The sequence below is a fragment of the Chryseobacterium sp. 7 genome (assembly GCF_003663845.1).
GTDB lineage: Bacteria > Bacteroidota > Bacteroidia > Flavobacteriales > Weeksellaceae > Chryseobacterium.
Map to the genome: position 1 here is coordinate 1,730,141 of NZ_RCCA01000001.1, position 230,686 is coordinate 1,960,826.

Genomic DNA, 230,686 nt, shown 5'->3' on the forward strand with positions numbered 1-230,686 from the left:
AGCGGTTTACCATACAGATTCTTCTTCTCATCCTTATCTTCTGGAGACGGCAAGAGGTTTTATGAAAATGCTGAATATTGCCTGGGGAACAGCTATTGGCGTACTGGCAGTCGGATGGATTTCTTTTGCAACCAGCATCCTTTTGAATAAAACGCTGCTGCCAAGATGGATGGCTCTGCTGACTCCATTTGTACTGACTTTGTTTATCATTCCTATAAAAAGCCTTTTGCCGCTTCCTTATTCCGGATGGGTTGGGGGAGCAATATTCAATATTGCGTATCTGACATTTTTCAGCTCACTGCTTTTTATGTTCAGAAAGAAACTGTTTAATAAAATTTGATTTTTAAAAATTTTACCATGATAATAACTTGAAATAAATGAAGAGGAAAGTCTTTAAATCTTAGGATTTAGAGGCTTTTTGTATTAGAGACCATCATTTTGGGAATATTAACCTTATATTGGCTCAGAATTAAGCGGAAGAATATGGAAAATCTGAAAGTCTGGCTAAGGAAAAATGCCTCCACTGCAATACTGACTGTATTGTTTATCATTGTACTGGTGAATAAAGATGCAAAAGCCTGGCTGATGAGACAGGTTGCCTCCACAGGAATTCTCAATTCCAGTATATCTGATTCAAATGAAACGAAAAATATTCTTGCGAAAGCTTCCTATGCTGGTTTTACCCTGAAAAATGAAGATGGAACGGTTATTAATTTATCAGATTTACAGAATAAAGTCGTTTTCATTAATTTTTGGGCATCATGGTGCCCTCCCTGCCGTGCAGAATTTCCGTCAGTTCAGGAATTGTATGCTCGGTACAAGAACAATCCGGACATCGTATTTCTTACCATCAATCTTGATGATAATCCAGAACTTGGAAAATCTTATTTAAAAGAAAAAGGCTTTACGGTTCCTTTTTGGGTTCCGGCAGGTAATATTCCGGATACAATTTATAATGGATCTTTACCCACAACAGTGGTATTGGATAAAAATGGGGAGATCCGTTTACACCATAAAGGATTGGCAGATTATAGCAAAGATTCATTTTATAAACAGATTGATGAACTGCTGAAACAAAAACTTTAGCGGTTTAAATTGTACTTTTATATCATAAAAACAAAGCATGCCGGATCAGCTGAGAGCCCACATCGAAAAAATAATTCCACTTAACGATGATGAATTTGAATTCATATCATCCTGTTTTGCCTATAAAAAATATAAAAAGCACCAGTTTTTAATACAGGAAAGAGAAGCGGTTCCTTACAATTATTTTGTACTGAAAGGTCTTCTGAAATTGGTATATACAGACGAAACGGGAAAAGAACATATTATCGGTTTTGCTATGGAAGACTGGTGGGAGACAGATTTTCCTGCTTACTATCAGCAAAATACAGCAACAATGTCGCTGGAATGCCTGGAAGATACAGAAGTGCTATGCCTTAAGCTGGATGATTATAAAAAACTCTGTTCTCAGATTCCTAAACTGGAACATTTCTTCCTTGAAAAAGCCTACATGGGATTTATTACTGCCCAGCAGCGTACCATTTCCATGATGACAACCGGAATAAAAGAACGCTATGATCAGCTTTTAAAAAAATATCCTTCTTTGGTTCAACGGGTTCCCAAATCTCTTTTGGCTGCTTATTTAGGCGTATCCAGGGAAACTTTAAGCCGCTTACCGTTATAAATTGTGATGGCGCTCACATCATAATCGTGATCCGCATCACATGAATCTGCAGTATCTGTTCTGCAATTTTGCATGGTAATAACAAATTCAATACAATGGAAAAAAGAACAGTTAATCCATGGAAATGGCAGAATGAGAGAAGCTATTCTCAGGCTGTAGAAGTTAAAAACGTTGAAAGTACCCTATACTGCTCAGGACAGGCTGCAATTGATCCTGACGGCACATCCAGTGATAAGGATATGAAATCTCAGTTGGAGCAGGCCATTGCCAATCTGGAAGAAGTGATCTACTCAGCAGGATATGAATGTGAAGGCATTGTAAGATTAAATATTTATACAACCTCTACTGAAGAACTTTGGCCTCATTTTCCTATTCTTCAGGAATGGATTGCCAAGCATAAGATTCAGCAGGCGGTAACAATGCTTGAAGTAAATGGCTTATTTGAAACCTTAAAGGTTGAACTTGAAGCTACCGTAGTGAAGTAAATCACAAACAAAATTTAAAACAGGCCTTCAAATGATCTTTGAAGGTTTTTTCATGCAGTTAACTTTCCGTTCTGATATCTCATTACTGATATTGAGTTTTTATTAAAAAATAAATGATTCTATTCTTAATTTTATAAAATATCATTTATGTATTGATGTGATTATATTTTTTAATATTCTTTAAAGTGCCATGCTTAATAGATTTTAACAAATAATGTATTCGTAATTGGGTATTTTTGTCTGTATATGAATGATTTTTATTGTTAAATATGTTTCACTTTTGTGTGATTTTTGTTATATTTGATTTAGCAGAAAGTGATTATTTTAATTGAATTTATAATTTTAATTAAATAACTCTACTTTCATCTTTCAGAAAAGTATTTAAATATTAACTAAAAAAAGAATCTATTATGAAACGTAAACTCGTCTACTTTTTTTTACTTCTTTTGACAAGCAATTTTATTTCTTTGAGTGCGCAGGTAGGTATTAACACAACTAATCCACAGGGAGTATTTAATATTGATGGTGCAAAAGACAATCCAGCTACTGGGATTCCATCAGTAGCACAACAAGCTAATGATGTAGCTGTTACTGTTGGAGGAAATATGGGAATAGGAACTACAGTTCCCACCAATAAGCTCCATATCAATGGGACAGACCCATTGCGTCTGCAGGGGGTAGGGTCTGGAAACAGTGCAACAGATCCTCTGCTGGTCATTGATGCTAACGGCGTTGTAAAAAATATTGGTACGTTAGGTGCATTATCCATTCCTAGCCCAGCGGTTTTCCGTTTGGAAACTGCACAGACCAATTTTTTGCAGGCACAGGGATCTGGAGGATCGCAGGTAGTACCTATGACTATTATAAAAAATTCTATTCCGGGGCTTACCTATAATGCGGGGACAAGTACCATAACTTTTCCGGCAGGTACTTATCAGATCACATTTGTTTATGAAGCAACACATAATGCTACAGGATGTACAGTCAGTTCTTATTTTGTAGATTTTCCCCTGAATGCCGGAACTTCAAGAATCCACAATACAGGAGCCCATTCGGAGGGAGCCCTTTCCAATCATGGAGGAACAATTACCTATGCGACTACAGTTCCAGCCAACAGAAACTGGACGATCGCATTGGGAAGAGGGCAGTCAGGTAACTGTTCAGGCGCAGGAATGAATCTTTCTGCAACCTCTACCCAGGTACTGGTCTTCCGAATTGGAGATTAATCTTTTTAATGTTCCCCAAAAAATAATTATCCAAGGAAGATTCTAATAACACAAATACTAAAGCACTGGCTTATGCTGGTGTTTTATTGTATTAAATAAGTTGTTTCCGGATTTTTTTTAAACTAAAGCTTTTCATACATTTATTAGATCAATTCATAATCATTATTAAGATGAATATTCAGCTTTTTTCAAAAAATGCTTTAATAGGGGGTGCTACACAGGGAATAGGTGCCGGAATTGCCATTGAACTGGCAAAATGTGGAGCCAATGTTACCGTTATGGCCCGTAATGAAACAAAACTTAAAGATTTCGTTTCTGCACTGCCAATTATCAATCCTGATCAGAAACACGATTATCTGGTAGCAGATTTTTCGGATTTTCAAAGCTATAGAAAAATTATAGCCGAATATTTGAGTAAGCATTCAATTGATATTCTGGTCAATAATACCAATGGTCCGGAACCAGGTTTAGCAGTAGACAAACAAACGGATGATTATCAAACAGCATTTGATCTTCTTTTTAAAACCGTTTGCGAAACAACGTTATTGGTTTTACCTCATATGATCCAGCAGAAAAGTGGACGTATCATTAATGTTTCTTCTTTGTCGGTAAAAGAACCTATTGGAAATCTGGCTTTGTCCAATTCTATCCGTTCTGCAGTAATTGCGTGGGCAAAGACACTTTCCAATGAAATTGCACAGCATAATATCACGGTAAATAATGTTTTAACAGGATATTTTGATACGGAACGAATTCAAAAACTGGTAGCTCATGAAGCTCAGCAAAGTGGTGCTTCGGAAGAAGAAATAAAAAAGACGAGGGAAAATAAAATTCCGATGAAAAGATTCGGACAGCCGGAAGAATATGGTCATTTGGTTGCTTTTCTGGCTTCAGAATATTCAAATTATCTTACAGGAACAAGCATTCCTCTGGACGGAGGGCTGAATAATACGTATTGAAATTACCATGTAAGAAACAAATACTTTTTTAACCACAAAAGTCACAAAAGTTTTTGAAGCTATTTCTAAACTCCCAACTTTGCATATTAAAATACACTTAAGCTTATATAAAGCTTCGATTTCTTACTTATATGAACTTTTTACGATATTATTTTAACTTAATTAAATTAGGTTAGAACTTTTGTGACTTTTGTGGTTTAAAAAATACTGAGTTAAATGTAATAAAACCTTTTCGTCAGTTGTCATATACATATTGGAAAATAGTATATGAAAAACTGGTCTTTTAAAAAATGGAACACCATAGTGGGATGGTTCCTTTTCGCTGTTGCACTTATTACCTATCTGTCAACAATAGAACACTCATTAAGTTTTTGGGATTGTGGAGAATACATTTCTTCCGCCGCAAAACTGGAGGTTACCCATGCTCCGGGAGCTGCTTTATTTCAGATAACGGGAGCGGTAGCGAGTATTTTTGCTTTAGGAAATGCTGAAAATTATTCTATTGTGATCAATGCTATGTCTGCATTATTCAGTGCTTTTACGATTTTGTTTCTATTCTGGACGATTACCCATTTTTTAAGAAGACTTTTACATAAAGATTTTGACGAAATTACAAAACATCAGGAAATCTCGATTCTTTTTGCGGGCGTAATCGGTGCTTTATGCTTTACATTTTCAGATACATTTTGGTTTTCAGCGGTAGAAGGAGAAGTGTATGCAATGGCTTCTATGTTTATTGCGTTGCTGGTATGGCTGATCACCAAATGGGAGAACGAATATAAAGCAGCTGACAGCGAAAGATGGATTATTCTTATTTTCTTCATTATAGGGCTTTCTGTTGGAGTACACATGATGTGTATGCTGGCTATTCCGGCGATATGTCTTGTTTATTATGCCCGGAATTATACTTTTTCCTGGAAAAGCTTTATGATTGCGAATTTGATTACACTGGGAATTCTTGCCTTCGTATTCAAACTTATTTTTCCATTGATTATGACACTGTTCGGGAAGCTTGAAATTTTCTTTGTGAACGGATTGGGGCTTCCTTTCCACTCAGGGACAATTGTCGCATTTATTCTGATGTCCATAATCAGTTATCTTTTAATTAAATATTCCCGAAAAACCAAAAGAAAGGTGTATGAGACCATAGTTTTATCCCTTGTTTATATGATCATTGGATTTTCATGCTGGCTGGTGATTCCGATCAGAGCGAATGCCAATCCCCCGATGAATCTGAATGATCCGGATACAGCTATCGGAATGAGAGATTATTATAACAGAGTACAGTATGGCGACTGGCCTACCATTTACGGACAGAACTACACCGCATTCCTCGACAGTAACGGTTTGGAAAAGGATGAAAATGGGAATTACAAAAAAGACATCACCGGAGATATTTACGAAAAAGATGAAAAAACAGGTACTTACAGAAAAGCCGGAGAAAGATTCAATTATGTATTTAATAAATCTCATATCAGCTTCATGCCGAGGATGTTCAATGAAGATAAAGAAGTAATGGCGAATTATATTGCTTTATACGGAGCTCCTGATTTTACCTTTAATGATGATAATCAAGAAGCAGCAAACAATCCGGAAGCTAAAAGGATTTTCGAAGAGCTGAGAGCAAAATATGAAGGCGATTCCATCACTGCAGAAGATTATCTGAAGGTAAAGCCATATGATATTATCAAGGTAAAACGCCCTTCCTTAGCTCAGAATATGGATTATTTTTTCTCCTTTCAAACCGGATATTATTTTGTAAGATATCTGATGTGGAACTTTGTAGGGAGACAAAATGATCTTCAGGGACATATGGAAAATACAAACGGTAACTGGATCTCAGGATTTTCTTTTATTGATAACGCGTTATTGGGAGATCAGGATCATATGCCCGCCAAGTTTAAAAATGAAAGTACCGTAAAGTTTTTCTTTTTGCCATTGATTTTAGGTCTGATTGGTTTCTTTTTCCAGCTCAACAGAGATTTTGGAAGGTTTTATGCCATGCTTTCGCTGTTTATTCTGACCAGTATGGGAATTGTTTTTTATACCGGAGTAAAACCGTTTGAAGTAAGAGAAAGAGATTATGCCATGGTAGGTTCATTTTATGCCTTTGCCATTTGGATTGGTTTGGGAGCAGGTGCACTTCTCTGGCTGATTCAGTCTAAGGTTAAATCCAATGCAGCTAATAGTATTCTTGGGATCATATTATTAGGAATTCCTTTTATGATGGGGTTTCAGAATTATACCTCGCACGACAGAAGCAAAAAGACGGCAGCCCGTGATTACGCCTATTCGTTCTTACGTTCGCTGCCTAAAAATGATATCATGTTTATTTATGGTGATAATGATACTTTTCCGGTGTGGGCTATTCAGGAGACGGAAAGATTCAGGGATGATGTGAAAACGGTCAACTTTACACTTTTAGGCACGCCCTGGAATATTGATCAGGTGAAAAGAAGAACCTACAATGCCATGGGAATTCCAAGTGAACTGACTCATGAAGAATACAGAGACGGAGCGAATGACGCCGTATATCTGATGACAAAACAGGATTGGGAAAAGATTTTCCAAATGTTGAAAGAGCAGGGAGCACCGGACACTGCTTTTCAGGAATTCAGAAAATACCTGACTCAGGATTCACTTACTTTAAAAGAGGCTATGAAATTCCTGAAATTAAAATCATCCGAGAAAGACGAGTTGCTGAAAATGTACGTTGGGGAAAATTATGAAAAATACAATATTCTTCCGGTGAGCAAATTTATTCTTCCTGTAAATAAAGAAAATGCCGTGAAATCTGGAATTATTACTAAAGCTGATCTTCCTAACGCTGTAGATCAGATCATGATTAATTATGAAGCGAGCTTACTTTATAAAAACAATCTGATTATGTTGGATATGCTGGCGAATTTTGATTGGAAACGTTCCATCAACTTCTCTTCAGGCGGAATGTACGACAGCGAAAATATTTTTTATCTGGATGAATATCTTCAGTTTGACGGTTTCAGCTACAGGCTGGTTCCCATTCACACTCCTCAGAAGCCTGATGGAGACAAAGGAAGGGTAGATGCCAATTCTCTTTATCAGGTGGTGAAAAACTTCAGATGGGGGAATTTTAAAGACCTGAGTATTTATTATGATGAAACGGCTACATCTAACATTCTTGGTTACAGAATGTCTGTTAGCAGAGCCGTGTCTGCGCTTGTAGTAAGCGGGCAGAAAGCTAAAGCATTAGAATTACTGGATCTTGCAGCTAAAGAAATTCCTGTGGAAAAATATAATGATCCGCGTTCATTAAGTGCCATGGTAACCGGATATATTGCTGCCGGACAGGAACAAAAAGGTCTTCAGCTGGCAGGGACACTCAAGCAAGGGGTATTTGAGGAATATGATTATTACCAAAACCTTGCTCCTTCATTTAAAGCAATGGCTAAAAGACAGATGAGGTCAAAACCAATGGAATATGCACTTGTTGTTTCAGCGGTTACGGATGGTTACAAAACCTTGGGAGAGAACGAAAAGGCAAGAGCTTATCTCTTAAAATCAATGGAGCCTATTGATAAGAAATTCAATGTATTTATAAATGGACTTCAGCAAATGGGCAAAGAAAAAGCAGCCAAAGAAGCTGAAAATGTCCGTCAGATCGCTCCTTTTTATCAGTATTTATTCAATGTGATGGAGCCTTTTGATTCCACGTATTCCAGAAAAAAAGAAGTTGAAATTACCAATGTGCTAATGAAAGTGACGCAGTAAATCTTAAATAAAAGCCTTTAAATTCAATATTTAAAGGCTTTTTTAATGTAAGTGGAATATTATTTTATAGACGCAAAGAATTAAATGCTTGATTCTATATATTGAGGGAGCAAAGAGGTTTGATCAATTTCATTGATCATTTTTAAGCGAATGTATTACCATAAAGTTTAATCTGCGACAAAGCCGCTCATCTTTACTCTCTTAAAATTATAAGAATCACAGATGAAACTTTGCCTTTAATAAAATAAGTTTGATCAGATTTGAATCATTTATCATTCATAAATAATTTTGAATAATACTGTGCAAGCTGTTTCTGCACTTCAGTCCTTTCAAGAGAGAATACAATTTCATTTTTACTCTCGTTAAAAGTATTGGTACGGAGCTCTTTTTTCAGCAATACCTTATATTTTGCCTGTTCTTCATCCTGAAGATCTTTATAAATCTTCCCGTCCTTTTTGGCCAGTTCATTAAGCAGGAGAACAGATTCGCGGTGAAGGTAATCTGTTGTCCAGTCCGGAGCAATACAGGCACCGTGTCCCCAGATACTTCCCACCGTTTGTCCACCAATAGTCTGCCAGACGTTCTGTCCGTCTTTAATATCCTGTGCGGTTGCAATCAAGGTTCTGTCTGTGCTTACTACTTTGTCCGGAATTGGTGGTATTTTTCTGTAAATTTCAGTTCCATAGAAGATCAATACAGCAAATGAAGCAATCATTACTACAGCAAGCCATATCCAAAGTTTTTTAGGTGTCATTCTGTATTAAATTTTAAGATTCAACGGCAAATTCTCTCTCCAGTCGGATGGCTTTTGGGAAAAGGATGTTATTCTCAAGGTGAATGTGTTTATGCAGATCATTTTCGAAATCCTTAAGCATGGCAAAAGCTACTTTATAGGTGTTGCAGGCATCTGCCGGCGGAAGATATTCATTGGTGATTTCTTCAATCCTTCTGAAACGGTCGCCTTCTATGGTATGATCATGTTCCATCATATGAACCGGATTTTCTACAGTTCCGAAATGAGGTTTTTGAAGGGCACTGCCGGATAGTTTAGCTTTTACCATATTCTTTACAAATGGGAACAGTATCAGTTCTTCTTTTTTCATATGAGCAGCCAGATCGCGTGCTGATTCATTAAATAAAGAATTGATTTCAAACAGCTCGGGATGTCTTCCTCCGTGTACTTTGCACAATTTATCAAGAAATGCCTGCAAAACGGGCGTTTTTTCTTCTACGTAACGGTGATGGGTTTTCTCAATATAGTCTGTGAGAAGATCCAGCGGCCAGCTGTTGAAATCTATTTCAGAACCTTCATTTTTGGGAAGGGCTTCCAGTTCTTCATAAATTTTTTCGGGAGCAAGTTTCTTATTGCTGCATGCTTCCTCAATGGTTCTTCCGCCTTTACAGCAGAAATCAATACCATGTCTTTTAAAAATTGCGGCTGTTCTGAAATCTTCAGCAACCATATTGCCTATAAAGTCTGTTTTTGTATTCATAATATAATACTTTTTTGTCTTTTATTATTTTTTGAGGGATAAAATATATTTTACCATCTGTTTGGCATTTTCTTTACTTAATCCTTCATGAGGAGCCATGGGAATTTCTCCCCAATTGCCTTTACCACCGTCAATGATTTTCTGTGCCAGCATATCAAGATCCGCATCCGTATACTTTGCGGCAACTTCCTGATAAGAAGGACCTATTAATTTGGAATCTATTGTATGGCAGGTAAGGCAGTCGGTTCCTTCTATTAATTTCAATCCTTCGTGTTTCGATGCATCTGTGGAAGCAGGAACTTCCGGCGCTGTTTCTACTGGTTGTGGCTCAATATTTTTTTGTGCAGAATAAGATTCCAGTTGTGGAATAGGAGTGGTTTCTGTTTTGGAATATGAAAATAATATTGCGATTATAATTAATGTGTTTATAGTTTTGATAATTAATGTTTTCATAATGAATCGTGCTTGTTATTGAACTGTACTTTTTTTGAATTGTAAAGTGATGGCTATGATAAGCAACAATGCTTTTACGGTTTCAGCATAAATAAAATAGTTGTGCAATGGAGTAGGAGATACTATTTTTCCTGATGAAAGCAAGTCGACACGAGAATCCAATACAGGAAGCATCCAGAAATGCTCTAAAGCAAGCAGGAAAAATAAAACAGCCAGAATTATAAAATCAATTTTCGTATAATTTCTTCGGCTGATGAGTATCAGAGCGAGTATTGCAATAAGAAATCCCCATTGTATTTTTGAAGAGAGTCCAAACATAAGTTTTCCCAGTCCTAGCGCTGTTGGAAGAGTAATCCCGGGAACCTGAAACTTCAATGGAGTTTCCAGAAAGCTGATGGTCATAAACATTCCGGTCATTAGACAGAATAACATTAGTACAAGTGGATTTTTAAGATATAATTTCATGATAATTTATTTAATATTAAAAGATCTTTTTATCTTTTATTAAGTTAAATTTTTTTTAAGCCTTCAAATGGGTAAGCTGCAAGTCCAGATTATCAACAAACATTTGAATTTTTGAAGTTTCAAGCATGATTCGCAGATCCTGTCTGATGCTTTTGAACTGATCATGAAGCGGGCACGGATGTGTTTCAGAACATTGGTCAAGCCCAAGACCACACCCGATGAAAAGCTTATCTCCATCAATTTCTCTTACAATATCAGCAATGGAAGTATTCAGGTTTTTCTGATCCATATAAAAACCTCCATTAGGGCCTTTGGCTGATTGTACAAATCCTTTTCTGCTCAGATCCTGTAAAATTTTAGCAATAAAATGTTCCGGTGAATGGATACTTTTTGAGATGTCTTTAATCCCGACCCTGCTGTCATTTTTAGACTGCTGGGCAATATAGATCAAAGCTCTTAAAGCATATTCACAGGTTTTTGAAAACATTTTACTGGGTTTTATGAGACAAATATAGAAAGATATTTTTAATAAAAGATAAATTAGTCTTTTATTTTTTTCTTAAATCTGATGAAGATCATTTCTAAGCTGTCTATCCCAACATGTTTTGGGTCGCTTTATTACTCTTTCTCAAATCCGATGGCCTCGATTGCGTAAATTCATGAAAAGTATCACTAAAGGCGCTGATAGAGCTGTAGCCCACATCATCAGCAATTTCATTGATAGGCTTGTCTGTATTTAAAAGCAATTCAATGGCTTTGATGATTCTTAATGTTTTCAGATATTGGAGAAAAGAAATGTCCATATCTGCTTTGAAAAGTCGGGAAAGAGAGCGCTCACTCAGTCCAAATCTGTTGCTTACACTGGCTAAGGTTAGTTTTTCTCCTATATTCCATTCCAGATAAGATACAATTTTCATCATCTGTTTATTATGGGTGGCAGGAAGAATAATAGGCAATGGCTGTTTATGAGTTTTAGGAAGTATCTTTTTTAAAGCCACTAAAAATTCAAAATTTTCATCTCTTGCAGTCACATGCTTTTCATCCCAGATTTCAGTATACTTAATCATCTGAATCAGAAGTTCTGATGCCGGATAAATTCCCAGCCGGTTATAGAAAGGATCTGCGGAATCATCATGGGCATAAAAATAAAGCGATCTCAGGACAGTGGCGGTATATCCGATCTCTAAAATATGTTCCATCCCCTGTGGAATCCAGAAGAAATGTCTTGCAGGAACCACATAGGTTCTGTTATTGATCGTAATATACGCAATTCCTCCTTCTACATAGCTCAGCTGTCCCTTTGTATGTTTATGAAAAGGGATCAGTTTTTCCGATTTTTCGTGCATTACAAATACACTTTTATCGTCTTTATCAATGTCTGGAAGTGCGGCAATTAATCCCATAAAAGTTTAAAGTTTCAAATAAAATACAAATATAATCATTTGGCCGGAATCATGTAAAAGTTGACTATTTTAGATAAATAAAATTTACGGATTACCAATAAATTTGCAGTGCAATAATTCAAAAATTCAAATGAAAACTTATGTCGCCGGATTGCTGATGGTTGGAATTTCCTACACCCTATCAGCTCAAACCGGCAGTCCAGCAAAGGATACCATACGTCTCTCCCTAAAAGACGCGTGGCAAAAAGCGGAAGAAAACAGCCGTCATATCAGAATCAATACCATCAGTGCAGACATTGCCGAAGCCGAAGTAAAAGATGCTAAAAGAGAGCGTCTGCCGGAAATTGATGTAAAAGGTTCGGTAGAAAAAGCATCCAACATTCCTATCTATGAAAACGGAATTTTTTCCAAACCCACACAGCATGAAGTGATCCATACGCTTTACAGGGCTGGCGCAGATTTTTACCTGAACATTTATAACGGAAATAAGCTGAATCTTAAGATCAAAGAAAACCAGACGCTTCAAAAGATTAAGGATATTCAGAAGGAACAGTCAGTTTCTGATATTCATTACAAAACGGCAGGGCTTTATCTTGAACTCCAGAAAACTTTAATTTTCAGAGATCTGATAAAACAGGATATAGAAGATCAAAAGACACAACTCAAAGAAATACAGTCTCTTTATAAAAACGGTGTGGTTTTAAAAAGTGATGTTTTAAGAATTGATCTGGAACTTTCAAAAAGAAAAATGACTCTCATTACTATAGAAAATGATATTCTGATCGCTACCCAAAAACTGAATATAATTCTCGGAATCCCTGATGACCAGGTGATAATTCCCGAAGCACCCATTAATCAGTGGAATGAAAACACTACCTACAATGAATATCTGAAACTGGCACTGGATCACTCTTTCAACTATCATGTCTCTGAACAGCAGACAGAATTGAGTAAACTGAAAGTAAAGCAGGTAAAAGCCAATGTACGCCCTAAAATTGGGATGTATGGCGAATTTTATTATGCCAATCCACAGATTTTCCTTTATCCCTATAATCCCTATTGGTACTCATTGGGAATTGTAGGAATTAAGGCTTCATTTTCCATTTCTTCCCTTTATCATAATACAAATAAACTAAAAGCGGCACAGCTGGAATTTGAAAAAGAAGAAGAGGCACACAAGAATACGGAAGATCAGGTAAGACAGCAGGTGAAAGAAGCTTATTTAAGATACCAGGAAGCCCTTGAACAGATAAAAGTAGCAGAAGCGAATGTCATTCAGGCCAAAGAGAATGCGCGTATCATTAAAAATACCTATTTCAGCCAGACTTCTCTTATTACAGAACTGCTGGATGCTGATATACAGCTGATTCAGACGAAATTTGAACTGGAAGCGGCCAAAATTATGGCTCAAAACAATTACTATTTATTACAAAACATCACAGGCATTTTATAATACCATGAAAAAAAAATATACACCCACCGATAGATTAATCACCAAGATAACAGGATGGATTTCAGTTCTGATTGTAGCTGCACTTGCCGTTTGGGGTGGTTTTACCCTCAAAAATTACTATGCTTATGAGCAGACTAATGATGCGCAGGTTCAGGAATATGTCAATCCGGTTATTTCGAGAGCCGGAGGGTTTATTGTAGCGGTAAAGTTTGAAGAAAATCAGGAGGTCAAAAAAGGAGATACTCTTTTGATTATTGATAACCGTGAATATATTCTTCAGGAAAAGCAGACTCAGGCAGCCATTCAGAAAGCCCGTGCCCAATTGAGAGTGTTGGAAAGCACTACAGGAACTACAGAAAAAGAAGCCGCCGCAGCAATGGCTCAGGTAGATGCCAGCAAAGCGAAAGTCTGGAAACAGCAGCTTGATTATAACAGGTATAAAAAGCTTTACGATGAAGAATCTGCCACCAAACAACGCCTTGAAGACGTAAAAGCAACACTGGATGTAAATGAAAGCGATTATAAATCTTCACAGGATAATTATGCAGCTTCTGTGTCTAAAATCAAAGATATTCAGGCTGAAAAAACGGTTGTTTTAGCCGAAATTGCAAGACTGGAAGCCTTACTGGACCGCCATAAGCTTGATGTAAGCTATACCGCTGTAACGGCAGCTTATAACGGAAGAATGGGACGCAGAACCGTTGAGGTTGGGCAAATGATTGATGCCGGAGAAACACTGGCATTTATTGTCAATAATGAAACTGATAAATGGGTAGTGGCCAATTATAAAGAGACCCAAATCAAAGATATGCACATTGGTGATCATGTGAAAATTGTTGCAGATTCGTATCCGGACAGAGAATTTAAAGGGACGATAATCTCACTTTCTCCCGCAACAGGATCAAGTTTTTCATTGCTTCCGCCTGATAATTCTACCGGAAATTATGTGAAAATTGTACAGCGTATCCCTGTAAGAATTAAAGTAGACGGAATAAGAAAAGATATTGATATTCTGAAAGTAGGAATGAACGTGAATGTATATGCTGATAAAAAGCATTCCAATGGTTAAAAGACAAATGCCATATTTTAAAAAATGGGCTCCGGAATGGCTGGTGAAGATTATTCTTTTTTCAATGACACTTCCGGGAATCATCATCTTTTTTCTTCCCTTGGCGAATGTAAATGCGGCAGCGGGATATTATGGATGTGAACCGGCTGATATTCAGTTTTCTGTAGCATTGTTTTATGCAGGATATGTAGGGTTTTACAGTCTGGAAAGAAGGTTTTTCAGCTTTCTGGCCGCCAAAGAATACTTTCTTCTTTTCACCACATTGCAGATTCTGGCTTGTTTGATCTGTTATTTCACCCGTGAAGTGTATATCCTGTTTCCGGTTCGTTTTGTACAGGGAATGCTGTTTGCAGGAAATGTGAACCTTTCACTTACCCTTATTTTTACAAGGTTGAGCAGTGAAAGAGGAAGGGAGATCAGTTTTTCTGTGTTCTTCGGAATCTTGCTCTGTGCTTTGCCATTCAATAACCTGATTACCGCAGATCTCATAGATTCCTATAATTTTAATATTGTTTATAAAACCGCCATATTCTCTTACCTTCCGGGACTTATTTTCCTGACTCTTGCGATGAGCAATTACAGAACACATGCAAGGTTTCATCTCTATAAACTTGATTGGCAGAGTTTCGGACTGTTCAGTACCATATTGGTTCTGATAGGGTATATTACCATTTTTGGTCAGGAATATTATTGGCTGGAAGATCAGCGGATTCTGGGAAGTGTAATCGGTATTGTGGTTTTGACAGGAATATCCATATTCCGCCAGCAGGCTATTAAAAGACCCTATATTGACCTGCGGGTTTTCAGATACCGAAACTTTAAAGTGGGTTTACTGATTCTTTTTGTAATGTATATCTGCAGGTTTGCATCAGGGATTGTCAATACTTACTTTACTGCGGAACTGCATTTAGATCCGTTTCATATTTCTCATATCAATATTTTTAATCTGGCAGGGTTGGTTACTGGAGTCATTATTGCGTGCTGTATGGTTTTGCAAAAGAAAAATATACGGTTTATTTGGGTTCCTGGCTTTCTGATGCTTTTGATCTTTCATGGATTAATGTATTATTCTTTTGATGTTCAGGCAAATGAGTTTAATTATTACATTCCATTATTCCTTCAGGGATTGGGAGTGGGATTGATTATGGTTCCTACCATTATTTTTATTATTTCGTCCGTTCCTGCTACAATTGGTCCTTCTGCTGCGGCAACGGCTTTAGCAATCCGGTATCTTGGATTTTGTGTAAGCATCGCTCTGATCAACTTTTTTGAACTGTTTGAAAAAAGCCGTCATTATAATGCTTTTCAGGATCATTTAAGTGCTCTGGATCCTGCTGTCAAAATTTTTCTTCACCAGCAGACGGCTAAACTTGTTGCGGGAGGAATGCCCGAAGGTAAGGCTGCAAAAGCGGCTAATAAGCTATTGGTCGGAAGAATGAATGTTCAGGATCATGTCCGTTTTGCCATGGATTATTACGAAATGATGGTTTGGCTTCTTGCTGCTTCATTGCTGTTGATCTTAATTTTTCCTTATCTGAACCGTACCGCCCTTTATTTGAAATCCCGCAGATTATCACCTGCATAAAGGGATATTTAAATTTTTAATCAACCAAAAAATATAGCTTGTTAGCTAGTTTTATAGTAGAGTGCTGAGGCTGTCTTATTTACAAGGCAGCCTCTTTTTGGGTTTGAATCTCTTATTTTGGCCGAAATCGTATGTTTTTTGTCATTGCAGACAAAATGCTTTCTCTTTACATTTGTATTCATACAGAACGAGATATGAAGAAAGAAGGACAATCTGCTGGAGTGAAAAACATAGTGCTTCTGGCATTGCCACAAGTACAGCTGCTTGATATTGCAGGCCCCTTGGATGTTTTTACAGCTGCCAACCGATTTTTGAGCAGTCATAGTCATGATGGTGGTTACCGTGTTTATCTGGTCTCCGGAACTTCGGAGAAGGTCATCTGTTCCAGTTCAGGAATGTCATTGTCTTGCAGCCATAACATTTATGATATTGATTTTCCTGTAGATACTTTGCTGGTGGCAGGGACAACCTTGTGTGTATTAGATAAGATCAGCCCCGATCTTTATCATTACCTCCGGAATGTAAAGCCGGAAGTAAGACGTTTAGGGTCCGTTTGTGTAGGTGCATTTGTTCTGGCCAAAGCAGGTCTGCTGGATGGCAAACAGGTAACAACGCATTGGAAATTTGCAGATACACTGCAGAAATCTTATCCAAAGCTGGAGGTGAATGTCAATCCTTTTTTTATTTGTGACAAACCTGTCTATACTTCAGGAGGCGTTTCTTCGGGGATGGATCTTGCACTGGCTCTTTTGGAAGAGGACTTTGGAAAACCGTTGGCCACAGAAGTTGCCCGCCATCTTGTACTGCATTTAAAAAGATCCGGAATACAGTCACAGTTTGGAAATGTTCTGCCGGAATATGAAGTAATGTCACCTTTTACAAAAGATGTCCGGGATCTGTTGAAAGATAAGCTGGGTGAAATAATAACAGTAGAGTATATGGCTGATTCACTGAATATGAGTACCCGCAATTTTTCCAGAGTATTTGTAAAAGAATCAGGAATGACTCCAGGAAAGTTTCTTGAAAAAATGAGACTTGATCAAGCTAAAAACATGTTGGAATACACCGATATGAGCGTGGATATGATTGCTGATAAATGTGGTTTCAGCAGTTCAGTTTCGCTTCGAAGAATATTTCTTAAAAATATTTCACTTTCTCCGGCACAATACCGGAAAGCATTCAAAACTACAGAATAACTGTTTTTTTCTTATTGATTTAAAATAAAACTGATCATCCTCAATGAGCAGTAGGGAAGTCCCATGCCTTTGTTCAAAAATAATAATCTTAAAAATAACAGCATTATGAAACAATTTCAAAACACTAAAACAATGAATATCGCATTTTTAATCTATGATCAGGTAGAAGCCCTTGATTTAAATGGTCCTTTGGATGTTTTTGTAAAAGCAAATGTCATCCATCCAAACTCCTGTCATTGCTTTACAGTCGGAAAGATAAAAGAGCCTATCTACATGGAAGCCGATACAATGGCCATCATTCCTACTTATGATATCCATACGTGCCCTAAACCGGATATGATTGTTGTTCCAGGAGCCAGTCCGGAGCACATTATGAAGTATATTCAGGATAAAGACTTTCAGGAAACAGTCCTGGAATGGATTAAAACTCATTATGATACCGGAACTGCTGTATTTACAATATGTACAGGAAGTATGCTTTTATCCGGAACCTGTATATTGGCCAATAGAGATATTACAACACATAGTATGTTGTTAGATGCTTTGGAACAGCATAATCCTGAGGCTAACGTAATCAGAAATGTCCGTTATGTGGATCAGGAACAGCTGATAACGACAGCAGGAATTACTGCCGGAATTGATGCTGCATTATATCTGGTGGGAAAACATCTTGGCAAGGAAACAATGGATACCATTATCAATATTTTTGAATATCAGAACAGAGAATCTGAAAGCTTAGCTTAAAACAGAAAAACAGATTGATTTAAAAATTTACGTCAACCGTAAGAATTGACGTAAATTTTATTTTTAATTGTGTAGCCATTGATTCTGTATTTTTTATTGAAAAAAATAACAAACGTAATTAATTTATAAACAGGTGTTTGACTTTTTAAGCTCAAATTTTATCATAAAAAAGCCCGGAAAAATTTGGATTTGATGAGGGTTTTCCTATCTTTGCAGTCCCTTAAACAAAGGGATTTACTTAAAAAAGTAAGTGGCCGACTCGGTAGCTCAGCTGGTAGAGCAATACACTTTTAATGTATGGGTCCTGGGTTCGAATCCCAGCCGGGTCACTATTTGAAAGATGTGAAAATAAAACTTTTCAAAGCATCAAAAAAGTATTAAAAAAACCTGCAAAATTATAATTTGCAGGTTTTTTGTTTATAGTTTTTACTATAATGCTTCAAAAATGGCCGATTAATATAGTTGAATTGACGGACCATCTTGATTTTACTCGTTCTCAATTGAAATTCAAGAATATCTTTTATTCTTCGTTTTTCGGTTTAAAATTTTTCCCAACTCCCTGACGGAGAAATGTAATTTTTCCCTGTACTTTTTTTGCTTTTTCAAGGACTTCCAGTGCTTTTACTCGTTCGTTAACTTTGCCAGCATGGGTTATATTGTCCTGACGTTCATTTTTTTTCATGTCTTAATATAGTGAATTTATTTGAAAAAAACAAATTATTGCTCTGAAAATTAATATAAAAAAATTTAAGGAAAGAAAATTTTTGTCTGGTAGAGATGATTTTAAGTAATAAGAGTAGGGGTTTGTATTCATTTTTACAATATTCAAAATCCAAATCACTGAGCTTGCTCCAATGTGAAAAATTTTTCTCTCTGATTTTGTAAAAGTTAGGGTTTTCCAGATTGTAAAATCTCAGTAAACTATTGTAAATAAAGAAAAAGTTTCTATCTTTGCAGTCCCTTAAACAAAGGGATTTACTTGAAAAAGTAAGCGGCCGACTCGGTAGCTCAGCTGGTAGAGCAATACACTTTTAATGTATGGGTCCTGGGTTCGAATCCCAGCCGGGTCACAAAAAGCTTCAACATCTGTTGAAGCTTTTTTTATTGTATTTTATCCGCTTTTATTCAGTCATGTATTTCATCATGATGAATTTATTCAGCTCTTCGTGAGAAGGATTTTTTATTTCTTCAAATCCTGCCTTTTTGTACAATTTGTAAGCCTTTTCATTTCCAGGAGTAACTTCCAGATGAATTTCAATGCCAGGAAATTGTTGATGGGCTTCGTCAATAACAGCTTCAATGAGCTTCAAGCCAATATTTTGCCCCTGATATTCTTTTTTTACATACATCTGATAAATAGCTCCTATAGTATTTTTCTCTTTCACAAAGGCACAAATTCCAATAAGCTTTTTATTATCAAAGGCTCCTAATACAAATCTTTCGGCGGTTTGCTGCTCAATATCATTTTCCATTCGGAATTTGTCAATTTTTAAAGCTTCCTGATAATGGGTTCCAAATGATTCAGGAAATTTTTCCAGACTTTCCAGCCGGATAGTTCTATATATTTTACTTTCTTCAGGAAAAATTTTCCTATAATTAATATTCATGATGTATTACTAATTTATTCTTTTTATTAATTTTTAGATTAAAATGTTAGAATTATTTTCACTATAAATTTAGTATATAGGATTTGTTTAGTTGAAATAATTGGTAAGAATTTTTAGTACTTAAAATATTTGTAACAAATTTCATTTCAGATAGTCTTATTATAAACAAAACATTCATTTTTTTGATCGGAAAATCCTGCATAAAACATTCCGGAATAATAAAAAGTGCCTGTTTAAGGGGGAATCGTATTACTTTATTTAAATGTTATATTTTTGCAAAATAAACTGCTTATTTCATAATAAGCATGATATATTATGTATATTTATAACACATATTGGGGAAAAATAATAGAATAACAGTAGAAAATTCTAAGCATATTTCAATGAAGTATGCTTAGAATATATAGGGAAAAGCTGTGGTGATGAGAGAAAAAAATTGGATCGATTTTAAGGATAAAAAGAAACGCATCAGGAAAATAATAGTCTGTACAATCTGTATGGGATTATTTTTCGGTATGCTTTCCTGCAGCCAGAATTCTCATGATAAAGAAAAAGAAAAAGAGAATTTCGATGTTTCTTTGTTAACCCAAAGTTCTGATCTTCAGTTATCCGGTGAATATGAAGCTTTCGTCCGCCTCAATATTGCATTCCTGAAAAAGGCTGCTAAAATGAAGTATAGAGAAGGAAAAGGGCTGTGTTACCTGAATATGGCCGGAGTGAATGTTTCGGCAGGAAACTACGAAAAAGCCCGTTGTTTTTTCAATAAAGCAGAAAAAGATCTGGAACATTCGGACAATGCCTATCATAAAGCTACCTTCTATGATGATTACAGCCTGTATTATTCGCATCTTAAACTCAATGACAAGGCTTTAGAATGCAATAATAAAGCATTTCAGTTTTTAAAACAGGCAAAAAAATCAAAACTTGCTCAGAGGCTTCTTCCAAGACTTTATGTAAACCGAGGAATTTATTATGCCTGGAAAGGATGGATGGGAACTTCTTTAAAATGTTTTAAGAAGGGAAATACGCTGGAAAACTCAGCCTATACGAACTGTATGGTGGCACAATACTATTTATTTAACCATAAGCCCGATTCTGCCGGAATATACATCGCGAAAGCAGATGAAAAAATGGTAAACCAAAAAACAACAGATGTAGAATCTCTCTGGGTGTACTATACCATGGGATATTATTATAACGAGGTTGATAATCGTGATGAAGCAGAAAAAGCCCTTAAAAAAGCGCTTGAAATTAATATTAAAACAAGACATACCTATTCTTCACATATAAAAGACGTCTACAAAGCATTGGCAGAGCTGTATAAGAAGAAAAATGACGGTGGGAAGGCTTACTTTTATCTGAAGAAATATATGGAAGAAGAAGGAAAGTCTGATGCTGAACGATTTGCCACCATGAATAAAGCTACCGAAGATTTTATTTTGGAAGTCAAGCAGGAATCTGACTGGCATAAGAATGATCTTCCATTATTTATTGCCCTATCCATAACGGTTCTTACTGTTTCAGGTATATATGTCCGAAAGATGATCAATAGATTGAAACAGAAGAAAAATACGCTGAAAGAGCAGACTGATGCATTGAAAAACCGTGTTCAGACGAAGCAGCTGGAAGAAATTACAGACCTTGCCAAACGAAATGATTCTTCTTTTCTATTAAAATTTAAAGAGCTGTATCCCGAATTTATAAAAGCACTTCTGGAGATCAATCCCGATCTTGAAAATTCTGAACTTACATTCTGCGCTATGCTGAAACTGCGTTTTTCATCCAAAGAAATTGCAGACTATACTTTTGTACAGCACAGATCTGTTCAGCAGAAGAAATACAGGATCAGAAAAAGACTGAATATTCCCGGAGAAACAGATATTTATGACTTTTTTGAAAATTTAACCGAATAAAGAATCCCATCACAATAAAAGCACTCAGATTCTGTTTTATGAAAAGATTTTATGATTGATCTCAACAGAAATAACCATTGAAAATTAAAAAAACCTTAGCATTCATTCTAAGAGATTGCTTTTTAATTATAGTTTATACAGAAATTTAGCTTAAATAAAGAAACGTATGACACGTATTTTTCTTGCTTTTTTATTGATCATTTTAGTTTCCTGCCATTCTCATTCAAAAAAGGAGGCTGAACAGAAATTTGATGTTTCTTTGCTGAGACAGAATGAGAAATTCAGAATTGCCGGGGAATATGATTCTTTGATTAATCTTAATAAAAGATATTACAAACAGGCCGATAAAATGAATTATGCCGATGGTAAAGCATTATGCTATATCAATCTGGCTGAACTTAATATTTCACTAGAAAACTTTCAGAAATCACAAATTCTTTTTGATAACGCAAAAGAAATACTTGATAACTCGGAAGATAATATCCATAAGGCAAGATTTTATAATGTGTATGGCCGTTTCAATGTAGAGCTCAAAAGAGTAGATAAAGCTTTTCAATATAATAATGAAGCAATGGGCTTTATACAGAAAAGTGGTGTTTCAGAACTTAAAAATGATTTACTTTTTAGTATTTATTTCAGACAGGCTATTTATTTTATCCAAAAAAAGAACTACGAGAAAGCACTAGAATATTTCCATAAAGCAAAAAAATTAGATAATTCAGGTTTAACGGATTGCGCCATAGGAGATTATGTCTATATGCATAAAGATAAAGATTCGGCTTATAAATATGTAACGGTTGCTTATAATAAAGCCAATGCAAGAGGGAAAGAAGATGGGATTGCTTTGTATGCCAATACCATTATGGGCGAGTATTATCTTACCTATAAAGAATATGGCAAAGCTGAAGAGGCTCTTAAAAAGGCCCTGAAAATCAATGAGAAAACAAAACGCGTCTATGCTTATTATGGTAAGTATATCTATAACGATCTCAGGGTATTATATGAACGTACAGGTGATAAAGAAAAAGCATACCTTTATCTGAAAGCATATACCGATGCTTATTATAAAACCAATAGTTCTTTACTGGCCACTATTAATCAGGATATGGAAGCCTTTATTACAGGTGCTCAAAAAGATGCAGATGAGCATAAAAGTAAAATATACTGGATTGTCCTTTTATCACTGGCAGGTCTTTCTTTATTAGGGTTATATGCGTGGAGAATTATCCGTGCTTTGGGGAAAAGAAAAAAGGTGCTTACCTTGGAAGCCGAAGATCTGAAAATAAGGATGAATGACAACAAGCAGGAAGAGATCATAGAGCTGGGTAAAAAGAATGATCCCGAATTTCTGGATCGTTTTAAAGAAGCTTATCCTGAATTTATAGATCAGCTTCTGACCATTAATCCTGGCCTTGAAAATTCCGAATTGGTTTTTTGTGCCATGCTGAAACTGCATTTTACGTCCAAAGAAATTGCAAATTATACTTTGGTTCAGCACAGGAGTGTTCAGCAGAAAAAATACAGAATCAGAAAAAAACTGAATATTCCCAGCGAAACAGACATCTATCTTTTTTTCGATACGCTGAAATAGTTCCAAAAAAAAACTGTCTGATTCATCAGGTCAGACAGCACTCGAAATATTCTCTTTTCACCACTTGTATTTTTTTCGTGGTCTATGGCTCAAATATGAAAATTTTTAACGGAAACAAGAAAAAATGTTGTACTACATGTGTACTACACGGTGTGTTTTATCTTTTAAATAACTGATATGTAGTGTTTTGTGTTTTTGCGTTATTTTGTGGGTTTATTGATGAAAAAAAGAGCTGGCAACTATAAACGGTCTCATTTTTTCAATTTTATTTCTTATAAAGCATCTCATTTGAGACTATTTAAGGATCAATTTTAATTTTGATTTTCAAATTACTTTCAATTATGATTTTTATTGAAAAATTGTATTGACCTTTTATCTCTAGAAATAAGTGTGATAAAAGGTAAAAGTAATTTGAAAATGTAACATGTTGACATCTAAATAATTATGAGCTTGTTGTACGTGTGTAGTATCATCTTTTTTTGTTTTTTATTCAAAATATATAAGTTTTGCAATGAGTTCTGTTGAGAATATTGTACGATAAGTTTTGTTTTGTTGAATTTATGATAATGCTTGTCTGAATCTTATTAAGATGGCTTAAAATCAGAAAGTGAAACGGACTTTGGATAGTATTTCAACAGGCTTCCCACAATAACTTTAAATTAATTTATGAAAAAAAGAATTTTATTAGTTTGCGCGTTAGCATCTTGTTTTACCGTTTTCAATGCTCAGAGATGGGAATCTGTTTCCCAGAAATCTTCGCAGATAAGAGAAGGTGTGGTAGTACAGCAGTCTTACAGAGTAGACCTGAAATCTCTGAGAGACCTGCTTAAAAATGCTGAAGAAACAGGTAAAAATGCCAGACCTGTTGTTATTTCTTTACCAACAGCAGAAGGAAAGATAGAGAAATTTTCCGTGTACAGTAATCCTGTGATGGATAGATCGCTGGTAGAAAAATATCAGTTGGGATCGTATGTAGGAGTAGGGATAGATGATCCTTCTAAATACTTAAGATTCAGCATATCCCCGAATGATATGCAGTCTATGATCATTAAAAATGGTATATTTCAGTTTATAGAGCCCATCAGTAAAGATAAACAGACATATGGTGTCTTTTATAAATCTAATGAAACCGGAGAACATGGTTTCAAATGCGACACAGGAGAACATCATCTAAATGATATTAATAAATTGGTGGCAAATGGTAAAAATATGCTTTCGGGAGTAGGAATTACTAACAGACCTACTAATACAAAATACAGAAACTTCAGAATGGCATTGTCCGTTACCGGAGAATACAGCCAATATCAGCTGACAGCGGCAGGAACACCGGCTAATGCAACAGATGATGCAAAAAAAGGAGTGATTTTAGCAGCAATGAATAATACAATGACCCGTATAAATGGCGTCTTTGAACGTGATTTCGGTGCTCACTTAACTGTTCAGAACTTTCCGGATCTTATCTATCTTGATGCAGCTGCTGATCCCTATTCAAACGATTTAAATACGCAATTACAGCAAACCCTTACTACCGTCGTAGGAAATGCCAATTATGACATAGGGCATGTTCTTAATCAAAATGCAGAAAGAAGCGGAAACGCAGGCGGAATTGGAATTGTATGTACAGATCCTGCTAATAACACAGATAAACAAAAAGGATCAGCATTTACACAAGGTCCTGTACCTGTAGGCGAAGTGTTTGACTTTACTGCTGCTCATGAAATGGGGCATCAATTGGGTGCTAATCACACATTTTCAAATACTTCCGTTACAGATGCCAACAAAGGAGCCAATGTAGAACCTGGAGGAGGAACTACCATTATGGGGTATGCGGGGATTACCTATGATAATGTACAGGCTAATGCAGATGGCTATTTTCATTACAAATCAATTGATCAGGTATTAACCAACCTGGAAAATAAGACTAACTGCGGAACGTCTTTGGACATCAATAATAACACAGCGCCGGTTATTAATGCTTTGGTGGCTTACAATATTCCTAAAGGGACAGCATATTATCTTGATGCTTCGGCTGCCGATGCAGAAAGTGATCCTGTAAACTATACCTGGGAACAGAATGACAGTACAGATGAATTTTCTACAATTTCAGGAGACAGCGGATGGGGCTATAATCCAAAAGGAGCTTTAACAAGATCATTACCCGGATCACCAAACGGAAGAAGATATTTTCCTAAACTGGAAACGGTGGTTAATGGTGCTTTAACCAATAAACAGGATTGGGAAACCGTATCTTACATTCCTCGTGTATTGAACTATGCTGTAACGGTAAGAGATCAAAATCCGCAGCGTCCAATGGTTTCCACTTCTACAACCACTGTTACTGTAGGAAATGACGGACCTTTCAAATTCAATGGGCTTACTGCATCATCAGTATTGTACAATAATGCAGCAAACACTATTTATTGGGATATGGCTAATACCAATGCAGCTCCTTACAATGTGGCAAGTGTAAAAATTGACTACACCACCAATAACGGAACTACATGGACGGATCTTGTAGCGGCAGCTCCTAATACAGGAAGTTATAGCGCACAAATGCCTGCGAATCTAAGCGGAGCGATAAAACTGAGAGTATCTGCGGTTGGAAATGTATTTTATGCAGTATCACCAGCTATTAATGTAGGTGCTGCTCCTACATCGTCTACTTCAGCGCCTACAGGTATTGCTACAATAGATACCGAAGTTTTCAAAACAACAGCAAGAGTATCATGGAACAGTGTTCCTGGAGCTACTTATTCCATTAATTACAGGAAAGCAGGAACAGTAAACTGGTCTAATGCGGTAAGCCCGGCAAATTCAGTTGTACTGAATAATCTGGAAGATGAAACCGACTATGAAGTACAGGTGGCTGCCGTAGTTAATTCAGCTGCAGGAGCTTTTTCTAATAATTATACTTTCAAAACAAAGGGATTAAAAACAGGAGCTGATTATTGTATATTAAATTCAGGATCACCTTATTATGCAGGAATTGTATCTGCTAAAGTAGCGAATCTGGATTATTTCAATGGCGTTGCAAGGTCATATATAGATTTAAGTGAGGATACTTCTAAAATAATTAATCTTGTTCAGGGCAATTCTTATACACTAAAGCCTGCTGTTGTTAATTTACTTGCTGCAGCAAATGAAAATGTTTCTGTTTGGATTGATTATAACAGAAATGGAGTTTTTGAAAGTACAGAGAGAGTGAGCAGTATATCAGGGGCAGCACCGAAAGGACTTGTGAATTTTGGAGATCATACCTTTACTGTTCCAGCTACATCATATGCCGGAGATAAATTATTAAGGATGAGGATTATTGGTAAGTTTTCAACGGCTGCTCTGGCTAATACATGTGGCGAACTGGCAAGCCAGGCGGGTGGTATTTTGGATCTCCCGGTAAAAATTACAGCAGGTACGCTTGCTGTGAGAGAAGCGGTAGACACAAAAACATCAGAAGTATCTATTTACCCTAACCCTGCAGATACATTTGTAGAAGTGAAAAACCTTAAAGGTAAAGCAGATTACAAAATCTACAGTGCAGACGGAAGACTTGTTCAGGAAGGTAATATTGAAGGAAGAATCAACGTAGCTTCTCTGGTAAAAGGAATGTATGTGGTTACCATAAAAGATGAGAAAAATACTTACAACACCAAATTAATCAAAAAATAAATGACACTAATGAATCTCCGTATCAGGATCTAAAAGCGGAGAGAAAAAGAATTATTTCAAGAGGGAAAAAAGGCTGTCTTCACCAGAAGGCAGCCTTTTGATTATCTAGGACTTGACAGACGAATTACGTCAGGTGACCATTAAAAAAGTCAAGCATCGTGTTTAATGAGGTTTCAGAATGCATCCGTTCTCCATTTTCAAGAGATTCTTCCGTGGCAAGAGCGGCTCTTTTTCGCATCACCTGTTCGTAACTGGAAATAGCTTCCTGTAAAGTATTGTAACGGTTATCTGTTAAATATTCACTTAGCTCAAGAGCGTCCAGCATGGCCATATTCGCACCTTCTCCCGCAAATGGAGGCATTACATGGGCTGCATCACCTATCAGTGTTAAATTAGATTGAGACTCCCAGGTCTGATCCAAAGGCATATAGTAAATCAAACGAGGAATAAAAGGTGTTTTTGCATTTTTAAAAAGTTCCTCCCAGACAGAGCTCCATTCAGAATATTCTGTATTAAACCATTGCAGCATCTGTGCATTATCAGAAAAATCAAGACCACTGGTAGCTGCCCAGTTTTCATCAGCTTTAAAGCTTGCATAAAATCCCAAATCTCCATTCCCTTTCTGACCGAGCAGAATATTTTGGTTATTTCCAAATGCCATTATTTTGCCACCTTTTATTATAGAATCAATCTGAGGAGCATTCTCTTTGGACACATTGCCTTCCAGCATAATAACTCCAGAATAAACAGGTTTAATATCAGTGAGATAAGGTCGGATTTTAGAATTGGCTCCATCCCCGGCAATGACAAGATCTGCATACGCTGAGCTTCCGTTTTTAAAATGCATCAGCCAGCCTTCACCCTTAGGTTCCATCGATAGAAAATGACTGTCCCAGACTACTGTTTCAGGATATAAAGAATCCAGCAGCATATTTCTTAAAGGACCACGATCTATTTCCGGACGGAAATGCTCATGACCAAAATCCTCTTCAGGCTTAGTTTCATGATCGTTAAAAAAAATTTCAGCCTTTTCATTCATGATCAGAGTTCTGTCTGCACCAGGACGGAAAGTCTTTTTGAATTCCTCCAGTAATTCTGCCTTACGAATGGCTGCCAACCCGGAATCTTCATGCATATCAAGAGGAGAGCCCTGTACCCTTGCATCTTTATTAAAGTCTCTTTCATATACTTTTACTTCAGCACCTTTCAGTTGTAAAAGTCTTGCCAGTGTAAGTCCTGCAGGACCGCCACCAACGATTGCTATTGATTTATTGTCTATCAGCATTGTTTATTTAAATTTTACAATGCAAAGTTATTTTCCTTTCAATACAGATAATAGTACAAATCGGTCGTTTTTATTTTTGGATAATTCTTTGGGAGCAACCCCTGAAAATTTCTTCACTTCTTTGATGAAGTGATTCTGATCAGTATAATTAAGTTCCGGGAAAAGCCTTCCCTGTGCAATATGTTCCAATGATGCTCTGAAGCGTAAAATAGTAGAATAGGCTTTTAATGATAAGCCGAGCTGTTTGGTAAAATAACGGTTGATCTGTCTGCTGCTCCAACCCGTTTTTTCAGAAAGTTCCTGCACACTCATTTCGCCCTTTGAAGAATAAACCAACTCGAAAAGCCGGAGTTTTCTCTCATCTGTTTTTTGAGGAAGAAGCTCTTTTATTTTGTGAATGGCTTTGGTACAGCAATGATTAAAATCCTTTAAGTCTTCAGCTTTAAAATTCCAAAAATCGGAGGGAAGCTCTTTTCCGATATTCAATAAATCGGCAATGGAAGTATTCAAAATATATTCTACCGCAAGAGGTTTGAAGCTGACGATAAAAGCAGTCGTATGAGGAGCAATATACCTTTGCTCCGGATAAGTTTCCAGCCCTAGAAGGGTAATATGAAAAGGTTCTGAAGGAGATTTTGAGAAAAACAAATCAATTCTTCCGTCAGGAATAATCACCACTTCTTTAGCCTCATCCGAATGGTTCTGAAAAGTGCCCAGATTTTCAACAAAATCTGCCATCTCTTCGTCTGGTTCTATGAATGTATAAGTGAAATCGTTATCCATACTTACGGCCTTTTCAGGCTGGTTTTAACAGAGAAAATTACGAAAAATCAATAAATCATGAAGTGTGCAGACAAAATAATGTCTGAAACCGCGATGATAAGACCTTAAATATTATAACTCTATTCGGTTTTTAGGTTTAATAATTATATTAAAATATCTAAATATCTGTAAAAATTGGATTCTAATTAAATTTTGTACAATTTTTTGAAAAAAGTATTTGTTAAAGTACTACTTTTATGTTGATAAAATAAAACTATTCAACCCTTCTTATTTTTATTTTATACAAATGCATTACTATGAAAAAAAATAAATATATCCTTCTTATTCCGGTTATATTATTTTCCTGTGCTAAAAAGAAAACAGAAAAAAAACAGGAAATTCAAAGCTATCAGGTTCTTACTCTGAGCCCTCAAGAAGTTACCGTATACAATGATTTTCCGGCATCTGTTCAGGGACAGAATGTTGTGGAAATAAAACCCATGGTGTCTGGTTACCTTCAGGATATCTATGTTCCGGAAGGGGCATCAGTAACTAAAGGACAGTTATTATTCAGAATAAAAAATCCTCAGTATGAGCAGGATATCATTACCGCCAAAGCAGCCATAAAAAGTGCAGAAGCCAATGTAAATGCCGCCAGGATGAACGTTGAAAAAGCACGTCCACTGGTACAGCAGGAAATTGTAAGTAAATATGAATTGAGCGCAGCTCAGTATACGCTACAATCCCAACAGGCAGCTCTGGCACAGGCAAAGGCAAACCTTGCGAATGCTCAAACCAATCAGGGATATACCTATATAAGAAGTCCTCAGAGCGGTACAATTGGCCTTATCCCTTATAAAATTGGAGCTTTGGTAAGCAGTACCACTACAGATCCTCTTACAATACTTTCCAATACTACCAATGTATTTGCTTATTTCTCTCTCAATGAGAAAGAATTACTGAATTTTATGAACAGTATGAAAGGAAATACCACTGCAGAAAAACTGCATAATATGCCTCCGGTTACTCTGGTATTGGCTGATGGAACGGTATATCCTGAAAAAGGAAGATTAGAAACCGCAGGCGGAGGAATTAACAGCAGTACAGGAACAGCTACTTTCAAAGCGATATTTAATAATGGACTGGGGATCATACAAAATGGAGCAAGTGCAACAATCCGTATCCCTTCAAACTTGGATAATGCGCTGCTGATACCGCAGACCGCAGTATATCAGATGCAGGATAAGTCATTTGTTTATAAAGTCACCCACGGAAATATGGTAATGAGCGAAGCTGTAACCACTTCACCTACAGATGACGGAAATTTTGTGGTGATAAATAGCGGAGTGAAAGCAGGCGATCAGCTTGTTCTGAACGGTTTAAATATCAGCGATAGTACAGTAATAAAGCCGAAGAAGACTAATGCCGCAGACCTCTATCGTAATATGAAATCTAAAGCCAACTAACAGCCATGCTTAAACTATTTATTCGAAGACCGGTATTGAGTACGGTAATTTCCGTAATCATTGTGGTGTTGGGTATTCTCGGGATTAGCAGTTTACCCGTGGCACAGTATCCTAATATTGCCCCGCCTACCATTCAGGTTTCGGCCTCGTATCCGGGAGCCAATACTACAACATTGATCAACAGTGTTGTTTTTCCACTAGAGCAACAGATTAACGGGGTGGAAGGAATGACTTATATGACTTCTTCTGCCAGTAATACGGGGTCTGCCAGTATCAGTGTTTATTTTGATGTAGGAGTAGATCCTAATCAGGCTGCTGTAGATGTACAAAACAGAATCAGTACCATATTATCTAAATTGCCACAGGCTGTAACACAGGCAGGGGTTACCGTAAGAAAACAGCAAAGTAGTAACGTGCTTATTTTAGGCTTGTTTAGTGAGCGGGCACAATATGATCAGAAGTTTTTACAGAATTATGCTGCCATAAACCTTGTTCCCCAGCTGCAAAGAGCAAAAGGAGTAGGAGGTGCCACCATATTTGGAGGAGCAATGACTTACGCCATGCGTATTTGGCTTCAGCCTGATAAAATGGCAGCTTACGGATTGGTTCCTTCTGATGTAACAGCAGTTTTGAATGCCCAGAATTTTAATGCAGCTCCCGGTAAAATAGGAGATAATCTGGCACAGGCATTTCAATATGATATTACGTATTCCGGTACGTTGGTTTCAATAGAACAGTTCAAAAAGGTTGTTGTTAAATCTATGGGGAACGGACAGTATCTTTACCTGAAAGATATTGCCCGGATAGATCTGGGGACTCAAACTTATACCAGTGCCACGGCTATCAATGGAAAACCCGCAGTAGCAATTGCAATCAGCCAGACTCCAGGTTCTAATGCCCAGCAGGTAATTGTAGGAGCCCAAAAAGTAATGGCAGACGCTTCAAAAAATTTCCCATCCGGAATTAAAATGATAGAACTGGTTAATATCAATAACTTCCTGAGTGAGAGTATTTCCAAAGTACTGCATACCCTCGTGGAATGTTTTATATTGGTATTTCTCGTTATTCTTATCTTTTTGCAGGATGTACGTTCTACTATTATTCACGGGGTTTCCGTTCCTGTATCTATTATTGGAACATTCTTTTTCCTGTATTTGTTTGGCTATAGTCTTAACTTGCTTACCTTATTTGCTTTGGTATTGGCCATCGGAATCGTGGTGGATGATGCTGTAGTGGTGGTAGAAGCAGTACACAGTAAATTGGAACATGGCTATACCTCACCCCGAAAAGCAGCCATTGATGCAATGGGAGAAATTGCCCCGGCAATTGTTTCTATTACATTGGTGATGGCGTCTGTATTTCTTCCCGTAACATTTTTGGGAGGATCTGCCGGAGTATTTTATAAGCAGTTCGGAATTACACTTGCCGTAGCTATTATGATTTCGGCAGTCAATGCACTTACCTTAAGCCCAGCTCTGGCTGCAATGTTCCTTCGTCCTCCAAAGCATGAGCAGGATGAGGAGAAGAAAGGATTCTTGCAAAAAATAAAGAAAGGATTCAATGCAAATTATGAAAAGCTGATTAATAAATATATCTCCAGTGTTGGGTTTCTGATCAGAAGAAAATGGCTGACGTTAACCTTAGTAATCTGTTTTGGCGGTTTGTTTTATTTCACTATTAAAAGTGTGGCATCCAGTTTTGTCCCTTCTGAGGATATGGGAACCATTTTTGTGAATGTTACTCTTCCTGCTGCGGCAACCAAAGAAAGAGTACAGGCTATTAATAAACAGATTGATAATATTGCCCATACTATTCCGGAGATACAGGCATCCATGACGACATTAGGCCAAAATCAGCTTGGAGGAAGCGGAAGTTCCTATGGAATGCTTATCCTAAGACTTACTCCATGGAGCCAAAGACCGGGAGTCACAGATAAAGATGTAATCCAGCAGCTCACAGAAAAAACAAAAAATATTGAAGGTGCTTCCATCAACTTTATGCAGCAGCCTACTATCAGTGGTTTTGGAACCAGTGGTGGGTTTACATTCCAACTGGAAGACAGAGGTGGACATAGCATAAGCGATTTTTATGGTGTTTCTCAAAACTTTCTGGCAGCATTGAACAAGAGAAGCGAAATTCAGTATGCAGCCACAGCGTTTAATCCCAACTTTCCGCAATATGAAGTAGATGTAAATGTGGCGAAATGTGAAGACAACGGCATACAACCATCAGAAATACTTAATTTGATGAATGTATACTACGGAAGTTCTTATGTAAGTAATTTCACAGAGTTTGGGCAGCAGTATCAGATTATTCTTCAGGCAGACAATCCTTATCGAGGTACTGTTGAGCAAATGAATAATATTAAAATAAGAACGGCAAGCGGAACAATGAGCCCTATCTCGGAATATATTACCATGAAAAAGGTATATGGTCCTTCCTCCGTTTCAAGATTTAATATGTACAATGCTATTTCTGTGAGTGGTTCTCCCAATACCGGTTACAGTACAGGACAAGCGATGCAAGCTATTAATGAAATTGCCGCGCAGACGTTGCCGCCTGGTTATAGCTTTGAATATAGTGGAATCAGTAAAGAAGAGCAAAGCTCCGGTTCTCAGGCCGGAATTATATTCCTGTTAAGCCTTTGTTTTGTATATCTGCTTTTGAGCGCTTTATATGAAAGCTATATTCTTCCTCTTGCTGTAATTCTTTCTTTACCTGTGGGATTAAGCGGAATTTTTGTCTTTGTGAAACTATTCGGGATAGATAATAATATTTACATACAGATCTGTATGATTATGCTGATAGGACTTCTCGCAAAAAATGCCATTCTGATGGTAGAACTTTCCCTTGAAAAAAGACGTGAAGGAATGGGGTTACTGGACAGTGCTCTGGCAGGGGCGAAGATAAGAATCAGACCTATTCTGATGACCTCGCTGGCTTTTATTTTCGGATTAATGCCTCTGATGTTTTCAAGTGGTGTAGGAGCCAATGGAAACAAATCTATTGGAATAGGCTCTATTGGAGGGATGTTGTTTGGAACCATCCTGGGAATCTTTGTTATTCCGGGGCTATATGTCATTTTTCAAGGCTTGCAGGAAAAAGCAGGAACCAATAAGTACGATGAAAATGATGAACTTATTGTTGAACACAAAAAATAATCCTACGATAAAAGTATGATACACTGGAAAAAACAATATCAATTCTATATACAAATCACTGCTGTTTCTGTGATGCTTTTCAGCTGCAATGTTTCACAGCCTTATACCAACAATCAATCTGTTCCAGATCAATTGTATGGCGATGCAGCTGCAAATAAGGCCGACAATATAGCAGTCCTTTCGTGGAAAGAAATTTTTAAAGATCCTTCATTACAGGAGCTAATCTCCGAAGGAATTACAAATAACCTGGATTTAAAAACAGCGGCCGCCAATCTTAAAGCCGCTGAAGCCAATTTTATACAAAGCAAACAGGCATTTTTCCCTTCAGTTTCAGGGAATGCTTCTGCCGGAGCTTATCACCCTTCCAATTCTCAGGCTTCTGCTTCACAGGTATATCAGCTGTATGCATTATCATCATGGCAGGTAGATATCTGGGGAAAATTAAGCAGTTCCAAAAGGTCTGTGTATGCTTCCTATCTGGCCAGTGAAGCTTATAAACAAGCTGTGCAGACACAGGTTGTCGCCAATATTGCCAGTACTTATTATCAATTGCTTGCTTATGATGAGCAGCTAAATATCGTTCAGCAATCTCTGGAAGTTTATTCTAAAGATACGGAGACCATGAAGATTTTGAAAAACAGTAACGTAGTAACAGGTGCAGCAGTTGTACAGAGTGCCGCGAATTATTATGCCATAAAATCAACCGTTCCGGATATCAAAAATAATATCCGCCAGGCAGAAAATACCTTGTCTTTATTGCTGGGAAGAACTCCGGGCCCAATTAAAAGAGATTCTCTTTTTAATGAGCAGGTCTATAGCGAATTATCAGTAGGAGTGCCTGCTCAGCTATTAGCAAACCGACCAGATGTAAAACAGGCAGAACTTCAGCTTAGAAGTAATTTTGAACAGATCAATGTAGCCAGAACCGCTTTTTATCCTGCTTTAACGATTACAGGACAGGCTGGTTTATATGCTACACAGCTCAGCTCATTTTTTAATGCCGGAGCATTCTTCGCCAATATTATCGGAGGCCTTACACAACCGATTTTTAATAACGGAATTAATAAACAGAAACTAAAAGTAGCCCAAGCCACTTATGAAGCCTCTGAGTATAATTACAGTAAAGTATTGCTGACAGCAGGACAGGAGGTTTCCAATGCATTATATCAGTATCAGATGGTGGATGAAAAAGTTTCTTCCCGTAAAGAACAGATTGCAAATCTTGAAAAAGCCGTTCATTTCACCAAAGAATTGCTTAAATATACCAGCGCAACCAATTATACGGATGTTCTTACCTCGGAACAAAGCCTTTTGAGCGCCAGACAAAGTGCGGTTACTGATAAACTGCAGCAACTTCAGGCCGTTGTGAATCTTTATGCCGCTTTGGGAGGAGGATGGAAGTAACCGTTTCCTAAATCTCTGATATGATGAAGTTCTCACAGAAGAATAGCTTTTCTACCAAAATAAAAAACCTTTAAGCCTAAAGTTTAGAGGGTTCTTTATTTGTAGAAATATCATTTCATATGCTGTGAAAAATTCCCTTCCTCTGGAGGGATGACGAAAATTCAAAGAATTTTTGACGGTGTGGCTATCTGGTTTATAATTAACCAAACTTCCACAAATTATTGTTACTTTTAGTGGCTCAAATAGATCTATGACAATAATGTAATGGACAAATCATCACTTAATACCTACTTTCATTCCTTATTCAGTATCAACGCTGAAGTGGTGGAGAAAATCACTGAAAAATTCAGTCATTTTGAGTTAAAAGCAAATACTGTTTTGCTGGATAAAAATGCCATTAGTACCAAAACATATTTTTTGGAAAAAGGATATGTGCGTTCGTATATATTCAATGAAGATAATGAGGAGATCACCACTAATATTTATAAAGCTCCCTGCTTCGTTAATGATTTCCTGTCGTTTTTCAGACAGCAGCCAACCAAAGAAATATATCAAACGGTAACCGAATGTGTTTTCTGGGAAACAGGGTTGGAAAATGTACAGCATAATTTCCATAATATTCCTGAATTCAGGGAGTTTAGCAGACTTCTTTTTGTTCTTAATTATTATAATATTCATAACAGACTGATAGAGATGGCAAGTCAGAAAGCCTCCACAAGATATTTTAATCTGATGAAGAAAGATCCTGATGTTTTCCAACACGTCCCTTTGAAGGTGATTGCTTCCTATCTGGGAATAAAAGACAGCTCTCTGAGCAGGATAAGAAGGGATATTTATAAATTGTAATTTCTTTTCATTTGTCAAGTGATAGTTCAAAGATCATCCCTGATATTTGCTTAAAAATAATTTCATGAACAAAAAGCATATTGTTATAATAGGATTGGGTGGTGTAGGCGGTTATTTTGGTTTTAAAATAAATCAAACCAATGAAACTTCAGGAAAATATACTGTTTCTTTTGTGGCACGCGGAGAAACTTATGAGAAAGTGAAACAAAACGGATTGACTCTTTTATCTCCAGAGCATTCTAATTCACAGACTCATCCTAATGCTATAGTGCAGAACATTAGTGAAATCAAAAATCCTGACTTGGTTTTGATTTGTGTAAAAGAATATGATCTTGAAAATGTCTGCAAACAATTATTGCCAGTCATTAACAAAGACACGATACTGCTTCCGATGATGAACGGAGCAGATATCTACGACAGAATACGTACCATAATTCCGGATCATACTGTACTTCCGACTTGTGTTTACGTTGCCTCTCATATTAAGGAAAGAGGAATAGTAGAGCATAAAGGAAACCCGGGAAAAATTATCGTAGGAAGAGATCCTGAACATTTTTCTGCTCCGGTGGAATGGGTTACAGACCTATTAAATGAAAGTAAAATTGAGTTTGATTTTAAAGATAATTCATTAAATGCAATCTGGACGAAATTTATATTCATTGCGAGTTTCGGATTGGTAACTGCCAAGCATAATTCGTCTATGGGAGCTGTATGTAATGAGAAAGAACAAAACGATGAAGCTGCTGGTATTATGAATGAAATAAAACTCATCGCGGCTAAAAAAGTAATTGATCTTCAGGAAGATATCGTTAGTGCGACTTTCGAAAAAGCTTCTACTTTTCCTTACGAAACTCCTACTTCTTTACAGCTTGATATCAATTCAGGAAAGAAAGATAATGAACTGGAACTGTTTGCGGGCGCAGTGTTAAAATATGGTTCTGAAATAGGTGTAGAAACACCTTTTACTCAAAAAATCTACACTGAGATTAAAAATAAAATAAGTTTAGGCTAAAGCCAAATGAAAAGAAATATAAAAAGGCGGGTTAAAAACCTAGTCATGGTCGGAAGAAATTTCCGACCATTTTTTATGTTTTAAGTTTTGAAGACTTTTGCAGGATCCCCCCCCGCAAATATTATTAAAATTGCGGTAATCATATCCCGAAGTTCCATAGCGATGCGTCTTTTAGCTGTTTTATATCCTAAATTGTTTACTTTTTTGTAAATCAAGAGCAGCATAGAAGCAATCATTGTCATGTAGAGCATTACTTCAATTCCGTTTTTATTGAGCGAAACAAGATGGCTTAAATTCAACTCTTGTTTCATAAATCTGAAGAATACCTCAATATCCCACCTTTTACGGTAATAATCCGATATTTCTTTGGCAGAAAGTTCAAATTCGTTGGTTATGAACCAAAGTTCTTTAGCTGTTTTTTCATTTTTGATAACGATCAACCGAAAATATGTTTCTACTTTTTCTTCACGATGATGAATATTTCCCCGTTTGTTTTGGATGGGTTTTCCGGTGTAAAGCTTCACTTTGCTGTCTTTAATAACTCCCCAATCATCCCATTTTATTGGGGTTTCTGTTTTAATAAAAGATTCAATCTCTTCATATTTCCTGTTTTCTTTGGAACGGATAATAAATTTCAGAAGCTTTTCTTCAAAATCTTTCATCGTCCTTGTAGACTGGATCCCTCTGTCTATGATATAAATATTATCATGATGATCTTCTTTTTTCACCTGGTTCAGAACAGCCTGGGCAAGAGCATTATCTTCTGTTGAGTATTTTTGCCCCGTAAAAACATCTACCGCTGATGGCAAAATTCCGTCAAATGAAAAACTGAATTTCACTAATTTTTTTCCACTTTTCTGATCAATTCCTTCTTTAAGCTTGTTACATGTATCAGCTACAATGGTACTGTCAACTCTGATTAAGTTGTATTTTTCGATTTCTGTCTTGGAATAAAGTTCCGAAAATCTTTCGTACATCTGTTCGTAGATTTCTAGGAAATAATTGGAATCAATTTTTGAAAGCCTCTCAGAAATTGAACTCCTTCGAATCTTTTCCTCTTCCCCTAAGCCAAATAACGCTTTGAATCCACTGCTATTAAAAGTATCTTCGAGTGTTCTTTGACTTAATTTTTCATTATCAAATATGCAATACAAAAGCAGGTAGAATATTTTTCTTCCATGCAAAACTTTACTATAATAATCCACTTTTGTACTTGCGGAAAGGTGACTTAAAAGTGCTTCGGGAATAAATTCTAAAACATCTTTAAGTGATATTTTGTGATCTTTAAAAACTGACATAAACAATTGATTATCAGCAATAAAGATACAAAAAATGAAAAAATGAAACAATAAAACAAATTAAATAGTTGATAATCAATTAATTACAATAATAATATTGAATATCTAAAAACAAAAAGTCGGAAGAAAAAATCTTCCGACCATGACTAGTTAAAAACCCGCCTCTATTGAAATTAAATATAAAATATTGAAATTTTTAATTCTTTGGTTTCTTCTGCACAAATCGGCCGTTTAAGCACTGTGCATAAATTTTTGCCGATCCAATAGTACTTCTTCTGTTTCCCGGTGGTCAGGGTCATCCACACAGCAGTCCACAGGGCATACGGCTTTACATTGAGGTTCATCATGAAAACCTTTACATTCCGTACATTTTCCGGCAACGATATAATATACTTCATCCGCGACTGCTTCATGGTAAGCATCGGCATCACCTTCAGTACCGTCAGGGAATATGATGTGTCCTGAAAGTTTGGTTTTGTCTTTCCAGCGCCAGTCGATGGCACCTTCGTAAATGGCTGAGTTGGGGCATTCAGGTTCGCAGGCTCCACAGTTGATACAGGCATCTGTTATTTTTATCGCCATATTGTTTGAATTTAAAGGGTTTAAAAAAGGGATTTCTTCAACGTCGGACGGCTAGGAAATCCCCGCTAAACTTAATTACAGCAGTTCAACACTGTTCTTTGAAAATAAGCAGCATAAAGTGTGCTAATTTCTATTTTTAACTCATTAATCTGCAGCAATTTCCACTGACAGCCCATTCATCTGGGCAGTAAGATAAATCTGGCAGGCTAATCTGCTGGTTGTTGTTGAGGTAAACAATTCTGATAACAAAGCTTCTTCAATGTCATTTTTTTCAGGTAAAGGAACTGTTTCACTCAGAATATAGCAGTGACAGGTAGCACACATGGCCATACCACCGCACATTGCTTCCATAGGTAATTCGTAGGCTTTGCAAATATCTTTAAGGGTAAGTCCCATTTCTAAAGGACATAATAAAGTATGTACAATACCGCTTTGGTCAATAACAGTAATCGTAATTTCGTTCTCCATAATTCTTAGTCAATAAGAGCTACTTTTTTAGACGTTGCAATACTGATAAGTTGATCAAACTTACCGGAATAAAGCTCCGAAATTTCAGTTGAATTGTCACCTGCGAATAATGCCGATCTGAGAACAGGTACACTGAATGGCAATGGCCACGCACGTAATGATTTGGCAATAGAATCCATGGCATTGATTCCCTGCATAGCCTGCAGACCGTCAGCCCAGCAAACCAATCCGACTGTTTTATCGGTAAGATAAGGCTCTTTCCTGTTGGCAGTTACTTCAAGCCAGTCCAGACAGTTTTTCATCACTCCAGGAATACTTCCGTGATAAAGAGGAGCAAGCCATATGTGCAGATCTGCATCCGTGAACATTTGAGTCATACGTTCTACTGCCAAAGGAGTTTTATTCAGGGTAACATCGAATAAAGGGATACCGGAATCTGCAAGCGTAAAAATATCAGTATGAATTCCCAGCCTTTTCAGACGTTCTGAAAAATAGTCCGAAATCAGGCCGGAAGTAGATAAAGTTCTTCTTTCCAGAGATCCGTTAAATATGATAGCTTTCATTTTTATTGTTTAAATATTACTTTGGGTAATCCTATCTCACCGTACATCAATGTTTTCACCAGAGGTTTCAATAATCCTGCTGCTAATAAGTACAATGCAGGATCATGATTCGTACTTGCGCGAACAACTACTTTCTGGTTTCTGTAGTGTTTCAGGTCAGCATAGATGAGACGGCGTTTCCAGAGATCGAGCAGAATAGTTTCTGCATTGTTTAAATCGGCATAGGAAGCATAAGGAGACAATTTTTCCATAATCAGCATGTAAGCCCAGGGAGGGATAATGGCATCTGTAGAACAAATGATTCCTACTGCTTTTTCATTGTATACAGAAAAATCCACCGAAGCAATTGATTCTTTAAACTCTTTCTCCTTCACAATCATTCCCATGAAAAGATGATCTTTGATATCCAGTTCTACAATTTCCGTAGTCGGTTTGTAGTCTGAAAGGTCAAAGGCAATAATGCCTGAAGCCTTTGCTTTATTGATAAAATTTTCCTCAGTCATAGTTTATTACATTCAGAGTTCATTATCTCACTTTTAATAAAGCTTCTTCATATTTTCCTTCTACAGCAGACCAATCCAGTACAGACCAGAAAGCATCCAGATAATCTGCACGTTTATTCTGATAATTCAGATAATAAGCATGCTCCCACACATCTATTCCAAGAATTGGAAAACCTCTGTTCGTGGAAAGAATATCCATCATCGGATTATCCTGATTAGCAGTTGAACTGATGGCCAGTGATCCGTTGAATTTTACAAAAAGCCATACCCAACCGGAACCGAACTGAGCCAAACCTGATTTTTTCATTTCCGCTTTCAGATTATCAAGACTTCCAAAAGTAGCAGTGATATCATCATGAAGCATTCCTTCAGGAGTAAGTTTAGGTTCAGGAGAAAGAATTTCCCAGAATAAGGAATGATTATAGTGACCACCGCCATTATTTCTTACGGCAGGACTGTATTCACTGATTCTTTGCAATAAGGAATCCAGATCCGGGTTGATCTCATCGGTTTGTGCCAAAGCTGCATTCAGATTGTCTACATAAGTCTGATGATGCTTCTGATGGTGAATGGTCATTGTTTCTTTATCTATAAAAGGTGCCAAAGCATCGTAAGCATAAGGCAGTTGTGGTAATGTAAATGGGTTCATCGTCTTTATTTTTTTGATTAATGTAGGACAAAGGTAGAAATATATTTTAATAAAACAACTTTTTAGTTGTTTTATATGTTTTATGATTTGAATCGATAAGGTATTGTAAATGTTTTATTTAAGTATATTTTTTTGAAATTATAGAAAATGGCTATATTTGTTGTTGAAAAATAAAACAACCTAAATATTGCCAAATGAAGAAACCGGCTGCAGATCGTATTCTGATGTTCTTAAAGATGAGAGGGGAAGCCACATCTCTTCTTATTGCTGAAGAACTGTCGATTACCAAAGAAGGAGCGAGAAAGCATTTACTGAATCTTGCCCAGGAGGGATTAATCCGGTCTTCAGTGAAGAGCGAAGGAGTTGGCAGGCCATCTACTTACTATACGCTTACAGAAAAAGGGTTGGCTCAGTTTCCGGATACGCATGCAGATGTGACGGTTCAGATTTTGAAATCTGTGAAAAGTCTTTTAGGTGAAAATGCTTTAAATTTATTGATCAGTGATCGTGAAAAAAATACCCATGACCGCTATGAAAAGATACTTTCCAGGACAAAATCTCTTGAGCAGCGCCTTGAATCCCTTGCAAAAGTGCGTAGTGATGAAGGCTATATGGCAGAATGGAAAAAAGAAGGTACAGATTATTTTCTGATTGAAAACCATTGCCCGATATGTGCCGCTGCAACCGAATGTCAGGGTTTCTGCCGTGCCGAATTATCCAATTTCCAGTCGTTGATAGGGAAGGATTACAAAGTAGAAAGGATAGACCATATCATTTCCGGAGGACAGCGCTGTGTGTATAAAATCAGCCAATAATTCATCATTTATAACTCATAACTCATAATTCATCATTCAGAAAATGGCTTTACAAGCAGTAATATTTGACATGGACGGTGTTCTGATAGACTCAGAAAAATTCTGGACTCAGGCGGAGCTTGATGTTTTTTCATCATATGGCGTACAAGTTACAGATGAATTGGCGGCACAAACCAAATATATGACGACTCAGGAAGTCACAGAATTCTGGTATGAAAGATTTCCATGGGAAAATTTTGATAGTTCTGATTTGGAAGATAAAGTGGTTACAAGAGTAATTGAAATGATACAAAGCCAGGACTGCACGATGTCTGGTGTACAGGAATTTATTCAAACTCTTAAAAGTAAAGCATACAAAATAGGATTAGCTACCAATGCTCCTTTGCGTGTGGCACATGTGGTTCTTGAGAAGCTTCAGGTTCGTGAACTCTTTGATACCGTTCACTCATCGGAGTTCGAAACTCAGGGAAAACCTCATCCTGCAGTGTATCTTACTTCTGCAAAAAATCTGGGTGTTTCTCCTGAGCACTGCATTGCAATTGAAGACAGTCATTCTGGACTAAAAGCAGCAAAAGAAGCAGGAATGCGAACCATAATTTTCACCAATAATGATGAAAGCATACATTCAGATCTTGCAGATTTTAAAATCTTAGACTTTAATACAGACTTTCCAGCCGTATTTGGTGAATAATAAATAGTGAATAGTGAATCCGCTTCGCTGTGAATTTTTGATAAATGTTGCAAAATTGACTATTGGTGCAACCTGGTAACCGAACCCACACCCGCATCTCAATACCTCGTCAAAACCTCCATCAGTAATAGAATAGACACCAGTTTTTTAGAAGACTGATACTCAGGATTCAATTGTTCACGGATTTCTCCCAGAGCCTTGCTTAATTTATTGCTTACCGTTTTGTTACTGATTCCTAAAGCTTCTGCGGTTTCGTTCACCGACATATTTTTCCGGATTCTCATATCATATACCTGCTGTTCTGTTGAAGGAAGTTGGGAAACCACTTCATCAATCATGGATAATAAAGTACTGATCTCATTTTCTTCAAGGATTTCAAAATATTCTGAATCTGCAATTTCAATTTCATTCGGAATATCGAACTCATCAATACTAAGCGTAGGAGGTGCTTTTTTGTAGCTGTTATAAAAATCAATAATCCGGTAATGAAGATGGCGGAGAAGGTAGCCTTTGGCACTTTCTGTATCATCGGTTTGTATAAGGTCTGTATTTTCAAGAATCCTCATCCATAGGTTCTGAAGAATTTCCTCAGAGACTTCTTTATCCCTTGTCCGCACAAAAACAAAGCGATATAGACTATCCCAGTATCGGTCATACAGCAGCATAAATGCAGGGCGGTCGCCTGATTTTATTTTCTTTAATAATGTATAGTCTGTTGCGCTCATATTGTTGTCACAAAATTACCTAAAGGAAAATTAACTTTTTGTGAACTTTGGGTATGGTAAGATTAAATATTTCTGAAAAAGTCGGGTAAAATAGGATGTTAATGTTTAGTAAATGTGAAAAACAACGAAAATTATTAACAATTTGGTCTTAATGTGAATATAATATTAAGAATACCTTGGGGAAGTTTTTCATTTTCAAAGTCTTATAGATAGAAGTATCTGTGAATACGATGAAAGACTCTATGAAAAAACGCTTAACCTATAAAAATATTGAAGCCTTTGTTTTCAGACTTTGGGAACGGGAAGTTTCGGAAGATAACATTTCTGAAAAGGAAAATGAATTGTTAAAACAATGGAAGACCCTTGCAGAAAAAGATCTGGATATTACTCATCTTAAAGAATCCAAAGAAAGGATATTATCCGGTCTGGAACATTTTTTTCCTCAAAAGGATATTGTTTCTATACAACGGGCGAAAAGCTTTAAAACCTATTTCTATAAAATTGCAGCGGTCATTATTCTGCTCTTATCATTAGGAGGTATTTTTACTTACACGATGCTTATTAAGCCGGATGTATACCTTGCAAAATCTGAAAAAAGAACTGTTCATCTTGAAGACGGATCTGTAATTACCCTTTTACCGGGTGCTGAACTGACTGTTGCAAAATCTTTTCCTGCTTCTACAAGAGTTGTGGATTTAAAAGGAGATGCCATCTTTTCTGTAGCCAAGTCGAAGATACATCCTTTTATTGTTCGTGCGGATGGTTTCAGTACTAAAGTATTGGGAACGGTATTTAAGATTTCACAGTCGGGGAAGAGAAAAGCAGTTGATCTTTATGAAGGGAAGGTAGCAGTATCATCTCCGGGCGTTCCGGTTTCTTTTCTTACCCCTAATCAGAAGTGGACCAATTTCGGGATTGCTCATACTACAGCGGTTGTTTCATTAAAACCAGTAAAGAATTCATCCGGCAAAGTTCCTGCAATATTGTCTTTAAGCTTTAATGATGTTCCTTTAAAAGAAGTAGTTGCTGTGTTAGAAAGCAGTTATAACACGAAGGTTTTATATCCTAAAGAAGCCGAAGACAAAAAGATCACCGCAGACTTTACCGGAGGAACTGTGGGCGAAAATATTGAATCACTGGCTTTCATCCTAGGATTGGAAGTACAGAAAAAAGAAAACACCTATATCCTTAAGAAATAAATCATTATTCAAAAAATTAAATAATCATAATCAAGAGAACACTATTAAGTATGAAAAGTTTGAAATGTGGGATAACCATAGCAGCCTTATTTTTTACTGTAGCCGCAGAAGCTCAGGAGTTGGTTCAGAAAATAACATTTTCTGTACCTGCCAACAGACCGTTGATTGAAGTTTTAGAAGAATTTGCCGGAAAAACAGGGATGAGGCTGGCTTATTCAAAGGTAGATATTAAAGAGCTGAAGGTAAGAGGAGTGAAATGTGAAAATACTTCCGTGAACAACTGCCTGAAAGACATTACTAATGGACTTCCTGTGATATACCGACTGCATGGTGATCTTATTTCGATAAAATATGAAAGTTCTAACATCTCTGTACCGGGAAACGGAAGAATTTCCGGTAAAATAGTGGATGAAGTAGGAAATCCCATTACCGGAGCCGAAGTGAATATTGCTCAGAAAACCATCATAACAGATAATAATGGGGATTTTACGGTAGATCTCCCTTCAGGAACTTATAATCTGAGCATAAAAGCTCCCAAATACAATACGCTTAGGGTTGAAAAACTCTCTGTTACCAATAAAGAAACCAATTCCGTTTCATTTGCATTAAACAAAGCTTCTGACAAAATTACAGACATCAAAGAAGTGGTGATTACCGCAACCCGTAAAGCAGATACACAAGCCGGACTTCTTGCCCAGCAGAAAAAGGCGGCGCAGATGAGTGATGGTATTTCAGCAGAACAGATTTCCAAAACTCCGGACAGCGATGTGGGAGGAACACTGAAAAGAGTAACAGGAATCACTACCATTGATAACAAATATGTGGTCGTAAGATCCATGGGAGAACGTTGGAACACTGCAGCTATGGACGGCATCAACCTGCCCAGTACGGAAGCCTACAGCCAAAATTTTTCGTTTGATATCATTCCGACAGCAATGGTAGAAAGCGTGGTAGTAAGCAAATCAGCAACACCTGATATGAATGCCAGCTTTGCGGGAGGTTATGTGGAAGTGAGGACGAAAGATATTCCCAATGAAAATTTTACAACAGTAACCATGGGAACTTCTTATAATGATCAGTCGGCATTCAAAGAATTTCTGACCCGTAAGCGCGGAAAGTATGATTATTTCGGATATGATGATGGAACAAGAGATTTTCCGAAAGGACTGGAAGCCATGAACTGGACAGATCCAAGGTTTTTTGAGCAGTCTAAACAGTTCACCAATGACAATTTCAGCACCTACAAGACAAGAGGTGACATGGGTTCTAATATACAGCTGGCACTAGGAAGAACATATGCCCTTAAAAACAATAATAAATGGGGATTTGCAGGAGCATTTGTCATCAGAAATGAGCAAAATAAACTGGATATTGACCATACAGGAAGAGGGAACTGGCTGGATACAACAGGAATGCCGGATGCTAACGGACAGATTCCATTCTATAATTTCAAAAATAGCGGAGCTTCTTACAATTACAATTCTACGTTGGCAGGAATGTTGAATTTCGGATTTCAATTGGGAAAAAACAGAATCTCATTCCGTAATTCTTACACCCATATTTTCGACAATACACTGACAAGAGTAACAGGATGGAATGAATACTCAACCGGAAGTGGAATGGCAGCCAATGCAGAATTAGCCTATAATTATTTCTACAATGGAGTTGTTCCTAATAATGATCCCGCTCAGATCAAAAATTTAGACAGACCTTATACTGATAATACCAATTACCCGATTTTTCAAACCCTTTTACAAAATAAATTAGAAGGAAACCATAAAATAGGAAATGCAGAAGTAAGCTGGTTTGCAGCCCGTACAGGAGTAGCTTCCGATACCAAAGATTACACACAGTATATTACCCGGTATGATTTTATTGGAAGTGAAATTCTGACTTTTCATAAGATCTACAACTCCGGAGCAGACTTCTACAGAGGATATATTGAAAACAGAGAAACGGATTACAACTATGGTGCTTCTGTGAAGTGGGATATGGACGCAGGAAGTTTTAAAAATACCATCAAAACCGGATATGCCGGAGCTATAAAAAACAATACCAACCAACAGCAGAAGTTTTTTCTTCGTGTTGACGAAAACCGGAACGTTCCGAATAGCGAGAAGAACTATTTGACGATGTATGGTTCTCTTGCTGACTGGTTTAATGGTTCCCATTATGTTCCGGGCGGTATTGGCTGGGAAACCAGAGGATTGTATAAAAATGACAAGTATGAAGGGGAAGTTAATCAGCATGCCATTTTTCTGATGTTTGATAACCGTTGGAAGAAATTAAGATTAGTCTGGGGACTTCGTGCAGAATATTTTAAGTACGATATGATTTCCCAGCAGTTGGATCCTACTGATTCCAAATACATCATGAGAACAGCTATAGATGATAAACCTTGGCAGTGGATGCCTTCCGTGAATTTTACGTACAGTCCTACCAATAAAATTAACTTGAGGCTTGCCTACAACAAATCTGTTATCCGTCCTCAATTTAATGAAAGAACAGGATTGCCCTATTTCGATCCTATTGCTAATGGGTTGATTTATAATACAGAATTAAGCTCTTCAGTCATTAATAATTATGATTTCAAATTTGAATGGTTTCCGGGGCTTGGCGAGATATTTTCTGCAGGATTGTATTACAAAGATATTGACAGGCCTATTGAACGTGAAGGTCATATTTCAAGTGAAGGAAATCTTTTCCTATACAACGGAAATTCAAAAAATGCAAAGCTGATGGGAGTGGAGGCAGAAGTAAGAAAAAGCTTAGGCTTTATCGCAGACGGAACTTTTCTTGAAAAGCTTTTCATAAGCGGAAATTTTACCTATAACCATACGAAAGTAGTGGCTTTTAAAGACTTGTATAAAACAGGAGATAATGACGATACCTACGAAGTAAAACGACCGCTTTACGGACAGACACCTTATGCTTACAATCTTGGACTGGTCTATGACGGAACCCGTTTTGGGATGAGTTTTTTGTATAATGCAAAAGGAGACCAGTACATCACGGTAGGATATGCATACAAAGGAGAAGAAATCCAACGTCCTTATGCAGTGGCAGATGCTCAAATCTCATATAAATTTCTTCGAAACAGAAATTTTGAAGTGAAATTTAATGTAAGAAATCTCTTCAACAGGGTAAAGGAATATTACAACAACTTCAATTCTTATCTCGCTGCAAAAAACGGAGGCGGAAGTAATGTAGGAACAGAAAGAGAAGCTTGGGATCTTCTTCCGGGAGCAACAGATAAGTACGATAAAAATATTGATAAAATCATGTTCAGAGCGTACAGCGGAAGAATGTTCAGTCTGAGTGTGAACTATACTTTTTAAAAATAAGACACCAAACAAGATAATATAAAGAGCTCTTAGATAGAGGCGTACAGGTTTCGGGAACCTGATTAAAGACTGAAAAAATACTGATGATGCGCACAGCAGTACAGTTAAGAAAAAAACCGGACGTTAACAGCTTTTCCCAGGCGTTAATGGATCTCATGGGAACTCCCGCAAAGCAGCTCCTCCTGCGGCGATGGGATGAACACCAAAAAACAAATCGAAGGAATAAAGAGGAAGATATTCCTGAATATTAAAAAACTGATCTGGTATAAAAATAATATGACCGGATTGTACTAAAAATTATAACAATGAAAAGACTAACTCTAATTGCAGTGGCAGCATCTCGCTGCAAAAAACGGAGGCGGAAGTAATGTAGGAACAGAAAGAGAAGCTTGGGATCTTCTTCCGGGAGCAACAGATAAGTACGATAAAAATATTGATAAAATCATGTTCAGAGCGTACAGCGGAAGAATGTTCAGTCTGAGTGTGAACTATACTTTTTAAAAATAAGACACCAAACAAGATAATATAAAGAGCTCTTAGATAGAGGCGTACAGGTTTCGGGAACCTGATTAAAGACTGAAAAAATACTGATGATGCGCACAGCAGTACAGTTAAGAAAAAAACCGGACGTTAACAGCTTTTCCCAGTCGTTAATGGATCTCATGGGAACTCCCGCAATGCAGCTCCTCATGCAGCGATGGGATGAACACCAAAAAACAAATCGAAGGAATAAAGAGGAAGATATTCCTGAATATTAAAAAACTGATCTGGTATAAAAATAATACGACCGGATTGTACTAAAAATTATAACAATGAAAAGACTAACTCTAATTGCAGTGGCAGCATTATCTCTTACAGCTTGTCAACACGATCAACTGGCGGATTCATCATCTCCATTCGAAATGAAATCTACTTCTGCTGAATACCTTACCGCTTCGGCGCTTCCGGTAACCAGCGTAAGTGGTGCTATTACTTCCAATACTACATGGAGTGGTGTAGTAGAATTAGATGGAGTTGTAACCGTAAAAGATGGTGCTACATTAACAATCCAGCCGGGTACATTCATTAAAGCAAAACCAAACACAAGCAATACAGCTACAGGAGTTTTGGTAATTGCTAAAACAGGAAAAATCAACGCAGCAGGTACAGAAGCTCAGCCAATCATTTTCACAAGCTACAAATTGTTAGATGGAAATGAAGATACTACTGCAGCTCCTGGTGATTTCGGAGGGGTTATTATCTTAGGAGATGCTCCTACCAACACTCCTTTCACTAAAACAATTGAAGGATTATCTGGTCCTGATTTCTATTACGGAGGTACAAATGCTTCTCACAACGGTGGAACATTGAAATATGTACGTATTGAGTTCGCAGGATATGATCTTTTAGCTCCAAACTCAGGAAACGAAATCAACGGTCTTACTTTAGGAGGAGTAGGAAACGGAACTACTTTGGATCATATTCAGGTATCTTTCGGAAAAGATGACTCTTTTGAATTCTTCGGTGGTACTGTAAACGCTTCAAACCTTGTTTCTTTCGCTGCGGATGATGATAACTTCGATTTTGATAACGGATATACAGGAACGATCACTTGTGCATTAGCTTTGGCAGATTACCACTCTACACACAGTCTTAGCGGATCAAGCCCGGATTCTAACGGTATCGAGCTTGATAACAATGCAGACGGTTCTTCTACATCATTGTTGACTCACCCGGTAATCAACAACCTTACGATCATTGGTACTAAAAATTCTACTCAGGGAGCTTTGTATGAAAATGGTATCCACATCAGAAGACACGGAAGATTAACATTAAATAACGCTGTGGTTACAGGATATCCTGTGGGAATCAAAGTAGAAGGTACAGGTTCTGAACTTTCTTCAGCTTCAGCATACAACACGATCCAGATCCACGGATTTGGTACTTCTGTGACAGGTACAGGAACTGCGGGAATCCCAGCTGCTAACCTATTAACGGGTACTCCTGCATCTCTATGGGGGATGAGCCAGCCATTCTTCAACGAAGGAAGCTGGAATGTATCTCCAAGAAACTGTGGAAACTTCCAGGGACTTTGGACAAAATACAATTTCACGATTGTAGAATAATAAAAACTTTAAAAAGCAGGGAACAGCGAAAGCTGATTCCTTGCTTTTACTTCAAAAACATTAATAATCAGCATTATGAAAAAAATAATTTTATCATCTGTTCTGTTTTTATCCCACCTGGCTGCAGCGCAGACTCTGGTTTGGGGAAATTCTTTTGATACGCCTGCTGACCTTCAGGGATGGACTTTCCATGATCTGAACGGTAACAGCAACGGATGGACGCAGGGACAGAATATCTACCATAACGGAACGGCTTTAACCTATGGAACTTCAGGTGTTCTTCGTCATTCCATCAGTTTGGTACCCACTGGTAATGCTACAGGATTTGCTACGGAAAATGACTGGATCATTTCTCCTCAGATTGATCTTACCAACACTGCAGGTACAGTTACTTTAGCTGCGAATATCGGAAGACAGAGAACTACCCATACCATTGTTGCCAGAGATCTTTTTATCTATGTAAGTACTCCGCAGAAAGAGGTTCCTACATTAGCTGATTTCCAGGCCATGACGGTAGATGCAGGAGGTAATGATGTTCAGAGTCTTTATAAAATACAGGTAGGAGACTCAGCCAATCCGTTTCCGGCAGATCTTACCGAGTTTGTACAATCTCTTGTAGATCTTTCTGCTTTCGCAGGAAAGAAAATCTATATCGGAATGTGGGCGAACAGAAAAGCAAGCGGAAATAATATTCAGAATATCAATATTGATGAAATAGGAATTTATGCTACGGCATTTTTAGGAACTAAGGATGTAAAAGGAAACAAAACACTTACACAAATAGCAGAAAACCCCGTAAAAGAATCGTTAGTACTACAGCTTAATCCTGCATTGAAGGAAAATACAATAGTAGTGAATATTTACAATGCTGCCGGGCAAAAAGTGCTTACCGCTCAGTATTTAAAAGCTATTCATGTAGCTAATCTTACATCAGGAGCATATATCGCTGAAATTACAGACGGAAAGACTACAGAAAGGCTGAAATTTATTAAAAAATAAAACTTTTACCCCTTACAAACTGATTTTAGAAACACCAGAAATTTTAAATACAATAATGGATAGCACCTGAAAAACGTTATCCAGAACATATCCAACTAGTTTTTTTATAATTATATATTGCCCGGCTGATGGGTTGGGCAATATTTTTAAGTGTTACCATCAAATAATTAAATAAAGATGAATAAAATCTTTGCATTACTCCTATTTTTCACCGTACTTTTTTCATGTACAGACAGCAACACGATGGAGTTGTATGATAAAGTACAGAAACCCGGAGAGATTACTATCAAAGGATTTTCTAAGCCTGATGCTGTTCAGCTTAGGTTCAACGGACAGCCTGTATCCATTGACGGAAAGACGTCCTATACCAATAAAATAGAAACCCAGCTTCAGTTTGTACTGGATCAGGGAGAAACCAGTAAACTGTCTGTTTACAATAGTGAAACAGGCATTGAAATCGCAAAATACAATATTACCTATGACAACATAAATGATTTTAAAACCCTGAACTTTTTTAATCTTCCCGGAATTTATTTACAGACTTACGCCGTAAAACCTCAGGTTAATCTTGGGAAAGTCGGTTTTGAATTTATTTTTCCTAATCTGGGCGAATTGTCCGGAACCTCACTGAAAAATGTGAAAGGGATTTTGAAAAGAGACAACGGAGTAGTGCTGGCTGAATTTGACAACATCGGGAAAGATAATTTTACAGCAGTGAAAATCTATAACTTTTACAGCTCTACTTCTCCGGTATATCTTGAACTGTACAAACCGGGAACTACAGAGCCTTATGCCGGATCTAAAATGATTCAGGTGAAAATAAAACAGCACACAGGTGCCAATATGATTGTTCTTCAGGAAAAAATGGAAAATGGAGAATGGGTAGTCAAAGGAGATATAGATGTAGCAGAATATCTGTAATTGCGTATGAAAAATTTTTTAAAACTTCAGTGCATTGCCATCGTGGCCTTTCTCATTTCGTGTACAAATAATAATGACGAAAGCGCTCCCGTTTTTCCGGAAGGGAGCACAGAATCTGTGAATCTCTGGGTTCAGGACAGCATGAAACGGTATTATTATTGGGCAGATGAAATGCCTTCAAAGCCAGATTATCAGCTTCCCATTAAAGATTTTTTCAAAAGTCTGCTCTCTTCCAAGGATCGGTTTTCTTTTATGGTCAATACTGAAGATTCTTCTACCTATCCACGTTCTATAAGAAATATGTACGGGTTTGATTACTCTGTTGTTCAGCTTGCCAATAATGAAGTGGTTACCGTAGTAAAGCTGGTGCTTCAAAATTCTCCGGCCTTCAATGCAGGGCTGGAAAGAGGAATGATCATCACAAAAGTTAATGGAAAAGTAATGACGGCCACTAATGCCGAAACAATGGCTTCGTCTATTAAAGATCAGACTGTTGTAGAACTTACGGTCGGGAAGTGGCAGAACGGAGCTATTACCAATGAGAAAAATATCACGGTTTACTATGGTTTTTCTTTTGAACAGCCCATTTTATCCAATATTTTTGAGAAAAACGGTAAAAAAATAGGATATCTGTATATCTATGATTTTCCGGACGGAATGACTCAGACTTTAAATCAGAAGTTTGGGGAATTAAAAGCTGCCGGAGTTCAGGAACTGATTCTCGATCTCCGCTACAACTATGGAGGTTCGGTATCATCTGCGGCTGCACTTTGTTCACTGATTCCTTCAGGTTTATCATCCGGATCGCCATTCATTATTTTTAGAGGAAATAAAAATGGAGGTGAAGTAAAAAGAACATTTGCCCAGCAAATCGCTTATGATCCAAAAGCTTTGGACTTTACAACTTTGCGTGGGAATGCATTGGGATTACAGAAAATATTTATTCTCACATCGAACAGTACAGCATCAGCGGCAGAAATTGTGGTGAACAACCTAAAATCTTACATGCAGGTAGTTCAGATAGGAGATGTTACACTCGGAAAAGATATGGCTGGATTTGTAGTGGAAGATAAACGTAAACCGAGAAAAATTTCATGGCAGATTCATCCGGTAATTTATAAAGTATTCAATGCCAATGGAGCCGGAGAATACAGCAGCGGAATTTCTCCGCAGATCAGTGTCAATGAATTTGCAGGACTTCCATTATTACCTTTGGGCAATCCTGATGAAACCCTTATTTCTGCTGCCCTTAACGGAGGTTATTTCAAATCTGCAGGCCAGCAAAATAATGGGAATGTTAAGATTTTATTCCAGAGTGATGTACCTCCGGTTATGATGGAGAAATAGAATTTGGATAGAAAAGATAAAAACTCGTTACATTTCAGCTATGTGAAAATGGATATCTTTTTTTACCATTAAGAATTTTAAAGAAGTAAAGTAAAGTTAAGGTCAATCATTCTGATTTTAAATTAAGGCGAAGCTAATCTTAACACCTTAGTACAATCTTAATGGTTTAAAAAAAGAAATTTAAAAAGGTTATTTAATAATAAAAAAGTAATATATCGAATAGTAAAAGATAAGACTTCTTGCCGTTTTACTTATTCAGAAAATTAATAAAATAATAAGATCATGCAGGGAATAGAGCCAAAACTTCATATGAACCTGACCAGCCGTGTTGAATATTACCGCCTGCTGATAGAAGCTGCGGAAGATCCTGAAAACCAGCCTTCGGATGTGATTAATCAGATTTCAGAACTCAGACATTTGTATGATGAGTATCTGCTGAATAAAAAGAATCTTGAGAACAGTATCAAAAACTATCGCGAATACCATAATGATTTAAGAAAAAAACTGACATCAAGACTTCGTGAGCTCAGAAGAAAAGCAAGACAGAAATAGTATGTGGAATGCACTTTATCGGTGGATTTTACAATGAAATTCATACCTTTATGACATCAAGCTGAAGGATGAAGGACTTATGAATTTTAATCAGACAGAACTTTCCGGTTATTTACACATATTTTGGCAGTTTTTCTGGCCAGAATGGATTATATTCAGTCTGATCATTAATATTGTTCTGTATCTGTTTTCTATAGGCTTATATGTTTTTATTGATAAAACTTGCCGTAAAAGCCAGTTACAGGAGAACAATCATCCTGTCACCAGACCTGATTTTTATCTCAGTCTCCTTACTGTATTATGTAACAGTCTGGTACTTTTGATAGGGGCTTTCCTATGGAAAAACGGATGGATTGTGCTGGGAGAAACTCGGTCTGCATTTGGAATCGTAGTGGAAGTTGCTGCTTTGCTTCTCCTAATGGATCTTCTGATGTATTTCTTTCATTTTACAGCCCATTTACCTTTCATTTATAAAATTCTGCACGGAAAACATCATGAGCATGTCAGCACCAATTTTTTGAGTCTTTTTGTGCTGCATCCTTTCGAAACCATAGGATTTGGACTGATGCTGCTGGTTTTACTTATCGGCTATGATTTTTCTGTGATTTCCATTTCTATTTATCTTTTGCTGAACCTTGTCTGGGGAACGATAGGACACCTGAACAGAGAGTTTTTTCCTGCTTCTTTTGACCGTTTCTTTGTAGGAACAACAAGGTTTCATAACCAGCATCATTTGGATGAAAGTAAAAACTTTGGATTTTATACTTCGGTCTGGGATAGATTATTCGGAACCTATAAGTAACCGCTGAGTTTTACAGTTTTATGTGATTCAGCATTTTGCCCAGCAGATAATTAAAATTTTCCAATTCTTTAGACGTAAATATAGAAGCAGCCTTACGGGTAATATTCTTACGGAATGTTTCCGAATTTTCTACAATAAACCTTCCTTTTTCCGTTACCGAAAGATTGAATTTCCTGTTATCTGTTTCCACCTGTTTTCGGATAATGAAATCATTACTGATCAGAAATTTCAATTGTTTTGAGATGGCAGCCTGGCTGATGTTAAATGCTGTCGATATCTCTTTTCCCGTTGTGATCTCTTTCCTCATGATAAATTCAATGATATTATAATGAGTTGCGGTAACGCCGTTAATATCCCCGCGGTTCATATGAGCCAGAATAAGACATTGAAAATCAGTAAAAGTGTTAAAAAGCTCTTTTTCAATTGGTTTCATAAAAAATATACTTAACTTAGTTAATTATTAACAAAGTTAAGCATTTAAAAATGGAAAATATAGAAATTACCAATGCCCGGCAAAATAATCTCAAAAATATTTCCATAAAAGTTCCAAAATATAAGATTGTAGTTTTTACGGGTGTTTCAGGATCCGGTAAATCTTCACTGGTTTTTGAAACCATTGGAGCCGAAGCGCAAAGACAAATCAATGATACCCAAAATAGTTTTATCAGAAACCGTTTGCAGCATTATGGATTGCCGGATGTAGATAAAATTGAAAATCTGAATGTTCCTATTATTATCAATCAGAAACGTCTGGGAGGAAATGCCAGGTCTACAGTGGGAACAGCTGCCGATGTATCTGCTTCTTTAAGGCTTCTGTTCTCGAGAATGGGGGAACCGTTTGTAGGATATTCCAATGTTTTTTCTTTTAATCACCCACAGGGAATGTGCCCTGAATGTGAGGGGCTTGGCTTTATTCAGACTCTGGACGTGAATGCATTAATTGATCCTGAAAAATCTTTACATGAAGGAGCTGTCCGGTTCCCGACCTTCCAGCCAGGAGGGTGGCGGTTAACAAGATATACACTGTCCGGTTATTTTGATAATGATAAAAAGCTGAAAGATTTTAGTACCAGAGAATGGGAAACTTTGCTGTATGCGCCGGAACATAAACCCAGGCACCCACACAAAGACTGGGGGAAAACTGTACAATACGAAGGAATTGTTCCAAGGATTGAAAAAGCATTTCTGAAAAAAGATTCCAAGGAAAATATTACCAGAAAAGATGCCCTGAAGCATATTGTGATCACGAAAACCTGTCCGTCATGCCAGGGAAAACGACTGAATGAAAAGATATTATCCTGCAAGATTAAAGGAAAAAATATAGCAGACTGTATGGCGCTTTCTGTAGATGAGCTGCTGGAATTTATCACTTCTTTGGATTCAAAGGCATATGAAGTAGTTCTAAAGGAAGTTTCTGCAAAACTACAGAATATTATTACCATTGGGCTTCAGTATCTGACCTTGGACAGAAGCACCAATACACTTTCCGGAGGAGAATCTCAGCGTATAAAAATGGTACGGAGCCTGGGAAACAGCCTGATCGATTTATTATACATTTTTGATGAGCCCAGTATTGGCCTTCATCCGAAGGATCTGCAAAATATTGTAACCATTATAGGGCAAATCAGGGATAAGGGAAATTCTGTCTTAATTGTAGAGCATGATCCTGATCTGATAAAAATGGGAGACTGGGTTATTGATATAGGTCCCGGTTCAGGAAGAAATGGTGGAGAGGTAGTATATGAAGGTACATTTAAAAACTTAAAGACCTCATCTGGAAAAACAGGTTCTTATTTTGCTGAGAAAGCATCTGTAAAACAAAAATTCAGAAAGCCTGATGGTTATCTTGAGATTAAAAATGCCAATAAATATAATCTTAAAAATGTAACGGTAAATATTCCAACCGGAGTTATGACGGTAGTAACCGGAGTGGCGGGGTCAGGGAAAAGTACGCTGATAAATCGTGTTTTACCGGATCTCTATCCTGACGTAACCATTATAGATCAATCTTTGTTTGCTGCAAGTGCCCGCTCCAATCTCCTTACTTACCTGGGAATATCAGATAAGGTACGTAATCTTTTTGCCCAGTTTAATCATGTTTCAGATAAACTGTTTAGCAGAAATAGCGAAGGAGCCTGCAAAAACTGTAAAGGATTGGGAATAGAAAAGATTGATCTTGCTTTTATGGATGATATAGAGCAGCCTTGTGAAGTTTGCGGAGGTTCGGGGTTTGATCCTGATGTACTGCTGTATACATACAACGGAAAAACAATTGCGCAGGTCATGAATATGACGGTTTCTGAAGCCGTTTCTTTTTTTGAAGAAGAATCTGTTCTCAAAAACTTTGATCTGCTGATACAGCTAGGCCTCGATTATCTGACGTTGGGACAAAGACTGGATAGCTTTTCAGGAGGTGAAAGGCAACGTCTGAAGTTGACAAGAGAACTGAAAAACACCCATCAAATCATTATTCTGGATGAACCAAGTACAGGGCTGCATCCAAGTGATACCCAAAAACTGCTGAATTTTTTTAATGGTCTGGTGGATAAGAATAATACACTGATTGTCATAGAGCACAACCTTGATATTATTGCACAGGCAGACTGGATTATTGATATAGGCCCTGGTGCAGGGAAATTTGGTGGTAAAGTTTTGTTTGAGGGAACTCCGCTGGAGCTGTTAAAAAATAAAATATCGTTTACAGCAGAGTTCTTAAAGAAACATGTTCAGTAAGAAGAGTATTGTGCCAAGATTGCTTCACCTTTGGTTAGCAATGATAGTTTAGCTTAAATTATTATCTAAAACGCAAAGTTTAAAATGTAAATAATTTATATTGAGGAGGCAAAGTATAGCAGTAAAACTGCTTAGAAAGCTTATGGATAAACACCAGCTTCATCAGTCGACTGCAAATCGATTATTTCTTAGCACCCTTAAAATATACGTAACATAAAATAACCTTTGCGTTGAAGAATTGTAAAATTATATAAAACCTAATCGGCCTTAATGGTTTAAAGATTAATTTATTTAACGGCTTTCACAGCAGATTTAATGGCTTTCTCAATCATTCTCCAGTCATAAAAGTGAAATATTCTGCCGTTGCTCATCGCAACAAAAACTCCTTTCGGGAATTTCGGACCTAAGTTAACATTCGTTACCTCAGAACCATCACTTTCCAGTGTAGAAACCGGAATTTCTGCGATTCTTCCTTTCGACTGATCTTCTCTTAAATAAACATTGAAGGTATCATTCTGCTGATTTGAAACCAGAACATATCCTTTTCCTTTAGAGGTTGGATAAATTGAAATTCCTTCCACATCAGATTTAAAATCGCCTTTGCCGAAAACGGATAATTCTTCATTGCCTTTCTCTGGATCTGCATAGTACTTATGAACTCCAAACTGTTCATCAGAATAGTAGATATAACCCATTTCGTCATCTACAGCAATGCTTTCAATCTCTTTTAAGCCACTGTATTTCCCGAATTTACGGACAACTTTTCCTGTAATGGAACCATTTTTTTCAGAAAGTTGATACTGCCATAAATAACCGTCAGAGGGACCGGATTTTCTTCCAACAATCACAAATATATCTCCCGTTTCCGGATTTTTGTACATTGAGATTCCCATTGGACCACGTTCTGATTCTCCTTCAAATACTGAGATTTCTCCCACTTCTTTTAGTTCAGGAAGCGAGTATAATTTTACTTTGTTGGTTTCCCTTTCAGTTACCGCCGCGATATCTCTTTTTTGTCCATTTAAAATAAAACCATATTCAAGATCAACATTGTTTGGACGCTTCAATCCTAACACTTTATTGATAATTTTCCCGTTAAGATCAAAGGCATACAATCCGCCATCAGTATCTTTATCTGTCCCGATGATGATACTTTTGGAAGCATCCTTAGGATTGATCCATATAGCAGGATCATCTGTATCATGAACCACCGTTTCTGTAATAACGGCAGGTTTTAATTTTTCAATTACTTCTTTCTGCCCTGTACAGTTGATCACCAAAGGAAGAACTGAAAGAGCTAATATATAGTGTATGTTTTTCATGTTTATTTTAAAAATCAAATTTCACCCCCATTGTAAACCTTGGTCTGTAATATTCAGCCTGAGCGGTTCTGCTTTGGATTCCCTGATAATATCTTAACGGCTGATTGGTCAGATTATTGGCTTCTGCAAAAACTCTCAGCTGGCTTGTAATTTTGTAGGAAGCATTAGCATCAAGGAAGAATTGTTTATCATAATAACGGTCATCAAATGCTTTACCGCCAAGCTCATCAATATAATGAGAAGCATAGTTCATGGAAACTCTGGCTGAAAAACGTTTGTTCTCCCAAGAAAGCGATCCGTTGAACATATGAGGAGCTGCTCCCGGAAGTCCTACATCTGTTCTTTCCACACCATCTTCATTGGTAATTCCTTTTGCTTTGGATTTGGTATAAGTATAGTTTACATAGACACCAAGACCTTTCCAGAAGGCTCCGGGGATAAAATCAAGCTGTCTTTGTAAAGCGACTTCAAAACCATAGATATCTACATTGTCACCATTACGCTGCTGGGTGAATTTCCAGTTACTTTCTCCGGCAGGAATCGGGTTGGTTTGCCCTGCAAAATCATTGGCGAAGTCATTGGCTGTATAATTTCTTTTGGAATAGGTGTAAATAAAATTGTTCAGGTTTTTATAAAAAATACCTCCGGAAAGAATCCCGACAGACTTGAAATATTTTTCTGCCATGAAGTCAAAATTATAAGCATAGGTCGCTTTCAAGTTTGGATTTCCGGCTGCAACAATCTCATCTTCTGAGATAACATTCAGATACGGAACCAGTGAATAGTAATTCGGACGGGCAAGGGCTGTAGTAAATGCTGCACGAAGTACAAGGTCCTGCATTGGAACATATTTGAAGGAGATATTCGGAAGTACATTGGTGTACGTATTGGTGTTATTGATTTGTCCTACCAGATCTTTCTCATTCATCACATAATTTCCGGTATAATCAATCTGGGTGATTTCAATACGAGCTCCAACAATCATTGATAATTTGTCATTAAAATCCTGATCCCAACGGATGTAACCTGCATAGATCTGCTCCTTTGCGTTGTAGTTGCTGGAAAGATATTCTTCTGGTTTCAGGGTACCTTTAAACAAATTGGGATTGAATAAATCCAGACTTCCAAGAAAAGCAGGATCAACAAAAGTTCCCGGAACATAATTTCCAGCCTGGAAGTTTTGGCCGTCAAGATTGATCGTTGGTACAGATAAAAGGCTTCCCAAACTGTTGATTGGTGTAAAAGCATAGAAATCATTCTCTCTTTCCTTTTTCTTCAAACGCATACGGAAACCTGTACGAAGACGTCCTTTCTGGCCATCAATCACCGAAAACGGAAACCTTACATTCACTTTTGCTCCCAATTCTTTTTCCTGTGTAAAGTTGTTGGCATCTGAAAGATCGCTCAATTTATAACTGCCCAGATTGTCTGCTGCCAGAAGGTTGAACATTGGTTTTTCAGGATTGCTAAGGTCTGGAGAAAAGTTCATCTTGCTGTTTTCAAACTCTATATAACGCTGATGAGGCTTGTCTTCACTAGCAATAGCATAGTTTACGGACCAGTCCAGATCTACTTTGGAACCTAATAAATGTTCTCCTCTTAAAGCATAGTTCTGAACTCTTTGTTTTTCCAGACGGGTATTGTCGTTATCAGCATCACCACCTTTATTTTGTCTTGTAATACTGCCTTTCCAGTCTGTAATCTCCGTTTCATCGGCATTATAAACAGGTTTTATTTTATATCCTAAAGCCAGTCTGGTTTCTTTATCATTTCTGAAATTGTACATGGCAGAAGCATAGATCTTGTTTTTGGAATTGAATTCATAATCCATATTGAGATCAAAACTGTGTCTGATACGATGTTCATTATAATAACGTACACCCATTTTGCTTACATAAACAGTTTGTGCAAGATCATTTGCCTGGCTCCATACAGGTTCTATATTATCCGAACCAAAATTGTTGTTGTTATAGGAGAAACTGAAAACAGCTCCTAATTTTTTGTCTAAAAATCGGTTTCCGTACACAAATCCGGCGGTGTAATTTCCTTTTTCACGGATAGGATTATAACCACCTGCAACAGTTGCAGAAATTCTCTGCCCATTCGGGAAGCCCTTGTAATAAGGTTGACAGAACCACCGATAGCATCAGCATCCATATCCGGAGTCAGGGTTTTATTAACTTCTATGGTGGAAATCATATCAGAAGGAATCAAATCCATCTGTACATTACGGTTATCTCCCTCCGCAGACGGAATTCTGTCACCATTCAGCGTAACTGAATTAAGATTTGGGGCAAGACCTCTGATAATAAGGTTTCTGGCTTCACCCTGATCGTTTTGTATTGTTATTCCCGGAACCCTCTTCAAAGCATCTCCTATATTCGCATCAGGAAAACGGCCGATCTGATCCGAGGAAATCACATTGGTAATATTGGCACTGTTTTTTTGCTTGTTTAAAGCTCTTGCCTGATTTTTCAACGTAGCTCCGGAGACTACAACTTCTGCAATAGACGTTTCTTTTTTATCGAAAACGATATTCTGGCGGGTATTTTTCTCAGGCTCTACCGTAACGTTATATTCATGCACACCATACCCCAGATAATCAATTTTCATGGTGTAGCTTCCAGGGGGAACATTGAGAAATACGAAATTTCCGTGTTCATCTGATGTGGTATAAATATTTCCCGGACTTAAGGATATTTTGGCTCCTGGCAGAGCAATTTTAGAATCGTCATTGATGTTTCCGGAAAGAGATCCGGTTTGTGCATAGAAAAACAGGGAAGCACAAAATAAAACAGATGTAAAAATTTTCTTCACTTTCTTTGGATTAGATTAAAAAACGTAACAAAATTAAACGTCTGTTTGGACAAGAAGTTGAAGAGAAAATTAAGGTTTTCTTAAGAATTGTTAATATAGAAACTGTTTGTTAAAAGGAAATACGTAGTGATTCATTACCTTTCGGATCCTAAATTTTTTGCAGTTTTATCTCCTTCCACGAGTAAAGTCAATTCATCACACCGTATAATCTGATGATTGTGGATGGTAAATTCTGCCAGTACCTTGTGCACAACTTCACTTCCATCTTTTAGTGCGGATTTTGCTATGTGGTTGGTAAATATAATATTGCCGTTTTCAGCATAACTGATGATTTCAAGCTTTTGTTCTGTCACTTTTTCTTTGAGTTTCTTGATATGTAGGACAAACTGATCATAATTCAGTTGAGAATGATCTACAAGCTGAATATATTCTTTTGAAAAATATTTCTCAATTAATAATTCATCAAATACCGGATTTTCTAATACCTCTTTAAATACCTGTTGGATAAAATGTTTCATAACTTTATTATTTTGAAACAAAATTACCTTACAGATTGATGACTGAACGATAACAATTGTAAAGAAATTACCTACGGTTGCGTATTCTGCTCAATGAAACACTTGTTATTCCAAGATAAGAGGCAATATAATGCTGTGGGAAGCGGAGCAGAAGCTCTGGCCTGTTTTTGAGAAGTTGTTCATATCTCTGTTGAGGAGAATCTTTAATGAAGGAGATGAGCCTTTTATTGATTTCGCTGAAACGTTTGTAAAAAAGTGGATGAAAAGCATGCTGAAATTCCGGATTTTCCATGAGTGTGTGAAAAGTATCAGTATGAAGCTCATACACTGTAGTAGATTCCAGTGTTTCAATGACAAAATCGCTGGGAATACCATTCAGGAAACTATCAAAGGATGAAACAGCCTGGTTTTCTGTTATAAAATCCAATGTAAGTTCTTTTCCATCCTGATAGAAAAATACTCTTAAAGCTCCATTTTTTACAAGGAACATCTTATCTGAAACTTTTCCTTCTTCCAGCAGGATGGTTTTAGCAGGATAAATAACTTCAGTTAATAAATGAAGATCAGTTTTTAAAAAAGAATGAAGATCAGGAATATGCATAGCTGAAGGATTAATAGGAGACGTTCAATATATCCTGTACAATAACTTTAGATTTTTCGATGAGTTCATTCGATCTGTAAAGCTGGCTGGTAAGTATGGCGCTTTCAAAAAGAAGATAAATATGAGCTGAAACCATATCATTTTGAAGCACTTCATTAAAGCTTTCTCTCAGCTTATTTTTATGAGTACGGATCACATGGTGAACTTCTTCCTTCTCTGCAGGAATTTCTGACAAAATATTCAGAAAACTGCATCCTCTGAAATCTTCTCTTTCATTCATGTAAATCAGGAAATCAAAAGATTTTTGAAATTTCTCCTGTACGGTTTTTGTTTCTGCTGTGAATTGTTCCAGCCCGGAAACCCAATAGTCATATCTTTTGTTGAGGAATTCAATACAAAGATCATCTTTAGATTTAAAATGCTGGTAAAAACTTGCTTTGGAAACACTGGCTTCATCAATAATCTGGTTGATGCCTGTATTGTTGTAACCTTGCTTATGGAAGAGAACCATTGCTGTATTTAGTATTCTTTCGCGAGGTTTGAGCATTGTATAAAATTTTTACAAATGTAAAAAATAAACAGACTGGTATGTTTGAAAATAGAATTAATTTTAAATAAACCCCCGGGTATAATAAAGCTGTATCACAAAGAAAAGTACCGTAAAAAACCATACTACATAAGGATGGTAACTGAAATTGTTCTTCAGAATATAATGTAATGCTTTGAAAAGTTTAAAAATCCCGATGATTCCAATGATGAGAAAGACCATGAAGACCAGAAGAAACACATAATCTCTTGTTCCATATTCAGTTGCCTTGCCAAGGTGATCCAGATAAGATTCTACATTTAAGGTTTGACCTAAAAACATAGCAGAACTGATTAATATAAAAAATGGAGTAGAAGTATACACGGTTGTATAAATGAAAGAAAACAGGAGGGTTCGGAAAGCTGCAGTATTGATTTTCTCTTTTTTGTACCATAATAGAGCAACACTGAAGAGGACTGCAGTAATATTATTCATCAGGAATATAAACAGAGCTTTTTCCACCATGCTTAGCCCCTTGATCTTCGAAATAATATTGTGTTCACCACCATAATCCATTAAAAGTACGGAGACAATCACAGAGGTATAAACGGAAAGCTTGATAGGAGAGAGGTAGTCTTGAAAACGTTCTGTTTCCTCTTTTTCCATCTCGTGTACAGAAAGATCATAGCAGCGGCGGGGATCCTGAAACAATTTGAAAATAGTTACCGGAACCAATAATATTTCAATAATAATCTGCAGACACAGCTTCTCAAAGCTATCGATCAACTTTTCAAACATATACACGGGTATTGGGGAACGTATGATGCAATTTAATTAAATTTTGAATGATATTTACAAAATAAATCCACGAATAAAAAAGAGCGAATGATTATCATTAACCATCCGCTCCTTGTTTATATAAGAATTGCTTCCTGTTATTTAGGAAGTCCTCTTTTTAATGCATTATTCGCTATTTCTACCGCTTTTCTTTCTTTCCAGTCCATATACCTTTTTTTGTATCGTCCTTTCATGAAGTTATCAAAGTTGCGCTGTACAGCAAGGTTCCAAAGAGAATGTGCTTTTACGGCCCAGCTTTTGTCCCATGCACGCAGAGAAATAGAGAAAGAACCGTCCAGATATTTCATCCAGTGCCACCAGCCGGTAGGCATGAATAATGTGTCTCCGTGTTCCAGAAAGCATTCGATGCCTTCGATACCATCCAATGCCGGGAATTTCTCAAAATCAGGATTGGCAATATCATAATCTTCCAGTGCATAAGTAGCATAAGGAAGTTTATAAAGTCTTGATTTCCATTTGTATTCAAATAATAAAACATGCTTTCTTCCATTGAAATGGGTATGGAAAATATGTGGCATATCAATATCATAATGAAGGAAAGTCACAGAGCCTTTACCTCCAAAAAACATACTCGGGTATTTATCTAAAAATCCTCCCATCAGATTCTTTGGCGGAACATAATCGTCCAGAAGTTTGGGTGCAAATTTTATAGGATCGAAGAAAAAGATTCTCAGATCAGTAGGCTCTCTTTGAATCAGGTCTACATACTCGCTAAAAGGCATTTTCGTCGTTGGAGTATTAATAGGAGCGGCAGGATCTGCTTTGGAACTGTCGTAAAGGGGAACTTCAACGTCTCCTACTACTTCTTTCATATATTCCATCGTCCATTTTTGGTAGGCAGGCCATTTTCTTGCCATATTCTTGATTACCACTGGCTTACATGGCTTTAGATATTTTTCACGGAAATCTTCTTGTGAAATGTCATCTACAATATCAATTGGTTTAAGGATTATTCCCATTCGTTCAAATTATTAAGCTAAAGTATTAAATATTTGTGACAATAAAATGGAAAGAATTAAAATTATTTGGAATTGATATAAATAAATGATAAAATACATATTTTAATTCCTTTTTGTTGGAGTTATTAAGCTGGTTTTGCCGTCTCTAAGCTTTTAAAATGAGCCGTGTTTACGCTATAAAATGAGGGTTGCAAAATATAATAATTGTATGTATCATTGTGGTATTAAAAACAATCATGAAACACCTCTCATCACTATTCCTTTTACTTACTTTTTCAAGTGCTTTTTCTCAGAAACCGGCCAAAATTTTTACTTCGGATATTGATCATTTTTGGGTGGCTTATGACAGTATTCAAAAGACAGACAATCACTCCCAGAAACTCGATCTGATAAAAAGACTTTATACCGATAAAGCTACAAAAGGATTAAAAGCTTTTATGAAAGCCAGAGACTATAATGATAGTGTATACGTAAAAATCATTGATAAATATCCAAAATTCTGGAATTCCGTAAGACCCAATACTTTGACGGTAAAAACCAAAACGAAAGAACTGGAAGCCAGTGTTGTCAAGCTAAAAGAAATATATCCTGAACTTAAAGATGCTGAAATGTATTTTACCATTGGCGGTCTGAATTCCGGGGGAACAGTGAGTGGAAATATGGTATTGGTAGGAGCTGAACTTGCTACAGGACTTCCGTCTACAGATGTTTCAGAATTCAAAGATGAATGGTTGAAAGGAGTATTTGCTGAGCAGTCACTGGATGATATCGTTTCTCTCAATATCCATGAATATATCCATACCCAGCAGGTGGGGGACCGCAGAAGGGTTTTAAATCAATCTATAAAAGAAGGATCATGCGACCTGATTGCTGAGCTTGTGATGAATAAACCTATGGAAAGGAAATATTTATCTTATGGAACCGCTCATGCAGATAAAGTGAAAGATCTGTTTAAAAAAGAAATGTTCACCGGAAATTTTGCCAGCTGGCTTTACAATGGAAGAGATAAAGGAGAAAGTGCAGATTTAGGATATTACGTAGGATATGAGATCAGTAAATTGTATTACCAAAATGCTAAAGATAAAAAGCAGGCCATCAAAGAAATCATTGAGCTGAACTATAACAATGATAAAGCGGTAGAAAATTTCCTTACGAAATCTAAGTTTTTTAAAGAAAAAACAAAAGATCTGATGAAGGAATACCGTAAAAATTCGCCAGCTGTTGTTAAAATGGATCCAGCCAATGGTTCTGCAACGGTAAACCCTGATACAAAAGAAATACGGATTACTTTCTCAAAAGAAATGGTACCGGAATATTATTCTTTCGATCTTTCAGAAAAAGGAAAAGAATATATGCCGATCACCAAAGTTATTGGAATGGAAAACAATGATAAAACATTGGTCCTGGCTGTAAATCTTAAGCCTAATAAAGAATATGAATTTTTTCTTACCAATAAAAGTTTCAGATCCAAAGAGGGCTATTCTCTGAAAGACGAGAAGCTTCTTATCAAGTTTAAAACTGGGAACAGATAGTTTGATTGTAAATGAGTGATAACCAGCTTTTATATACCGCTTCCATAGTTTGTCTTTTGCTTATTATTGTATCTTTTAAGCATAATAAAAAATTCGGCATCGTCAATATGATATTGTTTTGCATGTACAATTCTGTATTATATTATCATTTTATATTCGACAGTAGTGGAGGTGCCGGGCTTGTATGGTGGTTTTTTCTACTGGTCTTATCGGCCTTTCAGATGTTGATAGTATTGATTTATTTGGGTGTCAGAGCTTTTCAGAAGAGACGTAAAATATGATTTTTAGAAAACTTTAAAAATAGAGTTATGAAGAAAAATATACTCAAAGTGTTCATCATAAACATCATGATACTGTCTTTGTTAGCCTATATTCTGGGGCTTACAGATTCTGCCTTCAGACAGGTTTATCCTTCGGAGAATATGTTTTTCTATCTGGTTAATTCCATACAATATTTTGTACTCTGGGTTTTGCCTTACTGGTGGCTGATCATTATGGGTGGAGCTTTATCACTGACTCTTTTATATTATATATTAAGAAAAATAAAACTTTAACAATTGGAATCAAACCTGTTCAATGATTTTTTTATTAAATTACTTTTTCAAACTAATAACTTATTTATTATGAAAAATCTAAAGAAAATCGCGAGACAAAGTTTAAAAACAATCACAGGAGGTCGTCCACCAGCAGAAAGTGATTGTATAGCATGTGGATGCCCTACATCAGCATGTTATTACAAAAACGGAAACGGAGGTGGTGGCGGTTGTGCTGATATCAGATGTGCATAATCATCTTTATAAAGTAAGAAACCTTCCGGAATAAGGAAGGTTTTCTTTTTTATATTAAAGTTTAGTTTCTGTATACTTCCTTTTGATAAGTACCAGTATAAGAGCGAGAGTCAATCCTATAATGCTTGACCAAATTATGTGTTCTATCCCATAACGGCCAATCCAGAATCCTCCAAATAAAGTACCCGCTGTTACAGCAAAATTCCCGCAGGAAGTAAAAATACTATTGATAAACTCCGAAGAACCGAAAATGGAAGAAGTGACATTCATATTACTGATCAGAAAGCCTCCGGAATGAACCAGCCCCCAACATCCGATAATCCATATCATAGGTAGAAATTGATTTCCATAATGTCCTATTAACAAATGAATTCCTGATAATAGAATTAAAAACAAAAGAGTTGTCTGGAAAGGAAATCTGCTCATATATTTTCCCGCAATTTTGTTTCCCGCAATTCCAACCGTTCCAAACAGGAAAAACATAAGACTGGTTTGTTTGCCGTCCATTTGGGTTATATTCTTTAGATAGTCAGCCATATATCCATAAGTAGAATACATAGCAGCAATAGTGAAAAACGCTAGGAAGAGCCTAATCCATAATTGTTTGTTGTGAAATATTTTAGTTGGGAAACCCTTTGAATCTCCACTTATATTTTGAATCTCCGGCAAATAGATCCAAACCCCTGCCAGCGCTACTACATTAATTAATGCAGTAAGCAGGAAAGAGGACTGCCAGGAAAAGAAATCAGACATAAAAGTAGCCAGCGGAACTCCCATTACCGTTGCCAGCGTAAGACCGGAAAAGATAATGCTTACAGCCCTGGATTTGTCTTTAATATTTGAAGCTTGTCCTGCGACCGACAGTGCAATAGACCAATAAACCGGATGAAAAAATGCAGGAATCATTCTTACGATAAGAAGCAGATAAAAATTGGTAATACAGGCAGAAAGAATATTGGCGGCAACAAAAATAAATAGAGACAAAAGTAGCAGATTCTTTCTTTTGAATGAAGATAATATCATCAGCATAAAAGGCCCAAAAACAGCAACAATTAATGCAAAAGTACTGAGCAGCCATCCTGCTTTTTCGATTGGGATATGGAAAACTGAAGCAATTTCTGGTAATACTCCAATAACTCCGAATTCCGTAGTGGTAATTCCGAAAACACCCAGTGCCAGCACATAAAGATTTTTGTTCATTATCATTATTTTTTTGCAAATTTGCAGAATAGACTATCAGAAAACTATATACTTACCTTTTAGTTCTATACTTACCTTTTTGAAAGGTTATCTATAAAAAAAGATTTCTATGCCTCAATTTTTCCATGATAAAAGACTGTATTATACGCCTATTGAATTTGCTTTAAGTCATATCGGAGGAACCTGGAAGATGCCTATTCTGTGGAGATTGCAGGAGAAACCTCTCCGTTTCAGTGAGCTTAAAAAAGATATTCCGCATATTACAGATAAAATGCTGACCAGCCAGCTGCGCGAACTGGAAGCTAAAGACATGATCCATCGTGAAGTGTTTCCTGTAGTCCCGCCGAAAGTGGAGTACAGTCTTACAGAGAAAGGGAAAAAAGCAATTCCTGTGATTGAAACCATTATGAATTTTGGTTATGATTTGATCAAAGAGGGGGGAATTGTGTTTCCGCCTAAAGAATGATAAACGGATATTTCACCATTCAATAAAGCTTTATTTCATACCTTCACCTAAAATTGATTCAACAGTATGAAGCTGAAATTAGGGATATTAGACCAGTCACCCACCACCATGGGAGGAAGTGCAGCAGCTGCATTGGAAAACAGTATCAATCTTGCTTTATTAGCTGAAGAAATGGGCTTTCACAGTATCATGTATTCTGAACATCATGGAGTAGAAGCCTATGGAAGTTCCAGCCCTGAATTATTAGCTGCTATTGTACTCAGCAAGACCAACCGGATTAAAATAGGAACAGCCGGCATTATGATGCGAAACTATTCTGCCTATAAGATCTCGGAATGGACCAAAATGCTGTCAACCTTATATCCCGAACGCTTTATCCTTGGATTGGGTAAAGCCCCCGGAGGATTGAAAGATGCGGTGATGGCCCTGAATAATCATAAACCTGTCATTTTATCCAATATGGAAACGAAACTTGAAGAGATTATTCAATTTATAAAAGATGAAAAAGGTGTTTATGACGGATTGATTGCACAGCCCACCCATGTAAAACACATCCCTGAAATCATGTGGCTTGGTTCAGGAATGACCTCTGCTACAGAAGCTGCAAAACATGGGATTGGATATTCTTTCGCCGCTTTTATGAACAGCGGGAACGGAATAGAAAACACGGAAGCTTATCTCAGAGAGTTTAATGATACTCAATATTTTTCTCAGCCTTCTTTACAGATTGCAGTGGCGGTATCGGTGGCAGAAACTTTGGATCAGGCCAAACGGAATGCTTATGGCATGGCATATCAGTTTTTACAGTCACGGCAGCTAGCCAGCCCCAATGCCGTTCTTCCTGCTGAAGAAATAGAGCAAAGGATTTTGGGAACTCATGATGAAGAAGAGTTTTTCACCATTTTGGAAAGGATTATCATAGAAACTCCAGAGTCAGTCAATCAAAAATTGCAGAAGGTTTCAGAAAAATATAATACGGATAATCTCCTGATATTATGTAATATGCATCGGGAAGAAGACCGTATCAATACTTATAAAAATGTCATTAACAATAATAAATAAGGCTGCAGAATATTCAATTATTTTAGAAAATAAATCAAGTCCATCATCCTCATCTATCAATTATCATTCCTCATTCATCAATTATCATTTATAATATGAAACATCTTCCTTTTGAAAAAGAACTCATTGAATTGGCTGACAAAGATCTGTCAGTCAGAGAAAAGCTGTTAAAAGCAGGAGAATTATCCGGAGGTTATCATCCTGAAATGGAAAGTATTCATAGGGCTAATGCACAACGCCTTCGGGAAATTATATCGGAAATAGGGTATCCTACCATCTCAAAAGTGGGTGAAAAAGCAAGCAATGCCGCGTGGCTGATTATCCAGCATGCCATTGGTGAGCCTGAATTTATGAAAAAGTGCTGCATTATGATGGAAGAGAGTGTTGGTGATATTAATCCTGCTAATAAAGCCTATTTATATGACAGGATTCAGGTTTTTCAAAGCAAGCCACAGAAATACGGAACACAGCTGACTGCTGAAAGAACCATCTATCCTGTAGAAAATAAAGACAACCTAAACGAAGAACGCAGCAAGGTAGATCTGCCTCTGCTTTCAAAAGAGGAAATCAACAACATTCCGGAGCCTGAAGAGATTCCGGAAATAGACCAAAAAGATCCTGAGTATACGGTTTGGAGGAAAAAAACAGGTTGGATTTGAAGTGTGTATTCCAATCTCTGATCACAAAATATTTCAAATTATAGATTATTTTAAACCAGGAATTCTGCCTTTAGCATAAGCAATCTGCTCTTTTTCCTTTTCCTGATCAGGATTGTTTTTAAGATAAAGCTGATAATAGGTTGAAGCATTTTTCGGCTGTTTCAGATTGAGATCATAAAGAAGTCCCAAACGATAATAAATAATATTGCTTGTCCCAAAAGTTAACCCTCTCTTATAAGCCGTCACCGCATCATTATACTGATTTTTAGCTTCATAAATCCCCGCCAGTGCAGCGTAATAGAGAGTGGTATGATCAGAAATAGCTTCATCAATTGTCTTTTGCGCATAGATCGCAGCATTATTGTAATCTTTCAGTTCGCGATAGCTTAATGCCATGAAGTATAATGTACCTTCGTTTTGTACATCCATTTCTTCCAGCATTTTATAAAGGCTGATACATTTCTGATAATCTTTTACATAAAAATAAGCCTGTCCCATATCATTCATTACATTCACATCAGCATGGTTTTTCAGAAGTTTTTCCCCAATTTCAATGACCTCTGTATAATTGCCCAGCTGATTGGCAGCCGGTAATAAAGCCTGCTGTAAAATGAAGTTTTCAGGATCAGAAGCAATGGCGGTTTTCAGCACATCATAAGCAGGTTTAAACTGTTTCATACCGCTGTAGGTCAGAGAAAGATCATAGGCTACATCAGAATCTGTGTTGTTCAGGGAATTGGCTTTTTTCAGATAATTGAGTTTAGATTCAGGAGTGTCTGCATAGGCAGCAAGCTGCTTATAAGCACTGAAATTGAGACTGTCCAGCTCAATAATCTGTTGAAGATATCCTTTGGCATTAGACGCATTGCCACGCCTGGAGTTAATACTGGCAAGGCTGAATAGAGTAGACACGTTATTTGGTTGTATGGTATTGATTTTCTGATAATTATTTTCTGCTTCCGGCAGTTTACCAGCCATCATATTACAGTAAGCTATTTGTGAAAGGGCTTTTATATCCTGTGTGCCTCCCGGATAAATACTCTGAAGATATTTTGCAGCATCAGCATAACGTTGTGTTTCATAATATTCAAGAAGCTTTTCAGAATCAATTTTTGCCGACTGAGCATTGATCTTGTTAAAGCACAATAGAATAATGCACAAACAAAGTCCTGGTTTCATCATGGTTATTTTTTAACTAAAATATTGGATATTTACTAAGTTTCCAAATTTTATACTCACTTATTCGGGATTTTTTTCGGTTTTATGAATCATTTATAATGAAAACCAAAAAGTTCTGTCTTTAGAATTCTTATATTCACTCTACAAAAAAATCAGAAAGCCTAATAGATATGGAAATAAAAACTGTACAATCATTCCTGGATTATTATGAAAAAATAAGAGAAAGAACCAACCGGATTATAGAAGTGGTCCCTCCTGAACACATTGATTTCACCTATAAACCGGGAAAATTTACCATTGGAGATCAGATCAGACATATTGCCACTATAGAACGGTATATGTACGGAGAAACCATTTCCGGAAAGCAAAGTGCTTATCCGGGATGTGGAAAGGAGCTGGCTGGCGGTTATGAAGATACCGTTAAATTTTTCAATGAAATGCATTGCCAGACCTTGGAAATCATTGGCGGACTTTCTGATGAAGATCTTACCCGCAAATGTTTAACCCCTGCCAATCATGAAATTTCTATCTGGAAATGGCTTCGTGCGATGATAGAACATGAAATTCATCACAGAGCGGAAATCTATATTTACCTGAATCTTCTAAATGTGAAAACACCCCAGATTTACGGATTTTCCGCAGAAGAAGTCCAGAAAATGAGTATAAAATTATAGTAATTTGATGAATTGTCGTATAATTTTCAGTCGGCTGAGGTTAATTTGTATATTAGCCCATTCAAAAAATAATAATGGCCAGACCTTTCATCATTCCTCTTTTACTGCTGTTAAACAGTACATATGCACAAACAAATTCGGAGCTGAAACCGGGAGATACTTTAAAATATATTCCTCAGTCTCATAAGCCTTCATGGATTTCTATACAATCCGGAGATGCCAATTTAGGAGTTGCGTTGTTCATAGATGGAAAAAAGCTGAAAGAACAGGATGATTCCAGAGGGATAAAAAGTGTTGAACGATTCTATTTTACGCCAGAAAAAGGAAAAAAATATGAACTGAAAGTCTGGGCTAAATCCTATGTTGAGAAAAGCAAAACAGCTAAAGTTTCTATTACAGAATCTAAAAATGCAGCTGTTTTGGACGGTAAGTTCAGTCCTGATCAGTTTGTGGAAGACCTTAGAACATTCCGGTCTATCAGAGAAAAAGCAAATTCAGGATTATATGTCTACAGAACTCAAAAACAGATTGACAGTATTTACCAGCAGGCAGAAACAGACGCCAGAAACAGCAAAAATATTTTCGATTTTTATAAAGTAATAGCCAATGTTACAGGATTTGAAGGAAGCTGTCACAATTACACAGATTTACCCAACCACGCTTCTTATTACCTCACGCAGAAACCTGAATATTTACCTATTACCTTAAAGAATATTGACGGCCGTCTGCTTCAGGACTCAAAAGATGTAGCACTACCTTTAGGTGCTGAAATTCTTTCTATCAACGGAATTCCTGCGAAAGAAATGATCAGCCGTTTTTCAGAATACTATTTTTCTGACGGATTTTCCATGCCTTACAGAGAAACAGCAGGCTTTGAAAGAGGTATGCTGGATAAATTTTATATAGAATTCGGAACCCACAAAAACTATGTCATCAGCTATCAATGGAACGGAACTGTAAAAGAAGTTTCATTGCCAGGAATCTCATTGGAAAATTTTAAAAAGCTTCAGGATTCCAGACATTCACTTGCCTTTGATAAAAAACTGCTCTCCGAAAAATATAGTTTTACTAAAGAAGGAGCCGGAATATACCGGTTATCTGTGAGAGGTTTTGATTTTGCAACCGGAAAAGAAGATCCGGCTTACAAAAAATTCAGTGCTTTTCTTGATCAGATGATGGATGTGCTGGAACGTGAGAAAATAGAAAACCTGATTATAGACCTCAGAGGAAATACCGGAGGAACAGGAGCTCTTTATGAAAAAGTATTTTCTTACCTTACTCAAAGACCTTTCCGCGACAGTCATTATGCTTATACCCAATTTAATGAAGTTCCTATGGAAGAAAAATTGGTAATAACTCCACTTTTTCTTTCTAACGGAGTTAAGGATAAATACGGATTGAATGCTTATCTGAAACAGCTTTATCCAAAAGACGTTCAGGGAAAATATTACTGGGCAGATGATAAAAACCCATCCATTATGCCCAATGACAGAACATTTAAAGGACAGCTTTATCTTCTTGTAGACCAGCGTGTAGCTTCAGCAGCTTCACACTTGGCTTCACTGATTAAATCTTATACCAATGCAATCGTAATCGGAAAAGAAACAGTAGGAGGGTATTATGAACACAACGGACACTTGCCGTTGGTTTATGAGCTTCCCAACACGGGAATTCAGACAGGATTTTCTATTGTTCATGTGATTCAGGATGCACAAAATCTTCCGGACCAGAAAAGGGGGCAAGGCATTATACCTCATATTAAAATTCAGCAGACCGATCAGGAATTTCTGGATCACACCGATGTTTATCTTAAAAAAGTTTCAGAACTCAGAAAGCAATAAAAAACATTTCGTCTATTGAATTATTAGATATAAACCAGCTGTAAATTATGAATTTATAGCTGGTTTTTTTATTGTTAAAATTTAGCATTGTTTTAAATTATTTCTATTAAAGGTGATAAATTTATTGTTTTAATCTATTAAAAGTTGTTGAATATTGGTCTGGTAAAGAGGTATTTATTTCTTTTATTTAATCATTTGTTTTAGAATTATAAATAAAAAGTCGTAGAACTACTACAAATTTTCAGATTGGCTTCTGAAAATTTTTTGAATAGAGATTACCGTTTTATATTTGTAATACCACCAATCTAATGACAAAAAAATTAATAATGATTAAAAATTTCATCTTATAACGATAAATACAGGAGAAATCCCGGAATTCAACAGGGGTATAGCGGATGCATTTTCTGCTTTACATTTTTACAATTACTATTCATGCCCTGTTTTGAGCTCATTATCTGCATTATATTCTTTGGAATAGAATCGGATAACGAAAATGTATCTGATGTATTTCAGATAGATTTTAGCCTTTAAAAAACTTGACACCCAATCAATCAAAATACTACAATTATGTTTCAGGACGATCATTCACCCAAAATGCCTGTTTCTAAAGATAAAATCCCAGCTGCAAACAATATAAAAGAAACGCTGAAAGATCAGGCGGTAAGCAAAGCAGCCAAGGAAGTACAGGAAAAATCGAGCGGAACCGTTAAAAAAGCAACCGAAAAAATGGTTCAGGCCCAAGCCTATACAGGAATGGTTCAGAACGGTTCCCAAATGTTTATGAATCAGGTTAAGCAGCCTAACCCACCCACATTGGTAGAAGACAAAGTATGGTCCAAACAGCCCACTTCCGGAATTTACAATGCCAATACCATCCCCGGCAATCAGGTAGCGGGAATCAACCGTGTAGTAAAACTTGAAATTGTAATTGACGGAAAAGTGATCAAACATTTCAAACATTTTCAATTAAAACAAAGTGCGGTAAAACATCATGAGTTTGATCTTATGCTGGCTCATGATACTTTAGGAAGCTCAGAAAATCATAATCTGGAAGAAGCTCAGAATTTTCTGGGAAAAAGAATTACCGTGATTTTCAGATATAAAGACGTTGAAGACGGTCCGGAAAGAAACTTTGTAGGGGTAATTACAGAAGTAGGTTTCAGCCAGGAAAAAGGAAGCCTGGGAAATATTGTTCTTACAGGATCAAGCCCAACGGTACTTTTAGATGCGGCTCCTCATATTCAGAGTTTTGGCGGAGCACAGGAAATTAGTCTTAACAGTATTGCAGATCAGGTAATTAAAGAAGGTTTAGGACAAAGCTCCTTTGATTTCAGGGTAGATGCAGCACATGGAAACGTTTCTTACAGTTCACAATACGAAGAAACCCATTACAACTATCTCGCAAGAATGGCAGAAGCCTATGGAGAACAATTTTATTATGATGGGGAAGTCCTTCATTTCGGGAAACTGCCTCCTCAGGAAAAGCCAGTGAAACTGACTTACGGAAGCAGTGTAAGTGATGTTAAGATAAAAATGAAAGCCCAGCATGTAAATCCGTCATTTTATGGATATAACAGCAGTAAAAATGAGAAATTAACCACAGGAAATTCAAAAATCAATCATACTTCAGATATTGCTAAACGCGCATATGAAATTTCAGAGAAAACCTTTACAACGCCTTCATTAAGAGTAGCTCCGATAAAAGCATCATCTTTCATGGATGTGGAAAATTCCCAGAAAGGAACCGCAGGAAGTAAAGCTTCGGAAGTGTTTGTTATTTCAGGGGTTACAACAGTGCCATTCCTTTATCCGGGCTGTATTGCTGATATCGAAATGAGAAAAGCAGAAAGCAGTGAAACTACGTATTTCACGAAGCTGATGATTGTAGATATGTGCCATGAAGTAGATGCAAGAGGATATTATACCGGAACCTTTGAAGCCATTGCTTCTGACACAGGATTTATTCCCCGCCCGGAATTTCATTTTCCAAAAGCAGATGCACAGTTTGCCAAAGTAATTTCCAATACAGATCCTTTGAATCAGGGAAGAGTGAAAGTTCAGTTCGACTGGCAGAATGGTTCTACCACCACAGAATACATCAGGGTAATGACCCCGGATGGTGGCGGAAGTGAGAAAGTAAGCAAAAACCGTGGATTCATGGCCATTCCGGAAGTGGGTGACCAGGTTGTAGTCAATTTTGCCCATCAGCATCCTGACCGTCCGTTTGTGATGGGTGGAATGTTCCATGGCGGAGTTGGCGGTGGCGGAGGTGCCGGAAATAATATTAAAAGTTTAAGCAGTAAGAGCGGTCATACCATGAGTCTTGATGACGGCGGAGGAATTACCGTAAAAGATAAAGATCAAAACTCTGTTTTTCTGGATGGAGCTGGAAATATCACGATAGACAGTAAGATTTCCATCACCCTCAACTGTGGAAGCAGTTCTCTTTATATGGATAAAGACGGAAATATTCAGATCAAAGGAAAAGAAATATTTGTACAGGGAATCAATATTGGAGTGGGAGGAACATCCAGTATTGGAGTTGGTGTAGGCCCTGAAGACGGCGATCCTACTTCAGGAATCGGAATTAAATCAGATACCCTGGATGTCGGAACCAAAACCCTTTCCATGAGAGGTGACACCGAAGCCAATCTCAGCAGTGGAGGAAAAATAAATATAGGGGGCGGAAGTGAAACAAATATTGTAAGCGGAACTGTAAAACTGAATTAAAAGCAGATGAATCCAGTAGATTTGGAGTTGGTAAAATTGAAAAGACAATGGCAGAAAGTCGTTTCAAAGAACGAAGAAAAACCTATGCTGATCTGTACAGGAGAAAAGCACGAAACAGATCTTTTTGACGGATTTATCAAATCCAGACTTTCGGAAGATGAAGAAAGCGATGATGTCTTTTTACTTCACTATCAGGAATTTAACGGCATGAATTCTTATGGGCAGATCTTATTGGATGAATGGACCGAGTTCTACGAAATGCTGAAAAAAAGCGAAGAAAATATTCCGGAATGGAATTTAAAGAATCCGGAAGAGACCTTTAAAACAGATGCCTACAAAGCATTTTATCCTTTACTGGAATTAAAGAAAAACTTCCCTAATATTCAGCACTCCAAGATCTATCTCTATATTGCCCCGCTCAGAATCAGTGATAAAGAAGAGCTGGCTCTATGGGTGAAAGAATGGTGCAGAATCTGTGAAGCATTGGAAAATAAGGATATTAAGCTGGTCTGGGCAGAGCATCATACCCATAGAACATTGCCACAGATCTCTTCAGCACACAGTTTCAGGGTAGAAGTGGATATTCATCAGCTCATGCAGAATACCGCAGCACATACCAACCGGAAGAAAAACAGTCCGGATACGGATTTTCAGCAGCAGATTCTTGTAGCGAGTAATCATTTAAGCAAAGAAAGATTCAAAGAAGCAGAACATGCCCTTAAAACAGCGGTGAAACTTGCCAAAGAGCAAAAGAATAAACAGGGGGAAATCTCTGCCTATTTTATGCTTACCCAAGCTTACACAGCAGATAAGAAAAAAGATCGTGCAGAAGATACTTACAGAACGATATTAGAAGAACTAGAACAGGATTCACCTTTGGAAGTTCAGATGTTGATGAATTATGGAAGCCACCTGTTAGGAAATTCCAAAAAATCCAAAGCAGAAAAAATATTTGAAAAAGCTGCAGAAACAGCACAGAAAATAGGAGAGTATGCAATGGCTATTGAATGTTACAGGATCATTGGAACCCTGAATGATACTGTTCTGACAAAAGATAAAATGATAAGGTATTTCGAAAAATGCCTTGATATAGCAAAAGTAATGGAGCCTTCAGCCAGAGAACAAAGCAGCCTGCGGTTCGTAGCCTCAATGCTGATTCTCAAATATGAAGGTGATCAGGATAAAAAAACAAAACTGGACAATGAAATGAAGACGTATTTTGGTGATGACTGGAAGGTAAGTGTAGAAAGACCAAAAGCTGGGTAATCTCAAATTAAAAGAATCATGGCAGATCTGAATAAAAAAACAGTAAAACCCATCAAGGTTGAAAAACCGGATATGAATCCGGAACGCTCCCTGAAGGTGAATGCGGACGTTACCTCGGTAAGTTGGGACAAAACCACGCAAGGCTGGAAAAACGGGATGAAAAATAATTTCGATTCCCTGAATCCGGTTTCTATGGCTGAATCCATTGTAGGAGGAGACAGCGCTCAGCCGGCAAAAAGTAGTGGCGGAGGTAGCGGAGACAGTGCTGTAACCGCAGAAAAAGCCACTCCAGAAAGCAAAGTGAAGCTGATTAAAGTCAATACTCCCGCAATGCCTTCTACTGCCATTCAGCATACAAGTAAGCATTTTGATATTGTGCTGGCGATTGATATTCACTGGACACTCATCCCGCCGCCACCTTCGTTCATGCTGATTCCACTGCCGTTGCCGCATCCGTTCATCGGGATTGTTTTTGATATCATGGATTATATTACCATCAACATCCCGATTCCTCAATTTGCAAGAAACCTTATGCCATCCCTTCCGAAAAGTATTCCGATGGGAGGCTCAATATATGTTCATGGAAGGCATAAAGCAACTACCACAACCAGTGTAATGGGAGTGGTGATTCCGTTCAGGCATATCACCTCACTCATTCCAGTGTATCTCATCCCTTTTCCTCAGGAAGCTCCACACGAAGGAGAAGTATATTATGGTGCACAAACCGTTTTGGCGCAAGGAAGTAAAATGAGTGGAAACCAGCCGCAGCAGGTGCTTACCTGTATGGGATTTCCTTTTGGAATGACCATGCTGCCTGCAATGCCGGATAAACCGAAAAAGAATCCACTGGCCTACTTCGCTTTCTATAATAATTTTTCAAGTATGTATATTCAGATCAATACGGGTGGTCCTGTATTGGTGGGAGGAGCTTTTGTTCCGCATGTTTATACCCCCGGAGAAATGCTGATGCGTCTTGCCGGGATGTTTTTAATGAGAAGTCTGACCAAGAAAATAGGGAAAATGGGAGCGAATGGCTTAAAGAAACTGAATAACAACGTTCTTAAAAAAGCTCCATTCAATAAATTCAAATTTGCCAATGCTTTGTCTAAAAAATTATGCAAATGGGGATTGGAGCCTGTAAATTTCGCTACAGGTGCCATGGTTTTTGAATGGGATGATTTTGAAGTTCAGGGAAGCACTCCTTTAAAATGGAGAAACATGTGGCACAGTGACAGACCTTATGATTTTGGTCCTTTAGGAAACGGAGTCTTTAATAATCATGATCTGTTTATTCTTCCTGAAGAAAATAATAAGTTTGCCGGATGGATGCATCCTTATGAGAATATTGCCATGCTGATTCCTGCACCGGAAATTGGTGAAGAAATGACCTATTTCAGAGATCAGAAAATATGGCAGTACAGACCAAGCAGCAGCATTTGGGTCATTCGCAAAGGAACCGATATCTATACCTATAAACGCTTCCATCATGTTACAGAAGGCCCCATCTATAAGGTAGTTCGTATTGAATATGGTGACGGAACAATCCGGGAATACGAGTATGAAGACCGTAATATTGTCCTGAAAAGTATCAGAGACCTTAAAACAGGTAATAGCATAGAAACTGTTATTCATCCGGAGCATAAAAAAGTTACAGAAGTTTATTATTGTTATAAAAAGCAGAGAGATCTGCAGGTTCGTTATGAGTATGATGACCGCGGAAATCTTATCCATGTCTGGGATATTCACAAAAAAGCAATTGTATTTGAATATGATGGAAAAAACCAGGTGGTAAAAAGAACCAACCGAAATGGGATGAGCTACATCTGGAACTATGATAAAGAGGGAAGAGTAGTTCATACCAAAGGAGTGGATGGGTTTATGGAAGGGTATCTCAATTATAATGAAGAAGAAGGTTTTACAGAAGTAATATATCCTAAACAGAACAATAAAACCGAACGCTATTATTACGATGAAAATTTTCTTGTCTACAAAAAAATAGATGGGGAAGGTGGGGAAACCTGGTATGATTTTACGGCACACAATGAGTTGAAAATGATAGGAACTCCGGAAGGAAGAGTTCAGGGATATACTTATGACGAAATGGGAAATATCAAAATTTTCCACAGTCCGGATGGAGAAGAATATCATTATCAATACAATGAATTCGGACAGGTGACTGCACGCCTTTCACCATCCGGAACTTCTGAAATGTGGAGTTATGATGAGGATGGAAGGCTGATAAGTCATACAGATGCTGCAGAAGATACCGTCTATTATGAATATGCCGAAGGGGAAAGACTTCCCGAAAAAAATATAAGAGAACACATTACAATATTTTACGAATATAATCAGAGAGGGCAGCTTATTCAACTGACAAATACTCTCGGAGCTGACCAATATTGGAAGTATGATGAGTATGGAAGATTGTTGGCTTTCAGTCCGAAACCCCTAAAAAGGACTCTTTGGAACCGGGATAAAATGGGTAGGGTAGTAGAAATAAATGAACAGGGACAATTGCCATTGAAGTTTCGTTATGATGCTTATGATCTTCCGGTGTATGTCACAGATGGCCGTGCAGAATGGCTCGTGAGTTACACCCCTATGGGAAGCCTTAAAAGACAGGTTCGCAGGAATGCACTTACGGGTAAAAAAGAGCAAACGCTGGCTTTTGGATATGATGCTTATGAAAACTTAATGAGCATTACCAATGAAAAAGGAGAAGTCTATTCTTTTGAAAGAAATAATAATAACGAAATCATAGGTGAAACCGGCTTTGAAGGCCAGAAAAAATTCTTTGTTCGTGATAAAGACGGATTGGTTACCCAAAGAAGAACCCCTCACGGGAAGAATATTTTTTATGAATATGATTTAGCAGGAAGAATAACGCAGACCCATTATCCGGACGGAACCTGGGAAGCTTACCAATATGACACTTCAGGATTATTGATCAAAGCAGATAATGAAGATAATAGTGTTAGTTTTCAGAGAAACAGGCTGGGGCAGGTAACCAATGAAAAGCAGGGCGAACATGCTATTCAGTATGAGTATAATGATCAGGGAAAACTTATTGGTCTGCAGAGTAGTTTAGGAGCAAAAATTGATTACTCTTATACTGATCTGGGGCAGCTTAGACGTATTTCTGCAATAGCTGAAGATGTTGCCTTACCTTGGCAGATGAACCTTGAAGTCAGCCGAAACGGACAAATGCTTTCCCGTGAAATGACAGGTGGTTTGGAAAGTACTTTTGAATTCGATCATCTCGGAATACCTGTAAGCCAGAAAGTAACGGTTAATAAGACAACTCTCAACCTTCATAAAGAGTATAAGTGGGGAGAAGGAAATCGTTTATTGAATATTCTGGACAGAGTGACAGGCGGCAGAACAAGATTTGATTATGATGAATTCGGAAGTCTTGTTGCAGCAGAATATTCCAACGGAAAAGTTCAGTATAAAAATCCTGACGCAACGGGTTGTCCATACGAAAGTACCAGACGTACTGACCGTATTTATGACAAAGGTGGAAAACTGATGCGGGACAAAAATTGGTTTTATCATTATGATGAAGAAGGAAATTTATTACTAAAAAGTAAGAGACCAATTAATAATGTTAAATCTGAACATGCAGAAGAACAAAATGATAAGCATTCTTATTATAAAAACATTGCTTCGGATTGGTTAAACAGTCCGAAAATGCCGGACGAACCCCATTTACCTAATGTAAACGAAGATCCTTCAATAGAATTACAAAATCCTGAATGGGAGTCAGGAGATTGGGCTTATTTCTGGAATGCCAACGGAATGCTTGCCAGAGTAAAACGTCCCAATGGTAAAGAAGTGAGCTTTGAATACGACGCGCTGGGAAGAAGAACATTCAAAATTGGTTCAAATAAAATAACTCGTTATATTTGGGATGGTAATGTTCTTTTACATGAATGGAGCTATAATGCTGAAGATCATCCTGTAACAGTTGTGGATGATGACGGGAATGTCATTGCAGGCAAAGAACCTGTAGAGAATATAGTGACATGGGTGTATGATTTGGCTAACTTTAATCCCTCAGCTAAAATTGAAAATGGTAACACTTATAGTATCATTTCAGATTATTTGGGAACTCCCATATTAGCTTATGACGAAAAAGGCGAAAAGGTTTGGGAAAGAGAATTGGATATTTATGGTAAGATCATTCATGAAACCAATCATTTTATACCATTTACATACCAGGGGCAGTACTATGATGAAGAAATTGAACTTGCCTATAATCGGTTTAGGTATTATAGTCCTGAAAGTGGAAGATATATCCAGAAAGATAAAATAGGGATAGTTGGAGGACTGCAGCTTTATTCTTATGTATGGGATGTTAATAAATTATTAGATAAGTTTGGCTTATTTCCCGAATACTATGATCTTGATGAACTGGGAAGACCTACCGGAGGTTTTGCAGAAGTGACACAATCTTCAATAGGTACCGGTTCCTCTGCATCCAATTCAATAAGTCCACCAGGTTGGTTGGGTGGAGAACATCCATATCACCAGCAGAGAGGGCATTTAATTGCCAATAATCATGGGGGAAGTGGTACAGATCCTAAAAATTTAGTGACCATTACGGATGGAACTAACCATCCTGGGATGACTAAATATGAAAATATAATTACAAACCATGTAAATGCAGATCCTAATAACAAGGTATTGGTAGAAGTAACACCAATATATAACGGAGATGAATTGATTCCTGAGAAAATTAAAATGTTTGCTATAGATCAGGATGGAAATGTAATTGTGGATCAGGAAATAAATAATGGACTAAGACAGAATACAAAATGTTGTGTATAATTTAACTATGGAAAATAAAGAATTTAATTTAGAAATAATAGGGACACCTACAGAATTTGGGAATATTACAGAACTGGAAAGTTTCAGATTTTCAAACGGAAAAGGATTTGCAGAATCTTATAAAAGATTTGTGAAGCAGTATGGGTATGGGGTAGCACTTGAAGAATTCCATATTTATCTGCCAATGGAAAACTATGGGGATTCCATATTTGTAAGAACAGAAGGGATCAAAAACACATACATAGATGACGTTAATAATGATGATATTTGGTTTAGTATTGCTCCGGATGGTTCTCCTGAGTTATTAAAAAGGCTATTTCCTTTTGCTTCAAGTGATAATGGCTTGTACCTTTTTTGGGATCCGGAATCAGGAACGGATAATGAGTTTGATATCTATTTAACTGATTTTAGAGGAATTGGTTTTAGAAAAATTGGACAATCTTTGTATGAGGCTGTAGATAACTTAACCGGGAGCAATTTCAAAGAATTTTTACGATTTTCTAGTGAACCCCTGGCAAGAAATTTTAAATGCTTAAAAAGAATTTAATGCCGGAATAATATTTTTCACCAATAATAAACCACCAGATGGTCAGGTAAAAGGGGAAAAATGTTTAATAATAACCTCAAAATTTCAAAAAACAATGATACTATTACCATTTATGTAGCCTTCCTTTATAAACTATTTAATCCAAATCCAATCCAAAAAATATGAAGAAAATATTCTCTGAACTTAAAGGGTTCGTGGTATTCAGTCCACAGCTTTTAGCAAAATATCTGGAAGAAAATCATCTTCAGGGCAATAATATTTTAAAATATTTTGTAGAAAATGAACATGGGGATGAAATTACAAAATCAGGAATTGCTATTCCAATAATTGGTGTAGAAGAAGACTATTATGCATTCCGGATTTCCGTAAATGAGGAAAGAATCCTGAATGATGATGAGGTAGAAGTGGAGTCAGGAGGCTGGATATTTCAGACTGCCAATAATGAAGTTAAAATTGTGGGGATCGGTTATCTAAAAGATATTGCCTCTATTCATGATGAAAATAGTATCACTTTTTCCTTGGAAAACGGATGGTATACTTTAAAAATACGGGGCGGAAATAAGAATGGCGAAAGATTATTTGAGCTGAATATGCAGAAACAGGATATGCATCCGGCCTTTAGTGGAGATGTTACCACTGAATATTACTATGGCTGAAAATATTTGTAAAAAATAATATTCAAGACAGAATATTCCCTGTTTAAGGATAAGTTACTGAGGTTGAGTTTTTAATATTCTTATTTTGAAAAGCTGGGAAAACCGAGATTTCTTTAAAACAACAGAAATATAAATTTTATTGAAAAATATTTTGTCAGTAATAAAAAACTTTCTATATTTGCACCACTGAAAACAACGGTATTACCGGAGTTTAAGGAGAGTTGGCAGAGTGGTCGATTGCGGCAGTCTTGAAAACTGTTGACTGTAACAGGTCCGGGGGTTCGAATCCCTCACTCTCCGCTAAGAGGGTCTTTTATTAAGATCCTCTTTTTTTATGTCTAATATTAAGGTAATTAAACAGGTATAGGACATTTAAAAGATACCTTATTAGTCTTACCAAAATTTTAAGATTATTGCTAAAATTTAATCCCAAACCTAGGCTCGGGATTAAAAAATAAAGTTCTAAAAAAACTCTAATATATTTTTTAAATATTAACAAAAAATAGTCTTTTCCATTTGGTTATCGTATTTCGGCTTAAATTAAAATGCTTGGCCAGCTGAATGTTATTCAATCCTTTTTTCTTCTGATATGCCAATATTTCTAATATTGAATTTTTATCATAGGAGCGCAGCCGCTGATTGATAATTTTGGAATCTGATAGTGTAGAATCGAATAAAAGCTCATTCAGATGGATAACATCTAAAATACTTAGATTTTCTTTCTCTAAAATATTTTTACATAATGTTAATTTATCAGGATATTTCATTATAATCATATCCTTATAGATCTTTTTGTAATCGGGGGGCATGCTCATAGTTTTTATCATGAAAATATTTATGTTTTATGAACCAAGCTTATTAGAACTGTTTTTGCTGATCCATTTGTATAAAGTAGTCTTTGGTATTTTATAATCATTGATAATTTCTAGTTTTGTCTTTTTACCACTTGATACTAATTCTAATATAAAGTGTATGACTTCCCGGGTGTAAATATGCTTTCTGAAATCTGGAAGTCTTGACTTTCTACTCTTAGAATTTTTTTTATTTATATTGGTGGGAGGAGAATACAATATCAAATGCTGGCTGTAAAGTCTGAAATAATCATATTCCAGCAATTTACTCCACCGAAGCAAAAAGTAAGTATTGATTTCTTTACTTTCATACATTTCTGAAACTTCCAGCTCGTTTATATCGAGAAAATTACAAATCCGCTCTATACTGATATCCAGATCATTAACACGCAATTGAATCAGCTTTCCTATATGTATATCTTTAAAATCCATTTATTATAATTTTTTTGAGGTAAACAAACTCTCTCGGATCACCTTTATTATAAATTAAAAAAGAGAAAAGAGAGAGAGTTTGTAAAAGGAAATATTTAAAAACAATATTTATATACGCAGAATTAAAAGTTCCTTTTGATAGAATCAATGTGTTTATAAGAATCGTTTTTTCAAAATAATTTCTAATTGGTATTTCTGGAACACATAGCATTCAATTGATACAAAGGATGCTAATTTTTCACATGATATTTGGATTTTAGAAAAATTAAAGACTGTATAATTAAAGCTATTATTATATAAATTGATTGAGTTAAATATTCTGATTAATTTTATAATCCTGATGGAGCAGGAGCACTGCCTGCTGTTGTTCCTCCAAGATTTGCTGTCACATCTGAAAGTGACTTAACCTGTGAATTATTAAGCACAAGACAATATATAGTCCATGTTCCATTATTAGCAGATCCACCACCACTATAATCTGCTGTAAGTCTCCAGGTTCCACCAGAGATAAATGCATTAACATTAACAGGATTGTATGTGTTGGCATCAGTACTGGCTAAAAATTGCTCACTAAAGCTGCTTCCAACAACCACTACTGTGTAATTGGTTGTAGAAATATTAGTATTAAAGTTGCTTATCCAATCTTTATCAACATTGCTTATTACATACTTTACATAGTTAAAAGGTTTAGTGTTGGTGGATGTACCTGCCACCATTACCTCTCCGGTACTGTCGTCCCTTACCAATGTAGATACAGCAGAAGAGGATGTTGAGCTAACGGTTCCAATCCTCAGTTTACCATTTACATCCAGTTTTTGTGTTGGGGAATTGGTTCCCACACCAATCCTGTCGTTTGTGGCGTCAACACTAAAAGTATTATTGTCAAAATTAATGGCATCAGTTCCTGTAGCCGTTACAGTAAATTTATTAGTCGCTGTAACTCCTGAAATAGTAGTAGCTTCGATAAGAGTACCACCCAATTTTATGTTGTTGCCTGACATTGTAAGCCCGTTATTCGCGCTGTAAACAGGTGCCGTGTTGGAGTTTATAACTTTCTGCCAAATAGTTCCGTCAAAATAATAATAACCTGCAGCAGTGATGTTGACGGTTTTAGCGGTTGATGAAGACACCGCAGCAGTTGCATAAACTAAAGTTCCTGTCTGGTTTGATCCGTACTGCGCATCAGCAGCCTTAATCTGGTCTCCTGTAAGTCTTGGAGCAATTACACCTTCCGGTGTACTGCCGTTTGTAGTTTTGGCAGTGACATCTAAAGTAGCCTTTGGGCTGGTATTGTTAATTCCTACTTGTGCAAATACAAGTCCTGTAAAAAGCAGACTTGTTATTAAAATAATTTTCTTTTTCATTTTTTTCATTATTTAAGTTTGATGCCATAGGCATTCTATAACAGTATTGTTTAATTTGATATTCGATTGTCGGCAAGGCAGGATGTCATTGGTGGAGGTCGTGAGGAATAAGTAAAATTAAAATTGACCAATAACAGACTTCTATTTTTTGTTTTTGTGTTAAGTGGTTTCTCAAAGAAAGCCCATTGGTAAATATTCCAAAGTTGTATTTTTATACCATTTTTATATTGTGTTTGAGGGAAATAAAGCTGCTGTATCGAATTATTCCAGAAAGAGAAGAAATTGATTTTTTTAAGCGGTTTAAAAAGAAATGTATTATAATAGACTGAATCTTTAGTTAAGGTCTTGATTTTTAGATGTTTTTTAGATATTTTATTAAGCCTTTTTAATTTTCTGCCTATGGTCTTTTCTAAGTCCCTTTTATTTTTAACATGAACAATAATAGAATTAGAATTTTCTTCTAATCCCCAAACTTTCACATCGTCTGAGACAAAAATCAATTCTTTTTTATCATCAGGTACTATTTTAAAAAAAGAACCATTTTCTTTTAACAAGCTGTCTTGTTGTGAGAATATTAAATTGGGATTAATCAGTAAGAAAAATAACAGAATCATTATACCTTTAGATTCTCTCCATAATGAAGAGATTTTATAGTTGGGATATAGGTATAATGTTTCCAAAAATTGCGTTTTTTTTCATATTAGTCAATATCAGACTAATGTGAAAAATTTAAATATCTGTAATAAAATAGGTTACTTGGAAAAGGTTTGGAAAAAGTAAAAAACATCAGTCTGAACTTGTGCATATTATGGGTAATTTCAATAAGATGAACTCTTATTCAAATGTTGTTTAAATGTTTATTTTACAATAAATTACATAAATTGTTTTTACAGTTAAATTTAATTACTACATTTGCAATGTTAGTCTGATATTGACTAATTATTTGTACTATTTTTGGCAAAAAAATAAATATCAATGTCTAATTTTGCCAGCCTAAAATTCTCTTTAAAAGAAAGTTCAGATCATATTTTCAGTAAAATCATTCTCATTATTCAAAAAAAATCTGAAAGTCATCATAAAGAAATGGTTTTTGAAACTCCATTTTTTATCAGTGAAGGAGACTGGGATTACGAAAGACAACGTCCAAAGAATATTTACTGCAAGAAATATAAAGAATTGAATTTTCTGCTTAATGAAATTAAAATTGAAATACAAAAACTCATTCAGTATTATACGAGACATCATAAAAATTTTCCCCCAAAAAAATTCTCCTCTCATATTGAAAATATCAGTAAATCGAAAATTTATTCTTATGAAAAAGAGTCATTACTTTATCTGGCATCCAACTATATTGAACAGAAAAAGAGTTCAATACAACTGTCAACTTATAGGAGATACATTGTCTTTATAAGACTTTTGCAGAATTTTGAAGGGCATCTGATGAAACGTCTCACTCTGCAAGATGTTAATGCTGAATTAGTAAAAAAATTTCAACATTTCGGTGTTTTGGAAAAATATACCCAAAGTACTGTTATAAGAACCCTCCATTTTGTGAAAACCATATTAAATTTTTCTGAAAGAAATGGATATCAGATTCCTGTTAGAAATCTTGATATTCCTAAGATAACCGCAAGAAAAAGATTATCTATACTTTCTGAACAGGAAATTGTAAAGATTAAAAGGGTTAAGCTTCCCCAGGAATTTGAAAATGCCCGAGACTGGCTGGTAATCAGTTGCTATACCGGGCAAAGAATATCAGATTTTATGAAATTCAACCTTGATCAGGTTTTAATGATAGATGGAAAAGCATGCATCTCTTTTATTCAACAGAAAACAGGAAAAGAGATGCTTATACCGCTGCATCCCATTGTTCTTAAAATTATTAAAAAGAATGGCGGTGTTTTTCCCAAGCCTATTGATGTAACTCATTATAATTCATTTATTAAAAATATTGCTCGGGCAGCAGGTATTAACAATACTATTAATATCCGTAAACGTAGTGGATACAGAAGTTATGAAACTATAACAGAGAAATGGGAAACGATGTCTAGCCACATTGGGCGAAGAAGTTTTGCCTCTAATTTCTATGGTAAAATTCCGACCCCTTTATTGATGCAGGCAACAGGACATAGTTCGGAGAAAATGTTTTTACACTACATTAATCCGCTCAATCATGAAAGAGTTCTTTCGTTAGGAAATTATTTTGAAAAAATCTATGAAGAAAGATTATTATGATTCAGTATCCCAGAATGTTCTATTTATAGTAATTGAGAAAAGGAAATTTCTCATTAACATTACAGCCTGAAAAACGATATTTTGCCAGCCCGTTGCGCAGAGCCTCATGACATTGAGCTTTGTGAAATTTTTTCAATCTGAATTTTGGCTTGTATTCATAAATAAATGAAAGCCATTGCAGATGCAATGGCTTTATGTTAATAAGAAATTTCCTTTTCTTAACTTAAAATCTCACATGGTGCTACACAGTATATCCATGGACATCTTTTGATTCCCGGAGGAGGACAGCATGCTTCAGAGCAGGTTGCAGCTCCGCCATTGATGCTTTTCAATTGGTCTCTTGAAATTTTTTTATAATTTTTCATAGTCAAATTATTGGGTTACACATAAAATTATGGCTGATTTCCGCCACCACATCCATCATAGGGCATACATTGCCATTTCCCTCCGATTAAACATAACTGGCCACCTCTGCAGTCAATTCCACCCTTAATTGTTTTCAATTCCTGTCTTTCGATTTTCTTTAAATTTTTCATAATATTTTTAGATTTAGTTGTATTCGAAATTAATCAAATTTTATCAACTATTATAGAATTATTGTAAAAATATTTATTATAAATAATTAATTTAATCTTTTTTTACATTTATTTTATCGAAATAATTAAAATTTATCATATGTAAATAGGCTTTGAAGATAGCTCAGAATATAATTTTTTAAGAACTGATTTTGTTTTTATAATATCTTGTCCTGTGACAAGTTAGATTTTATTGTAACTTGGTAATTTTGGCTAAAAGTTTAATTCACAAATCTGATAATATTATGAAAACTTTATTTAAATTCTCTTCCTTACTGGTTTTGATTCTGATTCTTACCACAACCCAGCTTTATGGCCAGAAAGTAAAGCCTTCTGAAAGCGGTTATGCATCTGTAAATGGTATAAAAGTGTATTATGAAGTCTATGGCAAGGGCAAACCTATTGTATTGCTTCATGGAGCTTTCATGACAATTGATATGAACTGGGGTGAATTGATCCCCGAACTGTCTAAAAATAGAAAAGTAATAGCTCTTGAATTACAGGGACACGGACATTCCCCATTTTCAGAAAGAAAATTATCTCATGCTACTTTGGCAAGTGATGTTACAAAAGTAATGGACTATCTGAAAATTGATAAAGCAGATGTGGTGGGTTACAGTTTTGGTGGGGAAGTAGCTTATCAATTGGCTATACAAAGTCCGGAAAGACTTAATAATCTGGTCATTATTTCATCAACCTATAAAACAAATGGCTGGCTGCCCGAAGTAAATAAGGCATTTGAAGGAATGAAACCAGATCTTTTTACAAACAGTCCTCTGCATACTGCCTATAATGCCGTAGCACCGGATAAAACAAAATGGACGAAATTTCTGGAGCAGATGATGGCTTCTGCCGGACAGCCTTTCTACCTTGGTGATGATCATATTTCTAAAATCTCGGCTCCCGTTTTAATTATAGCCGGCGATAATGATGGATTGGACAAAATAGAACTGGCAAAGACCTATAAACTGTTGGGAGGAAATGTTTCTGCAGATATGGCTCCTATGCCTAAATCTCAATTGGCTATTGTTCCCGGGCAAACTCATGTGAGTCTAATGATGCAGACGGCAACAATTTTGAATTACCTGGACAGTTTTTTAAAATAGTATGTTCTACGGGATTCAACCTGATAAGAAGATCAATAGATTTTATTTACAGAAGAGGTACAGATCAAAAAATCTGTACCTCTTAATAATCAGAATTTCATGGGATTTTAGATCAGGATTTCAAAATCCTTAAATCCTTCCGAAGTATTTTTAGAAAGTTCTACTTTTATAGTACATACTGAATTGATAATATCCAGCTGATTTGGGTTATTCATATGAACGAAAACACTTACAATGTTGTTATTGGTTATAACTTCAACATCTGCAGTAAATAAAGTGTGGAATATCTCCCTAATATTTTTATGAAACATAATAGGATAACCACTTTGATAAGGCAACAGGATATCTATTTCATAATCATCGCTGAACGTGAAACCACCATTGGTGAATGTGTAGGAATCAATTTTTATTTTTCCGCTGATTTGTTTAAAATTTTGTGCTGCAACACCATCATTAGGGATCTTAATTTTGAAAATTTCAACTTTATTAGTGTTGGAAGTCAGTTTTTTATTCCCGATAATAAACTCAGAAACCTGAGAACTGTTTTGCAGGACCTGCGTGGAGCTTTGTCCTAATGTTTTTTTTGTATCTCCGGTTTGTACACCGCCTGTTAAGGTAAATTTAGAAACAATGCCGTCTACTTCTCCAAAATAAGGATTAACAAAATTAACCACTCCCTCAGATAAAAAATGAAAATCGGCCCATGGATTGCCTTTTGCACCTGTAAAATGACAGTCATCAAAAGTAACTCCATTTCGGGATTGTATCTCTTTTAGAAGGTTTTCTCCGGTAGATTCAAAATAACATCCGATGAATTTCAAATTCGTAGCATTTTCAACTTCAATAGTAGGCGTTGCATCTCCTGTTATTCCTCCTCCTTCTGATCTGCAGGAATAAAAAGTATTAGCCTCACTCTGGTTCTTAATTATTATTGTTCGTCTGCCTCCAAAATTGCAATTATGGAAAGCATTGAAATTGCTGGTCCATCCTGTTAATTCAATAGCCGTATCTACATTGTAAAAACCTACATTTTTGAAAATATTGATCTGAAAAGGGATATGGCAGACAAATCCTTTCCCATTTTCTATATTATGAACATCAATGTTTTCAAATTCAAAAAAAGCCTGTGCGCCTTGAGAATTATCACCGCCTACATCAAACCACTGATCTACTTTTGCCCCATTAAAAGACATATTTCTTAATCTGATATATTCAGGGCTCGGATTTGAGGTTTTAAGCATGATTCCTCCCTCTACAGGGCTCCAGCCATTATTAATTACTGTTTTACCAGTTCCGTCTCCTATAATTTCAACATTATTGGGAAGTAGTAAAGCTTTAGAAAGTGCATAATTTCCTGCGGGGATGTATAGAGGAACATGTAATTTTGCTGCCATATCTACCCCTTTTGTAAGGGCATCCCATCCATCTGTTTGATCCTGAAGCCCAAACCATCTTGCGTCCAGAGGACCGGAAAATTGAAGTTTATAATATTTATCGCCAAATTTTCTGTAAATAACTCCATCTAAAATGGTTGTGGGAAGAATGGGATTATCATCATACCATACAGTGGTTTCTCTGTAATTTAAATCAATTCCTGACTTTAAATCTGTTCTTTTAAGGATGTCTTGTACCAGAATATCATTGGTGTATAGATATTCAACGTCGCTAATTGGAATACTCATATTATTTTGTTTTAAAAATTATTGTGATTGTTGGTGAATGGATAAATGGATAATCTACTTTTTGGAGGTGGGTCTTTCATAAATTAAAATTTGAATATTGGTGTTTCTGTTCTTATTTCTGAAAACAAATTTATCCCGTCACAACGCCAAAACTCGTCGTATTAAAATGGAATTGTAAAAAACTTTTCCAAAAAGAAAGACTGAGAAAGATATATGAAGATGAAAAGAAATCTATTTTTAAGATGATTTAGGAATTGGAGGGATGGGATCGTGTATTTTTTAATACCTTTAGCCATCAAATCATTTAAAATTTTAAAATATTCCCATGCAGACGAAACGATTTACTTTTATTGTAACTATTTTTTTTCTGGTAGTAAGCTCAAACATATTTTCACAGAAGACAGCCACTTTGAATTCCTTATTAGACAAAAATTCAGAATTTGTTTTCCCTCAGACTGCCGATAAAATCTCAAAAGCATTGAACGTAAAAACTGTTTTTTATGAAGATGCCAATGAAGAAAAATATGCAAAATGGCCAATGAAGACAGGGCTGGAACTTTATTCCGGTCTGGGAAAAGATAATATGATTAATGAAATGTTCTTTACGACTTCAGATCATAAACCTTTAGTGGTAGAAGGACTTCCTTTTGGTCTTATTCTAAATAAAACTACATTGCAGGATAGCAAAACCAGATTCAGTAAATACCATGCGAAAACACAGAAATTAGGTGCCAATAGTGAGTTTCCAGGAGGTTCAAAACTCGTTTTTAAGAAAGGAAAACATTATGCAACACTGTTATTTGATAACAAAAACCTGTTGAAATCATTGGGTTTAACAACAGAACTTATAGACCCGGCAGCCAATTAATTATTGGAAAAGCCTCAAAATACTACAAAATCCGTCAAGCTAATGACGGATTTTTTTATTTCATAGGATGAATTCATTTTATTTTAAAGGAGCTCTATATCGTTAATCCATGATTGTTTTTCACTTCAGCCATCACAAAAGTACTGTGAGTACTCCCGATGGAATCTACAGATCCAAGCTTATTGAACACAAAATCCTGGTAATGTTTCATATCCCTTACCTGCACTTTCAGAAGAAAATCAAAATCACCGGAAATATTGTAGCACTCGGCAACTTCTTCAATTTCTAAAATCTCTTTTACAAAATCATAGCCCACAGATCTGTCGTGAATTTTCAGCTTAATCTGGCAGAAAACCGTAAAACCGCGGTTCAGCTTTTCGGCATCAAGAACCGCAGCATATCTTTTAACAAAACCATCCTGTTCTAGCCTTTTCACTCTTTCAAAAACAGGAGAGGTGGAGAGATTGACTTCTTTTGCCAGTTCTTTAACGGTCAGTTTAGCATTTTTCTGGAGCAGTCTGAGCAGCTGTAAATCCTTATCATCGAGTTGTTCCACAGAATATTATTCTTTTAAATGATTAAAACAATCAAATGTAAAGAATTTTATGCTTTTACTTATAATTTTTAAAGTTTAATTTGCTTAATTATTTTATTTTTATTGTGTTTTTATTCTGTATTGCTAATTTTACACAAAATTAAAAACTTTTACTGATGACAATGGTTAAAGGTAAAAGTACAGTTCTTTATAGATACTTCATCAAACAGGAAAGGTTTTACTTAAGGTAGATTAATAGGGAATCGTGTGAGAATCACGAGCTGTCGCGCAACTGTAAGTAACACACCAAAAGTTTCTGTCTTTGCATATCCACTGCCAAAAGCGGGAAGGATGACGGAAACTGTTACAAGCCAGGAGACCTGCCTTTACTGAATTGACAATGCTTTCGCGGTCTGAAGCTTTTAGGTCAAATAGATGATAGATCAGATATGTATTTTCTCTTGAAGGGAAATGCACTGCCTGCTATGTCACTATATTCCTGAAACTTCTTCTGCTTAAACATAACGAAGCATTTTAAAGCACTTTCCCAATAAGTTTAACTAAAAAGTTTAAAAAAATGCAAACTCACATCCTTGGCTATCCGCGTATTGGTAGCAAAAGAGAACTTAAAAAAGCCTGCGAACAGTATTGGTCAGGTAAAATCCTTTTGGAAGAACTTCTGAATACAGGAAGAACTATCTGTAATCAAAACTGGAATATCCAGAAAGAAGCCGGAATAGACCTTATTCCGTGTAATGATTTTTCCTATTATGATCAGGTATTGGATATGAGCCTTGTGGTAGGAGCAATCCCTACGCGCTATCATGAAGTTGTGCTTAAGAAGAACAATTCTGAACTGGATCTTTATTTTGCCATGGCAAGAGGATATCAGAAAGATGGACTGGATATCACAGCCATGGAAATGACCAAATGGTTCGATACCAATTATCACTATATTGTTCCGGAATTTTATAAAAATCAACAGTTTAAGCTAAGTTCAGATAAAATTTTCAATGAATTTGCAGGAGCAAAGCAGGCTGGAATCAATGCTAAACCGGTTATTATCGGATTGGTTTCTTATCTGTTATTAGGAAAAGAAAAAGAAGAAGGGTTTGATAAGTTGGATCTTGCCGGAAACCTTCTTCCTGTTTATACAGAAATTTTAACCAAACTTCAGGATCAGGGTGCAGAATGGATTCAGTTTGATGAACCTTTTCTGGCATTGGATTTAACCGAAAAAGCAAAAGAAACTTATATTTCCGTATATGCTGAAATAAGAAAACGTTTCCCGAAACTGAAATTTATTATTGCTACTTATTTTGACGGATTAAAAGATAATACATCCCTTGTTGTTTCACTTCCGGTGAATACATTGCATATTGATCTGGTTAGAAACCCTGAACAGCTGGATGGTATTCTGAATAGTATTCCTGAAAGTTTAAGCCTTTCATTAGGAGTAATTGATGGTAGAAATATCTGGAAAAATGATTATGAAAAATCACTGTCTTTCATCAGAAAAGCTGTTGAAAAATTAGGATCTGAAAGAATTTTCATCGCTCCATCATGTTCATTACTTCATTCACCGTGTGATCTGGATTTTGAAACCAGTCTTAATCCTGAAATTAAAAACTGGCTGGCTTTTGCCAAACAAAAAGTAACAGAAGTGGTGACCCTTAAAGAACTGGCAGCAGGAACGGAAAATGAACAGGTTCTTGAAGCATTCGAAGAAAATAAAAATGCTATTGAAAGCAGAAGAACTTCTTCTCTTATCCATAATGATCAAGTGAAACAAAGAGCAAATGCTGTTACTGAAAAGGATGCTCAGCGAATAAACACGTTCAAAATCCGAAAAGAAGAACAGCAGGAAGTATTGCAGCTTCCTTTATTCCCAACCACAACCATTGGATCATTCCCGCAGACAACAGAAGTGAGAAGCTGGAGAGCCCAATTCAAAAAAGGAGAGCTTACCGCAGAACAATATGATACTTTACTGAAAGAAGAAACTCAGAGAACAATCCGCTGGCAGGAAGACATCGGAATTGATGTATTGGTTCACGGGGAATTTGAGCGTAATGACATGGTAGAATACTTCGGAGAACAGCTGGAAGGATTTGTATTCACCAAAAACGGATGGGTACAAAGCTACGGAAGCCGTTGTGTGAAACCTCCTGTAATCTTTGGTGATGTTTCCCGCCCAACTCCTATGACAGTTTACTGGTCTCAATATGCACAATCCCAGACTGAAAAATGGGTAAAAGGAATGCTTACAGGTCCGGTTACGATTTTGCAATGGTCTTTTGTACGTGATGATCAGCCTCGTTCCGAAACGTGTAAGCAAATTGCTTTGGCGATCCGTGATGAAGTTGTGGATCTGGAAAAAGCTGGGATCAGGATTATTCAGATTGACGAACCTGCTATCAGAGAAGGACTTCCCTTAAGAAAAACAGACTGGCAGAATTATCTGAAATGGGCTGTGGAAGCCTTTAGAATTTCAGCAAGTGGAGTAGAAGATGCTACCCAAATCCATACCCACATGTGCTATTCGGAATTCAATGATATTATTGAAAATATCGCCGATATGGATGCAGACGTGATTACCATAGAATGCTCACGTTCTCAGATGGAATTGCTGAATGCTTTTGCAGATTTCAAATATCCAAATGAAATTGGTCCCGGAGTATATGACATTCACTCACCAAGAGTTCCGTCAAAAGAAGAAATGATCGAATTGTTGAGAAAGGCTCAGAATGTAATTCCTGCGAACCAGCTTTGGGTAAACCCAGACTGCGGACTGAAAACAAGACACTGGGATGAAACCGAAAAAGCTTTAATAGCAATGGTAGCCGCTGCTAAAGAAGCTTCGGTAGAATATGCACTTTAGAAAACTTTAGAAATAATTAGATACAATCACAGAATCGTGCCATGACTTTCATGGCACGATTTATTGTAATATTCCTTGAAAACATTGATAGAATACTGAACTATTTAGCCTGCAATGTGCTTGGAGGATAACCAAACTGTTTCTTAAAAGCAAATGAAAAATGAGATAAATTTTCAAACCCCAGATCCAGATAAATATCAGAAACAGATTTTCCTTTTTGGGTAAGCAGAAAATGAGCTTCTTTTAATCTTCGAAGCTGCAGCCATTGTCTTGGTGGGGCACCAAATATCTTTTGAAAATCTCTTTTGAATGCAGATAAACTTCTTCCCGTTAAGTAAGCAAAACGCTCTACATTCACATTGAAATGAAAATTTTTATTCATAAAAGCTTCAATATCTATCTTATATGGCTCAGAAAAATCAAATAAAATATCTTTAAGCCCCGGATCATACTTCAGCAGCAAAAGCAGCGCTTCTTTCTGTTTTAGCCGAAGAATTTCCTCTGAAGCAGAAAGATCTTCATAGGCTAATAATGAATACATAAAAGATTGTAATGCCTTTTGGTCAGGTTTTATATAAGCGGGAACATGTTCTTTCTTTTCTGCCTGATATCCATATTCACGGCTGAAATCATGAAGAATAGCGTCATCAAAATAGATGGATATGGTTCTGATCTCTCCATTTTTAGGAGGATATTTTGCAAATTTTAATAAGCTGTTTTTCCTGGCGGAATAAAGCTCGCCTTCTTTGAATATTGTTTTTGTAATACCGTCATTCAGTTCCATTTCTCCGGAAAGAACCAATCCGAGACTGTTAATTTGCGCAAACTGTTCTCCTTCCCGGAATTCTGAAAAGTAACAGGAATAATTAATTGGAAAAGGAATTTTATTTTCACTCATATCTCAGACGGGTATTTCTTGATAGATTCTTATTCAAACTTACAAAACTTTTTTATGATCAAATATTTAAATTCCGCAAAGCCCAATATTCACGGACTTTGCGGAATATAATTTTAAGCAAGGATCGCTTTGGGTTCCAGGTAAGCTTCCAGGCCAAATACTCCAAACTCACGTCCGATACCGCTTTGTTTAAAGCCTCCAAAAGGAGCGTAAGGATCATGCGAAAACCCATTAATACAGATCCTTCCGGCATCAATCTGTGCAGCTACACGTTCTGCATGCGCTTGATCAGCAGAGCTGATATAAGCAGCAAGTCCATACGTAGTATCATTAGCAATAGAAATGGCTTCTTCTTCATTGTTATATGGAATGATGGATAGTACGGGTCCAAAAATTTCCTCCTGAGCGATTCGCATATCATTTCGAACATTGGTAAAAATGGTTGCTTTTACGAAATTACCGTTTTCTAGACCTTCCGGCTTCCCTTCACCACCTGCAAGCAGAACGGCTCCCTCTTCCTGACCAAGGCGGATGTAGCTTTGTACTCTTTCAAACTGTTTGGCACTTACCATTGGGCCCACAAGAGTGTCTTCATCGTTAGGATTTCCTACTTTTACCTGTTCGGCAGCTTTTTTAGCCAGTTCATTCACTTCATCCAGTCTGTTTTGGGGAACAAGAAGTCGGGTAGGAGCGATACATGCCTGCCCGTTATTCATATAAGCTCCAAAAACGGCCATTGGGATCGCTTTATCAAGATCAGCATCTTCCAGAATAATATTTGGTGATTTTCCACCAAGTTCTAAGGTTACCCTTTTCATGGTATCTACAGCTCCTTTGGCAATCGCTTTTCCAGTTATTGTAGATCCGGTGAAAGATATTTTTGCAATGTCCGGATGTTGTGTAATTTCATTTCCGACCACATTTCCTAATCCATTGACAATATTAAACACTCCTTCAGGCAAGCCAGCTTCATGAAAACATTCTGTAAGCAATTGAGTTTGTACAGCACTCATTTCGCTGGGTTTGATTACCGCTGTACAACCGGCAGCAATAGCAGTCGCAAGTTTATTACAGATAAAACTGTTGCTGGCATTCCATGGAGTAATAATTCCTACTACGCCTAAAGACTCAAAACGTACTTTAGAATGTCCTACAGTTCTTTCAAAGTCATAAGATTCTAAGGTGTTGATGGTAGCTGTGAAAGAGGAAATGGCATTTTGAACACTCATTCTGCAGAATTGTAATGTTCCTCCATATTCATTTACCATGGCAGAAACCAGCTCATCCTCTCTTTTGCTTACCGCTTCATGCAGTTTTTTAAGAAAGTTGATTCTTTCTTCTTTTGTTGTTTTTGAAAATGTTTTAAAAGCTTTCTTTGCGGCTACAATAGCCATTCGGGTATCTTCTTCATTTCCCAGCACTACTTCTCCGGTTTTCTGATTGGAGGTTGGGTTTATAAGATCAAAAGTCTCTGTCCCTTTTGGGGTAACGAATTTTCCGTTTACGTAAATTTTATTAATCTGTATCATTTTGATGATTTTAATACCGCAAAGTTCGGCAGAAACTGAAAAAATAGGTTTGTTGTACAGTTCAATTTTTATTTGTTGTATGGTTCATTTTACAGACCGTAAATTTTATTTTTTTTGATTTTAAATGTGGAAAGACTTTACCATTCAATAAAATTGACTACTTTTATCATAACCAAGTAAATAACTCGTTTTGAGAACAACTCTTAAACTTATTTTGGCTTAGTATCAGTCTCCGTAACCACAGGCTGATCGTTCTTTCGTTTGGGTAACTCTGCCCAAACAGGTTTCATTTTATCATATTATTTATCGTATTACCCTAAAATGGGGTTTTGTCTGCTGTTTTGTTTTTGACCATGGTTATTGATCAAAACTGAACTTTCCAGCAAATTCTGGCTTAAGAAATAATCTTGAAGCTCAAAACGGATGTTAATAATCTCCTTGTAATGCGTGATAGTATGGAAAAAAATCCAACAAAGAATAATAAACACGATTATAAGCTATGAGTACCCAACATATCTGGGAGGTAAAAGCGAAAAATACTCCCTTACTCAAAAAGAAATGCAGCCATTGTAACAGCGAAAGATTTCAATGCAGCGATAAATTCAGACTGAATGCTCAGAAAAAGAATATCGACATATGGTTGATTTACCGATGTGTAAAATGCAATAACACCTATAACATGGCGGTGTTTTCAAGGATCAGAACAGAATCCATCAGTAAAGAAATATTCAATCAATTTTCAGAAAACGACACAGAAATTGCTTGGAAATATGCCTTTTCACAGGAAGTCATAAGAAAAAATAATGTGGAAGCAGATTGGGAAAGTGTGGCGTATGAAATTCTATACCCAAACTTTTCGGTAGAAGATCTTATCAATATGAATGAAGAGATGATTTCATTTCAAATACGCAGTTCCTTTGATTTTAATATGAGACTTTCAACGGTAACCCGGACATGTTTAGAACTTTCATCATCTAAATTGAATCTCTTGTTTGAGTCTGATGCGGTTTATTGTAATGAAAAACCTTTTCAGAAGATGTATAAGTTTAAAAATGGTGATGTGATTAAAGTCAACAGACAGATATTGATCAATACTTATCTTATCGGAAAAGAAAATTTATTTCTCAGTACTGTAGATGGTCAATAACCATAAAAAACCTCCTGATCAATGATCGGGAGGTTTTTGTTGACTGAATTTTTTAATCAAACTGTTTCAACTTATTAAAAATTGCTCCATATATAACCATTAAGGAATGATATAAGACATAAAGAGTATTAAGTTTAATCATACTGATTTTTAGACTTACAGCGAATTTTATCTTAATATTCTCAAAACCTTAATACCATCTTAATGATTCCAAAAAAGTTTAAATAAGTTTAATATCTGCTGTTAATCCCACTTATTTTGAATAGAAACTGCATATTTCCCGGCTCCGGAAAAGAAAAAACTCAGGCTTACAAGCATGTAGATCACAAGCAGTTCCAAAGCCCAGCCCCCAAATTCATTAAGTTTGAAAATATTGGCTGTTTGGGCAAGAATAGTTGCAGTAAAGCAATTGGCAGCAAAGATCAATCCTGCCAGACGTACCCGAAATCCTATGATCAGCATCACAGGAGCTATAATTTCTCCTGCAAACACCCCATAAGCGAAGAAGGATGGCAAACCATGCATGGTCATCATATTTTCAATAAACCCAACTCCATGAACTAGTTTACTGATTCCGTAAACCGACATCGGAAATCCGATAGCTATTCTGGTGATAAGTAATCCTAAATCAATGTTCTTTTTCATTTCTTATAATTATTTAAAAGTTATATTTTACAAATGCCCCGATATTTTCCAGTGTCTTTTTTCCATTATTAAACTGATCGAAATTGGAAGCCAGTCCGTAGATCATTTTATCTTGTTTTATACCCAGTCTTACGAATTGAAGTCCTCTTGGATATCCGCTGTCATCAATATTTCCAATGGCCAGGACACTGAAATACCCTTTAAAATTTTCTGTCAGATACGGAGTATATTCAAACGATATAGACTGTTCAAGAGAAAATCCTTTCTGGTAAGTAGTTCCTATAGAGTAGGAGAGCGAATAGGAAGGCTTGATGATCTTATATTGCAGATAAGCGCTGAAAAATGCTCCCGGGTTTTTCATTCCAAATGCAGCATTGGCACTCAATCTTTTGGTAAAGCTATAGGCAAGGGTATTTCTGATAAAGAATATATTCTCTTTGTCTTTGGTATATTCTGTATCAAACAGGGTAAGATTATTCAATTTCAGCCTGTCATTCAGCTGATAATTGATATTGTGAATATAAGTATAGGAACGGTGTCCTACAACAAGATCCGGGGTATAGGAAAGTTTCTGTGCACTCAGATCCAAAGAAACTGATGCAAGAGCTGTTATTGCGATAATTTTTGCCTTCATATTTCACTCATTAAATTTCTTTGAGCAAAATTATTCGGGCTGGAGGGGAATAAACTTAAGAAATCTTAAGAAACATCAGACAGGTGCTTTTTTCTCAGATAACTCAGATATTCTACCGTGATGCCAAGGTAAGAAGCAATCATATACTGAGGAAAACGCTGTTCGATATTACGGTAAGTAGTGACAAATGTGCGGTATTTGGTGTAAGCATCTACGCGTGAATGTTCAAAGGTTCTTTCCTGCAAAGTAACATAGGCAGACTGCATTTTCAGGCGCCAGAATTCGGAAATCGCCGGAACTTCTTTGTATAATAATTCCAGGTTGCTTTTACTGATTTGTATGATTGTGGTATCTTCATTCGCCTGAATAAACATTCTTGAAGGCAGCTCGCTCAGGTAGCTGTAAAGATCATTCACCCACCAGTTTTCAATACCTAGCTGAGTGGTGTTTTCTTTTCCTTTTTCATCAATATGATAAGCATACAGGCTTCCTTTTGCAATGAAGCGCATATGTCTAGAAACCTGTCCTTCACGAAGCAGATATTCCCTCTTTTTAAGAAATGTAATTTCGAATTTTGATGTGATACAGTCAATGTCTTTATCTTCCAAAGAGACGATTTCTTTAAAGTGTTCTATGAGTTGCGAAAGTATAGTATGTGTTTCCGTCATGAGAATTTGTGCTTATAGCATACAGATACAAATTTACGCAAATATTAAAAAAATGCTTTAATAAAGCAGGATGAACAACAATCAAAGAATGATAAACAGAGTATTTATCTGTTTTGTCCAATGTCTAGTCTGTCAAATTTGCCTTCCGCATTTTTATGGAATTTGAAATAAGTCTGAAATGTTCCCCATTTTCCAGCTTTAAAATTACCATAAATATTTTTTCCATCATTTTCTACGCGGTCTATGCTGAGAAACATCTCATTACCCAGAGCATTGGAGAAGAAAGATTTGAAATCTATAGAGCGGCCGTCATCGGTCATTGCCGGATTTTCCGTAAAGAAATTGTACCAGCTTTTATCACCATTTTGTAAAGCTTCGATGGCTTTTTTTACTTCCGGATCTTTTATTTTTGCTAAGTCCATTATTTGTTGTTTTTTTGAAGATTGTGGTTGAAGATTTTGTTTCCTTGTGTTTGCATTTTGTCCGCATGCTATACAGGAGAAACCTATCAGAAATACGATGATTAACTTATAGGTTTTCATTGATTTCAGCTTTTAAGAGGATGTTGCAGATAAATAATGAGCAGATTTAAACAAAGAAACGGAAGTTCTATCATAGCACCTTTCATGTCTTTATTTAAAAGCTGAAAACAGATAATCAATAAGATGCCGGCTGCCATCAGAAAATTACCCCAGACAAATGTTTTTGGGAATAAAATCATTACAGAGGCCAGTATCGTAACCACTCCGTTGATCATAAGGCCAGTTTTATCAAAACCCCATTTTCCGAACATTTCTGTCATTTCAGGTTTACCGGAAATCATGGCAATTCCCTGTTTGAAGCCCATAAAGACAGCAAATAGAATTAATACGGAATTAATAACCTTTAGAATCATTGATGTGTTTTATATTATTAATACAAATATCAATGAAATTAATGATATATCAATGGTGAAGTTTTCGGAATTTATTGTAAATGAAAAGGATGATGGCTTTTACCAGCTTTATTCTAAAAAAAGAAGACCACAATTTACGGGATAAATTGTGGTCTTCCTCAACTAAGAACTATTTAACTACGATTCTGTTTTCAAATAACCATAATGTAGTGCAGTTTCTTTTCCGAATAAGCTTGAGAAAATATTCTGAAACTCATGAATATACCTGCATTTTATGGCGTTCCCGTATATTTTAAGACCCTCCAGGATCTTTCTGGAGCTTAAGTCTATATCGTATTTTATAAAAGATTCCGGCCTTTCATACCGGATGCTCTGTTCCGAACTGTATGTTCTTGAAAACCCTAGCTTTTCAAGCCATTCTTCCGTTATTTTAATAGGTTTGATGGATGCTGCCGGAACGGAAATACTTTGAACATCGTTTTCAATTTTAACAAAATAATCCTGTTCGACATTGTGAAAGATCTCTGTAATGGTATAAATCTGATTTTTGTACTCGACTAAGTTCTTGATTTTTAGATCTGCTACGTTCATAATATTTTGAGTTTTAGTTGATGATATGATTTTAGATAAATATCAAATAGTATGCCCGGCATTGGATTATTGAGTCCTATTTTGATCAAGGTTAGGTTAAATTTTTACTATAAAAAATTAACAATGTGTTAAAATACTACATGTAAAGGCGAATTATCATATTTACCGGAAAAATAAATGTGGTATGCGTGTGGTATTAGTTTTTTATTCTTGCTTTGGGAATGGGATTAAACGTTGTGAGAAGAAGGGCTGTAATAATGGCTATGATAAGGACTGCTATGAAAACATTCCAGGAATAGGCATGTAATAAATATCCTGTGCCACTTCCCAGAATACTTGAACCAAAATAGTAAAACAGCCAGTAAATAGAAGTGGCTGAAGATTTTCCTCTTTTAGCATATAATGCAGTCATTTGGCTTGCCATAGTATGAGCAGCAAAAAATGATAGCGTAAAAAGTCCAAGCCCGAAAATAAGGATATAAATGTTTCCAGATATCAGTAAAGCTGCCCCGATAATCATGGACAGAATGGAGGCTTTAAGAATATTGTTCATGGGAAATATTCGGGAAAGCCGGCCTACGATCATTGTTCCAAATACTCCAAAAATATACATCAGGAAGATAAAAGCGATAACAAAATGACTTAAAGAAAAAGGTTCTGCTTCTAATCTGAAGGTCAGATAATTATAAACACTCACAAAAACACCCATCAGTAAGGCGGCGGTGAAATATAAACGAAGCATATAAGGGTTGGTAAGAAAAAACTTCATCTGCTTTACCTTAAGATGGTAATCCGTTTTCTGTGGATTGAAAAACCTGGACTCCGGAAAGAGTTTCCAGAATACAGCACCCAGAATGAAACTTTCCACCCCAATCAGAAGAACAGCATTACGCCACCCAAATTCTCCGGCAAACAATGTTGCCATTATCCTTCCGCTCATGCCGCCAATTGTATTTCCGCTGAGATACATACTGATGGCTGCCGGAACTGCCAAAGCATCCACTTCCTCAGTAAGATAGGCAAGAGCAACCGCAGACACCCCGGAAACCAAAAAACCTTTCAATATTCCTATTGTAATCATAAGACTTAAGTTAGGAATCCAGGTTGAAATAATGGTAAGAAGCGCAGAAGAGATCAATGAAAAGACCATCAGGCTTTTTCTTGAATAACTATCTGCCTTAAATGCAAAAAATAATAATCCCAGTGCCATACCTATTGTGGAAGACGATACCAGAAGGGAAGTATCCCCTACAGATACTCCAAACTGTTCTGCAGCCATGGGAAGCATGGGCTGGAAAAGATAAAGCTGTGCAAAAACAGAAAGTCCGGAAAAGAAAATACAAAGTTTTATATATCGGAAACGTGAGCTTCCCTGAATAGCTTTTTCAGATGAATTCATGATTTTTTTGCAATTAAATGCAGTGGTTTGACAGAAAATTAAGTCTTACAAATTTCCTGATTATTTTCCGAACGTAAAAATCATTATCTCAATGATATTTATTGGTGAAACAAATCAATGAAGCTGCAGGCCGCTGATGTATTCGGAAGGTGTAATATTTTCCAACTGTTTAAAAACTCTGTTGAAGGTAGACTGATTAGAGAATCCTGCTTCTGTATAGATATACATAAGAGTTATCTTTTCAATATCATTTTCATTAAGAAGTCTTTTTACGCATTCAATTCTATGTCTATTCAGATAATTATTGAAATTGGGATATCCTTTTGTGCGGATTGATTTCGAAATATAGCTGCTGTTGATCTCCATTTCTGCAGAAAGCTTTGAAATATTAAAATTAATATCTTTATACAGCTGCTTTTCCGTCATTATAAGTTCTATTTTATCAAACAGCTCATCTGCAAATGGTGCTTTCTCTGATACAGGGACTGATTGTACTACTGTATTCTGTTTTTTTTCTTCAATTTCATGATAGATTTCCACCCTTTTTATTTTATCCTTAAAATAAACCAGAAGTGATATTACGGCCACATTGGAAATCATAAGAATCGTGTCAGTAATTCTCACATCTTCAGGTCTGTGCTTAGGAAAATTAAAGCTGAAAGTTTTGGAGATGAGATATCCCAAAATAATATTCAGTAATATAAATGCACTGTAAATAAAAACATATTTTCTTTGAAAAAAGACATAGGCCGCCAGTGGAATTGGAATAAGCCATACAAAGCTTGCTATAGAATTATCCCAAAAAGCAAGCATAATATAAAAATTATAAAGTACGGCAATAATAATGTAGGAGTGTACCAATACATTCACGGAGTAGGTTTTCCGAACAATCATGTAGGTATAATCCAGTAAAAAAAGTCCACCGAAAAGATACCAGGCCATAATTTTATCAGGAATGATAAAAACAAATATCAAACCAAATATGGCAAGAATAACAGACATCAGAAGATTATAATAATAAATCAGCTGTCTTTTGTACTGTTCAATTTTTATGTCTTTTTCAGCAGTCATTTGTGGTAATAGATAATTTTAAATCATTCCAATACTTTTTACAACAGTCAAATATTCAAAAATGAGTTATTTAATGTATTGATTATTAATTGTTTGTGTTTTGTTGAGCCGTTTCCGGTTTTTCATTGATTGTTCGCGAATTTGATTGATCAATGCGGATAACTTTGCACCAGCTAGCTCAACAAAGGCTGATTGATGAAACGTCAATTGACCCACATGATTTATTCAATTTTTGAATAAGTCAAATAAATTTTAAACAAATATACTAAAATGAAGAAAATAAAATTGACTCTTGCCAGCATAATGATGTGTTTTTCAATAACGGCATATTCCCAAGTGGGGATTAATACAGATTCTCCTAAAGTAACATTGCATGTAGAAGGTAAACCAGACGTGGCTACGGTGCCAGATGGGGTGATGGCTCCAAGAGTAACCGGAGATCAGCTGAAAGCAAAAGATGATGTCTATTTAGCAGCACAGACCGGAGCTTTGGTGTATGTAACACAGGCTGTAACCGCACCATCTGTAAAAACGGCAAAAGTAGATAAAGCTGGTTATTATATGTTCAACGGAACCACTTGGAAATTTGCATTTGGTGGTAAAGATGATGATATAACTATTGGTGATTTAATTTATTATCATGGAAGCATTCCTGCAGGGACTTCAGGGGCAAATACGCTGGCGAGTACTTATCTTACAGATCTTCCCGTGTTGGGAGGTTTCTTAAGGCTTGATGCTCAATTTAACAGCAGCTCAGCAGGTACAGGAGCGGCAACTACTTTTAATCCAAGACTTTATAATGTAGGAACTTCAGATGTAAAAATATGGGTTTCAGAAATGTCTACCCATACCGGAGATTCTGATAACGGAAATATAAAATTGTCACCAGGTGCCTACAGACAGTTTGATGACGGTGTTTACCTTACCCAAACGAATAATGAAACGGTAACCTTCGATATTACCATACAGGAACCGGAACCTAGATGGTACAGAGTGTATTACGCATTCCGTGTAGACAACAAATCTGCTACAGGAAGCAGTGATGCTACAACCACAGACTCCAATACGTCAGATAACACGAGAGAATTGTTTCTTTCTGTACAAAGGCTTTATTAATAAGCTGCCTGACGATTCTAAAAATACGATGAAATAAAAAAAATATCTACGGGCTCAATAGGTTAGCTGTTTAAAACCTAATGAGATTTGTGTTTTTTCAGGGGCTGGAATTTTTATGATTCCGGCCCAATTTTTTTAATGCATCATTTCATAAACCTTAATTAGCTCTGCAATATTTCCCACATTCAGTTTTTGAAAAATCCTTTTTTTGTAAGTGCTTACCGTAGACATCTGGATATTAAGCCTGTTGGCAATTTCCAGATTCCCGTTTCCATCAGCAAGAAGCTTGAAGATTTCATATTCACGGGAAGAAAGCTTTTCTACAGGATTGTCTCTTTTGTTTTGAATAATAAGTCCAATAAGATCTGCAGGATAAAAATAACCCTTTTCAATGACCGTTTTTATAGCATTTTTAATTTCTTCCTCGCTGCTTTGTTTATTCAGATAGCCTTCTGCACCTTCTCTGATGTATTGAATGGCAACATCTTTGTCATATCCTGAAAATATGAGGATTTTAAGGTCGTTTTGTATATCTTTCAGTTCCGGAATCATTTTTTTATACTGAGTTCCGGGCATATCAATATCTAAAATAAGAAGATCATAACGGGAAAAGCTAATCTTTTTCTTCACCTCATCATAATTTTCTGCAAAATCTATTTTCAGCTCCGGATATGCCGTTTCAAGAACCAAAGAGGTACCGGCCCTTACTACATAGTGATCATCAGCAATTAAAATTCTTTCATTCATACAAATTAGTTTTTATTGAGTGTTATTTCTACCACAGTCCCCTGAGGTTTGTTTTGCCTGAAACCGATTTCAGCATTGATCTTTTTCACCAGATGAATCACCATATGCAGGCCAAGCCCTTTTCCCTTGAAGCTGGGAGTTTCAAGCTTAGGATTTTTAAACAGGCTCATATAACTTGCAATCTGTTCTGTAGACATTCCAGTTCCTGTATCGGCAATTATTATGGTAGATTTTTGTGGAGTTTCTGTAATATTTAAAGTTATATTTTCCTCAAAAGTGTTTTTCACTGCATTATCCAGGATGTTGTGAATAATAGCGGTTAAGATACTTTCATTAACTCTGGAGTATACTTTATGTTCAGTGAGATTGGTAATAACAGTTCCTTTTTCCTTAGCAATTTCACAGAATAATCTGTTCTTGATTTCAAGGATTCTATTGATAGGATATTCTTTTTCTTCAAAGATATTTTCAGCTTTGTAAAGCTCTGTGTATTCCTTTAAGTTCAGGGTAAACTGATACAGCTGCTCCGACGATTTATAAATGCTGTCAAAATATTTCTTCTGAAGCTCTACATCATCAGACTCATGAATTTTTTGAGAAAGCATCGCAATAAACCTGATGGGTGTTGTAATATCATGGCTGATAGTTTCTACCAGCTTTTTCTGATATTCTGTTTCCTTTTGCAAATTACTCTTTACCAGTTCCAGGTGGAGATAAGTTTCTTTTAGCTCAGAATTTTTATTGTGAACAATTTGTTTTAATGTTTTATTTTTTATTCTTAAAAAATTAGTCGTTAGCTGGAAAATAACGGTAATAATAATCAGAATAAGGATGGCTGCAGACACTCTGAACAGGATTGTCTGATAAAAAGGAGGCTCCATTGGTGAAACTCCGTTGTCTATATTGTGCCACGGGGAAATGTGGCGCTGTCCGGAAACAGTTAAAGATATAAAAGCAAAAATAAATGCCCAAACTCTCATAGATGTGCAAAACTGATCTATGCCTCCTGCTAACGCAATAGGCGGTTAATATTAGTATTTGTACAAGTCGAAGTTTTTTTAATGATCGGGAACGATTGAAAATAAATTTTTATCATTGAGGTTTTATGGTCTATTGTGTTTTATTTTTTTTGATCGTGTAAAAATAGTGAAATTATGGAGATAAATGACATTATATAATCTGTTTTCTATAAGTTTTATCATGGTTTGCGGATAGTAAAGAAGAATGTTTTTTTTAAAATTATTTAGTATTTCAATAATAAGTGATAAATTTATTTTAAAATATCTCGTTTCAATCTCAATACTATATTGAATTTTTGATTTGATTTAGAATTTTATAAATGTAAAATATCTTTATTTAGGTATGTTTTTATGAAATTATATTTTAATGGTTTAATATTTACTGAGTAGATGTTGTAGTAAAAGTTTGACAAAAAGCTGAGGTTAATTCTACAGAATGTCTTTGTCACCACTGATGAATATTCATATTTTTGCAAAAATATTCTCAGAACAATTAAGACATTTGCCCGTCTCAATAATGATTCTAAGAACACAAACGGTTTTATCTCAAAAAGCAAAGGGTCTCTTTAAGGAGATCTTTTGATGTTTCTATTCCTTTTTATTCCATTAAAAAATATAAATTTATCATAGAAATATTACTAAAACATGCTGATTTCTAGCTAAATGGCATTGGTTTTGTTAAGAACTGGCAAACACAATGAAATGAATAAAGATGATTTTAACCATCTTATTGGAAAAACACGCCATGAAGTGAAAGCTGAAATGGGTGATGGCTTCAATATTTTTAAACACAATATTTGGACTTACCATGTGGGTGAAACTTGGTTTGGAAAGAAAGTTATCCTGTCGGTTCTGTTTAATGAAAATAAAGCTGTCAGTATTACTTTGCATAAGACTTTTAAAAACTGCTGATTCCTGCTCTGTTGTTGACATTACAAAAAACCTCCCGGAAATGATGGGAGGCGAATAAAATTGACTGTATATTGAAGTGTAATTCAATCGTTATTTATGGGTTTCAAGCCACTTTAGCCTGCGCTCGTCCGGAAGATGGTTTACTTTAAAGTTTTCAAAAACAGCATTGAATCCCTGTCCGTCTGGGCAGGCTGCCATTAAACCAACCATTACAGGAGTGTTGTCCTGTAGGGGAGCATTTCTCATCATGATATAATTTTTATCATCAAAAGAGTAAAATATTTCTACAGCGTCCAGCCTTCTTACTGCTTTTATCCATATGGCAGGAGGTGTTTTGTCTAAAGTGATAACACTCCAGTCGCTTTTGCTGTGAGTTACCACAGTGCTGAGATTATATTTTCCATCCACAAATTCCACTCCGGCTTTGATGTAATGTTCTTTGTCTGTTCTCAGCATAAGTCCCATCTGATCGAATCTTGCCTTGTAATTTCCTGTGATTTTTACTTTGGCTTCAAATTCACCTCCGTAAGTAGTGTAATAAAAAGGTGCATCATCTACCGTAAATCCATAATGCGAAATCCTCCAGTAATCACTTTGAGGTGTTACAAACATAGTCAGGCTATTATTCTTGATCTCCCATTTTTCAGGTTCGTTAAACCATGTCATTTTCTCAAGAGTCTGGGCAGAAAACTTTTGAATCAGGAATAAGGTGCAAAAACCTAAAAGCAATTTCTTCATTCTATTTTGAATAAGTTCTAACTATTTTGAATAAGTTCTAATGGTAATTATTATTTTAGCAAAAGTATAATTAAACCCTAATCGCGTCAATACTGATAAATAACCATTATGGAAATCCGTGAACAGCTCAGCGATAAATTACTGGATACAGTCTCCCGAAAATGCTTGCTTGATATTGAAATCTATAAGCAAAGAGCACTTGTATATTCTGAAATGGAAGGTGCGATATCTGTATTAAGTGATATGCAGGCCAATAAAAGTTATATTTATAAATCCGGAGCAGCTGTTGAGCTCGGGCTCAGTAAAGGAGAAAACCCAATAGAAATAAACACCATCTGGGAGGAAGAAATGCTGAAAAAGATACATCCGGATGACCGCCTGAAGAAATATATTCATGAGCTGCGTTTTTTCAAATTACTGGAAGGTATAGAAAAGGAACAGCGTACAGCATACAGTGTTGTTTCAAAAATAAGGATGAAAGATAAAAATGAAGAGTATCGGTGGGTAAAACATCGTATGTTCTATATTTATTCTCCATATAACAGGAGATTGAGGTTTGCTCTGTGTCTTTATAATATTGCTCTTTCTTCATCTTCTGCACCGGATTTTATGATTATTGATACTGTAAAAGGAGAGATTATAGTAAAAGATAAGCTTGATTATAAAAATATTCTAAGCCCAAGGGAACTGGAAGTCCTAAAGTTTGTAGGAGAGGGTTATGCAAGTAAAGAGATTGCAGATTTACTCTCTATAAGCATCAATACTGTAAGCCGGCACCGTCAGAATATTCTGGAAAAGCTGAAGGTTAAAAACTCTACACAGGCATTCAAAGACAGCTTTTATTAAAGATCCAGTTTTCAAAATCCGAAAAATTCACCTTGCTGTTTTGTATCTTAATGATTAAATTTATATCTTGAATATAGATTAGCAAGAAGCATACATGATGAAAAGAAGCGAAGAAATTACCCACCAGTATTTTACTTTTTTAGATAAGCATATCCAGGATGTAATCTCAGGAGATGTTCCGGAATTCCTGGAACTGAATGAAATTGCCGGAGAACTTGCCATTTCCCATAAACACCTTACGGATACCATTAAAAAGGAAACCGGACAACATCCTTGTTCTTTTTATGATGAAAAAATTATTGATCAGATCAAACAAATGCTTATGGAATCTGACCAATCTGTGGCAGAAATTGCCCGTATTTTTACTTATGATCCTTCTAATTTCTCGAAATTTTTCAAAAAAATGACCGGCTTTACTCCCGGAAATTTCAGAAATTCCAAAAAAATTTAAATTGACTGCTTTTTTTGTTTAATATTGTTGTAGCAAGAGATTGGCGGCGGTTTTTGCTTCAGAGTAGGGATTTGGCCTTTAAGATTGCTGTGTTTAAGAAGTTGTTTAGTGAATTAAAATGTTAAAATAGCAAAAAAATAATCTTTTATAAATGAGTTGTTTGTGAAAAATAATTGCATTTTTTTATTATTTGTGTATTAATATTTCTTTATTGTTTGTTTTTTTTATTAAATTTAGGTAATAAAAAACTAATTAATTCAAAAGTAGAAAACGTTAAAAAAATAGATGTATATTTAAATACTTTGGTTTCCAGATGATAAGAGTAAAATATTGTGTCTTTAATAATATTTAATCTTAATTGAGGCATTTAAGCCTTGTAAATAGTTATATATTTGTTTCTTTTAAACCACAACAAACAAGATTAAGGATGAGCATCAATTTCACAACAGCAACTATTAAAGACTTTGAGAATATACCAGACAACAATATGGCTCAAAGAGCTGAAATTTTTTATGAATATTTAGACTTTGTAAAGTCTAACGGACACATGAACTACAGGCTGAAGAACACTTCAGGAACCAATGCAATACTGAATGTAAATATTGCAGACCAAAACAGAGAATTTGTTAGTTTTGTATCAAGTGATTATTTAGGATTTACACAGCACCCGAAAGTAAAACAGGCAGCTATCGAAGGAATAGAGAAGTATGGAACAGGAACAGGAGCTACACCTCTTATCGGTGGTTACTTTGATTATCACAATGCTTTAGAAAAAAGAATTTCAAGTTTTTTTAAAAGAACAGAAGATGAAGCCGTAGTGTTTACTACCGGCTATACCGCTAATAGTGCTAGTTTACAGTGCTTAATGCAGAAAGAAGATCTTGCTATTTTAGACATGGCAGTGCATGCCAGCGTACATGAAGGATGTGCTTTTACCAATAAAAAAACATTTCCGCACAATAATTTGGAATCTTTGGAACACATTTTGAAGGTATCTGAAAATCTGTACCGTACGAAACTCGTTATTGTGGACGGAGTGTATTCCCAGGATGGTGATACCTCCCGTATTAATGAGATCTACAATCTTGTGAAAAAGTATAATGCCTTTCTAATGGTAGACGACGTGCATGGCGTTGGTATCCTTGGAGAAACAGGTAGAGGTACTTTGGAAGAAGCCGGATTATTGGATAAAGTAGACATCATCACAGGAACATTCAGTAAAACGTTTGGAAACCTGGGTGGATACGTCATAGCTGATAAAAAAATAGCAGCCTTTATCAGATTCCATTCCCGTCAGCAGATTTTCTCAGCAACAGCTCCACCATCATCCGCAGGAATTGTTAAAGCCATTGATTTAATAGACGAAGAACCTATCTGGAGAGAAAAACTCTGGAATAATATCAATTATTTCAAAAAAGGTCTTGATAATTTAGGATTAGATACAGGAGTGACCTGTTCCGCAATCATTCCCGTGAAAATTGGAGATCCCTATGTAACAGGCGAAGCCGGAAAACTACTAATAGAAAAAGGAATCTATACCAACCCGATTCTTTATCCGGCGGTACCAAGAAAAGATGCGCGTATCAGGATGAGTGTAACGGCAAGACACGAAAAAGAACATCTCGACAAAACGCTTAACGCGTTTGATGATATTAATAAAAAATTGCATATTGCGAAAAAATAATAATTATGCCTAGAAAAGTAGTGCAGGGTCCCATTAGGGACAAAGAAAAAACAAAGCAAAAACTGCTTGCTGCAGTTGGTAAAATTTTAAGAGTAAAAGGATACTCCGGACTAAAAGTAAGTAAAATTGCCGCCGTAGCTGGATTTGATAAAAAATTGATCTATGAGTACTTTGGAAGTACTGATAAACTAATCGATGAATATATCAAATCTCAGGATTATTGGAGCCAGGTCAACCAGGATGTTGATATGGATTTCTCCGACGGTGGACATGAACTTACCAAAATGGTTGTACTGAACCAGTTCGAAAACCTGAAGAAAAATAAAGAACTTCAGAAGATTATCCTTTGGGAGCTTTCAGAAAGCAAGCCTATTCTTAAGAAATTAGTTGAGCAGCGCGAGGAAGTAGGAGAAGTTTTATTTGGAAATATCTCAGATCCTTATTTTGGTGAAGGAGTAGCTACAAGACACAGAGCAATTATGGCTTTGATTGTTTCAGGAGCTTATTACCTGAACCTTTATACAGGATATAACGCCAACAAGTTCTGCGGTATCGACCTGAAAACGGAAGAAGGTAGAAAAGAGATTGAAGGCGCTATAGTTGAGTTAATTGACTTTGCATACAGCAAAAAAAAGTAGAGGTTAAAAGTTTTCCTATTTAAACAGAAATATTTTTTTGTTGATATTTGAAAACTTTTAATTTTCAAATTAAAACTATATTTCTTATTTTTGACCAATGGAAAATTTTATAGTATCTGCAAGAAAATATCGTCCTCAAGAGTTTGATACAGTTGTAGGGCAATCCCATATTACAGATACTTTAGAACATGCAATTGAAGAAAGTCAGTTAGCTCAGGCATTACTTTTTTGTGGTCCTCGTGGTGTAGGTAAAACTACTTGCGCAAGGATCCTGGCAAGAAAAATAAATGAGAAAGATGGCTCGGTTTCAGAAGACGGCTTTGCCTATAATATCTATGAATTGGATGCTGCATCCAATAACTCTGTAGATGATATCAGAGAACTGATAGATCAGGTAAGATTTGCCCCTCAGGTGGGTAAATACAAAGTATATATCATAGATGAGGTTCATATGCTGTCTTCTGCCGCTTTCAATGCCTTCCTGAAAACGCTGGAAGAGCCGCCGGCTCATGCTATTTTCATTCTGGCTACTACGGAGAAACATAAAATTATTCCAACAATTTTATCCCGTTGTCAGATTTACGACTTCAAGAGAATTACGATTGAAGACATCCAGAGCCATCTCAAAAATATTGCCCAGAAAGAAAATATCCAGTATGAAGACGATGCATTGTATCTGATCGCACAAAAAGCTGATGGTGCATTAAGAGATGCGCTTTCCATTTTCGACAGGCTTTCTACTTTCTCCCAGAAAAATATTACGCTGGCAAAAGCAGCTGAAGTATTAAATATCCTGGATTATGATCAGTATTTGAATATTGTGGATCTCGCCAAGGAAAACAAAATTCCTGAAGTGCTTTTCGCATTCAATGAGATTGTAAAAAAAGGTTTTGATCCTCATATTTTCATTGCCGGATTAGGGAATCATTTCAGAGATCTGATGATGGCACAAAATACTTCCACCATGGAACTCATTGAAGTGGGAGAGAAGACAAAGACTAAGTTTGTAGAACAGGGACAGAAATGGGCCGCCCAGCAGTTAATTGATGGTATTGAAATCTGCAACCATGCGGATATTAATTATAAGAATTCCAAAAACCCAAGACTTACGGTTGAAATTGCATTAATGCAGCTGGCTTCACTGACAGCTAATTTAGGCGATACTAAAAAAAAAAGTTCCTGATCCTGGCTCCGTTTCTCAGTGAGAGACAGGAGGTGAAAATGCCGGCAAAAGCTCCGGAGAAAAAGGAAGTTAAAACGGAACATACTACTGCGGTTTCGGATAAAGTACAGGAAAATCCAGTAACAAAAACATCCAAACCATTATCAAGACCGGGAATCTCTTCCGGTTTCAGCATCAACTCTTTCCTGAATAAAGAAGATAAAGTAGAAGAAACAGAAAATGTATCTGTAAGAACCGAAAATCTTCCCCAAAACCATTTTACAGATACAGATCTGCAGATGGAATGGAAAATTATGCTTAAACAGCTTCAGGTGAAAAACAACTTTGTATTTAATGCAGTAAAAACCTTTAAACTGGTAAAAGCTGAAGAACATAAAATCAAAGTTTTGTTCCCTTCAGATTCTGCCAAAGTAGAATTTGATAAAATAAGCGGAGAATTTTTTAATCATTTTAAAAGAAAAATTCAGAACCATATTATCGAGATAGAATACGTGAGAGACGTTGAAAATCTGAAGATTGAAGTGGTGACTAAAAGAAAAATGTTTGAAAAATTTATAGAAAAAAATCCACTTTTAAAAGATCTTGATGATTTAATGAAGTTTGATTTGACATAATTTTTATATATTTGTCAAATATTTCTGTCGAAAATAAGTTTTTGACAAAAACAAATTACAACCAGAAACGCTAAAACAAAGACATTTCCAGAATAAAATGGAAAATTTGACTAACACATATCAGTCTTTTTTTGCACCCGCTAATTACTTTTTTAGCGGTTATTTTAGTTTTTCTGCTTCTTATTATAGAAATTTCAGAACGTATTACCGATTTTATTGGTACTGTTAACTGAATTTCTTTCCAAAAAATACAGGAGAAGTAGAGCCCTATTATTTTCCTGATTCCTTTAAACAATTTTGAACGGCATTTTTTGAAAAGAATTATAAATTAAATTTTATAATCCAAAGGGCTATTGCTGTTAACGAAAAAATGATATAAAAAAACAATAAAATTTAGAATAATGAATTTAAATGATTTGAAAAATGAGTGGATCAATGAGCTTACACAACCTCTAATGATCGCAGGACCATGCAGCGCAGAAAGTGAAGCTCAGATGCTTGAAACAGCTAAAAGGATTAAAGAATCCAACGCAAATGTATCCGTTTTCCGTGCAGGAATCTGGAAACCACGTACAAAACCAAACGGTTTCGAAGGAGTAGGAGTGATCGGTTTGAACTGGCTGAAAAAAGTAAAAGAAGAGTACGGTTTTAAAACAGCTACAGAAGTTGCCAATGCTCACCACGTATTTGCAGCATTAGAAGCAGATGTGGACGTTCTTTGGATCGGAGCTCGTTCTACAGTAAACCCATTTACAGTACAGGAAATAGCTATGGCTTTAAGAGGAACAGACAAGCCGGTATTCGTGAAAAATCCTGTTAATCCGGATCTTGCTTTATGGATTGGAGCTTTGGAAAGACTTTTAGGCCAGGATATTAAAAACCTGGGGGCAATTCACAGAGGATTTTCAACGTACCAGAAAACAAAATACAGAAATAATCCGAACTGGCAGATTGCCCTTGATTTCAAAAGCCAGTTCCCGAATATTCCAATGCTGATTGACCCTTCTCACATCTGCGGAAACAGAACAGGTCTTGCTGATATTACACAGGAAGCGCTTAACGTAGGATACCAGGGAGCTATCATTGAATCTCACTGCAATCCTGATGAGGCGTGGAGTGATGCTTCTCAGCAGATTACACCGGAAGTTCTTGCGGATCTTATCGGTAATTTGAAAGTAAGAAGCTCTAATCTTGCAGGTTTTGAAGGTGAAATGGGAAGACACAGAACTTTAATTTCAGATCTTGACTTCCAGTTAATTGAACTGCTTTCTCAAAGAATGAAAATTTCTGAAAAGATAGGTAAGCTTAAAAAAGAGAATGATATTGCAATCTTCCAGCCTGAACGTTGGAAAGTCATCACGGAATACGCTAATCAAAAAGCGAAAGAAACAGGAATGTCTCAGGAATTCATTGAAAAAGTATTCAAAGCGATTCACGAAGAATCTATTGAAGTTCAGAATAATATTATGATCGAAAGATAAATTGAAAAGGAAGCTAGGGTAAAACCTACACTCATTTTCAGTTAAAAAATAAATTAGGGCTTAGGCATCAGTATTTAGTGTGACAGAAACATGTGTTTTTAAACCTATTTCCTGAATGCTAAGCCCTAATTACGTATATTTGCACCAGCATTATCTATGAAAGGAAAAATCATTAAATCTACAGGCAGTTGGTACCAGGTTTTGGAATTGGAAACAAATAAAATTTTCGAGGCCAGAATCAGGGGGAAATTCAAATTAATAAAAACCAGACTTACCAATCCACTTGCTGTAGGAGATTTTGTTGAGTTTCAACTGGAACAGGATGATATTGCCTGGATTACGAAAATCGAGCCACGCACCAATTACCTGATCAGAAAATCGGTAAACCTTTCAAAAGAAGCTCACATTATTGCTTCCAATATTGATTTAGCATGTTTTATCTTCACACTGAAGCATCCCGAAACATCTTTAGGATTTCTTGACAGATTTTTGGCGTGTTGTGAAGCCTACAATATTACACCCGTTATCCTTTTTAATAAAATGGATGTTCTTCATGAGGAAGAAGCTGAAATTGTAAAAGACATAGAATTCCTTTATCAGGAAATAGGGTATGAGACTTTGGAAATTTCTTCTTATTTAAAATTGAATCTTGACCAGCTACAGGAAATACTTAAAGACAGAACGTCCGTATTCTTTGGCCATTCCGGTTGTGGAAAATCTACTTTGGTGAATGCTTTACAGCCCGGATTAAACTTAAAAACGTCCGAAATTTCAGATACCCATCTTAAAGGGAAACATACAACAACCTTTGCACAAATGCATTTCTGGCATTTTGGCGGAAATGTTATTGATACCCCTGGTGTTCGTGAATTTGCTATGATTGATATTGAGAAAGAAGAAGTACAGCATTACTTCCCTGAGATTTTCAAGAAAAGAGAAGAATGTAAATTCCACAACTGTCTTCACATCAATGAACCAAAGTGTGCCGTTATTGATGCCCTTGAAACGGGTGAAATTCAGCATTCGCGCTATGCTACCTATATTAAACTGATGGATGAAGCGGAAGAAGCTTCCCAGAAATAAAATTTACAAAGAGACTATCACTGGATAGTCTCTTTTTTTTTGTTTTAAATTTTTTTTGCTGGTCGCAAAGGGTGCGCTTTAATAGAACCTTATGCTTTGCTATTCTATTATCGTAATTTCAGTAAGATATTTTGTGGGTTTATTGATTTTAAGAGTAAATTCAATGTGATGGTTATTTTCAGGTTTTTTAATGTTTTATTTTTTTGAATTTTGATAAAAAAATACGTTTTTAAATAACTCTACTTTTTGGCATCGCTATTTTGGCAGATAACTCCACTTTTGTCACATTTTGATTGATCTTAAAAATCAATTTTGAAAAAGTCGAATTGTTTTATCAATTGAATTGAAACAGATAATATCATTAAATATGATTCGATATTGTTTTAAAAATTATATAATTAATAAAAAATACCCTTATTTTTTGAAAATAAAAAACCCAGCCGAAGCTGGGTAAAAACTAATAACCATGAAAACTCAAATTAAACATGAGAATCGCAATAGAATAAACAATTACTATGCCAAAGTTTGGTTCATAATTTCTTAATAAAAGTTATTTTTATGTTAAAAAAAATTAAAATAAAAATCAAAGATATTTTTTGTAATTTTGCGCCATTAAAAAAATATACATTTATGTCTAACATTACATTCACTATGATTAAGCCTGATGCTGTTGCAGACGGACATATCGGTGCTATATTGGGAAAGATTGCTGAAGGAGGTTTCAAAATCAAAGCTTTAAAATTAACTCAGCTTACAGTTGCTGATGCAAAAAAATTCTACGAAGTACATGCTGAAAGACCATTTTATGGAGAATTAGTAGAATTCATGAGCTCTGGCCCTATCGTAGCTGCAGTTTTAGAAAAAGACAATGCAGTTGAAGACTTCAGAACATTAATCGGTTCTACTAACCCTGCAGAAGCAGCAGAAGGTACAATCAGAAAAATGTTTGCAAGAAGCATTGGAGAAAATGCAGTTCACGGTTCAGATTCTAACGAGAATGCATTAATCGAAGCTCAGTTCCATTTTTCAGGAAGAGAGATTTTCTAAGAAGATTATCTTACAAAATAAAATATCCGGAGAGAAATCTCCGGATATTTGTTTTTTATGGGGTCGCTTTAAAGGTTATTCTCAATGGCTCCTACGTTTTCTCTGTACAGTTCCAGAGGTTTATTCAGTAAAACAGCAATTACAGTCATTTGCTTGTCAAGTTTTTCCTTTGGAATATCAATATAAATAATACCGGGTCTGTCACTCCAGTAAAGTTTATTGTAAATGGTATGAGACAGCATAGTGCCTTCACCCACAACTCTTATTCTGGCAATCCCGTTTTTTATACCTTTTAAAGCAATAGGGCCGGTAGGTGTTCCTTCAACAAAAAGATAAAGCGTCTGTTTGTCTTTTGATAATGCACTCATTCCGGAATAATGCCCATTCGGGAGTCCTTTTTCGGTTTCAAAAAGAGCTTCTGCATGCTTACTGATCCATTGTAAGGTTTCAGGATTTGTTTTAGGTGTTTTTCTGATCGTCATGTCAAGTCCATCACTGGTTAATCCTGAAGAAGTCAGGAGATTATTTCCATTATGAAGCATATTGGAAATATTGTAAACAGCTTCCAGGGTCTTCTTATTGTCTAAAATTTCGGACAGAGAACGTTCTTCTGTTTTAAAATCCTTCAAAAATATCGGTGGAGCATCAAAAGTGAGCTCAACAACAGTGACATCTTTGTCAAATTTCATATTGGAAAAATGAACAGTCAGTGTTTTTTCACTATTGTAATCCATTGTAATAGCAGCAGTAGGATCTCCTATAATTTTTGCAGAAATAGGCTTAGTTGCCAGTCCATAGATCTTTGTAAAGTTTTTAGCTTCTTCCAGATAAAGAAATAATGATTTCTTAGAGGTAGAAAATGAAGATTTTCCTTTATAATTTTCAAACGGAATGCCACGGATCGTTTCATAAATGGCGCGCTGATTTTTAGAGGTCCATCTTCCAAGGTTTTTCAGAATCTCCATTTGTTCTTCCGGAATAGTGCCGTCTGATTTCGGTCCAATATCAAGCAGAAGATTTCCTCCCATGCTGATGACATCTGCCAGGGTTCTGACAATCATATTGGGTGTTTTGTATGCTTTGTCATAAGGTTGAAATCCCCAGGAATCATTCATCGTATAGCAAAGTTCCCAGTAAGGATTTTGAGGCGGAATAACCGGAACTCCTTGTTCAGGAGTATCATAATCTCCATGGTTGTTGAGCCTTGAATTGATAATAATATTGGAATTATATTTTTTGAGTAAATCAAGGGTTTGCGGGGCTTTCCACTCTTCGGAAGTATGCTCCCAATCTCCATCAAACCAAAGAAGATCCGGCGAATATTGAGAAGACAGTTCATTAAGCTGAGTTTGATAATAATTGATGAAATTCTGCCAGCGTTTCGGATCATTCTTAATGTCGTAGCGCTTTTTTGTGCGGGTATTGATGTCGTAATACGGATGGCTCCAATCCGGTAAAGAAAAATAGAGACCGGTTTTTAATCCTGATTTTTTCAATGCAGAAACAAAAGGGCTTAAAACATCTTTTTTGGCTAAAGACTGTTGAGGAATAGTAGTCGCATTTTCTGCTTTTGAGTTCCACAAAGCCACACCATCATGATGTTTGGTGGTAATAACAGCATATTTCGCTCCGGATTCTTTAATCAGAGCTGCCCATTGTTCGGGCTGGTATTTTGAAGCTGAAAAACCATTCAGCTGTTTCATGTAATTTTCGTGATTGATATAATTGTTGAAAAATGACCAGGATTCTGAAATTCCATTCACGGAATAAATTCCCCAGTGAATAAAAATACCCAGTTTGGCATTTTTAAACCATTCCATTTTTTTGCTGTTGTCAACAGTCTCCACTTGGGCATCAATACTACGTGCAGATAATATTAATCCAAGGAAAACAGCTTTAATCAGACTGTTTTTCATATAAAGATTTATTTTAACATTAAATATAAATAAAGAATGCATTATAGCATAAAATAGTTTCTGATATTTATTGATAAATGGCAGTAAAACGTTACTTATTATTGTATTTTTATAAATGGAACGCTTATTGCAAATTTTATCTGAAAAATATTGATTATGAAAATTCCCATAGTATTAATGACGAGTTTGTTGGCAGTAGGGGTTTCTGCACAAACTAGCAAGCCAGTCAATAAAACGAAGAAACCCATAAAGAAAGTTAAAAAAGAGTCAGTGGTTAAAACACCGGAAAAACCAAAACCAGACAAGCCTGCAGTTATTGTGAAAAGAGACAGCGTTATTCCTCGTGGACATGGCTGTCCGGCTTGTGGAATGGGATAAAATATGAACAAACCGCTGTTAGGAATATCAATGATGGCAGAAACAGATTTTGTTTCTGCTGTTTTGCCATTGTTACAAAGCAATTCGGTGGATGTGCTGGAATGGTCTTTTGATACGCTTTATCACTCCCATGAACCAGACTGGCTTCGTGATCTTCTGAATTTTTATGCAGAAAATAACCGATTAATAGGGCATGGTGTTTATTATTCCCTGTTTGATGCAAGATGGACAGGAAGGCAGGAAGAATGGCTGAAAAAGCTTAAAGAAGAAGTCAGCCTGCGGAAATACAATCATATCACGGAACATTTTGGTTTCATGAATATCGAAAATTTTCACCAGGGAGTGCCGTTGCCTGTATCTTTGAATCCCAAAACCTTAGAGATAGGAAAAGATAGGCTGTACAGACTTCAGGAGGCTGTAAATATTCCTGTAGGTATAGAAAATCTGGCCTTTTCGTTTTCTGTTGACGATGTTAAAGAACAAAGTGTTTTTCTGGATAAACTGACAGAAGATACCAATGGTTTTCTGATTCTAGATCTTCATAATATCTATTGCCAATCGTATAATTTTGAAGTAGAAATGCAGGAAATAATTGATTTATATCCTTTGGAAAAAGTCAAAGAAATTCATCTTTCGGGAGGAAGCTGGCAGGAAAGTGCTTATGGAAAAAAGCAGGTGAGAAGAGATACGCATGATGATGTTATACCAAAGGAGATTTTTTCTGTTTTACCCAGTGTACTGACACAATGTCAAAATCTTGAATATGTCATTATTGAAAGGCTTGGGCATACTTTGAAAACAGAAGAAGAAAAAGACGATTTTCTGAATGATTTTAATCAAGTTAAAGGCATTATTGAAGCTTCAGACTGGAAAGAAAATGAAAAAAAGAGCTGGAATAAAAAAGAGATAAAACTTTCAGAGAAACCTTTGGAAGATCTTGTTTTGTTTGAAGAGCAGTCAAGACTTACACGACTTCTTTTTGACAATGTAGATGCGGAAACTATTAAAGATCAGGATTTTCATTATTTTAAAACCGAAAAATGGGATCCGGAAATGATTCTTACGGCTCAGAATATCATTAAAAAATGGAATCCTTATTAATTCATTTTTACCTGATAACCAAAATCAAATTATATGAAAATGACAACACTCGTATTGATCATTACCGCTGTTCTCACTGCTTTGATTGGAGGACTTTTCTATGCTTATTCATGCTCGGTTGTTCTTGGATTAGGAAAACTTTCCGATGCTGAATACCTAAAAGCAATGCAGAACATTAACCGGGAAATTCTCAATCCGGTCTTTTTTATGAGTTTTATGGGAACAGCAATTCTTCTTCCGGTATCTGCCTTTTTATTCCGTGGACATCAGCCTGTTTTTATTTTTCTTTTATTGGCAACGCTGGCTTATCTTATTGGAGTTTTTGGAGTAACAGTTGTCGGAAATGTTCCAATGAATGATACTCTGGATAAGTTTGATATCTCGGGCTCTACAACAGAAGCAATCAAACAGATGCGTGATAATTTTGAAAACAGATGGAACTTCCTGAATAATATAAGAACGGTCTTCTCCGTCATTTCAATCATTTTTGTAGTCTGTGCCTGTATGTGGAACAAGGATATTTAAAAAAGAAAATTAGGTAGAAATACGCAATAATTATATTCGGTATTTCTACGGATGTGTAAGAATGGTTTTATTCAGATATTTGTGTTGTTAGCAAGACAAAACAGATTTTAACATTTTCAATGTTGAAAAAAGATTTATAACCAAGAAGACTTCAATTTCAAACAAGAGAAAAGGCAGCCAATGGCTGCCTTTTGTTTATTATTAAGATAAGCTGACCTGTTAAATCTTTAGAAGTTCAATGGTTCTTTCAGGGCTTTCTGTTGAGAAAACAGCATTTCCAGCTACAAGAACATCAGCTCCGGCTTCAAAAAGTTTAGAAGCATTGTCAAGATTTACACCGCCATCTATTTCGATAAGCGCTGTAGAGTTATTGCTTAGGATCAGATCTTTGGTTTCAGCAATCTTTTTGTAGGTGTTTTCAATGAATTTCTGGCCTCCAAATCCTGGGTTTACGCTCATCAACAATACAAGATCTACATCTGCAATAATATCTTCAAGCATTAATACCGGAGTGGAAGGGTTTAAAACAACACCTGCTTTTGCTCCCTTGCTCTGAATATGATGAATAGTTCTGTGAAGGTGAGTACATGCCTCATAATGTACAGAAATAAGATCTGCACCATGATTGATGAATTCATCAACATATTTTTCAGGTTCCACAATCATCAGGTGAACATCTACGAATTTTTTGGCATGCTGCTGAACAGTTTTCATCACCGGAAAACCAAATGAAATGTTAGGAACAAATCTGCCGTCCATTACATCAATGTGGAACCAGTCGGCCTGAGAGTTGTTCAGCATTTCAATGTCTCTTTGCAGGTTCCCAAAGTCTGCAGATAAAAGGGATGGAGCAATAAGCTTCGTTTTCATTTTTACTTTATATTAGATATTTAGAGTCAGGAACCAAGAATCAAAATAGGTTGAAAACAAATGTTTTATGGTCATACTTTAATTGTCTTGAATCTTGTGTCTTGCATCTTGATTCTACTAATGATACTTCAGTTTCATTTCCGGCTTGATCTTAAGAATGGTTTCGTAGATGAGCTTAATTACATTACCTACATCTTCTTTAGCAACCATCTCTACTGTAGTATGCATATAACGCAAAGGTAAGGAAATTAACGCACTTGGTACTCCGCCGTTAGAATGAGCAAAGGCATCTGTATCTGTTCCTGTAGCTCTGCTTGCGGCCGCTCTTTGGAAAGGTATTTTTTTAGCTTTTGCAGTGTCAATAATCAGTTCTCTGATGGTGTGATGAACACTTGGGGCGAAGAAGACTACCGGTCCTGCACCACATTTCTGATCTCCCTCTTTTTTCTTTTCGATCATTGGGGTAGTGGTATCGTGGGTAACATCCGTTACAATCGCGATATTAGGTTTGATGGTATCAGCAATCATGTCTGCTCCGTATAAACCAACTTCTTCCTGTACAGAATTGGTAATATAAAGCCCGAAAGGAATAGATTTTTTATTTTCTTTTAAAAGTCTTGCTACTTCAGCAATCATAAAACCTCCGATTCTATTGTCTAATGCTCTGCAAACGAAATATCTGTCGTTCATTTCAAAGAATTCATCAGGGTAAGTAATCATGCAGCCCACAAAAATTCCCATTTCTTCAACTTCTTTTTTAGAAGTTGCACCACAGTCGATAAAGATATTTTCGATTTTTGGAGTAGGCTCATTTTGATTGGTTCTTGTATGGATAGCCGGCCATCCGAATACTCCTTTTACAATTCCTTTTTCTCCGTGAATATGAACCACTTTTGAAGGAGCAATTGTCTGGTCTGAACCTCCGTTTCTGATAACATAAATTAATCCGTCATCTGTAATATAATTAACGTACCACGAAATTTCATCAGCATGGGCTTCAATCACTACTTTAAATTCGGCTTCCGGATTAATGATCCCATAACAGGTTCCGTAATGGTCTACTTCTATTTTGTCTACATAAGGTCTGATATAGTTCATCCAGACTTCCTGTCCTTTGTGTTCGTAACCTGTTGGCGACGAAGTATTTAAATAATTTTCTAAAAATTTCAAAGATTTCTTTTCAAATTTCATAAAAAGGAATGATTTTTGCGTTTAATTTTTGTTCTTATAAGTGTAAAAATAATGAATTTTAGTAAGATTATCTGCCTTTTTATATTCTTTTTTGGAGTCAGTGTTTTTGGTCAAAAAGATGGGATAGTGGCAAAACCGCTCAATCAATATCCACCTGAATTGCTGAAAGTGGATGAATTTGGCAATAAGTATTATTACGACGAACAGCAGAAGATCAAAGTTTACGAGATCAATGGTGAACCTGTAGTAGTACTGGATGAACTGGTTTTGGTGAATAAACCGAGATTTAATAATCAGCTGGATAAGAATTACTATTATTTTCTCAATAAAAAGCTGTACAGGGTATATCCGCTATTTGTGACTGCATTACAGCAATATAGGGACATACAGGTAGATATGAATGATATGGACAGCAAAGCCAAAAGAAAATTTGTAAGAGAAAGACAGAATATGCTTGCTGATCAGTATGAAAAACAGCTGAGAGATCTTACCACAACCGAAGGACAGGTTTTTGCCAAGCTGATGAACAGGGCTACCGGAAAAAATGTATATGAAATTATTAAAGAACTGAGAGGAGGATGGAGCGCTTTTTGGTGGAATGTAAAAGGAAAAATGGCTGATATTGATTTGAAAGACCGCTATGATCCCCACAATAACAGAACCGATGAATTTATAGAATCACTGCTTCAGTCCAACTGGAATTCAGGCTATCTGCAGCCTTACCCGGGAGCTAATGATTTTAAAGTTAAGAAATAATATAAATTCCTGTAAGGTCACTTACAGGAATTTTTCTTTTAATTTATCGAATACAATCTTATCTACTGGAAGAGGAAAAGGATTGTCTGGTCTGTCTATGTCAATCCATTCTGTTTTTTCAATGCAGGGATCCAGAATAATAAAATCTTCCTCATTTGCTATATCTACTATATAGTAAATAGTAAGAAGCTGCTCATTTTCTTTGAAACGCGATACCAGAAAGCTTTCCTGAGTATAGAAATGTTCCAGAATATTGATCTTCACATTCAGTTCTTCATCAAATTCACGATGCAGACACTCCAGAACTCCTTCACCATATTCCAACCCGCCACCCGGGAATTTCATTAAAGGTTCGCCGGCATATTCTTCAAATAATGTAAGAACCTGTTTGTCTTTTACCGCACATGCATACACTCTAATGTTGATCTTATCTATCATATATATAATGTATAATATTTGTATAGCTAATGTAAGGAAATTTGTTGAGAAAAAGCTGGAAGTTGGAAGTGCGAAGCTGGAAGTTTAATACGATCTATTTTTAATAATCTTGAATCAACATATCTTATATATTGATTATTATTTTGAAATAAAAAATCAAAATTAATTAAACAGTCGGTTGTAAATATCCAACTTCCATTCTATAATTTAATGGCATTAATCATCTCTCTTTTTCCCGGAGGTCCCTGTTTTTTCTCAACCTGGAAATTCAGTTCCTGAAGGATTCTTCTTACACTGCCTTTAGAAGAGTAGGTGGTTAATAATCCGTTAATAGCCATTTTGTCAGATACCAGTTCAAATAAGGGCTTTTCCCAAAGGTCAGGCTGCACTCTGGCTCCAAAACAATCAAAGTAAACAAGATTGATTTTGGGCAGATCTATGTCTTTCAGGTCAAAAAATCACATTCTATCTTTTTTAAGTTGAATCCACTAATGATTTCTACTGACTTTTCCCAATCTGCCAGATGAATTTTCTGATAAATATTTTTAAACTCAGGATTGTCAAAAAGCTCAAAGTAAGCTAAATCCTTAACTTCGGATTCATTTATGGGGTATTTTTCCAGAGAAAAATAATTAATGACATGATTTTTGTCAGTTTTTAAATATTCATTAATTGTCACCAAAACATTCAAACCTGTTCCAAAACCGAGTTCTAAAATATTAATTTCGTAATCATTTATCAAATTTAATCCATTTTTAATAAACACATGTTCGGCTTCCTGAAGTGCTCCATGGTGAGAATGATAATTTTCATTTAATTCATTGATAAACAATGTTTTACTTCCGTCGTTTGTGGTCTTAATCTCTCTTTTCAAGCTATTTTTTTGTCAAATTTACTCTAAAATTTTTATATTTAGAAAATTATGTTAAATTTGTAGAACATCGTAAAAATTTTAAAAAATGATAATTCAAAAAACTGAAAACTCCAGAATTTCTACATTTGACCCTAACAATTTTTCATTTGGTGGTACTTTCATTGATCATATGATTATATGTGAGTACGAAGACGGAAAATGGGGAGATGTAAAATTAGTTCCTTACGGTCCAATACCATTTACACCTGCCATGATGGGAGTAAACTATGGACAAGCTTGTTTTGAAGGTATGAAAGCCTATAAAGACAAAGACGGGCAGGTTTTCCTTTTCAGGCCTGAAAAGAATTTTGAACGTATCAATAAATCGGCAAAGCGTCTTGCGATGCCTGAGGTAACTGAAGAAATGTTTTTAGACGGATTAAAAGCATTGGTAGATATCGATAGAGAGTGGATTCCACAGGGGGAAGGAATGTCTCTTTATATCAGACCATTGATTTTTGCTACGGAAGAAGCTTTGAAAGCAAGAGTATCTAATAAATATATGTTTGCCATCGTTGCAACACCAGCAAAGAGCTACTATTCTGAGCCGGTATCTGTAAAAATCTCTGATCACTATTCAAGAGCGGCAAACGGAGGCGTAGGTTCTGCAAAAGCTGCAGGAAACTATGCTGCTTCTTTTTATCCGACTCAATTGGCAATCGAAGAAGGTTACGAACAAATCATCTGGACGGATGATGCTACCCACGAATATTTTGAAGAGAGTGGTACAATGAACGTATTTGTAAGAATCAATGATACGATCTATACCCCTCCAACGTCTGAGAAAATTCTGGACGGGGTAACAAGAGACAGTTTCATCCAATTAGCTAAGAAAAGAGGAATCGAAGTAAAAGTAGAACCAATTCCTGTGAAAACAGTTATTGAAGCTTTGAAAGGAGGATCTCTTAAAGAAGTATGGGGAGTAGGTACAGCGGTTGTTACTACTCAGTTCCAGGCTTTAGGATACCAAGGAGAGAAATTAGAGCTTCCGAGATTATCTGATGAAGAAAGCTTTGCTGCACTTCTTAAGAAAGATTTGGTAGACCTTCAAAACAACCTGTCTGAAGATCCTTTCGGATGGAGAGTGATTGTAGACCACGCTCTTGAAACAGTTTAACAGTATTTAAATAATGATATGAAAGCCGGGATTTTTCCTAGTCATGGTCGGAAGATTTTTTCTTCCGACTTTTTGTTTTTAGATATTCAATATTATTATTGTAATTAATTGATTATCAACTATTTAATTTGTTTTATTGTTTCATTTTTTCATTTTTTGTATCTTTATTGCTGATAATCAATTGTTTATGTCAGTTTTTAAAGATCACAAAATATCACTTAAAGATGTTTTAGAATTTATTCCCGAAGCACTTTTAAGTCACCTTTCCGCAAGTACAAAAGTGGATTATTATAGTAAAGTTTTGCATGGAAGAAAAATATTCTACCTGCTTTTGTATTGCATATTTGATAATGAAAAATTAAGTCAAAGAACACTCGAAGATACTTTTAATAGCAGTGGATTCAAAGCGTTATTTGGCTTAGGGGAAGAGGAAAAGATTCGAAGGAGTTCAATTTCTGAGAGGCTTTCAAAAATTGATTCCAATTATTTCCTAGAAATCTACGAACAGATGTACGAAAGATTTTCGGAACTTTATTCCAAGACAGAAATCGAAAAATACAACTTAATCAGAGTTGACAGTACCATTGTAGCTGATACATGTAACAAGCTTAAAGAAGGAATTGATCAGAAAAGTGGAAAAAAATTAGTGAAATTCAGTTTTTCATTTGACGGAATTTTGCCATCAGCGGTAGATGTTTTTACGGGGCAAAAATACTCAACAGAAGATAATGCTCTTGCCCAGGCTGTTCTGAACCAGGTGAAAAAAGAAGATCATCATGATAATATTTATATCATAGACAGAGGGATCCAGTCTACAAGGACGATGAAAGATTTTGAAGAAAAGCTTCTGAAATTTATTATCCGTTCCAAAGAAAACAGGAAATATGAAGAGATTGAATCTTTTATTAAAACAGAAACCCCAATAAAATGGGATGATTGGGGAGTTATTAAAGACAGCAAAGTGAAGCTTTACACCGGAAAACCCATCCAAAACAAACGGGGAAATATTCATCATCGTGAAGAAAAAGTAGAAACATATTTTCGGTTGATCGTTATCAAAAATGAAAAAACAGCTAAAGAACTTTGGTTCATAACCAACGAATTTGAACTTTCTGCCAAAGAAATATCGGATTATTACCGTAAAAGGTGGGATATTGAGGTATTCTTCAGATTTATGAAACAAGAGTTGAATTTAAGCCATCTTGTTTCGCTCAATAAAAACGGAATTGAAGTAATGCTCTACATGACAATGATTGCTTCTATGCTGCTCTTGATTTACAAAAAAGTAAACAATTTAGGATATAAAACAGCTAAAAGACGCATCGCTATGGAACTTCGGGATATGATTACCGCAATTTTAATAATATTTGCGGGGGGGGATCCTGCAAAAGTCTTCAAAACTTAAAACATAAAAAATGGTCGGAAATTTCTTCCGACCATGACTAGGTTTTTTCCTGGCTTTTTAATTTTCCTGTAAACTAAAATTTAGCTTAAATATTTAAATCATTTTCCAGAAGTTAAGCAGGTATTTTTATTCTCACTAAATTGTTCCTGTAAATCCTAGATAAGTTTTGTAATTAATTCGCGAAATGTGTATTTTCGCAGAAGTTTATGAAAAAAATACTCTTCATATCAGCCATAAGCCTGTTAAGCTGCAACAGAAATGCACAGACGGCACATCCACCTGTAGGTGGTGTTTTAAGCCAAAAAGATCTGGATGTTTCTAAAAACAGGATGAAAAACCTCAATGTCATAGAAAGAGGCCAGATTCAGGATTGGATCAGTGGCCAGTCTGTGAAATATTATCCTACGCAGCTTAATTACTGGGTAACGGTAGAAGGCTATGATCAGAGAGAAAGAAGAAAAGATGAATCTTTAATTTCTTATTCTTATGATCTGTATGATTTTGACCAGACTAAAATCTATGACCAGCCTTTTGAGAGAAGAGATGCTAAATTCGGGCACTTTGATGAATTGAGAGCAGTGGAAAACGCTTTGCGTTTTATCCATGATGGAGAGGAAGTAACGCTTTTGGTGCCGTCTTCTTTGGCCTACGGAACTTACGGAGACGAAAAGAAAATAGACAACGACATTCCATTAATCATAAAATTAAAAGCCTTATAATACATGAAATTGTTTAACAAGAATATAATTCTGGCAGCGGCAAGTATTTCGCTGATGAGTTGTACCCCAATTTATAAAAAAATGAACGTAGACAAAGAAACTTACGAAGGTCTTAATGACGGACTTTATGCCAATCTTCAAACTACAAAAGGTAACTTAATTGTAAAATTTGAAGACAAGAAAGCACCAGTAACTGTAGCCAACTTTATCGGTCTTGCAGAAGGGAAAATCGACAACAAAGCTAAGGCTAAGGGAGTTCCTTACTATGACGGAACTATTTTCCACAGAGTAATCAAAGATTTCATGATCCAGGGAGGTGATCCTAAAGGAACTGGAGCAGGTGATCCTGGATATAAATTCGAGGACGAAAGAAATGACCTTAAACACACAGGAAAAGGTATTCTTTCTATGGCAAACTCAGGACCTAATACAAATGGTTCTCAGTTCTTCATTACTGAAGTGGCTACACCTTGGTTAGACGGAAGACACACTATTTTCGGAAAAGTGGTAAAAGGTGATGATGTAATTGATGCTATTGCTAATGTAGAAAAAGGAGCTCAGGATAAGCCTAAAACAGATATCGTTTTAGAAAAAGTTTCTGTTTTCAGCAAAGGTGACGAGTACAAGCACTACGATGCAGCGAAGACTTTCAATGAAGGAAAAGCTAAAATCGCAGAAAACAATAAAGCTTTCATCGCTAAAGAAGAAGCTGAAAAGAAGAAAAAAGAAGAAGAATTCAAAGCTAACCAGGAGAAATTAGTTGAAAATCTAAAAGCTGGTATGCAAAAAACTGAATCAGGTCTTTACTATAAAATCACAAAAACAGCTGACGGTAAAGCTCCAAAGGTTGGTGACAATGTATCTGTACATTATGCAGGTAAATTGGTAGACGGAACTGAATTTGATTCTTCATTCAAGAGAAACGAGCCTATCGAAATTCCAATCGGAATGGGAAGAGTAATCAAAGGATGGGATGAAGGTATCCTATTGTTGAAAGAAGGTGAAACTGCTACATTATTGATCCCGCCGGCAATGGCTTACGGAGAAAGAGGAGCAGGAGGAGTGATCCCGCCAAACTCTTGGTTAGTTTTCGATGTTGAGCTTGTAAAAGTAAAATAATTGAATATTTTTAAGATATGAAGCCGTCCGATAAGGACGGCTTTTTTATTTGGCTCAGATATATTCTGTAACGATCTGCATAAATGTTGCGACCCATTTTGAGAGCTGGAGAGTTTAATAATTTTCTGGTAAAAAATAATCTTAATTTATAACACCATTTCATAATGAAAACCAAATCACTTCTGTTTCTGTTCTTTCTGTTGTCATTTATGGCTTTTTCGCAGACCAAGGCCAATGCTGACGATGCAGCAATAAAAAAATCACTTACTTACTTTATAAACAGTATTAAATCTAAAAATATCGATCAAGCGGTAAGTTGTATATATCCAAAATTTTTCACCATAGTTTCAAAAGAGCAGATGACACAGATTTTGAATATGACCTACAATAATCCATTCATGAAAATTGAAGTGCAGGATTTAAAGTTTGGAAATATTGAAAAGTCCGAACTCATTACAGGTGAATATTTTTCTATTGCCCATTATTTTTTGAAACTGAAATGCAATGTCAGTTCATTAAATGATGAGATGAAACAAAAGATGAATAGCGGTTTAACAGCTAAATATGGCGCGAATAATGTAAAATATTTAGCCAGCGAAGGTTCTTACCTAATCAATGCCAGTATGAAAGCCTGTGCTGTTTCAAAAGATAAAAAGACATGGAAGTTTGTTATCCTGGAAAAAGAATATAAAAAAGAACTTGTGAAAGTCTTACCGAAGAAAATTCTGGATAAATTTTAAAAGGTTAAGCAGTAAGCATCAATTTTTTGTTTCCCGTAAATACCGTAGAAATACGGATTTCGGTACGGGTTTATTACTTCTATCTTTATCCAGCACTTATAAGAAACAAAATAGAAAATATGTTTGATCTGAATTACGACCTGATAAAGAAAGAAATAGAATCGGAAGTTTGTAAAGAACACGGTCTGCATCCGGAATTGATAAAAACAGATGAAGGGTTCGGAATCAAAGCCTGCTGTGAGCTGTTCAGAGAAGAACTCGTTGAAAAGTCCGGAAAAATGATTGAGGAAGAAACCAAAAAGATTCTCGATGAAATGATGAAGGATTTATTATAAAGAATAAATTTTACGATGTGACGATAGCACTTGTTGCCGTCGCGAGGGCTGCTCCGGATGGGGTGGCTTTTTTGTTGGAAATATCATAGAAATACGGTTTCCCGTAAAGTGATCTGAACTTATATTTATAAATTTAAAAGTTAACATGAAAACTATTGAAAATGAAAAAAAGAACAAAAGGAGCGTGGATTATTAATCATACAAAAAAATTACAGGATTATAGCACATCTAATTTTGATGATTTGCAACTTGCTGGGAAAAGCGGTATTTTATTGGCTAATTTAGCTGCGTCTAATGAAGAAAGTTCTTTAAGCAAAGACAAAGTGGATGCAATTGCAATTAATTCAAAAATTAATAAAAAATTAGAACTTCCCTCAATTACGAGCTTTCTAAAAAATGCGCAGTTGATTGATTTTGATACGAATGGGAACTTGGTTATTCTTGGATTAACATCATCAAATATTTTAGAACATACAGCTGATTTGTTTGAGGAAAATGAAGAAACTAAATTTCAAAGTGCTTCAGTGGAATTAGCAGATAAAATATCTGATAATCCTTTAGAAGAAAAATTTTTAAAGGAATATATTTCGGATTCTTTTAAAATTAGTGATAAATCAACCAATGAATTATTTATTCAGGCAGAAGAAATAGGTATATTAGATTTTGAAAATATTGATAAGAAAAAGACATATTTTAATGGAAACCTTTTCAAGAGAAATGATTTAAATAAAGCTAGAAAAATTTTTGATAGTTTGAGTGATGTTGATCAGACCAATTTAAAAGAAGTTGATAAATTGATCTTAGATGAAGGTTGTATTATATATGAGAGGGCAGAAATGATATTAGGGAAAATACTAATGGAGAAGCTAAAAGTAATAGGATATTTTGATTTTAACGAGGTGAGTAACAATACTCATAGTAAAGTATATCTTACAAAACCATCAGCTTTTGCAAAATATGGCAATCCATTTGAAGAAGATATTTTAGATTTAGCGAAAGCATTTATATCTTCGTTAATATATGGGTTGCAATTAAGTTCTTTATCTAGAGGAAAAATTCAAGATTACGTTATGTTAAAAAATACGTTAAGAAAGCTTTTGAGAGGTGAGAAGGTTGGGCCGTGTACAGCAATTGGAGAAGATTATAAAGTATTAGAGGTTAATAGGGTAATAGAATTAGAAAGAGCATTTAAAAATACATATTATATGAAACTTTTAAAATATGATGTAGCTTTAGTTGCCCTTGAGGTTATCGAAAATGGGGAGTTAGCAGAACAACCAACACTGGAAGGATTTAGTTCCTCATCAAATATTTCAACGTATAAAGGACCAGAAGAAATAAGAAGTGATATTAGATTAAAGAAGAGGAGTAGAGTAAATGCGGATATAAGTGATTTGTTAAGAACATTAAGGTATTAGTTATGGAAAAAAAAATACAACCAGAATTATTTAAAGGTGAATTGATGGAAGAAAAATTAAGAATATATTTTTTAAATAATGGTTATTATGTTAGCAGAGGAATTAAATATAACTTTAAGGGTAATGACATCACAGATATAGATTTGTTTTTGTATGGGCGTATATCAACATTGTCTAGAGAGCTAACAAATGTTGATATAAAAAATAAAAAGTCACCAAAAGCATTTGAAAGAATATTATGGACAAAAGGTGTACAACAACTATTAGGTTTTGATAGTTGTGTTGTTGCAACAATGGATAGAAAAGAAGTAATAAGAGAGTTTGCAAATAAACATAATATTACAATATTAGATGGTAATTTTTTGCATAAATTAACTTATGAGCTATCAGATAGAATTAGTGAAGAAGAAATTTTAAAAATATTCTCAGAACATTATAGTTATAAAACGTTCGGTAAACAATCATGGAAAGATTTATATGAGCAATCAAAATCTCGACTATTGGATGAACTAGATTTTAGTGGTTACAATACAAATTTAATTTTCCTGAAATACTTAATATATAAAATTTTAGATCCCCAAAAACAAATTGCTGGATTAAGAATGCTATACATTTTTTTATCTCATAATTTATTGACTTTAGATTACATTATGAAAGATATTTCATTTTTACAACCAGATGAAAGAAAATTAGTTTTAGAAAATGGGTTAAAGTATGGAAACTTTGGCAAAGAAGGTGTTCAAAGAACAATTGAAATGGCAGTTAAAATAGCTGGATCTAATAAGACTGTATCACAAATAAAGAGTATTATTGATAATTCAGATGTAGATATTTTAAAAGAATTTTTTCAAGGCAAGATGTTATTAAAAATTTATTTAGACTTTCATTAAAGTTTGAGAGCTTAGCTTTTAGTCAAATAATAATGAAACCTAATGATTTGGAGCCTGAATTAAAGAGCATAATTGCCATATTTATAGATTATTTTGATTTGAATCGAAAGAAATTTTTTGAAGCTTAATATAAAAATAACAAAAAAACCGCCCCAAATAGGGCGGTTTTTCAGTAAAAGTAAATTGAAAGTTATGTTTTCTGTTATCTTTTCTTCATCTCTTTTCCGGCAAGGGAACTGATGAATACAAGGCCAAAGCCTAAATAGGCGGCAAATGCCGTTAGGTATATAATTAAGCTATTGAAGCTTGGTTTTGAAGCGTATACCAATACAGAAAACGCAGCAAAGCTCAGAACCAATAACAGGCTCCAGATATTCAATTTTGCAGCATCTTCATTTCTCTTAAAAATCATTTCAAAAAAGGATCTCATCATTACTTACATTTTAAGGGTTATACAATTAATTAAAAAATAAAGGCGTACTCATCACGGTAAAAAGAATAAACATTCCTTTACTGGGCTAAGGTTCACGATGACTTTGCCGTTTATCTATATCGTTATTCCGGGCTAAAAGTCCGGGAAATTTTTGTTTTTTTTGAATCTATAAAGATTCTTGGTTATTGATGATACCAGTTAGATACGGGGTGCAAAATTGCTGTGAAAAACCAACGGGGGAGTTAGTTAATCACGAACCCGTATCTTGTACGGCATCGTAGAAAAAAAAGGATTCATATACTAGATATGAACTTGAATCGGTGGAAAAACTGAAAATCCACAGAAAACCTTTTTTCTCATCCTTAGTGTCTTTTTATAATTTTTTTCTCATTATCTTACATGCTAATTTCATGCCAAAGTTTTGATTTGCCGATTAACACTTTGTTTTTGGAAATTATGAAAGTGCGTATTGGAGGGTGTTTTGGGTGATTATTTCCTTAAACGTAGAAAAAAATCGAGATCGGTATTCGATAATTTGAAATAGGATAATAATAGCGAAATGGTTAATTTTTTTCATATCTTAAAATTCTTTACCAATCATTTGAAGAGATGAATCAGGAGGATTTAAAAAATAATATCGAGTTTTGTGTTGCCAGTGTTTTAAAACTGGCAAAAGTTCATTGCTGGAATATTGTTTCTGATAATCTCTTTTTTATCGTATCTGATTTTAATGAGTTTGAATCAGGATTCCGCGAGTATAGAGCCTCCCGCAGCAGGATTAATAATTCAAAAATGGTATTGGATTTAGATTCTGCCATAGAAATTTTGCACAGGGAAATGGAAGACCTTTACGATGTTATTCTGTATATTTTTCGAACCAATAAGAACGAAACGATTCTCGAAATTCAATATTACAGGAAATCAAATCTTAATCCTGATTACTTGGCTTTAGTAAAAGATAATATGCCCATGTTTCATTCAAAGATTCCTATGCCTGTATATGCATGGGAAGGTGGAAAGTTTGATGCAAATTGGGAATCAGGAGGCGGGATAGATCACAGATGGAAAATTTTTTGGTGGCGGAATTTTTTGTATAAACGTAAAATCAGAGGTAAAAAAATCAGATAAGTTAACGTCGGAAAGAGCTATAAATTATTTTATTGAGTTTGTGTTATTGGTGAAATTATTAGTGTAATTTGTGTTTAATTTTAAGAACCATTAATACCACAAATATTTTTCACAAATGGAATACGTGAAATTTATTGATTAAGAAATATGCAACTATAGGTCAGAGACTATTCCTATTGAAAAGTAGTATCCGTGTTTTAAAAACAAAAACCGCCTCTAGAGACGGTTTTCTATTTTACCAGTTTTTATCAATCATATAAATGATTTGAGTCAGGGCTGTAGCGCCCAATAAAAGCTCTCTTCGGTTCACCTTTTCAAAAGTGTCTTCTTCGGTATGGTGAATGTCAAAATAACGCTGAGAATCCGGCATCAATTCAGCGGCAGGAATGCCCATATCGTGGAGTGGGTAAAGATCTGTTCCTGAAAACCGCTCTTCAAAATTATAAACTCCATAAGGAAGGAATAAGTTTGACCAGCCTTTAATCTGACTTCTTTTTACATCATCCATATCCAGCGCAATACCTCTCGGCGCAAAACCTCCGGCATCTGTCTCTATGGCAAAAAGATGTTTTTCATTTTTCTCTTTTACTGTTTTACCATATTGAATTCCGCCTTTTACTCCGTTTTCTTCATTCGCGAAGCAGACCACTCTGATGGTGTGATTATTCTGGATGCCTAGCTTTTTAAAGGTTCTTAATACCTCAATACTCTGTACAATTCCGGCTCCGTCATCATGAGCGCCTTCGCCTACGTCCCAGGAATCCAGATGTCCGCCGACAACAATAACACTTTGGTCTTTTTTACCTGTGATTTCTCCGATCACAGAGTGGGAGAGCTTTTCGCCTTTCATTCCACAATTTGAATTAAGTTTGGCAGTAATTTTCTGGTTCTTTAACAAAGCTTCCAGCTCATCTGCTGTGGTGCTTCCGATGGCTACAGCGGGTATTTTGGAAACTTTGTCTTCATAACGCATCGCTCCGGTATGAGGAACATCGTCAAAAGCAGAAGATAATGACCTAACAATGGCAAATTTACCTCCTTTTTTTGCTGTTAAAGAAGCTGCTGTAGTTCTGTATTTGGCGGCATCGCCATATGCTTTGAAAGTTTCTATGAATGACTGGCTGAAAGGGTAGTTGAAGAATACAATTTTATCCTTCACCTTTTCAGCAGGAAGTTTATCATACTCTTCCATGGATTTTACCATAATAATTTCTCCGGAAACATCTTTTCCTCCTGTTCCTTCAGAATTTCCAAGGGAAAGCATTTTTAGGCTTTTCCACTTTCCGTTACCGATTTGGATTTGTAAAGACTCTTTTCCTCTTTCCCATACCGGAATCATGACCTCCTGAAGCCATACTTTATCAGCTCCGGCATCACGAAGTTTCTGTTCTGCCCATTTTACGGACTTTTCATAGGCTTCAGAACCGCTTAAACGATGACCTATGTTTTTTGTAAGCTCTCTAAGCTCTGTATATCCTTTTCCGTTGTTCAGAATTTCTGTTGAGATTTTTCTGAACTGGATAGAATCTTCTTTAGACTGGCCAAAAGCGACCATTCCAAAAAGGAATAATGAAGTTCCTAATATCTTTTTCATTGTTTACCAATTTTTATCAATCATATAAATAAGTTGTGCCATCACCGCAGAACCGAGTAACAGTTCTCTTCGGTTGACTTTTTCAAAAGTGTCTTCTTCTGTGTGATGAATATCGAAATAACGTTGCGGATCGGGTACCAGCTCTGCCGTTTGGACTCCCATTTCATGGAGGGGAGCAATATCAGATCCTGAATATTTACCTTCAAAGTTGTAAACACCATAAGGCAAAAATAAATTCACCCAGCTTTTGATCTGGTTTCTTTGAGGTTCATTCATTTCAAGGGAAATTCCTCGTGGTGAAAAGCCTCCTGCATCCGATTCTATGGCAAAAAGATGTTTCTCGTTGTTTTCTTTGGCAACTTTACCGTATTCTTTTCCGCCTTTTGTTCCGTTTTCTTCATTGGCGAAGCAAACAGCACGGATGGTATGGTTGTTTTGGATACCCAATTTTTTAAAGGTTCTTAAAACCTCAATACTTTGAACAATTCCGGCTCCGTCATCATGAGCACCTTCGCCTACATCCCAGGAATCAAGGTGTCCGCCGACAACAATAACGCTTTTATCTTTTTTACCCGTGATTTCTCCGATCACAGAGTGGGAGAGCTTTTCTCCTTTCATTCCACAGTTGGAATTGAGCTTAGCAGTAACTTTCTGATTCTTCAATAATATTTCCAGTTCATCAGCAGAAGTGTTTCCTATTGTGATGGCCGGTACTTTTGAAATATTCTCGTCATAGCGCATGTTTCCAGTATGTGGAACATCATCGAAAGCAGAAGAGAGGGATCTGATAATGGCAAATTTACCCCCTTTTTTAGCGGTTAGTGAAGCTGCGGTTCGTCTGTAAGCTCCTGCATCACGGTAAGAGATGAATGTCTGTACATTTCCTTGGTTAAAAGGGTAATTAAAAAATACAATTTTATCTTTTATCTTTTCAGCGGGAAGTTGGTCATATTCTTCCAGTGATTTCACCATGATAATTTCTCCGGAAACATCTTTTCCTCCGGTTCCTTCGGAATTTCCAAGGGAAAGCATTTTGATACTTTTCCATTTTCCATTAGAAGTTTGAATGTGGAGCGATTCTTTTCCTCTTACCCATACCGGAATCATTACCTCCTGAAGCCATACTTTATCAGCTCCGGCATCACGAAGTTTCTGAGCTGCCCATTGGACGGATTTTTCATAAGCTTCTGAACCGCTTAAACGATTGCCTATTGTTTTGGTAAGCTCTCTCAGTTCATTATATCCTTTGCCATTGTTCAGAATTTCTGTAGAAATCTTTCTGAACTGAATAGAATCTTCTTTAGACTGACCAAATGCAGCCATTCCAAAAAGCAATAATAAAGTCCCTGTTATCTTTTTCATCGTTACCAGTTTTTATCAACCATAAAAATCATCTGTGTTATTGCAATGGCTCCCAGAAGAAGCTCTCTTTTGTTCACTTTATCAAAAGTATCCTGCTCAGAATGATGATAATCAAAATATCTCTGTGTGTCTACCACAAGCTCTGCTAAAGGGATATCCAGTTTTTTTAAAGGAGAAATATCCTGAATGGCTTCTGTCTGATCAAAATCATAAACTCCATAAGGCAGAAAATACTCCTTCCATGGATAAACCAATCTTCTTCTCTGCGGGGACATATCTAAAGAGAATCCTCGTGGAGAATATCCTCCTGCATCAGTTCCTAGGGCAAAGACATGTTTTTCGTCTTTCTTTTTTACATAAGCGGCATACATCTCACGCCCTTGTCCGCCATTTTCACTGTTGGCATATAGAACAACGCGGATAGTGTGGTTATTTTCATAGCCAAGTGCTTTCAGCGTTCTTAAAACTTCGATACATTGCACGACACCTGTTCCGTCATCTACCGCGCCTTCACCCACATCCCAGGAGTCTAGCTGAGCACCTAGAACGATCACTTTAGAATCTTTTTTGCCCCCAATTTCAGCAATGATATTGGGATTAGTCGTGTCGCCTTTTGATTCGGCGGTCATGTTGATTTTAGCTGTAACTTTTTGCTTCTTTAAGATTTTCTCCAATTCATCTGCAGATCTTACTCCAATTGATAAAGCCGGAATTTTAACTTTATCGTCCGGTTCGTAGTAAATCATTTTAGCATGAGGAGTGTCATCATTAGCAGTTGTCAGTGATCTTATAATTAAAGCTTTTGCTCCTGTTTTAGCAATGACAGAAGCAGAAATTAATTTTGATTTTGCCGTCTGTAGATAAGAATCACTCGTATTGATAATTTTCGGATCCATTGGGACGTTTACGAAAACTATTTTGTCTCTTAATTGCCCTACTGACATAGCATTAAGCTCTGAAGTGGAATTAATTAAAACAATTTCTCCTGTCAGGTCTTTTCCGCCTGTTCCTTCAGAGTTTCCGAAAGAAAGCATTCTGATATTTTTCCAGTCTCCATTTCCGGCCTTGATCTGTAAGGATTCTTTTCCTCTGATCCAGACAGGTGCTTTAGCTTCCTGTCTCCAGATCATATTGATGCCGATTTCCTTGAATTTCTTTTCAGCCCATTCTACAGCTTTTGTATACCCTGGAGTTGCACTGAAACGCGGGCCTATGCCTTTGGTAAGTTCTCCAAGATTATCATAGGCAGTACCGTTGGTCATAATTTCGTCTGAAATTTTTTTGAACTCATCGTGATAATTGAATTTGGCAACAGTCCCTTTTTTTGCCGGGTTTTTTTGTGGCTTTTTCTGAGAAAATAAAAATCCACTCAAAAAGAGTGGAAGTATAATGAATATTTTTTTCATTTTTTATTTACCTTTCTTTTTCCATTGATAAAAGTAGGGAAAAATTAGTAATTTATTAAGGTTTCATATCGTACATTAACAGGGCGGTAATCAATTTTGGCTCAATGAATGTACATTTCGGAGGCATGCTTAATTTTAAGTCTGAAATTTTAATCATATCATTAAAACTTACAGGATAAATTCCGAAACCTACTTTTCCTTCACCGCTGTCTACTTTTTCTTTTAAAAGATTGATTCCGTTAATATTGGAAGTTCCTTTTACATAAGAAATAAGCTCGGAGCTGTCCGGATCTTCAATTTTCAGGATTTTTTTAAAAATATATTTGTCCAGAAGGTGGTGATCCAGATTGTCCAGAGACATTTCTTTGGAACGAAGATCGTGCTTCACGTGAAGAGAGTAGAATTTACCATCCATATACATTGAAATATGGAATTTCTGAGAAGGGTAGTATGATGTTTCTCCTTTTTCGTGAATAAGGAAATATTTATCAAGTTCCTTCAGGAAATCTTCAGGAGAGATACCGTTCAGGTCATGTAAAATTCTGTTATAATCATGAATCTTAATCGACTGGTTGGAGACAATAAAGCTGTATACAAAGTTATAAAGCTCTGTACCATTATGCTTTTTGTTTTTCTCTTTATGATATTTGGCATTTATTGCTGTGGAACCAATTCTGTGGTGTCCGTCTGCAATATAGAATGAATCAATCTGATCTATTACTTCTTTAAACTGCTGTAATTTCAGACGGTTGTCTATTCTCCAGATTTTGTGTCTGATACCAATAGAATCCACATGATTGAAGATAGGGACATTTTTTTCCTCATGATTCATCAGCAGCTCAATTTTTGAATTGGCAGGATAGGTAAGAAGTACAGGTTCTGCCTGCAGATTTACTTTTTCAAGGTAATGAGCAAGTTTTTCCTTTTTCTGAGGAATGGTACTTTCATGTCTTTTGATTTTTCCATTCCAGAAATCTTCAATACTTGCCAATCCCAGAAGTCCCCTGAACACCTGTTTATTGGGATAGATCTGCTCATAAAGATAGTAGGCAGAATTGTCCTGGACCAATTTCTTCTCGTCCAGAAGTTCTTCAAATGTAGAACGGATCTTTCGAAGATTCCGGTCAATATCTTTAGATTTACTTACAACATAGGGTTTAATCATATTGATGTAAGTATTTTCAACTTGAGCTTTCTCTGCGATCTCTTCCTGGGTGAAATTATCCAGTGGATGGGTAGGGAAAGTACTCTCAAAGTCTCTATGAGGTCTAATTCCACGGAAAGGTTTAAAAACAGGCATATTTATCTTATAGTTTCTTTTTGTAGCTTAATAATTTGTTCTGCAAGTTCGATACCGATTTTTTCTTGCGCATCCACTGTATTGCCACCTACGTGAGGTGAAAGTGATAATGCCGGGTTCATTAGTAAAGGCAGTTCCGGGCTCGGTTCGTTTTCAAAAACGTCCAGTGCCGCTCCGGCTACTTTTCCTGACTCGATATAGTCAATAAGGGTCACTTCATTAATGACACCTCCTCTTGCAGTATTTACAATATAGACCCCATCTTTCATTTTTTCAAACTGAGGCGTGTCTATGATATATTCATTCGTTTTCGGCGTATTGATACTGATGAAATCTGCATCTTTAAGAAATGCATCCATATCATTGGTGGAAGTGATTTCAAAGTCCACAGACTGCCCGTTGAAGAAATTCAGGGTAAGAACTTCTGTTTTAGGGCTTCTTGTAAGAACGGTTACTTTCATTCCTAAAGCAATTCCAATCTTAATGACTTCCTGACCAATGCTTCCAAAACCGATTACTCCTAATGTTTTTCCGGAAAGTTCATACGCATTGCTGAATGACTTTTTCATAGCGTTGAAATGAGTTTCCCCTTCCAAAGGCATCAGTCTGTTCGATTCGTGAAGGAACCTTGCCAGTGAAAGAAAATGTCCGAAAACCAATTCTGCCACTGATTTTGAAGATGCTGTAGGAGTATTGATTACTTTAATCCCTTTGCTTCTGGCATATTCCACATCAATGTTATCCATCCCGATACCACCTCTTCCGATGATTTTAAGACCCGGGCATGCATCAATCAGATTCTGTCTCACTTTCGTTGCACTTCTTACCAGAAGAACGTCCACATTATTATCGTTGATAAAATTAATAACGTGATCCTGAGCCACTCTATTGTCCAGAATTTCAATTCCGGCTTCTTTTAAAGTGCGTTCTCCTGCTTTTGAGATTCCGTCGTTTGCTAAAACTTTCATGAGTTATTTTATTACAGATGTTAGATAGAGATGTCAGAAGCAAGATTTTGAGGTCCGTTATCCGACATCTGTTGTCTGATATCTTTTTATTTTTTGGTCGCCTAATATAAGCTATTTTATTGACTTCATTACATCCACCAAAACCTGCACACTTTCAATAGGTAAGGCATTGTATAAACTTGCTCTGTATCCGCCTAAGCTTCTGTGTCCGTTTAGTCCACTGATTCCTGCAGCTTTCCATGCGTTGTCAAATTCTTCTTTTTTGCTTTCATCTGTGATTTTGAAAGAAACATTCATTAATGAACGGTCTTCTTTTACGCAGAAAGTTTCGAATAACGGGTTGCTGTCTATTTCATCATACAAAAGCTTTGCTTTAGCTTCATTTCTTTGTTCTGCAGCTGCAATTCCTCCGTTTCTTTCAAGATATTGAAGGGTAAGCAAAGAGGCATATACAGGAAATACCGGTGGAGTATTGTACATAGACTCTTTAGAAATGTGCTGAGAATAATCCAGGATAGAGAACATGTTTTCTCTTCCTGTTTTTCCAAGAATTTCTTTTTTAATCACCACTAAAGTAACTCCGGCAGGACCCATGTTTTTCTGAGCTCCGGCATAGATCACATCAAATTTAGAGAAATCCAGCTGTCTTGAGAAAATATCAGAACTCATATCGCAGACCATTAGCGTATCCACTTCGGGGAAAGATTTCATCTGAGTTCCGTAGATCGTGTTGTTGGAAGTACAGTGGAAATAATCGTATTCTGCACCTACCGTATAATCTTTAGGAATAAAAGAATAGTTTTCTTCTTTTGAAGAACCTACTACATCTACTGTTCCTACTTTTTTTGCTTCTTTAATGGCTCCGGCTGCCCATGTTCCTGTATCCAGGTAAGCTGCTTTTCCACCTACTTTCATCAGGTTATAAGGAACCATTGCAAACTGCAGGCTGGCACCTCCTCCTAAATAAAGTACTTCATAATCATCACCAAGATTCATTAATCTTTTTACAATCGCACGCGCTTCGTCCATTACCGCAACGAAATCCTTACTCCTGTGAGAAATTTCAAGAAGAGACAATCCGATACCGTTAAAATCAAGGATCGCCTGTGCTGATTTTTCAAATACCTCTTGTGGTAAAATACATGGTCCTGCGCTGAAGTTGTGCTTTTTGTTCATATTTTTATTTTTTTGGTGCTTCAGGATTAGAAACTCCTTCTGCTTTATTTTTGATTAAATGTGCTTTTTGATCAAAAAATTCCGCCTCACAGATCATGAGACGGAATTTTTTTATTCTCCGTGTAAGAATGCTTTTTTGTCAAGAAGAGCTTCTTCAGATTCTACGTGATCCTCGTCAGGAACACAGCAGTCTACAGGGCATACCGCTGCACACTGAGGTTCTTCGTGGAATCCTTTACATTCTGTACATTTATCTGTTACAATGAAATATACATCATCACTTACAGGTTCCTGTGGTGAATTAGCATCTACAGTAAGTCCCGACGGCATTGTAATAGTACCTTGAAGCGCCGTACCGTCAGAAGCTTTCCAATCTACAGCTCCTTCATATATTGCATTGTTTGGGCATTCCGGTTCGCAGGCTCCACAGTTAATGCATTCATCAGTTATTTTAATAGCCATCGCTAATTTTTTTTAAATTTGCACAAAATTACAAAATATTCCCCAATTTTAAAGTAATTATGAATACCGAAAATCAAGTTTTAGGACTTATTAAATTAAGTGATTATATAAAAGCGTTTTTAGCGAAGAAACCGGAAGATTACAATGAAGATGATGTAGATATTGAATTATTGTTAAAAAGATCTGAAATAGAGAATCCGTGGTTTACCATTGATAATCAGAAATTTGCTTTACAGCAATGGGCAGATCTTCTGACTGAAGAAAATATCAAAAACTGGCTTGGAAATTATTCAATCTCTAAAATTTCAAAGAGAGTTGGACTTATTTTAGCCGGAAATATTCCTCTAGTGGGCTTTCATGATGTAATATCCGTTGTTTTAGGCAATCATATTCCTGTCATTAAACTGTCTTCAAAAGATAAATATATGATTCCGTTTTTATTAAAGAAGTGGAATGAATTTTCTAATGGAAATGTAGCTTTTGAATTTGTAGAAAAATTAGAAAATTTTGATGCCGTTATTGCTACAGGAAGTAATAATACTGCCAGATATCTGGAATATTATTTTAAAAATCATTTAAGCATTATCCGCAAGAACAGAACCTCTGTTGCGGTGTTGAAAGGTGATGAAACGCAAGAAGAACTGGAGCTGCTGGCCAAAGATATTTTCCAGTATTTTGGATTAGGATGCAGAAATGTGACAAGAATTTTTATTCCGCAGGATTTTGTGATTGATAGATTATTTGAGAGTTTCTTAGGTTTCCAGGATATTATCAATCATAATAAATATGCCAATAATTATGATTATAACAGAGCAGTTTATCTTTTGAATCAGGATAAATTCTGGGATAATAATTTTGTGATGCTGAAGGAAGATGATAAACTGTTCAGTCCACTTTCTGTAATCAATTTCAGCAGATATAAATCTTTGGATGATGTGAAAGCATTTATTGCTGAAAACGAAGAAAATATCCAGTGCGTTGTGGCAAAGGAGGAGACTGGACTGGATGCAATTCCGTTTGGAGAAGCACAAAATCCGGGACTTGAAACATATGCAGATAATGTAGATATAATGAAATTTTTAGAACTGGTCTGATTTTCGTATCTTCCATCACTTATTTCACCAGATAAAAATGAATACTATGAAAAAATTATTGCTGGGACTTGCTCTTGTGGGTGCGCAGTTAGTGTTTGCGCAGAAGGTAGCAGGTGTAAAGGTAGAAAATGGACAGAAGAAAGAGCAGCCGGCGACTATCAGCAAGGAGAAAGTCAGTTTGTATAATGATAACTTCCTTAAGTTTGTAGATGCTTTACAGGCTTCTGACCGTGCAACTATTGATGGGTTACTTTCTGAGAAAGTGAAGGAAATTGTAACGGATAATGTCCTTAAAAAGGTCAAGGACGGTATTGACCCCAATAAAAAGCTTGAAATCTTAAAAGCAGGATACTATAAGACAATGGATGGCACCAATCATCCAAGTATTAAGTATAAATATGCAGGAGAATCGTCTTCCAAAGAAGCTATTACTGCGGTATTTGAGGATGATGGAAAAATCCTAGGTGTATTGCCTGCGAAATAGAATAAAATTTATTTTCGATTAATTAAAAAAATATTAACTATGATGACAGATGTTTTAGTCGCTCATTCTTCGGACGTGGAGAAAGCGAATTTTTACAAGAAGACGTATTTGCATGTTGCTTTATCTATTCTTGCGTTTATTGGGGTGGAAACGATATTATTGAAAACAGTTCCAGCAGAGCTTATTGCAATGATGTTCGCTCAAAGATATATCTGGCTGCTGATTATCGGAGTTTTCTGGCTGGCTTCTGTTTTAGCCTCCAAATGGTCTCTTTCACAAAGTAAATCCACTCAATATTTAGGGTTAGGATTTTATATCTTGCTGGAAGCAATTATTTTCATGCCGCTACTTTTTATTGCAACTAATATTGAAGGAGGAGCTAATGTAATTTTCCAGGCTGCTACTTTAACGATTGCTATGTTTGCGGGTATTTCCGCGGTTGCATTTACTTCTAAAAGAGATTTTTCTTTCTTAAGAAATATCATTGTAATCGGTGGATTTATTTCTATCGGACTGATTGTAGGAGGGATGATCTTTGGTTTTAATCTTGGACTGTGGTTCTCGGTTGGAATGGTAATTTTAGCTTCAGTTACAATTCTATATCAGACAAGTAAATTGAAAGATTCGTATGGAACGAACCAATATGTAGGAGCTGCATTACAGCTTTTTGCTTCCATTATGCTTTTGTTCTGGTATATTCTAAGTATTTTAATGAACAGAAGAAGTTAACTGATAAGTTATTTTAGCTTTAAAATAGAGTCCCGGTGATTTTTCATTGGGATTTTTATTATTTAAACACGAAATTTAAACACAAAGTTCACAAATGTTTTCACGGATAACACGAATCCAATAAGAACGTGCCTGATCGGGGAGGGAACCTGTTTTTATCTTTAAAGATTTATTCCAATAGGTTTAGCCTAAAGTTATAATGATTTTAAAGCAATATTTTTTAACCACAGATTTCACGGACTGACACAGATGATTGCATATATTTATTTGTGTTATTTGTTAAAAATATTTGTGCTATTCGTGATTTAAACCGTAAACCCAAAAAATCCTGATGAAAATATCACCGGGATTTTAATTGGTTATTCCTTAAAATTTTTCATGCAACTTCCCGCCTCATGTGACTGGTTGAAGTCCTTTGAAGTACATTTTACAGTTGAAATAAAAGATTCTTAAAGAATAGAAAAAAGTATAGTAATGAGGAAAACCTCGAGTATTGTATTTTGTGCTTTTACAGTCTTTTGGTTAAAAATAACCGAAAGATGTTATTTGTCGATTGATCCTAAAACCTTCTGAGCAAAAGAGTTTAAAGCATCTTTTTCGCTCATTCCGTTTTGTACATTGCTATGAACTTCTAAAGCTCCGCAAATATTGGTGATCAATTCTCCTGCAACATTCAGATCTTCTTCACTTGTTCCTCTGAATTCGCAGAAACTTTCCAGTACTTCTAATGTTTTTTCAAGGTTTTCAGGAGTCTGATTCTGATAAAACTGTCTGATTACGGGTAATTTCATTATGCTAATTCGTTAAAAAGGTTAATTAAACTTTCTGCCTGGTTAGATTGAACCTGGTTCACTAATTCTCCGTTTTTAAAGATGGCGAAAGTAGGTAAGTTGTCTACTTTTGCTAATTTTCTGCTTTCAGGAAGCTTTTCAGCATCTACATATAAAAATGGAATAGAGTCATTTTCAGAGGCTAATTTTTTGAATTTCGGCTTCATGATTCTGCAGTTTCCACACCATGTTGCGCCATACTGCACAACTACCTTTTCGTTGTCGTTAACTATATTTTGTAATGTATCTTCGGTTAATTCTGTGTACATGATTGTAATTTGAAAATTTGTTAATTTGAAAATGTGTCAATGCTTTATAAAGAAGAAAATGAGATAATTTTTGATAATTCTCAAATTATCTCATTTTCAAATTAACACATTATATTAGTTCTTCGCTAAGTATTCTGCTGTAGAAGTTCTGTCAGCTTTCATAGCGTCTTTTCCTTCTTCCCAGTTTGCAGGGCATACTTCACCGTGTTTTTGTACGTGTGTGTAAGCGTCAATTAATCTTAAGAATTCTTTTACATTTCTTCCCAGAGGCATATCGTTTACTGCTTCGTGGAAGATTTTTCCAGTTTCGTCGATAAGGTAAGTTGCTCTGTAAGTTACGTTAGAACCTGTGAAAACTTCATTTCCATCTTCATCATATTCGAAATCCTGATCAACAATTCCCAATGTGTTAGCCAATTGTCTGTGTGTATCCGCTAAAAGTGGGTAAGTTACTCCTTCAATTCCTCCGTTATCTTTTGGTGTGTTCAGCCAAGCGAAGTGTACTTCGTTAGTATCACAAGATGCACCGATTACTTTAGTGTTTCTTTTTTCGAATTCACCTAAAGCCTCCTGGAAAGCGTGAAGCTCAGTAGGACATACGAAAGTGAAATCTTTAGGGTACCAGAATAAAAGAACTTTTTGCTGGTTGTTTACTGCTTCATCAAGGATGTTGATTCTTAAATCGTCACCCATTTCAGACATTGCGTCGATTGTTAAATTTGGGAATTTTTTTCCTACTAAAGACATAATTTTTTCTGTTTTTATATTTAAATTTCTAATGCAAATATATGAATGATTCATCTATCAAACAAACTAAAATCGATAAATAAAATCTATAATTGTTTTTGGCGGGTCGTTAAATAAAAAAGCCCTGATATCAGGGCTTTTTGTTTATTTTAATAACCAAATATTTCAGTTAAATTAAGTTTTTTTACTTCGCCTAACTTTTTCATATCGGCCTCATTCACTTTATCTTGAGAAGCCACCAAACAGTAGGTGTAATTTTTATCTTTCATTTCCTTATCGTGGAAGGAGTTGATATCTGTGAAAGACAGTTTTGGTGCCTGTTCGTAGACATTCTTTCTCATATCAAAGTTGTTTCCAAGTCTTTGGGATTTCAGATAAGAAAAGATGATTCCGTCCTGAGTGATTCTTTCAGAAGCAATTGATTTTTTCAATCCGCTTTTGGCTGTCTCGAATAACTGCTCAGATTTTGGAAGGGTAGTCAGAAGCTCGTTCATTGCCGTTGTAGACTCATTGAATTTGTCTGCCTGTGTTCCTACATAAGCCATAACCATATCCTTGTCTGTTTTCTTGCTTGGAAGGGCAAAATAAGAATAGGTAGAATAAGCCAGTGCTTTTGATTCTCTGATAGTCTGGAATACAATAGATCCCATTCCGCCCCCGAAATAATTGTTGAATAAACTTACCGTAGGAGTCATAGAAGGATTGTATGGGTCAGAATTTCTTACCCAGAAAACTTCTGCCTGTACCATGTCATAGTGAGCAAATAGTACTTTGTTCTTATCCGTTGGGATCTGAGCAAAAGTTTTAGACTTAGGAAGATCTTTCAGAGTTGCAGGAAGCTTGTGAACAGGTTTTAAAGATGCTACTACTTCGTTTCCTGATTTTGGACCGTAATACAGTACTTTATGCTTGAAATTAAACAAATCGTGAAGCACATTAATCAGATCTTCTGCTTTTAATGCGTCTAGTTCAGCATCGCTTAGTACATTGTTGAAAGGATTCTGTGCACCATATTGAGCATAGCTTCTCAATCCTGCCATGATGGTTCCTTTGTTTTGCTTAGCGTTCGCTCTGGCTTTCTTCAGTCTTGTTTTATAAGCATCAAGAGCTGCCTGATCTGCCTGGCAGTTTTTAATCAGATCTTCAAATAAAGCAATTGTTTTATCGAAGTTTTCATTTAAACCTTCAAGAGATACATACGTTTCTTCGTTTCCGGCTCCTACATTGAAGCTTGATGCTAACTTGTAAAACTCTTTACTGATTACCTCAGAAGATTTGTCTTTTGTTCCTAGATACTGAAGATATTCTGCAGCCAATGGAAGAATTTTGTTGTTCCATTTTCCTGAATCAAAGTGGTAGTACATTCTGAATAATGCATTGTCTGTATTTTTTACAGATAGTACATCTACATCAGCTAATTTATTTTTAGCAATGTCTTTATCATAGTTCAACCATACCGGAGCGATAGGGTTTTCTGGCATTGCATCAATTTTCTTAAGGAAAGGCGACTGATCTTCTCTGTTAACGGAAACAGGAGTGATAGTCGGTTTGTCAACTTTTACAATGCTTTTATCTTCTCCTTTTCTTTTGTAAACTGCAACGTAATTGTTGTTCTGAAGATATTTGGATACGAAATCCATGATATCTTTTTTCGTCAGTTTTGAAATTTCATCCACATATTCCAACGATGCTTTGTGGTCAACATCTGAAGTGAATTCATCCATCAAAATACTTGCTCTTGACGAATATTTCTCATCTTTCTGAATAATTCCTTTCTTTTCGTTGTTCACGATAGACTGGATAAGGTCATCAGAAAAATCTCCTTTTCTTAATTTATCAATTTCCTGTAGAAGAAGATTCTTTACTTCATCCAGAGACTGTCCTTCAGTAGGTTTTCCCTGTAAAAGTAAAACGGAATAATCCTTTAAAGCATAAGAACCTGCGTAAGCGCCCAGTAACTTTTGTTTTTTTACCAAATCAAGGTCAATTAATCCGGCTTGTCCGTTGGTAAGCATATTTCCGACAAGGTTCAGCATTCTGGCATCTTTGGTAGAAGCTCCCGGAAATCTGAAACCTAGCATTACGTTTTCAGGATTGGGTCCTACAACCTCTTTTACAATCGGAGCAGTGATCGCTTTTTCCTGTCCTACTTTATATTCAGGAATCGCTTTAGGCTTCATATAAGAGAAAGCCTTGTCAATCTTTGCAATTACTTCATCCGGATTAAAGTCTCCGGACATAATGATTCCCATGTTGTTAGGAACATAATAATTATTGTAGTATTCTCTAATCGCGTGCAGAGAAGGATTTTTCAGGTGTTCAATGGTTCCGATAGTGGTTTGCTTTCCGTAATTGTTGTTAGGGAAAAGATTGGCAAACATCGTGTCGAAAACTTTATCTCCGTCATCATCAAGAGATCTGTTTTTTTCTTCATATACAGCCTCAAGTTCTGTGTGGAATAATCTTAAAACAGGCTCTCTGAATCTTTCAGCCTGTACAGCAAGGAATTTGTCAAGAACATTGGCAGGTACATCTTCCGTGTACACCGTCTGTTCAAAAGAAGTGAAGGCATTGGTACCGTCAGCTCCCATACCAGCCATCATTTTATCGTATTCGTTTGCAATGGCATATTTGGCTGCTTCTCCGGAAACCCTGTCAATTTCTTTGTAGATTTCTTTTCTTTTGGCCTCGTCCTTCGTCTGATTATACTTTTCGTAAAGAGCATCAATCTGGTCTAAAAGAGGTTTTTCTTTCGCCCAGTCTTTAGATCCGAACTGATTCGTTCCTTTGAAAAGCATGTGCTCCAGATAATGGGCAAGACCTGTATGATCTGCAGGGTCGGTTTTGCTTCCGGCTTTTGTGGCAATATACGTTTGTATTCTCGGATCCTTATTTGTAGGACTCAAAATAACCGTTAATCCGTTTTTCAGCGTGTAATACCTTGCGGAAGTAGGGTCATTGGTTACGTATTTGTACTTGTAGCCATTAGAATTAGCTTCTTTCCACTGGAAATCCTGGCCAAAAGCATGTCCTGCGAAACTTGCGGCGGCAATACTGGTAGCGATGGTTAGTTTTTTTAACAGATTCATTGCTGTTGCGTTTTATTTTTGATTAATATAGGTTGATATTAATTGAATGAGTCTAATAAATCTTTAATTCGTTTCATAGCTTCTCTTAAATCTTTCTCAGAAGCTGCATAAGAGAACCTGATACATTCCGGGCTTCCGAAAGAGAATCCGCCTACGCATCCTACATGAGCATTTTCCAGAAGGAACATGGCAAAGTCATCGGAGTTTTTAATTTCTGTACCGTTCAGCGTTTTTCCGATATAGTGTGAAATATCCGGAAAGAAATAGAAGGCAGCCTTTGGAAGCACTACTTTGAATCCTGGGATTTCTTTCATCAGCTCAAATACAAGATCTCTTCTTTTTTTGAAAGCATCAATCATGTATCTGTACTCAGAAGGATCTGTTTCCAGTGCGGTGATAGACGCTCTCTGTGCTACTGTATTAGCCCCGCTGGTCATTTGTCCCTGTACTTTTTCACAAGCTTTTGCCAGCCATTCCGGACATGCAGAATACCCGATTCTCCATCCCGTCATTGCAAATGCTTTTGACATTCCGTTGATTACAGCTGTCTGTTCATATACTTCCGGAAACTGAGCAATGGAAGCCGTTTTTGTTTCGTAATTGATATATTCATAAATCTCATCGGAAATGATGGTTACCTGAGGGTATTTAGCAATCACTTTTGCGATAGATTTTAATTCGTCATACGTATAATATCCTCCTGAAGGATTACATGGTGAACTGAAAAGTACCGCTTTAGTCTTCTCCGTTATCGCTTCTTCAAGCTGTTCTGCAGTCACTTTGAAATCGGTAACGTAAGAGGTAGGAAGGATTACGGAAGTTCCACCCATCATTTTTACCATTTCATCATAGCTTACCCAATAAGGGGCAGGAAGAAGAACTTCATCCCCATCATTAATAATAGCTGCTAAAACATTGATAATAGACTGTTTTGCACCATTGGAAACACAGATCTGAGTAGGTTTGTATTCCAGGTTATTATCTCTTTTTAATTTATTTGCAATAGCCTCACGCAGTTCCAGAAATCCCGGAACAGGAGAGTAGTGGCTGTAATTTTGATTGATAGCATCGAAAGCTGCCTGTTTGATATTATCCGGAACATCGAAATCCGGCTCGCCAAGAGTTAAGCTGATTACATCTATTCCGTTCGCTTTCATTTCTCTGGCTTTGTTTGACATAACAAATGTCTGTGAGTATCCTAATCTGTTTACTCTATCTGAAAGTTTATCCATTGTATTTTTTGAATTTTAACAAATATATAATAAAAACGCCTTGTGAGGATAATAAAAATGGGTTTGCTTTAGAGATTTTTATCAGGTTTTGGACAAAAATTGATAGTGAAAAGGGATACAGTTTCATTAAGAAATAGAATCAATTGAGCAAATAACAATCGGAACACAGGAGCCCAGGGAATAAAAATGATTGATGAAACGAAGGGTTTTGTATCTTTAAACCATCTAAGACTGATTCTATGAAATATTCCGTTTTTTTATTGCTGGTTTCCTGTACTGTTTTCGCACAGAAACAATCAAAAGATGAGGAAGTGAAAAAGTATGTTTCACAAGTAAACGAAGATTCGCTAAAATCTTATATCGGAAAAATGGTAAGCTTTGGAACAAGACACACTTTAAGTACAACAGATGATCCCAAGCAGGGAATAGGTGCAGCAAGAAACTGGGTGATTAAAAAATTCAACGGTTATGCTAAAAATTCCGGAGGCAGAATGGAAGTCTATCTTCAGCAGGAAGACATTCAGCCTGATGGAAAAAGAATTGATAAAGCAGTAAATCTTGGAAATGCCGTTGCTTTTCTGAAGGGAACAGACCCTAGCGACAAAAGGATTTTCCTGATCGGAGGACATCTTGATTCAAGAGTGACGGATGTGATGAACAGAACTTCCATAGCACCCGGAGCTAATGATGACGGAAGTGGTGTAAGTGCGGTTATAGAATCCGCAAGAATATTGAGTAAATCTTCATTTCCTGCATCCATCATCTTTGTGGCTTTTTCCGGGGAAGAGCAGTCGTTATTGGGTTCTAAACAATTGGCGGAAAAGATTAAAAGAGAAAATCTACAACTGGAAGCCGTTTTGAATAATGATATGATTGGTAATCCTAAAGCTGGAGAAACAGGAGAAATCAATACCCGTATCCTTCGTGTATTCAGTGAGGGGATGCCTTATAAAGATCTGGACAAAAGAGCAATGACGATCAGGAATCTGGGTTTCGAAAATGACAGCGAATCCAGACAGCTAGCTCGTTATATCAAAGAGATCACAGAACAATATGTTAAAGGGCTTGAAATAAAATTGATCTACAGAAATGACCGATTTTTGCGTGGAGGAGACCATACCAGCTTTGTCAATAACGGATTTCCTTCCGTAAGACTCACTGAATATTATGAAAACTATGATCACCAGCATCAGGATATCAGAATAGAAAACAATAAGCAGTACGGTGATCTTCCGGAATTTATAGATTTTAAATATCTGAAAAAGAATGTTGCAGCCAATGTTGCGGTACTGGCAAGTCTTGCAAAATCCACTTCAAAGCCGGAAAAAGTAGAAATGGAGGTGAAAGAACTGACGAATTCAACAACTTTGCATTGGGAAAAGCCAAAATCCGGAACACCAATTGGTTATTACGTGCTGACAAGGGAAACAGATAGTCCGGTATGGCAGAAAAAAATATTCACAACAGGACTTTCCATAAAAGTTCCGCTTTCGAAAGACAATTATATTTTTGCGGTACAGTCCGTCAATCAGTCAGGAAACCTTAGTGTACCTGTAATTCCGGGAATTGCAAAGTAACGGATTGTACTGAAAAGCTGAGTTTACACCCGGATCAGGAAAGTAGATTTGAATACAAGAGAAATAAAACTTATTTTTGCGCTTTATAATAATTCACATGTCTGCATCGTTACTATTAAAATATTTCCCGGATCTTACTGAAAAACAGAAAGAACAGTTCTCCAAACTGGAAAATCTGTACAACGAATGGAACGAAAAGATCAACGTAATTTCCAGAAAAGATATGGAATCGCTGTATGAAAAGCACATTCTGCACTCTTTGGGAATTGCAAAAGTGATGGAATTTGCACCAGGAACCAAAGTGTTGGATATCGGGACAGGAGGCGGTTTTCCGGGTATTCCTTTGGCGATCCTTTTTCCTGACACAGAGTTTACTCTAATTGATTCTATCGGAAAGAAAATCAGTGTAGTACAGGCTGTAGCGGACGGAGTAGGATTAACCAATGTAACAGCTATCCATGGAAGAGCAGAAAAGCTGAAAGAGAAATTCCACTTTGTAGTCAGCAGAGCAGTAACCCAAATGCCGGAATTTTTAAGATGGCTGAAAGGGAAATTTGAAAAAGAACAGTTTAACGCTAAGCATAACGGGATTTTATATTTGAAAGGCGGAGATCTTGCAGAAGAGCTTGCCGGACTTAAATGTGAAATTTTTAATCTTAAACACTATTTTGATGAAGAATTTTTTGATACTAAAAAAGTAGTTTATGTATCAAAAGGTAATTTTAATTCCTAATTTTATGTAAATAAGGAATAATTTTTGCTAATATTTGTTAATAATCAGAAAAGTAAAGGTTATGAAAAAACTTTTAAATATTGGATTTTCAGTATTCGTGTTGGGCGTGCTTCTGGTTTCATGTAATGATGATGATTACCAAACCATCGAATCTATTGATAAAATCAAGATAGACAGCGTCAGGATCGTCAATGATACCATGGACGTTTTTGGCATACAGAGCATAAAGACTTATTCCACCTATCCGTCTCACTGCGAAGGTTTCTACGGATATGATTATATTTACAATAATAACCTGGAAAGAACGGTTACTTCCTATAAATATATCACAAACGGACCCTGTACACAGGGAAATTATGTAGGAGCAAGCCAAATCAACTTCAGTCCTCAGAAAAAAGGAACCTATACTTTTAAATTCTGGAATGGTGGAAATAATTGGATTACCAAAACAATTGTAGTGGAATAATGAGATTGACTTTTGTATTGTGTGTATTGGCAGCTCAGGCTGTGGCCGGACAGAAAATTTTCTGGGAAGAGGGCAGGAAACTTACGTGGGATAATTTTAAAAGTCCGGTTAATAAAAAAAATAACCCTGATATAGCAGCGTACACGCATTGTGGCTGGGAATTTTATTCCGTAAAATCCTCCAATCCAAAAGAACCGGTTAAGATCACCATTACGTCGCTGTTTCACGAAGAAAAATCCTGGAAAGATGTCAAAAGAATGGATGATTATATCCTGCTGCATGAGCAGAAGCATTTTGACATTGCAGAATTATTTGTGAGGAAATTCAGGAAGGTCGTTGCTGAAAAAATCAGAACATCAGGAGATTATAATAAATATTTCCAGACTATTTATGATGGGATTTCCGCAGAATATAAAAACTTCCAGATGGCTTATGACAGAGATACCCGCCACGGAATTGACAAAGAAAAACAAACAGAATATAATAACACGATTTCAGAAGAACTAGACAACTTAAAAAGCTACCAAGCCAATTGAAATTCCTCAATAAGATCATCCACGAACTGCTAGCCCAAAACACGGATCTTTCTGCGTTTAATATCATTCTGCCCGGAAAACGTCCCATTGTGTTTATCAGGCAGATCTTAGAGGAAAATAATTATTCCGGGTTTCTTCCCAACTTTTTTACTGTAGAAGAACTTATTAATAAAATTGCCGATCAGCAGCCCATTCAGGGAATTCCGCTGTGGCTCTTTTCATTTGATGTATACCGAAGTCTGAATCTTATTCCAAGAGATGATTTTTCAGACTTTCTGAAGTGGTTTCCTACACTCCAAAAGGATTGGGATGATATTCTCAAGTTCTCAGACAGTGATCAGGCCGTTCTTCAGTATATGTTTGATGAAGAAAGGATCAAAGAATGGGCTCAGGACCTTGGTGAGGACGATGATGTCCCAAGAAAGAAGTTTCTTAATTTCTGGCAGAATATGAACGTTTTTCTTCCCGTTTTAAAAGAAAGGCTGCAGGAAAAAAACTGGGCTACTTCGGGAATGATTCATGAAGCCGCCAAAGCTAAGATTGTTGATTTTGCTAAAAATACCAAGGAACAGTTCGTTTTTTGCGGATTCAACGCCTTTACTCCGGTAGAAGAAAAGCTGGTAAGAAGTCTTTTGCAGTGGAATAAAGCGCAGTGTTTTTTTCAGGCAGACCGTTATTATTTCGATGATGAAAGACAGGAAGCCGGAAAATTCCTGAGGAATCATAAAACATGGAAAGAATTTGATGATAACAGAGCTTTTCAATGGATAGAAGACGATTTTAATCAACCTAAAAAAATTAAGGTATATGAAGTCTCCGGGAATGTAACCCAGACCAAAGTACTGCCTGAGATCTTTAAAGAGATCAATAATAAAACCTATTCCAATACTGCAGTGGTACTGCTGGATGAAAACCTTCTTCCTGCCAGCCTTGACGTAATGCATGGTGTTGATAATTTGAATATTACAATGGGATTCCCATTGAAAAATTTATCTTTCTCTAATGCGGTTAAACGTCTTTTCTATCTGCAGAAACAACTGGAAAAAAACAAATCTTCCTATTATTACAGAGATGTTTTCCCGATTCTGGAAGAACTGCCGAAATCTGTGGAAGATGAACAGATCATCAATGATTTTAAAGCCAAAGTAGAAGAGAGAAATATCGTTTATATTTCTAAGAAACTTTTGCATGAATTACTTGGCGGGCTGTCCTATATCGGGCTTCTTCAGAAAGCTGCCAGCACCAATATCTATCTGGATATGCTGATTGAATTCTGCCAGCAGGTAAAATGGCTGGAAATAGACGATATTCAGTATGAGAATGTCTCTCACTTTGAAAATGCGTTTAGAATCATTAAAAACCAGCTGACTCCTTACAATATTGAGATCAAAATGGAAACGCTGGAAATTCTGATCAACCAGTATATCAACTCTGAGAGTATTGACTTCCAGGGAGAGCCGTTGAGAGGGTTACAGATCATGGGATTATTGGAAACGCGTCTCCTGAATTTTGAAAACGTTATTCTCCTTTCCGTAAACGAGGGGAAACTTCCTCTTGGAAACTCGCAGAACACCTATATTCCTTTTGATATCCGAAGGTTCTTTGACCTGCATACTTTCCTTGAGAATGACAGCATTTATGCCTATCACTTTTACAGATTGATTCAGGATGCCCAAAACGTCCATTTGTTGTACAATGCATTAAGTTCCGGAGTAAATACCGGAGAAAAAAGCAGGTTCATTACACAGATCGAAATGGAAAGCTCCCATGAAATAGAGCATTTGATTATTGAAAACTCTTCCGAGCCCATTACAACCAAACCGATAGAAATTACAAAGACACAGATTGTACAGGATCGCCTTCAGAAATGGAAGGGGAAAGTATCAGCTTCCCACCTTACAAGCTACCTCTACAATCCGATTGATTTTTACCTTTCCAAGATTTTGAATACTTCGGAAACAGATGAAATTGAAGAAGAATTGTCTGTAAAAAACTACGGAAATCTGGTGCATTATTCACTTCAAGAAGTGTATGAGGTTTTAAAGGGTAAGGTTTTAAAAGAAAGTGATTTAAAGAATTCAGTTAAAGCGATAGATCAATATATAAATATTGCCATTGAAAAGCTGAAACATCAGCCGGAATTCTATGAAAAAGGGATGAATTATATCCATAAAGCCATTGCAAAAAAAGTAATTGAAAATGTTCTGAATCATGATCTTGAACTCATAAAGCAAGGTAACAAACTGGAGATTGTAGACATCGAAAGAAAGTTTGAAAACATAGATTTTCCTCTTGATGGAAATGATAAAATTTCCTTCATGGGATATATTGACAGGATTGATAAACTGAACGGAACGCTTAGAATTATTGATTATAAAACAGCCAAAATCAAAAACCTTACGGTAAAAATTGATCAGGATAATGTAGATGAATATTTTCATAACAGCGACAGAAAACAGGCTCTTCAGCTTTGTATTTATCATTACGTAGTACAGCATCTTCCTGAGTTTTGGGGCTTCCCGATAGAAACAGGAATCTGGAGTTTCGCTGATGCCAAAAAAGGAATGGTTTCTCTGCAGTTTGACAAAGGAAATATTGATGATGCCATGAAATCTGTCAGAAGTCTTATTCTTGAAATCCTGAATCCGGATATTAATTTTGTTGAAACTATAAAAACGTATTAAAGAGATTTAACGTTGATGAGGTGAGTTTTTTTGTCTGAAAATCAGATGGTTATTTATTTTTAATAACAGGTGCAGATTCAATTTCTTATTTCATAAAAAGAGCCATTTATGCAGGTTACTTTTTGTGTATCTTTACTCCTTCATAAACTTTTAAAGTTGTAATAGCACACACAAAGAATCACCAATGAAAAAAATCCTGATATTTTTAGCGATCGCTATTTCTCTTATTGTTCAATCTCAGCAAAAAAATGATTCCCTGAATATTGCTCTTAAAAACGTGACCAAAGACACTAAATTTGGGCTTGCTCTCAGTGGAGGCGGTGCAAAAGGGTTTGCACACATTGGGATTTTAAAGATGATCGACTCCCTGGGAATAAAAGTGGATTATATCACAGGAACCAGTATGGGAGGAATTTTGGGTGGGTTATATGCGATGGGGTATAACGCTGACGAGCTGAAGCATACGGTCTATAAAATGGACTGGAACAGAATTCTGAGCAATAAAATCCCTTACAATAAAGTCAATATCAGCGAAAAAGATGAGTACGACAAATATATTCTGGAATTTCCTGTAGTAAAAGGAATTCCTACGCTTCCAAGCTCTTATATTGAAGGGCAATATATGGGAGAAGTGCTTAATACTCTTACTTTTAACGCCAAACATATTAATGATTTCAGCCAACTAAGAATTCCTGTTCAGCTTACTTCATCCGATATTGAGAACGGAGGACTTGTAATGCAAAAAAAGGTTCATTACCATTGGCTATCCGTTCTACACTGGCCATTCCTGCGGCTTTTGCACCTGTTTATATTGACGGAAAGCTTTTGGTAGATGGTGGATTAGACCGTAATTATCCGGCTAATGAGGTTCGTGAGATGGGTGCCGATTTTGTGATTGGAGGATACACCGGTTTCAGACTTTTTACCAAAAAAGAAATTGAGAATCCGATGAAGATGATCTATCAGACCCATGCTATCCGTTCCGTAGAAGATTTTAAACATCAAAAAGACCTATCTAATATCCTTGTAGACTTTGTAGATCCGTTAGGAGATATTACAACAAAAGATTTTGCTAAATTCAGAAAAATCATCAAAATAGGAGAGGTTGAAGCAAGGAAACATCTCCCTGAGTTTGTGGCCTTGGCAGAAGCCCAAAGAAAATTGGGAATCAAGTATGAGCATACGATGATCGAAGAGGTAAAACTGCCTACCACAAAATTCACTTTTAACGAAGAAGACGGAACCCCTATTACAGATTCGGCAGAGATTGAAGTGCTGAAAAGACAGATGGGACTTACAGAAGGGAAGTATTACGATGCAAAAACGGTTAATGAAGCCATTGACCGTGTATTCGGGATGCGCCAATATGTAAAGGTATATTATACCTACACCAATGTAAACGATGGGCTTGTGATGAATATCTTTGTGAAAAGAGCGAAAAAAGGTGCGTTTAAACTGGCTCTGCACTATGATACAGAACAATCTGTGGGAATTATTGTAAACTACACTTACAGAAATATTCTTCTGAACAGATCAAGATTTCTTGCAACGGTAGATATTTCCGAACGTTTCAAAGCTAAGCTGGCTTACCAGCAGTTTTTAGATAGTGGAGAACGTTTATGGCTGGATCTGGAAGCCAAAATGGTGAATCTGAAAAGTAATGACTTGAATTTCAGGCTATATGATGTAAACGAAGATGGCAGTGACCGTTTTCCGAACCATATGTACCGCAATATTACCGGAAAAATTGCCCTGAATTATAATATCAGCCCCAATGCATATTTTTCTGTGGGAACGGAATTCAGCACAGAAAGAATGTACAGTTTACTGGACAAAGTAGACCAGTCTAAAGTAGATAATTACAGTAAAAAACTATATAACCACAGCAATTTCAATACTTTCCTGAAATTTGAACAGAACAATCTCAACAAAAGATATTTTACAACGAAAGGGAATCATCTTCAGGTGAGCACAAGATTTTATTATGGCGACCGATATCAGCTTTATGACCTGGAAACGGTGCAGCCTCTTTTGAATCTGATTCTTAACCCGAAAGATCCTTATTATTATGAACCTAAAAATCTGATTTCTTTTACTTTAAATGAAAACTTTTACCAGCCGATCACAAGAAGGCTTACTTTAAAAGCTAATGTGTTTCTGGGAGCAAGTTTTGGTGCAAAAAGAGATGATCAGGTTCCGTATTTGTTTCTGAATCAGAAATATAATTTGGGTGGTAGTGAATACAATTATGATCTGTTAAGTCCTGAATTCAATGGTCTTCGCCAGAAAGAGCTTCCGATGACTTCGGTAGCTAAGGCTTCGGTTGCATTTCAGTACAGAATTATGAAAAAACTGTATCTTACCCCTTCTTTCAGCTATGGAAAAGTGAGTGAAGAGCTTTCCCCTTTCAACAACAGTTTTGATATGTTCGGGTATGGGATAAACCTTGGATATGAATCTCTTATAGGCCCTATCAGTATAAATCTTTCCAGAAACAGCCAGCTTGATTTTTCAAGGATTTATTTCAGCGTTGGATTTAAATTCTAGGAAAGTTTTGGTTATGATTAATAAAAAAGCACTTCATTGCTGAAGTGCCAAAAATTAACTTGAAATGAGATTATGAAGAGGATTGTTGTTAAAGTTTTACTTTTTTATGGATGACTTTTCCGTTAGAAAGAGTGATTTGTACAACATAAACACCTGTTTCCAGGTTTCTGGATTCAAAAAATGGTTTGTTAACTTCCTGCTGAACAATCAAAGCCCCGGAAATATTGTAAATGCTTATGTTTTTGATATCATTGGCAGATTTAGCTACAATTTGCTGTTTTTGAGCATAGATATCAGTATTGTTTTCTGCTGATGGAGTTCCGTCAACTGCCTTATTGAACTGAAGATTATAGTATGGCGTAACAACTTCAAACGTATAGTTTTTATGTTCCAGATCCTGTAGATTGATTCCTCCGGCTTCATGATATTGTTTCGGAGAGATACTTTTGATCAGCGTTTTATTTTCGTCAAAAATATTTACGGCAGTAAGTTCTTCCTGATTCACTTTTAACTGTAAAACGGATGCGTTCGCAGATTGTACGATTTCGTTTTCAGCAACTTCCTGAGGCGTATTTTTGATGTATGGGATTGTTTTGTTTTCATTGTTTTCCGTTACTTTCAATAAATAAATTCCGTCTTTTAAAGCCGATAAATTATGGTCAATAGCTGCTCTGCTCTGTATTTTTTCTTTATTGAAATCTGTAATTTCTATCAGCTGCATATTTCCTAGATCTGGTTTGATCTGTGAAGAGAGAAGGGTAGGTTTTTCAGAAGTTTTCTGTGGTGACTGCTTCCCAAAAATTGATCCTGCAATAGCCCATTCATTCAAAAGGCCACCGCTCCTCAGCGTATTAAATTTAGCATTGGAAGCTAAAGTGAACGGAAGAATTCCTCCCACATGCCCCAATGGTCCCCAGTAGAAAGAATCCAGCTTGTATTTGTTAAGATCCCACCAAGGATAATATCCACGCTGAACATCAATGGTTTTGGAAGTATTTTCAGGCGGAATGGCTAAATCTATGGTAGAATGGCCTAATGTCATTGGGGTTTTATTGTACCAGTCATACACATCCTTCGGTTTCATACATAATCTGAGCTTGTTATTGGGATTATTGGTGACATCATTAACAAAGCTGGTAGTAAAGAGTTTTCTCCATATCACAGGTCCCCATAACAGCCCGCCATTATCCTGAACAACATGATAATTGTATTTATCAAGATATTCTGCGGAAATAACTTCAGAAATATTGTTATTATAGGTTTTATAGCCTGTGTTGTTGCAGGTATGAAGAACATTCGCAAGGAATGACGTAAACGGATAAATATCTTTTTCCAGAACGCCTTTATTTAAAGTAACTCCGGAGAAATCATACGGTCCGTCTCCCATGTAGGCATATTTGAATTTTATATTATTAGGATTCGAAATGCTTAATCTTTTTAACGTAGACATGGCTGCATGAGCGCCTTGGGAATATCCTGCTAAGAAATATTCGTCATAACGTTTAATGTTCAGTTGCGCCAATACTTTATTCGCTGCTGTAATAAAATCAATGGTAGCTCCGGCTTCTGTAGCGTAGTCTACATAAGGATGAACTCCTTCTCCTGTTCCCATCCCTACATAGTCGGGCGCCATTAAGATATAACCATTGAGTACATAAGATAGCTCAACAACAAATCCTGCGGTTAAAGCGCCTTTGAAATTAGACGGGACATTATTTCTGCTGTCTGTTGTTCCATGGTCAGAAACCACTGTAGAAAGCTTAAAAGGGACATTAGGATACATAAGAAGTCCGGTAGCTTTTACTAGAACGTTGTTTTCATTTTTGGTGTAATACGTAATTTTGTATCCTTTCAGGCCTACATTGAAGCTGTTGAGGTAGCTGGCAAATTCCGGTGCATTCTGATCACCAAGATTATTGGCAATGAAATTGATAACTCCCTGAGGAGTAAGATCCAGTTTCTGTTCGGCGCTTACCACATCACCGGCTTGTTGAGCGAAATAAAATGGTGCGGTAAGACCTAGTAAAAAAGTCGTAATTTTTTTCATATTGATGATTTTTTGTGTTCATTAAGGTAATAACTTTAATAAATAGACAAAAACATTACGGCATCAATAATTATTCATTGAATATCAATTCTCTGCAAAGTGAGTAAAATAAAAGAGTCTGACCATTGGCCAGACTCTTTATTTATAAGTTTGTCTTATTTTAGAATGCGTTAATTCCTGTAATATCTAAACCTGTGATTAACAAATGTACGTCATGCGTTCCTTCATAAGTAATTACAGATTCCAGGTTCGCTGCGTGTCTCATCATTGGGAACTCACCCATGATTCCCATGCCGCCAAGGATCTGTCTTGATTCTCTTGCGATGTCAATTGCCATTTTCACGTTGTTACGTTTTGCCATTGAGATTTGAGCCGGAGTTGCTTTGTGGGCGTTTTTAAGGTTTCCTAACTGAAGACATAATAACTGAGCTTTTGTGATCTCTGTTAAGAATTCAGCTAATTTTTTCTGCTGAAGCTGGTAAGAACCAATTGGTTTTCCAAACTGATTTCTTTCTTTAGCATATTGAACAGCTGTACAGTGGCAGTCAATTGCCGCACCAATTACCCCCCATGAAATTCCATATCTTGCAGAGTTCAGACAAGAAAGAGGTCCTTTTAGTCCTGTTACTCCAGGAAGAAGGTTTTCTTTCGGGACTTTTACATTATTGAATACCAGCTCTCCGGTTTTGGAAGCTCTTAAGCTCCATTTATTGTGTGTTTCAGGAGTAGTGAAACCTGCCATTCCTCTTTCAACGATTAATCCCTGTACTTTTCCTTCCTCGTTTTTTGCCCATACTACTGCAATGTCGCAAAGAGGAGAGTTGGTGATCCACATTTTAGCCCCATTCAAAAGATAATGATCTCCCATATCTTTAAAATAAGTTTCCATAGAACCCGGGTCTGAACCGTGGTTAGGCTCTGTTAATCCAAAAGATCCGATCATTTCTCCGGCAGCAAGCTTAGGAAGATATTTCTTTTTCTGTTCCTCAGAACCGAATTCATTAATAGGGAACATCACCAAAGAGCTCTGTACCGAAGCAGCAGAACGTACTGCAGAATCTCCTCTTTCCAATTCCTGCATAATCAGACCGTAAGAAATCTGGTCTAATCCTGAACCGCCATACTCAACCGGAATATAAGGCCCTAAAGCTCCAATTTTCCCCAATTCTCTCATAAGATTAGGTAAGTCTGTATGATTTTGAGCGGCCTGATCTATCTGCGGCATTACAAAACTTTCAACCCAGTCTCTTACAGATTGGCGGATTAGTTTGTGTTCTTCAGTAAGTAAAGCATCAATTCCGTAATAATCAGGGATGCTCGTAAGAGGATAATATGACATGATTTTTTGATTTTGTTAAAAATAGCATTTTTCGTGGTGTCTGAAAAGTTTTTTTAGAAACTTATTTTGATGTTGGTTTTCAGATATATAATGTTATTTTATTGGTGATTTTGATTAAATTTATATTTTTATGACTCCTCATCATTTGAGATGGGATACTGATTGGTAGAATTATGAACTTCAGTTTTAAATTTATACAGATAAGGCGCTTTATTGGCAGAGCCGTCATACAGCTTTTCCATTCTGTCAAGGATATTTAAACTTAAAATTTTTCGCTGAAAGTTATTTCTTCTGAATTTCTGACCTAAAATGGTTTCATAAAGAGCCTGAAGATCCTTCATTGTAAACTTTTCCGGAAGCAGGTTACTTGCTGCCACTTCCGTATTGATGTTCATTCTCAGGTATTCCAGACCGGTTTCTATAATTCTGTCATGGTCGAATGCCATCTTGGGTAATTTATTCACTTCAAACCATTCGCAGCTTTCATTGAAAGCATCAGGAAAAGTATCTGTTAATGAAAAATCAATAAGGCTGCAGTAGCCTACCGTCACAAAGCGCTGAAAGATCCAGTGATCTTCAGGAACAGTGATTCCTTTATTTTGAAGAAGAATCTGATGAACGTTGTTTTCTGTACGGTCTATCCTTCCAAATGTATGAAACTGTTTCAAAAATAAACCTTTAAGGTGCGTTCTTTCATACAAAACTCTTTCAGCAGCTTCTCTGAGGTCTTCGTCATTGAAAACAAAACCACCGGGAAGCGACCACAGGTCAAGATCATGATATTTTAAAAGCAAAACTTTCAGAATATTATTATGAAAGCCGAATATGGTACAGTCAACAGAAATATGCGCTACGAAATCTTTAGTATCGATAAGTTCCCGAAGCGTTTCTTTACTTTTTGTGTCTTTGATTTTCATGGTAGTAAAAATAAAACTATTTTCTATTTGTGACAGTAAAATATATTAAACTAATCACAAAAAGCAGAATTACAGAGGATAAGATGTATAATGGATAGTAATTTAATAATTGTTTTTCGAATAAAATGGCCATAATAATTGAACTTACAGAGCTGCCCAGAGATGAAAAAATCACAATTAGGGATGTAAACAGGTTAATTTTATCTTTATCCACCTGCGCAATCATTCTTGAGTTGATGACAGGGTAGAGCGGCGAAAGGAACAGGCCAATAACCGGAAATAAAAAAAGAAGCAGTCTGGAATCTTTGGAGTCAAAATACTGTATGCCTACTATAATGACGAGCAGTGCGATAATCAGAGTCATGCATGTGATATAGTATCTTGGCAACGGAAATCTTTTGATAATATTGGCGGTAGCCGTTCTTCCGGCATAAGAAAAAATGGAGAGGAAAGAAGTTGCCTGAAGAGCAAAAAAAGAATTGACTTTCAGATGGTTTTTGTAAAAAGAAGGCAGCCAAGAATTGAATCCCTGTTCTACAAAAACAATAAAAAAGACAACACCTAAAAATAAAGCTACAGCGGGTGTTGTAAATCCGGATAACTCAGAGAGGATACTCTTGTTTTCTATAGGCTTAGACTCCACAATTTCCATTTTCGAAAGCAGAAAAATGGTAAATACAGATAATAAAGCAATCAATAAAAAGCCAAATTTCCAGAATTCCGAGTACTGGCTGGAAATTACCCATCCGAAACCAGTGTTTACTACGAAAATTCCAATCATAAAAGAAGCTTCCACATTATTCATTGTCTTTGCCAGAGATTTCTCATCCGAAATATTATTCCTGATGATTCCAAAAACACAGATTTTACCAATGGCAAAACAAGCTCCTATAATAGCAAACCACAGTTTATAAAACCAAAAACCTTTACAAAAGGAAGCAGGCAGGAGCATAGGGCCACAATAGTAAGAGCCAGAATTAATGCTTTTTTGGGTCCTGTTTTGTTAATAAAGCTCACCGCAAAAAGTGAAATGAAAGCAATAGGTAAATCTTTAAAAGACTCCAGCAGCCCCAGTTCTCCATAAGTGATTTTCTCCTGAGACAACTGCAGAATCACGAGTCCCATACAGTTTAAAACCATTGAAAAAATAAGGAAAGTAAGTTTTAAAGGAAGAGAAATTTTTGAAGGCTTGAAGATCATTTTGGGAGATAACTTTATTGGATTTTTATGATATTTTATGAAATATTGATGCGAAGATAGGGCTTCTAACCCTGAAAAATAAAAGAAAAATTAAAATATTTATGAATAGAATGTTAATTAATTAAAAAAAAATATATTTTTATTGTCTCAATTTGAGAATTAAACAATAACTGTATATGAATGTAAGAATATCAAGAAGCGTAGGAGTGGTTGCCGTCCTCTATTTTACGGCCAACTTCAGTGCCCAGACCACCAAGGCGAAGGACACACTTGCTAAAGAAAACAAAATAGACGAAGTTGTAGTCATTGGTTATGGTACTCAGAAAAAGAGTAATGTAACCGGGGCTATAGCAAGTATTAAAGCCAGCGACATAGAAAACATTCCATCTGGTAAGCCGGAGCAGGTATTACAGGGTAGAGCAGCCGGTGTTTCTGTTGTGACTAATTCCGGGCAGCCCGGTGCTGCAGCTACTGTACGCGTAAGAGGAATTACCAGTTTTGGAGCGGGAAGTAACAGTCCTTTGTGGGTAGTAGACGGTATTGTTGTAGACAATATCGGATGGCTGAATCAGTCAGATATAGAAAGTATCGAAGTCTTAAAAGATGGAGCATCAGCTGCTATCTATGGTGTTTCTGCTGCAAAAGGGGTAATTCTGGTAACTACTAAAAAAGGAAAAAAAGGAAAACTTACCCTTTCTTACAACGGATTTTATGGTTTTTCAAATGCGTCAAAAAAACTGGATCTTCTGGATGCTACGCAATATGCTAAAATCATCAATGAAGGTTTCGTTAATGACGGAGGAGCTCCAAGATTCACCAATCCGGAATCTTTAGGAAAAGGAACAGATTGGCAGGATGCTATCTTCGGAACTGGGGAAAAATCTTCTCATGAAGTAAGTATTACCGGAGGTAACGAAAAATCTACGTATTATACATCATTCGGATATTTTGATCAGTCTGGTATTGTAATGAGCGATATTTCATATTACAAAAGAATTAATGCCAGATTTAACTCAACACATAAAGTTACAGATTATCTGACACTAGGTCAAACTTTTGCCTATACTCACGTAAAGTCTCAGGGAGTAAGTGCAAATGAAGAGTTTGGAGGACCATTAGCTTCAGCGGTTAACCTTGATCCTACAACTCCAGTTGTTGTGACAGATTGGTCTATGGTAGACCCAAGTGGTTATACAAATCCATATATTATTCGTGATCCAAACGGTAACCCTTATGGAATTTCAAAATATGTAAATCAGGAAATGACTAATCCACAGGCTTTCCGTTATTTGCAGCAAGGAAATTATAACTGGTCAGATGATTTCGTAGGAAATGTTTTTGCAGAACTAAAGTTTCTTGAGCATTTCACCTTTAAATCCAGTCTGAACGGTAAGAAATCTTATTGGGGAAGCCGCGCTTTTACACCAAAATACTATTTAAGTCCTAACTATAACAATACCAGCTTCAATAGCCTGAATAAGGTGGACGAAAATAAATTTGAATGGAGTATGGAAAACACCCTAACCTATCAGAATAAGTTTGGAGATCATAATATCAATATCATGGTTGGTCAGGGAGTTTACCGATACAATATTGCTGGAGGGGCTAGCCTTACCTATAGTAATCTGCCTGTTGACAATTGGCAGGATGCTTCTTTTAACTTTAATATTCCGCAGGATAATATTACTGCAACAGGATGGGACGGGATTCAGACCCGTAAAGCATCTTATTTTGGTAGGATTATTTATGATTATGCCGACAAATATTTATTCACAGGAACAATTCGTAGAGATGGTTCTTCCAAATTTGCAACCAACCAGCATTGGGGAACTTTCCCATCTATGTCTGTTGGGTGGAATGTTCATAAAGAAAATTTCTGGCCAGAAAATAAGGTGATCAATAACTTAAAGTTAAGAGGAGGTTATGGAGTTTTAGGAAATGATGAAATGGATAATTTCAGATTTGCAAGTTTCATGGTTTCAGGAAGCAACTATACCAATTCAGGAAATAATATCATTATTGGATATGCACCCAGTACACTGGAAAATCCAAATCTGAAATGGGAACAGACCAGCCAGCTGAATATTGCAGCAGATTTGAAAGTATTCAACAATTTTACCCTTACAGCAGATTGGTACAAAAAGAAAACAACCGATATCCTTAGACAAATCAATATCCCTGGTTATGTAGGAGTTCCGAATTTACCTTGGTCAAATGTAGGAGATATGCAGAGCAGCGGATTAGAGCTTGAACTGGGCTACAAAAAGAATTGGGAAGATTTCGGGATTTCGGTTAATGGTAACTTCTCAGCTATAAAGAATGAAGTTCTTAGATTGGAAGATGATATTCAGTATTTCAATCTGGCTTCTTTCCAAACGATGGGAGCAATATCCAGAGTAGCAGTAGGACAGCCTTACGGATCGTTCTACGGGCAAACATATAGTGGTGTTTTCCAAAATCAGGCACAAATTGATAATTATGTAAATGCGAATGGAGTAAAATTACTACCTGATGCAAAACCGGGAGACTTTATCTGGCAGGATAATAACGGAGACGGAAAAATTGACGACAATGATAAAGTAAACCTGGGAAGCTCTATACCGAAATATACTTTCGGACTTACCGTGAATCTTAATTATAAGAATTTTGACCTGATGATGTTCGCACAGGGACAGGCTGGTAACAAGATTTTCCAGGGACTTAGAAGACTGGATATGCTTGATGCCAACTATCAGACAAGAATTTTAGACAGATGGACTGGTGAGGGATCTACCAATGATAACCCAAGAGTTACCCGTAATGATCCTAACCATAACTATTCATGGATGTCTAATTATTATCTTCAGAAAGGAGATTATGTACGTTTGAAAATCGTTCAGTTAGGCTATACCATTCCTAAAGATGTTACTCAACGTTTCGGAATGAGTAAAGTAAGGCTGTACATTACAGGAGAAAACCTGATCACTTTTACAAAATACACAGGGTATGATCCGGAAATTGCAGGAAGAAATAATTCTGAACAGGATATTGTGGGTGTAGACAGAGCTTACTATCCACAGGCAAGAACATTCCTGATAGGTGCAAATATTCAATTTTAATGACTAACAAAATGAAAAATAAGAATTTTATATATAAAGGACTTGCGGTAGCATTTTTGACAGGTCTGAGTTTTACCAATATGGGCTGTAGTGATTCCTATCTGGATGATGTACAGAATTCAGGATCTTTTAATACTGATTTGTATTTTCAGAATGAGCAACAGTCTTTCAGTGCTTTGGTTTCAGTATACGATCTATTAAGAAAATATTCCGGTGGATTCGAAAATACCGTTACTTTCTTTAATGCAGGTTCTGATGATTTCTATTCCGGAGGAGGAAACTCAAATGATGGGGCAGGTATTCAGGGACTGAACAACTATATGATTAACCCGAATACAATGCCAGCCAGCTACTGGAGAGATTATTATCAGGGTATAGCACGTGCTAACCTTTTAATAGAAAGAGTGCCGGGAGCTAATATGAGTGATGATCTTAAGAAAAGATATATTGCAGAAGCAAAAGTTCTTCGTTCTTTATATTATTTCGAATTGCTAAGAATGTTTGGAAATATTCCTTTGATTCTTAAGTCCGTAAAATTTGATGATAACTATTGGAATATTCCACAAGCTAATCCAAGTGATGTATATACTCAGATAGAAGGTGACATCAATGCTGCCATTCCGGATCTGATGATGGTATCAAGCGGGAATGATAGAGGAAGAATCACACAGGGAACAGCCAGAGCTATTTTAGGTAAAATCTATCTTTATGATAAAAAAATGCCTCAGGCAGCAGCACAGTTTGCTGAGGTAAACGGTACTCCTGGTGGAACCAGCCAATATGGATATAAACTGGTAGCCAATTATGCAGACTTATTTAAGGTAGGTCCTGAATTATCAGATCCCTATAAATTTTCAACAGAATCTATCCTGGAAGTAATGCATACCAATAAAGGAAACTCCGATTGGGGATTCTGGGGACAGGGAAAAGATGAGGGGAATTCTATTAATGTAATGGTAGGGCCACGTTCTTATTCATTAACCAATATTCCGAATAATGATGCACCGGATATCTATTCTGGCTGGGCGTTTAATACCGTTACAGAAAACTTTGTTACTTTTATGCAGGGTGATCCAAGGTTAGATGTGACAGTTTTCAATGCAAAAAAACTGGTAACAGAAGGTAAGGTTACTTACAGCCCGGCTTTTGCAGATACAGGATATTTCTTAAATAAATATTTACCTACGAATGCTTTAAAAAGCTCACTTCCAGGACCAGCAGAGCTTAATTTCCGTCAGAATTATATTGCGATAAGACTAGCAGATACTTATCTCATGGAAGCGGAAGCTTTAGGGGGAGCAGGGGCTAGAGCTCAGGCTTTATTAGATGCAGTAAGAACAAGAGTTGGATTAGCATCGGTTCCGGTTTCATTGCAGGCCATTAAAGATGAAAGAAGAAGAGAACTTGCAGGAGAGGGGCACAGATGGTTTGATCTTGTAAGATGGGGTGATGCTCCATCTAAGCTTGCTTTCAAAGGGTTTAAAGCCAATAAGAACGAAATTCTTCCAATTCCGTTCAATGAATTGCCGAATACAGCTTTAAAACAAAATCCTGGTTACTAAAATATGAAGTTTCACAACTTATATAGTTTCTTTAGAGGTGCCGCACTACTTAGTGGTGTGGCACTTTTTCCTTTATCATGTACATCAGTAATGTCCAATAAAGGAAATGAAGTACAGTACTGGCTTACAAAAGGCGATGAAAGTGTAAAATTACAGCAGCAGACTCCGGTTAAATTTGTAAATAATGCCAACAGCTTTCAGAATATTGAAATTGATGATGCTCAGAAGTTTCAATATGTTGATGGTTTTGGATATACATTAACAGGAGGAAGTGTTGAGGTAATTAATAGGCTTTCTCCTCCCAAAAGAAAAGCACTGCTTGCCGAACTTTTCGGAAATGATAAAAATTCAATCTCCATCAGCTATCTGAGATTAAGCATAGGTGCATCTGATCTTGATGGTGAAGTATTTTCATACGATGATCTTCCTGAAGGACAAACCGATGCCTCTCTTTCGAAATTCAGTCTGGAAAAAGATAAAGCGTTGATTGCTATGTTGAAAGAGATTTTATCAATCAATCCTAAAATTAAAATCATTGCTGCTCCGTGGTCCGCTCCGGTTTGGATGAAAGACAACGGAAAATCAAAAGGAGGCAGCTTAAAACCTGAATTCTATGGAACCTACGCACAATATTTTGTAAAATACATTCAGGGAATGAAAAAAGAAGGCATTACCATTGATGCCGTAACTCCTCAGAATGAGCCTTTACACCCGGGAAATAATCCTAGTTTATATATGCCGTCTGAGCAGCAGGGAGATTTTATCAAAAATCATCTTGGTCCGGTTTTTAAAGCCAATGGAATTGCCACCAAAATTGTTGTTTATGATCACAATTGCAGCAAACCTGAATATGCTATTAATATTTTAAAAGACGCAGAAGCCGACAAATATATAGACGGTTCAGCTTTTCATTTGTATGAAGGAGAAATCTCTGCATTAAGTACGGTACATGATGCCTTTCCCAATAAAAACTTATACTTTACTGAACAATGGACAGGATCAAAAGGAACTTTTACTGAAGACCTGAACTGGCATACAAAAAATGTAATTATCGGTTCTATGAGAAACTGGAGCAAAATTGCTCTGGAATGGAACCTGGCCAACGATCCGAAATTTGCACCACATACAGATGGTGGATGTACAGAATGTAAAGGAGCCATTACTGTTTCCGACAGTGAGAATTTCACCAGAAATGTTTCCTACTATATTATTGCCCACGCTTCAAAATTTGTTCCTGCAGGATCTCAGCGTATCGCTTCCACACAGACGGATAAACTATCCACAGCTGCTTTTAAGACTCAATTTGGGAAAATAGTCTTAATTGTTCAGAATGACAATAAAGAAGATGAAAATTTTAATATTAAATTTGCCGGAAAAACCGCTGCTGTAACAATTTCAGGACGTTCTACAGCAACTTATATTTTTTAATTTGATACTATGAAAAGAGTTTATTTTTTACTTGCATTTTCTGCTTTTGGACTGAACGTTTACGGGCAAAAGACAATTGATCAGAAAGTAGCAGAATTGTTGTCTAAAATGACACTGGAAGAAAAAGTGGGGCAGATGGTTCAGTACAGTGGGTTTGAATACGCCACAGGACCACAACATTCTAATTCCGCTGCTGTTTTGGATGAAATTAAAAAAGGAAAAGTAGGCTCTATGCTGAATGTAGCAGGATCTGAAGAAACCAGAGCATTTCAGAAACTGGCAATGCAGTCTAGGTTGAAAATTCCTTTACTGTTCGGACAGGATGTTATTCATGGATATCGTACTACATTTCCTGTAAATCTGGGACAGGCCGCAAGCTGGGATCTGGGAATGATTGAAAAATCAGAAAGAATTGCCGCTACAGAAGCTTCGGCATATGGTATTCACTGGACATTTGCTCCAATGGTGGATATTGCCAGAGACCCAAGATGGGGAAGAGTAATGGAAGGCTCAGGAGAAGATACTTATCTGGGTACAAAAATCGGATTGGCAAGAATCAAAGGATTTCAGGGTAAAGGATTAGGAAATCTGGATGCGGTGATGGCCTGTGCAAAGCATTTTGCTGCATATGGCGCGGCTATAGGAGGAAGAGATTACAATTCCGTAGATATGAGCCTCAGACAACTGAACGAAACGTATCTTCCGCCATTCGAAGCTGCTGCAGAAGCAGGTGTGGCTACTTTTATGAATTCCTTCAACGATATTAACGGCGTTCCGGCTACGGCCAACCAATATATTCAGAGAAACCTTCTAAAAGGAAAATGGAATTATAAAGGCTTTGTTGTTTCAGATTGGGGAAGTATTGGCGAAATGATACCTCATGGCTATGCTAAAGATGGTGCTGAAGCTGCAGAAAGAGCAATAAAGGGAGGTAGTGATATGGATATGGAAAGCCGTATTTATATGGCAGAACTTCCAAAACTGGTTAAAGAAGGAAGAGTAGATCCTAAATTGGTAGATGATGCAACGGGAAGAATCTTAACCAAAAAATACGAAATGGGACTTTTCGATGATCCTTACAGGTTCAGTAATGAGAAAAGACAAAAAGAACAGACAGATAATCAGGAAAACAGAAAATTCGGAAGAGAATTCGGTTCCAAAAGTATCGTTCTGCTTAAAAATCAGGGAAATATTCTTCCACTCTCAAAAACGGTAAAAACTGTTGCCCTGATTGGTCCTTTCGGTAAAGAAACGGTGGCTAATCACGGCTTCTGGTCTATTGCTTTCAAAGATGATAATCAAAGAATCGTTTCACAGTTTGACGGAATTAAAAATCAACTGGATAAAAACTCTACTTTATTATATGCCAAAGGCTGTAACGTTGATGATCAGGACAAAAGTCAGTTTGCAGAAGCTATAGAAACGGCAAAAAAAGCTGATGTTGTCATTATGACACTGGGAGAAGGCCATGCAATGAGTGGAGAAGCAAAAAGCAGAAGCAATATTGGGTTTACAGGAGTTCAGGAAGATTTATTGAAAGAAATTGCTAAAACTGGTAAACCAATCATTCTGATGATCAATGCCGGAAGACCTTTGATCTTCAATTGGGCTTCAGACAATATTCCTGCAATTGTGTACACATGGTGGCTGGGAACAGAAGCCGGAAATTCCATTGCGGATGTTGTATTCGGTTCGGTGAATCCTGGCGGGAAACTTCCAATGAGCTTTCCGAGAACAGAAGGTCAGATTCCAGTGTATTACAATCATTATAATACCGGAAGACCGGCAAAAAATAATACAGACAGAAATTATGTTTCCGCCTATATAGATCTTGATAATGATCCGAAATATCCGTTTGGATATGGCTTAAGCTATACGGATTTTAAATATTCTGACATGACTTTAAGTTCCACAAACCTTACAGGAAATCAAGCATTGAATATCAGTGTTACCGTTTCCAATACTGGAAAATATGATGGGGAAGAAGTGGTACAGCTTTATATCCGAGATCTTTTCGGAAAAGTGGTGAGACCTGTAAAAGAATTGAAAGGTTTCCAGAAAATATTCATCAAAAAAGGAGAAAGTAAAAAGATCGAATTTAAACTTACCCCGGAAGATTTGAAATTCTTTGATGACGAGTTAAATTTTGACTGGGAAGGCGGAGAATTTGATATTATGGTCGGAACCAATTCTCAAAATGTTCAGACCAAAAGAATTAACTGGACGAAATAAATTGAAGAAAATTCAATAGGATTGGGCTTTAGCTCACTTATGAAAATATAAAAAAGAACGGCTTTAGCCAAAACTTAATACACATGAAAATCAAATTCAGGAATATAATCAGTATCTGTGTAGGAGGAATATTCTTTCTTTCGGCTCTCAATTGCGCTTCAAATAAACCAGATGCCGGCAGAACACTGATTTGGAGTGATGAGTTTAATGGCAAAGGACTTCCGGATTCATTAAAATGGAATTATGATACAGGAGGAGACGGTTTTGGAAATGATGAAGCTCAGTTTTATACCAAAAACAGGCTTGAGAATGCCAGAATGGAAAATGGAAATCTCATCATTGAAGCCAGAAAAGAAAATTGGGATAAGAATAAATACACTTCTGCAAGACTTTTAACCAAAGGGAAATTCTCTTTTCAGTATGGAACAATTGAAGTGAGAGCAAAACTTCCCAAAGGCCGTGGAACGTGGCCTGCCATCTGGATGATGAGCGAAAATATGAAAAAATGGCCGGATGATGGAGAATTGGATATTATGGAACATGTTGGGTTTAATCAGGGATTTATCCATGCTTCTGTTCATACCAAAAAATACAATCATATTCAGGGAACGCAGAAAACGGATACTCTTTTTGTGAAGGATGCCAGCGAAAAATTTCATGTTTATAAAGCAGACTGGACACCGGAAAAGATAGATGTTTATATAGATAATCAAAAGTTCTTTACCTACGAGAATAAAGAGAAAACCAAGGAAGCATGGCCTTTTGATCAGCCTTACTTTATTCTTTTAAATCTTGCAGTAGGGGGATTTTGGGGAGGAAAAGAAGGTATTGATGATACTGTTTTTCCACAGAAGTATTATATAGATTACGTAAGAGTCTATCAGAATAAATAATGAAAATGGGGACGATAGGTCCAAAAACAAAAAAATCATGAGAAAACTAATTGTAAGTTGTTTTTTAGTAGGCGTTGTCATGAATGTCAATGCTCAGAATTATTGGAAAAAAAATGCAGGAAAAACAGCTAAAGTAGTCCTTACCAACTCGAAAGCGAATGAGAAGATGGTGGATAAAGGAGCCGTTACATTTGCACAGTTCGGGCAGCCTAAAGAAACAGATGCCTGTATTTTTGTTGCTCCGAATTTTAAATATCAGAAAGTGATAGGGATAGGAGGTGCCATTACAGATGCCTCAGCAGAAACCTTTTATAAAATGCCAAAAAATAAGCAGAAAGAAATTTTGGACGCTTATTTCGGAAAAAACGGATTGGGATATACCGTAGTTCGTACCAATATGAACTCCTGTGATTTTTCCAGCGATTCTTATACGTATGTACAGGATAATGATACGTCTTTAAAGACCTTCAATATTGCTCATGATGAGAAATATAAAATTCCTATGATTAAAGAAGCTCAGAAAGCGATAGGAAATGATTTTACCTTTTATTTCTCTCCATGGAGCCCGCCGGCATGGATGAAGTCAAATCAAAGCTTATACAAAGGCGGAAGATTGGAAAATCAGTATTACCAGACGTGGGCAGACTATTATATCAAATTCATTAAAGAATACGAAAAAAGAGGAATCAATATCTGGGGATTAACCGTTCAGAATGAGCCGATGGCTACCCAAAGCTGGGAATCATGCATCTATACTGCTGAAGAAGAAGGAGAATTCCTGAAAAAGAATCTTGGTCCAACCCTTTGGAAAAACGGATATAAAGATAAAAAAGTTATGATCTGGGATCATAACAGGGACCTTATTTATCAAAGAGCAACCACCACTTTAAGCGATCCTGAAACTGCAAAATATGCCAGTGGTATCGGCTATCACTGGTATGAAACATGGAATAACAAAACTCAGCTTTTTGATAATTTAGCAGAAACTCACAGAGCATTTCCGGATAAATTCCTGGCTTTTACAGAAGGATGTAAAGAACAGTTTAACATGGATAAAATCTATGATGTAAGCCTGGGAGAGCTTTACAGCAAAAATATGCTGAACGATTTCAACAAAGGAAATGCACTATGGACAGACTGGAATATTCTTCTGGATGAAACCGGAGGACCTAATCATAAAGGAAACTTCTGTTTTGCCCCAATTATTGCAGATACCAAAACTGGAGAAGTGTTCTACACGTATGAATACTATTATATAGGCCACGTGTCAAAATACATTAAGCCAAATGCACAGAGAATCGGAAGTTCTTCGAACAGAGCAGCTCTTACATCTTCTGCATTTATAAATGAAAACGGACAGCTGGTAACGGTTATTATGAACGATTCAGATAATGATATCGAAACCAATCTATGGATTGAAGGAATGGCTGCCAAACTGAATGCTCCGGCACACTCTATACAGACCGTAATTTTATAATATCATATTAATATTATTTTTGACAGAATCGGCGGCCTCGAAGAGGCCGCCGATTCGCATTTAAAATATCTTTAGAAACAGGTAAAAGTTATTGCACCGAAAACTTCCCGGAAATCATCCCGTTACTGTTTTGAGCATTATAGAAATAAATCCCGGTTCTCATTCCTGAAGTTGAGATGATTGTTGTACCCGCTTTCGCCTGTTGGGATTTTATTATTAATCCTTCTGCGTTAACGATCGTCAATTCATAGTTATTTCCGTTTTCTGGAAGGCTGATGGTAAGGTTTTCACCTTGTTTTACAGGATTAGGATAAGCAGTAGAAGACATTTCCTGTTTTGCAGACATCGTTGATGTTGTAACCTGTTCAAGTATCCATTGATGATTTAACCCAGCGGTACCGTTTATATCCTGATCCCAGATGTTGATATTGGTACCTGAAGTTTGTGAATTGCCAGGATTATCAATGGCTTTCATATTGGATAGTGCAGTTCCTATAACAAAGTTGCCTGAGGTATAAGGTCTTAATACCCATTGCTGATTATTACCACCATGTTTTGAATACTGTATCAATGTAGTACCATTAGTTGTATTGGATCCTGGAACATCAATGGCTAAGCCTGAAGCACGGTTGATAATGATATAATTATTTCCGGTTTTTTCCAGTTTCCATTGTTGGGCAAGGTTGCTGTTAAAATGATATTGAACCATTTTAGTATTAGATGTGGTACTGTAATTAGCAGGGCTGATGTATTGACTGCTTCCCACACATTTTATCCGGTAATAAGCATTCGGATCAATAGTTGGTGCCGTTACAATACTGCTGATCGTTAAATTATTATACCCGAAATTAGAAGTTTGTTTAAAAATATCTTCCAAAACTACACTCACATAATATTTCCCCGGCTGGGAATTCGAAGGAAGCGGTACCTGAGCATTTCTCTGGTCAGGACGAATACCCGTAACCACGGCTACCGGAGTGTAAGAATTTGCCCAGCTGGCTTCCGTATATAACGAAACTTTATAGGAAAACTGAGGACTTGTGGTTTCTGAGTTGGCCCAATTTACATTCACTGAATTATTAGAGGTATTATAAGATGGAGTAACGGTTGTTACAGTAATAGGAGTAGTGGTGGCAGGTTTTGTACCATCCTGAGTAATTCCGTTAAAAGTTATCGAACTGCCGGCAGGCGCCGGAGCCGTTCCACATGAAGTTACCTTAATTGCTGTGTTGTTGAAAGCTGTTTCCGCTCCCCACGATCCAGTTCCCGCCGAAGCAGTATATCGTGAAGGTTTAGACCAGTTTCCTTGTGCATTCATGCTCCAGAAGTTTCTGAAATATCCACAACGGGTTGCTTTACTTGCTGCTGAATTCCAGTTTTCTACAAAACCTCCCAATTTGGTTCCTGTGAATTTGGCATCGTTTTCTGGAGTTACAATCGTGACATAATGTTTCCATTTTCCAGTACCGTAATCAAACATAAAAAATCCTATTCTGGTTTTTCCGTCACCAGTTGACCACCTTCTTACAACAGTGGCATACCAGACTCCTGGTGTCCATGGCATAGGATTATCTGTGTGAAGACCTGTTCCTTCTCCTCCGAAACCATCTACAAAAGTATTGGGAGCAGTATATTCTGTAGTACACTGTGGTACATTGGTATCCTGCAGATCCCACATTGAAAAAATGTTGTTATAGATTTCATTCTGCTTATACTGAATTCCTGCATATCCGCCTCGCGGACCTAAAGAAAAATTCAGTGTAGAGTAGTAGGTATTAACCTTTTTACAGGTATTATCTGCCATTACTTCAGAATACCAGAGTTCACCGGAGTTGGCCATATCAAAACCTTCAAGATACGGACCCCAGCTTGGACAGGTCTGGGCATTTAATGCATTGAATAACGAGCTTACAGCAATACATAACATTGCTGTACAGGATTTAATTTTTTTCATATACAATTTATTTGGTAGTTGATAAGTTATGAATATTTAATTTATTCTTAAAAATAATAATTAATTATATTTTTTTATTTTTAAATAATAAATGTTTTATGTTGTTTTTTTAATTAATTTTAATTATGTTTTTTAACAAAAATAAATCCCATGAAAACAACATCAAATGAAGAATTTTATGCCGGCTTGCAGCAACTTCCCAAGCCTCGCTATCCTTTCCCGCATTTTTTTCATCCTGATATGCAGGAACAGAGAGAAGAATATTATCATTGGATTGATAAAGAATATGCTTTTCACAGTAAAGAGGCTCGCGAAAAACATAAATTGCATAATCTTACAGATATCGCAGCAAGAGGCTGCCCTTTCCTTAAGAGTCTTGCTGAACTCCGGCCATTAGCCAATTATACAGCCAACGGAGCAATGATGGATGATTATTTTGACCGTTGTTCCAGAGATGAAATGTATCAGATCATGCATCGGATCATTGATCTGCTATCAGGAGCTAACCCTGAAGAACCTTCTGAAAATGGTGTTTTTCATTTATTTTGGGTATTGAGACAGGATGCCATTCAATGTGGTATTCCCGAAAACATATATAAAAGATTTGTAAAATCAATACAGGATGTACTGATAGGCTATTCGGAAGAAAAAACCTATTACCGGGCAAATATTGTCCCGCCATTACCGGTATATCTGCTTATTAGAGAAGCAACAAGTGGTGTACAGCCGTACTGTGATTATGCAGTGCTACAGAAAGAATACCGCCAGCTGCCGGATGAAATTTTTGAGCACCCTCATATCCGGCGTATCTACACTTTATGTTCTTTAATAATTGGTATACACAATGATATTATCTCTTTACCCAAAGAAATTCATCGTGACGGTGACACAATGAATCTTGTAAAAGTTTTGCAGAAAGAAAATGGATCATCATTATCTGAAGCTTATATGAAAGCTCTGGAAATTCATGATCAATATTTAAAAGAATTTTTAGTGCTGCAAGACCATCTTCCTCCTTTTGGAAACTGGCAGAGTGAAGTATACAGTTATGTGCAGGATCTGGGGATTATGATCGCCGGGGTATATGCCTGGCATACTCATGATACATCCAGATATGTGAATGGAGGCTATGTGGAAGGGGAGTTTTAAAGACAGAAATAATTTCCAGTTTAAAATAGGGAAACAGAAAAACCCATGAAATAAAATTCATGGGTTTTAGGTATGTTAAACGAAACTTTAATTCGCTATTTTTTAGATGAATAGTTATTATTCAGCATCATATTTACTGATTACTCTCTGAGTAACTCCTGAGCTGCTGAAACCTCCATCATGGAAAAGGTTCTGCATGGTTACTTTTTTAGTAAGATCAGAGAATAGCGTTACACAGTAGTCTGCACACTCAAGAGCGGTAGCATTCCCTAGTGGAGACATATCTTCTGCATACCCAAGGAATCCTCCGAAACCTTTTACACCACTACCCGCAGTAGTCATAGTAGGAGACTGAGAAACCGTGTTTACACGTACTTTTCTTTCACCCCAATAGTTTCCGAAAGTTCTTGCGATACTTTCCAGATACGCTTTATTGTCAGACATATCATTATAATCCGGGAATGTTCTCTGCGCAGCAATATAAGTAAGTGCCAAAATGCTTCCCCACTCATTCATACAGTCTTTTTCCCAAGCTACACGCATTACTTTATGGAAAGAAACAGCGGAAATATCCCAGCCCTTTTCTAACCAGTCGTAGTTCATTTCTGTATAATGTTTTCCTTTTCTTACGTTGATAGACATCCCGATAGAGTGAAGGATAAAGTCGATTTTTCCAAATTTTGCAACAGCGGCATCAAAAAGTTTTTCAAGATCTTCTATAGAAGTAGCATCAGCACCTATTACTTCAGAACCTGTTTTTTCTGCTAAACCATTAAGTTCTCCCATTCTCAAAGCAATAGGAGCATTAGATAAAATGAATTCAGCACCTTCCTCATGGCATCTTTCAGCAACTTTCCATGCGATAGATTGTTCATTAAGGGCTCCAAAAATAATTCCCTTTTTGCCTTTAAGTAAACCGTATGACATAATTTTTTAATGTTTATTATACTACAAATGTAACAATAATTGTGCTTATGGCATAATAAAAAATGGAGCCTTATCAATTTAAGACTCCATTTTATTGAAAATATTTATATGACTGAAATACTAATTGGTTTTCTTATTCCATTCTGCCTTTACATCTTCAGCCGCATCTTTGGTTTTTTCCCATGCCTCATCTGCTTTATCTTTAATATCCTCCCAGGCATCAGATACATTAGCTTTTACCCTGTCTAACCAGTCTTCCTGGCTGGCCTCCTGATCATTATTCCTTTTCTCATTGATATAATCTTTGGCCTTGTCTGCCAATTCATTGATTTTCCATTTGGTTTTGTCTGTTGCATTCTGTAAAGAATTTCCTACATTGTTTACTGCATTTTCCGCTTTGTTATACTCTGAATTGTTCATAATACTATAAATTTTAGTTTGGTAGTAGTAATTAAACAATAACCATTCCTAAAATCAGGATGGGTTGTTAAACTTTTCATAATATTTTGTTATCTTTTTCCAAATCGGTAGTATCTTTAATAGACAAAATTTGATAAGTATGGAAAAAATTCGTTGTGGATGACTGTAGTAATAGTTTCTCCGGCAGGAGATTTTATAGGAAATTCCTCATTCTCCATTTCAAATCCAAGGTTGACTTCTGCTTCCAGTATTACAATTAATCTCACTAATATTTCAGGAAATGCCAATAGTTTGTACTCCGGACATTTTTATGTGATGATTAATGAATTTTAAATAATAGGTTTTTTATTATAGTTGATATGGCGTGAAGGACTTCTGGACTGGGAGTCCTTTTTTATTTCCATATTATAAGTATATATTTAATTAAAATTTCTTCTGTATAAAATGCTTCACACTTGTAAATAGGCTATTTTTGTACTATTAAAAATGAATATCTCTTTCAAAATATGAAGAAAATAGGAATTATAGGGTATGGCTGGCTGGGGGAGAGAATAGCTTCTTCCTTCTCAGGGAAATATATCATATCTGCAACGACTACCACGGAAAGCAAAGTAGATCAGCTTCATCATAAAGGAATCAATGTTGTAACAGCTTCTTTCCCAGATTATCAACTGACAGAACTTTATTCCCCGTGGTCTGAGATTAAAGATTTTGATGTTTTGATTATTACCATTCCTGTCTCTGAAAAGAGCTGTTGTGTAAGTTCTTTATACAACAGGATTCAAAATTTATCAGCTTTTATCGGAGATTTTAAGGGGCAAATGTTTCTTATGAGCTCTACAGGGGTTTATCCTGATCTGCCTCAGGAATTTACAGAAGAAGATATCCCGTTGGAAAAAGTATCGGGTGAAAGAATGCTGAGAAATAAATATCCTCAGCTTAATATTCTAAGACTTGGCGGTCTCATGGGAGACAACAGGCTTCTGAAAAACTATAATGTGAGTAATCTGGATCACGCTGTCAACCATATTCATTACGCTGATATCAGTGGTATTATCTTAGAAATGATTGAAAGAAAAACTGAATCAAAATTATATAATGTAACCGCGCCGGTTCATCCAGCAAAGAGCCAGGTGATTAATGCACAGAAAAATATAGCAGATAATAAAGAATTTGAAGTGAAGGGTAAGAAAGTATTATCTTCAAAGCTGGTTTCAGAGCTGAAATATGTATTTCAGTATCCGGATCCCAGGATATTTCACTTGTAATAAAAAAACCTCCGGAAACTATTCCGGAGGTTTTTATCTGTATGTAAAAAAATAATTACTTAATAATTCTTTCCAATACCCATTCAATAAGGTTTTTCTCAGAGGCATGGTGGTCTGCAGAGAATTCTCCACGTCTTCTGTTGGCGATAACGTTATTCACGGTAATGGCTTTGTGTCCTAATAATTTTGAAAGGGCATAGATTGCAGAAGTTTCCATTTCAAAATTGGTAATTCCAAGATCATTCAAGGTTTCTAAGAATTGGTCATCTACTGCTTTCAAACGAAGCTGTCTTCCCTGTGGAGCATAGAATCCCGGGAATGTTGCTGTATTTCCGTGGTATTTAGCATCTTTATAATAATCACCCATTTCTGCTGCCCAGTCTGAGAAATAAAGCATCGGTTTGATTTTTTCGTAAGGGAATTTTTCTAAGAAGCTTTTAGAAAACTCATTTTCGAAGTTGTAGTCCTGATAGAAATGCATCAATCCATCTAAACCTACAACGTTCTGGGTAACCAACATGTTGTCTACCTGTACATCCGGGTTTACGCTTCCACAAGTTCCCATACGGAATAGTTCAAGAGCTTTGTGCTCAGTTTTGAATTCTTTGTTTTGAAGATCAATATTCACCAAAGCATCCAATTCGTTCATGACGATGTCAATGTTTTCAGTTCCGATACCCGTAGACATTACAGTGATTCTTTCTCCACGAAGGGTTCCTGTATGCGTATAGAATTCTCTTTTATTTTTTTTGATCTCTACCGTGTCAAAGTATTTTGAAACTTTAGCTACTCTGTCTGGGTCACCTACAAGGATGATTTTGTCAGCAATATCTTCAGGGAGAAGATTCAAGTGGTATACACTTCCGTCTTCATTCAGAACAAGTTCTGAGGCAGCAAGTTTGTTTAGCATAATATGTATATTTTTGTTTTTTTAGTTAATCATAATAGCTTCTTTATAAGGAGATGCCATAACCTCGTAGATGTCATTATATTCTTCTACAATTCTCTTCTGTCCATTCATTACCTCATATACCGTAATGACGGTTTTTTCAATGTTTTTAGGATCTTTCCTCTGTGAAGTAATTTCGTAGAAATGATCATCTTTTTTAAGAATAGAAATCAGTTCTTCCTTCGTAGAATTGTTGGAAGTCATCATTCCGGGGAATTCTACCACAATATCCTTCAGATCCGTATAGTTTTTATAAGGTTTGGTAACCCCGTTGGAATATACATAAACATTGGGAATATTTTTATCCTTTTCCAGGCGGACCAAATAATAATCAGAACCTCTTTTCTCGGCATATACAGCCATTTCCTGCTGCTTTCCTGCTGGTTTTTCCGGTTGCTTCTTTTTCTGCGAAAATGCCGTCACAGAAAGGAAACTTGCCGCAACAGCAAACCATAGTTTTGTTTTCATAATTTTATTTTAGTTTTTTTGATGTGTTGAATTTAATTTAAAAAAATCCTCTCCCAATAATCTCCCGCCATTATTTTTCCGGTATTTCGAAGAACCGTCTTAATTTAGAATAATGAATTTGATTTCGGGGTTTAAAATTAGTGAAAAATATTGTACCGGAAATATAAACATTATTTAATCTGCTATTAAAACTGGGATAACATCAGATGAATACTTTTGCCGCTAAAAATTCATGAGATCTTATCCACTGCTTGTAATTGTCCTTCTGATAGGATTTGCAGTAATGTCTTTTAATCCTGTTTATAAAGGAAAAGAAAGCGAAAATACATTTGTCAATAAAGGATTGTCCGACTTTAAAAATAAGCTTGAACAGCTGAAATCAGATGTTGATAAGTTCTCAGAAGACCGTATTTCCCTGGCAGAATTACAAAAATCTCTGAGCAGTACAAGAAATTCATTCAAAGAAATAGAATTTTATATTGCCTATCATTATCCCGAATTCACCAAAACACACCTCAATGCAGCACCTTTGTTTCATATAGAGGCTGCAGGTACCTCTTCATATACACTTCCTCCCGAAGGGTTGCAGGTGCTGGATGAGCTTATATTCTCAGACGAAGCAGAAAATGAGAAAGAAAAGATCAAAACGATTACCACCTTTTTATACAATAGCTATTCCGGGTTTTATTTAAGTGCTTTAAAAAATGGATTGAGCAAAGGAAACAACAAAACACTGCCTTTACGTATAGAATTAATCCGGATCTACTCCCTTGGTGTTTCTGGTTTTGATACCCCAGGTTCACTGAATATTTCTGAGGAAACAAGCCATGCTCTTGCGGGAATGCAGAAATACATCAATGATGATCTTTATTTTAAAAATTATAACACGCAAAAAGCTGACAAGATTTTGACAGAAGCCATCAGCTATCTTTCAAAAAATACAGATTTTGAAACTTTTGACAGGATTGAGTTTTATAAAAAATATATACAGCCTTTGTATGAAGAATTAGGGAATTGGGATGGAAGACCGGATGATCTTAAAGAATTTTCAGGATGGAATGTTGGTAACAAAAACTTTTTCGACAGCGATTTTCTGGATCCCTATTTTTATACTTTATTAAAATCTTCAGAAGATAATCCGGATCTCAGAAATCTTGGAAAATCTATTTTCTATGATCAGAACTTAAGTGGTAACGGAAAAATGAGCTGTGCCACATGCCATCTTCAGGAAAATGCTTTTACAGATCTTAAATCTAAATCACAAAGTAATGTGGAAGGAAAAACAGTGCTGAGAAATTCTCCGTCTTTATATAATGCTGTTTTCGCCAAGAGGTTTTTCTATGATCTTCGTGCTTTCTACCTTGAACAGCAGGCAGAACACGTTATTTATAATGAACAGGAATTCAATACAAGCTACGAAAGCATTATCCAGAAATTAAAAACAAAGCCTGAATATAAAAAGGCGTTCCGAAATGCATTTAAGGACGGTAAAATCAACAAAGAAAATTTTTCAAAAGCATTAAGTTCTTACGTAGCTTCACTATACTCATTTGACAGCGATTTCGACCGTTTTATGAGGAATGAAAAAAATGTTTCCGATGATGTGAAAAAAGGCTTCAACCTGTTTATGGGAAAAGCCAATTGTGCTACCTGTCATTTTGCTCCTCATTTTTCCGGATTGGTACCGCCGTTTTTTAATGAAAATGAATCCGAAGTTTTGGGAATAACTACAAGACCCATCAAACAGCTTCCTGTAGAGCTTGATCAGGATTTGGGAAGAGGAAACAGTCCGGTGAAGAAGGAGAAATCATGGATCTATGATTACTCTTTCAAAACAGTAACGGTGAGAAATATTGCGCTTACAAAACCCTATTTCCACAATGGAGCCTTCAATACATTAGAAGAAGTTCTGGATTTTTATAACGAAGGTGGAGGAGAAGGATTGGGATTGAAAATGAAAAATCAAACTTTAGCTCCTGATAAGCTAAACCTTACCGAAACAGAAAAAAAACAGATTATTGCCTTTCTGAATGCTCTTACAGATGTGAGTAAAGCGAAGTAGGCGAGTTGCGGAGTGTGGGGTGTTGGGTTTGAGTGCGTGAGAGTTTTAGAGTGAGAGGGTAGAAATTCTGGTTGCGAGTTTCGAGTTATTGCGTGATTCAAGTTATCTATCTCCCATATCTTACCCCGCAACTTGTACAGCGCAACTTCAACACACCAAGTCTAAAACCCTCCCACACTCAAACCCCACACCCCGCATCCCACATCATTTAACACAAAATTAATTTCCTTAACATTAGGTTTTTGATAAGTTAATATTCGATGATTTAGATTTAAAATCCTATTAACAGAGAAAAAGCTCTAATGAAATAGTTTTGCAAGGTCTAATAAATCAAATAAAAATGAAGAAAAAACTACTAACAGTGGGAGCTTTGGCTATATTGGCCAGTTCCGGTATTCAGGCGCAGACTCTGATATTCGATAAGAACGCGTCATGGAGCTACAAAGATAACAATCAGGCTCAACCAACAGGCTGGAATGCCAAAACTTATGATATTTCAGCATGGGCGGTAGGAAATGGGCCTCTGGGATATGGAGATCCTGTAACAACAACCATCAATTCCGGATTAACGACAGCTTATTTTGCTAAAGATTTCACTATAGACCTTTCAACACTTTCCGATACTATGGAACTTGGAGTAATGAGGGATGACGGTATCATTGTATACCTTAACGGAGAGGAAGTGGTAAGAGATAATATGCCTGCGGGTACTGTTACTTTCAATACTTTTTCTAGCACAACCATTGATGGAGCGGCAGAGAATGTTTATAATATTTTTTCTATTCCGAAATCTAAATTTACAAACGGTGTCAATAGATTTTCTATTGAATTGCATAACAGAAGTACTACCAGCTCAGATTTAAGAATTGATGCTTATCTGAAAACAACCACTAATACAACGATACCTGTAACCTGTAACGGAACACACATCAGCTGTTTTACTTCTATTGTGCCTACAGCACAGACTAATAAACTGATTATCCCTGCTGAGCATAAATACCAGCTTATCCTAAAAGAAGGAGACAGCTATACAGAAGGCGGAGGATTTGTTGGAGGGCAGAATGACTTTACAGGATATGTTGCAAAAACGGGAAGCAGTACCAACGGATATCTTTCTGTAAACCATGAAACCAATCCCGGAGGTGTTACCATGGCGGAAATCAATTATAATGCGACTTCCAAGCTTTGGCAGCTGACAAAATCCAGAGCGGTAAATTTCTCGGATCCAAGTTTAGTGCAAACCATCAGAAACTGTTCAGGAGGAGTTACTCCTTGGGGAACTATAGTGACAGCAGAAGAATCTGTTACCTCTAATGATGTGAATGCCGACGGATACAAAGACTACGGCTGGCTGGTAGAAATTGATCCTGCAACGGCACAGGTTATTTCCAAGAATACTGACGGTTCTAAAGGTAAGCTATGGCAGATGGGAATCATGAACCATGAAAATGTAGTAGTAAATAATGCCGGAACTACAGCGTATTATGGAGAAGATGGTGGTACACACATGGTGTACAAGTATGTATTGGATACTCCAAATGACCTTTCTTCAGGAAATCTTTACGTTCTGAAATTAGATCAGGGATTAACTGCTTCAGGAGATCCGGTAGGAACTACAGCAACATGGGTTCAGGTTCCGAACAAGACAAAAGCAGACCAGAATAATACCAATACAAATGCGCAATCAGTAGGAGGAACAAAATTCAACGGTGTAGAAGACGTTGACATCAGCCCGTTAGATGGGAAGATCTATTTTACAGCTAAAGGTTTAGATAGGGTATACCGTCTTCAGGATAACGGAACTACCGCTTCTCAGGTAGAAACATTTGTAGGGGGAGCTTCTTCTGTATATTCTTTCAATACCGCTCAGGGAGTAAAATCTGAAGCTTGGGGAGACGGAAATGACAACCTTACTTTCGATGAGCTTGGAAACCTTTGGGTACTTCAGGATGGAGGTAAAAACTATATCTGGGTAATTGCTCCTGATCATACTCAGGCTAATCCGAAAGTAAGATTATTTGCTTCTATGCCGTCTGGTGCAGAACCTACAGGGTTGACATTCACCCCTGATCATAAATTTGGTTTCTTCTCTATTCAGCATCCGGATTCAACTATTTCTACAGATGTTGATGCAACAGGAAATACCATTGATTATAAAGGAAAATCCGCAACGATCGTAATTGCCCTTAAAAATAACTTAGGAATTGAAGGTTCTTTAGGAACTATCGAAAATAATACTGCCGAAAATACAGTAACGGTAGCACCTAACCCAACTTCAGGAATCGTAAAAATCAATTCACCAAAAGGATTGAAAGATATTTCTGTAACAGCTTACAGTATGGACGGGAAAATTGTTTACACGAAGAAATTCAACGGAACCAACAAAGTATTGGACCTTGATTTTACACAACAGTTAGAAGGATCACGAGTTTTAGTTTTAAATATTGAAGCTGAAGGTGGCTTCCAGAAAACCGTTAAACTTTTAAAGAAATAAATTATTTATAATTCTTGTCTGTCGGTGGTTTCGGCTGCCGGCAGATCTTTTATTTTATGAAAAAGCTGTTCTTATTCATTTCCATTCTTTCAATCTCTCATATCAAAGCTCAGATTGATCCGGTGAAATATCCCACTTTTACTAATATTGAAGAAGCCTTAAACAGTAAAAAAGCCGTCTACAGTATGAGTTTCAGAGAGAAAGGGCTATTTAATATTCCTCCTCAGATCGTGAAACTGGATTCACTGTTCTTTTTGAATATCATGGCCAATAAGTTGGAGAAAATGGATCAGGAACTCTTTGAATTAAAACAACTGGAAATTTTAAACGTTAATGAAAACAGCATTAAATATATTCCTGATGAGGTAAGTAATCTTAAGAAACTGACCACTTTTTCAATGAATCTGAATAGTCTTACAAGCATTAATCCTAATCTTGCAAAGCTTCAGAGCCTGAAAGTAGTCCATTTTGATGCCAATAACCTGAATACTTTTCCTGAAGCCCTCATGGAAATTCCGTCACTGGAAGAAATTAATCTTCAGGGAAACCAGATCAGCTTTATTGCAGACAAACTAGATCGCATCAAAAACCTGAAATTTCTGAACCTTTCAGATAATCAGATCAACGACCTTGGAAACTTGTCTTTTCCTGAAAATTTAAAATATCTGGAATTACAGCAGAATGCCATCACAAAACTTCCCGAAAACCTTTTCAAATCAAAAAATCTTGAGTTTTTGAATGTAAGTGGAAATAATATCACAGAAATATCACCCAAAGTAAAAGGGTTGAAAAATATCGTCAGCATGAATCTGGCCAACAATAATCTGAAAGATATTCCTGTAGAAATCAAACAGCTGAAAAACCTCAAAACATTGATTCTTACAGGAAATCCTATAGAAAAATCTACCATTGAAAATTTAAAAACCTTACTGCCGGAAACCCAGATCTATTTCTAGAGCTATCCGCCAACCCGTTTGGTTTTATATCCCATTTCTTTAAGGATATTCATTATTTTATCACGGTTATCCCCCTGAATGATAATCGTTCCATCCTTCTCAGAACCGCCTATACCCAGGGTGGTTTTTATTTTCTTTGAGATTTTTTTAAGATCCTCTTCACTGCCTTCCCAACCTTCAACTATTGTTACAGGCTTACCGTTTCTTCCTTTTTTCTCAAATTTGCATACCAAAGGCTCTTTCTGCTTGAATTGCTCTTCAGGCATCTCAAAATCCTGCTCGTCATGATCAGGAAAAAGATTCTTCAATTGATCTCGTAAATCCATAAAGCAAAATTAAAAAGTTTTACGGATTAATGAACGGAAATAGAGGCGAAATTTTCATTTTCCGGCATTTTAAGATTTTAAATCTTGACCCGGTTGAACCAATAATCCATAAAATTCGAGTCTTCAAATTCTTCTATTCATAGGAAATTAGGTAAATTTGTCTAACAAAAGTTTTACAAAATGTCGAAAAAAGCAATACTGGCCATTCTTGACGGATGGGGATTGGGAACAAACCCTGACGTTTCTGCAATAGATAAAGCAAATACACCATTCATAGACAGCTGCTACCAAAACTTTCCACATACTACGCTTGAAGCGAGTGGATTAGCGGTAGGTTTACCAGCCGGACAGATGGGGAATTCTGAAGTAGGTCACATGAATCTGGGAGCCGGAAGAGTAGTTTACCAAAATCTGGTAAAACTGAATATGGCCGTTGAAAACGGAACATTGGGACAGGAAAAAGTAATTCAGGAGGCTTTTGAATATGCCAAAAAAGAAAATAAAAAAGTACACTTCATCGGATTGGTTTCCAATGGAGGAGTACATTCACATATTAATCACCTAAAAGGATTATTAACAGCTGCAAAGGAATTCGGATTGAATGAGAACGTTTTTGTTCATGCATTTACCGATGGCAGAGACTGTGATCCACATTCAGGATTAGGGTTTATTGATGAGCTTCAGAAACATATGAATGCTACTACAGGAAAACTGGCAACAGTAGTAGGAAGATATTATGCAATGGACAGAGATAAAAGATGGGAACGTGTAAAACTGGCTTATGATGCCCTTGTAGAAGGAGTAGGAGAGCCATCAACAGATGCTTTAGCTTCTATTAAAGCTTCTTATGATAACAACGTTACCGATGAATTCCTGAAACCAATCATTCTCATGAATACTACCGCTACAGGAAATATAGTACCAGTGGCAAAAATCATTGATAATGACGTGGTGATCTGTTTCAACTTCCGTACAGACAGAGGCAGAGAGATTACAGAAGTGCTTTCTCAGAAGGATTTCCCGGAATATGATATGAAAAAACTAAACCTTTATTATATCACATTAACGAACTATGATAAAACATTCCAGAATATACAGGTAGTTTTTGATGAAAATGTACTGACGGAAACCATGGGTGAAATTCTTGAAAAAAATGGGAAATCCCAGATCAGAATTGCAGAAACAGAGAAATATCCACATGTTACTTTCTTTTTCTCAGGAGGAAGAGAAGAAGAATTTAATGGGGAAAGAAGACTGTTGTGTCCAAGTCCGAAAGACGTTCCTACCTACGATCTGAAGCCGGAAATGTCAGCCTATGATATTACCAATGCCATCGTACCGGAACTGGAGCAGGGAACAGCAGATTTTGTCTGCTTAAATTTTGCCAATACAGACATGGTAGGGCATACAGGAGTTTTTGAAGCTGCTGTAAAAGCTGCTGAGGTAGTAGATCAGTGCATCGAAAAAGTAGCAACCGCTGCCTATGAAAACGGATATGCAGTGTTTATTCTTGCTGACCATGGAAATTCTGATGTAATGATGAATCCGGACGGAACACCTAATACACAGCATTCTACGAATCTTGTTCCATTTATCGTAATGGATAAAGACCACACATGGAATTTAAAACCAGGAAAACTGGGAGATGTAGCTCCTACCATTCTTAAAGTAATGGGTGTTGAAATACCAGATGCAATGACAGGAGACGTTTTAGTTAATTAAAATCCAATAATATTGTCTAAAAAATGCCGTTATACCTTTGTAGCGGCATTTTTTTATGACTTATGTCAGATAATATATGACTTGCATACTTTATTATGCGCCAAATAATAAATAAATCTTATCTTTGTAAATTAAAACTGAATAGTAAAATGTATCAAAAGCTTGTAAGGAAAGAAGTAATGGGATTATTGGAAAAGGAAGTAGGTTCTTTTCTTGATAAATTTTTAACGCCAATTGAAAAAATCTGGCAGCCTTCCGATTATTTACCAGATCCTTCAAGTGATGAATTCAAACATGACTTAGAAGAAATTCAGACTTTTGCCCGTGAAATGCCTTACGATCTTTTTGTAACCCTTATTGGGGACTGTATCACGGAAGAGGCACTTCCTTCTTATGAATCTTGGTTAATGGGAGTTGACGGAATCAATCAGGAAGAAAAAGTAGGCTGGGCGAATTGGGTAAGAGCATGGACTGCTGAAGAAAACAGACACGGAGATTTATTAAACAAATATCTTTATCTGTGTGGAAGAGTAAACATGAGAGAAGTGGAAATCACCACTCAATATCTTATCAATGACGGTTTCGATTTGGGGACGAGTATGGATCCGTACAGAAACTTCATTTATACAAGCTTTCAGGAAACAGCTACCAATATCTCCCACAGAAGAGTAGGTACATTGGCTAAACAGTCCGGAAACGGGAAATTAGCAAAAATGTGTGGGGTAATTGCTGCAGACGAAGCAAGACACGCCAAAGCATACAAACATTTCGTAGCGAAAATTCTTGAAGTAGATGCTTCAGAAATGATTCTGGCATTTGAGGATATGATGCGTAAGAAAATTGTAATGCCTGCCCACTTAATGAGACAGTCCGGACAAAAAGCAGGAGAGCTTTGGGGACATTTCTCAGATGCTGCACAAAGATGTATGGTATACACAGGTCATGACTATATCAATATTATGAAAGACCTTTTAGATGAATGGAAAATTGAGCACGTAAAAGGACTTACAGAAAAAGCAGAAAAAGCTCAGGAATACCTGATGAAGCTTCCTGCAAGGCTTCAGAAGATCACAGATAGAGTGGCTACTCCGGATCTTCAGTTCCAGTTCAGCTGGGTAAAAAGTTAATAAGTATCTAGAATATTCTTTAAAATATAAAAGTATTGAGTGCCTTTCTTTGGCACTCTTTTTTATTTCTTATCTTTGCAAAGCTAAAAAAAGAACAAAATGTTAAATAATAAAAAGATTGCTGTTGACTTTGACGGAACTATTGTGGATGACGCTTACCCGGCAATTGGTAAACCGAAAACTTTTGCTTTCGAAACATTGAAAAGACTTCAGGCTGAAGGTTTCAGACTTATTCTTTGGACATACAGACACGGAAGAGCTTTAGATGAAGCAGTAGAATTCTGCCAGAAAAACGGGATAGAATTTTATGCCGTGAACTCAAGTTTTGAAGGAGAAGTTTTTGATTCTGAAACTCAATCCAGAAAATTAGATGCAGATTGGTTTATTGATGACAGAAATTTAGGAGGATTCCCGGGATGGGGTGAGATCTACAACATTATTCAGGAAAGAATAGAATTCCGTGTAGAAGGAAAAGAAGTTCTTGCCTATTCAAAACTTAAAAAAGAAAAGAAAAAAGGACTTTTCTGGTAAGATATAGAAATGAGAAGCCAGATATTAGAATTTAGTTTTTTAATATCAAATCAAAGCTTCTGTTTTTTATCAGAAAGAGTTTATAGATTGTTATAATATAGAAATACACATCATGCTGTAATCTAGTTTCTAACATCTAATATCTAACATCTATATACAATGATTCAATTAAAAACGATAGACGAATTACGTCTGATGAAGGAGAGTGCCCGACTTGTTTCTAAAACATTGGGAATGTTGGCAAAAGAAATCAAACCGGGGATTACTACCTTATATTTAGATAAACTGGCTCATGATTTTATCAAAGATCATGGTGCTGAACCTGCATTCTTAGGATACGGAGGGTTTCCAAATTCTCTTTGTATCTCTCCGAATGAGCAGGTAGTTCATGGTTTTCCTAACAATGACATAGTGAAAGAAGGAGATGTTCTTTCTGTTGACTGTGGAGTTATCCTGAACGGTTTTGTAGGAGACCATGCCTACACTTTTGAAATTGGAGAAGTGAAACCTGAGGTTAAAAAATTACTGCAGGTTACCAAAGAATCTTTATACAAAGGAATTGAACAGGTTGTAAGAGGAAAGAGAATAGGAGATATCTCCCATGCTATCCAGACACATTGTGAAAAAGAAGGATATGGAGTGGTAAGAGAACTGGTAGGACACGGATTGGGTAGAAAAATGCACGAAGATCCACAGGTTCCTAACTATGGAAGACAGGGAAGCGGAAAAGTAATCAAAGACGGTTTAGCAATCGCTATCGAACCTATGGTTAACATGGGAACTGAAAAAGTGAAGTTCCATAATGACGGCTGGACAGTAACTACTTTAGACAATATGCCATCTGCTCACTTCGAACATGATGTAGCAATGATCAATGGTAAACCGGTATTGCTTTCAACATTTGATTATGTATATGAAGCGTTAGGGATTGTAAGTGATGAAGAAAAGCAGTTCCAACTGGATTTTTAATGAAAACGGTAACAAAGCTTTTACTGAATAAAATTCCACGTCCAATGCTTATTAAAATAAGCATCTGGGCAAGACCGCTTATTTATCAGTTTTTCAAAGGAGATCAGTTCTTTGACCCTATTGATGGAAGATCTTACAGGAAATTCCTTCCTTACGGATACGGAAAACAAAGAGAAAATGCGCTGTCTCCGGGAACATTAAGTCTGGAGAGACACCGCCAGATGTGGCTGTACCTTCAGAACGAAACTGATTTCTTTATTAAAAATTATAAAGTTCTGCATATTGCTCCCGAACAGGAATTTCTAAGAAAATTCAAGAGAATGAGCAATCTGAATTATATTTCAGCAGACCTCTATTCTCCCATTGTGGATGTGAAAGCAGATATCCTGGCTTTACCTTTCGAAAATGATAGTTTTGATATTATCTTTTGCAACCATGTTCTGGAACATATTGAAGACGATGCGAAAGCAATGAGCGAATTGTACAGGGTAATGAAGCCAGGCGGATGGGGAATCCTTCAGGTTCCGATGAAAAATTCACTGGAGAAAACCTATGAAGATTTTACCATTAAAGATCCAAAAGAACGCCAGAAACACTTCGGACAGTATGATCATGTTCGCTGGTACGGAATGGATTATTTCGACCGCTTAAGAAAAGCAGGCTTCGAAATAGAACCCAACTTCTATTCCCAGAAATTCTCCGAAGAAGAAATAAAAAAATACGGATTAAGACAGAATGAGATCTTACCTGTAGTTTATAAAAAATAAAATAAAACCCGTTTCAACTGTTGAAACGGGTTTTTTATATGATAGATCCTATTTTATTCTTTAATAAAAGGATAGGATTTATAATTTTCTACTGATACAATATATTGTCCTTTCGGCAGATTGCTTGTGTCAATTGATATTTTGCTATCATTGGTTTTAGTTTCCAGTACCAGTTTTCCAGACAGATCAAAAATTTTAAGGAGAAGGTTTTTCTCAATATTTTCAATATTTAAGACTTCTTTTACAGGATTAGGATACGTTTTGAAAGTTTTCTTTGTCGCTTCAGTTTCTTTGGTACTCAGCTGTGAAGTGTTGTTGTAGTATATTTTGTTTCCTGAAGGATCTGTGATCACCAGTGTTTTTACATTACCATTGGTTGTAATCTGGTAACTGTATATAGACCCATAAGCTCCTAAAACATATGCATCACAGTTTTTTTGATCGTAGGCACGAACAGGGGTGGCATTTCCTCCATTATAGAATAAAAGCGTGCACGAACTTGCTGTTTTAATAAGGTTATTACCTCCGGGCATGACTCCAAAGCTCATCATAGAGGTATTATAATATCTGGAATTAATCACATAGCTTGTTCCCCCCGCTGAATTGAAAGTAGTTGCAGGAACTCCGTTGTCAATTAAAGGAGTATTCGTTGTCTGCCCGCTGCTTGTTACCATTTTGGAAATATACCAGCTGTTGGAAAGTAATTCCGAAGTTTGCTGGGCAGTCATTAAACTACCTGCTAAAAGAAATAGTAATTTTTTCATGAGTTAAAAGTTTACGGCAAAGATATAAAACAATTTCTTTTACCCTGTTAAATTCTGTCAGAGCAATAAAATAGTAAAAAAAACCGCCTTCATTACGAAGACGGTTTCCATTTTTAAATATAGATAGAAGTTTATGCACTTTCTAATGTGAAGAAGAAACAGCTTTTAAGCCTACCACAGAACCAATAAGTGTTACAATAAAAAATACTCTCCAAAAGCTTACAGGATCTTTAAAGAAAATAATTCCCATTAAAGCCGTTCCTACAGCCCCAATTCCTGTCCAAACTGCATAAGCAGTACCGATAGGCAGCGTTTGAGTAGCTTTGATCAGCAAAAGCATACTGATTGTCATTGTTATCAAAAAGCCGGTATACCACAGGTACATCTCAGTTCCTGATGTTTCTTTTGCCTTTCCCAGACATGATGCGAAGGCAACTTCAAATAATCCCGCGATAACTAATATTAACCAATTCATTTTTTAAAATTTTACTACTGCAAATTTCAGAATTTGATGTGAGAAAAAATTTTACAATTGTTAAAAAATGAAGATGTGGAGAGGCTAAAGAAAAGAAGCTGGAAGAAGTAAAAAAACAATACTGGTCTATCAATAGGGGCGGACTTTAGTCCGCTCGCTCTCAATATAAATACATATTCCTCCGGCTTTAGCCAAAGCATAAGAATTTTTAAATCCTTCAATCTTTGAATTTTAAATTCATTTTATCTCCGCCCGAATTCTACTTAAACTCACCTGCGTAATCCCAAGATAAGACGCAATATAACCCAGCTGAACCCTTTTCAGCAAGTCCGGTTGATAGGTGATGATATCTTTATAACGTTCCAGTGAAGTCTTGAACTGTCGGGAAATAATTAATTCCTCAGATTTTATCATCTCTGCTTCTGCCAGTTTTCTTCCCCAGTTAGCAATATGAATGTCTTCGTTGAAAAGTTTTCTGAGACTTTCTGTTTCCATTCTATACAGATCGCAGTCTTCCAGCAATTCAATGCTTTCATATCCCGGTTTGTCCTCTACATAGCTTTTCATTGAGAGAATGCATTGTCCCTCACTTCCGAACCAGAAAGTAATATCATTATCAGCCGTTGAAGAATAGGCTCTTGCAATTCCTTTTCGGATAAAATACAGATAAGGAATTACTTTATCGGCTTCCATCAGACAAAAGCCTTTAGGATACGAAACCTCTGTGATATGCTCTTTTAAACTGTTTTTTGATGCTTCAGGAAGAAGGTAAACCTTATCAAGAATCTGGTCTATATTCATAAAGATGAATTCTAATAGTCAAAAATATTAGTTTTAAGTAATGCAATACAAAATTATCAGGTAATTTTTATAAGAAATATTGCAGTCCATATAATCAAAATTCTTCCGAATTCAATTTATTTATCGTCAATATTACAAAGGAAAGAGTAAAATTCCCCTCCACTGGAGGGGTGGCGAAAATTCAAAGAATTTTTGACGGGGTGGTTTAAGCTTTTACAATCCTGTATTTCACAATATAACTCTCTTTTTTCTTTAAAAATTAAGATTAACTGTAAAGACCAATTTTGTTTTACTAACTTTGCAGTTCGTAATATTATTTTTATGCACAAAGCAGGATTTGTAAATATAGTTGGAAAGCCCAATGCGGGAAAATCGACCTTACTCAACCAATTAATGGGAGAGAAGTTGGCGATTGTAACGCAGAAAGCTCAGACAACCCGTCACAGAATTTTTGGAATTTATAATGAAGATGACCTTCAGATTGTATTTTCTGATACTCCCGGAGTATTGGATCCTAAATACGGACTGCAGGAAAAAATGATGGATTTTGTGAAGGACTCTTTGCAGGATGCTGACGTTTTTCTATTTATTGTAGATGTTACCGATAAAGCAGAACCGTCAGAATTTTTAATTGATAAACTGAATAAAATCCCTGTACCCGTACTTCTTCTATTAAATAAAGTAGACCAGACGGATCAGGCAGGTCTTGAAAAACTGGTTGAAGACTGGCATGCCAGAATTCCTAAAGCTGAAATTTTACCTATTTCTGCATTGAACGCCTTTAATACAGAGATTATTTTACCTAAAATAAAATCATTACTTCCAGAGAATCCTCCTTATTACGACAAAGATCAGTATACGGATAAACCTGAAAGATTTTTTGTAAACGAAGCAATTCGTGAGAAAATTCTTCTGAATTATGATAAAGAAATTCCATATTCTGTGGAAGTAGTCACTGAACAGTTCAAGGAGAAAGAAGGAATTATCTTTATAGATTCTATTATTTATGTAGAAAGAGATACCCAGAAAGGAATTATTATCGGGCACAAAGGGGAAGCCATCAAAAAAGTAGGAACTGAAGCAAGAATGGACCTTGAGAAATTCTTCACCAAAAAGATTCACTTAAATCTATTTGTAAAAGTGAAAAAAGATTGGAGAAAGAACGACAGAGATCTGAAAAATTTCGGTTACCGTTAAACTAAAACCGCCGGAATCCCGTTGTATTAAAAGATTTTTATTACCTTAGTATAAATTTTTAGTACATGAACTATAATAATTCAAATTCGAGCTCAATACCTAAAGATATTGTTTTGTTAGTGGTAAGAGTGTTTGTAGGTTTTGCGATGCTTTCTCACGGCTTTCCAAAACTTCAGATGCTATTGGCAGGCGGTAAAATCGAGTTTTTCGATTTTATGGGGCTTGGCCCTCAGATATCACTGATTCTTACAGTTTTTGCTGAATTTGTTTGTTCAATACTCCTTATACTAGGCCTCTTTACAAGAGTTTCTTTAGGATTTCTGATCTTTACAATGATTATTGCAGGTTTTGTAGTACATGGTGCAGATCCTTTTGAAAAAAGAGAAATGGCTCTTGTTTACCTTTCCGTTTATCTTTTATTGATGGTAATCGGAGCCGGAAAAATCTCAGTAGATCATATGATTGAGAGAAGAAAAAGGGCCTCAGAATGGTAATTTTAGAATAAGAACAATACAAAATAAAACAAGGCGCTTCAGAGATTGAAGCGCCTTGTTTATTCTTAATAATTGCAGTGAGGTAAGCAATCCCAGATCAGTTTTCCGTTTTCGTCTCTTACTCTGCAAGCCATAAAGCCTGCATCACATAAAGGAGCACTTCCGCCATTGATTGTTTTTAAATGTACTTTTGATAATTTTTTTAAATTTTTCATATTATTTTAATTTGTAAGGTAAATGTAATAAAAAAACGAATATAACACTTAAAAGTGTCTTATTTATTTAATTTTATAAATCTCTTAAAATTCACTACATTCGTAAAAAATGAATTTATATGAAGATAAAACTGACCATCTGCCTTCTGGCATTTCTCAATTTTTACGATGCACAGGAGAATATCACGTACCAAAAGCCATCAGCTGAAATCCTGAAACTGGCAGATTATCAAAGACCGCCAAGTGTTCTGATGAACAGTAAAAAAGATTGGGTGGTCTTCACTTATCGTCCAACATATAAAACACTGGAAGATCTCAGTCAGCAGGAAATGAAACTTGGAGGACTAAGAATTAATCCGGTTACCAATATTTCAAGCAGTACAACATACTCAAATAATCTGAAGATCAGAAAAATCAATGATAAAAATGAGATTCAGGTAAAGAACCTGCCTTCCAACCCGAAAATTACCTATGTTTCATTTTCTCCGGACGAAAAAAAGTTGGCATTTACCAATACAACCGCTAAAGGAGTAGAACTTTGGGTAGTGGATCTGGAAACTGCTTCCGCTAAAAAAATTACGGCTGATAATCTGAATGCTAATTTAGGAATGCCTTATGTTTGGTATAATGACTCTCAAAACTTCCTGATCAGAGCAATTCCGCAAAACAGACCCGCTCTTATAGATGCAAGCAAAGACCTTCCAACGGGTCCGATTGTTTCTACAGCAGACGGTAAAGTTTCTCAGAACAGAACATATCAGGATCTTTTGAAAAATCCTCAGGACGAAAAAAACTTTGAAACTCTTACTGCTTCGGAAATCTACAACGTGGATCTTACAGGTAATCTTAAGAAACTGAAAGATCAGGATATGTACGCCGGATTAAGTTTTTCTCCGGACGGAAATTATCTGATGGCTACAACCATCAAAAAGCCATTTTCTTATATCGTTCCGTTGAACAGATTCCCATCAACAACTGTAGTGTATGACATGAAAGGAAATGCTGTAAAAACAGTAAATGAAGTTCCTTTGAATGAAATCATGCCGAAAGGATTCTCTTCCGTAAGAACCGGAAAAAGAGATATGGGCTGGAGAAGTGATGCTCCTGCAACGCTTACTTTTGCTGAAGCTTTGGATGGCGGAGATCAGTCTAAAGCAGCAGATTACAGAGACGAAGTATTTACATGGGAAGCTCCGTTTACAGCAGCTCCTAAATCTTTCTTCAAAACAAAGCAGAGATATGATGATGTAACCTGGACCAATGATCATTATGCCATTGTTTCTGAAGGCTGGTATGATACAAGAAACACAAAATCTTATCTGATAGACATCAATAACGGAGAATCTAAGGTTTTCGATGATAGAAATTATCAGGATGTTTACAGTGATCCGGGAAATTTCAACACCACGAAAAACCAGTACGGAAGATATGTAATCGATATGAAGGGAGGGAAAGCCTATCTTATCGGAGATGGATTTACCAAAGATGGTCAGCACCCGTTCATTGATGAAATGGATGTAAAATCACTGAAAAAGAAAAGACTTTACACGTCTAACGTAAAGAACGGTAAAGAAGAGATTATTGATATTCTTAACGCTTCAAAGGGGGAAATTCTTACAACTCAGCAGTCGCCGAGTCTTTATCCTAATTACTTCAAAAAGAACATCAAATCTAATAAAGCAGAAGCGGTGACCAACTTTGCAAATCCTTTTGAAAGTATCAAAGACGTTTATAAAGAAGTAATTACTTATAAGAGAAATGATGGAGTTACCTTAACCGGGACCCTTTATCTTCCTGCCAATTATGACAGAAAAGCGAAAAAAGAGAAGCTTCCATTATTAATCTGGGCTTATCCTACAGAATATAAAGATAAAAATACAGCAGGGCAGAATACTCAAAACCCGAACGATTTTACGTTCCCTTACTACGGATCTTTCGTGTATTGGACAACGAAAGGATATGCTGTTCTTGATGATGCCGCTTTCCCAATTATTGGTGAAGGAAAAACAGAACCTAACGATACATTTATTCCGCAATTGGTAGCCAATGCTGCAGCGGCAATTGATGCTGTAGATCATTTAGGGTATATCGACAGAAAGAAAGTAGCTGTAGGTGGGCATTCTTATGGTGCATTTATGACCGCAAATCTTCTGACACATTCTGATCTTTTTGCATGCGGAATTGCAAGAAGTGGAGCTTATAACAGAACTTTAACACCATTCGGGTTCCAAAGCGAGCAGAGAAACTATTGGGATATTCCGGAAATCTATAACAAGATGTCTCCGTTCATGAATGCAGACAAAATGAAGACACCACTTCTTCTGATCCATGGTGATGCAGATAACAACCCGGGAACATTTACTTTGCAGACGGAAAGATACTTCCAGGCATTGAAAAATCTGGGTGCTCCGGTAAAAATGGTTCTTCTTCCAAAAGAAGCCCACGGATATCAGGCTAAAGAAAACATCTTCCACCTTTTATGGGAACAGGACCAGTTCCTTGAAAAGTGTTTGAAGAAATAAATAACAAAAGAGACTGTTTACCATAAACAGTCTCTTTTGTTGATTAAAAAATATAATAAGGAAGTTGTATTAAAACTTAATGGTTTAAAAAATTAAAGATGCTTCAGAATTTCATCAATACTCTTAAGCTCCATAAAATTTGGATGTTCCAGATTAACATCATGCTGTTCATGGCTCCATGTCACATGATAAGGAATATGTGCCGCATATCCTCCGATTTCTAATACCGGTAAAATATCCGATTTGATAGAATTTCCGAGCATCAGAAAATGTTCAGGTTGGCAGTCCAGATGTTTCAACAGCTTTTTGTAATCATGTTCTTTTTTATCACTCATAATTTCAATGTGGTGAAAATAATCCTGTAATCCTGAATTTTTCAGTTTACGCTCCTGATCCAGAAGATCTCCTTTTGTAGCGACAACAAGCCTGTATTTTCCCTTTAAGCTTTCAAGAGTTTCTGTAACGCCATCCAAAAGTTCAATAGGTTTCTGAAGAAGGTCCTGACCAAGCTGTATCGCTTTGTTGACCAAATCTAATGAAGCTGTATTATTGGATACTCTGCCAATAGTCTCAATCATACAAAGTATAAATCCTTTCACTCCGTAACCATACAAATGAAGATTCTGCATTTCCGTTGTAAACAATTCCTGTGATACTGAATGTTGTGGAAGGTAATCTTCAAGAAGTCTGCAGAATTCTGTCTCCGCTTCCTGAAAGTAAGGTTCGTTGATCCAGAGCGTATCATCTGCGTCAAAAGCAATCGTTGTAATATGATTATTCATTTTTGTTTTGTAATTTTCTGTCCGCAAAATTCAGTATAAAAATTAGATAACCAAAGGACATTTGTCCTGGTGAATATGTTAAGGACCAATCATACATTTTTAAACTATCTTGATGAGCTGTATACAAAGCAAAATGGTAGTGGTGATATTACAATAAAATCTTTTTCTGAAGGAGATAAAATCTTGGTACAGGATCATCAGCCTTCCCATGTTATGCTGATTAAAGAAGGGATTGTAAAATGTTATTTTATTGAAGAAAATGGGAAGGAATATATCGTAGAATTCCTGGGAAGTGGGGAAGTAATAGGGGAAGTGGAATTAATCAAAAATATAAACTGTCTGTGCAGTATTGAAGCGCTTACGGAAGTTAAGGTGTATGCAGTAAAAATTCCAGCTTTTAAGGCTTTGATTAAAAATGATCTTGTTTTGAATAATCTTCTTTTAGAATCTTTTGCAGAACGGATTATCAATACTTCCAGCAGAGCATCCTATCAACAGTTATATACGGTAGAACATACCTTAAGACAATTATTGCAAATGCAGTCGAAGCAGAATATTCAGATCTCTAAAGAAGATATGGCCGCTTATCTCGGAATTGCAGTGAGAAGTTTAAATAGAATTTTAAGGGATTTGAAATAATTTTGTTGGGAAATCGCAAAGACGCAAAGTTTTTTTATTCCTATCTGTAATTTTAAGGTGCAATCAAATCAAAGATTTTCAGTAAGTTATGGCTCTGGATTTTTCTATAAGTTGAGGAAATTGCGTATGTTTTTTTTAAATTATAATCTACTTAACCAGCATTCAATTTTATCAAAGATAAAATCCTTGCGTCTTAAAAATACCAAAAGCTTAAATCTATAGCGTCTTTGCGATTTTCCAACAAACAAAATATTAAAATCAAGTTAAATAAAATTTATAACTGTTATTTAAGGGGTGTTTATTTTTTTAATGTGAAAATTTGAATAAAATATTTAAAATTAATAGGGGGGATTTTAAAATTCAGTATTTTTGCGTGAGAATAAGTTGAATTACAATATTCATGGAAACATTAAAGTTCAGAAATGCTGAATTGGCAGATTTAAACAAAATCGTAGCCATCTACAACTCAACAATTGCCTCAAGAATGGTAACAGCAGACATGGAAGAAGTCTCTGTAGAAAGTAAGCTAAAATGGTTTGAAGAGCACAATCCTCAGACAAGACCACTTTGGGTAGTTGAAGATGAGCAAAATGAAACTGTTGGTTGGGTGAGTTTCAGTTCATTCCATGAAAGAGCGGCCTACAATGGTACGGTAGAAGTCAGTATTTATCTGGATGAAACCTGTAGAGGAAAAGGATATGGAAAAACCATTCTTCAGTATTGTATTGATAACGCCGGAAAATTTGGAGTAAAAAACCTTGTAGCGCTTATTTTCCTTCATAATGAGCCAAGTTTGAAGCTGTTCAGACACTTTGGATTTGAAGATTGGGGAAGTCTTCCTAATGTGGCTATTCTGGATGGAGTGGAAAGAAGCCTGAAGATTTTAGGAAAGAGGATAGATTAATTGTAATTGAGGAGAAAGAGAAAAGGTAACCTTGTAAAACAATTTTATGAGCATTTAATCTATAAAAAAATTATACAGAATCATCTGTGTTCATCCGTGAAATCTGCGGTTAAGGAGCAAAACGAAAGAATATAAAAATAGCTGTCTCAAATTTGAGACAGCTATTTTATTTTATGAATTCTGCTTAACTCTTTTAGCAGACATATTCAGGAATCGTTTCACCAGGAAAACGGCTGAGATAGTTAATCCGAGCCCGAGTGCGATCCACATTCCAAATGCTCCCATTTCTAAAGTAACACAGAAGAAATAGCCCAAAGGAATCGTAATGACCCAGTAAGCGATAAAGGTGTAGATAGATGGAATTTTTACATCCTGTAGTCCTCTCAGCATTCCTAAAGCCGTTACCTGAATTCCGTCTGAAAGCTGGAATAAAGCTGCAATAATCATCAGTTTTGATGCCAGACTGATCACTTCAATCTCTTCTTTTTTCGTGAAGAATGTTGGAAGTATATTTCTGCCTAAAATAAACACCAATCCGCAGATGCACATGAAAATAAAAGCAATCTTTAAATTGTTGATTCCTACTTTTCTAAGTTCAACAAAATTTTGCTCTCCAAGCTTTCTTCCGATCATTACAGTAGAAGCCACACTGAACCCAACACACAAGTTGAAGGTGAAAGAAGCCATACTTAAAGCGATCTGGTGAGAAGCAATATCATGAGCGGAAATCAATCCGCAGATAAATGCAGCTCCGGCGAAAGCTGTTACTTCAAAAAACATCTGTAAAGCAGTAGGCAATCCCAATTTTACCATTTTATCAAACATTTTCTTTGAGAAAACCTGGATCTTTAAAGAAAAGTCCTTAATATAACGTCTTGTTCTTTTTTCTTTAAGCAATACAAAATAAAGGAAAACTACCATGAAAACTCTGGAAATCAGGGTTGCTAAAGCAGATCCTTTTACGCCCATCGGAGGAATTCCCCAAAGCCCTTTGATGAAAACATAGTTTAAAACAATATTGATAATATTGGCAATAATAGTAGCTTTGGTAACTCCGATCGTGTAAGATAATCCCTCAGAAACCTCACGAAGCGTCTGAAATGCCATAAACGGAATCATGCTGACCACCATTATACTTAGGAAACTTACCGTATCCGGAATGATCTTGGCCGGCTGTCCGGAATGATAGAGTAGTGGCATTCCTAAAAGAAGAATCACCATCAGGATAATCCCGACAGACATATTAATAATAAAACCGTGGCTGAATACCGAATTGATTGTAGCATGGTCCTCTTTCGAGTGTGCTTCCGAAACCAATGGCGGAATGGCGAATGAAAAGCCCAGAGCTAATACAAATATGGAGAAAAACACTGCGTTCCCCAATGAAACAGATGCCAGTGCATCGGCACCCAAAAGTTTTCCGACAATAATATTATCGAATAAGTTGACCGAAACCTGCCCTACCTGGGTTAGCATCACAGGCAGAGCCAAAGTCAGGCATTCTTTCGTATAGTTTTTGTTTAAAAAGTTCATAATATTTTAAGATTCATATAGTTTATCATTAATAGGGCAAAAAAAAATTTGCAGTGGTAACACTGCAAATTTTTATAATATGGTAAATAATAGCTTATTATTTCCTTACAAAACTTGCAACGTCACCTTCAGAAACAGTGTTTCCACCAAGAATAATCAACCTCTCAACAACGTTTCTTAATTCTCTGATATTTCCAGTCCATGAAAGCGCTTTTAAAGCATCAATAGCTTTGTCGTCAAACTTTTTCACAGCTGTACCATGCTCATCCGCAATCATACCTGAAAAATGTTCAACCAACAATTTGATATCTGCTTTTCTTTCATCCAATGGCGGAACGTAGATTTCAATAACAGAAAGTCTGTGGTAAAGGTCTTCTCTGAATTTCCCTTCCTCAATTTCTTTCTGCATATTTTTATTGGTAGCCGCAATTACTCTTACGTCCACTTTAATTTCTTTATCACTTCCCACAGGAGAAACCTTGCTTTCCTGAAGTGCTCTCAATACTTTAGCCTGAGCAATAAGACTCATATCACCAATCTCGTCAAGGAAGATTGTACCCCCGTTAGCCTGCTCAAATTTTCCCTGCTTATCTTTAATGGCTCCTGTAAAAGATCCTTTTACGTGTCCGAAAAGTTCAGATTCAATAAGTTCAGATGGGATGGCAGCACAGTTTACCTCAATCATTGGGCCTCTTGCACGGTCACTTTGGTTGTGTATAGCATGAGCTACCAATTCTTTTCCGGCACCGTTAGGTCCTGTAATAAGAACTCTGGCATCAGAAGCTGCCACTTTTTCGATCATATCCTGAATCTTCTGCAAAGCAGGAGAATCACCAATCATCTGATATTTTTTGCTTACTTTTCTCTTTAAAGTTTTGTTTTCGGTCTGAAGATTTTTATTTTCTTTCTTCAGAGTTTCTTTAGCCAAAGCATTTTTCACACTTGTGATCAATCTGTTGATGTCAATTGGCTTGGAAATAAAATCGTATGCACCTTCTCTCAAACAGGAAACGGCAGAATCAATATCTGCGTGGCCTGAGATCATGATAAAAGTAGTTTCTGGTTTTAGTGCGAGACTTTGCTTCAACAATTCGGTTCCTGAAACTTTAGGCATCTTAATATCAGAAATCACGAGTGCGAAATCTTCTTTTTCTACCTGTTTGTAACCTTCAAGGCCGTCTTCGGCGATAACAAATTCATAATCGGTGAGTTCATCCGAAAGAATACTGTGAAGTACTCCCGAGATTGCTTTTTCGTCTTCTACTATAAGGATTTTTTGCATAGTTGCAAATTTAAATTTTTTGTTTCAATTATTAGCAAAAACTGTACCTAAATATCTATTTTGAATAGTCTCTTCTCCCAAAAATGGCAGATCCAACTCTCACAGAATTAGCACCACACTCAATAGCTACAGGAAAATCATCACTCATTCCCATTGATAGGGTATTTATTGTTTTTAATTGATTTAATTCATTAAAAAGCCCTTTTAGTATTAAAAATTCTTTTCTAATCTGTTGCTCATCATCTGTAAAAGTGGCCATTCCCATTAATCCGGTAATTTCTACATGAGGAAATTTACCTTCAATATATTGCTGGAAAAGATCTTTCACTTCAGAAATTTCAAGCCCGAACTTAGTCTCTTCCGCAGCAATTTTTACCTGAAGAAGAACTTTAATCGTTCTGTTGTTTTTCTCAGCTTCTTTATTAATTTCTGCTAATAATTTTTCAGAATCTACACTTTGTATGGTGTCAATGAAAGGAGCAATGTATTTTACTTTATTGGTCTGTAAGTGGCCAATAAGGTGCCATTGGATATCCTGGGGAAGAAGAGGCACTTTTTCCAGCAGTTCCTGGACCTTATTTTCTCCAAAGACTTTTTGCCCTAGATCATACACTTCCTGTACTGCAGAAACCGGGTGTGTTTTTGAAACAGCAACCAGCTGGACATGGGATGGCAGCTGGTTTTTTATAGCGTTATAATTTTCTTTAATACTCATAGATGCAAATTTCCGAAATTTCCCTGACAGTTGCCAGTTATGAATACATTTTATAAAGTGCTTTTTACTTAAAGATTAATTCAAAACTTCATTCATCTTCGGATATTGAGAAATTTTCCTGAAAACAAACTTATTGCTCTTCTGTAACTTTTCAATAAAAAGATCAAGTTCATTGATAGAATCTGCATCTCTCAGATATTGATCATGAGTAAGGAACACAAGGTGTCTTGATGTTTTTTCAAGATCATTAAAGAAAATACTGTCCACTTTCTTAATCATTGCCTCATGGCTCCCTTTTAAAGTCATTTTCTGAGAAGGTCTCCATTCAAGATCCCAGCCGATTACTTTATAGCCGGCTTTTTTAAGACCGTCTGCCGCGGCAGTGGAACTTTTAATATCTGTTACATTAATATTATTGAGCCTCCAGATATTTCTTCCCGGAGTTCTGGCAATTTTATCAGTAAGCTTAAGGCTGTCTTTGGCAATATCAAAATCGTGTACTACAGCGTCTGCATTTCTGTAAAAATCTGTGTATTTATTGTGGGCATGGGTGAAACTGTGGTTGGCCAGCTCTACAAGAGGGTTTTGCTTCAGGAGCAGTAGATCATCTTTCTGTCTTTTACTTCCATAAGCATGTTTACCCACCAGAAAAGCGGTTGCACAAACGTTTCTTTTGTCAAGGATTTTTAAAAGATTTTCGGTTCCCTGGTTGGGACCGTCATCGAAGGTAAGGTAGATCACTCTTTTATCCGGGTCTATGCTTTCATCATCCATATCATTGGGGACTATTTCTGCGGAAGGATGTTCCTGTGAACTGACGACGGGGTCATTCACTTCTTTTTTGAAATTACAGCTGTTCAATAAAACTGAAGATGCACTCACCAATGCAAACATCCCGAGAAAAGTCATGTTTTTTGACTTTCCCGCAAAAATTTTTCTCATAAAGATAATGGAATTTAAATTGTTAAAAATCGTTAAAAATAACATGTGAAAATTAACAAATTACATGCCATGCTGTACAGCTTTTTTCTTTTTAAGGTTATTTTAAGAACTTTATTTTAAAGGATGTTTTTATAAATAGCTGGATTGTAAATTTATGATTTGTGTTTAACTGGATTTTAACATTTATAAATGTGAAAACGATAGTATTTTTCTATATTTGTTGAAGTTTTATTATTCTTCATGTTATAGAGAATTATTTTATTTTAACAAAATCAAATGATTTTATTCTAAAAAACTTTTTAAGTATAATGAATTTTGGATGGCAGCAGTTCCCCACGTGTTATTGAAAAATACATAAGCCGTTTTCCCGCTGGTTTTAATTTTTTCCGCAAGTTCATTCATAAAATCCTCGCTATATTCAGATTTGTAAAGAATGGGCTTGCCATGAAGTCTGTAATAAAGAATATCCGGATGATTGATAATTATATCTTCAGGAAGATCACCGGGAAAGCTTACCCCTGAAAAGACCGTATTAAGATCTTTTAAAAGATCAAAGATTTCTTTTTGCCACCATGAGTTGTGACGGAATTCTATGACATTCAGAAAACTGTGATCAATATTATTGACAATGCGTTCTATATTTTCCGGAGTGTTTTTAAAAGAAGGAGGGAGCTGATATAGAAAACCGGAAAGCTTATCCTTCAAGCTGTTTTGAATATGACTGCAAAAAGCTGAGATTTCTTCTTTGGAATTTTCAAGCCTGTTTTGATGGGTAATGGATTTTGGGATTTTAATAAAAAACCTGAATGATTCAGGAGTGTCTTCGTACCATTTCAACAATGTTTTTGAAGTTGGTTTTCTATAAAACGTAGAATTGATTTCTACAGCATTGAATTTTTTTGAATATAAAGAAAGAAAATCTTTACTGTTGGCATCTTCAGGATATAAAGACCCTTTCCAGTCGTTATTATAAAATCCTGAACAACCTATGTAAAGATTTTCTTTTTTCATGATAATTATTTTATATCCAGATCCACGGAATTTAATCTTAATGAATTCAGAATCACAGAAAGAGAACTGAAGCTCATGGCTGCGGCCGCAATCATTGGTGACAGTAGAATTCCAAAGAAAGGATACAATAATCCTGCCGCAACCGGAACACCTAAAACATTATAGATGAATGCGAAGAACAGGTTTTCTTTAATATTTCTAAGGAGCTTTTCACTGAGAAGCTTTGCCTTTGCAACACCTAAAATATCTCCTTTTAATAAAGTGATCTCTGCGCTTTCAATGGCAACATCTGTTCCTGTTCCCATGGCAATTCCTACATCAGACTGGGCAAGGGCAGGAGAGTCATTGATCCCATCTCCGGTCATTGCTACAATTTTACCCTGTTGCTGCAGCCTTTTTACTTCATTCAGTTTGTCTTCAGGAAGGCAGTTGGCTTTGAAATGTTTGATGCCTAATTCATCAGCAACGGCTTTTGCGGTATGTTCGTTGTCTCCTGTCATCATGATAACGTCTATACCTTCACTCATCAGTTGTTTCACTGCTTTTTTGGAGCTTGCTTTGATTTTATCCGTAAAGCTTATGAATCCAAGCACCTGCTGATCCTGTGCAATGTAAGAAATGGTGTGTGCTTTTGACTGTACCTCTACAGCTTTCTGTTTTAAATTTTCAGGAATAGCAATTTGATGTGAGATTAAAAGGTTTTCATTTCCTAAGTAAGCTGTTTTACCGTTGATATTTCCTTTCACTCCTTTTCCGGAAATATTTTCAAACTGATCTACTTTTTCAGCCGTTACATTCTCTTCTTTTGCTCTTTTTATAACAGCGTTGGAGAGTGGGTGTTCAGAATTCTGATTCAGAGAAAAAGCGAGTTTTAAAATCTGGTTCTGATCTTCGTTTACCACTTCAATATATTCTACTGAAGGCTTTCCTTCCGTTAAAGTTCCGGTTTTATCAGTAATCAGAACATTTACTTTGTTCATTTGTTCAAGGGCTTCTGCATTTTTAATCAGGATTCCGTTTTTAGCTCCTTTCCCGATTCCTACCATTAAAGACATAGGTGTTGCGAGACCAAGAGCACATGGACATGCTACTATTAAAACAGCTACAGCATTCACGAAAGCAAATAAACTTTTTTTTCCTTCCGGCCCGAAAAACTGCCACAGAATAAAAGTAAGCACAGCAATAAGGATGACTACAGGAACAAATACTTTTGAAACTTTATCGGTAAGCTTCTGGATAGGGGCTTTACTTCGGCTGGCCTCATTCACCATTTTAATGATTTGCGAAAGTAGGGTTTCATCACCTACTTTTTCCGCTTTCATGATGAATACCTGATTGCCGTTTATAGTTCCGGAAGATACTTTATCGTCAATATTTTTTTCTACAGGAACGGGTTCTCCCGTGATCATACTTTCATCAACGATAGAATTACCTTCAATAATTTTTCCATCCACCGGAATTTTTTCGCCGGGTTTTACTTTTAATAAATCTCCTATTTTTACCTGAGAAAGCAGCACTTTCTTTTCTTCACCGTTTACCATTAGGTTCGCTTCATCCGGAGAAAGATTCATGAGTTCTTTGATGGCATTTCCTGTTTTTTTATGAGCGGCAGCCTCCATCAGCTGGCCTAAAATAACAAGGGTTAAAATAACACATACCGCCTCAAAATATAATGGAATCTCATGATTGTGACCACGAATTTCATGTGGAATAATATCAGGGAAAATCAAAGCCACAATGCTGAAAATAAATGCTGCCGCCACACCCAAAGCAATAAGACTGAACATATTCAGATTCCATGTTTTGAAAGAAACCCAGCCTCTTTTTAACAGAAACCATCCTGAATAAAATAGTACTGGAAGTGTTAAAGCGAGCTCAATAAATCCCTGAACCTGATGTGAGAAGGGGAAATTGATGAACATTCCACCCATTGAAAGAATAAACACCGGAATGGTAAATGCTAATGAAGTAATGAACTTTCTTTTTAGTATGTTGTAGGTTTCATCTTCCTCATCATATCCGCTGTCAGGCATTCTTACGAGATCCATTCCACAGATCGGGCAGTCTCCGGGTTCATCACGAATGATTTCCGGGTGCATTGGACAGGTGTATTTTGCGGTTTTCTTTTCAGGATATTTTACAAGGTCCATCCCACAGACAGGGCATCCTACATTGGAATCATAAGTTTTGTCACCTTCACAATACATGGGGCAGTAATATTTGCCTGCCATCTCATCAGTAACTTTAGGGGCTTCATGATTATGGCCATGGTGGTGATTATGATGGTCGTGAGCATGGGAATGAGAATGCTGGTGTTGTGAAGCCGCTTTTTGTACGAGTTCTTCAGTAATTGGTTCCAAATCCATATGACAAACTGGACAGTCTCCTTTTTCATCATACACTTTATCACCCTCGCAAAACATAGGACAATAATGTTTTCCTATACTGTCTTTAAAATTTTCCGGAAGATGTGTTGATAAGTAAGTGGTTTTATGATTGGGATCTTTAGCCATTTTTTCTTCAATAGGAACCAGGTACATTTTGCAGACAGGGCATCTTTCTCCCTGCTTGAAATAGACTTTATCTCCTTCACATTCCATTGGACAATAGTATACTGAAGAGGGAGATACGCGGTCCTGAGGTTTTACAAAAGCTTTCTCAGGAGTATTAGGATCTTCAATTCTGTATTTTCCTATTTCTGCCAAAGCATCATTTAAATCTGAAAGCTTTACTTCGTGATCAGAAGTAATGGTTGCGGTATTGCTTTCCAGATTTACGTCAGCGATAATTCCGTCAATACTGTTCAGTTGGTTGGATATTTTTTTCTGACAGCCGGAACACGTCATTCCGAGTATTTTATACTGTTGTTCCATGATTCTTAAATTAATACTACAAATTTCCAAAATGGAAAACTAAGGCTGTTATAAATTTAAGGATAATAGTTATAAAATTAGGCTAGTGTGAGAGTGTTAGAGTGGGAGAGTTGTAGGGTTTGAACGTTTGAGTGTTTGTAAGTGAAATAGGAATATTTAACTTTTTTACTCTCAAACCTTCAAACTCTCAAACTTATAGATTATCGAGTGCTTTGCGGTTGTGCTCTTTCAGTTTTTTGAATTCAGTGGGGGTGAACCCGGTTACATTACGAAATTGGGAAGAAAGATGCTGTACACTTTTATAGCCAAGTTTTCCTGCAATTTCAGTGAGATTAAATTCATTATACAGAAGGAGCTCTTTAACCTTTTCAATTTTCTGAAGAATGAAGAACTGTTCTAATGTGATATTTTCGTTTTGTGAAAATGTTTTTGAAAGTGCGCTGTAATCTTTATGAAGTTTTGAACTTAAAAATTCCGAAAGGAGAAAATCTTCCGGGATATCAAGTTCGCTTATTTTTATAATAATCAGGTTTTTGATTTTTTCTACAACCTGATGTGCAGAATCCATAATCCTTTCAAAGCCTGTATTTAACAGCTCTTTTTCTATGATATGCATTTTTTCAGGGGAAACTTCATCTTCTGTTTCTACTTCACCTAACAGAATAGTACTTATCCCTACATCTGCATTCTGAAAAATGTTTTCCACCGCCGCAATGCACCTGTTGCAGACCATATTCTTTATGAAAATTTTCATAGACTGTTGTTTAACCTGTCTTTTACGAATTCAATCTGGGTTTTGCCATGAGGAGCAGGATTACCCTCTGCATCAAGGTTTACCATGACGATTTTTTCTACCGTAATAATAGTTTGATGAGTCATTTTATTTCTCACATCACATCTTAAAGTAATAGAAGAGGATCCGAAATGAGATGCTTCAATTCCTATTTCTATAATATCTCCCTGTTTTGCAGAACTTACGAAATTAATTTCCGAGATAAATTTGGTGACTACTTTTGTGTTTTCCAGCTGAATAATGGCATAAAGTGCTGCTTCTTCATCTATCCATTGTAATAGTCTTCCTCCGAAAAGAGAGTGATTAGGATTTAAGTCTTCGGGTTTTACCCATTTTCTGGTATGGTAGTTCATATCTTTTAATAATTTGCAGTACAAATTTAGTGTTAATAGCTGATGTTTTCAAAAGAATCGTATTTATTGATCTGAAAAGAATCATTCATTTTCTCAATCATTTTCTTTTGGAACGCATTGCTTTGGTTTTTGCAGTTGAAGTATCATTCAGCAGTTTCTGATATTCCTTGCTTTCCATAGGAAATAAAGCAACCTTTCCTTCTGAATTATGATGAAACCCAAATCCGTATTTCTTGGCTAAAGGAGAACGACGAAGACAAGGTTGCCCTTTTGAAAAGAATTTTTCTCTTTCTTTCTGTCTTTCTTCTTCTGAAATCTCATTTTTAATGGCATAACACTCAAAAATAATATCATCTGAAGAAAAAGTGTAAGGGTTTTTTAGAGCCTGTTTAAATTTTATTGAGTAATAATTTTATAGCGGATAATTTGGTCATATTTTCGGAAGACTCATGCAGTAGTTCATAGTTCCTACAAAGCCTTCTGTCATTATCAAACCAAGCAAAAGTTCTTTCTATTACCCATCGTTTACTTACGGGTTTAAACTCTTTTTTAGCTTGTTTTTCTTTATCCCGACTTACCACTTTTACCAGGTATGAATAAAGGCTATGAGCTTTATCTAGAAAATCTCCTCTATAGCCTGCATCAGCAAGAATACACTTGAAATTCATCAGCTCTTCCCTGAGTAATCTAAGCAAAAGCAATCCAGCCTTACTATCATGAATATTGGCTACACAAACCATCACTGCGATTAAAAATCCATTCTTATCTACTAGCACATGGCGTTTTATTCCTTTTATTTTCTTATTTCCATCTACGCCATGAAGACCTCTATTATTGCCCCAGCGTACACTTTGGCTATCCATTATTCCTAAGGAGGCTTCTGCTCGCTGACCCTTTTTTATACGAACTTTCATTCGTAGCTTTTCTAGAATTAAGTCAAAATATCCCAACTCCGTCCAACGGATATAATAGTAATAAACCAATTGCCATTTGGGGAAATCTTTAGGAAGCATACGCCACTGGCAACCTGTTTTTATCAAATACATTAAGGAGTTCCAAATCAAAAGAAGAGGATATTTTCTCTTTCTCTCTTTTAGGTTCATCGTTTTCTTTATATATTGCCACTGGTTTTCAGTTAAATCGGTTGGGTATTTCATTTTTTTTTTTCAAATATCCAACCTCTGAAAGCCTCTTAACAAAATTTTCTACGAAAATTTAAACAGGCTCTTATAATTTTCTCATATTGAAGATTGGCCAATGTTTTTTGTTTTTTTTCAGGAGGAATCTGTGCCTGGGAGACAGGACAGTCTTCGGCAACTTCAATGAGTGTGTTGGTATAATTTGTGGTGTGTGGTTTCATATTTTGGCTTGGAATTTAAGATTTCATGAAGAACGGGACAATAAGGAAGATCGTAATAATAATATTTTCAATCTTATCAGCTTGATTGTGAATGGTTAGACTTGGGTTTTGTTGTTAATTTTTAACTAATTTTATGATAAAATGTTTTCATGTTTAACTAATTGATAGTTAGTGTATTAAATTGATTTTATTTCCCATTTGGGTATTTGGATTCAACATAATGTGAGAAATATTTAAAAAAAGCTTTGATTTGAAATTTTTAATTGTATCTTGCATACGTTTATATTTGGAATCAATATTTGTTCATTAATTTATGTTGTTTTTCTTTTATATACCAAATTTTTATTAATTTTTTAATTTATTTTAAAATGAACATTTTTGTTTCAAACATCAATTACGCAACTAAAGAGTATGAGTTGCACGATCTATTCGCAGAATTTGGTGACGTATCATCAGCTAAAATCGTTACAGACAGAGAAACTGGTCGTTCCAGAGGTTTCGGTTTTGTAGAGATGGGTGATGAAGAAGGACAGCAAGCTATTGAAGCTCTTAACCAAAAAGAATTTAACGGAAAAACTTTAAACGTATCTGAAGCTAAGCCAAGAGAAGAAAAGCCAAGAAGAAGCTTTGACAACAACAGAGGTGGTGGTTACGGAAACAACCGTGGAAACGGTGGTGGATACGGTGGTGGAAACAACCGTGGAGGTAACGGCGGAGGAAACCGTTGGTAAAAAATACGAAGCGGCTTAAAAGCCGCTTTTTTATGGAATTTATTTTAGGAGACTATTTCTCCAATAGATAAAAACAAAGTAAGGCTATCTCATCGATAGCCTTATTTTATTTCAATCTTATCAATATATAAACACTTTCGTAATAAATGCTGGCTGTATCTTGTTCAGAATATTTCTCCCGGGTAATTTCACTGAAAATAAGTTTAACATGATATTTACCCAAATCAGATTCCATAGTTATCTCAGGAACTTTTACATTTCCGGTTTTGTTTTTATTTTCTTCAAACAGTTTTATAATCTGTGGTCCGAAATCTACTTCTTCTTTAGAATTTAATGTTAGCTTTAGTGAGGACTCATCAGTCAGCTGATCTTTAAGCTCAAACTCATCGTTATTCAGTTTTTGCGGATCTCTGCTATAGCGGTGGTAAGAAATTAAATATTGATAATTTCCGAGCTCTACAGCCTGTTTTTCTGGTACAAGAACCAGTCTGTTCATTTCGTATGCCCTGTTTTTTACAGTGACGTTTACATCTGAGAATTTATTCTGTATATCATATCTTATACTATAAAATGCTCCGATTGCAGTATTGTTTGCTAATTCGGCCTGATCTTTTTCGTTGAGTAAGGTAGATAAAAATTTATTTTGTTTTCTTTCAGCCAGAAATTCAAATTTATCGGCAATTTCGTTACGGATGGTATCAGTAACTTTTTTATTGAAATTAATTGTACCGGCACTCATAAGCTGATTCTGGTTTAGAATGTTCATTAATTGCGTTTTCTGACTTCTATTTGCGACACTGAAAGCATTCAGATAGGGGAAAATCAACGCAAAAGCTCCAAACAAAAATAAGCTGATCGGAATAAACTTGATGCTTGGCTTTCTGCCAAAAATAAAATAAACGACAATACTCAGCAGCCACAATGCAAGCAGAAGAACAAAATATCTTGGTTCTGTATAACCGTATTCTAAAATTCTGGTAAAAATAGCTGTGAAAAGTAATACAATTAAAGGAACAATGGTATAATAGAATGCCTTTGAAAATATTTTAACCCAGGATTTCGCATTTTCTTCTTTTAACGGATGTACCAGCAATAATGCCAGAATTCCCACAACACTGTAAGCTAAAACAAGGTAAGAAACCCAGCCTCTTGGCAGCTGCCAGTTGATTAATATTTTAGCTGAATAGAAATAAAGAATAGCTACATAAATAAGCAGCAACGGAATTAGAATAAACTGAGTGAAAAACTTTAAAACAACAGGATAGGTTCCGTCTTTTTCAAGATTGGTAAGTCCTTTATCATTAAATAAAAGAAAAATAAAACTGCTCCCGAAAATAGCCAGAACAAAGAATGTATCTCTGTAAATTCTGTCATGGAAATTAAAATCAAAAAGTTTATCAATAGCCAGAATTGCTAATTCAACACCACCTGTTAAAACTCCTGTAAATACAGCAGTAAGAAAGATATTGACAAAAAGGTTTTTGTTATACTGCCAGAAGCTAAGCTCTCTGTTTTTCTCCAGAAATGGAACAAAAGAAACCAATAAATGGGAGAGTAGCGCGGTAACAGCAATGGTATAAGCGTAAACTTCCGTGAAATTATTTTTTTTATCCGGCAGAATAAAATAGAATCCGATAAGAAAGAGAATACCACCGAGATGTAAGAGCAATTCTTTTCCTATTCTCTGTGAGAACATCTTTAGGGCAAACATCAATGAAATCCCGAGACAGCTGCAAATGGTGAATTTTATATAGGACATAGCATCATTCTGCTCGGTTTCAATAATGCATATAGTACCTATAGAAGCTAATAAAGCCATTACCAGAATCATAGGATATCGGAAAATGACTTCATTGGCCCGGCTCAGAGTTTCCTGGAATTTTGTTTTCATGATTTGGTGTTTTTAAGATTTAGACTAATCCTTTTTCTTTTTCTTCTTTTTATCCTTGTCCTTTTCTTTTACTTTAGTTTTCTTTTCTTTTTTCGGACTTAAGATTTCTTCGGCAATTTCAAATTTAGGTACTTCAATTTTTGCCGGTTTTATTTCAATTTTAAGATCAAAATGACCTTTCATATCTTCCTGGGAAATTAATTTTTCACTTAATAAAAGCTCCAGGATTTCCTTCCCGGAATCATTAAAAAAGTTGTGTGAAAGTTCTTTTAACAGGAATTTTTTATACCCCTCCAAAGGAACAAGTACAGTATATTTGAAGATTCTTCCTTCTTTTACAGTAGACAGATAGCCTTTTTCAACTAATATTTTCAAATAAGTGGAAACGGTATTCTGGTGTGGTTTCGGTTCCGGATGCTGTTCCATAACGTCCTTCAGATAGAAAGATTCCATTTTCCAAAACAGTTTCATAAAGTTTTCTTCTGCGGCAGTAAGATGATTTATTTTCATAGAGTATTCTAATGTTGAAATTGAATATTGCAATAAAGATAGATAAAAGATACCAGAAAAGCTATTCCAGCCCCCATAAATACTTCTTTTACGGTATGTCTTTTTAAAATAATACGGGTAATTCCAACTAAAATAGCAATCCCCAGCCATGCCAGACCCATTTTCCAATCTAGGGTAAAAAATAATGCTGCTACAAATACATTGAACGCCGTATGCATAGAACTTTTGATAAAAAGATTGCTGATCTGAAGGGCAAAGAGAAGAACCAAAATAAACAGCATGACCAGATCAATATATCCATTTTTAATATAATTAAAGGCAAGATAAGCGATCACGCAAACCGCAATAAATATATATAATGTTTTTCTCTGAACCCGGTTAGAGACATCCATATTGGTATATCTTCCGGTTTTCACATTCCATATCAGCCATATAACAACTGGAACAATGACCATTAATAATATAGGAAGAAAATAAAGAATAGAATCTTGGAGACTGTATTTCCTGATACTCATGTACACAAAAAATATGATCAGAGAAACCAACGGATTAAAAAAGTCAGAAATGACTTTTGAAACTTTATGAAGTAATGAAGACTGCTTTTCTTCCATAATCTAGTTTAAAAACCAAATATACCATTATAACCTCAAAAAACAAGCAACAGCAGAGTAATGGAATGAATGTATGAATGAATTAAATAGTTGTCCATTAAGTGTTTTCTGAAAAAAGCATATTGGTTTTAATGGATGATTAAATTCTTTTATAAAGTAGAAACGAAGCTGTAAAAAAAGAAACTTTTCTCATAAAAATGAGCTGATAAAATACCCAAAAGGTATGTTAACAATAATTAAAGATAAAAGGAGAAAGGGGAAAAGTAGAATGAATTTGTGATATTTCTGGTTCGCAAATGGTATTGTAAAAGTCAGATAAATAGGCCTTTTCAATATGCTTTATAAAAGAAGAATAACAGTAGCTAAGCTATTTTGAAAGCCTTCCGAAGGCTCGAAAATTAAGAATAATCCGTTCAGCCCGCAAATAGATTTTACAGAAAAAACGAAAAGTTATATAGGTATAGAATAAAAACAAAGTTTTTTTCATAATTTTGCTCAACTATTTCATCATAAAAAAGCAAGAGCTAACACATGAAAGAATTTTCTAAAGAGGTATACCTGCAGTGGTATGAAGATATGACAATGTGGAGAAGGTTTGAAGACAAATGCCGTTCTCTTTACCTAAAACAAAAGATCAGAGGTTTTTTACATTTGTATAACGGTCAGGAAGCTATCCCTGCCGGATTTACTCATGCAATGGATCTTACAAAGGATAGTATGATTACTGCTTACAGATGCCACATCCATCCAATGGCGATGGGAGTAGATCCTAAGAGAATCATGGCAGAACTTTGTGGTAAAGCTACAGGTACATCCGGAGGTATGGGTGGATCTATGCACATTTTCAGTAAAGAACACCGTTTTTACGGAGGACATGGTATCGTTGGAGGACAAATTCCTTTGGGAGCTGGTATTGCTTTCGCAGATAAATATTTCGACAGAAAAGCAGTGAACATCTGTTTCTTTGGGGACGGAGCTGCAAGACAAGGTTCTTTACACGAGACCTTCAACATGGCAATGAACTGGAAACTTCCTGTAGTATTTGTTGTAGAAAACAACCAATATGCAATGGGAACTTCTGTAAAAAGAACTGCCAACCACGAAGATATCTATAAATTAGGATTAGGATATGAAATGCCTTGCCTTGCAGTAGATGCAATGGATCCTGAAAAAGTGGCTGAAGCTGCTTATGAGGCTATTGAAAGAGCAAGAAGAGGAGATGGTCCTACATTCATTGAAGCAAGAACGTATCGTTACAGAGGACACTCTATGTCTGATGCTGAGCCATACAGATCTAAAGAAGAAGTGGCTATTCATAAAAATGATGATCCAATTGAGCTTGTAAAACACAGAATTTTAGAAAACGGATGGGCTACAGAAGCAGAATTGGAAGCTATGGACAACAAGTCTAGAGACTTCGTTGAAGAGTGTATCGAATTTATGGAAAACTCTCCATATCCTGATGCTGAAAAAGTTTACGAGTATGTATATGCTCAGGAAGATTATCCGTTCCTAGACAAATTAGAAAACTAAAAAATAAAAATTAATTTGAAATTTGACGTTTGAAATTTCTGAAATCTCAAATCTCAAATCTCGAATCTCAAATCAATATAGATTATGGCAGAAGTAATTACGATGCCCCGCCTGTCCGACACTATGACGGAAGGTAAGGTGGCAAAATGGCATAAAAAAGTAGGAGATAAAGTAAAAGAAGGAGATATTTTAGCTGAAATTGAAACTGATAAAGCAGTTCAGGATTTCGAATCTGAAATAGAAGGTACCCTTTTATACGTAGGTGTAGAAGAAGGAGGCGCTGCTGCTGTAGACACTGTTTTGGCTATTATCGGGAATGAAGGAGAAGATATTTCAGGATTAACAGGTGGAGCTGCTGCAACTGAAGAAAAAAAATCAGAAGAAGAGCCTAAAGCAGAAACTGCTGCTCCTGCTGCAACAGAAATTCCGGCTGGAGTAGAAGTTATTACAATGCCTAGACTTTCTGATACAATGACAGAAGGTAAAGTAGCTAAATGGCATAAAAATGTAGGCGATACAGTAAAAGAAGGTGACCTTCTTGCTGAGATCGAAACAGATAAAGCAGTACAGGATTTCGAATCTGAATTCAATGGAGTACTATTGAAGCAAGGGGTAGAAGAAGGAGGTGCTGCTCCGGTAGATTCAGTATTGGCAATTATTGGCCCTGTAGGAACTGATGTTTCCGCTGTAGGTGCTCCAAAAGCTGCTGCTCAGTCTGCTGAAAAACCAACTGAACAAAAACCAGAAGCTAAAGCTGAGGAAAAAGCGGCTCCGGCTGCCAGCTCTTCATCTTCTGACAGAGTTGCAATCTCTCCACTGGCTAAGAAAATGGCTCAGGATAAGGGGGTTGATATCAACAATGTTCAGGGATCTGGTGAAAATGGAAGAATCGTTAAAAAAGATATTGAAAACTATCAGCCGGCTGCGAAATCAGCTGCTTCAGCTCCTGCAGCAAGCGCTGCTCCTGTTGCAGTGAACTTCGTACAGGGAGAAGATACAGAGACTCAAAATTCACAAGTAAGAAATATCATTGCAAAACGTCTTTCTGAAAGTAAATTCTCTGCACCTCACTACTATCTGATGGTGGAGATCAATATGGATAAAGCTATTGAGGCAAGAAAAGAAATCAATTCTTTACCAGATACTAAAATCTCTTTCAACGATATGATCATTAAGGCAACTGCAATTGCTTTAAGAAAACACCCTCAGGTAAATTCAAGCTGGGCTGGTGATAAGATCATCCACAGAGGGAATATCAACATTGGTGTAGCAGTAGCTATTCCGGACGGATTGGTAGTTCCAGTGTTGAAAAATACAGATCAGATGACGTATACTCAGATTTCTGCATCCGTAAAAGATATGGCTTCAAGAGCTAAGAGCAAAGGTCTTAAGGCTAACGAAATGGAAGGATCTACATTCTCTATTTCCAACTTAGGAATGTTCGGAATCGAAACGTTTACAAGTATCATCAACCAGCCAAACTCTGCAATCCTTTCAGTAGGAGCAATTATCGAGAAACCAATCGTTAAAGATGGTCAGATCGTAGTTGGAAATACCATGAAGCTTTCATTAGCTTGTGACCATAGAGTGGTAGATGGTGCTACAGGTGCTCAGTTCCTGCAAACATTAAGAACTTATTTAGAAAGTCCATTAACATTGTTACTGTAATTTTTCTGAATTTGAAAATAATAAAACCTCCCAACTCGGGAGGTTTTTTACTTTCTGGCAAGCTGAAATACAGATAGCTACCTCAAACCTTTTAGGTTTAGAAAAAGAAAATATCATTTTTTACCTAAAAGATAAGACCGAAATAATTAAAAAAATTAACGGAAAAGACTAATATAAATAGATTAGGAAAATCTAATACCAATAAAAGTAAAATAAAATATAAACCGCTTCAAAAAGCGGTTTTTTATTTGAAGGCAATTTAGTATTTTTGAATCATGATTAAAGCAAGAAATATCCATAAATCTTATGGGAATTTAGAAGTACTGAAAGGAGTTGATATTCATATCAAAATGGGAGAGGTGGTTTCTATCGTAGGAGAATCTGGAGCAGGTAAATCTACGTTGCTGCAGATTTTAGGAACTTTGGATCATCCAAGCCAGTCAAATAAATATGATACTGAAATTGAAATAGCAGGAGAATCATTTATTAATATGAATGATAAGCAGCTGTCGAAATTCAGAAATCAGAATATAGGTTTTGTATTTCAGTTCCATCAGCTTCTTCCGGAGTTTACAGCACTGGAAAATGTATTGCTTCCAACAAAAATTGCCGGAGCCAATGAAAGAGAAGCTCTTGAAAAGGCATATGCTTTATTTGAAGATTTAAAGATAGAACAAAGGCTTAATCATAAACCGAATCAGCTTTCGGGTGGAGAAGCACAAAGAGTAGCTGTAGCGAGAGCTTTAATCAATTCTCCAAAAATTATTTTTGCTGATGAGCCTACAGGAAACCTGGACTCTAAGAATGCAGATGATCTTCACAGATTGTTTTTTGATCTTAGAGACAAATACAACCAAACCTTTGTGATTGTAACCCACAACCCCAATCTTGCAGAAATTACAGACCGCAAATTAGTAATGAAAGACGGAATGATTATAGAATAAAAGTATACAGCACCAGATGATGAAACACTTTATTTTTCTTTTTTTAGTTTTAATTTCCTGTTCAAAAGCTGAATCCCAGCAGTTGAACACATTAAATTTGCCTCAGGCTAAAGTCTCGGAAATAAAAAACTATATAAAAGGGAAAGAATACAATCAGGAACTGGCTGTTTTTATCAATTTTAAGATACCTTCTGGGAAATACCGTTACTTTATTTATAACTTGAAAAAGAATACCATTGTACAACAGGCTGTTGTATCTCATGGCTCAGGCTCTGTTATTCCGGAATCGAATGTTTTGAAATTTAGTAATGTGGAAGGTTCCTACCAGTCATCCCTTGGAAAGTATGCCATTGGGGAAAGCTACGTAGGGAAATTCGGAAAAGCATACCGCTTAAAAGGTCTTGATTCTAGTAACAGTAATGCCATGCAAAGGGCAATTGTTCTTCATTCTTACGGATGCATTCCGGATGTAGAATCTCAGACACCGGTATGCCTGAGCTTAGGATGCCCAATGCTTTCAGCAAATGCTTTTAAAGAAACATCAAAATACCTTGATAAGTCCGAGAAACCGATAATTCTATATGCTTTTTATTAATAACTTTCATCTATAATTTTTTTCCCATGGCCATAAAACTCCTTGCCGAAGATGACAGACCCAGAGAAAAGTTTTTGCAGAAAGGCAAAAGCTCACTTTCTGATTCTGAACTGCTGGCTATTATTATGGGAAGTGGAAATAGAGAAGAAGATGCCCTGGAGCTGGCACGGAAGATTTTGGCTTCTGTGAATAACAGCTGGCATCAATTGAGCTTACTTTCTGCTAAAGATCTGATGAAATTCAAAGGTATTGGAGAAACAAAAGCCATTTCAATTATTTCAGCTCTGGAAATCGGAAGGAGAAGAGCAGTACAGGAAATTCCGGAAAAAACAATCATTGGTAACAGTCATGATGCTTATGTTGTTCTTAGAAACCAGCTTTCTGATTTAAGAACAGAAGAATTCTGGGCTATTTTCCTGAATAATAACAATAAAGTGATTCATTTTTCTCAGTTGACACACGGAGGGATAAGTCAATCTATTGTAGATATAAGAGTTCTCTATAAAACAGCACTGGATCATTTTTCAACGGGTATCATCATTGCCCATAATCATCCTTCTGGAAGTTTAAAACCTAGCCGGGAAGATATTAACATCACACAAAAAATAAAAGAAGCAGGAAATACTTTAAATATCCAGCTTTTAGACCATATTATTGTGACACAGGATTCCTATTTTAGTTTCTCGGACGAAGGATTATTATGATTAGAAGATTGAAATACCATGAAATTGATTTTGTAAAATATGCTCAATGTTTAGAAAATTCCGAACAAAGAAAATATTCTGCTACAAAAGATTTTTTAGATACTACTTCAACAATGCCGTGGGAAATTCTTGTCTATAAAGATTATGAAGCTGTAATGCCTGTTCCGTTTGTAAGAAAATACGGAATGAAAATAGTTCACAATCCGAAGCTTTGTCAGCAGCTTGGTGTGTTTTCCGGGAAAGATAATCTTGATCTTAATGAAGCATTTTTAGAATATCTTAATAAAAATTACATGATCAGGGCATATCCGTTCAATGATGTAAATCAGCTTCGTACCAAGATCAGAATCAAGAAAAATTTTATAATGTATCCTGATACTTATGAAAAAGTGTACGCCAGATATTCTCCCAAAAGAAAAAGAAAACTTAGGCTGGATGAAGAAGTTTTAAAACAGTCAGAAATTAGAACGATTTGTTTTGATAAAGGGAAAGCTTTTATTGAAAGAAATACAATAGGACTTAGTAAAGATGATGACCTGGGAGAATTCATGAGAATTTTTGAAAGTTTTCACAAGTCGAATTATCTGAAATTTACCGCTTTTTATTATCAAAATAAGATCATCAATGTTATTGCAACGTATACAGACTGTAATATGGTAGCACTTCTGGGTAATTTTAACGATAAAGATTACGTGAAACTGTCAGGTGCTTCTGTATTGATTGATCATATTCTTAAAGAAAATATAGGAACTCATATTTTCGATTTTGAAGGAGGAGAACTACCCAATATTGAAGAGTTTTTCAGAGGATTTCGTCCGGAGCTGAGACCTTATGGAATTATTGAAAATTCAAAAAAAAACCTTTTTAAAAAGTTAGGGTATCTTATTATCCGAGGGAAATCCTTTTTATGATGAAAAGTATTGTTTAGATTGGTTCTAATTAAGTATTATTCCGTAACTTTATAACATCCTTAGTAAAACAGTTATGTTACAACAGATTCGTCAGTACAAACTATCATACATGCTTTATAACCTGTTTAAAAAGAATAAGTTGAAGCATAATATTCCATTATATAAAAAATACGGAATCAATAAAAACTATTTTTCAAGTATTTCAAGTAAAGATTTTGCCCATCTTCCTGCAAGCAATAGAGCAGTAGATTATTCAAAACTTACAGAAACTCCCTTTTTTAAAAAGTTATCAGAAGAGAATAAAGAAAGTGCTCTTCAGTATGACGATCAGGGCTATATGATTCTGAGAAACTTCCTGACACCGGAAACGGCAGATCAAATCAATACGGAAATTGATAATCTGATGAAAGATGGTACATTAAAGTTTATTTACGGAGGAAAGCTGATGTTTGCCATTCATCACTCGGAAATTATTAAGAATATTGGAAGCGATAAAGAATTACTTGACTTTTTATCTGTTTTACTGGACGGAAAATCCAAGCTTTTCCAAAGTATCAACTTTATTAACGGAAGCCAGCAAAAAACGCACTCAGACAGTATTCACATGACGACTTATCCTTTGGGAGGGCTGCTGGGAGTCTGGATAGCTTTAGAAGATGTAGATGAGACCAATGGGGCGCTGCATTATATTCCTAAAAGCCATAAACTACCGTATTTCCTGAATTCTGATTATGATAATGAAGGAACAGCCTTAAAAATCGGAAAGAAAAGTTACAGAGCTTATGAAACATTCCTTGAGGATAAGGTAAAAGAGCTGGGCTTGAAAAAAGAAATCTTTAAAGCCAAAAAAGGAGATTTACTCATCTGGCATGCCAATATTCTTCACGGAGGAGAACCTCATACAGACAAAAACAAAACGAGAAAGAGTCTTGTATATCATTTTTTTGATGAAAATAGTGTCTGCTATCATGAAGTGACCCAAAGACCTGCATTATTTGAACTTTAATAGAAGTTTTGCTTTATTATAAAAGCTTTTTATAAGAATAGAGATTTAAAAGATAGTTTTTTTACATTTGCATTCTTATAATACCATGTATGAAAAAAAGGGGAAATATTCTTGTTTTTATATTTTCAATCTATGTATGCTTTATGTCATACTATCTGTATACCCACCATTATTACAATACTGATATGGAAGCGTATATGGGGCTTATTTATAAAACGGAATATCCCGATATGAAGATAGAAGAAATTCATAAGACGGTATATGATGAGCTGCGTGAAAAGAATCCTGATTTTGCAGGATTAGGCCCTGTAGATCCAATGGTGGAAGAAGTAGCAAAAGGGGAGAGCACTTACTATAAAATTATATCACAAAATCCCAAAGCCTACGAAGAAGAACTACAGCTTTTTGTAGTAAAACCTTTTTATAATTTTATCAATTGGTCATTCTTTAAAATGGGTTTCAGTGCGTCTGCTTCAACCTCTTTAATCTCAATTATTTCTTATGCGCTCATCCTGATCTTAATTTTCAGCTTTCTGATAAAAATCCTGAAAAATTATAGCCTGGCCTTCATTATAGTTATTTTAATTTCGATGTTCAAACCTCTTCCGGAATCCACAAGACATGTTTCTGCCGATACTTTATCATGTCTTTTGCTTCTTTTGAGCTTCTACGTATTTTTAATCAGAAAAAATTTCTTTCTTGCAGGAATCTTCGCCATGCTGTGTATACTTACAAGACCGGAATACTTTATTTTCTATTCATTCCTGTATGGTCTGATTTATCTTTACAGAAACAAACTAGAGGTGAAAACAGCTCCATTATTGCTATCATATGGATATCTGTTTCTCTCTTTCGCTTTAATACAGGCCTTTAATCAGGTGGCATGGTCTACACTTTTTATGAACCAGTTTACTAAAGTTCAGATTTATCCTGTTTCAAATCCGGATCCGTTTTCCTTTTCAGAGTATATTCATTTTATTAAGAGCAATATAATGCTGGAGTTTAACGGTTCATTCTTTCCGCTTCTGCTGATCTTTATTGTTATTATTCTGGCTAATAAATTTTCCCTTTACAGCAAAAAGAACCAGGCTCAGGTATTGTTTTTTGCAATTATTTATGTCACAGTGATGCTAAGATTTCTTGTTTTTCCGTCTCTGGTAAACAGAATGATGCTGGGCTTTTATCTTATCATTATACTGGCATTAATATATATACAAAGTTCTAGAGTGGATATATTTAAAAACTCTTTAGAAGACGGAAAATAATTAGTAATTTTGCAGTCTAAAATTATGACGAGTCTTTCAGGATATTTACCATATGCATTTGCATTAATTATTGCAATTCCTTTTCTGGTTTTGCTTAGACAATTTGTACACTCATACATTACCCTTAAGAATCAGGAAATCAAATTACTCAGTGTGAAGTCAAATTCAGAGAATAAAGCGCATTCTTATGAAAGGATGACCTTGTTTCTGGACAGAATGAAACCGTCAAACATCATTCAGAGATTTGACAGGGATCTTGCCGTTCATGAGTTTATTTTCCTTACAGAAAAGACCATTAACGAAGAATTTGAATATAACTCTTCACAGCAGTTATACATCACAAAAAATTCCTGGAAAAATATCGTAGACTCGAAAAACGCAATTATAGACCTTCTTCACAAAACCTATGACGGGCTGAAAGGAGAGGTTCAGCTGGATGAATTCAAAACGATTTTCATCATGAACTATATGGAAAGCAACGATTATATTGCTGAAACTATAGAAGATCTAAGAAAAGAAATTTTAATAATAACTTAAAAAATAACAGATAAATAATGATTCCAAATTTTAAAGCACATCCATGGCACGGAATTTCTGCAGGAGAAGATGCGCCAAATGTTGTAAACGTATTTGTGGAAATTGTTCCTTCAGATACTATTAAATATGAAGTAGATAAAGAAACAGGATATTTAAAGGTAGACAGACCGCAGAAATTCTCTAACATTATCCCGGCTTTATACGGTTTTGTTCCAAGAACATACTGTGATAAAGAAGTGATGAGACTGGCTGTAGAATCAGGAGCTACTGATGTTACTATGGGAGATCATGACCCGCTTGATATTTGTGTTTTAAGTTCTCACAACATCCACGCAGGAGGTTTATTAATGGAAGCTATTCCAATCGGAGGTTTCAAGATGATTGACGGAGGTGAAGCTGATGATAAAATTGTAGCAGTAATGATTAATGACCACGCTTTCGGGCATTTCAGAGATATTACTGAATTACCGGAAGCAGAAGTAAAAAGATTAATGCACTACTTCCTTACATATAAAAACTTACCGGATGAACCAGCAAAATGCAGAATCCAGGAGGTTTACGGAGCTGAGCACGCAAGAAAAGTGATTAAAGCTTCTCAAACAGACTATGCAGATAAATTCGGAGGATAATATTCTCTTAATTCAATATAAAAAGGGTAGACAGATTTCTGTTTACCCTTTTTTAAATGTCATTGCGAACACAATGTGAAGCAATCTCATCTCTGAAAGAACTCTTTATTCGTTTATTACAATCCCACAGTTTAAATTATTCAAAAGATTTTATTGTCGGTAATTTCTCTGAAACCTTTATTCAGTACCGTTTTTAATAGATTTAGATCCCTGTTATTCCATTACCGTATTTTTATTTTTTTTGATGATAAACGTCATACTGTTAAAATTTTTAACGCTTTGATGGTAATTATTTATTATATTTAATTTTCTATTACCAAAAAAATATTAAACTATGGATCTATTTATGTTAGTGCCAATTTTTGGTGTCGTAGCTTTGCTTTATACATTTCTTCAGAGCAACTGGGTTAATAAACAGAATGCCGGAAATGAAAAGATGAAAACAATCAGCGGCCATATTGCAGACGGTGCAATGGCTTTTCTAAAGGCTGAATACAAAATCTTAACGTACTTTGTTGTAGTAGTCGCCATTTTACTGGCAGTGATGGGATCTACAAATGCTAACTCGCACTGGAGTATCGGAATTGCTTTTGCTGTTGGAGCTATTTTCTCTGCATCAGCAGGTTTCATCGGAATGAAAATCGCAACTAAAGCGAATGTGAGGACCGCAGAAGCTGCAAGAACGTCACTGTCAAAAGCCCTTAAAGTCTCTTTTACTGGAGGTTCCGTAATGGGAATGGGCGTTGCCGGACTAGCTGTTTTAGGTTTAGGAGCTTTATTTCTGATTATTAAACAAATTTTTGCCCCAGAAGCCACAGTAGACTCGCACGAAATGGAACAAACAATTGAAATTCTTACAGGATTTTCTCTTGGAGCAGAATCTATCGCGCTTTTTGCAAGAGTAGGAGGCGGTATTTATACAAAAGCTGCAGACGTAGGGGCTGACCTTGTGGGAAAAGTGGAA

At 36.2% G+C, this 230,686-nt stretch carries 213 protein-coding genes, 3 tRNA genes, 3 pseudogenes and 1 riboswitch (2 of these 220 cut by a window edge); of the genes and pseudogenes, 123 read left to right on the forward strand and 96 right to left on the reverse strand.

The features are described 5' to 3' along the window. The 7 genes from CLU97_RS07935 to CLU97_RS07965 form a co-directional block, all read left to right on the forward strand. Positions 1-340 carry the 3' portion of a DUF6796 family protein gene (locus tag CLU97_RS07935; protein ID WP_121487450.1) on the forward strand. The gene continues 380 nt to the left of window position 1, outside the view, so the window shows 340 of its 720 coding nt (coding positions 381-720); the start codon falls outside the window, past its left edge; its stop codon occupies positions 338-340. 143 nt (positions 341-483) lie between these two features. Next, positions 484-1,086, forward strand: coding sequence for a TlpA family protein disulfide reductase (locus tag CLU97_RS07940; protein WP_121487451.1), 603 nt, complete (start codon positions 484-486; stop codon positions 1,084-1,086). A gap of 37 nt (positions 1,087-1,123) precedes the next feature. Continuing rightward, entirely contained in the window at positions 1,124-1,687 is a 564-nt protein-coding gene (locus CLU97_RS07945) for a Crp/Fnr family transcriptional regulator (RefSeq protein WP_121487452.1), read from the forward strand. Between the two features lie 95 nt (positions 1,688-1,782). Beyond that, entirely contained in the window at positions 1,783-2,172 is a 390-nt protein-coding gene (locus CLU97_RS07950) for a RidA family protein (RefSeq protein ID WP_121487453.1), read from the forward strand. A 410-nt stretch (positions 2,173-2,582) separates the two neighbouring features. Then, positions 2,583-3,398, forward strand: coding sequence for a hypothetical protein (locus tag CLU97_RS07955; protein ID WP_121487454.1), 816 nt, complete (start codon positions 2,583-2,585; stop codon positions 3,396-3,398). Between the two features lie 170 nt (positions 3,399-3,568). Beyond that, on the forward strand, positions 3,569-4,357 hold the full coding sequence (locus CLU97_RS07960) for an SDR family oxidoreductase (protein ID WP_121487455.1): 789 nt from the start codon (positions 3,569-3,571) through the stop codon (positions 4,355-4,357). 267 nt (positions 4,358-4,624) lie between these two features. Continuing rightward, positions 4,625-8,107: a DUF2723 domain-containing protein gene (locus CLU97_RS07965; protein WP_121487456.1), complete on the forward strand. Its 3,483-nt coding sequence runs from the start codon at positions 4,625-4,627 to the stop codon at positions 8,105-8,107. A 271-nt stretch (positions 8,108-8,378) separates the two neighbouring features. Here the strand turns inward: CLU97_RS07965 and CLU97_RS07970 are convergent. From CLU97_RS07970 to CLU97_RS07995, 6 genes and pseudogenes are all read right to left on the reverse strand, one after another. Further along, a pseudogene (locus tag CLU97_RS07970) lies at positions 8,379-8,861 on the reverse strand (nitric-oxide reductase large subunit); the annotation flags it as partial. Between the two features lie 13 nt (positions 8,862-8,874). Beyond that, positions 8,875-9,600: an iron-sulfur cluster repair di-iron protein gene (ric, locus tag CLU97_RS07975; protein ID WP_121487457.1), complete on the reverse strand. Its 726-nt coding sequence runs from the start codon at positions 9,598-9,600 to the stop codon at positions 8,875-8,877. Between the two features lie 24 nt (positions 9,601-9,624). After that, positions 9,625-10,053 (reverse strand): c-type cytochrome, encoded by a 429-nt coding sequence (locus CLU97_RS07980; RefSeq protein WP_121487458.1) that lies wholly within the window; start codon positions 10,051-10,053, stop codon positions 9,625-9,627. Between the two features lie 15 nt (positions 10,054-10,068). Beyond that, positions 10,069-10,518, reverse strand: a complete 450-nt coding sequence (locus tag CLU97_RS07985; RefSeq protein ID WP_121487459.1) for a hypothetical protein — start codon at positions 10,516-10,518, stop codon at positions 10,069-10,071. Positions 10,519-10,573: 55 nt separating this feature from the next. Then, positions 10,574-11,005, reverse strand: coding sequence for an RrF2 family transcriptional regulator (locus tag CLU97_RS07990; RefSeq protein ID WP_121487460.1), 432 nt, complete (start codon positions 11,003-11,005; stop codon positions 10,574-10,576). 103 nt (positions 11,006-11,108) lie between these two features. Beyond that, a complete protein-coding gene (locus CLU97_RS07995) occupies positions 11,109-11,921 on the reverse strand; it encodes an AraC family transcriptional regulator (RefSeq protein WP_121487461.1) in 813 nt (270 codons plus the stop codon). 130 nt (positions 11,922-12,051) lie between these two features. Here CLU97_RS07995 and CLU97_RS08000 point away from each other — a divergent pair, with 130 nt between their 5' ends. From CLU97_RS08000 to CLU97_RS08025, 6 genes are all read left to right on the forward strand, one after another. Next, a complete protein-coding gene (locus CLU97_RS08000; protein ID WP_121487462.1) occupies positions 12,052-13,374 on the forward strand; it encodes a TolC family protein in 1,323 nt (440 codons plus the stop codon). A gap of 4 nt (positions 13,375-13,378) precedes the next feature. Beyond that, positions 13,379-14,443 (forward strand): HlyD family secretion protein, encoded by a 1,065-nt coding sequence (locus tag CLU97_RS08005; RefSeq protein ID WP_121487463.1) that lies wholly within the window; start codon positions 13,379-13,381, stop codon positions 14,441-14,443. Next, positions 14,436-16,028 (forward strand): beta-carotene 15,15'-monooxygenase, encoded by a 1,593-nt coding sequence (locus CLU97_RS08010; protein ID WP_121489683.1) that lies wholly within the window; start codon positions 14,436-14,438, stop codon positions 16,026-16,028. Before CLU97_RS08005 ends, CLU97_RS08010 begins: the two co-directional genes overlap by 8 nt. A 194-nt stretch (positions 16,029-16,222) precedes the next feature. Then, entirely contained in the window at positions 16,223-17,224 is a 1,002-nt protein-coding gene (locus CLU97_RS08015; RefSeq protein ID WP_183084534.1) for a GlxA family transcriptional regulator, read from the forward strand. 105 nt (positions 17,225-17,329) lie between these two features. Then, positions 17,330-17,968, forward strand: a complete 639-nt coding sequence (locus CLU97_RS08020) for a DJ-1/PfpI family protein (protein ID WP_121487465.1) — start codon at positions 17,330-17,332, stop codon at positions 17,966-17,968. 256 nt (positions 17,969-18,224) lie between these two features. Continuing rightward, positions 18,225-18,297 (forward strand) — tRNA-Lys (locus tag CLU97_RS08025). Positions 18,298-18,488: 191 nt separating this feature from the next. Here the strand turns inward: CLU97_RS08025 and CLU97_RS23620 are convergent. Further along, positions 18,489-18,650 carry a hypothetical protein gene (locus tag CLU97_RS23620; RefSeq protein WP_183084535.1) on the reverse strand — a complete coding sequence of 54 codons (162 nt, stop codon included), beginning with the start codon at positions 18,648-18,650 and terminating at the stop codon, positions 18,489-18,491. 315 nt (positions 18,651-18,965) lie between these two features. Here CLU97_RS23620 and CLU97_RS08030 point away from each other — a divergent pair. Beyond that, positions 18,966-19,038: transfer RNA gene (locus tag CLU97_RS08030), tRNA-Lys, on the forward strand. Between the two features lie 51 nt (positions 19,039-19,089). On the opposite strand, the gene CLU97_RS08035 is transcribed toward CLU97_RS08030, so the two are convergent. After that, positions 19,090-19,575 carry a GNAT family N-acetyltransferase gene (locus CLU97_RS08035; RefSeq protein WP_121487466.1) on the reverse strand — a complete coding sequence of 162 codons (486 nt, stop codon included), beginning with the start codon at positions 19,573-19,575 and terminating at the stop codon, positions 19,090-19,092. 422 nt (positions 19,576-19,997) lie between these two features. Between CLU97_RS08035 and CLU97_RS08040 the strand changes: the two genes are divergently transcribed. The 3 genes from CLU97_RS08040 (at position 19,998) to CLU97_RS08050 (ending at position 26,745) form a co-directional block, all read left to right on the forward strand. Beyond that, the gene (locus CLU97_RS08040) at positions 19,998-21,488 is read left to right on the forward strand and encodes a tetratricopeptide repeat protein (RefSeq protein ID WP_147436465.1); all 1,491 of its coding nucleotides are present in this window, start codon (positions 19,998-20,000) and stop codon (positions 21,486-21,488) included. Between the two features lie 166 nt (positions 21,489-21,654). Continuing rightward, positions 21,655-23,079: a hypothetical protein gene (locus CLU97_RS08045; RefSeq protein WP_121487468.1), complete on the forward strand. Its 1,425-nt coding sequence runs from the start codon at positions 21,655-21,657 to the stop codon at positions 23,077-23,079. A 666-nt stretch (positions 23,080-23,745) separates the two neighbouring features. Continuing rightward, positions 23,746-26,745, forward strand: coding sequence for a reprolysin-like metallopeptidase (locus tag CLU97_RS08050; protein WP_121487469.1), 3,000 nt, complete (start codon positions 23,746-23,748; stop codon positions 26,743-26,745). A gap of 124 nt (positions 26,746-26,869) precedes the next feature. On the opposite strand, the gene CLU97_RS08055 is transcribed toward CLU97_RS08050, so the two are convergent. Beyond that, positions 26,870-28,030 carry an FAD-dependent oxidoreductase gene (locus CLU97_RS08055; protein ID WP_121487470.1) on the reverse strand — a complete coding sequence of 387 codons (1,161 nt, stop codon included), beginning with the start codon at positions 28,028-28,030 and terminating at the stop codon, positions 26,870-26,872. 27 nt (positions 28,031-28,057) lie between these two features. Then, positions 28,058-28,813 (reverse strand): helix-turn-helix domain-containing protein, encoded by a 756-nt coding sequence (locus CLU97_RS08060; RefSeq protein WP_121487471.1) that lies wholly within the window; start codon positions 28,811-28,813, stop codon positions 28,058-28,060. A gap of 296 nt (positions 28,814-29,109) precedes the next feature. On the opposite strand from CLU97_RS08060, the gene CLU97_RS08065 reads away from it, so the two are divergent. The 5 genes from CLU97_RS08065 to CLU97_RS08085 all read left to right on the forward strand — a co-directional run bounded on the left by CLU97_RS08065 (position 29,110) and on the right by CLU97_RS08085 (position 36,681). Further along, positions 29,110-30,258, forward strand: coding sequence for an efflux RND transporter periplasmic adaptor subunit (locus CLU97_RS08065; protein ID WP_121487472.1), 1,149 nt, complete (start codon positions 29,110-29,112; stop codon positions 30,256-30,258). A 5-nt stretch (positions 30,259-30,263) separates the two neighbouring features. Then, entirely contained in the window at positions 30,264-33,419 is a 3,156-nt protein-coding gene (locus tag CLU97_RS08070) for an efflux RND transporter permease subunit (RefSeq protein ID WP_121487473.1), read from the forward strand. A 15-nt stretch (positions 33,420-33,434) separates the two neighbouring features. Continuing rightward, positions 33,435-34,823, forward strand: coding sequence for an efflux transporter outer membrane subunit (locus tag CLU97_RS08075; RefSeq protein ID WP_121487474.1), 1,389 nt, complete (start codon positions 33,435-33,437; stop codon positions 34,821-34,823). Between the two features lie 264 nt (positions 34,824-35,087). After that, positions 35,088-35,669, forward strand: coding sequence for a Crp/Fnr family transcriptional regulator (locus CLU97_RS08080; RefSeq protein ID WP_121487475.1), 582 nt, complete (start codon positions 35,088-35,090; stop codon positions 35,667-35,669). A gap of 64 nt (positions 35,670-35,733) precedes the next feature. Next, positions 35,734-36,681: a ketopantoate reductase family protein gene (locus tag CLU97_RS08085; protein WP_121487476.1), complete on the forward strand. Its 948-nt coding sequence runs from the start codon at positions 35,734-35,736 to the stop codon at positions 36,679-36,681. Between the two features lie 80 nt (positions 36,682-36,761). On the opposite strand, the gene CLU97_RS08090 is transcribed toward CLU97_RS08085, so the two are convergent. The 6 genes from CLU97_RS08090 to CLU97_RS08115 form a co-directional block, all read right to left on the reverse strand. Continuing rightward, positions 36,762-37,979: an IS4 family transposase gene (locus tag CLU97_RS08090; protein WP_121486166.1), complete on the reverse strand. Its 1,218-nt coding sequence runs from the start codon at positions 37,977-37,979 to the stop codon at positions 36,762-36,764. A 231-nt stretch (positions 37,980-38,210) separates the two neighbouring features. Continuing rightward, positions 38,211-38,561, reverse strand: coding sequence for a 4Fe-4S dicluster domain-containing protein (locus CLU97_RS08095; protein WP_121487477.1), 351 nt, complete (start codon positions 38,559-38,561; stop codon positions 38,211-38,213). A gap of 144 nt (positions 38,562-38,705) precedes the next feature. Further along, the gene (locus tag CLU97_RS08100) at positions 38,706-39,029 is read right to left on the reverse strand and encodes a 2Fe-2S iron-sulfur cluster-binding protein (RefSeq protein ID WP_121487478.1); all 324 of its coding nucleotides are present in this window, start codon (positions 39,027-39,029) and stop codon (positions 38,706-38,708) included. 5 nt (positions 39,030-39,034) lie between these two features. Beyond that, on the reverse strand, positions 39,035-39,592 hold the full coding sequence (locus tag CLU97_RS08105) for an NADPH-dependent FMN reductase (RefSeq protein WP_121487479.1): 558 nt from the start codon (positions 39,590-39,592) through the stop codon (positions 39,035-39,037). 2 nt (positions 39,593-39,594) lie between these two features. Beyond that, positions 39,595-40,095, reverse strand: coding sequence for a DUF2480 family protein (locus CLU97_RS08110; protein ID WP_121487480.1), 501 nt, complete (start codon positions 40,093-40,095; stop codon positions 39,595-39,597). A 22-nt stretch (positions 40,096-40,117) separates the two neighbouring features. Beyond that, the gene (locus CLU97_RS08115; RefSeq protein WP_121487481.1) at positions 40,118-40,744 is read right to left on the reverse strand and encodes a superoxide dismutase; all 627 of its coding nucleotides are present in this window, start codon (positions 40,742-40,744) and stop codon (positions 40,118-40,120) included. Between the two features lie 194 nt (positions 40,745-40,938). On the opposite strand from CLU97_RS08115, the gene CLU97_RS08120 reads away from it, so the two are divergent. Next, the gene (locus tag CLU97_RS08120) at positions 40,939-41,559 is read left to right on the forward strand and encodes a helix-turn-helix transcriptional regulator (RefSeq protein WP_121487482.1); all 621 of its coding nucleotides are present in this window, start codon (positions 40,939-40,941) and stop codon (positions 41,557-41,559) included. Positions 41,560-41,602: 43 nt separating this feature from the next. Then, the gene (hxpB, locus tag CLU97_RS08125) at positions 41,603-42,250 is read left to right on the forward strand and encodes a hexitol phosphatase HxpB (protein ID WP_121487483.1); all 648 of its coding nucleotides are present in this window, start codon (positions 41,603-41,605) and stop codon (positions 42,248-42,250) included. A gap of 98 nt (positions 42,251-42,348) precedes the next feature. Here hxpB and CLU97_RS08130 read toward each other — a convergent pair whose 3' ends face one another. Then, positions 42,349-42,975 (reverse strand): RNA polymerase sigma factor, encoded by a 627-nt coding sequence (locus CLU97_RS08130; protein WP_121487484.1) that lies wholly within the window; start codon positions 42,973-42,975, stop codon positions 42,349-42,351. Positions 42,976-43,217: 242 nt separating this feature from the next. On the opposite strand from CLU97_RS08130, the gene CLU97_RS08135 reads away from it, so the two are divergent. The 11 genes from CLU97_RS08135 (at position 43,218) to CLU97_RS08170 (ending at position 54,244) form a co-directional block, all read left to right on the forward strand. Beyond that, positions 43,218-44,174: a FecR family protein gene (locus CLU97_RS08135; RefSeq protein ID WP_228437573.1), complete on the forward strand. Its 957-nt coding sequence runs from the start codon at positions 43,218-43,220 to the stop codon at positions 44,172-44,174. A gap of 50 nt (positions 44,175-44,224) precedes the next feature. Beyond that, the gene (locus CLU97_RS08140; protein ID WP_121487486.1) at positions 44,225-47,512 is read left to right on the forward strand and encodes a TonB-dependent receptor; all 3,288 of its coding nucleotides are present in this window, start codon (positions 44,225-44,227) and stop codon (positions 47,510-47,512) included. Positions 47,513-47,601: 89 nt separating this feature from the next. Beyond that, positions 47,602-47,769 (forward strand): hypothetical protein, encoded by a 168-nt coding sequence (locus tag CLU97_RS23625; protein ID WP_183084536.1) that lies wholly within the window; start codon positions 47,602-47,604, stop codon positions 47,767-47,769. Between the two features lie 73 nt (positions 47,770-47,842). Beyond that, complete coding sequence (locus CLU97_RS23630; protein ID WP_183084537.1) at positions 47,843-48,019, forward strand: hypothetical protein; 177 nt, start codon at positions 47,843-47,845, stop codon at positions 48,017-48,019. An 89-nt stretch (positions 48,020-48,108) separates the two neighbouring features. Beyond that, positions 48,109-48,276, forward strand: coding sequence for a hypothetical protein (locus CLU97_RS23635; protein WP_183084538.1), 168 nt, complete (start codon positions 48,109-48,111; stop codon positions 48,274-48,276). A gap of 54 nt (positions 48,277-48,330) precedes the next feature. Then, a complete protein-coding gene (locus tag CLU97_RS08145) occupies positions 48,331-49,623 on the forward strand; it encodes a hypothetical protein (protein ID WP_121487487.1) in 1,293 nt (430 codons plus the stop codon). Positions 49,624-49,698: 75 nt separating this feature from the next. Next, on the forward strand, positions 49,699-50,622 hold the full coding sequence (locus CLU97_RS08150; protein WP_121487488.1) for a T9SS-dependent choice-of-anchor J family protein: 924 nt from the start codon (positions 49,699-49,701) through the stop codon (positions 50,620-50,622). 177 nt (positions 50,623-50,799) lie between these two features. Beyond that, positions 50,800-51,543 (forward strand): hypothetical protein, encoded by a 744-nt coding sequence (locus tag CLU97_RS08155; RefSeq protein WP_228437575.1) that lies wholly within the window; start codon positions 50,800-50,802, stop codon positions 51,541-51,543. 6 nt (positions 51,544-51,549) lie between these two features. Beyond that, the gene (locus CLU97_RS08160) at positions 51,550-52,890 is read left to right on the forward strand and encodes a S41 family peptidase (protein ID WP_121487490.1); all 1,341 of its coding nucleotides are present in this window, start codon (positions 51,550-51,552) and stop codon (positions 52,888-52,890) included. A gap of 282 nt (positions 52,891-53,172) precedes the next feature. After that, positions 53,173-53,442 (forward strand): hypothetical protein, encoded by a 270-nt coding sequence (locus tag CLU97_RS08165; RefSeq protein ID WP_121487491.1) that lies wholly within the window; start codon positions 53,173-53,175, stop codon positions 53,440-53,442. Positions 53,443-53,521: 79 nt separating this feature from the next. Beyond that, on the forward strand, positions 53,522-54,244 hold the full coding sequence (locus CLU97_RS08170) for a sterol desaturase family protein (RefSeq protein ID WP_121487492.1): 723 nt from the start codon (positions 53,522-53,524) through the stop codon (positions 54,242-54,244). A 10-nt stretch (positions 54,245-54,254) separates the two neighbouring features. On the opposite strand, the gene CLU97_RS08175 is transcribed toward CLU97_RS08170, so the two are convergent. Continuing rightward, on the reverse strand, positions 54,255-54,677 hold the full coding sequence (locus tag CLU97_RS08175; protein WP_121487493.1) for a MarR family winged helix-turn-helix transcriptional regulator: 423 nt from the start codon (positions 54,675-54,677) through the stop codon (positions 54,255-54,257). 50 nt (positions 54,678-54,727) lie between these two features. Here CLU97_RS08175 and CLU97_RS08180 point away from each other — a divergent pair, with 50 nt between their 5' ends. Next, on the forward strand, positions 54,728-56,977 hold the full coding sequence (locus tag CLU97_RS08180; protein WP_121487494.1) for an ATP-binding cassette domain-containing protein: 2,250 nt from the start codon (positions 54,728-54,730) through the stop codon (positions 56,975-56,977). A 287-nt stretch (positions 56,978-57,264) separates the two neighbouring features. Here the strand turns inward: CLU97_RS08180 and CLU97_RS08185 are convergent, their stop codons facing one another. The 7 genes and pseudogenes from CLU97_RS08185 to CLU97_RS08215 all read right to left on the reverse strand — a co-directional run bounded on the left by CLU97_RS08185 (position 57,265) and on the right by CLU97_RS08215 (position 64,578). Then, entirely contained in the window at positions 57,265-58,299 is a 1,035-nt protein-coding gene (locus tag CLU97_RS08185) for a phytase (RefSeq protein ID WP_121487495.1), read from the reverse strand. Positions 58,300-58,306: 7 nt separating this feature from the next. After that, positions 58,307-61,116 (reverse strand): annotated as a pseudogene (locus tag CLU97_RS08190) (TonB-dependent receptor). Between the two features lie 134 nt (positions 61,117-61,250). Further along, positions 61,251-61,634 carry a hypothetical protein gene (locus CLU97_RS08195; protein WP_121487496.1) on the reverse strand — a complete coding sequence of 128 codons (384 nt, stop codon included), beginning with the start codon at positions 61,632-61,634 and terminating at the stop codon, positions 61,251-61,253. Positions 61,635-61,701: 67 nt separating this feature from the next. Further along, on the reverse strand, positions 61,702-62,235 hold the full coding sequence (locus tag CLU97_RS08200) for a Crp/Fnr family transcriptional regulator (RefSeq protein ID WP_121487497.1): 534 nt from the start codon (positions 62,233-62,235) through the stop codon (positions 61,702-61,704). A gap of 10 nt (positions 62,236-62,245) precedes the next feature. Then, positions 62,246-62,782 carry a TetR/AcrR family transcriptional regulator gene (locus CLU97_RS08205; protein ID WP_121487498.1) on the reverse strand — a complete coding sequence of 179 codons (537 nt, stop codon included), beginning with the start codon at positions 62,780-62,782 and terminating at the stop codon, positions 62,246-62,248. A gap of 63 nt (positions 62,783-62,845) precedes the next feature. Beyond that, positions 62,846-63,559, reverse strand: a complete 714-nt coding sequence (locus tag CLU97_RS08210) for a hypothetical protein (protein ID WP_121487499.1) — start codon at positions 63,557-63,559, stop codon at positions 62,846-62,848. Positions 63,560-63,696: 137 nt separating this feature from the next. After that, positions 63,697-64,578 carry a cupin-like domain-containing protein gene (locus tag CLU97_RS08215; RefSeq protein WP_121487500.1) on the reverse strand — a complete coding sequence of 294 codons (882 nt, stop codon included), beginning with the start codon at positions 64,576-64,578 and terminating at the stop codon, positions 63,697-63,699. A 236-nt stretch (positions 64,579-64,814) separates the two neighbouring features. Between CLU97_RS08215 and CLU97_RS08220 the strand changes: the two genes are divergently transcribed. The 3 genes from CLU97_RS08220 (at position 64,815) to CLU97_RS23640 (ending at position 66,898) form a co-directional block, all read left to right on the forward strand. Then, entirely contained in the window at positions 64,815-66,110 is a 1,296-nt protein-coding gene (locus CLU97_RS08220; protein ID WP_121487501.1) for an Ig-like domain-containing protein, read from the forward strand. A 308-nt stretch (positions 66,111-66,418) separates the two neighbouring features. Next, entirely contained in the window at positions 66,419-66,664 is a 246-nt protein-coding gene (locus CLU97_RS08230; RefSeq protein ID WP_121487502.1) for a hypothetical protein, read from the forward strand. 69 nt (positions 66,665-66,733) lie between these two features. Then, positions 66,734-66,898 (forward strand): bacteriocin-like protein, encoded by a 165-nt coding sequence (locus CLU97_RS23640; protein ID WP_183084539.1) that lies wholly within the window; start codon positions 66,734-66,736, stop codon positions 66,896-66,898. A 54-nt stretch (positions 66,899-66,952) separates the two neighbouring features. On the opposite strand, the gene CLU97_RS08235 is transcribed toward CLU97_RS23640, so the two are convergent. After that, positions 66,953-68,098, reverse strand: coding sequence for an MFS transporter (locus CLU97_RS08235; RefSeq protein ID WP_228437577.1), 1,146 nt, complete (start codon positions 68,096-68,098; stop codon positions 66,953-66,955). Positions 68,099-68,207: 109 nt separating this feature from the next. On the opposite strand from CLU97_RS08235, the gene CLU97_RS08240 reads away from it, so the two are divergent. From CLU97_RS08240 to CLU97_RS08250, 3 genes are all read left to right on the forward strand, one after another. After that, positions 68,208-68,564, forward strand: a complete 357-nt coding sequence (locus CLU97_RS08240; RefSeq protein WP_121487504.1) for a winged helix-turn-helix transcriptional regulator — start codon at positions 68,208-68,210, stop codon at positions 68,562-68,564. A gap of 66 nt (positions 68,565-68,630) precedes the next feature. Continuing rightward, positions 68,631-69,626: an MsnO8 family LLM class oxidoreductase gene (locus CLU97_RS08245; protein ID WP_121487505.1), complete on the forward strand. Its 996-nt coding sequence runs from the start codon at positions 68,631-68,633 to the stop codon at positions 69,624-69,626. 95 nt (positions 69,627-69,721) lie between these two features. Continuing rightward, entirely contained in the window at positions 69,722-70,285 is a 564-nt protein-coding gene (locus tag CLU97_RS08250) for a DUF6624 domain-containing protein (protein WP_121487506.1), read from the forward strand. A gap of 45 nt (positions 70,286-70,330) precedes the next feature. Here the strand turns inward: CLU97_RS08250 and CLU97_RS08255 are convergent, their stop codons facing one another. Then, positions 70,331-71,467, reverse strand: coding sequence for a tetratricopeptide repeat protein (locus tag CLU97_RS08255; RefSeq protein WP_121487507.1), 1,137 nt, complete (start codon positions 71,465-71,467; stop codon positions 70,331-70,333). A 167-nt stretch (positions 71,468-71,634) separates the two neighbouring features. Here CLU97_RS08255 and CLU97_RS08260 point away from each other — a divergent pair, with 167 nt between their 5' ends. The 8 genes from CLU97_RS08260 (at position 71,635) to CLU97_RS08295 (ending at position 84,308) form a co-directional block, all read left to right on the forward strand. Further along, on the forward strand, positions 71,635-72,138 hold the full coding sequence (locus CLU97_RS08260; RefSeq protein ID WP_121487508.1) for a DinB family protein: 504 nt from the start codon (positions 71,635-71,637) through the stop codon (positions 72,136-72,138). A 74-nt stretch (positions 72,139-72,212) separates the two neighbouring features. Further along, a complete protein-coding gene (locus CLU97_RS08265; RefSeq protein WP_121487509.1) occupies positions 72,213-73,979 on the forward strand; it encodes a S41 family peptidase in 1,767 nt (588 codons plus the stop codon). A gap of 567 nt (positions 73,980-74,546) precedes the next feature. Then, on the forward strand, positions 74,547-76,709 hold the full coding sequence (locus tag CLU97_RS08270) for a type VI secretion system Vgr family protein (protein ID WP_121487510.1): 2,163 nt from the start codon (positions 74,547-74,549) through the stop codon (positions 76,707-76,709). A gap of 6 nt (positions 76,710-76,715) precedes the next feature. Further along, entirely contained in the window at positions 76,716-77,975 is a 1,260-nt protein-coding gene (locus tag CLU97_RS08275; protein ID WP_121487511.1) for a tetratricopeptide repeat protein, read from the forward strand. An 18-nt stretch (positions 77,976-77,993) separates the two neighbouring features. Next, positions 77,994-82,805 (forward strand): DNA/RNA non-specific endonuclease, encoded by a 4,812-nt coding sequence (locus CLU97_RS08280; RefSeq protein WP_183084540.1) that lies wholly within the window; start codon positions 77,994-77,996, stop codon positions 82,803-82,805. A 7-nt stretch (positions 82,806-82,812) separates the two neighbouring features. Next, positions 82,813-83,352: a hypothetical protein gene (locus CLU97_RS08285; protein WP_121487512.1), complete on the forward strand. Its 540-nt coding sequence runs from the start codon at positions 82,813-82,815 to the stop codon at positions 83,350-83,352. Positions 83,353-83,513: 161 nt separating this feature from the next. Next, the gene (locus CLU97_RS08290) at positions 83,514-84,008 is read left to right on the forward strand and encodes a hypothetical protein (protein ID WP_121487513.1); all 495 of its coding nucleotides are present in this window, start codon (positions 83,514-83,516) and stop codon (positions 84,006-84,008) included. Positions 84,009-84,223: 215 nt separating this feature from the next. Next, a tRNA-Ser gene (locus CLU97_RS08295) sits at positions 84,224-84,308 on the forward strand. A gap of 185 nt (positions 84,309-84,493) precedes the next feature. On the opposite strand, the gene CLU97_RS08300 is transcribed toward CLU97_RS08295, so the two are convergent. From CLU97_RS08300 to CLU97_RS08320, 4 genes are all read right to left on the reverse strand, one after another. After that, a complete protein-coding gene (locus CLU97_RS08300; protein WP_317125977.1) occupies positions 84,494-84,817 on the reverse strand; it encodes a helix-turn-helix domain-containing protein in 324 nt (107 codons plus the stop codon). Positions 84,818-84,850: 33 nt separating this feature from the next. Beyond that, positions 84,851-85,291, reverse strand: a complete 441-nt coding sequence (locus tag CLU97_RS08305) for a transposase (protein WP_121487515.1) — start codon at positions 85,289-85,291, stop codon at positions 84,851-84,853. Between the two features lie 329 nt (positions 85,292-85,620). Next, entirely contained in the window at positions 85,621-86,655 is a 1,035-nt protein-coding gene (locus CLU97_RS08315) for a hypothetical protein (protein WP_147436466.1), read from the reverse strand. Positions 86,656-86,705: 50 nt separating this feature from the next. Beyond that, positions 86,706-87,335, reverse strand: a complete 630-nt coding sequence (locus CLU97_RS08320) for a hypothetical protein (protein ID WP_147436467.1) — start codon at positions 87,333-87,335, stop codon at positions 86,706-86,708. Between the two features lie 295 nt (positions 87,336-87,630). On the opposite strand from CLU97_RS08320, the gene CLU97_RS08325 reads away from it, so the two are divergent. Beyond that, a complete protein-coding gene (locus CLU97_RS08325; RefSeq protein ID WP_121487519.1) occupies positions 87,631-88,890 on the forward strand; it encodes a phage integrase SAM-like domain-containing protein in 1,260 nt (419 codons plus the stop codon). A gap of 218 nt (positions 88,891-89,108) precedes the next feature. On the opposite strand, the gene CLU97_RS23645 is transcribed toward CLU97_RS08325, so the two are convergent. Together CLU97_RS23645 and CLU97_RS23650 are read right to left on the reverse strand one after the other, a co-directional pair. After that, the gene (locus tag CLU97_RS23645; protein WP_183084541.1) at positions 89,109-89,255 is read right to left on the reverse strand and encodes a bacteriocin-like protein; all 147 of its coding nucleotides are present in this window, start codon (positions 89,253-89,255) and stop codon (positions 89,109-89,111) included. A gap of 27 nt (positions 89,256-89,282) precedes the next feature. After that, on the reverse strand, positions 89,283-89,426 hold the full coding sequence (locus tag CLU97_RS23650) for a bacteriocin-like protein (protein ID WP_002980068.1): 144 nt from the start codon (positions 89,424-89,426) through the stop codon (positions 89,283-89,285). Between the two features lie 284 nt (positions 89,427-89,710). Between CLU97_RS23650 and CLU97_RS08330 the strand changes: the two genes are divergently transcribed. Then, complete coding sequence (locus tag CLU97_RS08330; protein WP_121487520.1) at positions 89,711-90,571, forward strand: alpha/beta fold hydrolase; 861 nt, start codon at positions 89,711-89,713, stop codon at positions 90,569-90,571. 107 nt (positions 90,572-90,678) lie between these two features. Here CLU97_RS08330 and CLU97_RS08335 read toward each other — a convergent pair whose 3' ends face one another. After that, on the reverse strand, positions 90,679-92,253 hold the full coding sequence (locus CLU97_RS08335; RefSeq protein WP_121487521.1) for a glycosyl hydrolase family 28-related protein: 1,575 nt from the start codon (positions 92,251-92,253) through the stop codon (positions 90,679-90,681). Between the two features lie 325 nt (positions 92,254-92,578). Between CLU97_RS08335 and CLU97_RS08340 the strand changes: the two genes are divergently transcribed. Then, positions 92,579-93,121 carry a hypothetical protein gene (locus CLU97_RS08340; protein ID WP_121487522.1) on the forward strand — a complete coding sequence of 181 codons (543 nt, stop codon included), beginning with the start codon at positions 92,579-92,581 and terminating at the stop codon, positions 93,119-93,121. Between the two features lie 94 nt (positions 93,122-93,215). Here the strand turns inward: CLU97_RS08340 and CLU97_RS08345 are convergent, their stop codons facing one another. After that, positions 93,216-93,677 carry an Lrp/AsnC family transcriptional regulator gene (locus CLU97_RS08345; protein ID WP_079241360.1) on the reverse strand — a complete coding sequence of 154 codons (462 nt, stop codon included), beginning with the start codon at positions 93,675-93,677 and terminating at the stop codon, positions 93,216-93,218. Between the two features lie 195 nt (positions 93,678-93,872). Further along, positions 93,873-94,059: riboswitch (cobalamin riboswitch) on the forward strand. A 174-nt stretch (positions 94,060-94,233) separates the two neighbouring features. On the opposite strand from CLU97_RS08345, the gene metE reads away from it, so the two are divergent. Next, positions 94,234-96,537, forward strand: a complete 2,304-nt coding sequence (gene metE, locus CLU97_RS08350) for a 5-methyltetrahydropteroyltriglutamate--homocysteine S-methyltransferase (RefSeq protein WP_121487523.1) — start codon at positions 94,234-94,236, stop codon at positions 96,535-96,537. A gap of 100 nt (positions 96,538-96,637) precedes the next feature. Here the strand turns inward: metE and CLU97_RS08355 are convergent, their stop codons facing one another. Both CLU97_RS08355 and CLU97_RS08360 read right to left on the reverse strand, forming a co-directional pair. After that, positions 96,638-97,435: a helix-turn-helix domain-containing protein gene (locus tag CLU97_RS08355; protein WP_121487524.1), complete on the reverse strand. Its 798-nt coding sequence runs from the start codon at positions 97,433-97,435 to the stop codon at positions 96,638-96,640. A 113-nt stretch (positions 97,436-97,548) separates the two neighbouring features. Further along, positions 97,549-98,964, reverse strand: a complete 1,416-nt coding sequence (locus tag CLU97_RS08360; RefSeq protein ID WP_121487525.1) for an aldehyde dehydrogenase family protein — start codon at positions 98,962-98,964, stop codon at positions 97,549-97,551. 499 nt (positions 98,965-99,463) lie between these two features. Between CLU97_RS08360 and CLU97_RS08365 the strand changes: the two genes are divergently transcribed. Further along, positions 99,464-100,111, forward strand: a complete 648-nt coding sequence (locus CLU97_RS08365) for a DUF1062 domain-containing protein (RefSeq protein WP_121487526.1) — start codon at positions 99,464-99,466, stop codon at positions 100,109-100,111. A 243-nt stretch (positions 100,112-100,354) separates the two neighbouring features. On the opposite strand, the gene CLU97_RS08370 is transcribed toward CLU97_RS08365, so the two are convergent. The 8 genes from CLU97_RS08370 to CLU97_RS08405 form a co-directional block, all read right to left on the reverse strand. After that, entirely contained in the window at positions 100,355-100,756 is a 402-nt protein-coding gene (locus tag CLU97_RS08370) for a DoxX family protein (RefSeq protein ID WP_121487527.1), read from the reverse strand. Between the two features lie 13 nt (positions 100,757-100,769). Continuing rightward, the gene (locus CLU97_RS08375) at positions 100,770-101,390 is read right to left on the reverse strand and encodes a hypothetical protein (protein ID WP_121487528.1); all 621 of its coding nucleotides are present in this window, start codon (positions 101,388-101,390) and stop codon (positions 100,770-100,772) included. A gap of 65 nt (positions 101,391-101,455) precedes the next feature. Further along, positions 101,456-102,058, reverse strand: a complete 603-nt coding sequence (locus tag CLU97_RS08380) for a Crp/Fnr family transcriptional regulator (RefSeq protein WP_121487529.1) — start codon at positions 102,056-102,058, stop codon at positions 101,456-101,458. 104 nt (positions 102,059-102,162) lie between these two features. Further along, on the reverse strand, positions 102,163-102,480 hold the full coding sequence (locus tag CLU97_RS08385; protein ID WP_228437578.1) for a hypothetical protein: 318 nt from the start codon (positions 102,478-102,480) through the stop codon (positions 102,163-102,165). Positions 102,481-102,605: 125 nt separating this feature from the next. Beyond that, the gene (locus tag CLU97_RS08390) at positions 102,606-102,953 is read right to left on the reverse strand and encodes a DoxX family protein (RefSeq protein WP_121487531.1); all 348 of its coding nucleotides are present in this window, start codon (positions 102,951-102,953) and stop codon (positions 102,606-102,608) included. Positions 102,954-103,130: 177 nt separating this feature from the next. Further along, on the reverse strand, positions 103,131-103,544 hold the full coding sequence (locus CLU97_RS08395; protein WP_121487532.1) for a hypothetical protein: 414 nt from the start codon (positions 103,542-103,544) through the stop codon (positions 103,131-103,133). Positions 103,545-103,740: 196 nt separating this feature from the next. Beyond that, positions 103,741-104,943, reverse strand: coding sequence for an MFS transporter (locus tag CLU97_RS08400; RefSeq protein WP_121487533.1), 1,203 nt, complete (start codon positions 104,941-104,943; stop codon positions 103,741-103,743). A gap of 114 nt (positions 104,944-105,057) precedes the next feature. Next, a complete protein-coding gene (locus CLU97_RS08405) occupies positions 105,058-106,014 on the reverse strand; it encodes a helix-turn-helix domain-containing protein (protein ID WP_121487534.1) in 957 nt (318 codons plus the stop codon). 270 nt (positions 106,015-106,284) lie between these two features. Here CLU97_RS08405 and CLU97_RS08410 point away from each other — a divergent pair, with 270 nt between their 5' ends. After that, positions 106,285-107,130 carry a hypothetical protein gene (locus CLU97_RS08410; RefSeq protein WP_121487535.1) on the forward strand — a complete coding sequence of 282 codons (846 nt, stop codon included), beginning with the start codon at positions 106,285-106,287 and terminating at the stop codon, positions 107,128-107,130. Positions 107,131-107,265: 135 nt separating this feature from the next. On the opposite strand, the gene CLU97_RS08415 is transcribed toward CLU97_RS08410, so the two are convergent. Together CLU97_RS08415 and CLU97_RS08420 are read right to left on the reverse strand one after the other, a co-directional pair. Beyond that, positions 107,266-107,877, reverse strand: coding sequence for a response regulator (locus CLU97_RS08415; protein ID WP_121487536.1), 612 nt, complete (start codon positions 107,875-107,877; stop codon positions 107,266-107,268). Between the two features lie 5 nt (positions 107,878-107,882). Further along, positions 107,883-108,857 carry a sensor histidine kinase gene (locus tag CLU97_RS08420; protein ID WP_121487537.1) on the reverse strand — a complete coding sequence of 325 codons (975 nt, stop codon included), beginning with the start codon at positions 108,855-108,857 and terminating at the stop codon, positions 107,883-107,885. 741 nt (positions 108,858-109,598) lie between these two features. On the opposite strand from CLU97_RS08420, the gene CLU97_RS08425 reads away from it, so the two are divergent. After that, positions 109,599-109,808, forward strand: coding sequence for a hypothetical protein (locus CLU97_RS08425; protein ID WP_228437580.1), 210 nt, complete (start codon positions 109,599-109,601; stop codon positions 109,806-109,808). A gap of 90 nt (positions 109,809-109,898) precedes the next feature. Here the strand turns inward: CLU97_RS08425 and CLU97_RS08430 are convergent, their stop codons facing one another. Then, positions 109,899-110,546 carry a DUF1349 domain-containing protein gene (locus CLU97_RS08430; RefSeq protein WP_121487539.1) on the reverse strand — a complete coding sequence of 216 codons (648 nt, stop codon included), beginning with the start codon at positions 110,544-110,546 and terminating at the stop codon, positions 109,899-109,901. Positions 110,547-110,654: 108 nt separating this feature from the next. On the opposite strand from CLU97_RS08430, the gene CLU97_RS08435 reads away from it, so the two are divergent. From CLU97_RS08435 to CLU97_RS08475, 9 genes are all read left to right on the forward strand, one after another. Then, positions 110,655-111,392 (forward strand): response regulator transcription factor, encoded by a 738-nt coding sequence (locus CLU97_RS08435; protein WP_121487540.1) that lies wholly within the window; start codon positions 110,655-110,657, stop codon positions 111,390-111,392. 94 nt (positions 111,393-111,486) lie between these two features. Further along, a complete protein-coding gene (locus CLU97_RS08440) occupies positions 111,487-111,843 on the forward strand; it encodes a helix-turn-helix domain-containing protein (RefSeq protein ID WP_121487541.1) in 357 nt (118 codons plus the stop codon). Between the two features lie 427 nt (positions 111,844-112,270). Then, positions 112,271-113,527 (forward strand): aminotransferase class I/II-fold pyridoxal phosphate-dependent enzyme, encoded by a 1,257-nt coding sequence (locus tag CLU97_RS08445; protein WP_121487542.1) that lies wholly within the window; start codon positions 112,271-112,273, stop codon positions 113,525-113,527. Between the two features lie 5 nt (positions 113,528-113,532). After that, complete coding sequence (locus tag CLU97_RS08450) at positions 113,533-114,165, forward strand: TetR/AcrR family transcriptional regulator (RefSeq protein ID WP_047375406.1); 633 nt, start codon at positions 113,533-113,535, stop codon at positions 114,163-114,165. Between the two features lie 97 nt (positions 114,166-114,262). Further along, entirely contained in the window at positions 114,263-115,348 is a 1,086-nt protein-coding gene (gene dnaX / locus CLU97_RS08455) for a DNA polymerase III subunit gamma/tau (RefSeq protein WP_121487543.1), read from the forward strand. A gap of 38 nt (positions 115,349-115,386) precedes the next feature. Then, complete coding sequence (locus CLU97_RS23995; RefSeq protein WP_228437583.1) at positions 115,387-115,962, forward strand: hypothetical protein; 576 nt, start codon at positions 115,387-115,389, stop codon at positions 115,960-115,962. 401 nt (positions 115,963-116,363) lie between these two features. Beyond that, entirely contained in the window at positions 116,364-117,443 is a 1,080-nt protein-coding gene (locus tag CLU97_RS08465) for a chorismate mutase (protein ID WP_089691033.1), read from the forward strand. A gap of 156 nt (positions 117,444-117,599) precedes the next feature. After that, entirely contained in the window at positions 117,600-118,526 is a 927-nt protein-coding gene (gene rsgA / locus CLU97_RS08470) for a ribosome small subunit-dependent GTPase A (RefSeq protein ID WP_121487544.1), read from the forward strand. 630 nt (positions 118,527-119,156) lie between these two features. Continuing rightward, a complete protein-coding gene (locus CLU97_RS08475) occupies positions 119,157-119,573 on the forward strand; it encodes a nucleoside-diphosphate kinase (protein ID WP_048507564.1) in 417 nt (138 codons plus the stop codon). Positions 119,574-119,641: 68 nt separating this feature from the next. Here CLU97_RS08475 and CLU97_RS08480 read toward each other — a convergent pair whose 3' ends face one another. Continuing rightward, positions 119,642-121,489: an alpha-L-fucosidase gene (locus CLU97_RS08480; protein WP_121487545.1), complete on the reverse strand. Its 1,848-nt coding sequence runs from the start codon at positions 121,487-121,489 to the stop codon at positions 119,642-119,644. 156 nt (positions 121,490-121,645) lie between these two features. Between CLU97_RS08480 and CLU97_RS08485 the strand changes: the two genes are divergently transcribed. From CLU97_RS08485 to CLU97_RS08495, 3 genes are read left to right on the forward strand one after another with little or no spacing between them, the layout of a single operon-like run. Then, entirely contained in the window at positions 121,646-121,867 is a 222-nt protein-coding gene (locus tag CLU97_RS08485; RefSeq protein WP_121487546.1) for a hypothetical protein, read from the forward strand. A gap of 3 nt (positions 121,868-121,870) precedes the next feature. Then, positions 121,871-122,968, forward strand: a complete 1,098-nt coding sequence (locus CLU97_RS08490) for a DUF692 family multinuclear iron-containing protein (RefSeq protein WP_121487547.1) — start codon at positions 121,871-121,873, stop codon at positions 122,966-122,968. Between the two features lie 33 nt (positions 122,969-123,001). After that, entirely contained in the window at positions 123,002-123,493 is a 492-nt protein-coding gene (locus tag CLU97_RS08495) for a DUF1772 domain-containing protein (protein ID WP_121487548.1), read from the forward strand. A 219-nt stretch (positions 123,494-123,712) separates the two neighbouring features. On the opposite strand, the gene rpe is transcribed toward CLU97_RS08495, so the two are convergent. Together rpe and CLU97_RS08505 are read right to left on the reverse strand one after the other, a co-directional pair. After that, positions 123,713-124,363, reverse strand: coding sequence for a ribulose-phosphate 3-epimerase (gene rpe / locus CLU97_RS08500; protein WP_105682664.1), 651 nt, complete (start codon positions 124,361-124,363; stop codon positions 123,713-123,715). Between the two features lie 117 nt (positions 124,364-124,480). After that, the gene (locus CLU97_RS08505) at positions 124,481-125,554 is read right to left on the reverse strand and encodes a M42 family peptidase (protein ID WP_121487549.1); all 1,074 of its coding nucleotides are present in this window, start codon (positions 125,552-125,554) and stop codon (positions 124,481-124,483) included. A gap of 51 nt (positions 125,555-125,605) precedes the next feature. Between CLU97_RS08505 and CLU97_RS08510 the strand changes: the two genes are divergently transcribed. Next, on the forward strand, positions 125,606-126,310 hold the full coding sequence (locus tag CLU97_RS08510; RefSeq protein WP_121487550.1) for a DUF4294 domain-containing protein: 705 nt from the start codon (positions 125,606-125,608) through the stop codon (positions 126,308-126,310). 21 nt (positions 126,311-126,331) lie between these two features. On the opposite strand, the gene CLU97_RS08515 is transcribed toward CLU97_RS08510, so the two are convergent. Together CLU97_RS08515 and mnmD are read right to left on the reverse strand one after the other, a co-directional pair. Beyond that, positions 126,332-126,748 carry an NUDIX hydrolase gene (locus CLU97_RS08515; protein ID WP_121487551.1) on the reverse strand — a complete coding sequence of 139 codons (417 nt, stop codon included), beginning with the start codon at positions 126,746-126,748 and terminating at the stop codon, positions 126,332-126,334. Between the two features lie 200 nt (positions 126,749-126,948). Then, positions 126,949-127,622 (reverse strand): annotated as a pseudogene (gene mnmD / locus CLU97_RS08520) (tRNA (5-methylaminomethyl-2-thiouridine)(34)-methyltransferase MnmD). An 85-nt stretch (positions 127,623-127,707) separates the two neighbouring features. Here mnmD and CLU97_RS08525 point away from each other — a divergent pair. From CLU97_RS08525 to CLU97_RS08560, 8 genes are all read left to right on the forward strand, one after another. Further along, complete coding sequence (locus CLU97_RS08525) at positions 127,708-128,778, forward strand: branched-chain amino acid aminotransferase (protein ID WP_121487552.1); 1,071 nt, start codon at positions 127,708-127,710, stop codon at positions 128,776-128,778. A gap of 187 nt (positions 128,779-128,965) precedes the next feature. Further along, positions 128,966-130,183, forward strand: a complete 1,218-nt coding sequence (locus tag CLU97_RS08530) for an IS4 family transposase (RefSeq protein WP_121486166.1) — start codon at positions 128,966-128,968, stop codon at positions 130,181-130,183. Between the two features lie 206 nt (positions 130,184-130,389). After that, positions 130,390-130,902: an FKBP-type peptidyl-prolyl cis-trans isomerase gene (locus CLU97_RS08535; protein WP_121487553.1), complete on the forward strand. Its 513-nt coding sequence runs from the start codon at positions 130,390-130,392 to the stop codon at positions 130,900-130,902. An 81-nt stretch (positions 130,903-130,983) separates the two neighbouring features. Then, positions 130,984-132,021 (forward strand): peptidylprolyl isomerase, encoded by a 1,038-nt coding sequence (locus CLU97_RS08540; protein ID WP_228437854.1) that lies wholly within the window; start codon positions 130,984-130,986, stop codon positions 132,019-132,021. A 164-nt stretch (positions 132,022-132,185) separates the two neighbouring features. Continuing rightward, the gene (locus CLU97_RS08545; protein WP_121487554.1) at positions 132,186-132,761 is read left to right on the forward strand and encodes a hypothetical protein; all 576 of its coding nucleotides are present in this window, start codon (positions 132,186-132,188) and stop codon (positions 132,759-132,761) included. A 119-nt stretch (positions 132,762-132,880) separates the two neighbouring features. Continuing rightward, entirely contained in the window at positions 132,881-133,096 is a 216-nt protein-coding gene (locus tag CLU97_RS08550) for a hypothetical protein (RefSeq protein ID WP_121487555.1), read from the forward strand. A 161-nt stretch (positions 133,097-133,257) separates the two neighbouring features. Next, complete coding sequence (locus tag CLU97_RS08555; protein ID WP_228437585.1) at positions 133,258-134,514, forward strand: hypothetical protein; 1,257 nt, start codon at positions 133,258-133,260, stop codon at positions 134,512-134,514. Between the two features lie 2 nt (positions 134,515-134,516). After that, the gene (locus CLU97_RS08560; protein ID WP_228437587.1) at positions 134,517-135,404 is read left to right on the forward strand and encodes a hypothetical protein; all 888 of its coding nucleotides are present in this window, start codon (positions 134,517-134,519) and stop codon (positions 135,402-135,404) included. A gap of 202 nt (positions 135,405-135,606) precedes the next feature. Here the strand turns inward: CLU97_RS08560 and CLU97_RS08565 are convergent, their stop codons facing one another. Then, positions 135,607-135,837: a hypothetical protein gene (locus CLU97_RS08565; RefSeq protein WP_123906630.1), complete on the reverse strand. Its 231-nt coding sequence runs from the start codon at positions 135,835-135,837 to the stop codon at positions 135,607-135,609. A gap of 609 nt (positions 135,838-136,446) precedes the next feature. Here CLU97_RS08565 and CLU97_RS08570 point away from each other — a divergent pair. After that, the gene (locus tag CLU97_RS08570) at positions 136,447-136,965 is read left to right on the forward strand and encodes a hypothetical protein (RefSeq protein ID WP_121487556.1); all 519 of its coding nucleotides are present in this window, start codon (positions 136,447-136,449) and stop codon (positions 136,963-136,965) included. A 235-nt stretch (positions 136,966-137,200) separates the two neighbouring features. Here CLU97_RS08570 and CLU97_RS08575 read toward each other — a convergent pair whose 3' ends face one another. From CLU97_RS08575 to CLU97_RS08605, 7 genes are all read right to left on the reverse strand, one after another. Next, complete coding sequence (locus CLU97_RS08575; protein WP_121487557.1) at positions 137,201-138,559, reverse strand: M20/M25/M40 family metallo-hydrolase; 1,359 nt, start codon at positions 138,557-138,559, stop codon at positions 137,201-137,203. A 3-nt stretch (positions 138,560-138,562) separates the two neighbouring features. Continuing rightward, entirely contained in the window at positions 138,563-139,921 is a 1,359-nt protein-coding gene (locus CLU97_RS08580; RefSeq protein ID WP_121487558.1) for a M28 family peptidase, read from the reverse strand. 2 nt (positions 139,922-139,923) lie between these two features. After that, positions 139,924-141,327: a M28 family peptidase gene (locus CLU97_RS08585; RefSeq protein WP_121487559.1), complete on the reverse strand. Its 1,404-nt coding sequence runs from the start codon at positions 141,325-141,327 to the stop codon at positions 139,924-139,926. Positions 141,328-141,382: 55 nt separating this feature from the next. Then, on the reverse strand, positions 141,383-142,627 hold the full coding sequence (locus CLU97_RS08590; RefSeq protein WP_121487560.1) for a DUF1015 domain-containing protein: 1,245 nt from the start codon (positions 142,625-142,627) through the stop codon (positions 141,383-141,385). A 2-nt stretch (positions 142,628-142,629) separates the two neighbouring features. Beyond that, positions 142,630-143,595: a D-2-hydroxyacid dehydrogenase gene (locus tag CLU97_RS08595; protein ID WP_121487561.1), complete on the reverse strand. Its 966-nt coding sequence runs from the start codon at positions 143,593-143,595 to the stop codon at positions 142,630-142,632. A 111-nt stretch (positions 143,596-143,706) separates the two neighbouring features. Further along, positions 143,707-144,771: a 3-phosphoserine/phosphohydroxythreonine transaminase gene (gene serC / locus CLU97_RS08600; protein WP_121487562.1), complete on the reverse strand. Its 1,065-nt coding sequence runs from the start codon at positions 144,769-144,771 to the stop codon at positions 143,707-143,709. A gap of 111 nt (positions 144,772-144,882) precedes the next feature. Then, positions 144,883-145,233, reverse strand: a complete 351-nt coding sequence (locus CLU97_RS08605) for a 4Fe-4S binding protein (protein ID WP_105702977.1) — start codon at positions 145,231-145,233, stop codon at positions 144,883-144,885. A gap of 59 nt (positions 145,234-145,292) precedes the next feature. On the opposite strand from CLU97_RS08605, the gene CLU97_RS08610 reads away from it, so the two are divergent. The 3 genes from CLU97_RS08610 to CLU97_RS08620 are packed head-to-tail and all read left to right on the forward strand — an operon-like array spanning position 145,293 to position 147,540. Then, positions 145,293-146,327 carry an acyl-CoA reductase gene (locus CLU97_RS08610; protein WP_121487563.1) on the forward strand — a complete coding sequence of 345 codons (1,035 nt, stop codon included), beginning with the start codon at positions 145,293-145,295 and terminating at the stop codon, positions 146,325-146,327. A gap of 46 nt (positions 146,328-146,373) precedes the next feature. Beyond that, positions 146,374-146,811 carry a peptidylprolyl isomerase gene (locus tag CLU97_RS08615; RefSeq protein WP_228437589.1) on the forward strand — a complete coding sequence of 146 codons (438 nt, stop codon included), beginning with the start codon at positions 146,374-146,376 and terminating at the stop codon, positions 146,809-146,811. A gap of 39 nt (positions 146,812-146,850) precedes the next feature. Next, positions 146,851-147,540: a Bax inhibitor-1 family protein gene (locus CLU97_RS08620; protein ID WP_121487565.1), complete on the forward strand. Its 690-nt coding sequence runs from the start codon at positions 146,851-146,853 to the stop codon at positions 147,538-147,540. A gap of 542 nt (positions 147,541-148,082) precedes the next feature. On the opposite strand, the gene CLU97_RS08625 is transcribed toward CLU97_RS08620, so the two are convergent. From CLU97_RS08625 to CLU97_RS08645, 5 genes are all read right to left on the reverse strand, one after another. Further along, positions 148,083-148,331 carry a DUF6952 family protein gene (locus CLU97_RS08625; protein WP_047495508.1) on the reverse strand — a complete coding sequence of 83 codons (249 nt, stop codon included), beginning with the start codon at positions 148,329-148,331 and terminating at the stop codon, positions 148,083-148,085. Continuing rightward, entirely contained in the window at positions 148,331-148,639 is a 309-nt protein-coding gene (locus CLU97_RS08630; RefSeq protein WP_034698499.1) for a thioredoxin family protein, read from the reverse strand. The genes CLU97_RS08625 and CLU97_RS08630 overlap by 1 nt, the downstream gene beginning before the upstream one ends. Before the next feature lie 114 nt (positions 148,640-148,753). Beyond that, on the reverse strand, positions 148,754-149,386 hold the full coding sequence (locus CLU97_RS08635; RefSeq protein ID WP_034698496.1) for a peroxiredoxin: 633 nt from the start codon (positions 149,384-149,386) through the stop codon (positions 148,754-148,756). Between the two features lie 149 nt (positions 149,387-149,535). After that, positions 149,536-152,475 (reverse strand): M16 family metallopeptidase, encoded by a 2,940-nt coding sequence (locus tag CLU97_RS08640; RefSeq protein ID WP_121487566.1) that lies wholly within the window; start codon positions 152,473-152,475, stop codon positions 149,536-149,538. Positions 152,476-152,513: 38 nt separating this feature from the next. Continuing rightward, on the reverse strand, positions 152,514-153,707 hold the full coding sequence (locus CLU97_RS08645) for a pyridoxal phosphate-dependent aminotransferase (protein WP_121487567.1): 1,194 nt from the start codon (positions 153,705-153,707) through the stop codon (positions 152,514-152,516). Positions 153,708-153,946: 239 nt separating this feature from the next. Here CLU97_RS08645 and CLU97_RS08650 point away from each other — a divergent pair, with 239 nt between their 5' ends. The 7 genes from CLU97_RS08650 (at position 153,947) to CLU97_RS08675 (ending at position 162,250) form a co-directional block, all read left to right on the forward strand. Continuing rightward, complete coding sequence (locus tag CLU97_RS08650) at positions 153,947-155,284, forward strand: M20/M25/M40 family metallo-hydrolase (RefSeq protein ID WP_121487568.1); 1,338 nt, start codon at positions 153,947-153,949, stop codon at positions 155,282-155,284. Between the two features lie 97 nt (positions 155,285-155,381). Beyond that, a complete protein-coding gene (gene rsmG / locus CLU97_RS08655; RefSeq protein ID WP_121487569.1) occupies positions 155,382-156,017 on the forward strand; it encodes a 16S rRNA (guanine(527)-N(7))-methyltransferase RsmG in 636 nt (211 codons plus the stop codon). A 61-nt stretch (positions 156,018-156,078) separates the two neighbouring features. After that, a complete protein-coding gene (locus tag CLU97_RS08660) occupies positions 156,079-156,483 on the forward strand; it encodes a hypothetical protein (RefSeq protein WP_121487570.1) in 405 nt (134 codons plus the stop codon). Then, entirely contained in the window at positions 156,483-157,019 is a 537-nt protein-coding gene (locus tag CLU97_RS08665) for a DUF922 domain-containing protein (protein ID WP_121487571.1), read from the forward strand. Before CLU97_RS08660 ends, CLU97_RS08665 begins: the two co-directional genes overlap by 1 nt. Next, positions 157,016-159,703 carry a PD-(D/E)XK nuclease family protein gene (locus CLU97_RS08670; protein ID WP_121487572.1) on the forward strand — a complete coding sequence of 896 codons (2,688 nt, stop codon included), beginning with the start codon at positions 157,016-157,018 and terminating at the stop codon, positions 159,701-159,703. The genes CLU97_RS08665 and CLU97_RS08670 overlap by 4 nt, the downstream gene beginning before the upstream one ends. Before the next feature lie 184 nt (positions 159,704-159,887). Then, the gene (locus tag CLU97_RS24000; RefSeq protein WP_228437591.1) at positions 159,888-160,535 is read left to right on the forward strand and encodes a patatin-like phospholipase family protein; all 648 of its coding nucleotides are present in this window, start codon (positions 159,888-159,890) and stop codon (positions 160,533-160,535) included. Continuing rightward, complete coding sequence (locus CLU97_RS08675; RefSeq protein ID WP_228437593.1) at positions 160,463-162,250, forward strand: BamA/TamA family outer membrane protein; 1,788 nt, start codon at positions 160,463-160,465, stop codon at positions 162,248-162,250. Before CLU97_RS24000 ends, CLU97_RS08675 begins: the two co-directional genes overlap by 73 nt. Positions 162,251-162,338: 88 nt before the next feature. Here CLU97_RS08675 and CLU97_RS08680 read toward each other — a convergent pair whose 3' ends face one another. The 5 genes from CLU97_RS08680 to CLU97_RS24005 form a co-directional block, all read right to left on the reverse strand. Continuing rightward, positions 162,339-164,297, reverse strand: coding sequence for a T9SS type A sorting domain-containing protein (locus tag CLU97_RS08680; RefSeq protein WP_121487573.1), 1,959 nt, complete (start codon positions 164,295-164,297; stop codon positions 162,339-162,341). Positions 164,298-164,457: 160 nt separating this feature from the next. Then, a complete protein-coding gene (locus CLU97_RS08685) occupies positions 164,458-165,636 on the reverse strand; it encodes an acyl-CoA dehydrogenase family protein (RefSeq protein WP_121487574.1) in 1,179 nt (392 codons plus the stop codon). Positions 165,637-165,764: 128 nt separating this feature from the next. Continuing rightward, complete coding sequence (locus CLU97_RS08690) at positions 165,765-166,553, reverse strand: NUDIX hydrolase (protein ID WP_121487575.1); 789 nt, start codon at positions 166,551-166,553, stop codon at positions 165,765-165,767. Positions 166,554-166,569: 16 nt separating this feature from the next. After that, complete coding sequence (locus CLU97_RS08695) at positions 166,570-167,505, reverse strand: MFS transporter (protein ID WP_228437595.1); 936 nt, start codon at positions 167,503-167,505, stop codon at positions 166,570-166,572. After that, the gene (locus CLU97_RS24005; RefSeq protein ID WP_228437597.1) at positions 167,442-167,678 is read right to left on the reverse strand and encodes a hypothetical protein; all 237 of its coding nucleotides are present in this window, start codon (positions 167,676-167,678) and stop codon (positions 167,442-167,444) included. Before CLU97_RS24005 ends, CLU97_RS08695 begins: the two co-directional genes overlap by 64 nt. A 251-nt stretch (positions 167,679-167,929) precedes the next feature. On the opposite strand from CLU97_RS24005, the gene CLU97_RS08700 reads away from it, so the two are divergent. The 6 genes from CLU97_RS08700 to CLU97_RS08725 all read left to right on the forward strand — a co-directional run bounded on the left by CLU97_RS08700 (position 167,930) and on the right by CLU97_RS08725 (position 178,443). Further along, a complete protein-coding gene (locus CLU97_RS08700) occupies positions 167,930-170,851 on the forward strand; it encodes a SusC/RagA family TonB-linked outer membrane protein (protein ID WP_121487576.1) in 2,922 nt (973 codons plus the stop codon). Between the two features lie 11 nt (positions 170,852-170,862). Continuing rightward, positions 170,863-172,413, forward strand: a complete 1,551-nt coding sequence (locus CLU97_RS08705; RefSeq protein WP_121489686.1) for a RagB/SusD family nutrient uptake outer membrane protein — start codon at positions 170,863-170,865, stop codon at positions 172,411-172,413. A gap of 3 nt (positions 172,414-172,416) precedes the next feature. Further along, on the forward strand, positions 172,417-173,841 hold the full coding sequence (locus CLU97_RS08710) for a glycoside hydrolase family 30 protein (protein WP_121487577.1): 1,425 nt from the start codon (positions 172,417-172,419) through the stop codon (positions 173,839-173,841). A 9-nt stretch (positions 173,842-173,850) separates the two neighbouring features. Next, the gene (gene bglX / locus CLU97_RS08715) at positions 173,851-176,073 is read left to right on the forward strand and encodes a beta-glucosidase BglX (protein WP_121487578.1); all 2,223 of its coding nucleotides are present in this window, start codon (positions 173,851-173,853) and stop codon (positions 176,071-176,073) included. Positions 176,074-176,156: 83 nt separating this feature from the next. Beyond that, positions 176,157-176,966 (forward strand): family 16 glycosylhydrolase, encoded by an 810-nt coding sequence (locus tag CLU97_RS08720; protein WP_121487579.1) that lies wholly within the window; start codon positions 176,157-176,159, stop codon positions 176,964-176,966. Between the two features lie 37 nt (positions 176,967-177,003). Next, the gene (locus CLU97_RS08725) at positions 177,004-178,443 is read left to right on the forward strand and encodes a glycoside hydrolase family 30 protein (protein WP_121487580.1); all 1,440 of its coding nucleotides are present in this window, start codon (positions 177,004-177,006) and stop codon (positions 178,441-178,443) included. Positions 178,444-178,531: 88 nt separating this feature from the next. On the opposite strand, the gene CLU97_RS08730 is transcribed toward CLU97_RS08725, so the two are convergent. Beyond that, entirely contained in the window at positions 178,532-180,397 is a 1,866-nt protein-coding gene (locus CLU97_RS08730; protein WP_121487581.1) for a DUF3472 domain-containing protein, read from the reverse strand. A 150-nt stretch (positions 180,398-180,547) separates the two neighbouring features. Between CLU97_RS08730 and CLU97_RS08735 the strand changes: the two genes are divergently transcribed. Beyond that, positions 180,548-181,546, forward strand: coding sequence for a terpene synthase family protein (locus CLU97_RS08735; protein ID WP_121487582.1), 999 nt, complete (start codon positions 180,548-180,550; stop codon positions 181,544-181,546). A 117-nt stretch (positions 181,547-181,663) separates the two neighbouring features. Here CLU97_RS08735 and CLU97_RS08740 read toward each other — a convergent pair whose 3' ends face one another. Both CLU97_RS08740 and CLU97_RS08745 read right to left on the reverse strand, forming a co-directional pair. Continuing rightward, positions 181,664-182,473: an enoyl-ACP reductase gene (locus tag CLU97_RS08740; RefSeq protein ID WP_062670284.1), complete on the reverse strand. Its 810-nt coding sequence runs from the start codon at positions 182,471-182,473 to the stop codon at positions 181,664-181,666. A 120-nt stretch (positions 182,474-182,593) separates the two neighbouring features. Further along, positions 182,594-182,893 carry a hypothetical protein gene (locus CLU97_RS08745; protein ID WP_121487583.1) on the reverse strand — a complete coding sequence of 100 codons (300 nt, stop codon included), beginning with the start codon at positions 182,891-182,893 and terminating at the stop codon, positions 182,594-182,596. A 159-nt stretch (positions 182,894-183,052) separates the two neighbouring features. Here CLU97_RS08745 and CLU97_RS23655 point away from each other — a divergent pair, with 159 nt between their 5' ends. Beyond that, on the forward strand, positions 183,053-183,226 hold the full coding sequence (locus tag CLU97_RS23655) for a hypothetical protein (RefSeq protein WP_183084542.1): 174 nt from the start codon (positions 183,053-183,055) through the stop codon (positions 183,224-183,226). Between the two features lie 173 nt (positions 183,227-183,399). After that, on the forward strand, positions 183,400-184,161 hold the full coding sequence (locus CLU97_RS08750; RefSeq protein ID WP_121487584.1) for a hypothetical protein: 762 nt from the start codon (positions 183,400-183,402) through the stop codon (positions 184,159-184,161). Positions 184,162-184,216: 55 nt separating this feature from the next. Here the strand turns inward: CLU97_RS08750 and CLU97_RS08755 are convergent, their stop codons facing one another. Both CLU97_RS08755 and CLU97_RS08760 read right to left on the reverse strand, forming a co-directional pair. Continuing rightward, positions 184,217-185,071 (reverse strand): nucleoside phosphorylase, encoded by an 855-nt coding sequence (locus CLU97_RS08755; protein WP_121487585.1) that lies wholly within the window; start codon positions 185,069-185,071, stop codon positions 184,217-184,219. A gap of 21 nt (positions 185,072-185,092) precedes the next feature. Beyond that, a complete protein-coding gene (locus CLU97_RS08760; protein WP_121487586.1) occupies positions 185,093-185,578 on the reverse strand; it encodes a hypothetical protein in 486 nt (161 codons plus the stop codon). A gap of 232 nt (positions 185,579-185,810) precedes the next feature. On the opposite strand from CLU97_RS08760, the gene CLU97_RS08765 reads away from it, so the two are divergent. The 3 genes from CLU97_RS08765 to CLU97_RS08775 all read left to right on the forward strand — a co-directional run bounded on the left by CLU97_RS08765 (position 185,811) and on the right by CLU97_RS08775 (position 191,090). Further along, a complete protein-coding gene (locus tag CLU97_RS08765) occupies positions 185,811-187,640 on the forward strand; it encodes a cytochrome-c peroxidase (RefSeq protein ID WP_121487587.1) in 1,830 nt (609 codons plus the stop codon). 340 nt (positions 187,641-187,980) lie between these two features. Further along, positions 187,981-190,134, forward strand: coding sequence for an alkaline phosphatase PhoX (locus CLU97_RS08770; protein WP_121487588.1), 2,154 nt, complete (start codon positions 187,981-187,983; stop codon positions 190,132-190,134). A gap of 56 nt (positions 190,135-190,190) precedes the next feature. Continuing rightward, positions 190,191-191,090 carry a leucine-rich repeat domain-containing protein gene (locus CLU97_RS08775; RefSeq protein WP_121487589.1) on the forward strand — a complete coding sequence of 300 codons (900 nt, stop codon included), beginning with the start codon at positions 190,191-190,193 and terminating at the stop codon, positions 191,088-191,090. 2 nt (positions 191,091-191,092) lie between these two features. Here CLU97_RS08775 and CLU97_RS08780 read toward each other — a convergent pair whose 3' ends face one another. Beyond that, positions 191,093-191,416: a translation initiation factor gene (locus tag CLU97_RS08780; RefSeq protein ID WP_115929733.1), complete on the reverse strand. Its 324-nt coding sequence runs from the start codon at positions 191,414-191,416 to the stop codon at positions 191,093-191,095. A gap of 180 nt (positions 191,417-191,596) precedes the next feature. Here CLU97_RS08780 and gpmI point away from each other — a divergent pair, with 180 nt between their 5' ends. From gpmI to CLU97_RS08805, 5 genes are all read left to right on the forward strand, one after another. Further along, positions 191,597-193,138 (forward strand): 2,3-bisphosphoglycerate-independent phosphoglycerate mutase, encoded by a 1,542-nt coding sequence (gene gpmI, locus CLU97_RS08785; RefSeq protein WP_121487590.1) that lies wholly within the window; start codon positions 191,597-191,599, stop codon positions 193,136-193,138. Between the two features lie 149 nt (positions 193,139-193,287). Continuing rightward, positions 193,288-194,265, forward strand: a complete 978-nt coding sequence (locus CLU97_RS08790; RefSeq protein WP_121487591.1) for an acyl-ACP desaturase — start codon at positions 193,288-193,290, stop codon at positions 194,263-194,265. Between the two features lie 99 nt (positions 194,266-194,364). Further along, complete coding sequence (locus tag CLU97_RS08795) at positions 194,365-194,796, forward strand: BT0820 family HAD-type phosphatase (RefSeq protein WP_121487592.1); 432 nt, start codon at positions 194,365-194,367, stop codon at positions 194,794-194,796. 159 nt (positions 194,797-194,955) lie between these two features. Beyond that, positions 194,956-195,765, forward strand: a complete 810-nt coding sequence (gene map / locus CLU97_RS08800; protein WP_121487593.1) for a type I methionyl aminopeptidase — start codon at positions 194,956-194,958, stop codon at positions 195,763-195,765. Further along, complete coding sequence (locus CLU97_RS08805) at positions 195,765-196,532, forward strand: class I SAM-dependent methyltransferase (protein WP_121487594.1); 768 nt, start codon at positions 195,765-195,767, stop codon at positions 196,530-196,532. Before map ends, CLU97_RS08805 begins: the two co-directional genes overlap by 1 nt. A gap of 53 nt (positions 196,533-196,585) precedes the next feature. Here CLU97_RS08805 and CLU97_RS08810 read toward each other — a convergent pair whose 3' ends face one another. From CLU97_RS08810 to CLU97_RS08820, 3 genes are all read right to left on the reverse strand, one after another. After that, the gene (locus CLU97_RS08810) at positions 196,586-197,296 is read right to left on the reverse strand and encodes a T9SS type A sorting domain-containing protein (RefSeq protein ID WP_121487595.1); all 711 of its coding nucleotides are present in this window, start codon (positions 197,294-197,296) and stop codon (positions 196,586-196,588) included. 142 nt (positions 197,297-197,438) lie between these two features. Beyond that, the gene (locus CLU97_RS08815; protein WP_077414420.1) at positions 197,439-197,771 is read right to left on the reverse strand and encodes a DMT family transporter; all 333 of its coding nucleotides are present in this window, start codon (positions 197,769-197,771) and stop codon (positions 197,439-197,441) included. A 237-nt stretch (positions 197,772-198,008) separates the two neighbouring features. Next, positions 198,009-198,572: a Crp/Fnr family transcriptional regulator gene (locus tag CLU97_RS08820; RefSeq protein ID WP_105703443.1), complete on the reverse strand. Its 564-nt coding sequence runs from the start codon at positions 198,570-198,572 to the stop codon at positions 198,009-198,011. A gap of 321 nt (positions 198,573-198,893) precedes the next feature. Here CLU97_RS08820 and era point away from each other — a divergent pair, with 321 nt between their 5' ends. Continuing rightward, on the forward strand, positions 198,894-199,769 hold the full coding sequence (gene era / locus CLU97_RS08825; RefSeq protein ID WP_105703444.1) for a GTPase Era: 876 nt from the start codon (positions 198,894-198,896) through the stop codon (positions 199,767-199,769). A gap of 65 nt (positions 199,770-199,834) precedes the next feature. After that, positions 199,835-200,263, forward strand: a complete 429-nt coding sequence (locus CLU97_RS08830; RefSeq protein ID WP_105703445.1) for a DoxX family protein — start codon at positions 199,835-199,837, stop codon at positions 200,261-200,263. 65 nt (positions 200,264-200,328) lie between these two features. Here the strand turns inward: CLU97_RS08830 and CLU97_RS23660 are convergent, their stop codons facing one another. Then, a complete protein-coding gene (locus CLU97_RS23660) occupies positions 200,329-200,478 on the reverse strand; it encodes a bacteriocin-like protein (RefSeq protein WP_183084543.1) in 150 nt (49 codons plus the stop codon). A 119-nt stretch (positions 200,479-200,597) separates the two neighbouring features. Between CLU97_RS23660 and CLU97_RS08835 the strand changes: the two genes are divergently transcribed. Beyond that, complete coding sequence (locus CLU97_RS08835; protein WP_121487596.1) at positions 200,598-203,000, forward strand: prolyl oligopeptidase family serine peptidase; 2,403 nt, start codon at positions 200,598-200,600, stop codon at positions 202,998-203,000. A 92-nt stretch (positions 203,001-203,092) separates the two neighbouring features. Here the strand turns inward: CLU97_RS08835 and CLU97_RS08840 are convergent, their stop codons facing one another. Next, positions 203,093-203,782, reverse strand: coding sequence for an HAD family hydrolase (locus CLU97_RS08840; protein ID WP_121487597.1), 690 nt, complete (start codon positions 203,780-203,782; stop codon positions 203,093-203,095). 75 nt (positions 203,783-203,857) lie between these two features. On the opposite strand from CLU97_RS08840, the gene CLU97_RS08845 reads away from it, so the two are divergent. Then, a complete protein-coding gene (locus CLU97_RS08845) occupies positions 203,858-204,421 on the forward strand; it encodes a Crp/Fnr family transcriptional regulator (protein ID WP_121487598.1) in 564 nt (187 codons plus the stop codon). 400 nt (positions 204,422-204,821) lie between these two features. Next, positions 204,822-205,325: a GNAT family N-acetyltransferase gene (locus CLU97_RS08850; RefSeq protein WP_121487599.1), complete on the forward strand. Its 504-nt coding sequence runs from the start codon at positions 204,822-204,824 to the stop codon at positions 205,323-205,325. 171 nt (positions 205,326-205,496) lie between these two features. Here the strand turns inward: CLU97_RS08850 and CLU97_RS08855 are convergent, their stop codons facing one another. From CLU97_RS08855 to CLU97_RS24015, 11 genes are all read right to left on the reverse strand, one after another. Then, on the reverse strand, positions 205,497-206,858 hold the full coding sequence (locus CLU97_RS08855; RefSeq protein WP_121487600.1) for an MATE family efflux transporter: 1,362 nt from the start codon (positions 206,856-206,858) through the stop codon (positions 205,497-205,499). Between the two features lie 97 nt (positions 206,859-206,955). Further along, on the reverse strand, positions 206,956-208,140 hold the full coding sequence (locus CLU97_RS08860) for a sigma-54-dependent transcriptional regulator (RefSeq protein ID WP_121487601.1): 1,185 nt from the start codon (positions 208,138-208,140) through the stop codon (positions 206,956-206,958). Between the two features lie 55 nt (positions 208,141-208,195). Beyond that, positions 208,196-208,855, reverse strand: a complete 660-nt coding sequence (locus tag CLU97_RS08865) for a YggS family pyridoxal phosphate-dependent enzyme (RefSeq protein WP_121487602.1) — start codon at positions 208,853-208,855, stop codon at positions 208,196-208,198. Between the two features lie 75 nt (positions 208,856-208,930). Next, positions 208,931-209,797: a polysaccharide deacetylase family protein gene (locus CLU97_RS08870; protein WP_121487603.1), complete on the reverse strand. Its 867-nt coding sequence runs from the start codon at positions 209,795-209,797 to the stop codon at positions 208,931-208,933. Positions 209,798-210,079: 282 nt separating this feature from the next. Beyond that, positions 210,080-210,808, reverse strand: coding sequence for a DUF72 domain-containing protein (locus tag CLU97_RS08875; RefSeq protein ID WP_121487604.1), 729 nt, complete (start codon positions 210,806-210,808; stop codon positions 210,080-210,082). A gap of 5 nt (positions 210,809-210,813) precedes the next feature. Further along, entirely contained in the window at positions 210,814-213,681 is a 2,868-nt protein-coding gene (locus CLU97_RS08880) for a heavy metal translocating P-type ATPase (protein ID WP_121487605.1), read from the reverse strand. Between the two features lie 193 nt (positions 213,682-213,874). Continuing rightward, entirely contained in the window at positions 213,875-214,435 is a 561-nt protein-coding gene (locus CLU97_RS08885) for a helix-turn-helix domain-containing protein (protein ID WP_121487606.1), read from the reverse strand. Continuing rightward, entirely contained in the window at positions 214,432-214,827 is a 396-nt protein-coding gene (locus tag CLU97_RS08890) for an acyl-CoA thioesterase (protein WP_121487607.1), read from the reverse strand. The genes CLU97_RS08885 and CLU97_RS08890 overlap by 4 nt, the downstream gene beginning before the upstream one ends. Positions 214,828-214,924: 97 nt before the next feature. Beyond that, complete coding sequence (locus tag CLU97_RS24010; RefSeq protein WP_228437856.1) at positions 214,925-215,227, reverse strand: DUF6157 family protein; 303 nt, start codon at positions 215,225-215,227, stop codon at positions 214,925-214,927. Further along, positions 215,217-215,984 carry an IS5 family transposase gene (locus CLU97_RS08900; protein WP_121486240.1) on the reverse strand — a complete coding sequence of 256 codons (768 nt, stop codon included), beginning with the start codon at positions 215,982-215,984 and terminating at the stop codon, positions 215,217-215,219. The genes CLU97_RS24010 and CLU97_RS08900 overlap by 11 nt, the downstream gene beginning before the upstream one ends. A 35-nt stretch (positions 215,985-216,019) precedes the next feature. Further along, the gene (locus tag CLU97_RS24015; RefSeq protein ID WP_228437599.1) at positions 216,020-216,187 is read right to left on the reverse strand and encodes a DUF6157 family protein; all 168 of its coding nucleotides are present in this window, start codon (positions 216,185-216,187) and stop codon (positions 216,020-216,022) included. A 368-nt stretch (positions 216,188-216,555) separates the two neighbouring features. On the opposite strand from CLU97_RS24015, the gene CLU97_RS08905 reads away from it, so the two are divergent. Then, entirely contained in the window at positions 216,556-216,918 is a 363-nt protein-coding gene (locus CLU97_RS08905) for an RNA recognition motif domain-containing protein (RefSeq protein WP_121487608.1), read from the forward strand. 106 nt (positions 216,919-217,024) lie between these two features. Here the strand turns inward: CLU97_RS08905 and CLU97_RS08910 are convergent, their stop codons facing one another. From CLU97_RS08910 to CLU97_RS08920, 3 genes are read right to left on the reverse strand one after another with little or no spacing between them, the layout of a single operon-like run. Continuing rightward, entirely contained in the window at positions 217,025-218,809 is a 1,785-nt protein-coding gene (locus CLU97_RS08910) for a DUF4153 domain-containing protein (protein WP_121487609.1), read from the reverse strand. 24 nt (positions 218,810-218,833) lie between these two features. Continuing rightward, positions 218,834-219,319: a BlaI/MecI/CopY family transcriptional regulator gene (locus CLU97_RS08915; protein ID WP_121487610.1), complete on the reverse strand. Its 486-nt coding sequence runs from the start codon at positions 219,317-219,319 to the stop codon at positions 218,834-218,836. 8 nt (positions 219,320-219,327) lie between these two features. After that, positions 219,328-219,930: a phosphatase PAP2 family protein gene (locus CLU97_RS08920; protein ID WP_121487611.1), complete on the reverse strand. Its 603-nt coding sequence runs from the start codon at positions 219,928-219,930 to the stop codon at positions 219,328-219,330. A gap of 531 nt (positions 219,931-220,461) precedes the next feature. Between CLU97_RS08920 and pdhA the strand changes: the two genes are divergently transcribed. The 11 genes from pdhA to CLU97_RS08975 form a co-directional block, all read left to right on the forward strand. Beyond that, entirely contained in the window at positions 220,462-221,463 is a 1,002-nt protein-coding gene (pdhA, locus tag CLU97_RS08925) for a pyruvate dehydrogenase (acetyl-transferring) E1 component subunit alpha (RefSeq protein ID WP_121487612.1), read from the forward strand. 84 nt (positions 221,464-221,547) lie between these two features. Further along, positions 221,548-223,131, forward strand: coding sequence for a pyruvate dehydrogenase complex dihydrolipoamide acetyltransferase (locus CLU97_RS08930; RefSeq protein WP_121487613.1), 1,584 nt, complete (start codon positions 221,548-221,550; stop codon positions 223,129-223,131). Between the two features lie 275 nt (positions 223,132-223,406). Further along, positions 223,407-224,075 carry an ABC transporter ATP-binding protein gene (locus CLU97_RS08935; RefSeq protein ID WP_121487614.1) on the forward strand — a complete coding sequence of 223 codons (669 nt, stop codon included), beginning with the start codon at positions 223,407-223,409 and terminating at the stop codon, positions 224,073-224,075. 82 nt (positions 224,076-224,157) lie between these two features. Then, entirely contained in the window at positions 224,158-224,670 is a 513-nt protein-coding gene (locus CLU97_RS08940; RefSeq protein WP_228437601.1) for a murein L,D-transpeptidase catalytic domain-containing protein, read from the forward strand. Between the two features lie 26 nt (positions 224,671-224,696). After that, entirely contained in the window at positions 224,697-225,374 is a 678-nt protein-coding gene (gene radC, locus CLU97_RS08945) for a RadC family protein (RefSeq protein ID WP_121487616.1), read from the forward strand. Continuing rightward, positions 225,371-226,285, forward strand: a complete 915-nt coding sequence (locus tag CLU97_RS08950) for a hypothetical protein (RefSeq protein WP_121487617.1) — start codon at positions 225,371-225,373, stop codon at positions 226,283-226,285. The genes radC and CLU97_RS08950 overlap by 4 nt, the downstream gene beginning before the upstream one ends. A gap of 73 nt (positions 226,286-226,358) precedes the next feature. Beyond that, positions 226,359-227,291 carry a phytanoyl-CoA dioxygenase family protein gene (locus CLU97_RS08955; protein ID WP_121487618.1) on the forward strand — a complete coding sequence of 311 codons (933 nt, stop codon included), beginning with the start codon at positions 226,359-226,361 and terminating at the stop codon, positions 227,289-227,291. An 89-nt stretch (positions 227,292-227,380) separates the two neighbouring features. Continuing rightward, on the forward strand, positions 227,381-228,556 hold the full coding sequence (locus tag CLU97_RS08960) for a hypothetical protein (RefSeq protein WP_121487619.1): 1,176 nt from the start codon (positions 227,381-227,383) through the stop codon (positions 228,554-228,556). A gap of 24 nt (positions 228,557-228,580) precedes the next feature. Then, positions 228,581-229,093, forward strand: a complete 513-nt coding sequence (locus CLU97_RS08965; protein WP_121487620.1) for a hypothetical protein — start codon at positions 228,581-228,583, stop codon at positions 229,091-229,093. Positions 229,094-229,110: 17 nt separating this feature from the next. Further along, positions 229,111-229,722 (forward strand): inorganic pyrophosphatase, encoded by a 612-nt coding sequence (locus CLU97_RS08970; RefSeq protein ID WP_034696699.1) that lies wholly within the window; start codon positions 229,111-229,113, stop codon positions 229,720-229,722. A 334-nt stretch (positions 229,723-230,056) separates the two neighbouring features. After that, positions 230,057-230,686 carry the 5' portion of a sodium-translocating pyrophosphatase gene (locus tag CLU97_RS08975; RefSeq protein ID WP_121487621.1) on the forward strand. It continues 2,103 nt past the right edge of the window, so 630 of the gene's 2,733 nt are visible here — the first part of the coding sequence; the start codon lies at positions 230,057-230,059; its stop codon lies beyond the right edge, outside the window.

Excerpts from the sequence above, each read along its gene's own strand:
- CLU97_RS08090 (WP_121486166.1), bottom strand. The coding sequence starts at position 37,979 with ATGTCAGTTTTTAAAGATCACAAAATATCACTTAAAGATGTTTTAGAA.
- CLU97_RS08595 (WP_121487561.1), bottom strand. The coding sequence starts at position 143,595 with ATGAAAGTTTTAGCAAACGACGGAATCTCAAAAGCAGGAGAACGCACT.
- CLU97_RS08390 (WP_121487531.1), bottom strand. The coding sequence starts at position 102,953 with ATGATTCTAAAGGTTATTAATTCCGTATTAATTCTATTTGCTGTCTTT.
- CLU97_RS08735 (WP_121487582.1), top strand. The coding sequence starts at position 180,548 with ATGAAAACAACATCAAATGAAGAATTTTATGCCGGCTTGCAGCAACTT.
- CLU97_RS08340 (WP_121487522.1), top strand. The coding sequence starts at position 92,579 with ATGCAGACGAAACGATTTACTTTTATTGTAACTATTTTTTTTCTGGTA.
- CLU97_RS08960 (WP_121487619.1), top strand. The coding sequence starts at position 227,381 with ATGAAAAAAAGGGGAAATATTCTTGTTTTTATATTTTCAATCTATGTA.
- CLU97_RS08635 (WP_034698496.1), bottom strand. The coding sequence starts at position 149,386 with ATGTCTTTAGTAGGAAAAAAATTCCCAAATTTAACAATCGACGCAATG.
- CLU97_RS08625 (WP_047495508.1), bottom strand. The coding sequence starts at position 148,331 with ATGAAATTACCCGTAATCAGACAGTTTTATCAGAATCAGACTCCTGAA.
- CLU97_RS08535 (WP_121487553.1), top strand. The coding sequence starts at position 130,390 with ATGAAAAAAATACTCTTCATATCAGCCATAAGCCTGTTAAGCTGCAAC.
- CLU97_RS24015 (WP_228437599.1), bottom strand. The coding sequence starts at position 216,187 with ATGAAACCACACACCACAAATTATACCAACACACTCATTGAAGTTGCC.
- CLU97_RS07990 (WP_121487460.1), bottom strand. The coding sequence starts at position 11,005 with ATGTTTTCAAAAACCTGTGAATATGCTTTAAGAGCTTTGATCTATATT.
- hxpB (WP_121487483.1), top strand. The coding sequence starts at position 41,603 with ATGGCTTTACAAGCAGTAATATTTGACATGGACGGTGTTCTGATAGAC.
- CLU97_RS08510 (WP_121487550.1), top strand. The coding sequence starts at position 125,606 with ATGAATTTTAGTAAGATTATCTGCCTTTTTATATTCTTTTTTGGAGTC.
- CLU97_RS08775 (WP_121487589.1), top strand. The coding sequence starts at position 190,191 with ATGAAAAAGCTGTTCTTATTCATTTCCATTCTTTCAATCTCTCATATC.
- CLU97_RS07985 (WP_121487459.1), bottom strand. The coding sequence starts at position 10,518 with ATGAAATTATATCTTAAAAATCCACTTGTACTAATGTTATTCTGTCTA.
- CLU97_RS08055 (WP_121487470.1), bottom strand. The coding sequence starts at position 28,030 with ATGCTGATAGACAATAAATCAATAGCAATCGTTGGTGGCGGTCCTGCA.
- CLU97_RS08790 (WP_121487591.1), top strand. The coding sequence starts at position 193,288 with ATGTATCAAAAGCTTGTAAGGAAAGAAGTAATGGGATTATTGGAAAAG.
- rsmG (WP_121487569.1), top strand. The coding sequence starts at position 155,382 with ATGTCTGCATCGTTACTATTAAAATATTTCCCGGATCTTACTGAAAAA.
- CLU97_RS08490 (WP_121487547.1), top strand. The coding sequence starts at position 121,871 with ATGAACAAACCGCTGTTAGGAATATCAATGATGGCAGAAACAGATTTT.
- CLU97_RS07960 (WP_121487455.1), top strand. The coding sequence starts at position 3,569 with ATGAATATTCAGCTTTTTTCAAAAAATGCTTTAATAGGGGGTGCTACA.
- CLU97_RS08730 (WP_121487581.1), bottom strand. The coding sequence starts at position 180,397 with ATGAAAAAAATTAAATCCTGTACAGCAATGTTATGTATTGCTGTAAGC.
- CLU97_RS08420 (WP_121487537.1), bottom strand. The coding sequence starts at position 108,857 with ATGAGAGTTTGGGCATTTATTTTTGCTTTTATATCTTTAACTGTTTCC.
- CLU97_RS08665 (WP_121487571.1), top strand. The coding sequence starts at position 156,483 with ATGAGATTGACTTTTGTATTGTGTGTATTGGCAGCTCAGGCTGTGGCC.
- CLU97_RS08165 (WP_121487491.1), top strand. The coding sequence starts at position 53,173 with ATGCAGGGAATAGAGCCAAAACTTCATATGAACCTGACCAGCCGTGTT.
- CLU97_RS08485 (WP_121487546.1), top strand. The coding sequence starts at position 121,646 with ATGAAAATTCCCATAGTATTAATGACGAGTTTGTTGGCAGTAGGGGTT.
- CLU97_RS08555 (WP_228437585.1), top strand. The coding sequence starts at position 133,258 with ATGAAAAAAAGAACAAAAGGAGCGTGGATTATTAATCATACAAAAAAA.
- CLU97_RS08045 (WP_121487468.1), top strand. The coding sequence starts at position 21,655 with ATGACACGTATTTTTCTTGCTTTTTTATTGATCATTTTAGTTTCCTGC.
- CLU97_RS08265 (WP_121487509.1), top strand. The coding sequence starts at position 72,213 with ATGGCCAGACCTTTCATCATTCCTCTTTTACTGCTGTTAAACAGTACA.
- CLU97_RS08700 (WP_121487576.1), top strand. The coding sequence starts at position 167,930 with ATGAATGTAAGAATATCAAGAAGCGTAGGAGTGGTTGCCGTCCTCTAT.
- CLU97_RS08115 (WP_121487481.1), bottom strand. The coding sequence starts at position 40,744 with ATGAACCCATTTACATTACCACAACTGCCTTATGCTTACGATGCTTTG.
- CLU97_RS07965 (WP_121487456.1), top strand. The coding sequence starts at position 4,625 with ATGAAAAACTGGTCTTTTAAAAAATGGAACACCATAGTGGGATGGTTC.
- CLU97_RS08450 (WP_047375406.1), top strand. The coding sequence starts at position 113,533 with ATGCCTAGAAAAGTAGTGCAGGGTCCCATTAGGGACAAAGAAAAAACA.
- CLU97_RS08765 (WP_121487587.1), top strand. The coding sequence starts at position 185,811 with ATGAGATCTTATCCACTGCTTGTAATTGTCCTTCTGATAGGATTTGCA.
- rpe (WP_105682664.1), bottom strand. The coding sequence starts at position 124,363 with ATGAAAACGAAGCTTATTGCTCCATCCCTTTTATCTGCAGACTTTGGG.
- CLU97_RS08810 (WP_121487595.1), bottom strand. The coding sequence starts at position 197,296 with ATGAAAAAATTACTATTTCTTTTAGCAGGTAGTTTAATGACTGCCCAG.
- CLU97_RS08585 (WP_121487559.1), bottom strand. The coding sequence starts at position 141,327 with ATGAAAAAAATATTCATTATACTTCCACTCTTTTTGAGTGGATTTTTA.
- CLU97_RS08070 (WP_121487473.1), top strand. The coding sequence starts at position 30,264 with ATGCTTAAACTATTTATTCGAAGACCGGTATTGAGTACGGTAATTTCC.
- radC (WP_121487616.1), top strand. The coding sequence starts at position 224,697 with ATGGCCATAAAACTCCTTGCCGAAGATGACAGACCCAGAGAAAAGTTT.
- CLU97_RS08275 (WP_121487511.1), top strand. The coding sequence starts at position 76,716 with ATGAATCCAGTAGATTTGGAGTTGGTAAAATTGAAAAGACAATGGCAG.
- CLU97_RS08885 (WP_121487606.1), bottom strand. The coding sequence starts at position 214,435 with ATGAAAATTTTCATAAAGAATATGGTCTGCAACAGGTGCATTGCGGCG.
- CLU97_RS07980 (WP_121487458.1), bottom strand. The coding sequence starts at position 10,053 with ATGAAAACATTAATTATCAAAACTATAAACACATTAATTATAATCGCA.
- CLU97_RS08970 (WP_034696699.1), top strand. The coding sequence starts at position 229,111 with ATGATTCCAAATTTTAAAGCACATCCATGGCACGGAATTTCTGCAGGA.
- CLU97_RS08780 (WP_115929733.1), bottom strand. The coding sequence starts at position 191,416 with ATGGATTTACGAGATCAATTGAAGAATCTTTTTCCTGATCATGACGAG.
- CLU97_RS08150 (WP_121487488.1), top strand. The coding sequence starts at position 49,699 with ATGAAAAAAATAATTTTATCATCTGTTCTGTTTTTATCCCACCTGGCT.
- CLU97_RS08085 (WP_121487476.1), top strand. The coding sequence starts at position 35,734 with ATGAACAAAAAGCATATTGTTATAATAGGATTGGGTGGTGTAGGCGGT.
- CLU97_RS08605 (WP_105702977.1), bottom strand. The coding sequence starts at position 145,233 with ATGGCTATTAAAATAACTGATGAATGCATTAACTGTGGAGCCTGCGAA.
- CLU97_RS08915 (WP_121487610.1), bottom strand. The coding sequence starts at position 219,319 with ATGAAAATAAATCATCTTACTGCCGCAGAAGAAAACTTTATGAAACTG.
- CLU97_RS23655 (WP_183084542.1), top strand. The coding sequence starts at position 183,053 with ATGACTGTAGTAATAGTTTCTCCGGCAGGAGATTTTATAGGAAATTCC.
- CLU97_RS08430 (WP_121487539.1), bottom strand. The coding sequence starts at position 110,546 with ATGAAGAAATTGCTTTTAGGTTTTTGCACCTTATTCCTGATTCAAAAG.
- CLU97_RS08325 (WP_121487519.1), top strand. The coding sequence starts at position 87,631 with ATGTCTAATTTTGCCAGCCTAAAATTCTCTTTAAAAGAAAGTTCAGAT.
- CLU97_RS08720 (WP_121487579.1), top strand. The coding sequence starts at position 176,157 with ATGAAAATCAAATTCAGGAATATAATCAGTATCTGTGTAGGAGGAATA.
- CLU97_RS08270 (WP_121487510.1), top strand. The coding sequence starts at position 74,547 with ATGTTTCAGGACGATCATTCACCCAAAATGCCTGTTTCTAAAGATAAA.
- CLU97_RS08465 (WP_089691033.1), top strand. The coding sequence starts at position 116,364 with ATGAATTTAAATGATTTGAAAAATGAGTGGATCAATGAGCTTACACAA.
- CLU97_RS23640 (WP_183084539.1), top strand. The coding sequence starts at position 66,734 with ATGAAAAATCTAAAGAAAATCGCGAGACAAAGTTTAAAAACAATCACA.
- CLU97_RS08335 (WP_121487521.1), bottom strand. The coding sequence starts at position 92,253 with ATGAGTATTCCAATTAGCGACGTTGAATATCTATACACCAATGATATT.
- CLU97_RS08560 (WP_228437587.1), top strand. The coding sequence starts at position 134,517 with ATGGAAAAAAAAATACAACCAGAATTATTTAAAGGTGAATTGATGGAA.
- CLU97_RS08010 (WP_121489683.1), top strand. The coding sequence starts at position 14,436 with ATGGTTAAAAGACAAATGCCATATTTTAAAAAATGGGCTCCGGAATGG.
- CLU97_RS08370 (WP_121487527.1), bottom strand. The coding sequence starts at position 100,756 with ATGAAAAAGAACATTGATTTAGGATTACTTATCACCAGAATAGCTATC.
- CLU97_RS08400 (WP_121487533.1), bottom strand. The coding sequence starts at position 104,943 with ATGAATTCATCTGAAAAAGCTATTCAGGGAAGCTCACGTTTCCGATAT.
- CLU97_RS24000 (WP_228437591.1), top strand. The coding sequence starts at position 159,888 with ATGAAAAAAATCCTGATATTTTTAGCGATCGCTATTTCTCTTATTGTT.
- CLU97_RS08230 (WP_121487502.1), top strand. The coding sequence starts at position 66,419 with ATGAAGAAAAATATACTCAAAGTGTTCATCATAAACATCATGATACTG.
- CLU97_RS08865 (WP_121487602.1), bottom strand. The coding sequence starts at position 208,855 with ATGAGTATTAAAGAAAATTATAACGCTATAAAAAACCAGCTGCCATCC.
- CLU97_RS08260 (WP_121487508.1), top strand. The coding sequence starts at position 71,635 with ATGGAAATAAAAACTGTACAATCATTCCTGGATTATTATGAAAAAATA.
- CLU97_RS23645 (WP_183084541.1), bottom strand. The coding sequence starts at position 89,255 with ATGAAAAATTATAAAAAAATTTCAAGAGACCAATTGAAAAGCATCAAT.
- CLU97_RS08205 (WP_121487498.1), bottom strand. The coding sequence starts at position 62,782 with ATGCTCAAACCTCGCGAAAGAATACTAAATACAGCAATGGTTCTCTTC.
- pdhA (WP_121487612.1), top strand. The coding sequence starts at position 220,462 with ATGAAAGAATTTTCTAAAGAGGTATACCTGCAGTGGTATGAAGATATG.
- CLU97_RS08745 (WP_121487583.1), bottom strand. The coding sequence starts at position 182,893 with ATGAACAATTCAGAGTATAACAAAGCGGAAAATGCAGTAAACAATGTA.
- CLU97_RS08740 (WP_062670284.1), bottom strand. The coding sequence starts at position 182,473 with ATGTCATACGGTTTACTTAAAGGCAAAAAGGGAATTATTTTTGGAGCC.
- CLU97_RS08180 (WP_121487494.1), top strand. The coding sequence starts at position 54,728 with ATGGAAAATATAGAAATTACCAATGCCCGGCAAAATAATCTCAAAAAT.
- CLU97_RS08515 (WP_121487551.1), bottom strand. The coding sequence starts at position 126,748 with ATGATAGATAAGATCAACATTAGAGTGTATGCATGTGCGGTAAAAGAC.
- CLU97_RS08710 (WP_121487577.1), top strand. The coding sequence starts at position 172,417 with ATGAAGTTTCACAACTTATATAGTTTCTTTAGAGGTGCCGCACTACTT.
- CLU97_RS08120 (WP_121487482.1), top strand. The coding sequence starts at position 40,939 with ATGAAGAAACCGGCTGCAGATCGTATTCTGATGTTCTTAAAGATGAGA.
- CLU97_RS08900 (WP_121486240.1), bottom strand. The coding sequence starts at position 215,984 with ATGAAATACCCAACCGATTTAACTGAAAACCAGTGGCAATATATAAAG.
- CLU97_RS08170 (WP_121487492.1), top strand. The coding sequence starts at position 53,522 with ATGAATTTTAATCAGACAGAACTTTCCGGTTATTTACACATATTTTGG.
- CLU97_RS08705 (WP_121489686.1), top strand. The coding sequence starts at position 170,863 with ATGAAAAATAAGAATTTTATATATAAAGGACTTGCGGTAGCATTTTTG.
- CLU97_RS08590 (WP_121487560.1), bottom strand. The coding sequence starts at position 142,627 with ATGCCTGTTTTTAAACCTTTCCGTGGAATTAGACCTCATAGAGACTTT.
- CLU97_RS08580 (WP_121487558.1), bottom strand. The coding sequence starts at position 139,921 with ATGAAAAAGATAACAGGGACTTTATTATTGCTTTTTGGAATGGCTGCA.
- CLU97_RS08215 (WP_121487500.1), bottom strand. The coding sequence starts at position 64,578 with ATGGGAATAATCCTTAAACCAATTGATATTGTAGATGACATTTCACAA.
- CLU97_RS08525 (WP_121487552.1), top strand. The coding sequence starts at position 127,708 with ATGATAATTCAAAAAACTGAAAACTCCAGAATTTCTACATTTGACCCT.
- CLU97_RS08130 (WP_121487484.1), bottom strand. The coding sequence starts at position 42,975 with ATGAGCGCAACAGACTATACATTATTAAAGAAAATAAAATCAGGCGAC.
- CLU97_RS08240 (WP_121487504.1), top strand. The coding sequence starts at position 68,208 with ATGCCTCAATTTTTCCATGATAAAAGACTGTATTATACGCCTATTGAA.
- CLU97_RS07940 (WP_121487451.1), top strand. The coding sequence starts at position 484 with ATGGAAAATCTGAAAGTCTGGCTAAGGAAAAATGCCTCCACTGCAATA.
- CLU97_RS08380 (WP_121487529.1), bottom strand. The coding sequence starts at position 102,058 with ATGACGGAAACACATACTATACTTTCGCAACTCATAGAACACTTTAAA.
- CLU97_RS08815 (WP_077414420.1), bottom strand. The coding sequence starts at position 197,771 with ATGAATTGGTTAATATTAGTTATCGCGGGATTATTTGAAGTTGCCTTC.
- CLU97_RS08185 (WP_121487495.1), bottom strand. The coding sequence starts at position 58,299 with ATGAAAAACATACACTATATATTAGCTCTTTCAGTTCTTCCTTTGGTG.
- CLU97_RS08100 (WP_121487478.1), bottom strand. The coding sequence starts at position 39,029 with ATGGAGAACGAAATTACGATTACTGTTATTGACCAAAGCGGTATTGTA.
- CLU97_RS08565 (WP_123906630.1), bottom strand. The coding sequence starts at position 135,837 with ATGATGAGATCCTTTTTTGAAATGATTTTTAAGAGAAATGAAGATGCT.
- CLU97_RS08355 (WP_121487524.1), bottom strand. The coding sequence starts at position 97,435 with ATGAGTGAAAATAAAATTCCTTTTCCAATTAATTATTCCTGTTACTTT.
- rsgA (WP_121487544.1), top strand. The coding sequence starts at position 117,600 with ATGAAAGGAAAAATCATTAAATCTACAGGCAGTTGGTACCAGGTTTTG.
- CLU97_RS08760 (WP_121487586.1), bottom strand. The coding sequence starts at position 185,578 with ATGAAAACAAAACTATGGTTTGCTGTTGCGGCAAGTTTCCTTTCTGTG.
- CLU97_RS07950 (WP_121487453.1), top strand. The coding sequence starts at position 1,783 with ATGGAAAAAAGAACAGTTAATCCATGGAAATGGCAGAATGAGAGAAGC.
- CLU97_RS08155 (WP_228437575.1), top strand. The coding sequence starts at position 50,800 with ATGAATAAAATCTTTGCATTACTCCTATTTTTCACCGTACTTTTTTCA.
- CLU97_RS24005 (WP_228437597.1), bottom strand. The coding sequence starts at position 167,678 with ATGGGACTCGTGATTCTGCAGTTGTCTCAGGAGAAAATCACTTATGGA.
- CLU97_RS08135 (WP_228437573.1), top strand. The coding sequence starts at position 43,218 with ATGAAAAAACGCTTAACCTATAAAAATATTGAAGCCTTTGTTTTCAGA.
- CLU97_RS08870 (WP_121487603.1), bottom strand. The coding sequence starts at position 209,797 with ATGAGAAAAATTTTTGCGGGAAAGTCAAAAAACATGACTTTTCTCGGG.
- dnaX (WP_121487543.1), top strand. The coding sequence starts at position 114,263 with ATGGAAAATTTTATAGTATCTGCAAGAAAATATCGTCCTCAAGAGTTT.
- CLU97_RS08330 (WP_121487520.1), top strand. The coding sequence starts at position 89,711 with ATGAAAACTTTATTTAAATTCTCTTCCTTACTGGTTTTGATTCTGATT.
- CLU97_RS08395 (WP_121487532.1), bottom strand. The coding sequence starts at position 103,544 with ATGAACGTAGCAGATCTAAAAATCAAGAACTTAGTCGAGTACAAAAAT.
- CLU97_RS08575 (WP_121487557.1), bottom strand. The coding sequence starts at position 138,559 with ATGAAAAAGATATTAGGAACTTCATTATTCCTTTTTGGAATGGTCGCT.
- CLU97_RS08385 (WP_228437578.1), bottom strand. The coding sequence starts at position 102,480 with ATGGACTTAGCAAAAATAAAAGATCCGGAAGTAAAAAAAGCCATCGAA.
- CLU97_RS08965 (WP_121487620.1), top strand. The coding sequence starts at position 228,581 with ATGACGAGTCTTTCAGGATATTTACCATATGCATTTGCATTAATTATT.
- CLU97_RS08905 (WP_121487608.1), top strand. The coding sequence starts at position 216,556 with ATGAACATTTTTGTTTCAAACATCAATTACGCAACTAAAGAGTATGAG.
- CLU97_RS08425 (WP_228437580.1), top strand. The coding sequence starts at position 109,599 with ATGAATAAAGATGATTTTAACCATCTTATTGGAAAAACACGCCATGAA.
- ric (WP_121487457.1), bottom strand. The coding sequence starts at position 9,600 with ATGAATACAAAAACAGACTTTATAGGCAATATGGTTGCTGAAGATTTC.
- CLU97_RS08725 (WP_121487580.1), top strand. The coding sequence starts at position 177,004 with ATGAGAAAACTAATTGTAAGTTGTTTTTTAGTAGGCGTTGTCATGAAT.
- CLU97_RS08770 (WP_121487588.1), top strand. The coding sequence starts at position 187,981 with ATGAAGAAAAAACTACTAACAGTGGGAGCTTTGGCTATATTGGCCAGT.
- CLU97_RS08105 (WP_121487479.1), bottom strand. The coding sequence starts at position 39,592 with ATGAAAGCTATCATATTTAACGGATCTCTGGAAAGAAGAACTTTATCT.
- CLU97_RS08220 (WP_121487501.1), top strand. The coding sequence starts at position 64,815 with ATGAAACACCTCTCATCACTATTCCTTTTACTTACTTTTTCAAGTGCT.
- CLU97_RS08440 (WP_121487541.1), top strand. The coding sequence starts at position 111,487 with ATGATGAAAAGAAGCGAAGAAATTACCCACCAGTATTTTACTTTTTTA.
- CLU97_RS08035 (WP_121487466.1), bottom strand. The coding sequence starts at position 19,575 with ATGAATATTAATTATAGGAAAATTTTTCCTGAAGAAAGTAAAATATAT.
- CLU97_RS08840 (WP_121487597.1), bottom strand. The coding sequence starts at position 203,782 with ATGAATAATCATATTACAACGATTGCTTTTGACGCAGATGATACGCTC.
- CLU97_RS08415 (WP_121487536.1), bottom strand. The coding sequence starts at position 107,877 with ATGAATGAAAGAATTTTAATTGCTGATGATCACTATGTAGTAAGGGCC.
- CLU97_RS23625 (WP_183084536.1), top strand. The coding sequence starts at position 47,602 with ATGATGCGCACAGCAGTACAGTTAAGAAAAAAACCGGACGTTAACAGC.
- CLU97_RS08755 (WP_121487585.1), bottom strand. The coding sequence starts at position 185,071 with ATGCTAAACAAACTTGCTGCCTCAGAACTTGTTCTGAATGAAGACGGA.
- CLU97_RS08820 (WP_105703443.1), bottom strand. The coding sequence starts at position 198,572 with ATGAATATAGACCAGATTCTTGATAAGGTTTACCTTCTTCCTGAAGCA.
- map (WP_121487593.1), top strand. The coding sequence starts at position 194,956 with ATGATTCAATTAAAAACGATAGACGAATTACGTCTGATGAAGGAGAGT.
- CLU97_RS08435 (WP_121487540.1), top strand. The coding sequence starts at position 110,655 with ATGGAAATCCGTGAACAGCTCAGCGATAAATTACTGGATACAGTCTCC.
- CLU97_RS08000 (WP_121487462.1), top strand. The coding sequence starts at position 12,052 with ATGAAAACTTATGTCGCCGGATTGCTGATGGTTGGAATTTCCTACACC.
- CLU97_RS07995 (WP_121487461.1), bottom strand. The coding sequence starts at position 11,921 with ATGGGATTAATTGCCGCACTTCCAGACATTGATAAAGACGATAAAAGT.
- CLU97_RS08610 (WP_121487563.1), top strand. The coding sequence starts at position 145,293 with ATGAATACCGAAAATCAAGTTTTAGGACTTATTAAATTAAGTGATTAT.
- CLU97_RS08110 (WP_121487480.1), bottom strand. The coding sequence starts at position 40,095 with ATGACTGAGGAAAATTTTATCAATAAAGCAAAGGCTTCAGGCATTATT.
- CLU97_RS23650 (WP_002980068.1), bottom strand. The coding sequence starts at position 89,426 with ATGAAAAATTTAAAGAAAATCGAAAGACAGGAATTGAAAACAATTAAG.
- CLU97_RS08065 (WP_121487472.1), top strand. The coding sequence starts at position 29,110 with ATGAAAAAAAATAAATATATCCTTCTTATTCCGGTTATATTATTTTCC.
- CLU97_RS08195 (WP_121487496.1), bottom strand. The coding sequence starts at position 61,634 with ATGAAACATTTTATCCAACAGGTATTTAAAGAGGTATTAGAAAATCCG.
- CLU97_RS08950 (WP_121487617.1), top strand. The coding sequence starts at position 225,371 with ATGATTAGAAGATTGAAATACCATGAAATTGATTTTGTAAAATATGCT.
- gpmI (WP_121487590.1), top strand. The coding sequence starts at position 191,597 with ATGTCGAAAAAAGCAATACTGGCCATTCTTGACGGATGGGGATTGGGA.
- CLU97_RS08645 (WP_121487567.1), bottom strand. The coding sequence starts at position 153,707 with ATGGATAAACTTTCAGATAGAGTAAACAGATTAGGATACTCACAGACA.
- CLU97_RS08365 (WP_121487526.1), top strand. The coding sequence starts at position 99,464 with ATGAGTACCCAACATATCTGGGAGGTAAAAGCGAAAAATACTCCCTTA.
- CLU97_RS08695 (WP_228437595.1), bottom strand. The coding sequence starts at position 167,505 with ATGCTCCTGCCTGCTTCCTTTTGTAAAGGTTTTTGGTTTTATAAACTG.
- CLU97_RS08480 (WP_121487545.1), bottom strand. The coding sequence starts at position 121,489 with ATGAAAAACAGTCTGATTAAAGCTGTTTTCCTTGGATTAATATTATCT.
- CLU97_RS08245 (WP_121487505.1), top strand. The coding sequence starts at position 68,631 with ATGAAGCTGAAATTAGGGATATTAGACCAGTCACCCACCACCATGGGA.
- CLU97_RS23635 (WP_183084538.1), top strand. The coding sequence starts at position 48,109 with ATGATGCGCACAGCAGTACAGTTAAGAAAAAAACCGGACGTTAACAGC.
- CLU97_RS08930 (WP_121487613.1), top strand. The coding sequence starts at position 221,548 with ATGGCAGAAGTAATTACGATGCCCCGCCTGTCCGACACTATGACGGAA.
- CLU97_RS08685 (WP_121487574.1), bottom strand. The coding sequence starts at position 165,636 with ATGTCATATTATCCTCTTACGAGCATCCCTGATTATTACGGAATTGAT.
- CLU97_RS08250 (WP_121487506.1), top strand. The coding sequence starts at position 69,722 with ATGAAACATCTTCCTTTTGAAAAAGAACTCATTGAATTGGCTGACAAA.
- CLU97_RS08650 (WP_121487568.1), top strand. The coding sequence starts at position 153,947 with ATGAAATATTCCGTTTTTTTATTGCTGGTTTCCTGTACTGTTTTCGCA.
- CLU97_RS08015 (WP_183084534.1), top strand. The coding sequence starts at position 16,223 with ATGAAGAAAGAAGGACAATCTGCTGGAGTGAAAAACATAGTGCTTCTG.
- CLU97_RS08020 (WP_121487465.1), top strand. The coding sequence starts at position 17,330 with ATGAAACAATTTCAAAACACTAAAACAATGAATATCGCATTTTTAATC.
- CLU97_RS08005 (WP_121487463.1), top strand. The coding sequence starts at position 13,379 with ATGAAAAAAAAATATACACCCACCGATAGATTAATCACCAAGATAACA.
- CLU97_RS08405 (WP_121487534.1), bottom strand. The coding sequence starts at position 106,014 with ATGACTGCTGAAAAAGACATAAAAATTGAACAGTACAAAAGACAGCTG.
- CLU97_RS08550 (WP_121487555.1), top strand. The coding sequence starts at position 132,881 with ATGTTTGATCTGAATTACGACCTGATAAAGAAAGAAATAGAATCGGAA.
- CLU97_RS08935 (WP_121487614.1), top strand. The coding sequence starts at position 223,407 with ATGATTAAAGCAAGAAATATCCATAAATCTTATGGGAATTTAGAAGTA.
- CLU97_RS08300 (WP_317125977.1), bottom strand. The coding sequence starts at position 84,817 with ATGCCCCCCGATTACAAAAAGATCTATAAGGATATGATTATAATGAAA.
- CLU97_RS08630 (WP_034698499.1), bottom strand. The coding sequence starts at position 148,639 with ATGTACACAGAATTAACCGAAGATACATTACAAAATATAGTTAACGAC.
- CLU97_RS08615 (WP_228437589.1), top strand. The coding sequence starts at position 146,374 with ATGAAAAAATTATTGCTGGGACTTGCTCTTGTGGGTGCGCAGTTAGTG.
- CLU97_RS07945 (WP_121487452.1), top strand. The coding sequence starts at position 1,124 with ATGCCGGATCAGCTGAGAGCCCACATCGAAAAAATAATTCCACTTAAC.
- CLU97_RS08140 (WP_121487486.1), top strand. The coding sequence starts at position 44,225 with ATGAAAAGTTTGAAATGTGGGATAACCATAGCAGCCTTATTTTTTACT.
- CLU97_RS08890 (WP_121487607.1), bottom strand. The coding sequence starts at position 214,827 with ATGAACTACCATACCAGAAAATGGGTAAAACCCGAAGACTTAAATCCT.
- CLU97_RS08280 (WP_183084540.1), top strand. The coding sequence starts at position 77,994 with ATGGCAGATCTGAATAAAAAAACAGTAAAACCCATCAAGGTTGAAAAA.
- CLU97_RS08495 (WP_121487548.1), top strand. The coding sequence starts at position 123,002 with ATGAAAATGACAACACTCGTATTGATCATTACCGCTGTTCTCACTGCT.
- CLU97_RS08285 (WP_121487512.1), top strand. The coding sequence starts at position 82,813 with ATGGAAAATAAAGAATTTAATTTAGAAATAATAGGGACACCTACAGAA.
- CLU97_RS08075 (WP_121487474.1), top strand. The coding sequence starts at position 33,435 with ATGATACACTGGAAAAAACAATATCAATTCTATATACAAATCACTGCT.
- metE (WP_121487523.1), top strand. The coding sequence starts at position 94,234 with ATGCAAACTCACATCCTTGGCTATCCGCGTATTGGTAGCAAAAGAGAA.
- serC (WP_121487562.1), bottom strand. The coding sequence starts at position 144,771 with ATGAACAAAAAGCACAACTTCAGCGCAGGACCATGTATTTTACCACAA.
- bglX (WP_121487578.1), top strand. The coding sequence starts at position 173,851 with ATGAAAAGAGTTTATTTTTTACTTGCATTTTCTGCTTTTGGACTGAAC.
- CLU97_RS08875 (WP_121487604.1), bottom strand. The coding sequence starts at position 210,808 with ATGAAAAAAGAAAATCTTTACATAGGTTGTTCAGGATTTTATAATAAC.
- CLU97_RS08570 (WP_121487556.1), top strand. The coding sequence starts at position 136,447 with ATGAATCAGGAGGATTTAAAAAATAATATCGAGTTTTGTGTTGCCAGT.
- era (WP_105703444.1), top strand. The coding sequence starts at position 198,894 with ATGCACAAAGCAGGATTTGTAAATATAGTTGGAAAGCCCAATGCGGGA.
- CLU97_RS08375 (WP_121487528.1), bottom strand. The coding sequence starts at position 101,390 with ATGAAGGCAAAAATTATCGCAATAACAGCTCTTGCATCAGTTTCTTTG.
- CLU97_RS08060 (WP_121487471.1), bottom strand. The coding sequence starts at position 28,813 with ATGGATAACGATTTCACTTATACATTCATAGAACCAGACGAAGAGATG.
- CLU97_RS08360 (WP_121487525.1), bottom strand. The coding sequence starts at position 98,964 with ATGATACAGATTAATAAAATTTACGTAAACGGAAAATTCGTTACCCCA.
- CLU97_RS08920 (WP_121487611.1), bottom strand. The coding sequence starts at position 219,930 with ATGGAAGAAAAGCAGTCTTCATTACTTCATAAAGTTTCAAAAGTCATT.
- CLU97_RS08305 (WP_121487515.1), bottom strand. The coding sequence starts at position 85,291 with ATGGATTTTAAAGATATACATATAGGAAAGCTGATTCAATTGCGTGTT.
- CLU97_RS23660 (WP_183084543.1), bottom strand. The coding sequence starts at position 200,478 with ATGAAAAATTTAAAAAAATTATCAAAAGTACATTTAAAAACAATCAAT.
- CLU97_RS08200 (WP_121487497.1), bottom strand. The coding sequence starts at position 62,235 with ATGCATATTCCTGATCTTCATTCTTTTTTAAAAACTGATCTTCATTTA.
- CLU97_RS08175 (WP_121487493.1), bottom strand. The coding sequence starts at position 54,677 with ATGAAACCAATTGAAAAAGAGCTTTTTAACACTTTTACTGATTTTCAA.
- CLU97_RS08255 (WP_121487507.1), bottom strand. The coding sequence starts at position 71,467 with ATGATGAAACCAGGACTTTGTTTGTGCATTATTCTATTGTGCTTTAAC.
- CLU97_RS08680 (WP_121487573.1), bottom strand. The coding sequence starts at position 164,297 with ATGAAAAAAATTACGACTTTTTTACTAGGTCTTACCGCACCATTTTAT.
- CLU97_RS08445 (WP_121487542.1), top strand. The coding sequence starts at position 112,271 with ATGAGCATCAATTTCACAACAGCAACTATTAAAGACTTTGAGAATATA.
- CLU97_RS08095 (WP_121487477.1), bottom strand. The coding sequence starts at position 38,561 with ATGGCGATAAAAATAACAGATGCCTGTATCAACTGTGGAGCCTGCGAA.
- CLU97_RS08830 (WP_105703445.1), top strand. The coding sequence starts at position 199,835 with ATGAACTATAATAATTCAAATTCGAGCTCAATACCTAAAGATATTGTT.
- CLU97_RS08835 (WP_121487596.1), top strand. The coding sequence starts at position 200,598 with ATGAAGATAAAACTGACCATCTGCCTTCTGGCATTTCTCAATTTTTAC.
- CLU97_RS08750 (WP_121487584.1), top strand. The coding sequence starts at position 183,400 with ATGAAGAAAATAGGAATTATAGGGTATGGCTGGCTGGGGGAGAGAATA.
- CLU97_RS08080 (WP_121487475.1), top strand. The coding sequence starts at position 35,088 with ATGGACAAATCATCACTTAATACCTACTTTCATTCCTTATTCAGTATC.
- CLU97_RS08795 (WP_121487592.1), top strand. The coding sequence starts at position 194,365 with ATGTTAAATAATAAAAAGATTGCTGTTGACTTTGACGGAACTATTGTG.
- CLU97_RS08690 (WP_121487575.1), bottom strand. The coding sequence starts at position 166,553 with ATGAAAATCAAAGACACAAAAAGTAAAGAAACGCTTCGGGAACTTATC.
- CLU97_RS08640 (WP_121487566.1), bottom strand. The coding sequence starts at position 152,475 with ATGAATCTGTTAAAAAAACTAACCATCGCTACCAGTATTGCCGCCGCA.
- CLU97_RS08850 (WP_121487599.1), top strand. The coding sequence starts at position 204,822 with ATGGAAACATTAAAGTTCAGAAATGCTGAATTGGCAGATTTAAACAAA.
- CLU97_RS08910 (WP_121487609.1), bottom strand. The coding sequence starts at position 218,809 with ATGAAAACAAAATTCCAGGAAACTCTGAGCCGGGCCAATGAAGTCATT.
- CLU97_RS08530 (WP_121486166.1), top strand. The coding sequence starts at position 128,966 with ATGTCAGTTTTTAAAGATCACAAAATATCACTTAAAGATGTTTTAGAA.
- CLU97_RS08880 (WP_121487605.1), bottom strand. The coding sequence starts at position 213,681 with ATGGAACAACAGTATAAAATACTCGGAATGACGTGTTCCGGCTGTCAG.
- CLU97_RS08860 (WP_121487601.1), bottom strand. The coding sequence starts at position 208,140 with ATGCAAAAAATCCTTATAGTAGAAGACGAAAAAGCAATCTCGGGAGTA.
- CLU97_RS08315 (WP_147436466.1), bottom strand. The coding sequence starts at position 86,655 with ATGAAAAAGAAAATTATTTTAATAACAAGTCTGCTTTTTACAGGACTT.
- CLU97_RS08505 (WP_121487549.1), bottom strand. The coding sequence starts at position 125,554 with ATGAAATTTGAAAAGAAATCTTTGAAATTTTTAGAAAATTATTTAAAT.
- CLU97_RS08475 (WP_048507564.1), top strand. The coding sequence starts at position 119,157 with ATGTCTAACATTACATTCACTATGATTAAGCCTGATGCTGTTGCAGAC.
- CLU97_RS08955 (WP_121487618.1), top strand. The coding sequence starts at position 226,359 with ATGTTACAACAGATTCGTCAGTACAAACTATCATACATGCTTTATAAC.
- CLU97_RS08620 (WP_121487565.1), top strand. The coding sequence starts at position 146,851 with ATGATGACAGATGTTTTAGTCGCTCATTCTTCGGACGTGGAGAAAGCG.
- CLU97_RS07955 (WP_121487454.1), top strand. The coding sequence starts at position 2,583 with ATGAAACGTAAACTCGTCTACTTTTTTTTACTTCTTTTGACAAGCAAT.
- CLU97_RS23620 (WP_183084535.1), bottom strand. The coding sequence starts at position 18,650 with ATGAAAAAAAATGAACGTCAGGACAATATAACCCATGCTGGCAAAGTT.
- CLU97_RS08805 (WP_121487594.1), top strand. The coding sequence starts at position 195,765 with ATGAAAACGGTAACAAAGCTTTTACTGAATAAAATTCCACGTCCAATG.
- CLU97_RS08290 (WP_121487513.1), top strand. The coding sequence starts at position 83,514 with ATGAAGAAAATATTCTCTGAACTTAAAGGGTTCGTGGTATTCAGTCCA.
- CLU97_RS08145 (WP_121487487.1), top strand. The coding sequence starts at position 48,331 with ATGAAAAGACTAACTCTAATTGCAGTGGCAGCATTATCTCTTACAGCT.
- CLU97_RS08160 (WP_121487490.1), top strand. The coding sequence starts at position 51,550 with ATGAAAAATTTTTTAAAACTTCAGTGCATTGCCATCGTGGCCTTTCTC.
- CLU97_RS08855 (WP_121487600.1), bottom strand. The coding sequence starts at position 206,858 with ATGAACTTTTTAAACAAAAACTATACGAAAGAATGCCTGACTTTGGCT.
- CLU97_RS08050 (WP_121487469.1), top strand. The coding sequence starts at position 23,746 with ATGAAAAAAAGAATTTTATTAGTTTGCGCGTTAGCATCTTGTTTTACC.
- CLU97_RS08540 (WP_228437854.1), top strand. The coding sequence starts at position 130,984 with ATGAACGTAGACAAAGAAACTTACGAAGGTCTTAATGACGGACTTTAT.
- CLU97_RS08410 (WP_121487535.1), top strand. The coding sequence starts at position 106,285 with ATGAAGAAAATAAAATTGACTCTTGCCAGCATAATGATGTGTTTTTCA.
- CLU97_RS23995 (WP_228437583.1), top strand. The coding sequence starts at position 115,387 with ATGCCGGCAAAAGCTCCGGAGAAAAAGGAAGTTAAAACGGAACATACT.
- CLU97_RS08545 (WP_121487554.1), top strand. The coding sequence starts at position 132,186 with ATGAAAACCAAATCACTTCTGTTTCTGTTCTTTCTGTTGTCATTTATG.
- CLU97_RS08660 (WP_121487570.1), top strand. The coding sequence starts at position 156,079 with ATGAAAAAACTTTTAAATATTGGATTTTCAGTATTCGTGTTGGGCGTG.
- CLU97_RS08845 (WP_121487598.1), top strand. The coding sequence starts at position 203,858 with ATGTTAAGGACCAATCATACATTTTTAAACTATCTTGATGAGCTGTAT.
- CLU97_RS08210 (WP_121487499.1), bottom strand. The coding sequence starts at position 63,559 with ATGTTTGAAAAGTTGATCGATAGCTTTGAGAAGCTGTGTCTGCAGATT.
- CLU97_RS08235 (WP_228437577.1), bottom strand. The coding sequence starts at position 68,098 with ATGAACAAAAATCTTTATGTGCTGGCACTGGGTGTTTTCGGAATTACC.
- CLU97_RS08040 (WP_147436465.1), top strand. The coding sequence starts at position 19,998 with ATGAGAGAAAAAAATTGGATCGATTTTAAGGATAAAAAGAAACGCATC.